This is a genomic window from Mesorhizobium sp. B2-1-1, from assembly GCF_006442975.2.
Taxonomy (GTDB): Bacteria; Pseudomonadota; Alphaproteobacteria; order Rhizobiales; family Rhizobiaceae; genus Mesorhizobium.
Genome location: NZ_CP083954.1, coordinates 1353100 through 1545000, shown reverse-complemented (window position 1 = coordinate 1545000; position 191901 = coordinate 1353100). Strand labels below are relative to the sequence as shown.

Annotated in this window: 184 protein-coding genes, 2 tRNA genes, 1 pseudogene and 1 riboswitch (2 of these 188 cut by a window edge); of the genes and pseudogenes, 79 read left to right on the top strand and 108 right to left on the bottom strand. The window is 63.6% G+C overall.

Features of this window, described 5'->3' with window-relative positions; genetic code table 11:
- Window positions 1–1847, top strand: partial view of a M23 family metallopeptidase gene (locus FJ972_RS07530; protein ID WP_181165386.1) — the 3' portion only. It extends 124 nt beyond the left edge of the window; 1847 of the gene's 1971 nt are visible here — the last part of the coding sequence; the start codon falls outside the window, past its left edge; it ends in the stop codon at window positions 1845–1847.
- A gap of 17 nt (window positions 1848–1864) precedes the next feature.
- Here the strand turns inward: FJ972_RS07530 and FJ972_RS07525 are convergent, their stop codons facing one another.
- Window positions 1865–3418, bottom strand: a complete 1554-nt coding sequence (locus tag FJ972_RS07525; protein ID WP_140525459.1) for an MFS transporter — start codon at window positions 3416–3418, stop codon at window positions 1865–1867.
- 184 nt (window positions 3419–3602) lie between these two features.
- Between FJ972_RS07525 and FJ972_RS07520 the strand changes: the two genes are divergently transcribed.
- The gene (locus FJ972_RS07520; RefSeq protein WP_140513832.1) at window positions 3603–4235 is read left to right on the top strand and encodes a TMEM175 family protein; all 633 of its coding nucleotides are present in this window, start codon (window positions 3603–3605) and stop codon (window positions 4233–4235) included.
- A 113-nt stretch (window positions 4236–4348) separates the two neighbouring features.
- Here the strand turns inward: FJ972_RS07520 and FJ972_RS07515 are convergent, their stop codons facing one another.
- The 9 genes from FJ972_RS07515 to FJ972_RS07475 form a co-directional block, all read right to left on the bottom strand.
- Window positions 4349–5836 carry a L,D-transpeptidase family protein gene (locus tag FJ972_RS07515; RefSeq protein WP_140525458.1) on the bottom strand — a complete coding sequence of 496 codons (1488 nt, stop codon included), beginning with the start codon at window positions 5834–5836 and terminating at the stop codon, window positions 4349–4351.
- 256 nt (window positions 5837–6092) lie between these two features.
- Entirely contained in the window at window positions 6093–6452 is a 360-nt protein-coding gene (locus FJ972_RS07510) for an MmcQ/YjbR family DNA-binding protein (protein WP_140500941.1), read from the bottom strand.
- A 61-nt stretch (window positions 6453–6513) separates the two neighbouring features.
- Window positions 6514–9120 carry an ATP-dependent chaperone ClpB gene (gene clpB / locus FJ972_RS07505; protein ID WP_140500939.1) on the bottom strand — a complete coding sequence of 869 codons (2607 nt, stop codon included), beginning with the start codon at window positions 9118–9120 and terminating at the stop codon, window positions 6514–6516.
- Window positions 9121–9338: 218 nt separating this feature from the next.
- Window positions 9339–10265 (bottom strand): DUF4167 domain-containing protein, encoded by a 927-nt coding sequence (locus FJ972_RS07500; protein ID WP_140525457.1) that lies wholly within the window; start codon window positions 10263–10265, stop codon window positions 9339–9341.
- A gap of 304 nt (window positions 10266–10569) precedes the next feature.
- A complete protein-coding gene (prmC, locus tag FJ972_RS07495; RefSeq protein ID WP_140525456.1) occupies window positions 10570–11442 on the bottom strand; it encodes a peptide chain release factor N(5)-glutamine methyltransferase in 873 nt (290 codons plus the stop codon).
- The gene (gene prfA, locus FJ972_RS07490; RefSeq protein WP_140500926.1) at window positions 11435–12514 is read right to left on the bottom strand and encodes a peptide chain release factor 1; all 1080 of its coding nucleotides are present in this window, start codon (window positions 12512–12514) and stop codon (window positions 11435–11437) included. Before prfA ends, prmC begins: the two co-directional genes overlap by 8 nt.
- A gap of 10 nt (window positions 12515–12524) precedes the next feature.
- Window positions 12525–14795 (bottom strand): phosphoenolpyruvate--protein phosphotransferase, encoded by a 2271-nt coding sequence (gene ptsP, locus FJ972_RS07485; RefSeq protein ID WP_140525455.1) that lies wholly within the window; start codon window positions 14793–14795, stop codon window positions 12525–12527.
- Window positions 14796–14875: 80 nt separating this feature from the next.
- Window positions 14876–16129, bottom strand: a complete 1254-nt coding sequence (locus tag FJ972_RS07480) for an aspartate kinase (protein ID WP_140525454.1) — start codon at window positions 16127–16129, stop codon at window positions 14876–14878.
- Window positions 16130–16337: 208 nt separating this feature from the next.
- Window positions 16338–16910 (bottom strand): putative glycolipid-binding domain-containing protein, encoded by a 573-nt coding sequence (locus FJ972_RS07475; protein WP_140513839.1) that lies wholly within the window; start codon window positions 16908–16910, stop codon window positions 16338–16340.
- Between the two features lie 211 nt (window positions 16911–17121).
- Here FJ972_RS07475 and ubiG point away from each other — a divergent pair, with 211 nt between their 5' ends.
- Window positions 17122–17871, top strand: a complete 750-nt coding sequence (gene ubiG, locus FJ972_RS07470; protein ID WP_140500923.1) for a bifunctional 2-polyprenyl-6-hydroxyphenol methylase/3-demethylubiquinol 3-O-methyltransferase UbiG — start codon at window positions 17122–17124, stop codon at window positions 17869–17871.
- 6 nt (window positions 17872–17877) lie between these two features.
- On the opposite strand, the gene FJ972_RS07465 is transcribed toward ubiG, so the two are convergent.
- On the bottom strand, window positions 17878–18792 hold the full coding sequence (locus tag FJ972_RS07465; protein WP_140525453.1) for a DMT family transporter: 915 nt from the start codon (window positions 18790–18792) through the stop codon (window positions 17878–17880).
- Window positions 18793–18890: 98 nt separating this feature from the next.
- On the opposite strand from FJ972_RS07465, the gene FJ972_RS07460 reads away from it, so the two are divergent.
- On the top strand, window positions 18891–19376 hold the full coding sequence (locus FJ972_RS07460; RefSeq protein ID WP_140500921.1) for a MarR family winged helix-turn-helix transcriptional regulator: 486 nt from the start codon (window positions 18891–18893) through the stop codon (window positions 19374–19376).
- A 4-nt stretch (window positions 19377–19380) separates the two neighbouring features.
- Here FJ972_RS07460 and FJ972_RS07455 read toward each other — a convergent pair whose 3' ends face one another.
- Genes FJ972_RS07455 through FJ972_RS07440 form a run of 4 tightly spaced genes read right to left on the bottom strand, consistent with a single transcriptional unit; the run spans window position 19381 to window position 21771 of the window.
- Window positions 19381–19806 carry a DUF1178 family protein gene (locus tag FJ972_RS07455; protein ID WP_140500920.1) on the bottom strand — a complete coding sequence of 142 codons (426 nt, stop codon included), beginning with the start codon at window positions 19804–19806 and terminating at the stop codon, window positions 19381–19383.
- The gene (locus tag FJ972_RS07450; RefSeq protein ID WP_140525452.1) at window positions 19803–20663 is read right to left on the bottom strand and encodes a carbon-nitrogen hydrolase family protein; all 861 of its coding nucleotides are present in this window, start codon (window positions 20661–20663) and stop codon (window positions 19803–19805) included. Before FJ972_RS07450 ends, FJ972_RS07455 begins: the two co-directional genes overlap by 4 nt.
- Before the next feature lie 10 nt (window positions 20664–20673).
- Window positions 20674–20943 carry a glutaredoxin 3 gene (gene grxC / locus FJ972_RS07445; RefSeq protein WP_140500918.1) on the bottom strand — a complete coding sequence of 90 codons (270 nt, stop codon included), beginning with the start codon at window positions 20941–20943 and terminating at the stop codon, window positions 20674–20676.
- Window positions 20944–20970: 27 nt separating this feature from the next.
- Window positions 20971–21771 (bottom strand): ComF family protein, encoded by an 801-nt coding sequence (locus FJ972_RS07440; RefSeq protein WP_140500963.1) that lies wholly within the window; start codon window positions 21769–21771, stop codon window positions 20971–20973.
- A 65-nt stretch (window positions 21772–21836) separates the two neighbouring features.
- On the opposite strand from FJ972_RS07440, the gene FJ972_RS07435 reads away from it, so the two are divergent.
- Window positions 21837–22709 (top strand): methyltransferase domain-containing protein, encoded by an 873-nt coding sequence (locus tag FJ972_RS07435; RefSeq protein WP_140525451.1) that lies wholly within the window; start codon window positions 21837–21839, stop codon window positions 22707–22709.
- Between the two features lie 27 nt (window positions 22710–22736).
- On the opposite strand, the gene FJ972_RS07430 is transcribed toward FJ972_RS07435, so the two are convergent.
- The 5 genes from FJ972_RS07430 to argJ form a co-directional block, all read right to left on the bottom strand.
- Window positions 22737–22916, bottom strand: a complete 180-nt coding sequence (locus FJ972_RS07430) for a Flp family type IVb pilin (RefSeq protein ID WP_140500916.1) — start codon at window positions 22914–22916, stop codon at window positions 22737–22739.
- 109 nt (window positions 22917–23025) lie between these two features.
- Window positions 23026–23340 (bottom strand): hypothetical protein, encoded by a 315-nt coding sequence (locus tag FJ972_RS07425; RefSeq protein ID WP_140500915.1) that lies wholly within the window; start codon window positions 23338–23340, stop codon window positions 23026–23028.
- Window positions 23341–23485: 145 nt separating this feature from the next.
- The gene (locus FJ972_RS07420; RefSeq protein WP_140525450.1) at window positions 23486–23908 is read right to left on the bottom strand and encodes a (deoxy)nucleoside triphosphate pyrophosphohydrolase; all 423 of its coding nucleotides are present in this window, start codon (window positions 23906–23908) and stop codon (window positions 23486–23488) included.
- Window positions 23909–23916: 8 nt separating this feature from the next.
- Window positions 23917–24669 (bottom strand): GNAT family N-acetyltransferase, encoded by a 753-nt coding sequence (locus FJ972_RS07415; RefSeq protein ID WP_140500961.1) that lies wholly within the window; start codon window positions 24667–24669, stop codon window positions 23917–23919.
- Between the two features lie 29 nt (window positions 24670–24698).
- Complete coding sequence (argJ, locus tag FJ972_RS07410) at window positions 24699–25940, bottom strand: bifunctional glutamate N-acetyltransferase/amino-acid acetyltransferase ArgJ (RefSeq protein ID WP_140500913.1); 1242 nt, start codon at window positions 25938–25940, stop codon at window positions 24699–24701.
- A gap of 387 nt (window positions 25941–26327) precedes the next feature.
- Between argJ and FJ972_RS07405 the strand changes: the two genes are divergently transcribed.
- Window positions 26328–26927 carry a TetR/AcrR family transcriptional regulator gene (locus FJ972_RS07405; RefSeq protein WP_140525449.1) on the top strand — a complete coding sequence of 200 codons (600 nt, stop codon included), beginning with the start codon at window positions 26328–26330 and terminating at the stop codon, window positions 26925–26927.
- Window positions 26928–26990: 63 nt separating this feature from the next.
- Here FJ972_RS07405 and FJ972_RS07400 read toward each other — a convergent pair whose 3' ends face one another.
- Complete coding sequence (locus tag FJ972_RS07400) at window positions 26991–27908, bottom strand: peptidylprolyl isomerase (protein WP_140500911.1); 918 nt, start codon at window positions 27906–27908, stop codon at window positions 26991–26993.
- 259 nt (window positions 27909–28167) lie between these two features.
- Between FJ972_RS07400 and secA the strand changes: the two genes are divergently transcribed.
- The gene (gene secA / locus FJ972_RS07395; RefSeq protein ID WP_140525448.1) at window positions 28168–30900 is read left to right on the top strand and encodes a preprotein translocase subunit SecA; all 2733 of its coding nucleotides are present in this window, start codon (window positions 28168–28170) and stop codon (window positions 30898–30900) included.
- A gap of 58 nt (window positions 30901–30958) precedes the next feature.
- Here the strand turns inward: secA and FJ972_RS07390 are convergent, their stop codons facing one another.
- Window positions 30959–33544, bottom strand: coding sequence for a helix-turn-helix transcriptional regulator (locus FJ972_RS07390; RefSeq protein WP_140525461.1), 2586 nt, complete (start codon window positions 33542–33544; stop codon window positions 30959–30961).
- Between the two features lie 216 nt (window positions 33545–33760).
- On the opposite strand from FJ972_RS07390, the gene FJ972_RS07385 reads away from it, so the two are divergent.
- The 5 genes from FJ972_RS07385 to FJ972_RS07365 all read left to right on the top strand — a co-directional run bounded on the left by FJ972_RS07385 (window position 33761) and on the right by FJ972_RS07365 (window position 38071).
- Complete coding sequence (locus FJ972_RS07385; RefSeq protein ID WP_140500909.1) at window positions 33761–34033, top strand: DUF4242 domain-containing protein; 273 nt, start codon at window positions 33761–33763, stop codon at window positions 34031–34033.
- Between the two features lie 418 nt (window positions 34034–34451).
- Entirely contained in the window at window positions 34452–34949 is a 498-nt protein-coding gene (locus tag FJ972_RS07380) for a hypothetical protein (RefSeq protein WP_140525447.1), read from the top strand.
- 58 nt (window positions 34950–35007) lie between these two features.
- Entirely contained in the window at window positions 35008–35214 is a 207-nt protein-coding gene (locus FJ972_RS07375; protein WP_140525446.1) for a DUF1127 domain-containing protein, read from the top strand.
- A gap of 176 nt (window positions 35215–35390) precedes the next feature.
- On the top strand, window positions 35391–36791 hold the full coding sequence (locus FJ972_RS07370; RefSeq protein ID WP_140525445.1) for a lipopolysaccharide biosynthesis protein: 1401 nt from the start codon (window positions 35391–35393) through the stop codon (window positions 36789–36791).
- Window positions 36791–38071 carry a GNAT family N-acetyltransferase gene (locus FJ972_RS07365; RefSeq protein WP_140525444.1) on the top strand — a complete coding sequence of 427 codons (1281 nt, stop codon included), beginning with the start codon at window positions 36791–36793 and terminating at the stop codon, window positions 38069–38071. Before FJ972_RS07370 ends, FJ972_RS07365 begins: the two co-directional genes overlap by 1 nt.
- Window positions 38072–38647: 576 nt before the next feature.
- Here FJ972_RS07365 and FJ972_RS07360 read toward each other — a convergent pair.
- The gene (locus tag FJ972_RS07360) at window positions 38648–38881 is read right to left on the bottom strand and encodes a polymerase (protein WP_140500900.1); all 234 of its coding nucleotides are present in this window, start codon (window positions 38879–38881) and stop codon (window positions 38648–38650) included.
- 335 nt (window positions 38882–39216) lie between these two features.
- Between FJ972_RS07360 and FJ972_RS07355 the strand changes: the two genes are divergently transcribed.
- A complete protein-coding gene (locus FJ972_RS07355; protein ID WP_140525443.1) occupies window positions 39217–39417 on the top strand; it encodes a hypothetical protein in 201 nt (66 codons plus the stop codon).
- Window positions 39418–39598: 181 nt separating this feature from the next.
- Here the strand turns inward: FJ972_RS07355 and FJ972_RS30240 are convergent, their stop codons facing one another.
- Window positions 39599–40036: a hypothetical protein gene (locus FJ972_RS30240; protein WP_318013596.1), complete on the bottom strand. Its 438-nt coding sequence runs from the start codon at window positions 40034–40036 to the stop codon at window positions 39599–39601.
- Window positions 40037–40099: 63 nt separating this feature from the next.
- A tRNA-Leu gene (locus FJ972_RS07345) sits at window positions 40100–40184 on the bottom strand.
- A 327-nt stretch (window positions 40185–40511) separates the two neighbouring features.
- Between FJ972_RS07345 and FJ972_RS07340 the strand changes: the two genes are divergently transcribed.
- Both FJ972_RS07340 and FJ972_RS07335 read left to right on the top strand, forming a co-directional pair.
- On the top strand, window positions 40512–41099 hold the full coding sequence (locus tag FJ972_RS07340) for a YqaA family protein (protein WP_140500881.1): 588 nt from the start codon (window positions 40512–40514) through the stop codon (window positions 41097–41099).
- 84 nt (window positions 41100–41183) lie between these two features.
- On the top strand, window positions 41184–41702 hold the full coding sequence (locus FJ972_RS07335) for a disulfide bond formation protein B (protein WP_140513858.1): 519 nt from the start codon (window positions 41184–41186) through the stop codon (window positions 41700–41702).
- Window positions 41703–42062: 360 nt separating this feature from the next.
- Here the strand turns inward: FJ972_RS07335 and FJ972_RS07330 are convergent, their stop codons facing one another.
- Both FJ972_RS07330 and FJ972_RS07325 read right to left on the bottom strand, forming a co-directional pair.
- Window positions 42063–42620, bottom strand: coding sequence for an HNH endonuclease (locus FJ972_RS07330; RefSeq protein WP_023677956.1), 558 nt, complete (start codon window positions 42618–42620; stop codon window positions 42063–42065).
- Window positions 42621–42750: 130 nt separating this feature from the next.
- Window positions 42751–43392, bottom strand: a complete 642-nt coding sequence (locus FJ972_RS07325) for a DNA-3-methyladenine glycosylase family protein (protein ID WP_140500879.1) — start codon at window positions 43390–43392, stop codon at window positions 42751–42753.
- Between the two features lie 74 nt (window positions 43393–43466).
- Between FJ972_RS07325 and gluQRS the strand changes: the two genes are divergently transcribed.
- Window positions 43467–44336, top strand: a complete 870-nt coding sequence (gene gluQRS, locus FJ972_RS07320; RefSeq protein WP_140525442.1) for a tRNA glutamyl-Q(34) synthetase GluQRS — start codon at window positions 43467–43469, stop codon at window positions 44334–44336.
- Window positions 44337–44486: 150 nt separating this feature from the next.
- The gene (locus FJ972_RS07315; protein WP_140513861.1) at window positions 44487–45383 is read left to right on the top strand and encodes a DMT family transporter; all 897 of its coding nucleotides are present in this window, start codon (window positions 44487–44489) and stop codon (window positions 45381–45383) included.
- A gap of 105 nt (window positions 45384–45488) precedes the next feature.
- Here the strand turns inward: FJ972_RS07315 and FJ972_RS07310 are convergent, their stop codons facing one another.
- The gene (locus FJ972_RS07310; RefSeq protein WP_140500876.1) at window positions 45489–46340 is read right to left on the bottom strand and encodes a YihY/virulence factor BrkB family protein; all 852 of its coding nucleotides are present in this window, start codon (window positions 46338–46340) and stop codon (window positions 45489–45491) included.
- A 58-nt stretch (window positions 46341–46398) separates the two neighbouring features.
- Between FJ972_RS07310 and FJ972_RS07305 the strand changes: the two genes are divergently transcribed.
- The 7 genes from FJ972_RS07305 (at window position 46399) to FJ972_RS07275 (ending at window position 51807) form a co-directional block, all read left to right on the top strand.
- Window positions 46399–47265, top strand: coding sequence for an SDR family oxidoreductase (locus FJ972_RS07305; RefSeq protein WP_140500875.1), 867 nt, complete (start codon window positions 46399–46401; stop codon window positions 47263–47265).
- Window positions 47266–47289: 24 nt separating this feature from the next.
- Window positions 47290–47481, top strand: coding sequence for a twin transmembrane helix small protein (locus tag FJ972_RS07300; RefSeq protein ID WP_140500874.1), 192 nt, complete (start codon window positions 47290–47292; stop codon window positions 47479–47481).
- 25 nt (window positions 47482–47506) lie between these two features.
- On the top strand, window positions 47507–48088 hold the full coding sequence (locus tag FJ972_RS07295; protein ID WP_140500873.1) for a cob(I)yrinic acid a,c-diamide adenosyltransferase: 582 nt from the start codon (window positions 47507–47509) through the stop codon (window positions 48086–48088).
- Between the two features lie 31 nt (window positions 48089–48119).
- A complete protein-coding gene (locus FJ972_RS07290; protein ID WP_140500872.1) occupies window positions 48120–48920 on the top strand; it encodes a rhomboid family intramembrane serine protease in 801 nt (266 codons plus the stop codon).
- Between the two features lie 190 nt (window positions 48921–49110).
- Window positions 49111–49860: an electron transfer flavoprotein subunit beta/FixA family protein gene (locus FJ972_RS07285; RefSeq protein WP_140525441.1), complete on the top strand. Its 750-nt coding sequence runs from the start codon at window positions 49111–49113 to the stop codon at window positions 49858–49860.
- A gap of 19 nt (window positions 49861–49879) precedes the next feature.
- Window positions 49880–50809, top strand: a complete 930-nt coding sequence (locus tag FJ972_RS07280; RefSeq protein WP_140525440.1) for an electron transfer flavoprotein subunit alpha/FixB family protein — start codon at window positions 49880–49882, stop codon at window positions 50807–50809.
- Between the two features lie 119 nt (window positions 50810–50928).
- Window positions 50929–51807: a 3-hydroxybutyryl-CoA dehydrogenase gene (locus tag FJ972_RS07275; RefSeq protein ID WP_140500869.1), complete on the top strand. Its 879-nt coding sequence runs from the start codon at window positions 50929–50931 to the stop codon at window positions 51805–51807.
- A 34-nt stretch (window positions 51808–51841) separates the two neighbouring features.
- Here FJ972_RS07275 and FJ972_RS07270 read toward each other — a convergent pair whose 3' ends face one another.
- The 4 genes from FJ972_RS07270 to FJ972_RS07255 form a co-directional block, all read right to left on the bottom strand.
- The gene (locus FJ972_RS07270; RefSeq protein WP_246674213.1) at window positions 51842–53044 is read right to left on the bottom strand and encodes a diguanylate cyclase domain-containing protein; all 1203 of its coding nucleotides are present in this window, start codon (window positions 53042–53044) and stop codon (window positions 51842–51844) included.
- A complete protein-coding gene (locus FJ972_RS07265) occupies window positions 53041–53736 on the bottom strand; it encodes a PAS domain S-box protein (RefSeq protein ID WP_226880513.1) in 696 nt (231 codons plus the stop codon). Before FJ972_RS07265 ends, FJ972_RS07270 begins: the two co-directional genes overlap by 4 nt.
- Window positions 53737–53974: 238 nt before the next feature.
- Window positions 53975–54613 (bottom strand): NrsF family protein, encoded by a 639-nt coding sequence (locus tag FJ972_RS07260; RefSeq protein WP_140525439.1) that lies wholly within the window; start codon window positions 54611–54613, stop codon window positions 53975–53977.
- A gap of 1 nt (window position 54614) precedes the next feature.
- Window positions 54615–55166, bottom strand: coding sequence for a sigma-70 family RNA polymerase sigma factor (locus FJ972_RS07255; RefSeq protein ID WP_140525438.1), 552 nt, complete (start codon window positions 55164–55166; stop codon window positions 54615–54617).
- Between the two features lie 297 nt (window positions 55167–55463).
- On the opposite strand from FJ972_RS07255, the gene FJ972_RS07250 reads away from it, so the two are divergent.
- The 3 genes from FJ972_RS07250 to FJ972_RS07240 all read left to right on the top strand — a co-directional run bounded on the left by FJ972_RS07250 (window position 55464) and on the right by FJ972_RS07240 (window position 59299).
- A complete protein-coding gene (locus FJ972_RS07250) occupies window positions 55464–56471 on the top strand; it encodes an iron ABC transporter substrate-binding protein (RefSeq protein WP_140525437.1) in 1008 nt (335 codons plus the stop codon).
- A gap of 168 nt (window positions 56472–56639) precedes the next feature.
- Window positions 56640–58220 (top strand): ABC transporter permease, encoded by a 1581-nt coding sequence (locus tag FJ972_RS07245; RefSeq protein ID WP_181165391.1) that lies wholly within the window; start codon window positions 56640–56642, stop codon window positions 58218–58220.
- Window positions 58217–59299, top strand: coding sequence for an ABC transporter ATP-binding protein (locus FJ972_RS07240; RefSeq protein ID WP_140525436.1), 1083 nt, complete (start codon window positions 58217–58219; stop codon window positions 59297–59299). Before FJ972_RS07245 ends, FJ972_RS07240 begins: the two co-directional genes overlap by 4 nt.
- A 45-nt stretch (window positions 59300–59344) precedes the next feature.
- Here FJ972_RS07240 and FJ972_RS07235 read toward each other — a convergent pair whose 3' ends face one another.
- From FJ972_RS07235 to FJ972_RS07205, 7 genes are all read right to left on the bottom strand, one after another.
- Window positions 59345–60394 (bottom strand): sn-glycerol-3-phosphate import ATP-binding protein UgpC, encoded by a 1050-nt coding sequence (locus FJ972_RS07235; protein ID WP_140500808.1) that lies wholly within the window; start codon window positions 60392–60394, stop codon window positions 59345–59347.
- Window positions 60395–60401: 7 nt separating this feature from the next.
- Window positions 60402–61250, bottom strand: coding sequence for a sn-glycerol-3-phosphate ABC transporter permease UgpE (gene ugpE / locus FJ972_RS07230; RefSeq protein ID WP_140500807.1), 849 nt, complete (start codon window positions 61248–61250; stop codon window positions 60402–60404).
- An 8-nt stretch (window positions 61251–61258) separates the two neighbouring features.
- Window positions 61259–62143 (bottom strand): sn-glycerol-3-phosphate ABC transporter permease UgpA, encoded by an 885-nt coding sequence (ugpA, locus tag FJ972_RS07225; protein WP_140513871.1) that lies wholly within the window; start codon window positions 62141–62143, stop codon window positions 61259–61261.
- Window positions 62144–62380: 237 nt separating this feature from the next.
- A complete protein-coding gene (gene ugpB / locus FJ972_RS07220; protein ID WP_140500805.1) occupies window positions 62381–63685 on the bottom strand; it encodes a sn-glycerol-3-phosphate ABC transporter substrate-binding protein UgpB in 1305 nt (434 codons plus the stop codon).
- Between the two features lie 396 nt (window positions 63686–64081).
- Window positions 64082–65206: a two-component system sensor histidine kinase NtrB gene (locus FJ972_RS07215; protein ID WP_140525435.1), complete on the bottom strand. Its 1125-nt coding sequence runs from the start codon at window positions 65204–65206 to the stop codon at window positions 64082–64084.
- Window positions 65203–66696, bottom strand: a complete 1494-nt coding sequence (kaiC, locus tag FJ972_RS07210; protein WP_140500803.1) for a circadian clock protein KaiC — start codon at window positions 66694–66696, stop codon at window positions 65203–65205. Before kaiC ends, FJ972_RS07215 begins: the two co-directional genes overlap by 4 nt.
- On the bottom strand, window positions 66680–67003 hold the full coding sequence (locus FJ972_RS07205; RefSeq protein ID WP_140500802.1) for a circadian clock KaiB family protein: 324 nt from the start codon (window positions 67001–67003) through the stop codon (window positions 66680–66682). Before FJ972_RS07205 ends, kaiC begins: the two co-directional genes overlap by 17 nt.
- 261 nt (window positions 67004–67264) lie before the next feature.
- Here FJ972_RS07205 and FJ972_RS07200 point away from each other — a divergent pair, with 261 nt between their 5' ends.
- Window positions 67265–68023: a Crp/Fnr family transcriptional regulator gene (locus FJ972_RS07200; RefSeq protein ID WP_140513873.1), complete on the top strand. Its 759-nt coding sequence runs from the start codon at window positions 67265–67267 to the stop codon at window positions 68021–68023.
- 191 nt (window positions 68024–68214) lie between these two features.
- On the opposite strand, the gene tlpA is transcribed toward FJ972_RS07200, so the two are convergent.
- Window positions 68215–68895 carry a thiol:disulfide interchange protein TlpA gene (gene tlpA / locus FJ972_RS07195; RefSeq protein WP_140525434.1) on the bottom strand — a complete coding sequence of 227 codons (681 nt, stop codon included), beginning with the start codon at window positions 68893–68895 and terminating at the stop codon, window positions 68215–68217.
- A gap of 36 nt (window positions 68896–68931) precedes the next feature.
- Between tlpA and argH the strand changes: the two genes are divergently transcribed.
- From argH to lysA, 3 genes are all read left to right on the top strand, one after another.
- Window positions 68932–70332, top strand: coding sequence for an argininosuccinate lyase (gene argH / locus FJ972_RS07190; protein ID WP_140525433.1), 1401 nt, complete (start codon window positions 68932–68934; stop codon window positions 70330–70332).
- A gap of 140 nt (window positions 70333–70472) precedes the next feature.
- The gene (locus FJ972_RS07185; protein ID WP_140525432.1) at window positions 70473–70679 is read left to right on the top strand and encodes a lipoprotein; all 207 of its coding nucleotides are present in this window, start codon (window positions 70473–70475) and stop codon (window positions 70677–70679) included.
- A gap of 68 nt (window positions 70680–70747) precedes the next feature.
- A complete protein-coding gene (lysA, locus tag FJ972_RS07180) occupies window positions 70748–72016 on the top strand; it encodes a diaminopimelate decarboxylase (RefSeq protein WP_140513876.1) in 1269 nt (422 codons plus the stop codon).
- 22 nt (window positions 72017–72038) lie between these two features.
- Here lysA and FJ972_RS07175 read toward each other — a convergent pair whose 3' ends face one another.
- A complete protein-coding gene (locus FJ972_RS07175) occupies window positions 72039–72341 on the bottom strand; it encodes an ArsR/SmtB family transcription factor (protein ID WP_140513877.1) in 303 nt (100 codons plus the stop codon).
- Between the two features lie 50 nt (window positions 72342–72391).
- Between FJ972_RS07175 and FJ972_RS07170 the strand changes: the two genes are divergently transcribed.
- The 3 genes from FJ972_RS07170 to FJ972_RS07160 all read left to right on the top strand — a co-directional run bounded on the left by FJ972_RS07170 (window position 72392) and on the right by FJ972_RS07160 (window position 76459).
- Window positions 72392–73333 carry a threonine/serine dehydratase gene (locus FJ972_RS07170; RefSeq protein ID WP_140525431.1) on the top strand — a complete coding sequence of 314 codons (942 nt, stop codon included), beginning with the start codon at window positions 72392–72394 and terminating at the stop codon, window positions 73331–73333.
- Window positions 73334–73451: 118 nt separating this feature from the next.
- Window positions 73452–76046: a TIGR02302 family protein gene (locus tag FJ972_RS07165; RefSeq protein WP_140525430.1), complete on the top strand. Its 2595-nt coding sequence runs from the start codon at window positions 73452–73454 to the stop codon at window positions 76044–76046.
- Window positions 76047–76087: 41 nt separating this feature from the next.
- The gene (locus tag FJ972_RS07160; RefSeq protein ID WP_140525429.1) at window positions 76088–76459 is read left to right on the top strand and encodes a glyoxalase superfamily protein; all 372 of its coding nucleotides are present in this window, start codon (window positions 76088–76090) and stop codon (window positions 76457–76459) included.
- On the opposite strand, the gene FJ972_RS07155 is transcribed toward FJ972_RS07160, so the two are convergent.
- The gene (locus FJ972_RS07155; protein ID WP_140525428.1) at window positions 76438–77319 is read right to left on the bottom strand and encodes a LysR family transcriptional regulator; all 882 of its coding nucleotides are present in this window, start codon (window positions 77317–77319) and stop codon (window positions 76438–76440) included. The genes FJ972_RS07160 and FJ972_RS07155 overlap by 22 nt on opposite strands.
- 222 nt (window positions 77320–77541) lie before the next feature.
- Here FJ972_RS07155 and FJ972_RS07150 point away from each other — a divergent pair, with 222 nt between their 5' ends.
- Entirely contained in the window at window positions 77542–78483 is a 942-nt protein-coding gene (locus tag FJ972_RS07150) for a DMT family transporter (protein ID WP_181168586.1), read from the top strand.
- On the opposite strand, the gene FJ972_RS07145 is transcribed toward FJ972_RS07150, so the two are convergent.
- The 3 genes from FJ972_RS07145 to FJ972_RS07135 all read right to left on the bottom strand — a co-directional run bounded on the left by FJ972_RS07145 (window position 78484) and on the right by FJ972_RS07135 (window position 80238).
- On the bottom strand, window positions 78484–78855 hold the full coding sequence (locus FJ972_RS07145) for a response regulator (protein ID WP_181168585.1): 372 nt from the start codon (window positions 78853–78855) through the stop codon (window positions 78484–78486).
- A 109-nt stretch (window positions 78856–78964) separates the two neighbouring features.
- Window positions 78965–79507, bottom strand: coding sequence for a hypoxanthine phosphoribosyltransferase (gene hpt / locus FJ972_RS07140; protein ID WP_140525426.1), 543 nt, complete (start codon window positions 79505–79507; stop codon window positions 78965–78967).
- An 89-nt stretch (window positions 79508–79596) separates the two neighbouring features.
- Window positions 79597–80238 (bottom strand): hypothetical protein, encoded by a 642-nt coding sequence (locus tag FJ972_RS07135; protein WP_140525425.1) that lies wholly within the window; start codon window positions 80236–80238, stop codon window positions 79597–79599.
- A gap of 301 nt (window positions 80239–80539) precedes the next feature.
- Here FJ972_RS07135 and ftsE point away from each other — a divergent pair, with 301 nt between their 5' ends.
- From ftsE to FJ972_RS07120, 3 genes are all read left to right on the top strand, one after another.
- Window positions 80540–81199: a cell division ATP-binding protein FtsE gene (ftsE, locus tag FJ972_RS07130; protein ID WP_027023302.1), complete on the top strand. Its 660-nt coding sequence runs from the start codon at window positions 80540–80542 to the stop codon at window positions 81197–81199.
- Window positions 81192–82178: a cell division protein FtsX gene (locus tag FJ972_RS07125; RefSeq protein ID WP_140525424.1), complete on the top strand. Its 987-nt coding sequence runs from the start codon at window positions 81192–81194 to the stop codon at window positions 82176–82178. The genes ftsE and FJ972_RS07125 overlap by 8 nt, the downstream gene beginning before the upstream one ends.
- 99 nt (window positions 82179–82277) lie before the next feature.
- A complete protein-coding gene (locus FJ972_RS07120) occupies window positions 82278–82991 on the top strand; it encodes a YdcF family protein (protein WP_140513884.1) in 714 nt (237 codons plus the stop codon).
- A 9-nt stretch (window positions 82992–83000) separates the two neighbouring features.
- Here FJ972_RS07120 and FJ972_RS07115 read toward each other — a convergent pair whose 3' ends face one another.
- Window positions 83001–83633 carry a pyridoxamine 5'-phosphate oxidase family protein gene (locus FJ972_RS07115; RefSeq protein ID WP_140525423.1) on the bottom strand — a complete coding sequence of 211 codons (633 nt, stop codon included), beginning with the start codon at window positions 83631–83633 and terminating at the stop codon, window positions 83001–83003.
- Window positions 83634–83658: 25 nt separating this feature from the next.
- Entirely contained in the window at window positions 83659–84129 is a 471-nt protein-coding gene (locus tag FJ972_RS07110; protein ID WP_140525422.1) for a DUF1348 family protein, read from the bottom strand.
- Between the two features lie 113 nt (window positions 84130–84242).
- On the opposite strand from FJ972_RS07110, the gene FJ972_RS07105 reads away from it, so the two are divergent.
- Together FJ972_RS07105 and FJ972_RS07100 are read left to right on the top strand one after the other, a co-directional pair.
- Window positions 84243–85145 (top strand): LysR family transcriptional regulator, encoded by a 903-nt coding sequence (locus tag FJ972_RS07105; RefSeq protein WP_140525421.1) that lies wholly within the window; start codon window positions 84243–84245, stop codon window positions 85143–85145.
- Window positions 85146–85267: 122 nt separating this feature from the next.
- Window positions 85268–86056 (top strand): lysophospholipid acyltransferase family protein, encoded by a 789-nt coding sequence (locus tag FJ972_RS07100; protein WP_140525420.1) that lies wholly within the window; start codon window positions 85268–85270, stop codon window positions 86054–86056.
- A gap of 40 nt (window positions 86057–86096) precedes the next feature.
- Here the strand turns inward: FJ972_RS07100 and FJ972_RS07095 are convergent, their stop codons facing one another.
- From FJ972_RS07095 to FJ972_RS07085, 3 genes are all read right to left on the bottom strand, one after another.
- Window positions 86097–86723, bottom strand: a complete 627-nt coding sequence (locus FJ972_RS07095; protein WP_140525419.1) for a LysE family translocator — start codon at window positions 86721–86723, stop codon at window positions 86097–86099.
- Window positions 86724–86809: 86 nt separating this feature from the next.
- Window positions 86810–87757: an aldo/keto reductase gene (locus tag FJ972_RS07090; protein WP_140525418.1), complete on the bottom strand. Its 948-nt coding sequence runs from the start codon at window positions 87755–87757 to the stop codon at window positions 86810–86812.
- A gap of 118 nt (window positions 87758–87875) precedes the next feature.
- The gene (locus tag FJ972_RS07085; RefSeq protein ID WP_140500781.1) at window positions 87876–88397 is read right to left on the bottom strand and encodes a gamma-glutamylcyclotransferase; all 522 of its coding nucleotides are present in this window, start codon (window positions 88395–88397) and stop codon (window positions 87876–87878) included.
- A 137-nt stretch (window positions 88398–88534) separates the two neighbouring features.
- On the opposite strand from FJ972_RS07085, the gene FJ972_RS07080 reads away from it, so the two are divergent.
- Both FJ972_RS07080 and FJ972_RS07075 read left to right on the top strand, forming a co-directional pair.
- Entirely contained in the window at window positions 88535–89533 is a 999-nt protein-coding gene (locus FJ972_RS07080; RefSeq protein ID WP_140525417.1) for a DUF2125 domain-containing protein, read from the top strand.
- A 9-nt stretch (window positions 89534–89542) separates the two neighbouring features.
- Window positions 89543–90472: a sugar kinase gene (locus FJ972_RS07075; RefSeq protein ID WP_140525416.1), complete on the top strand. Its 930-nt coding sequence runs from the start codon at window positions 89543–89545 to the stop codon at window positions 90470–90472.
- On the opposite strand, the gene FJ972_RS07070 is transcribed toward FJ972_RS07075, so the two are convergent.
- Together FJ972_RS07070 and hisC are read right to left on the bottom strand one after the other, a co-directional pair.
- Complete coding sequence (locus tag FJ972_RS07070) at window positions 90469–91404, bottom strand: prephenate/arogenate dehydrogenase family protein (protein ID WP_181167284.1); 936 nt, start codon at window positions 91402–91404, stop codon at window positions 90469–90471. The genes FJ972_RS07075 and FJ972_RS07070 overlap by 4 nt on opposite strands.
- Window positions 91405–91410: 6 nt before the next feature.
- Window positions 91411–92520, bottom strand: coding sequence for a histidinol-phosphate transaminase (gene hisC, locus FJ972_RS07065; protein WP_140525415.1), 1110 nt, complete (start codon window positions 92518–92520; stop codon window positions 91411–91413).
- Between the two features lie 136 nt (window positions 92521–92656).
- Window positions 92657–92734: riboswitch (SAM riboswitch) on the top strand.
- A gap of 119 nt (window positions 92735–92853) precedes the next feature.
- Here hisC and metX point away from each other — a divergent pair.
- The gene (gene metX, locus FJ972_RS07060; RefSeq protein ID WP_140513895.1) at window positions 92854–94023 is read left to right on the top strand and encodes a homoserine O-acetyltransferase MetX; all 1170 of its coding nucleotides are present in this window, start codon (window positions 92854–92856) and stop codon (window positions 94021–94023) included.
- 58 nt (window positions 94024–94081) lie between these two features.
- The gene (gene metW / locus FJ972_RS07055; protein WP_140500775.1) at window positions 94082–94696 is read left to right on the top strand and encodes a methionine biosynthesis protein MetW; all 615 of its coding nucleotides are present in this window, start codon (window positions 94082–94084) and stop codon (window positions 94694–94696) included.
- 111 nt (window positions 94697–94807) lie between these two features.
- Here the strand turns inward: metW and FJ972_RS07050 are convergent, their stop codons facing one another.
- The 3 genes from FJ972_RS07050 to FJ972_RS07040 form a co-directional block, all read right to left on the bottom strand.
- Window positions 94808–95611 (bottom strand): DUF1194 domain-containing protein, encoded by an 804-nt coding sequence (locus tag FJ972_RS07050; RefSeq protein WP_140513896.1) that lies wholly within the window; start codon window positions 95609–95611, stop codon window positions 94808–94810.
- A gap of 105 nt (window positions 95612–95716) precedes the next feature.
- On the bottom strand, window positions 95717–97540 hold the full coding sequence (locus tag FJ972_RS07045; protein WP_140525414.1) for an ABC transporter ATP-binding protein/permease: 1824 nt from the start codon (window positions 97538–97540) through the stop codon (window positions 95717–95719).
- A 139-nt stretch (window positions 97541–97679) separates the two neighbouring features.
- Window positions 97680–98468, bottom strand: coding sequence for a class I SAM-dependent methyltransferase (locus FJ972_RS07040; RefSeq protein WP_140525413.1), 789 nt, complete (start codon window positions 98466–98468; stop codon window positions 97680–97682).
- 153 nt (window positions 98469–98621) lie between these two features.
- Here FJ972_RS07040 and gloB point away from each other — a divergent pair, with 153 nt between their 5' ends.
- Both gloB and FJ972_RS07030 read left to right on the top strand, forming a co-directional pair.
- The gene (gene gloB, locus FJ972_RS07035) at window positions 98622–99389 is read left to right on the top strand and encodes a hydroxyacylglutathione hydrolase (RefSeq protein ID WP_140525412.1); all 768 of its coding nucleotides are present in this window, start codon (window positions 98622–98624) and stop codon (window positions 99387–99389) included.
- Window positions 99390–99412: 23 nt separating this feature from the next.
- Entirely contained in the window at window positions 99413–99853 is a 441-nt protein-coding gene (locus tag FJ972_RS07030; protein ID WP_140500770.1) for a cupin domain-containing protein, read from the top strand.
- Between the two features lie 15 nt (window positions 99854–99868).
- Here the strand turns inward: FJ972_RS07030 and FJ972_RS07025 are convergent, their stop codons facing one another.
- From FJ972_RS07025 to FJ972_RS07010, 4 genes are all read right to left on the bottom strand, one after another.
- Window positions 99869–100543, bottom strand: a complete 675-nt coding sequence (locus FJ972_RS07025) for a lysoplasmalogenase family protein (RefSeq protein ID WP_140525411.1) — start codon at window positions 100541–100543, stop codon at window positions 99869–99871.
- Window positions 100540–101454 (bottom strand): DMT family transporter, encoded by a 915-nt coding sequence (locus FJ972_RS07020; RefSeq protein WP_140525410.1) that lies wholly within the window; start codon window positions 101452–101454, stop codon window positions 100540–100542. Before FJ972_RS07020 ends, FJ972_RS07025 begins: the two co-directional genes overlap by 4 nt.
- 27 nt (window positions 101455–101481) lie before the next feature.
- Entirely contained in the window at window positions 101482–102270 is a 789-nt protein-coding gene (locus tag FJ972_RS07015; RefSeq protein ID WP_140525409.1) for a DUF3108 domain-containing protein, read from the bottom strand.
- Between the two features lie 196 nt (window positions 102271–102466).
- Complete coding sequence (locus FJ972_RS07010) at window positions 102467–103621, bottom strand: ISNCY family transposase (protein ID WP_140501558.1); 1155 nt, start codon at window positions 103619–103621, stop codon at window positions 102467–102469.
- Between the two features lie 257 nt (window positions 103622–103878).
- Between FJ972_RS07010 and rpmB the strand changes: the two genes are divergently transcribed.
- The 3 genes from rpmB (at window position 103879) to FJ972_RS06995 (ending at window position 105706) form a co-directional block, all read left to right on the top strand.
- Window positions 103879–104175, top strand: coding sequence for a 50S ribosomal protein L28 (rpmB, locus tag FJ972_RS07005; protein WP_140500766.1), 297 nt, complete (start codon window positions 103879–103881; stop codon window positions 104173–104175).
- A gap of 163 nt (window positions 104176–104338) precedes the next feature.
- On the top strand, window positions 104339–105022 hold the full coding sequence (locus tag FJ972_RS07000; protein WP_140525764.1) for a queuosine precursor transporter: 684 nt from the start codon (window positions 104339–104341) through the stop codon (window positions 105020–105022).
- A gap of 3 nt (window positions 105023–105025) precedes the next feature.
- Window positions 105026–105706 (top strand): spermidine synthase, encoded by a 681-nt coding sequence (locus tag FJ972_RS06995; protein WP_140500764.1) that lies wholly within the window; start codon window positions 105026–105028, stop codon window positions 105704–105706.
- 87 nt (window positions 105707–105793) lie between these two features.
- Here FJ972_RS06995 and FJ972_RS06990 read toward each other — a convergent pair whose 3' ends face one another.
- The 4 genes from FJ972_RS06990 to FJ972_RS06975 all read right to left on the bottom strand — a co-directional run bounded on the left by FJ972_RS06990 (window position 105794) and on the right by FJ972_RS06975 (window position 110459).
- A complete protein-coding gene (locus FJ972_RS06990; RefSeq protein ID WP_140500763.1) occupies window positions 105794–106822 on the bottom strand; it encodes an esterase-like activity of phytase family protein in 1029 nt (342 codons plus the stop codon).
- Window positions 106819–108717, bottom strand: coding sequence for a cobaltochelatase subunit CobT (gene cobT, locus FJ972_RS06985; protein WP_140525765.1), 1899 nt, complete (start codon window positions 108715–108717; stop codon window positions 106819–106821). Before cobT ends, FJ972_RS06990 begins: the two co-directional genes overlap by 4 nt.
- An 11-nt stretch (window positions 108718–108728) precedes the next feature.
- The gene (cobS, locus tag FJ972_RS06980) at window positions 108729–109715 is read right to left on the bottom strand and encodes a cobaltochelatase subunit CobS (protein ID WP_140500761.1); all 987 of its coding nucleotides are present in this window, start codon (window positions 109713–109715) and stop codon (window positions 108729–108731) included.
- Window positions 109716–109838: 123 nt separating this feature from the next.
- Entirely contained in the window at window positions 109839–110459 is a 621-nt protein-coding gene (locus tag FJ972_RS06975) for a J domain-containing protein (RefSeq protein ID WP_140500760.1), read from the bottom strand.
- A 183-nt stretch (window positions 110460–110642) separates the two neighbouring features.
- Here FJ972_RS06975 and FJ972_RS06970 point away from each other — a divergent pair, with 183 nt between their 5' ends.
- Window positions 110643–110945: a BolA family protein gene (locus tag FJ972_RS06970; protein ID WP_140500759.1), complete on the top strand. Its 303-nt coding sequence runs from the start codon at window positions 110643–110645 to the stop codon at window positions 110943–110945.
- Between the two features lie 55 nt (window positions 110946–111000).
- On the opposite strand, the gene FJ972_RS06965 is transcribed toward FJ972_RS06970, so the two are convergent.
- On the bottom strand, window positions 111001–111807 hold the full coding sequence (locus FJ972_RS06965) for an alpha/beta hydrolase (protein WP_140525766.1): 807 nt from the start codon (window positions 111805–111807) through the stop codon (window positions 111001–111003).
- A 341-nt stretch (window positions 111808–112148) separates the two neighbouring features.
- Between FJ972_RS06965 and FJ972_RS06960 the strand changes: the two genes are divergently transcribed.
- Genes FJ972_RS06960 through FJ972_RS06950 form a run of 3 tightly spaced genes read left to right on the top strand, consistent with a single transcriptional unit; the run spans window position 112149 to window position 116983 of the window.
- Window positions 112149–114098, top strand: coding sequence for a PrkA family serine protein kinase (locus FJ972_RS06960; RefSeq protein ID WP_140500854.1), 1950 nt, complete (start codon window positions 112149–112151; stop codon window positions 114096–114098).
- Between the two features lie 19 nt (window positions 114099–114117).
- Window positions 114118–115428: a YeaH/YhbH family protein gene (locus FJ972_RS06955; protein ID WP_140525767.1), complete on the top strand. Its 1311-nt coding sequence runs from the start codon at window positions 114118–114120 to the stop codon at window positions 115426–115428.
- A gap of 10 nt (window positions 115429–115438) precedes the next feature.
- Window positions 115439–116983 carry a SpoVR family protein gene (locus tag FJ972_RS06950; RefSeq protein WP_140500756.1) on the top strand — a complete coding sequence of 515 codons (1545 nt, stop codon included), beginning with the start codon at window positions 115439–115441 and terminating at the stop codon, window positions 116981–116983.
- Window positions 116984–117030: 47 nt separating this feature from the next.
- Here FJ972_RS06950 and FJ972_RS06945 read toward each other — a convergent pair whose 3' ends face one another.
- From FJ972_RS06945 to FJ972_RS06935, 3 genes are read right to left on the bottom strand one after another with little or no spacing between them, the layout of a single operon-like run.
- On the bottom strand, window positions 117031–117924 hold the full coding sequence (locus tag FJ972_RS06945; RefSeq protein ID WP_140500755.1) for an HlyC/CorC family transporter: 894 nt from the start codon (window positions 117922–117924) through the stop codon (window positions 117031–117033).
- Window positions 117921–119105 carry a 3-dehydroquinate synthase gene (gene aroB, locus FJ972_RS06940; protein WP_140525768.1) on the bottom strand — a complete coding sequence of 395 codons (1185 nt, stop codon included), beginning with the start codon at window positions 119103–119105 and terminating at the stop codon, window positions 117921–117923. Before aroB ends, FJ972_RS06945 begins: the two co-directional genes overlap by 4 nt.
- Complete coding sequence (locus FJ972_RS06935; protein ID WP_140525769.1) at window positions 119102–119713, bottom strand: shikimate kinase; 612 nt, start codon at window positions 119711–119713, stop codon at window positions 119102–119104. Before FJ972_RS06935 ends, aroB begins: the two co-directional genes overlap by 4 nt.
- Window positions 119714–119920: 207 nt before the next feature.
- Here FJ972_RS06935 and FJ972_RS06930 point away from each other — a divergent pair, with 207 nt between their 5' ends.
- From FJ972_RS06930 to FJ972_RS06910, 5 genes are all read left to right on the top strand, one after another.
- Window positions 119921–120073, top strand: coding sequence for a histidine kinase (locus tag FJ972_RS06930; RefSeq protein WP_140513945.1), 153 nt, complete (start codon window positions 119921–119923; stop codon window positions 120071–120073).
- Window positions 120074–120095: 22 nt separating this feature from the next.
- On the top strand, window positions 120096–121013 hold the full coding sequence (locus FJ972_RS06925; RefSeq protein WP_140525770.1) for a site-specific tyrosine recombinase XerD: 918 nt from the start codon (window positions 120096–120098) through the stop codon (window positions 121011–121013).
- A 98-nt stretch (window positions 121014–121111) separates the two neighbouring features.
- The gene (locus FJ972_RS06920; RefSeq protein WP_140525771.1) at window positions 121112–122062 is read left to right on the top strand and encodes an acetyl-CoA carboxylase carboxyltransferase subunit alpha; all 951 of its coding nucleotides are present in this window, start codon (window positions 121112–121114) and stop codon (window positions 122060–122062) included.
- Between the two features lie 252 nt (window positions 122063–122314).
- Window positions 122315–123634: a L,D-transpeptidase family protein gene (locus FJ972_RS06915; protein WP_140500750.1), complete on the top strand. Its 1320-nt coding sequence runs from the start codon at window positions 122315–122317 to the stop codon at window positions 123632–123634.
- Window positions 123635–123645: 11 nt separating this feature from the next.
- On the top strand, window positions 123646–123876 hold the full coding sequence (locus FJ972_RS06910; protein ID WP_181165390.1) for a sulfurtransferase TusA family protein: 231 nt from the start codon (window positions 123646–123648) through the stop codon (window positions 123874–123876).
- Between the two features lie 12 nt (window positions 123877–123888).
- Here the strand turns inward: FJ972_RS06910 and FJ972_RS06905 are convergent, their stop codons facing one another.
- Both FJ972_RS06905 and FJ972_RS06900 read right to left on the bottom strand, forming a co-directional pair.
- Window positions 123889–125022: a CobW family GTP-binding protein gene (locus tag FJ972_RS06905; RefSeq protein ID WP_140525773.1), complete on the bottom strand. Its 1134-nt coding sequence runs from the start codon at window positions 125020–125022 to the stop codon at window positions 123889–123891.
- A gap of 3 nt (window positions 125023–125025) precedes the next feature.
- Window positions 125026–126186, bottom strand: a complete 1161-nt coding sequence (locus tag FJ972_RS06900; RefSeq protein ID WP_140525774.1) for a D-alanyl-D-alanine carboxypeptidase family protein — start codon at window positions 126184–126186, stop codon at window positions 125026–125028.
- Window positions 126187–126387: 201 nt separating this feature from the next.
- Here FJ972_RS06900 and FJ972_RS06895 point away from each other — a divergent pair, with 201 nt between their 5' ends.
- Window positions 126388–127551: a M20 aminoacylase family protein gene (locus FJ972_RS06895; RefSeq protein WP_140525775.1), complete on the top strand. Its 1164-nt coding sequence runs from the start codon at window positions 126388–126390 to the stop codon at window positions 127549–127551.
- An 85-nt stretch (window positions 127552–127636) separates the two neighbouring features.
- Window positions 127637–127713: transfer RNA gene (locus FJ972_RS06890), tRNA-Arg, on the top strand.
- A gap of 518 nt (window positions 127714–128231) precedes the next feature.
- Here FJ972_RS06890 and FJ972_RS06885 read toward each other — a convergent pair.
- Window positions 128232–129695, bottom strand: coding sequence for an AAA family ATPase (locus tag FJ972_RS06885; protein WP_224655980.1), 1464 nt, complete (start codon window positions 129693–129695; stop codon window positions 128232–128234).
- Window positions 129696–130629: 934 nt separating this feature from the next.
- Entirely contained in the window at window positions 130630–131169 is a 540-nt protein-coding gene (locus FJ972_RS06880) for a hypothetical protein (protein ID WP_140525777.1), read from the bottom strand.
- Window positions 131170–131276: 107 nt separating this feature from the next.
- On the opposite strand from FJ972_RS06880, the gene FJ972_RS30330 reads away from it, so the two are divergent.
- Complete coding sequence (locus FJ972_RS30330) at window positions 131277–131738, top strand: hypothetical protein (protein WP_411970483.1); 462 nt, start codon at window positions 131277–131279, stop codon at window positions 131736–131738.
- Window positions 131739–132148: 410 nt separating this feature from the next.
- Here the strand turns inward: FJ972_RS30330 and FJ972_RS06875 are convergent, their stop codons facing one another.
- From FJ972_RS06875 to FJ972_RS06830, 10 genes are all read right to left on the bottom strand, one after another.
- On the bottom strand, window positions 132149–133879 hold the full coding sequence (locus tag FJ972_RS06875; protein ID WP_224680635.1) for a hypothetical protein: 1731 nt from the start codon (window positions 133877–133879) through the stop codon (window positions 132149–132151).
- Window positions 133880–134298: 419 nt separating this feature from the next.
- Window positions 134299–135438, bottom strand: a complete 1140-nt coding sequence (locus FJ972_RS06870; RefSeq protein WP_140525779.1) for a helix-turn-helix transcriptional regulator — start codon at window positions 135436–135438, stop codon at window positions 134299–134301.
- A gap of 868 nt (window positions 135439–136306) precedes the next feature.
- Entirely contained in the window at window positions 136307–137884 is a 1578-nt protein-coding gene (locus tag FJ972_RS06865) for an alpha/beta hydrolase (protein ID WP_181165413.1), read from the bottom strand.
- Window positions 137885–138821: 937 nt separating this feature from the next.
- Window positions 138822–139175: a cupin domain-containing protein gene (locus FJ972_RS06860; RefSeq protein WP_140501578.1), complete on the bottom strand. Its 354-nt coding sequence runs from the start codon at window positions 139173–139175 to the stop codon at window positions 138822–138824.
- Between the two features lie 312 nt (window positions 139176–139487).
- A complete protein-coding gene (locus FJ972_RS06855) occupies window positions 139488–140381 on the bottom strand; it encodes a sugar phosphate isomerase/epimerase family protein (protein WP_140525814.1) in 894 nt (297 codons plus the stop codon).
- Between the two features lie 72 nt (window positions 140382–140453).
- Window positions 140454–141392 carry an ABC transporter substrate-binding protein gene (locus FJ972_RS06850; RefSeq protein WP_140517934.1) on the bottom strand — a complete coding sequence of 313 codons (939 nt, stop codon included), beginning with the start codon at window positions 141390–141392 and terminating at the stop codon, window positions 140454–140456.
- Between the two features lie 80 nt (window positions 141393–141472).
- Complete coding sequence (locus tag FJ972_RS06845; protein ID WP_140501584.1) at window positions 141473–142471, bottom strand: ABC transporter permease subunit; 999 nt, start codon at window positions 142469–142471, stop codon at window positions 141473–141475.
- Entirely contained in the window at window positions 142468–144039 is a 1572-nt protein-coding gene (locus FJ972_RS06840; RefSeq protein WP_140525813.1) for a sugar ABC transporter ATP-binding protein, read from the bottom strand. The genes FJ972_RS06845 and FJ972_RS06840 overlap by 4 nt, the downstream gene beginning before the upstream one ends.
- Window positions 144036–145403: an FGGY-family carbohydrate kinase gene (locus tag FJ972_RS06835; protein ID WP_140525812.1), complete on the bottom strand. Its 1368-nt coding sequence runs from the start codon at window positions 145401–145403 to the stop codon at window positions 144036–144038. The genes FJ972_RS06840 and FJ972_RS06835 overlap by 4 nt, the downstream gene beginning before the upstream one ends.
- A complete protein-coding gene (locus FJ972_RS06830; protein ID WP_140525811.1) occupies window positions 145400–146182 on the bottom strand; it encodes a DeoR/GlpR family DNA-binding transcription regulator in 783 nt (260 codons plus the stop codon). The genes FJ972_RS06835 and FJ972_RS06830 overlap by 4 nt, the downstream gene beginning before the upstream one ends.
- A 187-nt stretch (window positions 146183–146369) precedes the next feature.
- Here FJ972_RS06830 and FJ972_RS06825 point away from each other — a divergent pair, with 187 nt between their 5' ends.
- The 3 genes from FJ972_RS06825 to FJ972_RS06815 are packed head-to-tail and all read left to right on the top strand — an operon-like array spanning window position 146370 to window position 149564.
- Entirely contained in the window at window positions 146370–147413 is a 1044-nt protein-coding gene (locus FJ972_RS06825) for a class II aldolase/adducin family protein (protein WP_140517929.1), read from the top strand.
- A 1-nt stretch (window position 147414) separates the two neighbouring features.
- The gene (locus FJ972_RS06820) at window positions 147415–148716 is read left to right on the top strand and encodes an FGGY-family carbohydrate kinase (protein ID WP_140517928.1); all 1302 of its coding nucleotides are present in this window, start codon (window positions 147415–147417) and stop codon (window positions 148714–148716) included.
- Complete coding sequence (locus tag FJ972_RS06815) at window positions 148713–149564, top strand: TIGR01459 family HAD-type hydrolase (RefSeq protein WP_140525810.1); 852 nt, start codon at window positions 148713–148715, stop codon at window positions 149562–149564. The genes FJ972_RS06820 and FJ972_RS06815 overlap by 4 nt, the downstream gene beginning before the upstream one ends.
- Here FJ972_RS06815 and FJ972_RS06810 read toward each other — a convergent pair.
- Window positions 149551–150561: a sugar-binding transcriptional regulator gene (locus FJ972_RS06810; RefSeq protein WP_140525809.1), complete on the bottom strand. Its 1011-nt coding sequence runs from the start codon at window positions 150559–150561 to the stop codon at window positions 149551–149553. The two genes, FJ972_RS06815 and FJ972_RS06810, sit on opposite strands and share 14 nt — an antisense overlap.
- 155 nt (window positions 150562–150716) lie before the next feature.
- On the opposite strand from FJ972_RS06810, the gene FJ972_RS06805 reads away from it, so the two are divergent.
- Window positions 150717–151517: a hypothetical protein gene (locus FJ972_RS06805; RefSeq protein WP_140525808.1), complete on the top strand. Its 801-nt coding sequence runs from the start codon at window positions 150717–150719 to the stop codon at window positions 151515–151517.
- 19 nt (window positions 151518–151536) lie between these two features.
- On the opposite strand, the gene ptsP (FJ972_RS06800) is transcribed toward FJ972_RS06805, so the two are convergent.
- The 5 genes from ptsP (FJ972_RS06800) to FJ972_RS06780 all read right to left on the bottom strand — a co-directional run bounded on the left by ptsP (FJ972_RS06800) (window position 151537) and on the right by FJ972_RS06780 (window position 156364).
- On the bottom strand, window positions 151537–153507 hold the full coding sequence (ptsP, locus tag FJ972_RS06800; RefSeq protein WP_140525807.1) for a phosphoenolpyruvate--protein phosphotransferase: 1971 nt from the start codon (window positions 153505–153507) through the stop codon (window positions 151537–151539).
- A 52-nt stretch (window positions 153508–153559) separates the two neighbouring features.
- The gene (locus tag FJ972_RS06795) at window positions 153560–153940 is read right to left on the bottom strand and encodes a PTS glucitol/sorbitol transporter subunit IIA (protein ID WP_140501604.1); all 381 of its coding nucleotides are present in this window, start codon (window positions 153938–153940) and stop codon (window positions 153560–153562) included.
- Between the two features lie 145 nt (window positions 153941–154085).
- A complete protein-coding gene (locus FJ972_RS06790) occupies window positions 154086–155090 on the bottom strand; it encodes a PTS glucitol/sorbitol transporter subunit IIB (RefSeq protein ID WP_140501606.1) in 1005 nt (334 codons plus the stop codon).
- A gap of 16 nt (window positions 155091–155106) precedes the next feature.
- Window positions 155107–155874 (bottom strand): PTS glucitol/sorbitol transporter subunit IIC, encoded by a 768-nt coding sequence (locus FJ972_RS06785; RefSeq protein WP_140501608.1) that lies wholly within the window; start codon window positions 155872–155874, stop codon window positions 155107–155109.
- Between the two features lie 52 nt (window positions 155875–155926).
- Window positions 155927–156364 carry a transcriptional regulator GutM gene (locus tag FJ972_RS06780; protein ID WP_140501610.1) on the bottom strand — a complete coding sequence of 146 codons (438 nt, stop codon included), beginning with the start codon at window positions 156362–156364 and terminating at the stop codon, window positions 155927–155929.
- A 192-nt stretch (window positions 156365–156556) separates the two neighbouring features.
- Here FJ972_RS06780 and FJ972_RS06775 point away from each other — a divergent pair, with 192 nt between their 5' ends.
- Window positions 156557–157198, top strand: a complete 642-nt coding sequence (locus FJ972_RS06775) for a hypothetical protein (RefSeq protein ID WP_140517923.1) — start codon at window positions 156557–156559, stop codon at window positions 157196–157198.
- An 82-nt stretch (window positions 157199–157280) separates the two neighbouring features.
- Window positions 157281–157955 (top strand): HAD family hydrolase, encoded by a 675-nt coding sequence (locus FJ972_RS06770; RefSeq protein ID WP_140525806.1) that lies wholly within the window; start codon window positions 157281–157283, stop codon window positions 157953–157955.
- Between the two features lie 9 nt (window positions 157956–157964).
- On the opposite strand, the gene FJ972_RS30235 is transcribed toward FJ972_RS06770, so the two are convergent.
- The 6 genes from FJ972_RS30235 to FJ972_RS06740 all read right to left on the bottom strand — a co-directional run bounded on the left by FJ972_RS30235 (window position 157965) and on the right by FJ972_RS06740 (window position 165005).
- On the bottom strand, window positions 157965–158612 hold the full coding sequence (locus FJ972_RS30235) for a DUF930 domain-containing protein (protein WP_319023024.1): 648 nt from the start codon (window positions 158610–158612) through the stop codon (window positions 157965–157967).
- A gap of 642 nt (window positions 158613–159254) precedes the next feature.
- Window positions 159255–160010 carry a 5'/3'-nucleotidase SurE gene (locus tag FJ972_RS06760; RefSeq protein ID WP_140525805.1) on the bottom strand — a complete coding sequence of 252 codons (756 nt, stop codon included), beginning with the start codon at window positions 160008–160010 and terminating at the stop codon, window positions 159255–159257.
- Window positions 160007–161173 carry an MBL fold metallo-hydrolase gene (locus tag FJ972_RS06755; RefSeq protein WP_140650663.1) on the bottom strand — a complete coding sequence of 389 codons (1167 nt, stop codon included), beginning with the start codon at window positions 161171–161173 and terminating at the stop codon, window positions 160007–160009. Before FJ972_RS06755 ends, FJ972_RS06760 begins: the two co-directional genes overlap by 4 nt.
- Complete coding sequence (locus tag FJ972_RS06750; RefSeq protein WP_140525499.1) at window positions 161173–162249, bottom strand: ABC transporter ATP-binding protein; 1077 nt, start codon at window positions 162247–162249, stop codon at window positions 161173–161175. The genes FJ972_RS06755 and FJ972_RS06750 overlap by 1 nt, the downstream gene beginning before the upstream one ends.
- Window positions 162237–163940, bottom strand: coding sequence for an ABC transporter permease (locus FJ972_RS06745; RefSeq protein ID WP_140525498.1), 1704 nt, complete (start codon window positions 163938–163940; stop codon window positions 162237–162239). The genes FJ972_RS06750 and FJ972_RS06745 overlap by 13 nt, the downstream gene beginning before the upstream one ends.
- Before the next feature lie 78 nt (window positions 163941–164018).
- A complete protein-coding gene (locus FJ972_RS06740; RefSeq protein ID WP_140525497.1) occupies window positions 164019–165005 on the bottom strand; it encodes an ABC transporter substrate-binding protein in 987 nt (328 codons plus the stop codon).
- A 263-nt stretch (window positions 165006–165268) separates the two neighbouring features.
- Between FJ972_RS06740 and FJ972_RS06735 the strand changes: the two genes are divergently transcribed.
- Complete coding sequence (locus FJ972_RS06735; protein ID WP_140525496.1) at window positions 165269–166246, top strand: sugar-binding transcriptional regulator; 978 nt, start codon at window positions 165269–165271, stop codon at window positions 166244–166246.
- Window positions 166247–166264: 18 nt separating this feature from the next.
- Here the strand turns inward: FJ972_RS06735 and FJ972_RS06730 are convergent, their stop codons facing one another.
- From FJ972_RS06730 to FJ972_RS06700, 7 genes are all read right to left on the bottom strand, one after another.
- Window positions 166265–166633, bottom strand: coding sequence for a hypothetical protein (locus tag FJ972_RS06730; protein WP_140500628.1), 369 nt, complete (start codon window positions 166631–166633; stop codon window positions 166265–166267).
- A gap of 114 nt (window positions 166634–166747) precedes the next feature.
- Window positions 166748–168160 carry a pyruvate dehydrogenase complex dihydrolipoamide acetyltransferase gene (locus FJ972_RS06725; protein ID WP_140525495.1) on the bottom strand — a complete coding sequence of 471 codons (1413 nt, stop codon included), beginning with the start codon at window positions 168158–168160 and terminating at the stop codon, window positions 166748–166750.
- Between the two features lie 3 nt (window positions 168161–168163).
- Window positions 168164–169162: an alpha-ketoacid dehydrogenase subunit beta gene (locus FJ972_RS06720; protein WP_140525494.1), complete on the bottom strand. Its 999-nt coding sequence runs from the start codon at window positions 169160–169162 to the stop codon at window positions 168164–168166.
- Window positions 169162–170190, bottom strand: a complete 1029-nt coding sequence (locus FJ972_RS06715) for a thiamine pyrophosphate-dependent dehydrogenase E1 component subunit alpha (RefSeq protein ID WP_140500625.1) — start codon at window positions 170188–170190, stop codon at window positions 169162–169164. The genes FJ972_RS06720 and FJ972_RS06715 overlap by 1 nt, the downstream gene beginning before the upstream one ends.
- 2 nt (window positions 170191–170192) lie before the next feature.
- Window positions 170193–171521, bottom strand: a complete 1329-nt coding sequence (locus tag FJ972_RS06710; RefSeq protein ID WP_140525493.1) for an NAD(P)H-dependent oxidoreductase — start codon at window positions 171519–171521, stop codon at window positions 170193–170195.
- A gap of 245 nt (window positions 171522–171766) precedes the next feature.
- Complete coding sequence (locus tag FJ972_RS06705) at window positions 171767–171943, bottom strand: hypothetical protein (RefSeq protein WP_224619737.1); 177 nt, start codon at window positions 171941–171943, stop codon at window positions 171767–171769.
- 116 nt (window positions 171944–172059) lie between these two features.
- Window positions 172060–172848, bottom strand: coding sequence for a 3-hydroxybutyrate dehydrogenase (locus tag FJ972_RS06700; RefSeq protein ID WP_140525492.1), 789 nt, complete (start codon window positions 172846–172848; stop codon window positions 172060–172062).
- Between the two features lie 88 nt (window positions 172849–172936).
- On the opposite strand from FJ972_RS06700, the pseudogene FJ972_RS06695 reads away from it, so the two are divergent.
- Window positions 172937–173088: pseudogene (locus FJ972_RS06695) on the top strand (acetoacetate decarboxylase family protein); the annotation flags it as partial.
- A gap of 29 nt (window positions 173089–173117) precedes the next feature.
- Here FJ972_RS06695 and FJ972_RS06690 read toward each other — a convergent pair.
- Window positions 173118–173687: a TetR/AcrR family transcriptional regulator gene (locus FJ972_RS06690; protein WP_140517913.1), complete on the bottom strand. Its 570-nt coding sequence runs from the start codon at window positions 173685–173687 to the stop codon at window positions 173118–173120.
- Window positions 173688–173832: 145 nt separating this feature from the next.
- On the opposite strand from FJ972_RS06690, the gene FJ972_RS06685 reads away from it, so the two are divergent.
- Both FJ972_RS06685 and FJ972_RS06680 read left to right on the top strand, forming a co-directional pair.
- On the top strand, window positions 173833–175146 hold the full coding sequence (locus FJ972_RS06685) for an efflux RND transporter periplasmic adaptor subunit (RefSeq protein WP_140525491.1): 1314 nt from the start codon (window positions 173833–173835) through the stop codon (window positions 175144–175146).
- Window positions 175143–178226, top strand: a complete 3084-nt coding sequence (locus FJ972_RS06680) for an efflux RND transporter permease subunit (protein WP_140525490.1) — start codon at window positions 175143–175145, stop codon at window positions 178224–178226. The genes FJ972_RS06685 and FJ972_RS06680 overlap by 4 nt, the downstream gene beginning before the upstream one ends.
- A 155-nt stretch (window positions 178227–178381) precedes the next feature.
- Here FJ972_RS06680 and FJ972_RS06675 read toward each other — a convergent pair whose 3' ends face one another.
- Window positions 178382–178846, bottom strand: a complete 465-nt coding sequence (locus tag FJ972_RS06675) for a L,D-transpeptidase (RefSeq protein ID WP_140525489.1) — start codon at window positions 178844–178846, stop codon at window positions 178382–178384.
- Between the two features lie 213 nt (window positions 178847–179059).
- Between FJ972_RS06675 and FJ972_RS06670 the strand changes: the two genes are divergently transcribed.
- The gene (locus FJ972_RS06670) at window positions 179060–179251 is read left to right on the top strand and encodes a hypothetical protein (RefSeq protein ID WP_181165414.1); all 192 of its coding nucleotides are present in this window, start codon (window positions 179060–179062) and stop codon (window positions 179249–179251) included.
- Between the two features lie 356 nt (window positions 179252–179607).
- A complete protein-coding gene (locus FJ972_RS06665; RefSeq protein WP_140500618.1) occupies window positions 179608–179775 on the top strand; it encodes a hypothetical protein in 168 nt (55 codons plus the stop codon).
- Between the two features lie 81 nt (window positions 179776–179856).
- On the opposite strand, the gene FJ972_RS06660 is transcribed toward FJ972_RS06665, so the two are convergent.
- Entirely contained in the window at window positions 179857–180558 is a 702-nt protein-coding gene (locus tag FJ972_RS06660; RefSeq protein WP_140500617.1) for a response regulator transcription factor, read from the bottom strand.
- A gap of 45 nt (window positions 180559–180603) precedes the next feature.
- On the opposite strand from FJ972_RS06660, the gene FJ972_RS06655 reads away from it, so the two are divergent.
- Together FJ972_RS06655 and FJ972_RS06650 are read left to right on the top strand one after the other, a co-directional pair.
- Complete coding sequence (locus FJ972_RS06655; protein ID WP_181167426.1) at window positions 180604–181377, top strand: response regulator; 774 nt, start codon at window positions 180604–180606, stop codon at window positions 181375–181377.
- Between the two features lie 159 nt (window positions 181378–181536).
- On the top strand, window positions 181537–183624 hold the full coding sequence (locus FJ972_RS06650; protein ID WP_181173494.1) for a sensor histidine kinase: 2088 nt from the start codon (window positions 181537–181539) through the stop codon (window positions 183622–183624).
- 130 nt (window positions 183625–183754) lie between these two features.
- On the opposite strand, the gene FJ972_RS06645 is transcribed toward FJ972_RS06650, so the two are convergent.
- On the bottom strand, window positions 183755–184165 hold the full coding sequence (locus FJ972_RS06645; protein WP_140525488.1) for a hypothetical protein: 411 nt from the start codon (window positions 184163–184165) through the stop codon (window positions 183755–183757).
- Window positions 184166–184604: 439 nt separating this feature from the next.
- Between FJ972_RS06645 and FJ972_RS06640 the strand changes: the two genes are divergently transcribed.
- Complete coding sequence (locus FJ972_RS06640) at window positions 184605–185807, top strand: aromatic ring-hydroxylating oxygenase subunit alpha (protein ID WP_140500615.1); 1203 nt, start codon at window positions 184605–184607, stop codon at window positions 185805–185807.
- Window positions 185808–185881: 74 nt separating this feature from the next.
- Here FJ972_RS06640 and FJ972_RS06635 read toward each other — a convergent pair whose 3' ends face one another.
- Window positions 185882–187300, bottom strand: coding sequence for an aminotransferase (locus tag FJ972_RS06635; RefSeq protein WP_140525487.1), 1419 nt, complete (start codon window positions 187298–187300; stop codon window positions 185882–185884).
- A 26-nt stretch (window positions 187301–187326) separates the two neighbouring features.
- The gene (locus FJ972_RS06630; protein ID WP_140525486.1) at window positions 187327–187572 is read right to left on the bottom strand and encodes a hypothetical protein; all 246 of its coding nucleotides are present in this window, start codon (window positions 187570–187572) and stop codon (window positions 187327–187329) included.
- A gap of 63 nt (window positions 187573–187635) precedes the next feature.
- Here FJ972_RS06630 and FJ972_RS06625 point away from each other — a divergent pair, with 63 nt between their 5' ends.
- Genes FJ972_RS06625 through FJ972_RS06615 form a run of 3 tightly spaced genes read left to right on the top strand, consistent with a single transcriptional unit; the run spans window position 187636 to window position 190485 of the window.
- Window positions 187636–188553 (top strand): ABC transporter permease, encoded by a 918-nt coding sequence (locus tag FJ972_RS06625; RefSeq protein WP_140525485.1) that lies wholly within the window; start codon window positions 187636–187638, stop codon window positions 188551–188553.
- Window positions 188550–189374 (top strand): ABC transporter permease, encoded by an 825-nt coding sequence (locus FJ972_RS06620; protein WP_140525484.1) that lies wholly within the window; start codon window positions 188550–188552, stop codon window positions 189372–189374. The genes FJ972_RS06625 and FJ972_RS06620 overlap by 4 nt, the downstream gene beginning before the upstream one ends.
- A gap of 37 nt (window positions 189375–189411) precedes the next feature.
- Window positions 189412–190485: an ABC transporter ATP-binding protein gene (locus FJ972_RS06615; protein ID WP_140525502.1), complete on the top strand. Its 1074-nt coding sequence runs from the start codon at window positions 189412–189414 to the stop codon at window positions 190483–190485.
- Here FJ972_RS06615 and FJ972_RS06610 read toward each other — a convergent pair.
- Both FJ972_RS06610 and FJ972_RS06605 read right to left on the bottom strand, forming a co-directional pair.
- Entirely contained in the window at window positions 190449–191759 is a 1311-nt protein-coding gene (locus FJ972_RS06610; protein ID WP_246674217.1) for a flavin monoamine oxidase family protein, read from the bottom strand. The genes FJ972_RS06615 and FJ972_RS06610 overlap by 37 nt on opposite strands.
- Window positions 191756–191901 carry the 3' end of an extracellular solute-binding protein gene (locus tag FJ972_RS06605; protein ID WP_140525482.1) on the bottom strand. The gene runs 931 nt beyond the window's last position, so only the last 146 of its 1077 coding nucleotides appear in the window; its start codon lies off the right edge, out of view; its stop codon occupies window positions 191756–191758. Before FJ972_RS06605 ends, FJ972_RS06610 begins: the two co-directional genes overlap by 4 nt.

Here is a 191901-nt window from a genome sequence, read left to right as displayed (position 1 = left end):
CCGGCGTGACCTCAAGCGTGCTGATGGGCGTGGCGCTGTTCGCCGCCCTCGACGGGCGCCAGCAACTGGCGACGCCACCCGAGATCGCCGAACTGATCGGCCTTGCCGGCAATGGCGATTCGGGCGAGATGGCCAAGACCACCAGGCTGGTGGCGCCGCGCCAGATCGCCAAGGCCAAGGACCGTCGACGCATGGAAGTGTCGATGGTTACCAAGGTCGGCGACCGCGATGTCATCCACACCATGCCTTTCGTGCAGATCAAGATGGCGCTGGCCGCCGGCCATACCACCAACCGGCCCTACCCGCCCTTCGATCCGATGCAGGTGTTCGGCGACGACGGTGACGACGCATCGGCGCAACCGGCGACGGCCGCCGCTACGCCGGGCCAGATCTACGGCACCAAGGTCGAAAGCGAAATGAGCCTGAAGACCGTCGACTTCCCCATTGAAACGGCTTCATTCGATGAAAAGAGCGACCTTTCCGCCGACGAGGTGGAAAAGGTAGTGCGCGAGGCCGGCACCGATCTCAGCGACGGCGCCGTCCAGGTCGCTTCGCTCCACTATGTCGACCCGCAGCGATTTGGCGAGGCCTTTGCCGAGAGCATGGCCGGCTCCTACGACGTCAGGATCGTGCCGGAGAACGTTTCGGTCGCGCCACGTGCCAACGCCGATGACCAGGCACCGGCCTTCGCCGAGGAAATCATCCCTTTCACCAAGGATCTCGCCATCACGGAAGCCTTCGCAGATTCGGGCTATACGGGCGAGGACGCCGCCGGCATGGCCGAGGCGATCACCAAGCTCTTGAACGCCCCGGCGCTCAAGGCTGGAACCGTGCTGCGTGTTGGTCTCGAGGTCCATGGCGACGCCGCCAAGGTCGTGCGCACCAGCGTCTACGATCGGACCCAGCATATCGTCACCATCGCGCTCGACGATCGCGGCCAGTATGTGCCGGCGCAGGAACCGGAGCCCAATCCGGAGTTGCTGACGGCGTTCGATGATTCGTCGGCGCCAGTGGTGGTGCGCGGCAACCTGCCCAACGTCTATGACGGCATCTACCGCGCCGCCTATTCCTACGGCATGTCCAAGGCCATGACGCAGCGGCTCATCAAGCTGTTGGCTTCCGATGTCGACTTCCAGTCCCGCCTCAATCCGGCCGACCGCCTCGAAGTGCTGTTCTCGCAGCCCGACGGCGACGACCAGACCTCGGACAATTCCGAACTGCTTTACGTCTCGGCGACCTTCGGCGGGCAGACGCGCAATTTCTACCGTTTTCAGATGCAGGACGGCAGCACGGATTATTTCGACGAGGACGGCTCGAGCGCCCAGCAGTTCCTGCTGCGCAATCCGTTGCCCGCCGGAAAGTTCCGCTCCGGCTTTGGCGCGCGCAGGCACCCGATCCTCGGCTATGTCCGCATGCATACCGGCGTCGACTGGGCAGCCCCCATCGGCACGCCGATCATCGCCGCCGGCAATGGCGTCATCGAGAAGGTCGGCTGGGCGGGCGGCTATGGCAAGCAGATCATCATTCGCCATGCCAACGGCTATGAGACCTCCTACAATCACCAGAGCGCTTTTGCCAAAGGCATCGAACCGGGCGTTCACGTCCGCCAAGGCCAGACCATCGGCTATCTCGGCCAGACCGGCCTCGCCACCGGCCCGCATCTTCACTACGAGCTGATCGTCAATGGCACCAAGGTCGATCCGATGCGCGTCCGCCTGCCGGTCGGCAAGGTGCTGAAGGGCGAGGACCTTGTCGCCTTCAAGCGTGAACGCGAGCGCATCGACGACCTGCTGAAGCAGGAAGACAGTGATTCGCTGAAGGTCGCGAGCGCCAAGATCGAAGGATAGTTCCTTCGATCCACCCGTCAGTCGCTAGGGTTTTCGGCGGGCCGGCGCCATGGCAATGATTCGCCTGAAATCGTCATCCAGGCGATGACAGCCGAAAGCAGGCAAAGCAGCGCCGTTACAAAGGAAACAGCCGAGAATGCGGCGTCGCTGGCGGCGAGCCGTGCGGCGTCGACAGCCGGGGCCAGTCCGGTCGTCGCCGGTTCACCGAACCCCGGCACGCCGGGCAAGGCGCTGCCATCCAGGGCCTTCGCGTAGACCCAGGCGGCAAGCGACCCCATAGCCGCAACCGCAATCAGGCCGCCTATGCGCGAGACGGCATTGTTGATACCGGAGGCCGCGCCCGTATCCTTGTCTTCCACCGCCGTCATGATCGCGGTCGACAGCGGCGACACCACCAGCGCCATGCCGAACCCCATCAGCGCCATCAGCGGAAATGTTCCGGTCCAGAAATTGTGGATACCGGCATGCGTCAACAAGCCAAGCCCGGCGAAGGCGAAGGCAACCACCAGACTGCCGCTGGCGATCGGAAAACGCGGTCCGATCCGGTCGGACCACTGGCCGACAGGCCCAGACAGCAGTGCGATCAATGCAGACAGCGGCAGGAAGATGAAGCCGACCTCGGCCGTGCTCAGCCCCCAGCCGGCGATCAAAAGCATGGGCAGGTAGAAAAGATTGGCCGACAGCGCGAAATAGAGGAAGAAGGTCGCGAGATTGGCGCCGGCGAAGGCGCCGATGCGAAACAGATTGAGATCGATCATCGGCTCGCGCTGCCGGCGCTCGTAGAAAATGAAGACGAAAAGCAGGACCACGCCGGCAACGATTGCCGAACCCGACATGAATCCGGCAGCCTCCGCGTTCATCGCCGTCAGCCCGTAGGCCAGCAACCCGAAGGCCAGTGTCGCCAGCGCTGCGCCGCCAAGATCGAGGCTGCGCTTTTCGGTCGGCCGATCCGCCGGGATCTTGGCGAGCAGCAGGTAGATCGAAACCAGCCCAAGCGGCAGGTTGATGGCAAATATCGCACGCCAGATTCCATTGCCGAGGGTCGACAGCACGAAACCGCCCAGCACCGGACCGAGTGCCGTGGTCAGCGCCGAAGCGGCGGCCCAGATGCCGATTGCGCGGCCGCGCTCCTTTTTCGGATAGGCCTTGGCGATGATGGCAAGGCTGCCCGGCACCATGATCGCCGCGCCGACGCCCTGGATTGCACGAAACGCGATCAGCACCGCCGGATTGGGCGCCAGCGCGCAGGCCAATGAAGCGGCGATGAACAGCGCGATGCCGGCGACGAAGGCGCGGCGCAGGCCGAAGCGGTCGCCCGCAGCACCGCCGGCAAGGATGAGCGCCGAAAGCGTCAGCGCGTAGGCATTGGATATCCACTGCGCTTGCGCCAGGCTGGCGCCGAGATCGACGCGGATTGCCGGCGTGGCGATGGCAAGGATCGAACCGTCGATGAAACCAAGCGCTGAAGCCAGGATCGCGGCGATCAGCACATAGCGCCGCTGCGACTGCGGGCAGAACGTACCGTTGGCGGTCGGCGGCGGGACGGCAGCGGCTTTGCTCGGTGAATGCATGCAACCTGCATAAACCCGCGGCGCGCCCGCAACAACCAGCCAGCGGTCCCGGTGGTTGAAACCAGCTGCGCAGCCACCTGGCCGCATTGGCAGGTGCCGGCCCACGCAGGTGCAAACAAGCGCCGGCATGCTAAGCTTTCACGCGGCATCGGACGGGAGCCGATCAGACAGGGGGAGAAAATCGATGAAGCGACCGCTCGAACCATCCCAGTCCGGGCTCCACCGCGTCGTCGGGCTGACCGACGGCGTCTTCGCCATCGCGCTGACCCTGATCGTTCTGGAGATTCGTGTACCGACGCACGAGGCGATCCATTCCGAAGGCGATCTCCTCGACGCCGTCCTGGCGTTGGCGCCGCGCTTCCTGACCTATGCGCTTTCCTTCCTGACGCTGACCATCTTCTGGTTCGGCCAGCAGGCGCAGCATGGGTTGATCACCAGATCCGACAGGCGGCTGGCAACGCTCAATTTGTGCTTTCTCGCCTTTATCGCCCTGCTGCCGTTCTCGACCGATCTTCTGGCCGACTTCCTCGAATTCAGAACCGCGGTCGCCGTCTACTGGCTCAATCTGCTGATGCTCGGCGTCACCCTGATCGCCAGCTGGCGCTATGCGGAGAAAAATGGCCTTCTGGCGGATGATGTCGACGTCGAAACGAAACGCACGGTCTACCTGCGCATCGTCAAGGCGCAGCTTCTGTGGGCGGTCGGCGCCCTGCTCTGTCTGGTCACCCCGCTGCTCAGCGTCGGCTTCATTCTCATGGTGCAACTGATTTATGCCGCGACACCGAGCGCGAAATGGTTGCGCAGGATAATCGGGTAGAGCAATTCCAGGAAAAACGTGGCGGTTTCCCGGGAAAAGCGCGCAGCGCTGGAGCGGCTCGGAAGTCCATCGAACACTGAACCGCTCTAACCAGCGACGAACGCCGCATCGTCTCAGTCGACGAATTCCACCGTCACGCCGGGCGAAACCAGCTTGGCCAGCTCGCGGGCATCCCAATTGGTTAGTCGCACGCAACCATGGCTCTCGGTCTTGCCGATCTTCGAGGGATCCGGCGTGCCATGGATGCCGTAGGTCGGCTTGTCCAACGCGATCCACACCGAGCCGACAGGGCCATTCGGGCCGGGCGGAATGGTCAGGACCTTATTGTTCTCGCCCTGTTTGAAATTGATGTTGGGGTTGTAAGTGTAGTTCGGATCGAGCGCGACACGGGACACGGCATGAATGCCGGACGGCGACGGCGTGTCGGACGAGCCGATGGTGGCGGGATAGGCCGCGACCAGCTTGCCCGCCGTATCATAGGCAAAGACCTCTTTCTTGCCCTTGTCGGCGACGATACGAGCCACCGGCGACGACACCAGTCTGCCGAAATTGGCAACCTTGATGATCGTTCCGGGACGGTTGAAATTGGCCTCCGGGTTGAGCGCCTTGAGATAGTTCTCGTCCATGTGGAAGCGCTCGGCAAGCGCTTCCGTGACCGACGTATAGCCCATGCGGTCGAGCTGCGCCTTCTGGCTGTAATCTTCCGGGATCGACGCAACATAGGGACCGGCCGCATCCTCCGGCGTGATCGTGTAGTTGGCCAAGGCATCGCCGCCCGATTGTGCAAGGGCCGCCTGGATGCCGACGGCGTCGGTCGATCGCAGATTGCTGCCGGTGATCTGGTTGTAGGCAGCCAGCGCCTTGTCGACATTCGAACCGAAGCGCCCGTCGATGACGCCAGGCGAAGCGCCGCCGCGATCAAGCAGCACCTGCAGAGCCGCGACATCCTGGCGTGCTCCGAGCGAAAGCGACGGGTCGACCACAGTCTTGCCGCCTGCTTTCGGCGGTAATCCCGCCTCCTCTGCGGGCGCCGGCTGCGCGGCGGGAGCCGTGGGCTCGACCGGCTCTATCGAGGCCTCGTTCAGCGGCTGGCGCTTGATGGAGGGCGGCGTTGCCGGCTGGGGCGCTTCCGGATAGTTGTCGTAGACGCCGTCGCCGCCGGGGGCCGGCGGGTAGGCCTCGACGGAATTGTCGCCATAGGGATCATATTCCTGGACGGGCGGCGCGATGACCCGGCCTTCGTCTTCCATCTGCCTGCGGCGGAAGCGTGCCATGTCTTCCGGATCGTCGAGATAGTAGCGGTCGTCGTCGGCGGGAACGCGGCCGAGTTCGCGCAGCCGTGTCTCGCGGCGCAGCGCGCGTCGGTCGAGCCTGGTCTGCGGCGGTTGGATGGCGATGACCTTGCCCGTGTCCGCATCGACGATGACGCGGTTGCCCCTGGCGTCGTAATAGATGTCGAGATTGCCGTCCTGGGCCAGCAGGATGCCGCCGTCAGCGGGGCGGACGACCCGCGGCGAAGCGTCCTCGGTCGGCGCGGCGAACGCGCTTGAAAACGCCAGTCCGGCCGCAAGTGCCGAAAGGGTGAAGATCGTCCGCAACATCGTGGGCAAACTCTCCGGTCCGTAATTGCCGTCGCCGGCGGCTTTCGCGCGTAGCGAGTCCTTCGCCAGCGAACCACCGCCCGACCATAAGGTTCCAATATGAACCGGGCATGAAGATGGCGGTTTTCCGGCGCCTCGACGAATATCAGCTAAATGCATATCATCCAAAAGCGGCCCGGTTTGGGGCGAAAGATATGCATAGAACAAAAAGCTAAAGCGCGTCGCCTGAATCCGTCGAGCGTGACGCGTTTTAGCCTCAGGCAAGTCCCAGTTCCTTTCGCGCCTGCTTCGTCAACTTCAGGGCGACAAGACGATGGCTCTCGCGCAGATAATCCTTCAGCGCGCCATCATCCATGCTCTGGCTTGTCTGGCGCTGGATCCATTTCATGCCGCGCGAGGCAAGGTAGGGTGCGGGCCGCAAGCCCGGCTGCTCCTTCAGCACATCATAGGCAATGTCGGAGCATTTGAAGGTAATGAAAGGGTCGCGGCCCTCGCTCCAGCCGCCGATGGCAAAGACCTTGGCGCCGACCTTCCAGACATGGGCGCCGCCCCACTGGACGACATGCGATGTGGCGGGCAGCGAGGCGCAGAAGCCGTTATAGTCGTCCAGCGTCATGCGTGCTCCTGCCGAAAGACGCGAAAAAGCCGCGCGCCCGTCCTGGGCGCGCGGCGTTCAATCAGGCTGCCGCTTCGGTCGCGACGACCGTCGGCTTCGAACGGAAATTCAGCCGGTCGGAGCCGGCGGTCACCTTGACGGTCGAGCCGTCGAGGATCTCGCCGAGCAGGATCTTCTCCGCCAGCGGATCCTGCAGGTCTTTCTGCATCACCCGCTTTAACGGCCGCGCGCCATAGGCGGGGTCGTAACCCTTGGATGCCAGCCAGTCGATCGCCTCCTGGTCCAGTGACAGCGTGATCTTGCGGTCGACCAGCAGGTTTTCCAGCCGCTTGAGCTGGATTTCGACGATGCGGCCCATATCCTGCCGGCGCAGCCGATGGAACAGGATCACCTCGTCGACGCGGTTGAGGAACTCCGGCCGGAACGACGCCTTGACGACGTTCATCACCTCGTCGCGAACCTGGTCGACATCCTGGTCCTCGCCGAGATTGACCAGGTATTCGGCGCCGAGGTTCGACGTCATGATGATCAGCGTGTTGCGGAAGTCGACCGTGCGGCCCTGCCCATCGGTGAGCCGGCCGTCGTCGAGCACCTGCAGGAGCACGTTGAACACGTCGGGATGCGCTTTCTCGATCTCGTCGAACAGCACGACCTGATAGGGCCGGCGCCGCACCGCTTCGGTTAGCGCGCCGCCTTCCTCATAACCGACATAGCCGGGAGGCGCGCCGATCAATCGGGCAACCGAATGCTTCTCCATGAACTCCGACATGTCGATGCGCACCATCGCGCTCTCGTCGTCGAACAGGAAGTTCGCCAGCGCCTTCGTCAGTTCGGTCTTGCCGACGCCGGTCGGGCCGAGGAACATGAACGAGCCGATCGGCCGGTTCGGATCCTGCAGGCCGGCGCGAGCGCGCCGCACTGCCTTGGAAACCGCTTGCACCGCCTCGCCCTGGCCGACGACGCGCTTGCCGATCTCGTCTTCCATGCGCAACAGCTTGTCGCGCTCGCCTTCCAGCATCTTGTCGACCGGAATTCCGGTCCAGCGCGAGACGATGTGGGCGACATGATCGGGCGTGACCACTTCCTCGACCATGCCAGCCTTGCCGTCCTGGGCCTCGGCTTCCTTCAGCTTCTTTTCCAGTTCCGGGATCTTGCCATAGGCAAGCTCGCCGGCGCGCTGGAACTCGCCCTTGCGCTGGGCGATGGCCAGTTCGTTGCGCGCCTCGTCAAGCTGCTTCTTGAGATCGGCGGCGAGCCCGAGCTTCTGCTTCTCGGCCTGCCATTTCGAGGTCATCTCGGTCGATTCCTCCTCAAGGCTGGCGAGGTCCTTCTCGAGCCGGGCAAGCCTGTCCTTCGAAGCCTCATCCTTCTCGACCTTCAGCGCTTCGCGCTCGATCTTGAGCTGCATGATGCGGCGGTCGATCTCGTCCAGCGCTTCGGGCTTGGAATCGACCTGCATGCGAAGCCTCGAAGCGGCTTCGTCGACGAGGTCGATCGCCTTGTCCGGCAGGAACCGGTCGGCGATGTAGCGGTTGGACAGCGTCGCCGCCGCGACCAGCGCCGAATCGGAAATGCGCACCTTGTGGTGCTGTTCGTATTTCTCCTTCAGGCCGCGCAGGATCGAGACCGTGTCCTCCACCGTCGGCTCCTCGACGAAGACCGGCTGGAAGCGGCGGGCGAGTGCGGCATCCTTCTCCACATGCTTGCGGTATTCGTCGAGCGTGGTGGCGCCGACGCAGTGCAGTTCGCCGCGCGCCAGCGCCGGCTTCAGAAGGTTGGACGCATCCATGGCGCCGTCCGCCTTGCCGGCGCCGACCAGGGTGTGCATCTCGTCGATGAACAGGATGATGCCACCAGCAGCGGCAGTGACCTCGGAAAGCACGGCCTTCAGCCGCTCCTCGAACTCACCGCGATATTTGGCGCCGGCGATCAGCGCGCCCATGTCGAGCGCCATCAGCTGCTTGTCCTTCAGCGATTCCGGCACGTCGCCATTGACGATGCGCAGCGCCAGGCCTTCGGCGATCGCCGTCTTGCCGACGCCCGGCTCGCCGATCAGCACCGGATTGTTCTTGGTGCGGCGCGACAGCACCTGGATGGTGCGGCGGATCTCGTCGTCGCGGCCGATGACCGGATCGAGCTTGCCGGCGCGGGCATCGGCGGTGAGATCGCGCGCGTATTTCTTCAGCGCGTCATAGCCCTGTTCGGCATTCGCCGAATCGGCGGTGCGGCCCTTGCGGACGTCGTTGATCACCTGGTTGAGCGCCTGCGCGGTGACGCCGGCCTTGGCCAGTATGTCTGATGTCTTGGCTGATTTCTCGACCGCCAGCGCCGTCAGTAGCCTTTCGACCGTGACGAAGCTGTCACCGGCCTTCTTGGCCAGTTCCTCGGCTGTCGAAAACACCTTGGCCAACGGCTGTGCCAGATAGAGCTGGCCGTTGCCGCCCTCCACCTTGGGCATCGCTTCGAGTGCCGTCTCGATGCCGAGCTTGACGTCGCGGACGCTGCCGCCGGCGCGCTCGATGAGCGACGCAGCCAGACCCTCGTCGTCATCGACGAGCACTTTCAGGATATGTTCGGGGGTGAATTGCTGGTGGTTGCGCGAGAGCGCCATGGTCTGCGCGGATTGGATGAAGCCGCGCACGCGCTCCGAGTATTTCTCGAGATTCATACCTGTCTCCTTCCATCACCGGCCCGCTTTGCGGCACCGGATCAGTTTGCGGTGACGGACCCGCCCGTGAGAGCCGGGTCCAGTTGAGGCTGATATGGTGCGCAACCCGCGAACCCTCAAGACATCTTGATGTCTGCGAAGGCATAATATTCGACGGCCGCGCAAACGAAAACGGCGGAGATTTCTCTCCGCCGTTCAATGTATCGAGGCGTCGCCGCTCAGTTGTCGATGTCGGCGATCGCGGGGTCGGCGTTGCCATTGTCGACCGGGGCCGCCGCCACCTCGCCAGCGTCGGCATTGTCGTTGCCGCTGGTGATCTGGTCGGCATTGCCGCGCGGGCGGCGCGGACGCCTCGGACGACGGCTGGGACTAGTCTCCGCGGCCGTCTCATTGAGTTCGGCCTGGGCAGCGAGCCCGGCCGGCGACAGGTTCTCGAACAGCGGCGCCGCCTGCTCGACCGGCGCGACGGATTCGGCTGGCGTGACGGCCTCGGCCTGTTCGGCCGTCTCGTTGCGCTGCTGCTGGGCACCCTGCTCGGCGGACGAACCATAATCGCCGCGCTGGCTGTTCTGGCCATAGCCGCCATTGGGGCGGCGGTCGCGATGGCGTCCGCCATTATTGTCGCGGCCGCCACTGTTGCGCCCGCCATTATTATCACGATCGCGGCCGTTTTCCCGGTTCAGCGCGACTTCGGCCGGCATGCCTTCGATAACCGGCTGCGGACCCGCGCCGTGATTGATCACCGGAACCGGCGCATCCGCAACGTTGTTGCCGGCGTTGCCGGCATTGTCGAACTCGTCGCGATCCTCATCGCCATCATCGTCGAATTCGTCGCGATTCTGCTGGACGTTCTGGATCGGCATCTGCGCCTGCGCGGCCGCAATGATGCGATTATAGTGCTCGGCGTGCTGGAGATAGTTCTCCGCCATCACCCGGTCGCCGGAGCTTTGCGCATCACGGGCAAGGGTGGCGTACTTTTCAGCGATCTGCTGAGCAGACCCACGGATCTTCACGTCCGGGCCGTTGCTCTCGTAGTTGCGCGTCAGGGGATTTGGCCCCTTGCGGTTGTTGTTATTGTTGTTGTTGCCGCCGCCGCCATTGTTGTTGCGACCGCGCATGCGCCTGTTCTGCTGTTGTGGCCTCATTCGACTCTCTTCATATTGAAATTTTCGAAAACTCTTCACGAACGGTGGCGCTCATGCAGCCAGCCGTTTCGTTTCTTCACCGGCGTTCGCCCGCATCAATTGCGTTGGCGCCACGTGCCATCCTGTTCCGGTTACATCACTTGCCGGACGATTCCCGCACGAAGCTTGGGCGTCGTTTGCGCAAGAAGGCAGCTATTTCCAAGGAAAACCGAATCGCTAAGAGCACTGCCTGCTTCGTCTCATCCGGTTAACGCGACCCTAGCCGCATTCCCCGGCATTGCCAAGCGGTTTTTTTCGCACTGCGTCAAGGCTTTCCCCGTTGAAAGACAAGAACCCTGTCGTTTCCGCCGAGGTCGCCGAACGCACCAGCGACCGCATAGCCGGACGAGCAAAATATAGCGGTGACCTCGATGTGCTGTGTGTAGCCGATCTCGACCGCAATCCTGCTTCCGGCTTCTAGAAACTTAGCCGCCTCAGCGGCGATGACCCTGTAAGGGGCCAGCCCATCCGCGCCGCCATCCAGGGCCAGGCGTGGGTCGAAATCGCGGACTTCATCCTGCAGATTTCCGATGTCCTCCGATCGTATATAGGGAGGGTTTGCGACAATTACATGGTATCGACCAGAAACTTTTTCAAACCAGTCGGACAGCAGCGCCGTGAACCGGTCGCCAAGACCCAATTGCGCGGCATTGCGCGTTGCCGTCCTCAACGCCCCTTCCGAGAGGTCGACCCCGGTGGCAATCGCTGCCGGCACGGCGCTGAGCAGCGCCAGCGCGATGGCTCCGCTGCCGGTTCCCAGATCGAGGATGCGGCACTCGCCCTCGCGCATGACGGTTGCCCTGACAAAGGGCAGTATGGCCTCGACCAGCGTTTCGGTGTCGGGCCGCGGCTCGAGCGTTTCCGGCGACAGCGACAGCCGCAACCCGTAGAACTCCCGATAGCCCAGGATGCGGTGCACGGGCTCGCCGCCCGCGCGGCGCCTCAAGGCGCGGTCGATCTGGACAAGAGCGGCGGCATCGACCGCATGTTCGGGATCGGCAATGGCCTGCGTGCGGGTCGTACCTGAAAAGTGCTCCACGATCAGTCTTGCATCGAGCGCGGGATCATCGACCGCGGCCAAGCGCGCTCGCGCTGCCCGCAGCAGCGGCCCCAGCGCCTGGGGCAAAGGATCAGCCATCAAGACCGATATCGGCGAGCAGCTTCGACTGGTGATCGGCGATCAGAGCGTCGATGACTTCGTCGAGTTCGCCCATCATCACCCGGTCGAGCTTGTAGAGCGTCAGGTTGATGCGATGATCGGTGACGCGGCCTTGCGGAAAATTGTAGGTGCGGATGCGTTCCGAGCGGTCGCCGGAGCCGACCTGCGACTTGCGCGATTCCGAGCGCTCCTCATCGGCCTTGCTGCGTTCCAGGTCGTAGAGCCGGGCCCGCAGGATCTGCATGGCCTTGGCCCGGTTCTGGTGCTGCGATTTCTCCGCCTGCACCACCATGATGCCGGTCGGCAAATGGGTGATGCGCACTGCCGAATCGGTGGTGTTGACGTGCTGGCCGCCCGAGCCCGACGCGCGCATCGTGTCGATGCGGATGTCTTCGGCCCGGATGTCGATGTCGACTTCCTCCGCCTCCGGCAGCACGGCTACCGTCGCCGCCGAGGTGTGAATGCGTCCGCTGGCCTCGGTCGCGGGCACGCGCTGCACCCGGTGGACGCCGGACTCGAATTTCAGATGCGCGAAAACCCCCTTGCCGGAAACCGTGGCGATGATTTCCTTATAGCCGCCGGCATCGCCCTCGCTGGCCGATACCGTCTCGAACCGCCAGCCACGCGAAGCGGCATAGCGCTCATACATGCGAAACAGGTCGCCGGCGAACAATGCTGCCTCGTCGCCGCCGGTGCCGGCGCGGATTTCCAGGATGGCGTTCTTGTCATCGGCCGCATCCCTGGGCAAGAGCAGGATCTGGATGTCCTTCTGCAACGCTTCGATGCGCTCATCGACCTCTGGCAGGTCGGCCTCGGCGAGAGCCCGCATCTCGGCATCGGTGCCCTTGTCGGCGAGCATCGCCTCGAGATCGGCCTGCTCCTGCTCGGCCGAGCGCAAGGCTCTGACCTTGGCAACCATCTCCTGGAGCTCGGCATATTCCGATGCCATCTTAACATAGGCATCCGGCGCCGGGCCGGCCGACATCTGCGCTTCGAGCATTTCGAAACGCTTGACGACTTGATCCATGCGGTCGCGGGGAAGGGAGATCATTGCAAAGGTGCTATAACGGAATTGAGCGGTCGTCGGCGAAGGCCTGCAGCAGCGCCCGCATCGGCAGCCCCTGGGCCGGCGCCATCAGATTGTCGTCGAAGAACGCTTTCAACGCCTCCAGCGGCAATTCGGTCAGCATCGCCTTGACCGGACCGATCGAAGCGGGCGACATCGAGATAGAACGGAAACCGAGGCCGACCAGCGCCATTGCCGAGATCGGCTTGCCGGCGAGTTCGCCGCAGAGTGTGACGGGCGTGTGGTTGCGGGCGCCGGCATCGGCGATGGTCTTGAGCACCCGCAGGAACGGCGTCGACAACGTGTCGAAGCGATCGGAAAGCTGCGTGTTGCCGCGGTCGACCGCCATCACGAACTGGAACAGGTCGTTCGAGCCGACCGAGACGAAGTCGACCGCCTTCATCAACTCGTCAAGCTGGAACAGGAGGGACGGCACCTCCAACATTGCCCCGAGCTTGAGGCTGGTCGGCAAATGATGGGCAAAGCGCGACAGATGCCGCACCTCGCGGTCGATGATTTCGCGCGCCTGGGCGATCTCGCCGAGCTCGGTGACCATCGGCAGCATCAGCTTGAGCTCCCGCCCGCCGCAGGCTTTCAGCAGGGCGCGGATCTGGGTGCGCAGCAATCCCGGACGGTCCAGCGTCAGGCGGATCGCCCGCCAGCCGAGCGCCGGGTTCTCTTCCTGGATGGCGCCTTTGAAATAGGGCAGCACCTTGTCGCCGCCGATGTCGATGGTGCGGAAGGTCACCGGCTTGCCGCGCGCGGCATCGAGCACGTCGCGGTAGAGCCGCTCCTGCGCCTCGGCACGGGGAAAGGTCGAGGCGACCATGAACTGCAATTCGGTGCGGAACAGGCCGATCCCGGCGGCACCCGACTCGGCCAGTTGCGGCAGGTCGACGGCAAGCCCGGCATTCATCAAAAGGTCGACCGCAACGCCATCCTTGGTCACCGACGGCTTCTTGCGCAGTTCGCGGTAGACTTCCTGCCGGCGCGCCCGGAACCGCACCTTTTCGGCATAGGCGGCTTCGAGATCCGACTGCGGACGAAGATGGATCGCGCCTTCCTCGCCGTCGACGATGATGGCATCGCCGTTTTCCGCCATGGAAACGGCGCCCTTCATCTGCCCGGCGACGGGAATGCCCATGGCGCGCGCGACGATGACGACGTGGCTGGTGGCCGCGCCATCCTCGAGCACCAGCCCGCGCAATTTGTCCCGGGGATAGTCGAGCAGTTCGGCGGCGCCCATCGAGCGGGCGACGATGATGGCATCCTTCGGCAGCGAGGCCGCGACATCGTCAGGCCCGCGTCCCATCAGCTGGCGCAGAAGCCGGTTGGCGAGGTCGTCGAAATCGCTCATCCGCTCGCGCAGATAAGGATCGGTCATGTGCAGCATGCGCGCGCGCATGTCGCTCTGCACCTTTTCGACCGCAGCTTCCGCCGTCAGGCCGTTGCGGATCGCCTCTTCCAGCCGCCGGACCCAGCCGCGGTCGTTGGCGAACATGCGGTAGGCTTCCAGCACCTGGCGATGCTCGCCCTCGAAGGCGACGTCGCGGCGCTCGAGCATGTCGTCGATGGAAAGCCTGAGCGAGCCGAGCGATGCCTCGAGCCGGCGGACTTCCTCTTCGCTGTCCTCGTTGAACAGGTTGGTGACGACGATCCGCGGTTCGTGCAGCACGACATGACCGAGCCCGACGCCCTCGTTGAACGACAGGCCGGTGAAGCTGACCGGGCGGCGCAGGTCGAGCTCGAGGCCGGGCCGCGTCAGCCGCGCCAGATCGCCGGTGGCGATCATCTCGGCGATAACCATGGCGGTGGTTTCCAGCGCCTCGACCTCGTCGTCGCGATAGTGGCGCATGGTCTTGTTCTGCACCACCAGCACGCCCAGCGTGCGCCCTGCCCTGAGCACCGGCACGCCGAGGAAGGAATTGTAGATCTCTTCCCCGGTTTCCGGCAGGTAGGCGAAAGCCGGATGTTCCTGCGCATTGGATAGATTGAGCGGCCGCGCGCTGGCGGCGATCGTGCCGACCAGGCCTTGCCCCAGCCTGAGCTGCGCCAGGTGCACCGCGTTGGGGTTCAGGCCTTCGGTGGCGTAGAGTTCGAGCACGGAATCGGCGCGCAGCACATAGAGCGAGCACACTTCGGCGACCATGTTGGAGGCGATGTCGCGCACGATGCGATCGAGCCGCTCCTGCGGCTCCAGCGGCTCCTGCATGAGCTCGCGGAGCCGTTTCAGCAGAACGCGCGGGCCACTGGCCGGGTCACGCATCGCGGCTTCTTCTCCAATAGGCTTCCTGCCGGCGCAGTTTCGGCCGCCGCCGGCACGCACGCAACAACTGATTCAGTCTGCTACTGCTTATCCAGACCGTAGACGGAATGCAAAGTGCGAACCGCGAGTTCCGTGTACGGACCGTCGATCAGTATCGAAATCTTGATCTCGGAGGTGGTGATGGCGCGGATGTTGATTGCCTTCTCGGCCAGCGCCTTGAAGGCGGTGGCGGCAACGCCGGCATGGCTTCTCATGCCGATGCCGATGACCGAGACCTTCGACATGCCGGCTTCCGACTGCACGACGTCGTAGCCGACATCGGCCTTCAGCCGGTCGAGCACGGCCAGCGCTTTGTCCACGTCTCCGGAGGGCACCGTGAAGGTCATGTCGGTAAGCTTGCCGTCCTCGGAAATGTTCTGGACGATCATGTCTACGTTGATGTTGGCCTCGGCCAGCGGCCCGAAAATGCCGGCGGCGACGCCCGGCCGGTCGCCGACACGCCGCAGCGAAATCTGCGCCTCGTCCTTGGCATAGGCAATTCCGGTGACGACCTGCTGTTCCACGATCTCTTCCTCGTCGCAAATAAGCGTTCCGGGCGGATTGAGCAAATCCCCCATTCCGGGCGCGTCGGGATCGTCGAAGGACGACCGCACGAAGGTACGCACCCTGTGCACCATGGCAAGCTCGACCGATCGCACCTGCAGAACCTTGGCGCCGAGCGAGGCCATTTCAAGCATTTCCTCGAACGATATCTTGGCCAGCCGCCGCGCCTTGGGCTCGATGCGCGGATCGGTGGTGTAGACGCCGTCGACGTCGGTATAGATGTCGCAGCGGTCGGCTTTGACGGCGGCCGCGATCGCCACCGCGCTGGTGTCGGAGCCGCCACGACCAAGCGTTGCGATGCGGTTGTCCGGTCCGATGCCCTGGAAACCTGCGATGACGGCCACCTGGCCCTCGCCGAAGCGCTTGATCAGGAAAGCGCCGTCGATATCGAGGATGCGTGCCGCGCCATGCGCGTTGTCGGTCTTGATCGGGATCTGCCAGCCCTGCCAGGAGCGGGCGTGCACGCCCATGTTCTGCAAGGTGATCGCCAGGAGGCCTGCCGTCACCTGCTCGCCGGACGCAACCACGGCATCATATTCGCGCGCGTCGTGCATCGGCGAGGCCTCGCGCGTCCAGCCGACCAGTTCGTTGGTCTTGCCGGCCATCGCCGAGACCACCACCGCCACCTCGTGGCCGGCATCGACCTCCCGTTTGACGTGACGCGCCACATTGCGGATGCGGGCGATGTCGGCGACGGAGGTTCCGCCGAATTTCATCACGATGCGCGCCATGGAAGCGAAATGCCTTTGACTGAAGCCGGCTCTGCGCCGAAAAACCGAGGAAAGCGCCCGGCTGGCGCCGGCCGCTGAATGCGCGGCCTCCTTAGCCAAAACATCCAGGCTTCGCAAGCGACGGCTCATAAGAAGAGCGCCGCGCGGGCTGAACGGTAACTTCATTTTGCGCAGGGCCCAACCGGCAAGGCTCACACGGCGACGGGCGTCAGCCCAGGCGCACGATGCTTTTCCACAAATGTGGATAGTCGAGCACGAAGCCGAGTGGAGAGACCTCCAGAACCGCCTCATAGCCGAATGCCGGCGCGGCATAGGCGTAGCGGGCCGCGTCGAGGCGCCGATAGGTCTGCTCGAGCCGCATCATTCTGAGCTCGGGAAAGGCCAGATAGGCGGCCGGCGCGGGCGTCGCTTCGCCGACGGCGAGCGCGAACCGGCGGATCGCCAGGAGGTTCGAAGCCGGCGTGAAGCCGAGATCGACGTCTATCAGGCCGGCCACCTCCGGCTGCGGCTCGCCATTCAGCGCCCAGGAGCCGTCGGCGCGGCGTTCGATCCCCAGGGAAAGCTCTTGCGGGCCGAGAAAGCCCTCGACCCGTGCCGAGCGCGTGTGCCAGCCGGCATCGCAATCCACCTCGTAGGCGATGCAACACGGCCTGTCGTCTTGCAGGAAGATGGCCTGCCCCTTCAGGCCGTGCCCACTGGGCCGCTGCGAGAGCATGCAGGAATCGTGACCTTCAAAGTCGAGCCTGCGCCAAAGGATCGATGCGGTCTGAGCCACGGCCATCTCCTTTTTTCAACACGATCTTCCCTTTTTCGCACACCGCCGCGATTTTGTTTCGGCCGAGATGCCCTGAGCTGACACGTCCTGACAGAGCGCCGCCGGCAATACAGGGCGCTTGTCGGCGGTGCCGGCCTCGCACTGTCAGCAGGCGAAAATGCAGCCTTGACTTTCCCTCCCCCACGCCCGACTTGCTAGCGTCCGAGGAGACCAATCGATGCCAGAGCCCCGACGATCGACGATCGATGCCGGAGAAGTGGAGCGCTTTTCCGCCCTTGCCGCCGAATGGTGGAACCCAAACGGCAAGTTCCGGCCGCTGCACAAGTTCAACCCCATCCGGCTTGCCTACATACGCGACCAGGTGGCAACGCGCTTCGGCCGCGATCCGCGCGCGGCACGGCCATTCGAGGGCCTGCGCTTTCTCGACATCGGTTGCGGCGGCGGCCTGCTGTGCGAGCCGATGGCGCGGCTTGGCGCCGAAGTGGTCGGCGCCGATGCTTCCGCCACTAATATCGAAGTGGCCAAATTGCACGCCGCCGAAGTCGGCGTGCCGATCGACTACCGCGCCACCACGGCCGAGGACCTGGCCGACGCCGGCGAAAAATTCGACGTTATCCTCAATATGGAAGTGGTCGAGCATGTCGCCGACATCGACCTGTTCGTCGCCAAATGCGGCGAGATGGTCAAGCCCGGCGGCATCATGTTCGTGGCCACGATCAACCGCACGCTGAAGGCGCTAGGGCTGGCCATCATCGGCGCCGAATATGTGCTGCGCTGGCTGCCGCGCGGCACTCATCAGTTCGGCAAGCTGGTGCGCCCGGAAGAGCTGGAAAAGGCGCTCGGCGGCGCCGGCCTGACCGTCATCGACCGCACCGGCGTCGTCTACCACCCGCTCGCCGACCGCTGGCAGCGGTCGAAAGACATGGACGTCAACTATATGGTGCTGGCGGAAAAGGGCACGGTCTGAACCGGCTCACGCCGCCTGACTCTGCGCCTTCGCGCTGGGCCGGCTTTGCGCCTTGGTGGTGATGAACACGCCGGCCGTGATGATGACAGCGCCTGCCCAGGTCAGCAGCTGATAGTGTTCGCCGAGGAAGATCGTGCCCGCGAACAGCCCGACGGCCGCCGCCACATAGCCGATCTGGCTGAGATAGACCGGGCCGCCCACCGCCTGCAGCCGGAAGAAGAAGGCAAACATTGCCGAAGCCGACGCCATCTGCGCGACGACCACAGACGGTACCGCGCCCAGCGGAACAAACGCTTGCCAGCCGAAAAGCGTCAGGATGCCGAGGAGAAGCAAGGTCGCCGACGCCAGATGGCTGCCCACGGCAAGCTCGATCGGGCCGGTTCCTTCGGGCCAGTCGACGGTGCGGTAGATGTTGCCCGCGGCAAGGCTGACCGGGATCAGCAATCCGATCGTTACCCAGAAATAATCGGCCGGTTGGCCAGCTTCGCCGCGTGTAAGCGCGACCATGACCGCACCGATGAAGCCGACCGCAATGCCGATGACGCCGAGCAGGTTGGGGCGCCGAACGCCAAGCAAGATCGAGAACACGAGCGTGATCACCGGCGATAGCGTGAACATGATGCCCGTATATCCCGCGCCGAGATGCGGGATGGCCGAAAACATCAAGAGGTTGGGAAAGGCATAGGATACCGCCGCCGTGACGAAGAAATAGCGCAGCTTGCGCGCCGTAAGCTTGATGCGCTCGCCACGCAGCAGGAGAGCCAGCAACAGCACGCCGCCGGCACCGAGCGAGATGACGAAGGCCCAGACCATGGCCGGAACGCCGGCGGCGGTCGCAAGCTTGCCGAACGGCAGCGTCAGGCCAAGCAGGGCGCCCGTCACGACCAGCAGGCCAAGCGCCGAATCCCAGAGAAATTTCATCTGATGGTCCTCGTCATCGTCGCCGGCACTTGGCCGCCACTTCATTTTCCGATAAGATAACGAAAAGATTCTTAACGTCAAGATACATGGCAGAATAGATGGACAGGGCAGCAAAGGCGATCGAACAATGGAACAGGGAGAGGCCGGACCTTGACGTCTCGCCGATGGGCGTGATCGGGCGGTTGAATGAAGCATCCTCGCTGATTGCCCGCGAGCGCCTCGCGCCGTTGTTTGCGCGCTATGGATTGCAGGCCGGCGAATTCGACGTGCTGGCCACGTTGCGCCGCTCGGGCGCGCCCTACGCGCTGACCCCGACCGCCCTTTACGAGGCGACGATGGTGACCTCGGGCGCCATGACCAACCGGCTCGACCGGCTCGAAACCTCAGGGTTGATCGTGCGCGGTCCGCACCCCAATGACCGGCGCGGCATCGTCGTGCGGTTGACTGAAAAAGGTCTCGCTTTGATCGACGAGGCCATTGCTGCCCACGTCGCCAACGAGCACGAGATTCTTTCCGGCCTGACGCAAGCCGAACGGGAAACGCTTTCGCGCCTGCTTGAAAAATTGATCGGCAGCGTAAGCTGACCGCTCAGTTCCGATCCTCCGGAAACACCGGGATCGGCATGAACTCGACGCCGTCCTCGGCCAGGCTCTTGGCCTCCTCCAGCGTCGCCTCGCCATAGATGCCGCGCGGGTCGGTCTCGCCGAAATGGATCTTGCGCGCTTCCTCGGCGAATTTGTCGCCGACGTAATCGGCATTCTCGCGAACCTTCTCGGCCATTGCCTTCAGTTGCGCCAGCGCCTGCTTCTGCGCCTCGCCCATGGCGAGCGCTATCGTTTCCTGCTTGCGCGCCGTCGACACGGCCGGCGCCATCAGGGCTTTCTCCACCTTGTGCGAGCCGCAGCTCGGGCAATCGACGAAGCCACGCTTCTTCTGCGTGTCGAAATCGTCATTGCTGCGGAACCAGCCCTCGAACTCGTGCTCGTTTTCGCAGATCAGGGAGAAGCGGATCAAGAGGCCGCTCCCCTGAGACGCGATGTCTCGGACGAACCGGCATTGACAGCGAAATCCCGCGCATTTTTCAGATTGGGGATCTTCTTGCGAGCCGCCAGCGACTGCGCGGAGTCGATCTCGGCGACGATCACCGCCGGCTCATCGTGCGCCGCCTCCGCGATGACGCGGCCCCATGGATCGACGATCAGCGAATGGCCATAGGTTTCGCGGCCGTCCTCGTGAAGGCCGCCTTGCGCAGCAGCCACGACATAGGCGCCGTTCTCGATGGCGCGTGCCCTGAGCAGCACGTGCCAATGCGCCTCGCCGGTTTGGCGGGTGAAGGCGGCGGGCACGGAAAGCAGGTCGGCGCCGGCCAGCGCCTCGGCGCGGAACAGTTGCGGAAACCGCAGGTCGTAACAGACGGCAAAGCCCAGCTTGGCGCCTTCGAGGGCCGTGACGACCGCCTCGGTGCCGGGCTCGTAGGTCGCGGATTCGCGCCAGCTCTCGCCGTTGTCGAGATCGACGTCGAACATGTGGATCTTGTCATAGGACGCGAGCATGGCGCCGTCCGGGCCGAACAGCAGCGCCCGGTTGGCGAGCTTGCCGTCGGCGCGCAGGATGGCGGTCGAGCCGATATGCAGGTGGACGCCAAGTTCGCGGGCCAGTCGGCGGGCGGTCGCGACGATGACGTCCTTGTCCTCTGAGGTGAAAGACGCGGCCTTCTTGTCACGCACCAGCGCTCCGGTCATTTCCGGTGTCTGGATGTAGCTGGCCCCCTGGCCGGCTGCCTCGCGCACCAGCCGCTCGAGCTCGATTGCGTTGCGCTCTGGCCTCTCGCCCGAACGCATCTGGATCGCGGCCGCCTTGAAAACACCCATCGTCATATCCTCAATTCGTCGAGCCATTGGCGAGCAACTTGTCCAGCCGGCCTTGCGCCTCCAGCTCGTGGAGGTCGTCGCAGCCGCCGACATGCGTGTCGCCGACGAAAATCTGCGGAAAGGTTGTGCGGCCATGGGCGCGCGAAATCATCTCCTGGCGCAGTTCCGGTGAAAACGACGCGTCATGCTCCGTATAGGCGATGCCCTTGCGCTCGAGCAGCCGCTTGGCGGCCGTGCAGTAGCCGCACATCATGCGTGTATAGATGGTGACGTCGACCATGACGAATTTCCACTGTTTGTTGCCGACTTATATAGTCGTGGACTCGTCGGCCCGAAAGTCCCCCGGCAGCACGCGTGCGAAGGTCAGCACGTCGACGGCGCCGGCCCCTGCTTTTTTCAGCGCCTTGCTGGCGGCGCGAACCGTGGCGCCCGTGGTGTAGACGTCGTCGATCAAAAGCACGCGGCGGCCGGCGATCTCGATTTCCGCTTCAGCAGGCACGCGAAAGGCGGCCCGCACATTCTCCTCGCGGTCCTTGCGCTCCAGCCCGACCTGCTGGCGCGTGAGCTTGACACGCCGCATGGCCGAGGGTGCGAAAGACAGGCCGCTGAGCTCGCAGACCGCCCTCGCCAATTCCGCCGACTGGTTGAACCGCCGCCTGAAGAAGCGACGCCAGTGCAGCGGGACCGGCACCACCACATCCGCCTCGGCAATGAGGTCGGCGCCGGCGCGCAGCATCCAACGCGCCATCCACGGCGCCAGGTCGGTGCGATCCTGGTATTTCAGCCCCTGCACCATCTGGCGGGCGACGCCGGAATAGGCGACGGCCGCCCGCGCCCGCTCGAAGGGCGGCGGATCGGCGATCGCCTCGGCCGACAGAAAGCCCTCACCCATATGGTGGGTGAACGGCGTGCCCATCACCGGGCACCAGGGCCGCTCCAGGAGGCGCAGTTTCGGCCAGCAGGCGCCGCACAGAACGCCGGGCTGCGAGACATGCCTGCGGCAGCCGGCGCAGACAGGCGGGAACAGGATGCGCGCCGGCCAGTTCGCCGCCGACCGTGCAAGGTTCCTGATGTCCAGAGGCTTGATCTTGGGCATGGGATCGGCCACGTGGTGGGTGCTGTGCGCCACTATATCAACTCCATCGGGGAATGGACAAACAAGGATCTGCCCGTTTGCTGCCGATAATGGACACCTCACTGTGGCTGGCGCACAAGCGGCGCGCGCTCGATCATCCGGTCGGCGGCGCGGATTTCCTGATGCGGCGCAGTGCCGACGATCTTGCCGACCGGCTGGGTGCCGTGGAGCGCCGGTTTAGCAAGGCAGCGGTGCTGTTTTGCCAGACGTCGGCCGCAGCCGACATCCTCGCCGCGAGCGGCAAGGTGGCGAACATCGTCCGTGTCGAGGCGGATGCGGCTTTCCTGGGCGATTCCGCCGGCATGGTCGCGCCGCTGGAAACCGTGCCCTTCGAGCCGCAAAGCCTCGACCTGGCGGTGTCGCTCCTGTCGCTGCAGGCCATGAACGACATTCCCGGCATGCTGGTGCAGATCCGCCGTGCGCTGCGTCCGGACGGGCTTTTCCTCGGTGCCTTCGCCGGCGCCGGCACGCTCGGCGAGTTGCGTGAAAGCCTGCTGGCGGCCGAGACCGAGCTTCACGGCGGCGCCAGCCCGCGCGTCATTCCGTTCACCGACGTTCGCGACGCGGGAGCGCTGCTGCAGCGCGCCGGCCTGACTCTGCCGGTCGCCGATGTCGAGACGGTGACGGTGCGCTATGACAGTCTTTTCAACCTGATGGCCGATTTGCGCGCCATGGGCGAAACCAGCGCGCTTGCCGATCGCAGCCGGCGGCCGGGCACACGCCAGCTGTTCGCCCGCGCCGCGCAAATCTACGCCGAGCGGTTTTCGGATCCCGACGGCCGCATCCGCGCAAGCTTTTCGATGGTCTGGATGTCCGGCTGGGCGCCCGATGCATCGCAGCAAAAGCCGCTCAAGCCGGGTTCGGCCAAGATCTCGCTGAAGACTGTGTTGGAGCAGCCCAAGGGGCAATGACAGTGTCCGCGGACGCGGACAGCCAGATCAGGGTGCGAAAGCGTTGGCAAGCCTGCTGCCATTGTCGCTGAACAGCCAGGTGATCGCGTTGAAGACCTGGCTGATGCCGCCGACGATCGTCAGCGACAGTACGGCGACGATCAAGCCGTATTCGACGGCCGTGGCGCCCTTTTCATCGTTCAGGAAACGCAGCAGCACTGTTTTCATCACGTCGATCCCTCTTGCCGGAACCATACCGCCGACCTGTTAAGAAAGGTTAACGGCACAGGCTTAATAGGCGATGAAACCGCCGCCTCTGAAAATGTCTTGGACCCGATCAGCAGTCGCCGCTGGTCCGGCCGTCGGATCGGATGATGCAGACCGAATCGGGCTGCGGCTGAAGCACGCTGCGGCGCACCGTATAGGTATCGCGACGAGTGATCGAACCAGTGGCAGTCATGTCGAGACCGCTGGCAAAATTCCGAGCCGATTGCGAGCGCGTCTGGCTCTCGAGGAAGGGCGTTGCGATCAGGGCCAGCGCCACCGCGGCCGACCCGAACAGCAGCGTGACGCGCAGCACGCCCATGCCCGCATCCGCGGCGCGAAAACTGCGGTCGGGCCGGATCGAATCCCAATCCCTGTCTAGGCTCATGCTGTCGCTCCCCAGAAAATCGCCGGCACGGCCGCGACGAGGCAGCCTTGCATCAATTTTTCATGATGAGATAAATCTTCCATTAATGCTGGCTTATGCGCCCCGCAGCTCCGCTCAGCCACAGGCCGCTAGCGGTTCTGTTCGCCTACAGGAGGTCGATCAGGAACGGGATCAGCGGAGCGTCGGCCGGCGGCATCGGGTAGTCGCGCATCTGCCTGGGCCGCACCCATTTCAGCGCCTGCCCCTCCTTCGGCTGGGCGATGCCGCGAAAGCGGCGGCAGATGAAAAGCGGCATCAAAAGATGGAAATCGTCGTAGCTATGGCTGGCGAAGGTGAGCGGTGCCAGGCACGGGATGTCGGTCTCGATCCCGATCTCCTCATAGAGTTCGCGGATAAGGCATTGCTCCGGCGTCTCGCCGGGCTCGACCTTGCCGCCGGGAAACTCCCAGAGCCCGGCAAGCTGCTTGCCCTCGGGCCGCTGCGCCAGGAGCACGCGCCCGTCGGCGTCGACCAGGGCGCAGGCGGCGACCAGGAGCAGGCGCTTGCCGGCGATCGTCACATCATTCATGCCCGATTTCACCCATGAACAGGCGGCCGGCGGTAGTGGTAGCGATAGACCTCGTCGAAGCCGAGCGAATGATAGAGCGCCAGCGCCGGCACATTGCCGGCCTCGACCTGCAGCCAGGCTTCCCGCGCGCCGCGCAGCCGCGCCCATTTCAGCGCCGACAGGATCAGGTTGCGGCCGTGGCCCTTGTTGCGTGCCGACTTGTCGGTGGCGACCTCGAACAGGCCGGCGAGATCGCCGTCATGGACGCAGATCAGCGTGGCCAGTGGTTCCGCTCCAGCCTCGAGCGCGAACAGCCCGGCCTCGGGCTGGATGGCGCCGATGATCTCCGACAGGCCTGGCCGCAGCGACGCGTCCGAGCCGCTGACCTTGAGCGATGCGCCGATGAAGCGGCTGATGTCCTTCAACGGGATCTGGTCCATGGCGGCATCGAGCTGGGCATCGGCCAGCGGCAGCCGCATCACCAGCGATTCGTCGAACCGGCTCCAACCCTCGCGGTCGAGATGGCTGGCGAGATCCGGACCCGATAGCGGCGACATGCGGAAGGTCAGCGGCCTGCCATAGGCATCGAAACGACGGCTGGCGCGACCGATGCGGTCGGCAATGTGCTGGGTGTCGCCGGGGTCGAGCGGATTGACAGAATTCAGCCGCTTGGCCGGATGCCCGGCCGTCAGCCGCACCACCCAGGTGCCGTCATAATGGACTGCCGCCGCGGGCCAGGCGCGGAACCCGGCCGCCTCATAGCGGCGCACTGTCGCCAGCATGCTGGCCGGATGTTTGGAAACCAAGTCCGTCAGCTCCGGTAGTCGCCATTGATGGCGACGTATTCCTTGGTGAGGTCGCAGGTCCACACCGTCGCCTTGCCGCGGCCGATGCCGATATCGGCGCGGATGCGGATGTCGTCGCGCTTCATATACGCCGAGGTCGCTTCCTCCGAATAGGCCGGATCGCGCTCGCCCTCATGCGCCAGCCTGTTGTCGCCGAACCAGATCGACAGGCGGTCGCGGTCAGCCGGCTCGCCGGCCTTGCCGACGGCCATGACGACGCGACCCCAATTGGCGTCCTCGCCGGCGACCGCCGTCTTGACCAGCGGCGAATTGGCGATCGAGAGCGCGATGCGCTTGGCCGAGCGCGCCGATTTCGCGCCGGTAACGGTGACTTCGACCTGCTTGCGGGCGCCCTCACCGTCGCGCACCACTTGCAGCGCCAGCGACTTCAGCACTTTGCCGAGCGCACGGCGGAAGGCCCCCAGACGGGCATCCTTGGGGTCGGTTATCTCCGGCGCGCCGCGTTTGGCGGCCTTTCCGGTGGCGAAGAGCAGCAGCGTGTCGCTTGTGGAGGTGTCGCTGTCGACGGTCACCGCGTTGAAGGTCTTGGCCGTGCCGCGCGACAGCAGATCCTGCAGCACGGGGGCGGCGATCGGCGCATCGGTGGCGACAAAGGACAGCATCGTGGCCATGTCGGGTGCGATCATGCCGGCGCCCTTGGAAATGCCGTTGATGGTGACATCGGTCTCGCCGAGCTTAACGGTCTGCGTCGCCACCTTCGGATAAGTGTCCGTGGTCATGATGGCCTTGGCCGCCTCGGTCCACAGGTCGGGCTTGCCGTTGCTGACCAGACCAGCCAGCAGATGGCTGAACTTGGTTGTGTCAAGCGGCTCGCCGATGACACCGGTCGAGGCCAGGAACACCTCGCCTGGCGTGCAGCCGGCAGCCTTGGCTGCCGCTTCGCCCGTCAGCGCGGTGGAGTCCCGGCCCTTCTTGCCGGTGAAGGCGTTGGCGTTGCCGGAATTGACGACGAGCACCCGGGCCTTGCCCGCGGCAAGGTTCTGCCGGCAGAAATCGACTGGCGCCGAGGGGCATTTCGACTTTGTGAACACGCCGGCGACCGCCGTGCCGGGCTCGAAGACCATGGCCAGGAGATCGGTGCGGTTCTTGTATTTTATCCCCGCTTCGGCGGTGGCGATGCGCACCCCCTCGATCTCAGGCATCTTGGGGTATTTCTTCGGCGCGAGCGGCGAAATCGTCGTGGACATGGAACCTCGGACGGGAAAAATCGGCGGAGAAACGCCGGTTTGCCCGATACGGCGCGCCCGCGCAAGGCGTTTTGGTGGCGGCGTGAGAACCGGAATTGGCCTTGACCGGTTCGCAGCCGGCTCCGTTGCAGTTCGCTGGCACCGCCCTGCCCAGGTTGCGATCTCTCCCGAGGGCAGCTTCTGACCCTGGCCCTGGTATTTCTGGGAGCCGTTGCGACTCGGCGCGGGAGCGCGGGCAGAGTTGGTCAGCACCGATGGCGGCCTGCGCATCGTGCGGGGGGACATGGCAGGCAAATGTCTCCTGCCTCAGCCGCCAAGAACGGGCCGTTTCGTTTCATCGCCGGATCACTTATATTGCCGGCCTAAACCGACGGCGAGGGCGACAGGATGGCCGAAGAGGCGGATACGGCGCGTAAGTCCATCGGTGCGCGGCGCAATCCCGACAGCGCGGAAGCCATTCTCGATGCCGCCGAGGCGGTGTTGGTCGAGGCCGGCTATGCCGGCTTCTCGATCGAGGCCGTGGCGCGGCGGGCGCGTGCCGGAAAGCCGACCATCTATCGCTGGTGGCCGAGCAAGGCCTCGCTGCTGCTGGAGGTCTACCAGCGCCAGAAACGCGTCGATGTTCCCGATACGGGAAGACTGGAAGAGGATCTCGTCGGCTTCCTCAAGAACCTGTTCGCGCACTGGCGCGAGACGTCGTCGGGCAGCGTGTTCAGGTCGCTGATCGCCGAGGCGCAGTCGGACGAAACGGCGGCCACGGCCCTTGCCGGCTATACCGGCGGGCGCCGGGCCCACACCGGCCAGATCATCGAGCGCGCCAAGGCAAGGGGCGAGGTCGCGGCCGATGTCGATCCGGCTGTGGCCGCCGACCTGGTGGCTTCCTATGCGTGGCGGCAGCTCCTGACCAACCGGCTCGACGAAGACGAGGCGACGATACGCAAGGTGGTCCGCTATCTCCTGCGAGGCATAGAGGGGCCCGACGGCTGAACTGACGCAACAAGGGCGCGGCGCCCTTTGGCCACCGCGCCCCTTTTTCGAAACCGTTCTGGTTTACTTGGCGCTTTCCAGCGTATCGACGGCCTTCTTCAAATTGGCATCGGGAATTTCGACCTTGGCATCGGCGCGCAGCGACTTGACCAGCGCGAAATACTTGTCGCGGATGACCGCCTGCTTGGCCTGGTCCTTGACGTCGTCGAAGGCCGGCGGCTGCTTGGTGCGCTTGTCCTCGAGCTTGATCACATGCCAGCCGAACTGCGACTGCACCGGCTGCTCGGTGTATTTGCCGACCTCGAGCGCGAAAGCGGCCTTGTCGAATTCCGGCACCATCTGGCCAGGTCCGAACCAGCCGAGATCGCCGCCACTGGTCTTGCCGCTCGGATCCGAGGTGTGCTCGTTGGCGAGCTTCTGGAAATCGGCGCCGCCGTCGAGTTGCTTGATAATCGCCTCGGCCTCTTCCTTCGTCTTCACGAGGATGTGACGGGCATGCACCTCGTTGACCGGCGGCGTGTTGGCGATCTCCTGGTCGTAGCGGGCGCGGATCTCGGCGTCGGTGACCTTGTCAACGACGCCCTTCTCGACCATCTCGCCATGCAGCGCGCGCTGCTGCAGGAAGGCCATGCGGCGCTGGAAATCGGGATCCTTGTCGAGACCGGTCGAGACGGCCTGGGCGGCCATGACGCGGATCTCGATTGCGGCCGAAAGCGCCGCGGCGCGGCGTTGCTCGGCCGGGAGTTGCGCGAACTGCTGCGACAGCTCGCCTTCGGCAAGCACGAGATCTGCTTCGGTGAGGGGTTGGCCGTTGACGGTGGCAACCACTGTATTCGGATCGACCGGTGCGGCCGGTGCCGCTGGTGGTGCCGGCTGGGCTGGTGCGGTTTCCTGCGCCATCAGCGGCGACAGGCAAAGAGCCGACAGGCCGACGGCCAGGCCGAGGCTGGCGAGCGACGCACGGCGGAACAACAAGGACATTAAGATGACTCCGATGAGGATGTGAAGGACGGGAGGCTTCCAGATCAGCCAGATTGTGGCCGAATTTGGCGCGACCGGCAGGGCCAGCGCGGCGTTGACATCAGTTGAGCCCCCTCTTATCTGTCCAACGACTTTGCGTCCAGAACCGTTTTCCGGGCGCTTTTTGCGTTGCCCGTATACAGGCGGCGCATTCACGTGGATTTGATGGGGCCGGCCGGCGCTCGTCTCAGTTTGAGAATTCTATCGAAAGGACCATTGGATGGTCAGTCTCGGCGGTCTCGCCCGTAAGGTTTTCGGCTCCTCCAACGACCGCAGGGTCAAGTCGACCCGGCCCCGTGTCGAGGCGATCAACGCCATGGAAAACGAGATGCGGGCGCTCTCCGATGCAGAGCTCGCCGGCCGCACGGAAAAGTTCCGCCAAGACATCGCCAACGGCGCCAGCCTCGAGGACCTGCTGATCCCGGCCTTCGCCACCGCCCGCGAGGCGGCGCGCCGCGTGCTCGGCATGCGCCCCTTCGACGTCCAGCTGATCGGCGGCATGGTGCTGCACAATGGCGGCATCGCCGAGATGCGCACCGGTGAGGGCAAGACGCTGGTCGCGACCTTGCCCGTTTATCTCAATGCACTGGCCGGCAATGGCGTCCACGTCGTCACCGTCAACGATTATCTCGCCACCCGCGACTCCGAATGGATGGGCCGTGTCTACAAGTTCCTCGGCCTCTCGGTCGGCGTCATCGTCCATGGCCTGTCCGACGAGGAGCGCCGCGTCGCCTACGCCGCCGACGTCACCTATGCCACCAACAACGAACTCGGCTTCGACTATCTGCGCGACAACATGAAGTACGAGCGCGCCCAGATGGTGCAGCGCGGTCACAACTACGCGATCGTCGACGAAGTCGATTCCATCCTGGTCGACGAGGCGCGCACCCCGCTGATCATTTCCGGTCCCCTCGAGGACCGTTCGGAAATGTACAACACCATCGACACTTTCATCATCCAGCTGCAGCCGCAGGATTATGAGATCGACGAGAAGCAGAAGACCTCCATCTTCACCGAGGAAGGCACCGAGAAGCTCGAGAACCTGCTGCGCGACGCCGGCCTCTTGAAGGGCGAGTCGCTCTATGACGTCGAGAACGTCGCCATCGTCCATCACGTCAACAATGCGCTGAAGGCGCACCGCCTGTTCCAGCGCGACAAGGACTATATCGTGCGCAATGGTGAGATCGTCATTATCGACGAGTTCACCGGCCGCATGATGCCCGGCCGCCGCTATTCGGAAGGCCTGCACCAGGCGCTTGAAGCCAAGGAGCATGTGGCGATCCAGCCGGAGAACCAGACGCTCGCCTCCGTTACCTTCCAGAACTATTTCCGCCTCTACAAGAAGCTTTCCGGCATGACCGGCACCGCGCTGACCGAGGCCGAGGAATTCGGCAACATCTACGGCCTCGAAGTCACCGAGATCCCGACCAACCTGCCGGTCATCCGCAAGGACGAGGACGACGAGGTCTACCGGACGGTCGAGGAGAAATACAAGGCGATCGTCAAGGAGATCCGCGAAGCCAGCGCCAAGGGCCAGCCGACGCTGGTCGGCACCACCTCGATCGAGAAGTCCGAGCAACTGGCCGAGCGGCTGCGCAAGGAAGGTTTTAAGGATTTCGAGGTGCTGAACGCCCGCCATCACGAGCGCGAGGCGGCGATCGTCGCCCAGGCGGGCAAGCCCGGCGCCATCACCATCGCCACCAACATGGCCGGCCGCGGCACCGACATCAAGCTCGGCGGCAATGCCGAGATGCGCATCGCCGAGGAACTGGGCGACATGCCCGAAGGGCCCGAGCGCGAGGCGCGGGAAAAGGAAATCTATGCCGACGTCGAGCGCCTGAAGGAAAAGGCGCTGGCTGCCGGCGGCCTCTACGTGCTCGCCACCGAACGCCACGAGTCACGCCGCATCGACAACCAGCTTCGTGGCCGCTCCGGCCGCCAGGGCGACCCCGGCCGCTCGAAATTCTTCCTGTCGCTGCAGGACGATCTGATGCGCATCTTCGGCTCCGAGCGCATGGACGGCATGTTGCAGAAGCTCGGCCTCAAGGAAGACGAGGCCATCATCCATCCCTGGATCAACAAGGCGCTGGAAAAGGCGCAGAAGAAGGTCGAGGCGCGCAACTTCGACATCCGCAAGAATCTTCTGAAATATGACGACGTCTCGAACGACCAGCGCAAGGTTGTGTTCGAACAGCGCATCGAGCTGATGGACGGCGAAGGTCTGTCGGAGACCATTGCCGAGATGCGCGAAGGCGTCATCGACGAGATCGTCGCCAAGGCCATTCCCGAGAACGCCTATGCCGAGCAGTGGGATGTCGCCGGGCTGAAGGCCGAGGTCGCCGAGTTCCTCAATCTCGACCTGCCGATCGAGGAATGGGCCAAGGAAGAAGGCATCGCCGAGGACGACATTCGCGAGCGCATCACGCAAGCCGCCGACGCCGCCGCCAAGGAGCGCGCCGAGCGCTTCGGGCCCGAGGTGATGACCTATGTCGAGCGCTCCGTGGTGCTGCAGACGCTCGACCATCTATGGCGCGAGCACATCGTCAATCTCGACCATCTGCGTTCGGTTGTCGGCTTCCGCGGCTACGCCCAGCGCGATCCTTTGCAGGAATACAAGAGCGAGGCGTTCGAGCTGTTCCAGGCGATGCTGGGCAATCTGCGCCAGGCCGTCACCGCGCAGCTGATGCGCGTCGAACTGGTCCGCCAGGCTGCCGAGGCCCCGCCGCCGGAAGCCCCCGACATGTTCGGCACGCATATTGACGGTACCACCGGCGAGAACGATTTCGAAGGCGGCGAAACCGCCCTTCTGGTGCGCCAGGAAAGCAACGCCATCGTCGCCCCCGAAGACCGCGACCCCAACAACCCCGCCACCTGGGGCAAGGTCGGCCGCAACGAAGCGTGCCCCTGCGGCTCCGGCAAGAAATACAAGCACTGCCACGGCGCTTTCGCGTAAGGAAAACCCGCAGGGCTCACATTCCCGGATTTCTGATCCGGGCGCGATTCCTACGTGCTCAGATCAGCCCGGAATCGCGCGCGGCGGCGGTCGCCTCGCCACGCGAAATGGCGTCCAGCTTGCCCAGCACCGCCGAGACATGATGATCGACGGTCTTCGGTGAGATGGTCAGGTGCTCGGCTATTCTCTTGTTGGAAAAACCGCGTTCGATCAGTTGCAGGACCTGCATCTGGCGCAGCGTCAGACCAGCTTGATTGGCGCGCGTGCTCTGCCGTGGTCCCCTTGCAATGTTATTGACGCCATTCTGCCGCATGACGGCGCGGACGTGCTGGGCGACCGGCCGGGCACCGAGCCCCTCGAATATATCCAGGGCCAGGCGCAGGGCCGGCTCGTCGCCGCGCAGCAGGGCGAGCGCCTGCTCGAACGGAGCACCCAGCCGGGCCCACAGCGTCGCGGCACCGTGCCAATCGCCGGCGAGCAGCAGGCGATAGGGCTCCGCCATGCCGGTCGTATCGCCAGGGTCGCTTTCAGGCGACAAGAGCAGCCGCCAGACGGCCAGTTCGGCGAACATCGCCCTCGTCGGCGACAGGCTTTCTGCCAGCTCGATCAGGCGAAGCGCCTCACTGGCGTCGCCTTGCCCAAGCCATGCCAGTTCGGCCATCGACGCCGTGTAAGGCACCAGCCGCTGCAGCTCCATTCCCCTGTCCAGGAACCGCTTCATTTCCTCCAGCACAGGCCCAGCCGGATCGCCTCGCCTTATGCGCAGTTTCGCCAGCGCGACCAAGGATGGGTAACGCACCAGGGCCGTCGTTGCAGCATCGTCGATGACGTCGAGAGCCATGGCGGCCGCATCGTCCCAAAGGCCGCGTCGCAAAAGCAGCTGCGCCTGCACGCCCCGCATATAGTCGCGCCAGGTCGCGAGGTCGTTCTCAACGCAATAGGCAATGCCGCGGTCGAGAAAGGATTGCGCGCGCATAAGATCGAGCTGGTTCATTTCGGCGCAGGCGCAATTGGTGAAGCCGCGTGCCGCGTGCTCCTGGAAATTCTGCACGAGCGCGATTTCAAGGCTGCGGGCGAGGTGAAGCCGGCCTTTGGCCAGGTCAAGCCACTGCTCGGCCGAGCCAAGATTGTTGAGCGCGTGGCAGATTATCTCCGGCTTGTTCAACCGTTCGGCCAGAGCGACTGCCTTGCCGCCAAGCAGCAGCGTCTCATCGAGCTTCTCGGCCAGCATCGCCAGCTGCGAGAGATTGGAATAGGCCATGGCAAGCTCCGGACTGGCAGGCGCCTGTTCCAGCAGTTCCACTGCCTGGGCCCCGAACAGGTCCGCCTGTTCGCGGTCACCCACCAAATAGGCGAAGCGCGACAGGCATCTGAGGCTGTCGCCCTCCCTGAGCGTGTCGCCCAGCGCCTGCTGTAGCCGGCGCGCCTGGCTCTGCGCCTCGATGGCCGCATCGATGCGGCCGATCAGATGGCATTCAAACGCATATCCTTCGTAAAGCCTCGCCCGGTCGCTCATCGGCAGGCTGTCGGCATGCCGCAAGGCGACCTCGTAGTAGCCGGCGGCATCGCGATGCGCGCCGACGCGGGAAGCCTCGCGCGCTGCGAGCGGGGCAAGCTCGCGCACCGCCTCCAGATTCTGGGCCTCCACCGCGTGGTGCACAAGCCTTGCGGTAGCCACCTCGGCGTTTTCCTGCAGTGCGGAAAGCGCGCGTTGGTTGAATTCGCGCCGACGGCTCGAGGTCAGCGCCATCTCGATGGCGCGACGGGCGATCTCGTGCCGGAAGGCATAGCCATCGCCGAGATCGTCGAGCAAGCCATTCGAGACACATTCCGCCAGCTGGCCGGCGCTGGCGACGCCACAGAGGCCGCGCAGCGCCCAGGCATCGGCGCGGCGTGGAAACACAGACACCGCGTCGAGCATCGAGCGCGCTCCCTGCGACAGGCGCTCGGCACGCGCCAGCACGGCGTCGCGGACGCTGGCCGGCGGGATCATCTCGCTTTCGGCAGCCAGCAATTCGGTGACGAAGAAGGCGTTGCCCGCGGTGGCGCGATAGATTGCGCTGCCGTCGCGGTTGGCTGCTTCGGCAAGCGACAACACCGCCGCCTCGCTGAGCAGTGGCACTTCGATGCGCTGGACGTTGCCGGCTGGAATTTCGCCGAGCACCCGGCGCGCACGCATCTGCCCTTCGCTGCGGTCGGTGCGTGCCGTGAACAGCACCAGCATATGCGTGTTGGTGATGCGCCGGCCCAGGAAACGGACGAAATCCAGGGTCGCGTCGTCGGCCCAGTGCATATCCTCGATGACCAGCAAACCCGGCCGAGACCTCGCCTCGAAAACCTCGAGAGCGTCTGAAAACAGGGGCAGCCGCTGACCTTGGCGGTCGTCGATTGCCCGGGGCAGTGCCCACTGCGCGTCCCGGGCCAGATCATAGAGCGGTCCAAGCGGATCGGGAATCGACAGGTCCTCGCAAGCGCTGCGGAATATGGAAACGTGCTGCCCGGCACGGGTTACGAACGCCTCGACGAGTGCCGTCTTGCCGGCGCCGGCCTCGCCCAGCAATGCCGCCACGCGGCCGCGACCGCGCGCGGCCTCCGCGAGCAGTTCCTCCAACTGATCGAGTTGTGCCTGCCGTTCCAGAAGCATCGTCACTGGCCCATAAGTATCGTCGTCCCTCGACCCTTCTCCAAAAATACCCCCGCTTCGGTATCCGCAGTGTGGCTCCCAGACCAAACGTCGAAAACATAGGGAATCGTCCCGCGCAATATGGGGAAAGGCTCCGATGTGCGCTTTCGACGATCGTGATTTTTCTCCAACCGCGCTCATTTCGAGCGTGAATCAGTCACAAAAGGAAGCCACTCCATGCCTCGCTATCTGATCGAACGGACATTCCCCGACGGGCTCAACGTGCCGACGAACGACGTCGGCGCGACGGCGCTCGGCGGCATCATCATGCGCAACGCCGAGAAGGGGGTCACCTGGCTGCACTCCTTCGTGTCGCCCGACAGGAACAAGAGTTTCTGCATCTACGACGCCCCCTCGCCGGAGGCGATCCGCAGCACGGCGCAGAAGAATTCGCTACCGGTGGACAAGATCACGGAGGTGAGGGTCCTGGACCCTTACTTTTATCGCTGACCCTATGGACCAAGGATGGAACAATGAGCGTGAGATCGTCCTGGGCAGCGATGGGTGTCGGCTTTCCGTGCTGTTTCCTCCCGAAACGGCAGCCGCCGTCGTGGCGTTCGACCATGCACCCTCCCGGCGTGGTCTCGCATCGCGGATTGTCTCCGCGCTGCTCGCGCCATTGCGAAGCCGGCGCAGGCGCCTGCCACCGCAAGACGATTATTTAAGGCGGGACGTCGGCCTGCCGGAGCACGAGATGCGGCGGGACTACTGGGAATATTGGTGGTGGCATCAATGAGACCGCCGCCCGGCTAGAGAGGAACGGATCGGACCCGTCCCGCAACTGACGATCCAACGCGCAGGCATGGCAGCAGGGCCTTACAGGCCGGTCCTGCCGCCTGCGCGTCACCAACAACCAATGGAGAATAAAATGAACGTCAATTTCTGGCGCCTTGCCGCGCTGTCCATCATGGCGATCACCGCCACTGCCGCATCTGCGGAGAGTGGCAATCGGCTGGCCGCCGAGGTGCGGGCGGCCAACGGCCGCTTCGTGAATGTCGCGGCGGCCACCGCCGAGGGCTATGCGCCGATTCCCTGCGCCAGCGGCATCACCGGCGGCGCGATGGGCATTCACTACGTCAATGGCGCCTATCTCAAGGACGATGCCGTCGACCTCGCCAAGCCGGAGGCCGTGATGTACGAGCCGATGGCCGATGGCAAGCTGAAGCTGGTGGCCGTCGAATATATCACCGCGAAGGGTCCTGCGTCGCTCGAAGGCCAGCTGTTCAACTTCGACAGCGCTCCCAACCGCTACGGCCTCGGCCCCTTCTACGAACTTCATGTCTGGGCCTGGAAGCCGAACCCGACCGGCGCCTTCGCCGACATGAACCCGAATGTCTCATGCGATGCCATGAAAAAGGCCGACTGACGGCACCGGCCTGCCGGAACAGTGCCGGCAGGCCTTTCAGGCGTCGCGAGGAGAAACCATGCCCGAGATAGCTATCTTCCTGGCAAGGCTGCGCGCCCCACCGTGGCGGCTGATGGCCATCCTCGCTTGGCTGGCGCGCGGACGGCGCCTCCGACATGAGCGGCGTCACCTGGAGGCCATGCCCGATTTCATGCTGAAAGACATCGGCATCAGCCGTTCCGAGATCGACTATGTCGCAACTCACGGCGAAGCGCGCCGCTCTTAGGCTTGGCTGGGAGTTGGAACGACAGAGCGCCTGTCTCCTGCCTGCGGCATGGAACCCACACCGGTCGTCCTCGCTGGCCTCTCTGCCATTGTGTATGCCTCTTCCACCCACCCTTTCTTAAGGTGTCTCCGCTACACCAAAGCCTGGAAAGAAGCGGAAAACGGAGAACAATCGGGGTGCGCTTTTCCGCGGCCACGACAGCCGGGCGGTTCTTGCCGCAGCGTTTGGCGCTGCGCGTGGAGCCGTTGCTTGGCCGCGTCGACGCCGTGCTGTTCACCGCCGACGAGCGCGGCGAGGCCGGCCGCATGTCGGTCATTGCCTTTTCCATCCGCATCGTCAGCGCCGTCATCGCCTTCGTCAGCCAGGTGTTGATGGCACGCTGGATGGGCTCGTTCGAATACGGCATCTTCGTCCTTGTCTGGGTGACCATGGTCATCGTCGGCAATCTCGCCTGCCTCGGCTTCCACACCTCGGTTATCCGCTTCATTCCCGAATACCGCGAGCGCGGCCTCATCGACGAGTTGCGCGGTATCGTCGTGGCCAGCCGCCTGTTCGTCCTGATCGCTTCGACGGTCATCGCCGGGCTCGGCGCACTCGGCGTGTGGCGCGCTTCGTCATGGACTGAAAACTACTATGTCCTGCCGTTCATCCTCGGCGTCATCTGCCTGCCGATGATAGCGCTGTCGGACCTGCTGCAAGGCCAGGCCAGGGCGAACAGCTGGGCGCTGTTCGCCCTGGCGCCGACCTATCTGATACGGCCCGTGCTGATCCTGCTGTTCATGGCGCTGATGCTTTTCGCCGGCTACGCGCCCGACGCGAAGACCGCGATCTTCGCCTCGATCGCCGCCACTTACGTCACCACGCTCGCCCAGCTTATCGGCGTCACCCGGCGCATGGAAAAGCAGATTCCGGCCGGGCCGATGAAGGTGCATTTCGCACAATGGTTCATTGTCTCGCTGCCGATCTTCCTGGTCGAAAGCTTCTTTTTCCTGCTCACCAATGCCGACGTGCTGATGGTCGGCGCCTATATGGACCCCAACGACGTCGCCGTCTATTTCGCCACGGTCAAGACACTGGCGCTGGTGCATTTCGTCTACTTCGCCGTCAAGGCAGGCGTCGCTCAGCGCTATGCCCAGTTCACCCATGGCGAGCCGGAAAAGCTCGCCGCCTTCGCCCGCGAGACGGTGTCGTGGACCTTCTGGCCATCGCTCGCCATGGCTCTGCTGGTGCTGGCGCTTGGCAAACCGATGCTGATGCTGTTCGGTCCCGAATTCACATCGGGTTATCCGCTTCTGTTCCTGCTCGTCTTCGGCGTCGTGGCGCGCGCCGCCGTGGGCCCGTGCGAAAGCCTGCTCACCATGAGCGGCAACCAGAATGTCTGCGCCGCCGTCTATGCCATGACGCTGGCCTTCAACATTGGCCTGAACGTGGTGCTGATCCCGCTCTTCGGCCTGTGGGGCGCCGCAATGGCCACCGCCTTCGCCATGATCTTCGAGGCCGGCGCGCTGTCCTTCACGGTCTGGCGCAAGCTCGGCATCGTCATGGCGATCTTCGTGCCAGCCAAAGGAGCCGCGTGATGGCCGCCATCCCCTTGCTCGAGGAAACCAGCGGCGGCCCCGCCGGCGCCATGGTGTCCGGCCTTGCCGGACTGGGGCGCGACACCGACCCGGCCCATATCGAGATCCTCGCCAACAACCGGCCCGAGCGGAAACTGGCCATCTATCCGGCGTCGGCCGGGTTCGACCTCGTCGAGGAGCTGGATTATCTGTGCGCCCGCACCATCGAGCCCAACGTCTTCTTCAACCCGCGTTTCCTCGCGCCCGCAATGCCCCGGCTGGAAGACCGCGAGGTGCGTCTGGCCGTCATCCGTGACGGCGATGAATACCGCAACCGGCTACGCCTTCTGGTGCCGTTCTCGGTGGAGCGGCCGGTGGTGCCGCTCGGAGTTCCGGTCATGCGCACATGGTCGAGCCCGTTCGGCCCGCTCGGCACCCCGCTGGTCGACCGCGACGATCCGGTCGGTGTCCTCGAGGATTTCTTCTCGATGCTGTCGCGCCCGCATCTGAAGCTGCCGAAAGTGTTCGTCCTGCCCGACATCAGGCTCGACGGCGCGGTGGCGAGCCTGGTTGCCACTGTGGCCGAAACGCGTGGCCTGATGTTGGTCACCACCGGTCACGCCCAGCGTCCGCTGCTCGAGAGCGAACGCGACGCCGAGGACTATCTGAAGGCTTCGCTGCGCGCGCACCATTATCGCGAGTTCCGCCGCCTCAAGCGGCGGCTGGGTGACCTCGGCAAGCTTGAACATGTCGTGGCGCGCGGCCCCGACGAGATCCGTCACGCCATCGAGAGCTTCCTGACGCTGGAGGCGGCCGGCTGGAAGGGCCGCGAGCGCACGGCCATGGCGATCGACCGCTACCGCGCCGCCTTCGCCCGCGAGGCCGTGCACAGGCTGGCCGAGCAGGACCTGTGCCGCATCCATTCGCTGACGCTCGACGGCCGCACCATTGCGTGCCTGATCGTCTTCGTCGAAGCCGGCGTTGCCTACACCTGGAAGACGGCCTACGACGAAACTCTGGCCGGCTATTCGCCAGGCACGCTGCTGATGATCGAGGTGACCAGGCAGCATCTCGACGACCCCAACATCATGATGACCGATTCCTGTGCCGTGCCCGACCATCCGGTGATGAGCAGGCTGTGGACCGAGCGCAAGCCGATGGGCACGCTGGTGATCGGCCTGACGCCGGACGCCGACCGTCTCGCCCGCCAGGCGGCCTCGCAACTGCATCTCTACCGGGAGACCCGCAACATGGCCCGCCTGCTGCGCAACCGGATGAAGAGCCTGCTCAAGAGACGATAGACGCGCTCGCATCTTCTGGAGTGCGTGGATGCTTGCTTCAAGCCTGAGCATTTGGTTGCTTCATGGGATAAACAGTCACTGTATTGATAGCGTTTATTCGCCAGCGCCTGCTTGAGCAACAGTCACAATCTTTCAACAAAGCGCGACAAAGGTGATACGATTTTGGGTATAATTCATGTCGCTTGCCGGCGGCGCATCCGTTTTTCTTGAGCGCTTTTCCTCGTGGCGGACATCAGAATTAGCTAATTCATTCGAACATATAAAGGACATTCACGGAACTTAAGTGGTAACATAAGACCTTTGGGACCAGGCCCTGGGACTTTGGTCCGCCTTCACGAAATCCGGCAGCGAGCATGAGGCTAATCTTCATTGCTCTTCAGGAACTTGAAACGGCCGACCAGATCTAACTTGAGCCACTCGTCCTCTTTCTTCCACGGCGCTTTCGGCGGTGGCGCGCGGATTGCGAGGAACAGGCGCTGAACGCGAGAAATCCACCTGCCGGAACCAGCGGGTGAGCCGCCATGGGAAAGCTGCCGGCGCCAGAATCCTGGACGCGTAGAAGCCCGCCACGGAGCCCTACGGGGACGGTCTTGGGCGAGCGAGCGCCATGTCGAAAGTGTCCGGCAGGTGAGGATGCGCGCCGGTCCGTCTCACCGAAGCCGTGGTCATCGCGTCGACCGGGAGAATAATCGACATGCGAGCATAGTGGTCCGGCCACAGCGGCTTTCCAAACAGGAAGAACACGATCGCGAGAAAACAAATCAGCAGCAGGACGGCGAAGGTGTTCGCGATGATCTCGCCAAGCTGCATGTCTTTCTCCCCGAAGTCGGACACCCGCCGCTCGCAGCAACGGCGGGCGTCCAGGGACCGTCGATGAAGGGACTTTACTCGACGGCTTCCACGCCAATGAGGAACGGCGGCTTATGTTCAGGGTTTAGGACCAATGCGTCGATGCTTCGGACTTCAGTCCCAATTGCGGGTCCGAGGAGAAGGAGACAGTCTGCCTTTCGCACCGGCTAAGCCCTCCACCAAGGTACCTGACAGCCGGGAGCACAGCCCGGCCTGCTCGCCAAGTGCCGAACCTACCGCCAAAAGCAGGCCGGGCTCCTTCTGTCGATAGTCAAGATCGTCGCCCAACAGGGAAAATGACCAGCTACAAGGTGGAGGAAATCCTGGGCGAGAGAATTATCGGCACGCACGAGGTGGCGGCTTCAAGTCCCGCAGGGGCTGCCAGACGGGCAACCGGTCATCCGATGCAACCCCGCATTCCAGGCGCGCTGTTCGTTCGGGTCACCAGAGAGGACGGCACGGTCGCCGAATTCAGCTTCGCGGGATTTCCTTGTTGAACCCGGATGCCGTCGGATAGGACGGCACGAGTGGCGTTTCTTGCGACTATGGCCGGTGTCTACGCCGACCCATTGGCGCGGTTCGGCATTGAAGGAACCCGCTCGCTCTGACCCTTTGTATTCACGTGAATTCCGAAGCTCGTCGATGAATCGTTTCGACGCGACTTGCACCAGAATTGCGTTAGCGTCCCAGCGGCTGTCTGGATGCCGAAACCAATTCGTCCTCATCCCTGATCCCGGCCATGTAATTCGCGATTATGCGGGATGAAATCGCTTCACGTTGCTGGGCCGATCGGGCGTCGAGCTTCAGCCTGTCGAACACGCGGCCAAGCAGGGCCACTTCGGAGGAATCGAAGACGCCAGCCTCCTGAGCTTTCTGACGAATCGGCATGAGTTCCTCCCTTTCAGATAAATAAGCAACAACTGATGCAAGGGGCAATCTCAAGCCCTGATATATCCACACCGAGGAACGGTCAGGCGGCCAACATAGGTCCTGAAGCGTGAAAGCGGCTACCGCATTGGACAGGCCGAAGATGCAGTCCTGCACCCGGCGAGCCGCTCCCGGATGTCGCTCTTGCGATATCGGCTTTAAGCGGCGCACGACAAACTCGAACACCATATCCGCATTTGCCGAAACGCCGATCGGGAATTAGCGGCAGACGCATCGAAGCGGCGACTGAAATGGTGCCCCTAGCCGGGATCGAACCAGCACTCCTTGCGGAACTCGATTTTGAGTCGAGCGCGTCTACCAATTCCGCCATAGGGGCTCAGGCCGGGCGGCCTGGATGGCGCGGACTATACGGTTGGAGGCCTGTTCGTCAACTGGCCTGTTGCCGATAGCCTGCGGAGCCGCGACCAAACCGCCCCTTTCGGTTTCCTGCGGGCACTGCCATTGTGCGGCGCGGAAAATCTTTCTAGACAGGCGTCGTGTCGAAGCGCCTGGCGTCCGGAAGAAGGAACGCGGCGCGCTTCGGGTCTTGGTTTCACGCATGCACCTGTTTCATCCATGCCCCTGGTTTTCTGCCTGCCCTTATGCCGGCCACGCCGTGCATGTGGGCGCCGTGCGGTAGGCATTTACGACATTAGGAGAGCCGATGCTTCGCGGACTGTACGACTGGACCTTGTCGCTGGCGGCGCGCAAATCCGCCGAATGGTGGCTGGCCTTCATCGCCTTCGTCGAGAGTTCCGTGTTCCTGGTGCCGGCCGACGTGCTCTATCTGCCGATGGCACTGTCGCGGCCTGATCGCGCCTATCGCTATGCGCTGATCGCCACCGTCGCCTCCGTGCTGGGCGGCATCGCCGGCTGGTTCATCGGCCACTACGCCTACGACGCGCTGGCGCGGCCCATCCTCGAATTCTACGGCAAGTATGACGAGTTCGAGGCGCTGCGCGTCTCTTCGGGCATCGGCTTCATCATCTTGATGCTGATCACCTCGGGCGCCGCCCATCTGCCGCCGATCAAGGTGGTGACGATCCTTTCGGGGGTCATCGGCGTCAATCTTTTGCTGTTCATCGCGCTGGCAATCGTGGCGCGCGGCGGGCGCTTCCTGCTTCTGGCCTGGCTGCTGCGCCGCTATGGCGAGCCGATCCGCGAGTTCATCGAAAAGCGCCTCGGCCTGATCGCGGGTGCGGCGGCAGCCGCCCTGATTTTGCTCTATATCCTGGTCAAATACGCCTTCTGATTCATGTCGCCCAAACCGCGCGGCGGCGTGGCGACATGGACCACAAGACCGGGCGAGCGGCGAACATAACGGACGAAAGACCCCATGACTGCGACCATGACTGCCAACACCGGACGCCAGCGGACCATGACGGCCCTGTTCCTTGCCGTAGCCATGGCCGCCACTGTCGGCTCCGCGCTCGCCTTCCAGTACATTGGCGGCTACATCCCTTGCCATCTCTGCCTGGAACAGCGCACGCCCTACTATATCGGCGTGCCGCTGATGCTGCTGGCGCTGCTTGCATCGGCGCTGCACGCGCCGGCATGGGTGGTGCGCGGCTTGCTGGCCATCGGCGGCCTGCTGATGCTCTATGGGCTGTATCTCGGCATCTATCACGCCGGCGTGGAGTGGGCCTGGTGGCAGGGCCCGGCCGATTGCACCGCGGGCGGAGGCCCGGTCGACACCGGCGGCAAAGGCGTGCTCGACGCGCTCGACAAATTCGTGCCCCCCTCCTGCGACAAGGCCGCGCTTCGCATTCTCGGCCTGTCGCTCGCCGGCTGGAACGCCATCGCCAGCCTTGTCCTCGCGGCCGTGGCCTTCCGCAGCGCTCTTTCGCGCGACTGAGTTCAACCGAACGGCACGACAAGAGTTCGAGCAGAAATCCGGCGGGCCGAGTCGGATAGCGCGGCTTTCGACGTCCGAGCCAGGTCGACCCCCACTCCGTCTCGGCTTCGCCGAGCCACCTCTCCCCCGATCGACGGGGGAGAGGAATGGCGCGAACCTATTGCCTCAGGCTCCTTTCCTCTCCCTCCGGAGGGGGGAGAGGTGGCGCTGCGAAGCAGCGACGGAGTGGGGGAAGCCGGTCCTCAAAACGCGAAGCCGCTGATAAGTGAGCGCGGCCGAGCTGGTCCGATATTAGGGTATGTCAGACTATCATGGAGACAATCGCTTCAGACGGCCAGCGTCCCGAATTCTCGGACGATCTCAGGGTTCGAGTTCGACATCCCAGTACAGATAATCCATCCAGCTTTCATGCAGATGGTTGGGCGGGAACAGACGGCCGTTATTGTGCAGGTCGTGCACCGTCGGCTGGTAGGGCTTCTGCAACGGCCACATCTTGGCATGGGCCGGCATCATGCCACCTTTCCTGAGATTGCAGGGGGAACAGGCGGCCACGACATTCTCCCACGTCGTAGCACCCCCGCGGTGGCGGGGGATGACGTGATCGAAGGTCAGATCGTCGGGCGTGCCGCAATATTGGCACTGGAAGCGGTCACGCAGGAAGACATTGAAGCGTGTGAAGGCGGGATGCCGCGACGGCTTCACATAGGCCTTCAGGCTGACGACGCTCGGCAGCTTCATCGAGAAGGTCGGCGAGGACACCGCGTGCTCGTATTCGGCGACGATGTTCACCCGTTCGAGGAACACCGCCTTGATGGCGTCCTGCCACGACCAGAGCGACAGGGGGTAATAGCTGAGCGGACGGTAATCCGCATTCAGCACCAGCGCTGGAAGCCCATCCGGAGATACGGCAACCGTCACGTCGTTGGCCTCCTTGGTTCTCTAACCTGAATGGCGCGGATACTGTAAGCCCGACATGACAGGGATGTGAAGCGGATTGTCACGCGTCCGAAGGCACAAAAAAACGAGATTTTGATGCTTTTTCGCGCTTTCAGGCAGGGGGTGCGGCATCCCTGCCCTTCAATTCGCGATAATAGGACCAGAAAAGCCGCGATGCGACACCTCTCCATGGGCTCCATGATTCGGCGAGTTGGATCAGTGTTTTCTCCTGCGGACGCGGGTCGATGCCGAGCGCATGGCCGACGGCGGTCTGGAGCGCGACATCGCGCGCCGGGAAGATGTCGGGATGGCCTGCGGCGAACAGCAGATACACCTGCGCCGTCCACGGACCGATACCGGGCACCGCCGTCATGGTCGTGATTGCCTCGCCGGCGTCAAGCGAACACAAATGATGAAGATCGAGGCCGTCCGCCACCGCCTGGGCGGCGGCGAGGAGGCCGCGTTGCTTGGGTCGCGACAGGCCCGCCTCGCGAAACATATCCTCGCCGGCGGCAAGGATCGCCAGCGGCGTCAGCGGGTCGACCAGTTTCGTCAGCCGGCCGAAGATCGCATCGGCGCTGGCGCGCGACACCTGCTGCGAGACGATGATCGAGGCAAGGCTCAAGAATCCCGGTTGGGAAAGCCGTAGCGGCACCTCGCCCGCCATGCCGCGGATCTTTTCCAGCCTTGGGTCGATCGCGCAAAGCGCGTCGAGTCCCCGGGCGATGTCGTCCAATGTGGCGATACGTTGCATGCTTTCTTGTTCCTGAACCGGCCGCACGGTAGCAATTGGCAAAACCGCCGCACAACCCGATTGCCGCTCAAGAGATGACACTCCTGACATTCCGTTTCGCGCCCAGTCCCAATGGCGAACTGCATCTCGGCCATGCCTTTTCGGCGCTGCTCAACCAGAAACTGGCGCGAGCGGTCGGCGGCCGCCTGCTGCTGCGCATCGAGGATATCGATACCACGCGCTGCTCGCCGGAATTCGAGGCGGGCATCTTTGCCGACCTGAAATGGCTCGGTCTTGCCTGGGAACAGCCTGTACGACGGCAATCCGAGCACTTCGCCTGTTATGAGACGGTGCTTGACCGGCTGATCCGGGAGGACCTCGTCTATCCCGCCTTCATGAGCAGAAGCGAAATCCGGGCTTTCATCGCCGACAGCGAAAAGCGCGACTGGCCGCGCGATCCCGATGGCGTGCCGGTCTATCCCGCCGTCGACAAGGCGCGGCCGGCGAAGGAACGCCGGCGCCGCATTGCCGAGGGCGCTCCCTTCGCCTGGCGGCTGGATGTCGATGCGGCGATGGCACGCGTCGGCAAGGATTTGTCATGGAACGAATTTTCAGACGAATCGCTTTCCGCGACGCGCGTCGTCGAGGCCCGCCCGTGCGATTGGGGCGACGTGATCGTGGCGCGCCGCGAAATCCCGACCAGCTATCATCTCGCCGTCGTCGTCGACGATGCGCTGCAGGGCGTCAGCCATGTCGTGCGCGGCCAGGATCTTTATTCCGCCACCGGGGTACAGCGGCTGCTTCAGGAACTGCTTGGCCTGCCGCAGCCAGCCTATTTCCATCACCGGCTGATCCTGGGACCCGACGGGCGCAAGCTGTCGAAAAGCCGGAAGGACACCGGCCTTGCCGTCTTGCGCGAAGCGGGCGTGTCGACTCACGATGTCAGGCGGATGGTCGGTCTCTGATGCAGGCGAAGGCCGAAGAGGCAGTTTGCGGAAAAGGCGGCCGGTTGAATTCCGGTGATGCATGGATCAATCGTTTCGTTTTGCGCGCCGGCTTGAACCGGACTAGAGCTTCGCCACGGCTCAATTCTCGTCAAGCGCGGTCCCCGGAAAATGCACAGCGTCAAGCGGCTCATCCCCGCCACTTTCGTCGTCCTGTGGGCGACCGGCTTCATCGGCGCCCGCTATGCTATGCCGTGGGCCGAACCGTTTACGTTCCTGGCTGCGCGCTTCGTCCTGGCGGCGGCGTTGTTCGCCGGCCTGGTGGTCGTGCTTGGCTCCAAGAGAGCCTCCCGCGAAGAGGCATTGCACGCCACCGGGGCCGGCATTCTGATGCATGGCGTCTATCTCGGCGCGGTCTTCTGGGCTATCCACAGGGGCATGCCCGCCGGGCTGTCGGCGCTGATTGTCGGCCTGCAGCCGCTGATCACGGCGGTGCTCGCCGGCAAGTTTCTCGGCGAGGCGATCCTGCCGCGCCATTGGGCCGGCCTCGCGGTCGGCCTGGCCGGCGTCGTCATCGTGCTCTGGCCAAAGCTCGGCGCGCTCGGCGGCGGCGTGACGTCAGCCACGCTGACCGCCTCGCTGGTCTCGGTGCTCGGCATGAGCGCCGGCACGATATGGCAGAAGCGTTTTGCTTCCGGCGGCGACCTCGTCGCCGCGACCATGTGGCAATATGTCGGCGGCGCTTCGGTGATGATCGTGGCTTCACTGGCCTTCGAGACCCACACGGTCGTCATCAACGGCGAATTGATCTTCGCCATGGCCTGGCTGGTGCTGGTGCTGTCGATCGGCGCCATCTTCCTTCTGATGGTGATGATCCGCGACGGCGAGATGTCGAAGGTCGCTTCGCTGTTCTATCTGGTGCCGGCGGTGACGGCCGTCATCGCCTGGGCCTTGTTCGACGAGCAGCTCAACGCGCTTCAGATTGCCGGCATGGCGATCACGACCTTCGGTGTCGGTCTGGCAACGGCGCGGCAGACCAAGGGAAGAATTGTAGAAATGAGGAATTGAGGAATTGAGGAATTGAGGAATTGAGGAAAATGGTGCCATCTGGCGCTGGGGGCTTCTTCTTCAATTCTCCAATTCTCCAATTCTCCAGTTCTTCAATTCAGCCGGTCATCCCACCCGCGCGCGTGCCTCGAGATAGCGGCTGATTGCTGCGTTGAGTTCGCCGCCGAGAATGAAGATCGCGGACACGATGTAGAGAAAGACCACCGCGATCATGATCGAGGCAAGCCCGGCATAGGTCGTCACATAGGACGAGAAATGGTCGAGATAGGTGGCGAAAATGGTCGAGCCTATCAGCCATGCGGCGAGCGTGAAGACGATGCCGGGGATCAGCGAGACGAAACGGCGCTTGCCGGCCGGCAGCCAGTAATGCACTGAAAACAGACCGCCGACGATGACGGTCGAGGCGATGACGTAGCGCCACAGCGTGATGGTGCCCGTATAGGGTTTTATCCACTCGAAATGCGCCTCGGCCAGCCGCGCCAGCAATGGCGCGAAGACCAGGAGCACGCTGATCGCCAGGAAGCCTGCCGTGGCGATCAGCACGAAGAAGATGCTCTGCACGCGGCGATAGATGATGCCGCGCGTCTCGGTGACGCGATAGGCCCGGTTGAGCGAGGTGCGCAGCGCCTCGATGCCGTTCGAGGCGAAATAGGCGGCCAGCAGCACACCGTAGGTGAGCAGGTCCGATCGTCGCACGGTGAGCACGTTCAGCACCTCTCGCGCGATCGGTTTGGCGATTTGCTCCGGCCAGGTGTCGAAGACCAGGTGCACGGCCGTGTCGGCGAAGGCTTGCGCGCCGAGGAAGCTCGCCAGCGTGGTGGCGAAGATCAGGAACGGAAACAGCGCCATCAGCGAGGTGATTGCCAGATGGCTGGCCATCGCCCAGCCGTCATCGGTGTTGAAATGACCGATCGCGTCGTAGAGCACGCGGCGCAGGGCGACGATATTCCGCAACAAGAACCGCGCTCCCCTTCGATTGTCTCGACGCCGCGAATATGGGAAGGGAATGCGGCAAATGGCAACCCTTGGTCATAAGACGAATCCGTCGGCACGCGCGTTGCGCGTCATCATCGTCACCGGCGCGTCGTCCGGCATAGGCGCTTATTGCGCGCGGGCGCTCAAGGCGGAAGGCTGGCGGGTGTTCGCCACGGCGCGCAAGCCCGAAGACATCGCGGCCCTGGAAAAAGAGGGAATCGAGGCGTTCTATCTCGACTATCGCGAACCTGCCTCCATCGGAGCGCTTGCGGCTTCAGTGCTGGAGCGGACCGGCGGCAGGATCGATGCTCTGTTCAACAACGGCGCCTATGCGCAAGCGGGCGCGGTCGAGGATCTGCCGGTGGCCGCCTTGCGGGAGCAGTTCGAGGCCAATTTCTTCGGCTGGCACGACCTGACCGGCCGGGTGGTGCCTGTGATGCGCCGCCAGGGCGGTGGCCGGATCGTTCATTGCTCGTCGATCCTTGGCCTGGTGCCGGTACGTTTTCGCGGCGCCTATTCGGCATCCAAACACGCTTTGGAGGCGCTGATGCTCTGTCAGCGCCAGGAACTGGCCGGCAGCGGCGTGCATGTCTCGCTGATCGAGCCGGGGCCGGTGAAATCGAAGATCGCCAGCAACGGACTCGCCTGGTTTCTCAGGAATATCGACCATGAGAATTCCGTGCATCGCGCGGACTATGAGGCGCAGTTGGAACGGATGCGCACCGGCGGCAGCCAATCGGCGCTGAAGCCCGGGCCGGAAGTGGTCCACAAGGCGCTTCGCCATGCACTTCTGTCGCGGCGCCCGCGCCCGCACTATGTGGTAACAGTGCCCGCCAAGGTCGGCGCCACGCTCAAACGCATCCTTCCGGCATCGATGCTTCACCGCCTGCTCGCCAAACGCGCCTGAACAAGAAAAGGACTGGAAACGCAAATGGCATCCGTCTTCAACATCCTTGCCATCCTGGTCATGGTCGCCGTGGTGATCGTGCTGGTCCGGGGCCTGATCAACATGATGCGCGGCGGTTCCGGCATGACCTCCAACAAGCTGATGCAGACGCGCGTCGTGCTGCAGGCCGTGGCGCTGGCGCTGATCCTGCTGGCCGTGTATTTCACCCGCAAATGAGGACACCGGCCGTTCGGGAGGCGACGTGGTCAAGCTCAACAAGATCTACACCCGCACCGGCGACAACGGCACCACCGGGCTCGGCACGGGTGAGCGGCGGCTGAAGTCCGATCTCAGGGTGGACGCCTACGGCACTGTCGACGAAGCCAACGCCTGCATTGGCATGGCTCGTGTTCACACCGCCCCAAGCCACCCGGCGATTGACGCCATGCTTGCCCGCATCCAGAACGATCTCTTCGACCTCGGCGCCGATCTGGCTGTGCCCGACGACGGCAAGCCGCTCGGCTACGAACCGCTGCGCATCATTGCCGCGCAGACCGAGCGCGTCGAACACGACATCGATCTCCTCAACAACGACCTCCAGCCGCTCAAATCCTTCGTGCTGAACGGCGGCACGCCGGCCGCCGCTGCGCTCCATCTCGCCCGCACGGTGGCGCGGCGGGCCGAGCGGCTGATGGTGGCGCTCGCACAGCATCCTGGTGAGCACGTCAACCGCGACGGGCTGAAATACATCAACCGCGTCTCCGATTTCCTGTTCGTCGCCGCCAGGGCGGTCAATGACAATGGAAATGCCGACGTGTTATGGGTTCCTGGCAAGAACCGCTGAACTATGCCAAGGCGGGAGAGGCCAGGCACCTATGTTCATCCCGCTCTACGACACCAACAGGCTGCGGCACATCAGGCTGCAATATGTGACGATCGCCCTGATCCTGGCCAACGCGCTGGTCTATTGCGCCACCGCGCTCGGGGGCGAGAATTTCACCAATGCCGCCGTGCTCGGCCTCGGCTTCATCCCCTCCGTGGTGCATGACACGGCAGAGCTCGACCCGCGCTTTATCGTCATTCCCGAAAGCCTGAGCTATCTCACTTACTCATTCCTGCATGCCGACATTTTCCACCTTGGCGGCAACATGCTGTTCCTGTGGGTGTTCGGCGACAATGTCGAGGACGCGCTCGGCCATATCCGCTATCTCATCTTCTACCTCCTGTGCGCCATCGCCGGAGCCGCCTTCCAGGGCCTCATCGCGTGGGACTCGCAGGTGCCGCTGATCGGCGCCTCCGGCGCCATCGCCGGCGTGGTCGTCGCCTACCTGATCCTCTATCCCAGGGTGAAGGTCTGGGTGCTGGCCTTTGCCCGCATTCCGCTGCGCATCCCGGCCTTCATCCCGCTCCTCCTGTGGGTGCTGTTCCAGATCGTCATGTTCGCCGCCGGTGGCGAGGACCAGATTTCCTGGGCCTGCCACATAGGCGGCATCATCGCCGGCGCCGTGCTGGTGCTCGTGCTGCGCAGCCGCGGCGTGCCGCTTTTTGCGGGCGCGGACGAAGAGGCCGCACCCGCCGACCAGCCCGCCATCGCCGTAGATCCGGCCGTAAACGAGCCGATTGCCGCGCAGCCCGTGCCACGCTGGGGTCGGGGAAGTGCCCCCGGCCCCGACTGAACCGATTGAGTGAATTGCCCGACGCCGTGGCATATTGACGTGCGGGTTCGCCGCAACTACGGAAGCGTTTCCGCCCGCCTTTGGCGGTTGAAGAGCAGAATTTCCATCCGGAATGTCGGCTTTCGACAACTCTGACAGGGTTCACGCTGGTATAGCGCGCCCCAACTATCTCAAGAGAGGTGACAGGAAAATGAAGATCCTTGTGCCCGTGAAGCGGGTTGTGGATGCGAATGTGAAGGTTCGCGTCAAGGCTGACGGTTCGGCGGTGGAATTGGCCAACGTCAAGATGGCGATGAACCCATTCGACGAGATCGCGGTGGAAGAGGCGATCCGGCTCAAGGAAGCCGGCAAGGCCGAAGAGATCATCGTCGTGTCGATCGGCCCGCAGCAGGCGCAGGAGACGCTTCGCACCGCGCTCGCCATGGGCGCCGACCGCGCCATCCTGGTCAAGACCGACGAGCAGACAGAGCCACTGGGCGTCGCCAAGGTGCTGAAGGGCGTGGTCGAGGCCGAGCAGCCCGGCCTTGTCATCCTCGGCAAGCAGGCGATCGACGATGATTCCAACCAGACCGGCCAGATGCTCGCAGCCCTTCTCGGCTGGGCGCAGGGCACGTTTGCTTCCAAGGTGGTGCTGGAGGGCGACAAGGCCAGGGTGACGCGCGAGGTCGACGGCGGCCTGCAGACGGTTGAGCTGAAGATGCCGGCGATCGTCACTGCCGACCTTCGCCTCAACCAGCCGCGCTATGCATCGCTGCCCAACATCATGAAGGCCAAGAAGAAGCCGCTCGACGAGAAGAGCCCGGCCGACTACGGCGCTGACGTCAAGCCGCGGCTGAAGGTCATCAAGACCGAAGAGCCGGGCGGCCGCAAGGCGGGCGTCAAGGTCAAGAGCGTCGCCGAGCTCATCGACAAGCTGAAGAACGAAGCCGGCGTGCTCTGAGATCGGAAGGAACAGATAAATGACCATTCTCCTCATCGCCGAACACGACAACGCAACCCTTTCCGACCAGACCGCCAAGGCGCTGTCGGCCGCGCTGCAGATCGGCTCGGACGTGCATGTGCTGGTGGCCGGCAAGAACGCCAAGGGCGCAGCTGATGCCGCCGCCAAGCTGAAGGGCGTGAGCAAGGTGCTGCTGGCCGAAGCCTACGAGCTTGCCGAGCGTCTCGCCGAGCCGACCGCGGCGCTCGTCGTGTCGCTGGCCGGCTCCTATGACACCATCGTCGCGCCGGCAACCTCGTCGGGCAAGAACGTCGCGCCGCGCGTAGCCGCTTTGCTCGACGTGGCGCAGGTCTCCGAGATCATCGAAGTGGTCTCGCCGGACACCTTCAAGCGGCCGATCTATGCCGGCAACGCCATCCAGACGGTACAGTCGACCGATGCCACGAAGGTCATTACCGTGCGCACCGCCTCCTTCCAGGCGGCGCCCGAGGGCGGTTCGGCCGCTGTCGAAACCGTCAGCGCTGCGGCCAATCCTGGCCTCTCCTCCTTCGTCGAGAACAAGCTATCGGAGACCGATCGTCCGGAACTGACCTCGGCCAAGATCATCATCTCGGGCGGCCGCGCGCTCGGCTCCTCGGAGAAGTTCCAGGAGGTCATCCTGCCGGTCGCCGACAAGCTCGGCGCTGCCGTCGGCGCATCCCGCGCCGCCGTCGATGCCGGTTATGCGCCGAATGACTGGCAGGTCGGCCAGACCGGCAAGGTCGTCGCCCCCGACCTCTACATCGCCGTCGGCATCTCCGGCGCCATCCAGCACCTCGCCGGCATGAAGGATTCGAAGGTCATCGTCGCCATCAACAAGGACGAGGAAGCGCCGATCTTCCAGGTTGCCGACTATGGCCTCGTCGGCGATCTGTTCGTTGTCCTGCCGGAGTTGCAGAAGGCGCTTTGACGCCCTGCCGCAAAGCGTATTAAATTGTGAGGGGTGGGGTAGACGAAGTCGCCCCACCCTTTTAGTTTGCACCGCACAAAAAGCAGGCCGCAAAGGCCTTTTTCGACGGGATCGGTGTAATGAGCAAGATCGAAACGATCGGCATCATCGGCGCGGGCCAGATGGGCGGCGGCATCGCCCATGTCTCCGCACTTTCGGGCTACAAGGTGCTGATCTACGATATATCGCCCGACCGTATCGAGAAGGGCATCGCCACTGTCAGCGGCAACATGGCCCGCCAGGTGGGGTCCGGCAAGCTCGACGAGAAGCTCCGCAACCAGGCGATGGCGCGCATCGCGGCGGCGCCATCCATGGCCGATCTCGCCGGTGCCGACCTGGTCATCGAGGCAGCGACCGAGGACGAGACGGTCAAGCGCAAGATCTACGCCCAGCTTTGTCCGCAGCTCAATCCCGAGGCCATACTGGCGACCAATACCTCGTCGATCTCGATCACGCGGCTAGCCGCGCAGACCGACCGCCCCGAGCGCTTCATCGGCATCCATTTCATGAACCCGGTTCCCCTGATGAAGCTGGTCGAACTGGTGCGCGGCATCGCCACCGAGGACCAGACCTTCGAGGCGGCAAAGACCTATGTGAAGCAGCTCGACAAGACGATCACGGTCTCGGAGGATTTTCCGGCCTTCATCGTCAACCGCATCCTTTTGCCGATGATCAACGAGGCGATCTACACGCTCTATGAGGGCGTCGGCACGGTCGATGCCATCGACACCGCCATGCGGCTCGGCGCCAACCATCCGATGGGGCCGCTGCAGCTGGCCGATTTCATCGGCCTGGACACCTGCCTGTCAATCATGCAGGTGCTGCATGACGGCCTGTCGGATTCGAAGTACCGCCCCTGCCCGTTGCTGGTCAAATATGTCGAGGCCGGCTGGCTCGGCCGCAAGACCGGCCGCGGCTTCTACGATTATCGCGGCGAGCATCCGGTTCCGACACGCTGACCCGCCAGACTGATCACGGCCTGGCCGCGCGGGTTTACGACGCGGCGGCCAGGGGCGTGGGCGTCTCGATTTCGACCCTGTCGTCCTTCGCATCGGTCTCCGGCGCCATGGACACGCATCCGCGACCGGCAGCCTTGGCCACGTAGCAGGCGGCGTCTGCCCTGGCGATGATCTCGTCGACCGCGCCGCAATCTGCGTTGATAGGAGCCAGTCCGATGCTGGCGCCGATCGAATGAGGACGGCCTTCCCAGGTGAAGTCGAGGCCCTGTATCGCATCGATGATGGATCGCGCCGCGATTCTGGCCCCGGCAGCCGAGCCCGACTTCAGAATGACCGCGAATTCGTCGCCGCCCAGACGCGCGACCATGTCCTGCGGACCAAGCACGCCACGCACGGCCTCGGCAACGCGCTTGAGCAATGCGTCTCCCGCCGCGTGGCCGCCTGTGTCGTTGACCAGTTTGAAATGATCGAGGTCGATGAACATGAACTGATGTCCGATCCCCTCCTTGCGGGCCTGATCGACCAGTTCTTCCATGGCGCGGATGAAACTCGCGCGGTTGGCAAGGCCGGTCAGCGCATCATGCGCGGCGGCGTGGGCAAGCTGGCGCTGCAGCGCCCGCGCATCGGTGAAGTCCTGAAAGACGATGACCAGTCCGCAGAATTCGTTGCGTTCGTTCATGATCGGCGACACGACCTGCCGGATGCTGCAGCGCGTCTCGTCGCGCCGGATGAGGACGGCGCGGCTGTTCTGGTCATCGGCTCCCTGGCCGCCGATCGCAGGCCGCGCCACGCCGATCCTGTGGCCGGTCTCCTCGTCGACCGCCCAATAGACATGGCCGAGCGTCTTGCCGAGGGCATCATTGCAAGAGACACCGGTCAGCTTTTCGGCGACAGGATTCATGAAGGTGACGCGGTTGGCGGCATCGGTGCAGATGACGGCATCGCCGATCGACTGGAGCGTCACTTTGAGGCGCTCCTTTTCGTCGGCCAGCATGGCCGCCGACACGGCGAGGCGCTCCTCCGCCTGCTTGCGCCGGGTGATGTCGGTCAGGCTGCCTATCGCCCTGATCAGCCGCCCCTCTTCGTCGCGCTCGATCGCCTTGCCGCGGTCGAGGAACCAGAGCCAGCGGCCATCCTTGTGGCGCATCCTGAATTCGGCCTCGAAGAACGGCGTGCGGCCTTCGAGATGGGCGCGGTCCGCCTCGGCCACGGCTTCGCGATCGTCGGGATGTATCATCGCCAGCCAGTGATCGGGGTCACCGTCGAGTTCCCCGTCGGCATAACCAGCATCTTGACCCAGGTCGAGGAATAGTTAGTGCCGCCCCTGCGCTTGTCGAAGTCCCAGACGCCCTGGCCGGCGCCGGCCAATGCAAAGTTCCAGCGCGTTTCGGCCTCGGCGATCCGCGCCTCGGCCTGTTTGCGCGCATCGATGTCCTCTATCTGCGAGACGAGATACAGCGGCCGGCCGCTATTCCCGTCGCGAATGACGGAGCCGGCCAGCCGGGCCCAGACGGGCGTGCCGTCCTTCTTGAGATAGCGCTTCTCGAAATGAAAGGAATCGATCTTGCCGGCCTTCAGGTCTTCCATCGTCTCCCGCCCGATCTCCAGATCGTCGGCATGCGTGAGCTGGAAGAAGGTCAACGCCTCGATCTCGTCGCGGCGGTAGTCGAGCATGGCAGCGAAAGCCGGGTTGGCCTCAAGAATGCGCCCGTCGAGGCCGACGATGGCGACGCCGATGGAGGAATCCTCCATGGCACGGCGGAAGCGCTGCTCGCTCTCGGCGATCTGGCGGCGGTCCTTGCGGATGACGCGCGCGAACATGCAGGCCAGGAGAAGTGCGCCGGCTGCCACACCGACCGACGCCTGCACACATAATTCGAGCGTCTCGGCGCCGGGATCCAGCCGCGACAGCAGGATCGATGCCGTCATCGCCGCTGTCCCGCCCACGAGCAGAGCCAACCCCGCACGTCTGTGCGGCGCCGGCCCGATGATCCTTCGCATTGCCACGATTTGTACCACCCCGTGGGCAATCGCATTTCCCGTGAAAATCCTGACGGATCGATTTTAAGGAAAGGTTGCGTCGGGTATCGGCGATGCCGCCGGCCGGCAAACATTTGCCGGCATGATTAAGGATCGGTATGCGCGGGATGCAGCAGCGGGCGTCGCGCTACCAGCGCACGAAAAACCGGCCGCCGAGCGCGCCGAGCAGCGCCAGCGCGGCGATCGCGATCGTATACCAGGTGGCGACGAAAAGCGGCGAATCATCAAAGCAATGCGCGGCATAGAAGGTTGCCGCCAGCCCGCCGGCGAGCAGGCCCGCGGCCGTGCCGGCCAGCACCGGCCGTGTCGGCGCGCCATAGCGCAGCATCCACAGGAAGATGGCAAGCGGGCCGATGCCGATCAGCGGGATGAGCCCCATGCAGACCATCATGTTGGAACCGACGAGACGCCTGCCCCAGTCGGCCTCGGGCACGGCGTAAAGCTCCAGCACCACGGCCACTGCCACGAGCACGGGCGCAGCCGCCATCCAGGCCGCCGCCTTGCCTGTCGATGCTCCCGGTGTCGACAATGTCCTGACGAAGGCGAAGGCGCTGGCGGCGAGCACGATGGTGAACAGGAACTTCGAAAGAAAGCGCATCGTATGTGCGGCAGCCATGAAGTCGGGGCGCGGACCGATCGTCATCATGAAAACCGCGCCCGCGATCACGGCGGCCACACCGGCAGCCAGCCACCAGGCCGAGCGCAGCGGCATCGCCTTGCTGCGGGCGTCGGCATCAAGCGCCTTGATGAGATCTTCGGTCCTCATGTCATTCCTGCCCAAACCGCCCCTGCCGGAACCGCTTGGCAATGGCTGCAAGTCCGCGATGCAAGGAAACCCGCACCGCTGTTTCGCTGATGCCGAACTTGGCTGCCGTGTCGCCGATCGAGCGCCCCTCCACCGACACTGACGACACCACGGAGCGCTGTGCCGGCGGCAGGCCGTCGAGCGCCCGGTTGATGTCGCGTTCGCTGACGGTTTCCGTTTCCGGCTCGGCGAAGGTTTCGGCAATACCGTCGACATCGATCTCGATGCGCCGTCCGCGCCGCCGGAACGCGTCGATCAACTTGAAGCGCGCGATGGCATAGACCCAGGGCAGCACAGGTGCGTCCTGCCGCCAGGTGTGCCGTTTCACATGAATGGCCAGCAAGGTTTCCTGCACGACATCCTCGGGATCGACCCCGCCTTTGACGATCTTGCGCCTGGCAAAACCGCGAACCAGAGCGGCCGTCCGGTGCAGAAAGTCGGCATAGGCCCTTTCATCTCCCGCGATCGCGGCTCGCATCAGCCGGGAAAGCTCGGCCTCGTCCTTGCCGCTCACAAGAGTTCACTCCCCGATCTTCGCGCCTCGGCGCTGATTTGTTACGTGGCCGGCGAAATAATGTCCAAGGCAAACTACCGGCAAGTCACGAAAGATTGCGGGCGAACGCGAACTTGGGCTCGTCGACGGCGACTGTGTCCTGGACCGTCGGTCGCGCGCGGCCATCACGCGGAATTGTCCGCCTGGCATGGGCCTATGCCGCCAGCGGCCGATTGAAGCAGGCCAAAAATGTTGACTACACCTGTCATGTATCGATAGGTGCTGCGTGCCAGTTCAACGAGATCGAGGACGACGCCCATGAAATACGCTCTTTCCACCCTTGCCGGCGCCGCGGCGGTGGCGGTCAGCCTGATCGCTGGCCAGGCGATGGCTGAGGACACAGGCATCATCGTCTACAATGCCCAGCACGAGAGCCTCGCCAAGGAATGGGCCGACGGCTTCACCAAGGAAACCGGCATCAAGGTCACGCTGCGCAATGGCGGCGACAGCGATTTCTCCAACCAGATCGTTGCGGAGGGCACCGCCTCGCCCGCCGACGTGTTCCTGACCGAGAATTCGCCGGCCATGGTGCTGGTCGAGAATGCCGGCCTGTTCGCGCCGGTCGACGCCGACACACTGGCGCAGGTTCCGCAGGATTATCAGGCAGCGAGCGGCAAATGGGTCGGCGTTGCCGCCCGCAGCACCGTCTTTGCCTACAATACCACCAAGCTCAAGGCCGACCAGTTGCCCAAGTCGCTGCTCGACCTTGCCGATCCGAGCTGGAAAGGCCGCTGGGCCGCCTCGCCGTCGGGCGCCGATTTCCAGGCTATCGTCAGCGCGCTGCTGCAGCTCAAGGGCGAAGCCGCGACAGCGGACTGGCTGAAGGCGATGAAGCAGAATTTCACCGCCTATAAGGGCAACAGCACCGTGATGAAGGCGGTCAACGCCGGCGAGATCGAAGGCGGCGTGATCTATCACTACTACTACTTCGGCGATCAGGCCAAGACCGGCGAAAACAGCAAGAACGTAGCGCTGCATTATTTCAAGAACCAGGATCCGGGCGCCTTCGTCTCGACCTCCGGCGGTGGCGTGCTGGCTTCGAGCAAGCATCCCAAGGAAGCCCAGGCTTTCCTGAAGTGGGTGACCGGCAAGGGCGGCCAGGACGTGCTGAAGAACGGAACGTCCTTCGAATACGCGGTCGGCAAGGGCGCAGAGTCCAATCCGAAGCTGGTGCCGCTGGCCGACCTGCAGGCGCCGAAGATCGATGCCGCGACGCTGAACTCCAAGAAAGCCACCGACCTGATGACGGCGGCCGGCTTGCTTTAGTTGCCGTTCGTCCTAATAAGGACACCGGCCGTGCTCCCGCGGGAATTCCGCGGGAGCGTTTTGTTTTTTCGAGATGGCATTCGTCGATGACGACACGCTGTATTCCCGACCATGATCGTGGTCTTTCGATTGCCGCCGCCGGGCGGCAAGGGCGCGAAGTCTGAGCCGATGCAGTTCGCGGCCGACATTGCAAGCCCGGGCCTGCCGCCGAGGACGCGCCGCAGGGCGCGCCGGCGCGCTGCGTCATGGATCGTTGCCGCCGCTATCTTCGTTTCGCTGCTGGCCCTGCTGCCGCTTGCCTTCATCGTCTGGGTCGCCGTGCAGACCGGTTGGGAAACCGTCTCGGCGCTGGTTTTCCGGCCGCGTGTCGGCGAGCTTCTGGCCAACACCGTCCTGCTTGTCGCGCTCGCCGTGCCGATCGCCATCATCCTGTCGGTGGCGCTGGCCTGGCTGACCGAACGCAGCGACCTGCCCGGCGCCCGGCTGTGGGCCTGGCTATGCGTGGCGCCACTCGCCATTCCCGCCTTCGTGCACAGCTATGCCTGGATCACCATGGTGCCCGGGCTGCATGGCTTGTGGGCCGGCGTGCTTGTCTCTGTCATAGCGTATTTCCCGTTCCTTTATCTGCCGGTATCGGCGGCCCTGCGCCGGCTCGATCCGGCGCTCGAAGACGCCGCGGCCGCACTCGGCCTTGGTCCCTGGCGTGTGTTCTGGCGCGTCGTGCTGCCGCAGCTCAGGCTTGCCATCTGTGGCGGCGCATTGCTGGTCGGCCTGCACCTGTTGGCCGAATACGGCCTTTACGTCTTCATCCGCTTCGACACCTTCACCACGGCGATCGTCGACCAGTTCCAATCGACCTTCAACGGGCCGGCCGCGAATATGCTGGCCGGCGTGCTGGTGAGCTGCTGCTTCGTGCTGCTCGGGCTGGAGGTGCTGGTGCGCGGGGAAGAGCGCTATGCCCGCGTCGGTTCGGGCGCCGCGCGCCACCAACAGCGCGCGCCGCTCGGCCGGGCGACCGTGCCTTGCCTGCTGCTGCTTGCCGCCACCACGCTTCTGGCGCTCGGCGTACCGTTCGTCACCATCGGACGCTGGCTTGCCGCCGGCGGCGCCGAGGTCTGGCGGCTCGACGAGATCGGCCTGGCGCTCGGCCAGACGTTGTTCCTGGCGCTCGCCGGCGCGCTGCTCGCCACCGTCGCCGCCATGCCGATGGCCTGGATCTCGATCCGCGCGCCGGGGCCTCTGCAGCGCTTGCTGGAGGGCTGCAACTACATCGTCGGATCGCTGCCCGGGGTCGTGATCGCACTGGCGCTGGTCACCATCACCGTGCGCATCGCCCTGCCGCTCTATCAGACCCTGTTCACCATCCTGGTTGCCTATGCCTTGATGTTCCTGCCCCGCGCCCTGATCAGCCTGCGGGCGTCGATCGCGCAGGCGCCGGTCGAGCTCGAGCGCGCCGCGTCCAGCCTCGGGCGGTCGCCGCTCCATGCATTGTGGTCGACGACGATCCGCCTGTCGGCGCCGGGTGCCGCCGCCGGCATGGCGCTGGTGGCGCTCGGCATCATGAACGAGCTGACCGCGACCCAGATGCTGGCGCCGAACGGCACCCGCACGCTCGCGATGGCATTCTGGTCCTACAGCGGCGAGATCGACTACGCTTCGGCAGCACCTTACGCCTTCATCATGGTGGCGATGTCGCTGCCCCTGACCTGGCTGCTCTATGTCCAGTCAAAACGGATGGCAGGACGATGAGCTTTCTCGAACTCAGGGGCTTGCACAAGCATTACGGCCCGGTCGCGGCGCTTGCCGGCATCGATCTCGACGTCGCCGGCGGCAGCCGCACGGCCATCGTCGGGCCGTCCGGCTGCGGCAAGACCACCTTGCTGCGGCTGATCGCCGGTTTCGAGGCGCCCGACCAGGGCAGCATTGTGCTTGACGGAAAGATGCTGGCCGACAGCGGCGGCGCCGTTCCGGCGCACCGCCGCGGTATCGGCCTGGTTGCACAGGACGGCGCCCTGTTTCCGCACCTGACGATTGGCGACAATATCGGTTTCGGGATGGACCGCAGGCTGGACAAACGCTCCGAACGCATCGTCGAACTGGCCTATATAGTAGGGCTGGACAAGGCGATCCTGAAGCGCCGCCCGCACGAACTCTCCGGCGGTCAGCAGCAACGCGTGGCGCTCGCCCGCGCCATGGCGATGAAGCCGCGGCTGATGCTGCTCGACGAACCGTTCTCGGCGCTCGACACCGGCCTGCGCGCCTCCATGCGCAAGGCCGTGGCGGAACTGCTCGAAGCCGCCGGCATCACCACCATCCTGGTGACGCACGATCAGGCCGAGGCGTTGTCCTTCGCCAGCCAGGTCGCGGTGATGCGCGAGGGCCGGTTCTCGCAGGTCGGCACGCCGCGCGAACTTTATCTCAAGCCGAAGGACAGGATGATTGCCGAGTTCCTTGGCGACGCCATCATCCTGCCGGCGAAGATAGCGGGCGGTTTCGCCACGTCGCCGCTTGGCCGCATCGCCGTCGATACGTCGGACAGCCGCGATGTCGCCCGCATCATGTTGCGGCCGGAGCAGATCGGACTGAAGCGGACATCGCGCGAGGGCATGTCGGGCACGCCGGACATGCTTTTTGGCGAGGTAACGGAATCCGAATTCGCCGGCTCGACCTGCACGGTCGCGGTGCGGTTGCTCAACAGCCCCGACCCGCCGGACGCCGCCGCCATCGGCAGCACGCCGCTGATCCTGCGCAAGTCCGGCATGGACGCGCCGGCGGTCGGTGAGATCGTCCGGCTCACCGTGTCGGGACAGGCGCATGTATTCGCCTGACCGGCCGACGGTTCGCGGCTCGCTGATCAGCATGCAAGATTGGCGTCAGTCGACCCTCTTTGCAGCCTGATCGAACCAGTGAAGTTTCTCGGCCTTGGCCACGACGCGCAACTGGTCGCCGGGCTTGGCTGTTGCGCGCGCGGCCACACGCACGACGATGCGGTCGCCTCCTGCCGCACAGTGAAGAAAGCTGTCCGCTCCCACCGGCTCGACCGCCTCCACCATTGTCGGCAGCACGAGCGCGCCGGACGGTGCCTCGGCCGCGAAAGTGACATCGGCATCCTCGGGGCGGAAGCCAAGCGTGACGGCATTCGCAGGCGCAAAGTCGCTCGTCTTGCTGCCGGTCAGCGCCGGACCCGAAAGGGACAGAAGATTCATCGGCGGTGCGCCGATGAAAGAGGCGACGAACGTCGAGGCCGGCTTTTCGTAAATGTCGAGTGGCGCGCCCGCCTGCTCGACCAATCCGCCATTCATGACGACAAGGATGTCGGCCAACGTCATCGCTTCCAACTGGTCATGGGTGACGTAGACCGAGGTGACACCGAGCGAGCGCTGCAAGTTCTTGATTTCGACCCGCATCTGGCCGCGCAGCTTGGCATCGAGATTGGAGAGTGGCTCGTCGAACAGGAAGACTTTCGGATTGCGCACGATGGCGCGGCCCATGGCGACGCGCTGGCGTTGACCGCCTGAAAGCTCGCGCGGGCGCCGGTCAAGCAGCGCTGAAAGCTCCAGCACCTTGGCGGTCGAACGAACCCTGCTGTCGATCTCGTCCTTGGGCGTACCGCGATTGCGTAGCCCGTAAGCCATGTTGTCGTAGACTTTCATATGCGGATAGAGCGCATAGTTTTGGAACACCATGGCGATGTCGCGCTCGGTCGGGCCGATCGTGTTGACGATCTTGCCGTCGATAGCGACCGTGCCGGAAGAAATGGTCTCCAGCCCGGCGATCATCCTCAAAAGCGTGGACTTGCCGCAGCCGGACGGCCCGACCAGCACACAGAGTTCTTTGTCGGGAATGGCAATGGAGACGCCCTTCACGGCTTCGACGCCGCCGGCATATACTTTCTTCACGTCCCTCAGATCGACCGTCGCCATCGGCTTCTCACTTTTCGGTGTCGACCAGTCCGCGCACGAACCAGCGCTGCATCAGCACCACAACCAGGATTGGCGGCAAGATTGCCAGGATCGCCGTGACCATGACCAAATGCCATTGGGTGTCGGCATCGGCGAAGGAGACCATCTTCTTCAGTGCGATGACGATGGTGTTCATATCGTTGCTGTTGGTGACCAGCAGCGGCCACAGATACTGCGTCCAGCCGTAGATGAAAAGAATGACGAACAGCGCCGCGATATTGGTGCGCGACAATGGCAACAGGATATCGAAAAAGAACCGCCATGGACCGGCGCCGTCGACGCGCGCCGCCTCGACCAACTCGCCCGGGATGGTCATGAAGAACTGGCGGAACAACAACGTTGCGGTGGCCGAGGCGATCAGCGGGATGATCAGTCCGGCATAAGTGTCGATCATACCGAGGTCGACCATTACCTTGTAGGTCGGCAGGATGCGCACCTCGACGGGAAGCATCAGGGTGATGAAGATCAGCCAGAAGAAAGTCATGCGCAGCGGAAAACGGAAGAAGACGATCGCATAGGCCGACAGGATCGAGATGAATATCTTTCCGACCGCGACGCCGAGCGCCATGATCGTGGAGTTGAGGAGCAGCCTGCCGACGCCGAGCCCGCCGATGCGGCCGACGCCGCCGAACAGCGCCTCGCCGTAATTGTTCCAGAACTCGCTGCCCGGCCGGAAAGGCAGTGGCGGCCTAAGGATGGTTTGCAGCGTCTGCGTCGAGGCAACGAAAGTGTAGTAGATCGGAAAGGCCACGATCAGTATGCCGAGGATGAGCACGGCATGTGCAAGGAAAATGCGAAACGGGGATTGACCGATCATCGCGCTCCTCAGCCGTAATGAACCTTCCGTTCCACGTAGCGGAACTGGATGGCGGTGAGCGCGATGACGATGACCATCAGGATGACCGACTGCGCCGCCGAATCGCCGAGGATCAGATTGACGAAGCCGTCATTGTAGACCTTGTAGACCAGTGTCTCGGTGGCCTTGCCCGGCCCACCGCCGGTGACGGCGTGGACGATGCCGAACGTGTCGAACAGCGCATAGACGGTATTGACGACCAAAAGGAAAAACGTCGTCGGCGCCAAAAGCGGGAAGACGATGGTCCAGAAGCGCTTGGTTTCGCCGGCGCCGTCGATCGCCGCCGCCTCGATCAGCGTTTTCGGCACCGCCTGCAGCCCGGCGACGAAGAACAGGAAATTGTAGCTGATCTGCTTCCAGGCGGCCGCCGCCACCAGAAGGATCATGGCGTCGGTGCCGTTGAGCAGCGGATCCCAGGCGACGCCCAAACGTCTCAGCAGATAAGACAGCGAGCCGATCGATGGATTGAACAGGAACAGCCACAGCATGCCTGCAATCGCCGGCGCCACCGCGTAGGGCCAGATCATCAGCGTGCGGTAGAGGCCTTTGCCGCGCACCACCTTTTCCGCCATCACGGCAAGGAGCAGCGCCACGCCCATGGCAACGATCACGGTCGCGAGCGAAAACACCACTGTGACCTTGATCGAGTTGAGATAGGCCGGGTCGGCAAGCACCTTGCGGAAATTGGCAAACCAGACGAACCTGCTCCTCAGCCCGAACGGGTCCTGCCTCAGCATCGACTGGTAGAGCGCCTGCCCGGCCGGCCAGTAGAAGAACACCAGCGTGATGGCAAGTTGCGGCGCCACCAGGAGGTATGGCAAGACTTTGTTGGGAAAGACGACGCGCGGGGTCAATGCGCCGCTCCGGCGTGGAAAGCCGAGCGGCACTCTACGGCGCTCACCGCTGCCCTGCCGGGCATCTCCCCCTCTTGGAGGAAGATTGGCAGTTCCTGCGGCAGCTGCCATTCTCCAGCTTTGACAATTGCCGAAAACGGTCGCGACAGCCAGTCTCCCCCCTCCAGGGGGAGATGCCCGGCAGGGCGGAGGGGGGTCTCGTAGAGCAAGGACTATAACTCGATGGCTCGACGCGCCCTAATTCCCCAGCGCTTCCTTGATCGCCGCGTTGCCACGCGTGACCGCATTGTCGAGCGCCTGCTGGGCGGTTTCCTGGCCGGCAAGCATCTTTTCGAACTCCTCGTTCTGGATGTCGCGCACCTGCGGCAGGTTCGGCAACCGCACGCCCTTCGAATTGTCGGTCGGCGCCTTGCCCGTCATCTGCAGGATCGGCGTCTCGCGACCGGGATTCTTGTCGTAGAAGCCGGACTTTTTCGTCGCCTCATAGGCGGCGAGCGTCACCGGCAGGTATCCCGATTTCTGGTGCAGATATTCCTGCACATCGGTCTTGGACAGATAGGCGAAGAAAGCCGCGACGCCTTTGTACTCCTCGTCGGACTTGCCGCCGAAGACCCAAAGGCTGGCACCGCCCGGCGTCGTGTTCTGCGGCGCGCCCTTGGCGTCGCTGTCATAGGGCAACTGGCCAATGCCGTAGTTCATGCCCGACTTGACGATGTCGCCTAGGCCGCCCGAGGATTCGGTGAAGATGCCGCATTCGCCGGCGAGGAATATCTGCTTGGCTTCGGAGGTGCGCCCGCCATATTTGAAGGTGCCGTCCTTGGCCAGATCGGCGAGCGCCTGGAAATGTTTGACGAAGATCGGCGAGTTGATCTTGAGTTCGACATCACCGCCGGCCAGGCCATTCTGCTGCGTGGCCCACGGCACATCGTTCCACGCCGCGAAGTTTTCCAGGTGTATCCAGGTCAGCCAGGTCGAGGTGTAGCCGCAAGCGGCGGCGCCGCTCGCCTTGATCTTTTTGGCATCCTCCCACACCTCGTTCCAGGTCTTGGGTGGGTTGTTCACATCGAGCCCCGCCTTCTGGAAGATGTCCTTGTTGTAGTAGAGGATCGGCGAGGAGGAGTTGTAGGGGAAGGACAGCATGGTGCCGTCCGGCGTCGAATAATAACCGACGATGCCTGGCAGATACTGGCTCTTGTCAAAGTTCATCCCGGCGCCGGTCAGCACCTCGGCCACTGGCTTGATCGCGTCCCGGGCCGCCATCATCACGCCGGTGCCGACATCGAACACCTGGATGATGTCAGGCGACTGGCCGGCGCGATAGGCGGCGATGCCGGCATTCAGCGTTTCGGGATAGGTGCCCTTGAAAACCGGAACAATCTGGTAGTCGCCCTGGCTGGCGTTGAAATCCTTGGAAATCTTGTCGACGACCTCTGCGTTGGCGCCGGTCATGGCGTGCCACCAGCTGATCTGCGTAACGGCGAAGGCGGAGGTTGTGGAAAGCAGGGTCACGGCGACACCGGCCGCGAAGCCAAAGAACTTCATGTTTCGTCTCCCGTTCTCATTGCTTGTCATTGGCGAAAGGGGCACTCCCGCAATGGCACTATGTGTCGTTCGCGCGCAGCGGACAACGGTTTTGTTGCGGGCAGGCGCACTTCATGTCCGGCTAAAGTAGCGTTCACTTCCGGATGAAAGTGACCCGGAAAAGGATTGCATAGCGGCTTGCTGCTTGAATTGATGTACCAGGGACCTGTCTCGAGACGGTCAGCGACCTCACCGACGGACGGCGTCTAACAGCACATGACAACACTGACATGACAACGCTGAAAAAGGCGTCGGTTTAATGCTCGGTCGATGCGTGGAAATTCCCGTCCCGCGCTCAGCCTGACGGATTTGACATCGGCCAATCAGTCTGCTGGCCGGGAATGGGTCTGCCGCCGCTCAGTTCTGCTGCCGCTCGGTTCCAGAAGCGCGCGGCAAGTAGAGATGCAGGCTTGTTCCCTGACCGATTTCGCTATCGATTCGGACATGCCCACCGGATTGCTTGATGAAGCCGTAAACTTGGCTTAGCCCGAGTCCCGTACCCTGCCCTTCCGATTTTGTTGTGAAGAATGGTTCGAAAACGCGCGCCAGGGTGTCCTTGCTCATTCCACAGCCGGTATCGCGTACAGTCACGCGAACAAATGAAGCCGCCGCTGAACGCAAATCCTCCAGATCATTTGGAAAATTGCTGGTCTCAATCGTGAGAGTGCCATTGCCTTTCATTGCATCTCTGGCGTTCACGGCAAGGTTAAGAACGGCGATGTCGAGCTGGTTGGCATCGATAAGGATAGGGTCCAAGGCTGGATCCAGATTGCATTGTACCCGGATGCCGCTCCCCAACGTCCGTTCCAGCAGCGTCGTCAGCCCCTTGATACGTTCATTGAGATCAATCTGTTCCGGGACCAGGGATTGGCGTCGCGAAAAGGCAAGCAGTTGCTGTGTTAGCGCTCCTCCATTTTCGATCCGCCTGAACATCTCCTCGACCAGCAGAGCGACTTTCTCATCCGCAGGATCTTTAGCGATCTGTTTCTCCAGAAGCCGAAGGCCAGACCCGAAAACGGCGAGTAGGTTGTTGAAGTCATGGACAATGCCAGCTGCGAGGCGTCCAATGGCCTCGAGCTTTTGTGACTGGCGTGCGTTTTCTTCTCTTGATCGCTGGGCCGAGACATCGCGCAGGCTGGCAAGCAATGCGGGCCTGCTGTCCCAGGTAACCTCGACCGTACGCATTTCCACTTCTGCCGGCTTGCGGCCGGAACGGTGAACGGTGATCTCGGCGATCTCTCCGGAGACGACCGGACGGCCGAGCGGAACGTGGAGGAGTTCGTCAAGCGGCTGTCCAAAAATTACGGCTGCCGCAGGATTGGCATAGAGCACTGTTCCGTCCAAATCGACCACCAGCATCCCGTCGGCGGTATTTTCGATCAACTGGCGAAAGCTGAGCTGGCTGATGCCAGCCGGAGATGTATCTCCGGGCGATTCCAGCATTTCGGCGGCGTTTTGCGCCGTATTCAAGGCGCTCTTCATGTCGACGTGTTGTCCACGGCGGAGTCGCCGAACACATCAGGCGCGCTGTCAAAGGGCTTTCCAAGATGCATACCGCCACTGTCGATGGTGAAGCGCCGTATCTGTTTGTCGTGTTCGCTGCCGCGCATTTTCAGCACCATCATGCCGCGATGCATGAATTCTTCCTGCTGAATGTAGCGCAACAGAATGATCGAATCGGTGAGTGTGGAAATATGCTGCTCGCTAGCGCTCTGGCCTCCGACAAGCGATTTGTTGGTAGCGGTGCAAAGGCCGGCAATTTCGCGCTTCTTTATGAAGGAGGTGACGCTGATCAAGAACTCACGAAACCCGGTTTCTGGCGCGATGCGCTCCAATGCCGACAAGCTGTCGATTGCCATGCGATCGGGTTTGAACTCCGCCACCAGTTCGCGGATCATCAGAAGGTGATCCGGCAAACTCTGCGCTTCCGGATAAAGGCAGACTACCTTCAGGCGACCATCCGCCTCCATCGCTTCGAAATCGACGCCCCAGCTACGCGCGTTGCGGAAAAGCTGGCCGCGGCTCTCCTCATAGCCGACGAGCAAGGCGCGTTCGCCCGCAGCCACTCCGCCCGCTAGAAAGTTGGTGACAAGTAGAGTCTTTCCGGTGCCTGTGGCTCCACTGACAAGGGTTACGCTGTCGCGAAAGAACCCGCCGCTGCACATTTTGTCGAGTTCGGAATTACCACTGGTGACCCGTTTCGTGCTTGATTGCTGCTCCAGGCGCAACGATGACAGAGGCACAGCTACGATGCCCTGTTCGGCGACCAGCGTTATGGGCACTTCGCCCTCAACGTGACGGCTGCCGCGCATTTTCAGGACTTCTATGGTCCGCCGACGGCGCTCGCGATCAAGGGCATTGCGAAGGATCACGACATTGTCTGCGACGAACTCCTCTATTCGGTGACGGGAGATTTCACCATATTCACTGTTGCGTTCCGCGGTCATAAGGACCGTCAGCCCTTCTTTCTTCAGCGCGGTCGCAATACGTAGAAGTTCGCGGCGCACTGCCGTCTGCTCGGCCACGAAATGATCGAAAAGTTGGGTAACCGAATCGAGCACGATGCGCTTTGCCCCGGCGCTTCGGCTTGCGTGCAGAATGCGGGTCAGAAGACCGGCGAGGTCGAAATCGCCCACAACCACCTGGTCCTGATCGCGCGGGCTCGCATCGACGAAAACAAGCTTGTCCGCCGCTCGCCAGCCGCGGATGTCCCAGCCGAAGCTCGCCATGTTTACCTCGATCTCGGTTGGCGACTCCTCGAAAGTGACGAAGACACCGGCCTCATTGAGACCGGTGATGCCATGCGCCAGGAACTGCGTGGCGAATACGGTCTTGCCGCTACCGGGCGTGCCGCCCACGATGGTGGTGCGTCCGCGCGGCAAGCCACCCATCACCAAGTCGTCAAAAGCCTCGATCCCTGTATTGACGCGTTCAAGAACCGGGTCGATAGAGATCTCATCCGTCGCGGTCATGAATATCATCCTTCTTGCGAAAACCGAAATAGTCCAGAACCTGAGCGATATTGCTGATGTCGCCCACCAGACGGCGCGGGGGATCAGCGGATTCGTCGGAGAGCGTCGGCGTTGCTAGTATCCCTGCTCGCTCCGCCTCATGAGGATGTTCCAGGATATCGAAGATCTGGATTTCAATGGATGCGCTCATCTCCTCGATTATCTTCAGGCGGCTTTCCAGTGCCCGACGAGCACCGGGCGTGTCTCCGGCGATGTAGAGCCGGAGAAGGGGATGGGCCCCTGAAGCGGGCGGTTGTTCCGGGTTCATATCTCACGCTGGTTGCACGGGTTCAGTATCGACGTGCTCTACGCGACACGCCAGCAATTCAACCGCAGGGCTTTGTTGTCCGCCTTGGGCGATCTTCTAGCATTTCGCCTGGAGCCGACGCGCCACAGCTCGCGCTCGATGGGGCCTGGATCAGCACCCCTGTCACTTCTTAGACATTCGCGCTTTGCGCGTCTGCGCACTAGTGGACATTTCTCCGGTTATTGGGATATGGGCCGCAAGCGATCGTTCGGAGGAGTGTAAATGGAAGCCCGCGCCCACATAGACTCCGGCATGATCGGCAACAATCTTCTGCGGGCACTCACCGCGGCAGATTGGGCAATCCTCGAGCCTTGGCTGGATGAGTGGTCGGCCCCCACCGGAACACTGCTTTATGAACCTGGCGACACGGTTCGCCATGCATACTTCCCGAGAGGTCCCAGCCTGATTTCCTATCTCGTCGTGCTGAGCGACGGGCGTGCGATCGAGACGGCTCTGGTCGGACGAGAAGGGGCAATTGGCGGAGTTGTCAGCCAAGGCAGGCTCCCAGCTTACGCTCGCGCTGAAGTACAATTGGGAGGTTCGTTCTTCCGCATCGACCTGCTTAACCTTGAAGAGGCGAAGTCCAGGTCGTCGACGCTACGGAATCTGTTCGCGCGGTACGCGGACTGCCTGATGGCGCAGATGTTCCAGTCCGTCGCCTGCAATGCCGCGCATTCGATCGAGCAACGGACAGCGAAATGGCTGCTGGCCGCCATTGATCGGACGGGCACTCCCGATCTGGCGCTGACACAAGAACAGCTCGCCGTAATGCTCGGAGTCGGCCGGAGCTATTTGAGCCGCGTCATACGCGATCTGAAAGAACACGGTCTCATTGAGACCCATCGTGCCCGGATCGTCGTTCGCAAGGTCGACGGCCTGCGGTGGCTTGCTTGCGAGTGCAATGCGGCGGTCAGTCATCACTTCGACGAAGTATTGAAGGGCGTCTATCCCCTGCCGACCAACGGCTCGTCTGGCCGATAGCACAAACGGCTCGCCATATATGTCCTTAAGGTGAGTCCCTGGACGCCGAGGCTTGGACTACTATCTCGGCAAGCCGGCGCCGATCCAGGCATTCGACGAATTGACCGGGTCGGCTCAGGCCGACGCGGATGGGCTGGGCGGAACCGTTGCGTGGTCAGGCCGCGCTTGCGCCCAGCCTTGTCCCAGCCTCTTCAAGACCCGAGCGCGGCCTCGACAAGCCGCTTGGCGTCCGGCCCCGACCACTCGGCCGGGCCGTTCATATGGGCGATCAGGCAGCCTTCGCCGTCGATCAGCATGGTGACGGGCAGGCCGAGCGCCAGGCCGCGCGTCTTGAGCTCGTTGAACAGCGCCATCGTCGAATCCCTGTAATAGCCGAGTGCCTCGACGCCGGTGTCCTTGAGGAACTTCTTCGGCTTCACGTCGTCGCCGGCATCGACGTTGACGGCGACGACCTGGAACGCATCGCTGCCTTTCTCCTTCTGCAAGGCGTCCAGCGCCGGCATTTCGGCGCGGCATGGCGCGCACCATGTCGCCCACAGATTGAGCAGCACCGTCTTGCCGGCACGGTCGGCGATGGTCATCGGCTTGCCGTCCGGGCCGTTGAAGGCGAGGCTCTTCATCGATTGCGGCGGATCGGCTGGCAAGAGCGCCGCGACCTCGCCGGTGGCGGCTGCGGCGATCTTCTTGGCGCGTTCGCTCTTGGCGGCGCAGGCGACATCGTCCTTGCTGTCGCCGACGGCGACTTGCGACGCGGCGTTGTTGCCAGACCGGCTCTCGCTGACATATACCGCGACCGCGCCGGCCAGCGCTCCCGCCACCAGGGCGGCGAGGATCAGGCGCGGGGCCGGGAAAAATCTGTTTCCGTCTGCCATTTTCTCAAAACTGCTCCGAGCACGGGTTTTATAGCCATGAGCGACAAGAAGACCAGCAACCAGATGTGGGGCGGACGATTTGCCTCGGGTCCGGCCGCGATCATGGAAGCGATCAACGCGTCGATCTCGTTCGACCGCAAACTCTATGCGCAGGACATCAGAGGTTCGATCGCCCATAGCGCGATGCTGGCGCAAACGGGCATTATTTCGGTGGCCGATCAAGAGAAAATCGCTCACGGCCTGAACACGATCCTGAAAGAGATCGAGGCGGGCACGTTTGAATTCTCGACAAGGCTGGAAGACATCCACATGAACGTCGAGGCCCGCCTCGCCGAGCTGGTCGGTCCGGCCGCCGGCCGGCTGCACACGGCCCGCTCTCGCAACGACCAGGTTGCAGTGGACCTCCGGCTCTGGGTCAAGGACGAGTGCTTTCGCGTCGCCGAGGCCTTGAAGGGCCTGGTCGGTGCGTTGCTGGAGCGGGCCGAGCAGCATGCCGCGACGGTGATGCCGGGCTTCACTCATATGCAGGCGGCGCAGCCGGTGACATTCGGCCACCACTGCATGGCCTATGTCGAGATGTTTTCGCGCGACCTGTCGCGGGTGCGCGACGCCATCGAACGCATGGACGAAAGCCCGCTGGGTGCGGCCGCCCTTGCCGGCACCAGCTTTCCGATCGACCGCCACCGGACCGCCACGGCGCTCGGCTTCCGCGAGCCGATGCGCAATTCTTTGGACAGCGTCTCGGACCGCGATTTCGCGCTGGAATTCCTGGGACTGGCGGCCATATGCGCCACGCATCTGTCGCGGCTGGCGGAAGAAATCATCATCTGGTCAACGCCGCAATTCGGCTTCATCAGGCTGTCGGACAGCTTCTCCACCGGCTCCTCGATCATGCCGCAGAAGAAGAACCCCGACGCCGCCGAACTGGTGCGCGGCAAGACCGGGCGCGTCACCGGCCATCTGGTCGGCCTGCTGACGGTGATGAAGGGCATGCCTTTGACCTATGGCAAGGACATGCAGGAAGACAAGGAATCGGTGTTCGATGCCGCCGAGACGCTCGACCTGATGCTGGCGGCGATGACCGGCATGGTCTCCGATATGACGGTGAACGCGGCGGCGATGAAGAAGGCTGCCAGCTCCGGCCACGCAACCGCGACCGACCTTGCCGACTGGCTGGTGCGCACGCTCGGCCTGCCGTTCCGGGAAGCGCATCATGTCACGGGACGGGCGGTGGCGCTGGCCGAAGAGAAGAAGCTGAGCCTGGAGAAGCTTGCGCTGGAAGACTTGCAGTCGATCCACCCCGGCATCACGAAGGACATCTTTTCGGTGCTGGCCGTGCAGAACTCGGTGAAGAGCCGCACCTCCTTCGGCGGCACCGCACCGTCGGAAGTCAGGAAGCAGATCCGCTACTGGAAAAAGCGGCTGGCCAAGGCGTGATGCCGGACATTGCGGCCAGCCATATCCCGGATATTGCAACCGCCAATATCCAGGATATTGCAACGGCAATATCCGGGGTGCAATGCGCCAAGAACTCGGCTAAAAGCAGCGGCGGAAAAAAGTTTCGGACGGATGGATCGATGACCGGAAGCAGGATTTTGGTGACACTGACGCTGCTTGCGGCGCTTGCCGCCGTTACGGCTTGCGGCAGAAGGTCCGGTCTCGACACGCCTTACGAGGCGGCCGTGCAGGCACGCAAGGACGCCGAGAAGGCCCACCAGCCTGTGCCGCCGGAACCGGAAAAACCGGTCGCGGACAAGAAGTTCATTCTCGACCCGCTGCTCTAGAGCCGGTCAGAGCGGTTTAGAGTGCTAAACCCGCTCCTACCCTGCTCCAACTTTTCGGAACCACTCTCGTGAACCATTTCGACTACCGCGACGGCGTGCTTCATGCCGAGGACGTGGCGATATCGGACATCGCCGCAACCGTCGGCACGCCATTCTACTGCTATTCGACGGCCACGCTGACCAGGCACTACCACGTCTTCGTCCAGGCATTTGCCGGGCTCGATGCACTGGTCTGCTACGCCATGAAAGCGAATTCCAATCAGGCGGTGCTCAAAACCCTGGCCAGGCTCGGCGCCGGAGCCGACGTGGTGTCGGAAGGCGAGTTGCGGCGCGCGCTGGCAGCCGGCATCCCGGCCAGCAAGATCCTGTTCTCCGGCGTCGGCAAGACCGCGCGTGAGATGGACTTTGCGCTGGCAGCCGGCATCCTGTGCTTCAACGTCGAATCCGAGCCCGAACTCGAACTGCTCTCGTCGCGCGCCGTTGCCCTGGGCAAGGTGGCGCCGGTCTCGCTGCGCATCAATCCGGATGTCGACGCCAGGACGCACAAGAAGATCTCGACAGGCAAAGCCGAGAACAAGTTCGGCATCCCATGGCAGAAGGCGCGTCAGGTCTATGCGCGCGCGGCTGAATTGCCGGGCATCAAGGTCACCGGCATCGACACCCATATCGGCAGCCAGATCACCGAGCTGCAACCCTTCGACGATGCCTTCGCGCTTTTGGTGGAACTGGTCGGCGCGCTGCGCGCCGACGGCCATGCCATCGAGCATGTCGATCTCGGCGGCGGTCTCGGCATTCCCTACCGCGTCGACAACAACCCGCCACCGCTCCCCGACGCCTACGCGCAGATCGTCCGCAAGCACGTCACCAAGCTTGGCTTGAAGGTGATGTTCGAGCCGGGCCGGCTGATCGTTGGCAATGCCGGTATCCTCGTCTCGCAAGTGATCTTCGCCAAAGAAGGCGATGCCAAGAATTTCCTCGTCGTCGACGCCGCCATGAACGACCTGATCCGGCCGACGCTCTACGACGCTTTCCACGACATAAGACCGGTGGTGCTGCCGCCCGCCGACGCGCCGCGCATGACGGTCGATATCGTCGGCCCGGTCTGCGAGACCGGCGACTATCTCGGCCTCGACCGCGACCTGCCAAGGCTCAAGTCCGGCGACCTGGTCGCCATCGCCACCGCCGGCGCCTATGGCGCGGTACAGGCGGGCACCTACAACACCCGCCTACTGGTGCCGGAAGTGCTGGTCGACGGCGATCGTTTCCACGTCGTGCGCCCGCGCCAGACCTATGACGAACTGATCGGGCTGGATTCGATCCCCGACTGGCTTGCATAGAAGCCGCCGAAGGCGGTCCTAGCTATAGCCGGTTCTGGATGAGCGCTCTTGTCTCAGCGATCCTGTCCTCGTCGCGGCGATAGAATGTCCATTGCTTGATGCGCTTGGCCCGTAACAGCCCTGCCTGGGTGAGCACACGCATGTGCTCGCTGAGCGTCGCCTGGGTAATGCCGAGCTTTTCGGCGATCAGCAGCGCACAGACGCCGTCCTCGACCAGATCGCCATCCGCCTGGGCCGGGAAATGCGCGCGCGGATCCTTCAGCCAGTCGAGGATCCGCAGCCTTCGTTCGTTGGCGATCGCCTTGAACACATCAACCTCTTGCATTTAGCCATTTTGCCAAGTTACTAATTGCTGTCAATCCCAAGGAGATGGCCATGACCAACGGCAACACCATAACGCGCGAACGCATCGCGATGATGGAACCGCGCATCCGTCGCTATGTGCGCCACACGCCGGTGCTGCGCGTCGACATGGCCGACTTCGACCGGCCGCCGCTGGCGGTCGATCTCAAACTCGAATGCCTGCAGCATTCCGGTTCGTTCAAGGCGCGCGGCGCGTTCACCAATCTTCTCGAGCGGCAGGTCCCCGGGGCCGGTGTCGTCGCCGCCTCGGGCGGCAATCATGGAGCGGCGGTGGCGTATGCCGCCATGCGTCTCGGCCACAGGGCGACCATCTTCGTTCCGAAGGTGAGCCCGCCGGCCAAGCTGGAGCGCATTCGCAGCTACGGCGCCGAGCTGGTCGTCGGCGGCGCCCGCTATGCCGAGGCGCTGGCCGCCAGCGAACGTTTCGCCGAGCAAACCGGCGCCTTGCAGATCCACGCTTTCAACCAGGAGGAAACGCTTATCGGGCAAGGCACGCTCGGGCTGGAAATCGAGAACGACCTGCCTCAGATCGACACTTTGCTGGTCGCCGTCGGCGGCGGCGGCCTGATCGGCGGCATCGCCGCCTGGTTCGCCGGCCGTATCCGCATCGTCGCCGTCGAACCGGAGGGCGCGCCGACACTCTATCGCGCCCTCGAGGCCGGCCATCCGGTCGATGCGCCGGCCGAGGGCATCGCCGCCGATTCCCTGGCGCCCAAACGTGTCGGCGAGATGATGTTCCCGATCGCCGAGGCCTTCGTGGAACGCTCCATCCTGGTCAGCGACGACGACATCGTCGCCGCCCAGAAGGCGCTGTGGGACCGGGTGCGGATCATCTCGGAACCCGGTGGCGCCGCGGCGTTCGGCGCCATCCTGTCCGGCCGCTATGCGCCGGCACCCGGCGAACGGCTCGCCGTCCTGGTCTGCGGCGCGAACGCAAACCCGGCGAAATTCTGATCGCCGCGCCTTTCTCTCCTTCACGTTTTTCAGGAACTGCCTCGCCTTCGCCGCGTTTGCTGGGTATTCTTCGAGTCGTGAGGTTCGGGCCATCCCGCCCGCTCCCGTGGAAGGGCCGATGACGGAACGACCGATCTTCAGCAGCGATCGCGGTCTTGCCGGGCGCCTGGCGCTCAGCCGGCTGGCGACGCGGGTCTCGATGATGGTCGAACGGGGTTGGCCGCTCCTGCTGCCGCTTCTCGTCGTCGCCAGCCTGTTTCTCAGCATTTCCTGGCTAGGGCTTTTCCCGCGCCTGCCCGATGCGGCGCGCATCGGGTTGGTCGCCGCCTTCGGCGTTGCGACACTGGCCGCGCTCTATCCGCTACGCTTTTTCCGCATGCCGGGCGGCGCCGAGATCGACCGCCGCATCGAGGCGGCCAATCACTTGCTGCACCACCCCGTCCAGACCCAGACGGACCGGCCGAGCGGCCGCGAAAGCAGCTTCTCGCAGGCGCTGTGGCGCGAGCACCAGAAGCGCATGGCCGACAGGCTCGACAGCCTCGGCGCCGACGTGCCGCGCACGCGCGTGCCGGAACGCGATCCCTGGGGATTGCGCGCCGTGGCAGCGCTTCTGCTCGTCACCGCCTTCGCTTTTTCCTTCGGACCGACTGGTGGCCGGATAGCCGACGCGTTCAGCGCCCAGGACGCGCATGACGCCGTGCCGCCGCGCATCGATGCGTGGGTGACGCCGCCCGTTTATACCGGCAAGCCGCCGATCTTCCTTACGGCAGACGCCAACCAGGCGGCGCCGGCTTTCCACGTTCCCGAAGGCAGTGATGTTTCGCTGCGCGTCACCGGCGGCACGGGCGAGGAGACGCTTGCCTATGCCGATAAGAATGGCAATGCCCGCGCCATCGATCCCGCCGACCCGCAGGCGGCCGCGGCCAAGCCGGCGGCAAGCCCGGCAGCGCAGTCCAAAGTGCGCCAGTTCATCGGCAAGCTGACGAGCGATGGCACGCTGACGCTGAAGTCGGGCGAGGACGAACTCGGCCGTTGGGCCTTCGCGGTGATCCCGGACAAGCCGCCGCAGATCCGTTTCGTCGGGGAGCCGAAGCGCGCTGTCAACGGCGCTTTCGAGCTCAACTACCAGATCGACGACGATTATGGCGCCGCCAACGCCAAGGCCGTGTTCGCGCTCGCCGATCCGCAGGCGCCCGATGCGCGTCCGCTCTACGGTCCGCCTGACATGCCGCTGACGCTACCGCGCCGCGGCGGCAAGGCGAATGCCGCCAGGACCTCGAAGGACCTGACCGAACACGTCTGGGCCGGCGCCGAGATCAAGCTGACGCTGGTCGCCACCGACGATGCCCGGCATACGGCGAGCAGCGAAACCAAGACGTTGGTGATGCCGGAGCGGCCGTTCTCCAATTCGCTGGCGCGTGCCGTTATCGAGCAGCGCCGCCTGCTGGCGCTCGACGCGAACGCCAAGCCGCGCGTGCTCGACCTGATGGATGCGATCACGCTGCGGCCCGAGGACACGTTCGACAACATGTCCCACTACCTCGCAATCATGAGCGCGCGCAGCCGGTTGAAGATGGCCGACAGCGACGACCAGTTGCGCAACGAGGTCTCCTATCTCTGGGAAATCGCGCTCGGCATCGAGGAGGGCAATCTCTCGGCTGCCGAGAAGCGGCTGCGCCAGGCGCAGCAGGCTTTGCAGGATGCTATCAAGAACGGCGCCAGCGACGCGGAGATCGAAAAGGCGATGAAGGAATTGCGCGAGGCGATGAACCAGTTCCTGCGGGAATTCGCCGAGCGCGCCAAGCAGAATCCCAACGCCCCGCAGATGCAGCAGAACGGCCAGGAACTACGCCAGAGCGACATCGACCGCATGATGGACCAGATCGAGAACCTGGCGAAGTCCGGCGATCGCGACAAGGCGCAGCAATTGCTGTCGCAGCTGCAGGACATGATGAACAACCTCCAGGCCGGCCGCCAGCAGCAGGGTGGCCAGCAGGACAGCCAGATGCGCCAGCAGATGGACAAGCTCGGCGACATCCTGCGGCGCCAGCAGGAGATGATGAACGACACCTTCCGCATGGACCAGATGCAACGCGGCGAGCGCCAGCGCGGCCAGAACCGCGATGAACAGCTCGGCGAAGGCGGCGGCGAGGATCAGGACAGACCGGGCGCAGGCGAGAACCGCGATCCGCTCGCCGGGCAAAAGCCGATGACGCCGCAGGAATTCGCCGACGCGCTGAAGCAGTTGCAGGAAGGCCAGGGCCAGCTGAAGAACGACCTCGAACAGTTGAAGAAGGGGCTCGAGGGGATGGGCATGGAGCCCAATGAAGGATTTGGCGAGGCGGGCAAATCAATGGGCAATGCCGAGCAGGCCCTGGGCGATGGTGAAGGTGATCAGGCCGTTGGCCACCAGGGCCGCGCTCTGGAGGCGCTGCGCAAGGGTGCCAAGGACATGATGAAGCAGATGCAGGCCATGCAGGGCGACGAAGGCGGCAGCGAGGAAGGCGGTCGCCAGCAGAACGCCGATCGCGATCCGCTCGGCCGGCCGCGTGCCAGCCAGGGTCCCGATTTTGGCGATTCGGTGAAGGTGCCGGACGAGATCGACGTGCAGCGCGCGCGCCAGATCCTGGAAGCGATCCGCAAGCGGCTCGGCAATGCGCTCAGCCCCGATATCGAGCGCAGCTATCTGGAACGGCTGCTGGAACTGAAATAGGGATCGCCGCCGCGGCATCCGCTGGGAGCGGCTGCAACATCATGCCCAAACTCGGCACAGTGACGCCCATCCTGCGCATCTTCGACATTGCCAAGGCCCACGAGTTTTACGTCGGCTTCCTCGGCTTCCAGGTGCTGTGGGAGCACCGCTTTGACGACAACGCGCCGCTTTACATGGCGGTCGGCCGTGACGGCTGCATCCTGCATCTGAGCGAACACCATGGCGACGGCGCGCCCGGCATCGCCATGCGCATCAAGGTCGAGGACATCGCCGCCCTGCATCGCGAACTGATCGGCAGAGCATACCGTTTCGCCAGGCCGGGCCTGGAAGAGACGCCGTGGAAGACCCGCGAGGTGTCGGTTGCCGATCCGTTCGGCAACCGGCTGCATTTCTACGAGGATGCGGCCGGCTGAGTCTGCCTGTTGACGAACGCCTCGCGGATCGCCTCTTGCATGCCGTCGATCGCCTCGCCCGACGCATTCGGGTTGCGATGCATCACCACATTCGAGGAATCGATGTCGCCGAAACCGTCGGCGGACGTCAACTCGCGGCAGCCGTCCGGAATGTTGCTGCGCGAAATCGGTGCGATCGCCAGTCCCGAGGTGACGGCAAGCTTCAGGCCGCCGGTCGTGTCGCTGGTGTAGGCGACACGATAGCCGAGCCCGCGCTGCTCGAGCGATTTGATGGCGAAATCCTTGCACCAGCCGGCTCGGTTATAGAGAGCGATCGGCACCGGACGCTCCTCATGCATGTTATGCAGGATCGATGTCACCCACACCGTCGGATCATGCATCAGCACCTCGCCGCCTGAAGGATCCTGCCATTCGAACACCACGCAAAGATCGAGTTCGCCGGCGGCAAGCGCCGCTATCTGCGCCCCCGAATGGGCATAGCGCACGGTGACCTCGACCTTGGTGTGACGCTTCGAGAACGCGCCGAGCGCGCGCGACAGGATGGCATGGCCGTATTCTTCCGGAATGCCGATCCGCACCGGCCCGCCGAGCGGCGCCGCCGCCATCGACGCGGCCGTCTCGTCGAGCAGCGAGACGATGCGGCGGGCATTGACGATCAGCTCGCCGCCGCGCCGCGTCAGCGCCACGCCGCGCGACCCGCGCTCGAACAGGCTGTCGCCGATGACGCTTTCGAGCTTCTTCATCTGCATCGAAACCGCCGATTGGGTGCGGCCGGCCTGCTCGGCCGCCTTGGTGAAATTGCCTGCTTCGACAATGGCCACGAAGGTGCGCAGGAGATCGCTGTCGAGAGTGGGCCGCATCCCGTCCGCCATAAGGAATTTTGATTGCTGGTATCATTCCAATTCGTTTGCAACATGTCAAACACGGGATGATAGTTGCTTCACCCATTGGATATGTGGCTGAGGATTCGGCCACGGACCAATCAACAGTCCTCACTCATGCCCGCTGCCCGAAACGGTGGCGGGTTCTTTTTAGCTTGCTGCAAGCTTGCTTGCGTCCTGGTACGGGAGCTTGGGATCCTTATGCGCAATCGGATGGTGCTCGGCATGCTGAGCCTGTGCCTGGGCGTGTTGGTCTTCTCGTTGCAGGACCCGCTGGTCAAGGCGGTGTCGGGCGGCTACCCCGTGACCGAGGTGATGGCCATCCGCGCGGTCGTCGCCCTGCCGATCCTGATCGTGCTCGTCCATGCCGATGTCGGGCTGCGTGCGATCCTGTCGCGGCGGTTCGGCGTGCTGACCATGCGCGCCTTCATTCAGTTCACCTCCTACACCATGTACTACCTCGCCATCGCCGCCTTGCCCCTGGCCGATGCCGTGGCGCTCTATTTCATGGCCCCGCTCTGCATCATGGTGCTGGCCGGGCCCTATCTTGGCGAACGGGTCTCCTGGCAGACGCTGGCGACCGTGTTGATCGGGCTGCTTGGCGTCGTCGTGATGCTGCGCCCGGGTGCGGGACTGTTCGACTGGGCGGCGCTGCTGTCGCTGGGCTCCGCGGTGCTCTACGGCTTCTCGCAACTGATGGCGCGTAAGATCGGCGACACCGAATCCTCGACCGTGATGGCTTTCTACCAGAACGGTGCCTATCTCGCCGGCGCCGCACTGGTCGCAAGCCTGTTCTGGCTTGCCGGCATCAATCATGCCGCCCATCCCAGCCTGGAATTCCTGGTGCGGCCCTGGCTGTGGCCGACGCTGCCGGATTTCCTCAAGATGGCCGCCTGCGGCTTCGTCGCCTCCGCCGGCATGATCTTGCTGTCGCAGGCCTACCGGATGGCGCCGGCCAACCGCGTCGCCACCTTCGAATACACAGGCATCCTGTGGTCGCCGCTGTGGGGTTTTCTGTTCTTCGCCGAAGTGCCGCGGTCGACGACCGTGATCGGCGCTGCCCTTATCATCGGCGCCGGCCTGCTTGCGCTCAACACCGGACGGCGCAAGCTCCCGGTACTCGTCGCTGCCGATCCCGCCTGATCAGGCGAAAATGCTCAGCGCCCGTTCGACGCGTGAACGGATTTCGGCCAGCGTGAACGGCTTCTGCACGACGTCGAGGATGATGCCGTTCAACTCCTCGGCGCGCTCGCGCTGATCGGCATAGCCGGTCATCAGCAGGATCTTCATCGACGGGAAAAGACCCGAAGCTGCAATCGCCATCTCGATGCCGTCCATCTCGGGCATGCGGATGTCGGAGACGACGAGATCATAGCCGCCCTTCGCGGCGCGTATCAGCGCCAGTCCTTGCGCGCCGTCGGCGGCGATGTCGATTGCGTGTCCGGCGCGTTCGAGCGCCCGGGCTGCGAGGGTGCGGACGGACTCATCGTCCTCAACGATCAGAAGCTTTGCCATGGCCGGCATGTTTGGCGAGCAAACGTTGACTTTTTCTGAAGGGCCCGGCGCTCCGGCATGGGTTATTTTCTTGAAGCCGTTAAGGCCTTTTTCAGTATTTGCCGCTGCCTCACGCATCGCCTTTGACGACGCCGACGAACGGCAGTTCGCGAAAGGCGTGCGCGACATCCATGCCGTAGCCGACGACGAAATAGTCGGGGCAGTCGAATCCGATATAATCGGCATTGAGGGTGGTCTGGCGGCGCATGCGCTTGTCGAGCAGCACCGCGATGGCGCAGCTTCTGGCGCCGCGTGACAGCATCAGGTCGCGGGTGAAGCTCAGCGTCTTGCCCGACTCCAGAATGTCGTCGATCAGAAGCACGTCGCGGCCGGCAACCTCGTTGTCGATGTCGCGCAGCACCCTCACCTCGCCGCTTGTGGTGCCAGCGCCGTAGCTGGAGATGAAGATGAACTCGACCTCCGGCGACAGGCCGACATCATGCATGGCGCGGATAAGGTCTGCGGCGAAGATGAACGAGCCCTTCAGCACCGAGATCACCAGAAGATCGTGATAGTCGTGCCCGGCGATCTCCTTGGCGAGTTCGAGATTGCGCCGGGCGATGGCCGACGCCGAAAACAGGACCTCGATGTCCTTGCCGCGCACAACTGGCATTCTTCGTCCCTTCAAGATTTTCAAAGGCCTTCGCGCACAGGAAGCGCTGACATCAGCCGTTTGCGGGCCGGCCTCACCTGTCGCACATGCTATTCCGCGAAGGTGACCGACACCGTCCTTACGCCGTTTCTAGGCACGTCAAGCCGGCTGGCAAAGCCGAATCTTTCACTTGGCGCCAATGAGCGGCTGGATGTCCCCAAAGTATAGCGCGTTGTGCGCCCGTCATTGCCGGTGACGCGGATCTCGAGCGGCGGCAGCGTCGCCGGACTTGCACCGTCATTGGCGGCCTCGCCGTCGACGAACAGCACGGGGTTCGCCCCAGACGCGTCCACGCGGGACGTCACCCCTGAAATGCTCAACGCCGAGCCAGGTCCGCCCGCGGCGGGCGGCGCCTGGCGCACCAGTGCATGCCCGCCGGAGACCCAGAAGGCGGCAAAGGCGGCGCCGACACCGGCGATCCAGAAGATCGGACCGCCGCGCGGCGCCGGCGGCCGCACTGGCGGCGGCTCGGGCTTGCGCAGCATGTCCATGCCTTCGAGGGATGGCATGGACATCACGCGCCGCGGTGAAATGGCTTCGGCATGGGGCGCGGCCCGCGGCACCACCACATAGTCGGCATCGACGATATCCGCCGCGCCAGCGCGCAGGATACGCTCCGGCGCGGCATTTGCCGGCGGATCGGTCATGATTTCGCCGGAAACCGGGCGCGCGGTTCGATCCTCAGCCATCATGGCCCCAGCATTGCAGCACGTTCGCTTTTCGTTTCTTTTGCGTAAAGGCAAATGGTTAACGCTTCCCCACCGGAGCCCTTGTGACGAGCCGAAACAACCCGCTAATTAACCGCCGGTTAACCATGCCGGCCGATGGTCTTTTCCCAGAACAGGCCGGCTTGCCGCCGACGGATTCCGATTTCAGGTCAAATCGACCTGAAATCTGAATCCGCCTCCGAACTAGAGTGATAGAGAATGATGTCGCCCGAAAACCGCCTCACACTTTTCGGCATCACGCTCTAAGAATTTCAGGTCGCCGAAAGTGATTCGCTTCGAAAATGTCGGCCTCCGCTATGGCATGGGTCCGGAAATCCTCCGCGACATTTCCCTGCACATACCGGAGCGCTCGTTCCAGTTCCTGAGCGGGCCTTCGGGCGCCGGCAAGACGACGTTGCTGCGGCTTCTCTTCATGTCGCTGAAGCCGACGCGTGGGCTGATCACCATCTTCGGCAAGGACCGCTCGCGCATCTCGCGCGCCGAACTGCCGCATCTCAGGCGTCGCATCGGCGTGGTGTTCCAGGATTTCCGCCTGCTCGACCACATGACCACCTATGAGAATGTCGCGTTGCCCTTGCGCGTGCGCGGGCGCGAGGAAGCGAGCTACCGCACCGACGTCACCGAGCTGTTGAAATGGGTCGGGCTCGGCGAACGCATGCATGTGCTGCCGCCGGTCCTGTCGGGCGGCGAGAAGCAGCGGGCCGCGATCGCCCGCGCCCTGATCGAGCAGCCGGAGATCCTGCTGGCCGACGAGCCGACCGGCAATGTCGATCCGCCGCTGGCGCGACGCCTGCTCAGGCTCTTCATCGAACTCAACCGCCTGGGCACCGCCGTGGTGATCGCGACCCACGATCTCGGCCTGATGGAGCAGGTCGATGCGCGCCGCATGATCCTGGCCGGCGGGAGGCTTGATATCTATGACTGAGCTTTCCGCCGAACACCTCGACGCACAGGCCGACGAAGCGGCCGCGCCAAGGCCGCGCGTCCAGCGCAGGATGGCGCCCATCGTGCCGGCGCAGAACATCGCCGGCCGCGCCCTGGTGCTGGTCATCGCCATAATGACCTTCCTGTCCTGCCTGACCTTCGGCGCGGTTACCCTGGTGCGCGACACCGCCTCGGTCTGGGAAAACCAGATCTCGCGCGAGGCGACGATCCAGATCAAGCCGGTCGACGGCCTCGACATGGAGGCAGCCCTTGCCCAGGCCTCGCAGATCGCCGGCGAATCCCCCGGCGTGAAGGCGACCAGGATCATCGACCGCGACGCGACCGCCAGATTGCTGGAGCCGTGGCTGGGTTCGGGCCTCAACATCGACGAACTGCCGGTGCCGCGGCTGATCATCGTCACCATCGACGAGAGCAACCCGCCCGATTTCGCCGCCATGCGCGCCGCGATCACGCCGAAGCTGCCGAGCGCATCGCTTGACGATCACCGCACCTGGGTGGACCGGCTGGTGGCCATGGCCCGCACCACGGTGACCATCGGTATCGCGGTGCTGGCGCTGATGCTCTCGGCGACGGTGCTGACCGTGGTGTTCGCCACGCGCGGCGCCATGGCCGGCAACGGCCACATCATCGAGGTGCTGCATTTCGTCGGCGCCGAAGCGCGTTTCATCGCCCGCGAGTTCCGTCGCCATTTCCTGATCACCGGCATGAAGGGCGCGGCCGCCGGCGGAGCCGCCGCGGTCGCCGTCTTCATCGTCTTTTCCTGGTGGTCCTCGCGCAACATGGCGACCCCGCAGGCCGACCAGGCGACTGCGCTATTCGGCAACTTCGCCATCGGCTCGGCCGGCTATCTCGGTGTCGTGCTGATGGTGCTGGTCATCGGCGCGCTGACGGCTGCAACCTCGCACGCCACCGTCGTCGCCTATCTCAGCGACATCGACGTGCGCCAGCCTGAAGCATGACGACGTCGAATAACCAGGATCGATCACGCATGAAGAACCGCCGTAACGCAAATTGCGATTTTTACCTACCAAAGGCCGCATTTCGGGATTAACCATGCCATGATGGAGGTGCGGGACTCGACCAGTACCGTTGGACCGATGCCGGCGTTGGCGGCGCGTCCGCATGGACGCGGCCGGGTTTCGGCCGTGCTGCGCGTTTCTTCTTTCGCCTTGCTTGCCCTGGTCGCCCTGTTTGCCGGCGGCTTCGGCTGGTTCGCCAACACCGTCAGCCATCTGACCACCCCTGCCAACCCTGCCAGGGCCGACGCAATCATCGTGTTGACGGGCGGCCAATCGCGCCTCGATGCGGCGATGGAACTGCTGGCGTCCGGCAAGGGCGCGCGGCTTTTGATCAGCGGTGTGCATCCCTCCGCCAGCCGACGCCAGCTTCAGGCCGCGACTGGCGGCGACATCAGGCTGTTTTCCTGCTGCGTCGACATCGACCGCGCCGCGCTCGACACGATCGGCAATGCCGAGGAAAGCGCCAAATGGGTCGAGAGCCATGCCTATGGCACGGTGATCCTCGTCACCAACAATTACCACATGCCGCGCAGCCTGCTGGAAATGGGCCGGCTGCTGCACAAGGCCAAGCTCGAACCCTATCCGGTGGTCAACAGCAATCTCGACAATGGCGGCTGGCTGACCAAGCCGCGGGCGCTGCGCGTGCTGTTCACCGAATACAATAAATATCTGCTGGCATTGGCGCGCGGCATCGTTCCGGTGAAGCCGACGCCGGACGGCATCGCGTTGGCCGAGATCGCCGCCGGCAGCTGAACCTGCTCGTCATTTGGTGACGACGGATCCCGGCGCCTGCCGCAGGCGAGCGACTTCCTGTTCGAGCCGTTCGATCCGCCTGTCGCGTTCGGCCAGCGCCGCCGCCACGTCAGCGGCCTCGAAACGCTGCGGAATGTGCTGCGGACAATTGGCATCCCAGGTCGCCACGGTGAACAGGATGACCTGTTCGGGCCGCGCCGCATAATCGCGCGGCATCAGCCTCGCCGTCAGCTCGGCGTCGCCCTCCACCACGCGCGCGCTGCCCCAGATCTTGACGCGCTGGCGATGGGCATAGTCGATGAGGAACAGGAAGGCCTGCGGATTGTCGGCCAGATTGCCCTGGGTGATGAACTGTCTGTTGCCGGCGAAATCGGCGAAGCCGATCGTCTTTTCATCGAGCACCTTGAGGAAGCCGGCGGGCCCGCCGCGATGCTGGATATAGGGCTGGCCGACGCCGTTGGCCGTCGACAGGAAGACGCTGGTCTGCATCTCGATGAAGGCGGCAAGATCGGATGCGATCACCGACTGCCAGCCACCGCGCTCCTCGACCCGGGAATAGGCTTGGCGCGAGCCCTTGCGGGCCTGGATCGCCTTGACGGTCGGCGTGAAAGCCACGTCGCTGGTGAAAGCATGCGCGCCCATCGATAGCCTTTCTTGCCCGGAGGGGTTAGAGCCCGAGTTCCGACAGCGACGGATGGTCGTCGGGCCGCCGGCCGAGCGGCCAGTGATATTTACGGTCGGCAGTGCCGATCGGCAGGTCGTTGATGCTGGCGATGCGCAGTCGCATCAGCCCGTGTTCGTCGAATTCCCAGTTCTCATTGCCATAGCTGCGGAACCAGGAGCCGCTGTCGTCGTGCCACTCATAGGCGAAACGCACGGCGATACGGTTGCCGTGGAAAGCCCAGACCTCCTTGATCAGCCGGTAGTCGAGCTCCCGGCTCCATTTGCGCGTCAGGAAAGCCTGGATGGCATCGCGGCCTTGCAGAAACTCGGCACGATTGCGCCAGCGGCTGTCCGCCGTATAGGCAAGTGCGACACGGGCTGGATCGCGCGAGTTCCAGGCATCCTCGGCCATGCGCGCCTTCTGCGCGGCGGTTTCCGCGGTGAATGGCGGCAGCGGCGGGCGATCTTGCGACATGACAATTCCTTTCTTGACCCAGGCCGTCTGCGTCACGCCCAACATGGAGGCTTCCATCAAGCAGATGTAGATGCCATATTTGTAATCTATCCTTCCAATTTCCGGAAGAATCGATGGACCGGCTCGAAGCCATGTCGCTTTTTGTCGCCGCGGCGGAGGCCGGCAGCCTGTCTGCCGCCGCGCGCCGTTTTCGCATTCCGCTGGCGACGGTCAGCCGCAAGGTTTCCGACCTGGAACGGCATCTCAAGACCCGCCTTCTGAACCGCTCCACCCGCCGGCTGACGCTGACCGATGCGGGCCAGGCCTATCTTGCCGCCTGCCGCCGCATCCTGGGCGAGGTCGGCGAGGCCGAGCGCATGGCGGCCGGCGAATACAGCGCCCCGACGGGCGAACTGGCCATCACCGCGCCGGTCGTCTTCGGCCGCCTGCATGTGCTGCCGGTCGTGACCGGCTTCCTCGCCGCCTATCCCGACGTAGACATCCGCCTGACGCTGGCCGACCGCATAACCCAGTTGGTCGAGGACCATTTCGACCTCGCCATCCGCATCGGCCGGCTTCCCGACTCCAGTTTTGTCGCCATGCGGATCGGTACGATCCGCCGTGTCGTTTGCGCGAGCCCCGGCTATCTGGCCGAACGCGGCGCCCCGACGGCGCTTGCGGACCTCGAGTCCCACAGCTGCATTACCTTCGAAGGGCCGGGCGCGCTCTCGACATGGAGCTTCACCGTCGGGAAGGCCGAGATGCCGATTCGGGTCCGCTCGCGGCTTCAGGTCAACACCGCCGAAGCTGCGATCGATGCCGCGCTCGCCGGCGTCGGGCTGACGAGGGTGCTGTCCTACCAGGTCGACGCGGCGGTGCGGTCAGGCGCGCTGCGCGTGCTGCTGCGGGAGTTCGAACCGGAACCCTGGCCGGTAAGCCTGGTGCACGCAGGCCACGGCTTGCTGCCGGTCAAGCTGCGCGCATTTCTTGACTTCGCCGCCCCGCGCCTGAAAGAAAGGCTGGCGCGGCTGATGTAGCGCGGCTGGGCCGTGGGCGAAGCCGAAATGTCTTTCGGCGCCGTTCGGGGGCATCTTCGGCCATTTCCTTTTTGCGCCCGCTTGGTGTAACCAACGCACACCTCCTTACCGGGCCTCCCCCAATGCTCCAAGTCCGATCGCTGGCGTTCAACTTCGTCTTCTACATCAATCTGATCGTCCAGATGATCCTCTGGACTCCCTATTATTTCCTGTCGCCGCGCCATCGCGCCTGGTTCGTGCCGAAGTTCTGGTCGCGCACCTCGATGTGGCTCTACGACAAGATCGCCGGGACCAAGAGCGACATCACCGGGGTGGAAAATCTGCCCGAAGGTTCCTTCATCCTGGCGCCCAAGCACCAGTCCTTCTGGGACGCGATCGCCTTCTTCCCCTATCTCCAGGATCCACTCTACATTCTGAAGCGCGAGCTGACCTGGATTCCGTTCTTCGGCTGGTACATCCTGAAAATGCGCATGATCCCGGTCGACCGCGGCAGCCGCTCCAAGGCGCTGAAGGCGGTGGTTGCGGCGACCAAGGAAGAAATCGCGCGCAACCCGCGGCAGCTCATCATCTATCCCGAAGGCACCCGCCGCGCGCCCGGCGACGAACCCGCCTACAAATACGGCATCGTCGAAATCTATGCGCAGCTCGGCATTCCCGTGGTGCCGGTCGCCCATGTTGCCGGCCTCTATTGGCCGCGCCGCAAGTTCCTGCGCTATCCCGGCACCATCAAGGCGCGCTTCCTGCCGCCGATCCCGCCGGGCCTGGACAAGGAGGAATTCATGCGGCGGCTGATCGGCGAAACCGAAACCGCCTGCGACCAGTTCCTCATCGACGCGTCCCGTGCACCCAATCCGCCCGCCTTGCCGCCGACGGCGGTCAAGCGGCTGCGGGAACTCGGCGCCAAAGCCTGAAGTGCGGCCTTCGGCGCGCCGATGGCGGCTCGCGCAACGTTCAAGCGAACACAGCCAGTGCGGTCGTCAGCACCAGCGTCGCGGCAAAGACCAGATTGATGATGCGCGAAGCCACCGGCCTGCGAAGAAAGCGCGCGAAAGCAGCGCCCGCAAGCAGCCACACGGCATGGATGGCGACGATCATGCATGCGAGAGCGGTCAGCTTCGGCCCGGTGCCGATGGCGCCGGCGCCCGAATCCGCGGACGCGCCGGCGAACACCGCGGCGATGGCCACATAAGCCTTCGGGTTGGCCACCGCCAGCAGGAACCCGCCGGTGAATGTCGGTCGCGCGGCCTCGCCGGCATCCGCCGCCAGGGGCGGCGCGCTGGCAATCTTGAACGCGAGATAGAGGATATAGGCAGCCGACGCCGCGACAAGCAGCGGCGCGAGCGGCGGCATCGCGGCAAGCATGGCGCTCACCCCGCTTGCCACGACCAGAAGCACGGTGATCGTGCCCAGGATGACCCCCAAGGCGTAGCTCAGGGAACGGCGCAGGCCGAACGCCGCGCCGACGGCGATGACGCTTATCGTCGCCGGTCCCGGGCTGCCCATGACGGCCGTAGCGGCAAGCATCAGCGCAACGAGCTGACGCCACATATCCGGCTGCGAAAAAAGCGGGCCTGCCATCCGCGCCTCCTGTCTTGCCAAGCGTCAATGACGGTATGGCAAGGTCGGGGCGACCGTCTTGGACGATCGTGCGCGCTGCTGACGGCTCAGCCGCTCGCCTTGTCGAGCTCGGCCATGTCGTCGGCGCTCAGCTCCAGCGACACCGCCTTGATCAGGCTGTCCATCTGTTCAGGCTTGGTGGCGCTGGCGATAGGCGCGGTGACGCCCGGCCGGGCAATGACCCAGGCAAGCGCCACTTCCGCCTGTTTGGCCGAATGCCTGGCGGACACCGCGTCGAGTGCCGCGAGGATGCGCATACCGCGCGCATTGAGGTAATCTTTCACGCCGCCGCCGCGCGGGCTTTGACCGAGATCGGCCTCGCTGCGGTATTTGCCGCTCAAGAAACCCTTGGCCAGGCTGAAATAGGTGATCACGCCGATGTCCTCCGCCATGCAGAGATCGCGCAGCGGGCCATCGAACGACGAGCGGTCGTAGAGATTGTATTCCGGCTGCAGCACTTCATAGCGCGGCAGGCTGCGCAGGCTTGCCACGTCGAGCGCGGCGCGCAACTGGCCGGCGTCGAGATTCGAGCAGCCGGCATAACGGATCTTGCCCTTGGCGAGGAGCTTTTCATAGGCGCCGAGGGTTTCCTCATAGGGCGTGGTTGGATCCGGCCAGTGCGACAGATAAAGATCGATGAACTCGGTCTGAAGCCGCTTCAGCGAAGCATCGACGGCCTTTTCGATGTAAGCGGCGGACAGGTCCTTGTGGCCCTGTCCCATGTCCGAGCCGACTTTGGTGACCACCACGACCTTATCGCGGTTGCCGCGGTCCTTCATCCATTTGCCGATGATGGTTTCCGATTCGCCGCCCTCGTGGCCGGGCACCCAGCGCGAATAGGCGTCCGCTGTGTCGACCGCGTTCAGGCCGGCGCCGACGAAGCGGTCGAGCAGGTCGAACGACGTCTTCTCGTCGGCGGTCCAGCCGAAGACATTGCCGCCCAGAACCAGCGGCGCGATGGAAAGGTCGGTGCGACCGAGACGGCGTTTCTGCAAGGCTGATCTCCGTGTTGGTGGGATTGGGCGGCTATCGCCCGTTGAGAGTCGGAGCCTAACCTAGGTCTCGCCGCATCGAGGTCAAAGACCTCGCCGGATTTTTCCGCAAGCCAGCGCTTCACAAAGGCGCGATCCGCCTAGCCACGTCTTCCAACCAGTGATCGCGGATGCCGAGCGCCCGGAGATGGTCCAGCGTGCTCGACACATAATCCTCATTATTGCCGGACTGGCCGACAGCGCCGCGCACCACATCAGCGGCGTGGGCCGCATCGAGCGCACCGGCATACTGCTCATGATTGCGGTCGACGATATAGGCCACGGCCTCGACCGTGCCGCCGCCGTCAAGGCGGACATTGAGCATGCGCTCGAGATAGACATTGGTGACCAGCTCGCGCTCACGCAGATAGGCGATGACCTCGTCCCGCAACTCGCCCGGCACCCGGAAAGCCAGCCCGACGCAGGAACCCCCGCGGTCAAGGCCGAGCACCAGCCCCGGACGTTCCCGCGTGCCGCGATGCACGAAGGAATAGACGCACAGCGCGCGACGATAGCCATGCAGGCGCGCCCGCCTTGTCTCGACATGCGCGAACCCCGGCCGCCATATCAACGAACCATAGCCAAACACCCAAAAATCGCCCATATCGCCGTGCCTGATTGCGTAAGAATGGCAACACCACACCGGAATCGGTGTTTTTTCCGTCCATCTCTGTCTACCTTTTGTCGTTGCCAGAATCGACAGCCCGCCCACAGCCCCCATGCGTGAACGAGAACCGCAGCATGACGTCCACTGACGAACGCCAGCCGAAGCATCGCCGCCGCCTGTTCTGGCTTGCAGCGTTTGTCATCGCGCTGTTCGCCATCTACAGCGGCGGCTGGTTCTATCTCGCCGACAGGGTCCGGAGCGAAGCCGACAAGGCGATCGCCACGCTCAACAAGAGTGGCATCGAGGCCGGCTGCGCCAATCTCCAGGTCAGCGGTTATCCCCTGAGCTTCGCCGTCTCCTGCGACAATCTTGCTTATGAGGACGACGCCAAGAACCTTGCCGCCTCTGCCGGCTCCTTCAACGCCGTCGCCCAGATCATCCAGCCGCTGTCGCCGGTCGCGGACCTGCGCGGTCCGCTCAGGACCTCGGTTCCGGGCATGGTGCCGCTGTGGATCGACTGGGATGATCTTAAGGCCAACGTCAAGCTCTCATGGCCGCTGCCGCGACGCATTTCGCTCACGGCCGAGGGCCTGTCCGGCCAGACCGATCCGGCCGACGACACCGATCCGGTGCAACTGTTCAGCGCCGGCAAGGCGGCGGGCCAGCTGCAGCCGAACGGCAGGGATATCGACTATATCGGCAGCTTCGGCGATCTGGAGATCGACCCCGATGCGATCGGGGGCCGCGTCCTGCCGCCGCTCGACGCCAGTGGCGAGGCGACGCTGAAGAACGGCCTGGCCCTGATCGGCACGCAACTGAAAAGCCTGCGCGGCCAGGCCGTCGAGATCCGCAGGCTGGATTTGTCGTCGGGCACGGCGCACGTCGCCGTTTCCGGGCCGCTGTCGGTCGACACCGAGGGCCTGGTCGATGCCGATCTGATGATCAGGCTGAAAGACCCGAAAGCCGTGGCCGCCATTCTCGGGGCCGCCATACCCGAACAGAAGAACCAGATCGAACAAGGCTTTGCCGCCCTGGCGCTGCTCGGCAACGAACCGTCGATGCCGCTCAAGGTGGTCAAGGGCAAGGCCTCGCTCGGCTTTATCCCGCTGGGCAAGATCAAGCCGGTCGACTAAGCATCCCCAATGGACAGACCGGCAAAACTCCTGAGCGTCGGCGCGCTGACGCTCGACACCATTCTTCGCGTCGAAGCGCTGCCCATCCATCAGGGCAAGTTCATGGCCGCCGATGGCGTCCAGATCGCTTCCGGCATGGCCACGAGTGCCGCCTGCGCCGCACGCCGGCTGGGCGCCGAAGTGTGGCTTTGGGCGAGCGCCGGCGATGATCAGGTCGGCAACCAGCTGATATCGGGCATCGAGGCGGAGGGCGTCGATTGCAGCCTCGTCCGTCGCGTCCCCGGAGCGTCCTCGGCGCTGGCCGCGATCCTTGTCGACGGCCATGGCGAACGCATCATCGTGCCTTTCTACGATCAGCGCGCTCAGGCCGATCCCGACGGCTTGCCGGTCGCCGATCTCACGGCTTTCGATGCCGTGCTGGTCGATGTGCGCTGGCCGGGTGCTGCGGCGCTGGCGCTCAGCGCTGCGCGCGCTGCCGGCCGCCCTGGGATCCTCGATGCCGACACCGCGCCATTGGCAGTGCTGGAGCGGCTGTTGCCGCTCGCCTCGCACATCGTCGCCTCCGAACCGGCGGCGCGCATCGTCTGCGGCCAGGCGCTGGACCCGCAGGCCGCATGCGCCGACCTTGCGTCGCGCACCGACGCTTTCGTCGCGGTAACCGCCGGCGGGGCTGGAACCTGGTGGCATGACAGGCAGGCCGGTTGCGTACGCCACGTCGCTGCGCCAAAGGTCAAGGTGGTGGATACGCTGGCAGCCGGCGACGTCTTTCATGGCGCATTCGCAGCCGGATTGGCGCAAGCCATGCCGATCGAGCAGGCGCTACGCTTTGCCAGCGCGGCCGCAGCGCTCAAATGCCAGCGCTTCGGCGGCAGGCTGGGCGCGCCCGATCGTGCCGAGACACTGGCGATGATGGCGGCGACCTGGCCTGAAGGAGCCTAGTTTTTCGCCGGATGCTCGACCGCCTGGCGACCGAAATCCGGCACGTCGATGTCCTGGCCGGCCTCGATGATCGAGCGTCGCACGGCGCGGGTGCGGGTGAACAGGTCGAACAGCTTGTCGCCGTCGCCCCAGCGGATCGCCCGCTGCAGAAAAGCCAGATCCTCCGAGAACCGCGCCAGCATTTCCAGGATCGCGTCCTTGTTGTGCAGGCACACGTCCCGCCACATGGTCGGATCGGAGGCGGCGAGGCGCGTGAAGTCGCGGAAACCGGAAGCGGAATATTTGATGACTTCCGTCTTGGTCACCGATTCCAGGTCATCGGCGGTGCCGACGATGTTGTAGGCGATGATGTGCGGCAAATGCGAGACGATGGCCAGCGTCATGTCGTGATGCTGCGGATCCATCGTGTCGATGTTGGCGCCACAACGGCGCCAGAATTCGGAAAGCCTTTCCAGCGCGTCCGGATCCGTGTCCGGCAGCGGGGTGAAAATGCACCAGCGGTTGTCGAACAGATCGGCGAAACCGGCATCGGGCCCAGATTTCTCCGTGCCGGCCAGCGGATGGCCGGGAATGAAATGCACCCCACCGGGTATATGCGGCTGCATCTGTGCGATCACGGAAGCCTTGGTCGAGCCGACATCGGTGACGATGGCGCCCCTCTTCAGCGCCGGCGCGATCTCTTGCGCCACCGCGCCGGACGAGCCGACCGGCACCGAGACGATAACCAGGTCGGCATCGCGGACCGCTTCCTTGGCATCTATGGCGTAGGAGGAGCCCAGCCCAAGCTCTTGCGCCCGCGCCAGCGTCGCGGCGCTGCGCGTCGAGATGGCGACATGGCCGGCCAGGCCCTCGCGGCGGATGACGCGGGCCAGCGACGAGCCAATCAGGCCGATGCCGACCAGCGCGATCTTTTCGAACATCGGTGATGCCATGGCGTTCTAGCTTTTCAGGAATGTCGTGAGTGCCGCGACAACGCCGCGATTGGCCTCTTCGGTGCCGACCGTCATACGCAGTGCGTTGGGAAAGCCATAGCCCGAAACACGCCGCAGTATGTAGCCGCGCTGGGTGAGATAATCGTCCGCCGCCGCGGCCGAATGCTTGCCGTCGTCAGGAAAATGAATGAGGAGGAAATTGCCGACGCTCGGCGTCACCCGCAACCCGAGCCCGGTCATCTGTTCGCTCAGCCAGGCCAGCCAGGTCTCGTTATGCGCGACGCTACGCTCGATATGGGCGCGGTCGCGGACGGCGGCGATGCCGGCCTCGATCGCCGTCGCATTGACGTTGAAGGGACCGCGTATGCGGTTGATCGCGTCGACGATGTGCATCGGCCCATACATCCATCCGATCCGCGCCCCGCCAAGTCCGATCTTGGAGAAGGTGCGGGTCATGACCACGTTCTGAGAGCTGCCCGCGAGCTCGATGCCGGCCTCATAGTCGTTGCGCCTGACATATTCGGCATAGGCGGCATCGAGCACCAGAAGCACGTTCTTCGGCAGGCCGGCATGCAGGCGGCGCACCTCCTGGAACGGCACGTAAGTGCCGGTTGGATTGTTGGGATTGGCGAGGAACACGATCTTCGTACGTGGCGTGACAGCCGCCAGGATCGCATCGATGTCGGCGCGCTCCTGGGTCTCCTTGACCGCGACAGGCGTCGCACCCGCCGACTGGATGTAGATCATGTAGACCATGAAGGCGTGTTCGGTGAATATGGCCTCGTCGCCGGGCGCGAGATAAGTCTGCGCCAGCAGGCCGAGGATCTCGTCGGAGCCGTTGGAACAGATGATGTTCTGTGCGTTCAGACCATGCACCTCGGCGATTGCTTCGCGCAGGCGCCGGGCGGTGCCGTCGGGATAGACGTCGAGCTTCGCGGCGACCTCGCGCGCGGCCTCGATTGCCTTCGGCGAGGGGCCGAGCGGGTTCTCGTTCGACGACAGCTTGTGGACCTTGTCCACCCCGGCGGGGGCCGAGCTCTTGCCCGGCACATAGGCCTGGATGTCCATGATGCCCGCGCGCGGGGTTGGACGTGCCTTGTCCGGGGTCTGGCTCATATCGCAAAATCCGTCGAGAACGCTTCCGTCCTGGAAGCCGCTGCGGAAATACAAGCCATGGCCGGCAATGTCGAGAGGTGGCAGTGGTGCCAGCAGGCGGCATTGACGGCGAGGCAGGTGAGTTCTAGAAGGGCAGCGACAGTTCCGTGGTGATTTGGCCGGTCGGCTTGCAGCCACGTTAAACAATTCGCTAAAGGGCCGTTTGCGCGACGTAACCGGCTTTGCGAAGGCAATGCCGGTTTTTTGTTGTCCGCGGCCGGCCGGACGAACGCATCGGCGGCGCGGAGATCGGCAGCGATTTCCGCAAAGGCAAGGTGCAGCAAGAGAGACGAGATGGCCGCTCAGCGCGCTGGCAGAACCAACAACGAGGCAGACCAACCGTCGAGCCCGGTCGTGCGCTTCGGCGCCGACAAGCCGCTCAAGCTCGACGCCGGCACGCTGCTGTCGCCGTTCCAGATCGCCTACCAGACCTACGGCACGCTGAACGACGCCCGTTCAAACGCCATTCTCGTCTGCCACGCATTGACCGGCGACCAGCATGTGGCCAGCACCAATCCGGTGACCGGCAAGCCGGGTTGGTGGGAAGTGCTGATCGGACCCGGCAAGATCATCGACACCAACCGCTTCTTCGTCATCTGCTCAAACGTCATCGGCGGCTGCCTCGGTTCCACCGGCCCGGCCTCCACCAATCCCGCCACCGGCAAGCCCTATGGGCTCGACCTTCCGGTCATCACCATCCGCGACATGGTGCGTGCCCAGCAGATGCTGATCGACCATTTCGGCATCGAAAAACTGTTTTGCGTGCTCGGCGGGTCGATGGGCGGCATGCAGGTGCTGCAATGGGCGTCGAGCTATCCGGAGCGTGTTTTCTCGGCGCTGCCGATCGCCACCGGCGCGCGTCATTCCTCGCAGAACATCGCTTTCCACGAGGTCGGCCGGCAGGCCGTGATGGCGGATCCAGAATGGCATGGCGGCAAGTATTTCGACCACGGCAAACGCCCGGAAAAGGGGCTCGCCGTGGCGCGCATGGCCGCCCACATCACCTACCTGTCGGAAGCAGCCTTGCACCGGAAGTTCGGCCGCAACCTGCAGGACCGCGAAGCGCTGACCTTCGGCTTCGACGCCGATTTCCAGATCGAGAGCTATCTGCGTCACCAGGGCATGACTTTCGTCGACCGCTTCGACGCCAATTCCTATCTCTATATGACGCGGTCCATGGACTATTTCGACCTCGCCGCCGACCACGGCGGCAGGCTGGCCGATGCTTTTGCCGGCACCAAGACCCGCTTCTGCCTGGTGTCGTTCACCTCGGATTGGCTGTTCCCGACCGAGGAGAGCCGCTCGATCGTCCATGCGCTGAATGCCGCCGGCGCGTCGGTGTCCTTCGTCGAGATCGAGACCGATCGCGGGCACGACGCCTTCCTGCTCGACGAGCCGGAACTGTTCGCCGCCATCAATGGCTTCATCGGCTCGGCCGCGCGAGCGAGAGGGCTCGGCGCATGACCCCGCAAAATTGCAGACCTGTCCATCAAGGGTCACGCACCACGACAAGGGGCAAGCCATGAGCGTCAACCGCGCCCAGCGCGTCGATCTCGAGGTGATCGCCGGTCTGATCCCGCCGCAATCGCGGGTGCTGGACGTCGGCTCCGGCGACGGCTCGCTGCTCGAGCTTTTGCAGGAAACCAAGCAGATCGACGGCCGCGGACTGGAGCTGTCGCAGCGTGGTGTCAACGAATGCGTGGCGCGCGGCCTTTCCGTCGTTCAGGGCGACGCCGACAAGGATCTCGAATTCTATCCCGACAAGGGTTTTGATTTCGTCGTCCTGTCGCAGACCTTGCAGGCGACCCGCAACCCGAAGCTCGTTCTCGACGAACTGCTCAGGATCGGCGAACACGCCATCGTGTCCTTCCCCAATTTCGGCCACTGGCGGGTGCGCCTGTCGCTGTTCGTCAAGGGCCGCATGCCGGTGACCAAGGACCTGCCCTATTCCTGGTACGACACGCCAAATATCCACTTCTGCACCATCCGCGACTTCGTCAATCTGTGCGAGGAGCTTGGCGCGACCGTGGAAAGGGCGACCGCGCTCGACGCCAACGGCCAGAAGATCGGCCTGTCGATGCCATGGTGGTTCTGGAACTTCTTCGGCCAGCAAGCGGTGTTCTTGTTGAAGCGATAAGGGCCATCCCGGAGGTGGCTATGACACCCCCTTTTCGGGCGAAGTCGAGCTGCAGGCTGATCTCTGCGACGAAGGTCATCAGCAGGTTGGGACGCATAGCCCGGCGAAGGCTCAGCGATCGAGCTCCGGGAAATACGGATCCGACAAGAACCGTCTGTCGCGTTCGCCTTGCAGGCAGTCGATCGGAGCCTCGGCTTCGGCGGGAATGATCCTGGTCTCGTTCTGAACGCCGCTCACTTCGAGGATCAACTTGCGCCGGATCGCCGTCGAGAATTCGGCGGCTGTATAAATCGGCAGCACGAAGGAGCCCGGCCCGCCGGTTACGCACTGGGCGTAATACCGGTCGAGATGGCTGAAGGTGGGCGATGGATTGATCAGGATCGGCAGGCCGTTGATGACGATGCCTCTGGCGTTTGCCGCATCCCGCGTGGCGGTGACGGGCAGCCCGATATTGTTTGGTCCGTCACCGGAAATATCGATGACGCTGCGTTCGCTTTCGAAAGTAGTGCGGTCGAAAAGCCCTGCACCGAAGGCGAGCGCGCCGGAGATCGACGTGCCGCGGAAGCTGCGGAACGGGCGGGCTGCAATCTTGTCGGCAAAAGCGTTGGCGCTCTCAGCGCCGTCGATGACCTGCCAGCCGATGAGCGCGTCGTCGCGCACAGTGCCGGCCCATTCGAAATAGGTGAGCGCGATGCGACCGGCGTTCCCGGCGCGGACCGCCTTGATGAAGTCGGGATGACGCAGCGCCTCCACATAGCCGGCGCGCTGCAGGGCGAACTCCTTCTCGTCCATCGACAATGAGATATCGACCGCCAGCACCAGTTGGACATCAACGGCCAGACTATCCGGCGCAGGCGCAGTCACGGCGGCCTCGGTGCAGGCCAGGCAGGCAAGCAGGCTGAGAGCATCAAGCATGGCCGGCTCAAGCTATGTTTCCGGTGCGATCTTCCCTCGCGATCACGGCGAAATAAAGCTGCCACGTGGCGTGGCGCGGGCTGGTCCGAATAGATGCCGGAAGTGCTATTTCTTGCGGCGAGGAGCGGCCGGCGGCGGCTCGATCGCGCCTGCCCTTATGCGCGCGGGCTTCAGAGCCGGCACGCCGGACGCCTTCACGATGGTCAGTGCGCGCGGGAAGAATTGATTGTTGTGCTGGCCGCGGCCTATATTGAGGATCGTCGCCCCGCCCAGCCGCTTCTCCAGCATCGACAACACCCGCCGCAGTGTCGGTCCGTCGAAGGCATCGAGAGCCTCATCGATGATCACCCATTTTGGTTGGCGCAGCACGAGGCGGGCAAAGGCCAGCAGGCGCAGTTCGTCGTCGGCCAGTTCATGCTCCCAGCGCGCGCTGCGGCCGAGCGACGACGACAGGTGTTCCAGGCCGATCTCGGCCAGCACGGCTGAGATATGGGCATCGCTTGCCGGCGCAACCCCGTCCACGCGGTCGAGCACTTCGCGCAGCGTGGCGGTTGGGAAGTAAGGCGTGCGCGGCACGAAGATGGGCGTCTCTCCCGCCGGCATGCCGATGCGCCCGCTCCCCCATGGCCACAGGCCGGCAATGGCGCGAAAGAACAGCGTCTTGCCCGCGCCAGGCTCGCCGGTGAGCATGACGCGTTCGCCGGCGTGGATCTCGACATGCTGGTCGGCGAGCCTCGTGCAGCCCTCCGGCGAGGCCACTTCGAGTTTCTCGAAGGTCAGCTTGCCGTTTGCATTCTCGCCGAATTCGATGCGCCTTTCCTGGCCGTGCAGCACATCGGTCTCATCCAGCGCAATGCGGAAATCGGCGACGCGCATCAGCGTCGCGCGCCAATCGGCGATGCTGCCGATATTGTTGATGAACCAACGCAATGAAGAATGGACCTGATTGAAGGCGCCGACCGCCATCATCAGTCCGCCGAAGCTGATATCGCCCGCGAAATAGACCGGCGAAGCGACCAGGATGGGAGCCACCACGGTGATCCAGCCATAGGTGTCCGTCACCCAGGCGAGATTGATCTGGGCGTTATAGATGCGTCGCATGGCGCCGAGCACGGTGCCCAGGTCGGTTTCCAGCCGCCGCCTGGCATCGGGCTCGCTTCGGGCGAGCGCGATGGCATCGATGTTCTCGTTGACGCGCACCATCGAGGAACGCAGCTCCGCCTCGCGTGTGTAGCGGTCGCTGTTGAGGTGGATCAGTGGCCGTCCGACCAGCCAGCTCAGCCAGGAAGCCGTTCCGGCATAGAGGATGGCCGCCCACACCATGTAGCCCGGTATGGCGAGCGATGTCCCGCCGACATGGAAGACGAAGCCCGAGGACAGCTCCCATAACACGCCGACGAAGGAGGCGAGCAGGATTAGGGATTGCAGCAGGCCAACGCCAAGATCCGTCGACAGGTCGGAAAGATGGCTCGCGTCCTGCTGCATGCGCTGGTCGGGATTGACCCCGATGGCGCCTGCATGCGCCAGGCGAAAAGCGCGCGCCGGCCGCATCCATCCATCGATCAGATCGAGCGTCAGCGCCTCGCGCAGCTTCAGCCGGATCGTCTGATTGAGCCAGGTCTGGCCGACATTGAGCACAAGAAGCCCACCGGCAATCGCGGCAAAAACGGCGAGCTGGTGCAGGAAGGCCTGCATGTCGCGGCGTGCAAGCGCATCGTAGAAAGGCTGGTTCCAGCGGTTGAGCAGAACCTGGCCGATCGAGGTCGCGACAATGACGGCAACCATTCCGATGGAGGCCCAGCGTAGCCCTTTGCGGACCGGCGACCCGGCAAGCGCCAGCTTGATGGTTGCCACCTGATCACGCAGGCTCGAAGCTTCGACCGCAGCGATAGGCCGGGCAGAGGCATCATTGTCCGGATAATCGGCCATGAGCTGAAGTCCTTGCGTTCAAAAGCGGTGCTGAAAACCGGATGAAGTGTAGTGACGCCACTGGTCACTCAGCCAGGCTGCGAGCCCGTCAGCGACAGATAGGTCGCGAAATGCCGTCCGGCGCAAGTTTCTGGCATGATCACGAAGGTGTCATTCGCGGACCCGGCGATGTCGTGCCCCCGGTCTCTATTCGCCGGCCGAGCCGCGTTGCTGCATGCGGCGAAAGCACCGGCACGAAAACCCGTCGGGAAGCGCGCTGGGCGGCCGGCACGCCCTGATAGAGCCGCTTCTGCGCCTCGACCACGATGACGCCGGAAAAGATCGGCCACAGCCGCCGGCCGGCGCGCTCCACCATATTGTGGAAGCGCATCATGAAACGCCGCCGCGATGGCGGAAAGAACAGGGCGTCGGACCAGGCGGCGGGCGTGAAATTCGCCTCGCGCAGCAATTCGGTGAGCTGACCGCGCGAGAACGGCCTGCCATTGCCAAACGGCGTGTGCTCGAACCGCGCCCAGACGCCGCGCCGGTTGGGCACGACGATGACCACCCGGCCGGCCGGCGACAGCACGCGCCAGATCTCGTTCAGCGTTTCGCGCGGGTTTTCGACATGCTCGAGCGAATGCACGAGCAGCATGCGGTCGATGCAGGAATCGACCAGCGGCAGTTCCTCGTCGAAAACCAGAGCCGTCGCCGTCGGTCCCGCCGCCGGCCAGACCACGGCGCCCTGCGTCGCCGGCATGAAGGCGAACACCCGCTCGGCGTCGCTGCCGAACCGTTCCAGCCAAGGCAAGGTGTAGCCGAGCCCGACAAGCCGCTCATTGGGCACGGTGGCCCATATCGATGACAAGGCCATGGTGATCGAATGCTCGGCGAAGCGACCGAGCGCTGTCGAATAGAAGGAGCGGAGATCGACGATGTCGGAATGCATGTCAGGGATGTAGCCGCGATATCGGCGGGTTTCAACAAAAGGCCGCGACGTCCCGAGATCCCGGATGTCGAATGACATCCTGACATTAGTCATCTCCGGGATGACATCCGCGCGTCGGCGTCCTATGTCTGCGGCGAAAGATGGAGAGATGCGATGGCGGTCGAAATCGAACAGTTCATGTGCCGCAGCGACAATTTCGGCGTGCTGGTGCATGATCCCAAAAGCGGTCAGACCGCGCTTATCGATGCGCCGGAAGAAGCGGCGATCCTGGCTGCGGTCAAGCGCACCGGCTGGACGCCGACGATGATCCTGACCACGCATCACCATGCCGACCATGTCGAGGCCAATCTGGCGCTGAAGCAGCGCTTCAAGCTGCGCATCGTCGGTCCCGAAGCGGAAAAGGCCAGGATCCCCGGCATTGACGACACGGTCGAGGACGGTTCGGTCCTGCATCTCGGCGAGGAACGTATCGAAGTGATCGCCACCCCCGGCCACACCGCTGGCCACGTCTCCTATCACCTGCCGGCATCGAAAGTGGCGTTCACCGCCGACACGCTGTTCGCGCTCGGTTGCGGGCGGCTGTTCGAATGCAAGCCGCCGGTGATGTTTGAATCCCTGAAGAAGCTCGCGGCACTGCCTGCCGCGACCGTGATCTATTGCGGGCACGAATACACGCTCGCCAACGCCCGTTTCGCGCTGAGCGTCGACCGGACCAATTCGGCATTGAAGGAACGCGCGGCAAAAATTGAAGCGCTGCGCGCCGATAACAAGCCGACGCTGCCGACCACGATCGGCGAGGAATTGTCGACCAACCCTTTCCTGCGCTGGCACGATCCGGCAATCCGCAGGCATCTCGGCATGGAGAAGGCGTCGGATGTCGAGGTTTTTGCCGAGATCCGCAAGCGCAAGGATAATTTCTAGGCCAAGCGACACTGGTCGAAACCATGACGAGTTCCGCAGAAATCATCGTCATCCTTGGCATGAAGCCGCATCCGGAAGGCGGCTGGTACACGGAAACCTTTCGCGACGGTGGCGGCGGAGCTCGAGGCCACTCGACGGCGATCTATTTTCTGCTGGAGCAGGGCCAGGTTTCCGCCTGGCATCGCGTCAGGGATGCAGCCGAGGCCTGGCACTTCTACGCCGGCGCGCCGCTGGCGCTGTCGATATGGGAAGAAGGCGGCCCAAAGGCTAACCGGGTGATCGAGCAGGTGCTCGGCATCGAGCTTGCGGCCGGCGAGCGGCCGCAAATCGTCGTGCCGGCGGGCTGGTGGCAATCGGCGCGCAGCCTGGGCGAGTGGACCCTGGTCGGCTGCACCGTGGCGCCGGGCTTCGACTTTGCGGCGTTTGAACTGGCGGAGCCTGGTTGGCGGCCTAAACAGCTCTGACGCAGCCGGAAACCCTTAGCGCAGCAGGAAACCAAGCGTGATCACGAGCTGCGCGGCGTAGTAAAGCACCCAGACCGCCAAACGCATCCAGGCGCGATGTGGCGAAATGGCGGCCGCCAGGAAGCGTTCCGTGGCCAGCAGCGCGTCGGACGCCATGAACAGCACGGCACCGCCGATAACAGCGGCACTGCTCGTCGTCAGCGCCGAAATGCCCATGGCGAGGATGGCCGCGACATAGCCCGCGATCGGCGCTCGCAGGGCCGGGCCGACGCGGCGCCACAGCGCCGCCAGCATGAGAATAACGAATACCGCCATCGCCAGTGCGATTGCCGCGCGCCAGGGTTCGGCCCCCAGCACTCCCAGCCCCTCGCCCCTGCGCAGGAACAGCACGACATAGACGATATGCGCGGCGAGAAAGCTGCCCAGCCCGCCGAGAAACATCTTTTCGCCATCCCGCGACAGGAAGGCGTCGCCGATGGCGCTCAGTGCAAGGGCGGCGACCAGCAGCAGCGGCCCGCCCTGCATCGCCGCCAGCACGGCAAGCATGGCCACGGCGAGCGTTTTTGCCGCCGAACGGGCGAGCGTCGGCGCCATGCCTGATGTGAAGGCGTAGACAACCGCCGCCACCAGGGAAAAGATCAGCGTCGCATTGGCGTTGCCGTCGATGCCGCCCGGAAACGGCATCGTCATGCCCGGGCTCCGCCTTCGGATGCCCCGGCTCCGCCTTCGGCAGCCGCAGGCTTGCGCAGGAACAGCGATTTTGCCGCCAGGGCAGCGCCGCCGGTGATGAGCACGCAAGCGGCGAGGATGCGCAGCGACGGTTCGGCGACGCCGGCCGCGATCAACACCAGCGTCGACAGGAGCGGCGCGGCATAGCTTGCCGCGCCCAGCACCTGGATGTTGCCGCGCTTGACGCCGACATCCCAGGCATAGAAGGCTGCCCCCACTGGCATCAGGCCGAGCCCGAGCACGGCAAGCCATTGCCCGGCACTCGCGGGCAGCACCGTCTCTTCCAGCGCCAGATGGCAGGCAAGCGACAACAGCGCGGTCGCCGCGCAGAACCAAGTGACGATGCTGGTCGGCACTGACGGGAAACGCCGCGACAGGAGCGAGTAGGACGACCACAGCACGGCGCAGACGGCAGCCATGGCGTAGCCGAAGGCATAGCGCGCGTCGAAGGCGAGGCCGCCGCCCTTGGTGACGATGAGCACGGTGCCGGCAAGGCCAAGCAGCGCGCCCACGATATGGTTCCAGGCCAGCCGCTCGCCCGGCATCAGCGCCGAGCCGAGCACGATCAGCAGCGGCCACAGATAGGCGATCAGACTGGCCTCCACCGCCGGCGCGTTGCGCAGCGCGGTGAAGTAGAAAAAGTGGTAGCCGAAAAGGCCGGCAATGCCGATCACCCAGACCTGGCGAGGTATCCTCTGGCTTTTATCCGCGGCCGGCATGAAAAGGCGCGCGAAAAGCCCCACCCCGGTGCCGATCGAGAAGGTGATCGCCGACAAGAGGAACGGCGGCACCTTGCCGGATGCGTCCGTAAGCAACGCCAGCAGTGCCCACATGGCGACGGCCGAAAAGCCGATCAGTGTCGCGCGCCCCATTCTGTCTCCAGCGGCGCGCGTGGCGCCTTATTGTATTGCTTCGAAACGCCTGGCGCTGATGGTCAAGGTGCCGATCTGCGTCCCGACCGTCGCGCGGATCGGCGCATATACCCCGGTTTGGCCGAGCGGCGCAAATGTCACCATTATGCGGCTTTTGTTCTTGAGGTAGTTGAGCGCCTTGCGGCCCTTGCGGTAGCCCGCCACCGGCTCGAAACCCATCCGGCATGTGACCGTGTCGCCCTTGTAGCCGGGCACCGAGATCGACCCTTTTGAAGCGTAGCTCAGCGTCAGGTTGGCGCGCATCTCGCCGTCATACAGCCTCACGGTGCGGCCGCAGACCTTGTCGAGGCTGCCGGCATGGATGACGGTTGCCGCCATCGGATCGAGCACCGATGCCAGGTCGCCGGCGCCAAGCGGCACCCAACTGTCGGGATCGCGCTTTTCCGGCGCGGGAACGACCGTCGTCGAGATGACGTTGCCATTGGCAAAACGAATGTCGATGGCGGAGGCTTTCTTGCCGGAAGTGTAGTCCGCGCGGAACGCCTGCGGCACCATCTTCTGGCCCGAAATCGTACCCTTGGACGAGATCGTGCCGCGCGTGTCATCGAACAGCTTGGCGAGACCAGCCGCGGAAACGCTGCCGTCGATCGAGTAGACGCCGTTCTCATAATGGCTTGAAAAGCTTGATTTCGCGATAGAAAGGCCGAGAAACGACACTGTGTATTCGCCCCTGAAGGACTGCGGCGAGGCGGCCGTCGCGGCCGACGGCAAGGCGACGGCCAGCGCGGCGGCAAGGGCATGGGGCAAGCGAAGCATGGCGCGATCGGATCCTTGATTTCAACCGGAGGCGGACAACTCCGGTCTGGCATGTCCCTATGGAACCGCTTATACGACGAATTCCGGCCTTAGTATGAAATGCCGCTGGGCCCAGGCTGGAGCTGTCGGTAGCTAATCAAGTTGTCCGGTTTGGTAGCACATGATCTGTCCGCTTCTGTTTTGGCGTCGAAGCGGTTCACGCGGCTTGCCTGATGGGGCAAGTGTCTTCGATTGCGGCGCCGTCAGAGCTGTAGCGAGCGATGCGGCGCGGCCCGTGAAAGATCGCCAGGGTTCCATCCGGGTAGTGCCTGACCTTGACGGTGGCTTTGACGAAGTGATGCCGGATCGGGCTCTGCGGCAGCTGCAATCGCAGCCGCGCGAAGGCGACCGTGTTGTCGCGGGCAACGACGCGCTCCTCCTCGATGCACAGGATCTGGGCCAGTTGTTGCGGGTCTGCGGCGACAAAGGCGCTGTCCTCGACCGCGGCCGGCCTGGCGAAGCGGGCATTGTGAGCTGGTAGGTAGGTCTGTGCGATGAACCGGTTGGCGGCCTCGATGTCGGCAATTCCGGCCAGCGCCAGCTCTCTCGGCAGCCGATCCTGCAAGGTGGAGAACATCCGCTCCGAGCGGCCTCGCGCTTCAGGGGAATAGGCTGGAATATGTTCGATACCCAGCCGCTCGAGCGCCCGGCCGACCTGGGTCAGCCGGCTTTTGTCGACCGCCTCGCCGGCCTTCAGCGTCACGAAATAGTGGCTGCCGCGATCGCTGTAGAGGCTCGATGGCAATCCCTTGGCGACGAATGTCTCCAGAAGGCCCTGAAAGCTCGACGCCGTGCCTTCCTCCTCGATCAGGAAGGCCGAATAGATCGTGCTCGTCGCATCGTCCATCGTCACGATCAGGTCCAGCATCGGCTCACCCACCAGCCATCGATGACGGCTGCCATCCTGATGCAGCATCATCCCCTCGCAAGGCTTCCTCTCCCGCTTGCGCCGGTGAGCACCGCGCCGCTTGGCCCGTTCCACAAGGCCCGCCGCGTGGAGCTGCGTCTTGATGAAGGTGTAGCCCCAGCTGAAATGGTGATCGCGCAGCAGGTGCTCGTGGAAATGCTTCACATTCCAGCCGAGGTAGCGATGACGGTAAAGCTCCAGCATCTCCTCAATCGCTTCCGCCGGCACCCGACGCGTCGAAAGCTTGCCCAAGCGCCGATCCAGCAACCCTGCTTCCCCAGCCTCTTCGTACCGGTCGCGGTAGCGTCGGAATTGCCGCTCCGACATGCCAAGCAACTCGCCTGCCTCCATCATCGAAAGATCGCCACCATTCCAGCGGCTCAATACGTCTCGAAACTTCTGCATTCTCCGGTCCTGTAGCCATGCCGTCCGCTTCATCCCCAGCCTCCATCCGCTGGCGATAAAACCGGACAACTCACGTGCTACCTAATCCGGACAACTCATGTGCTTACGACATGGGCCCAGGCTGGAGCTTGACGCATGGGCGAAATGCAACTATGGAACGCCAACTTTTTCCATAAGGCCGCTTGACCAGAACCGCGCGCCACCCGGCGTGGGCACGAAGGTTTGGCAGGTCCCCGAGAGAACTGAAGGTTAGAACCATGTCCCGCACCTGCGAACTCACTGCCAAGGCAGTCCAGACCGGCAACAATGTGAGCCACGCCAACAACAAGACCAAGCGTCGCTTCCTGCCGAACCTCGTCAATGTGACGCTGATTTCGGAAGCGCTGAACCAGAATGTGCGCCTGCGCATTTCCGCCAACGCGCTGCGTTCGGTCGAGCATCGCGGCGGTCTCGACGCCTTCCTGGCCAAGGCTGACGTCAAGGAGCTGTCGCAGCGCGCGCGCCTCTTGAAGAAGCAGATCGCCAAGAAGCTCGCCGAGCAGGCTGCCGCGTAAACTGCCTTCAGGCGGGGGACAACCGCCCTGGCCAACCTCTTGTTGGCCTTGGACATCGGGTCGCCGTCCGCAAGGCGGTTTCGGAAATCCGATGCTCGAACAAAGCGAGCGCGATCCGGTTTCGGCATGACGCTCCGCTGGTTCCATTACCCAGGATAAAAAAATGACTTCCTTCTCGCGATACCTGCCCTTCGTGGCCGCCATGGCGCTTGTCGTCGTGGCATCGAATATCCTCGTGCAGTTCCCGATGCAGGGTCGGATCGGCGGCTTGTCGCTGGCCGACCTGCTCACCTGGGGCGCGTTCACCTACCCGTTCTCCTTTCTGGTCACGGACCTTGCCAACCGCCGCTACGGGCCTGCCGTGGCGCGCCGGATCGTCTTTGTCGGCTTCATGACGGCGGTGGTCTGCTCGGTCCTCGTGCCGCCCTTCCTGTTCCGCCATGGTTTCATCGAGTTCGAGACCGCCGCCGACCGGCTGGTGCGCATCGCGGCGGCGTCCGGCGCGGCCTTCCTCACCGCGCAATTGCTAGACGTGACCGTGTTCAACCGTCTGCGCCGACAGAGCTGGTGGCGGGCGCCGATCGTCGGCACGCTGGTCGGCTCGGTGTTCGACACCGTCGTGTTCTTCAGCGTCGCTTTCTCCGCGGCTTTCGCCTTCGTTGGCCCAAGCGACAGTTTTGCGCTGGAAACGGCGCCGCTGATGGGCGTGCTGCCGGTCGAGGCCATGCGTTGGTTCTCTTGGGCGCTTGGCGACCTCAGCGTGAAGCTGATCATCGCCGTCGTGGCACTGATCCCCTATCGGCTGCTCGCCGCCCGCTGGAGCCAGCCGGCTGTTGCTGCGGTCTAGGCCGTGATTCCCTGGATCCAGCTGGACTCCGCGAAAACCCCGGATGGCGCGCAGGAGCTTCGGCTCAAGCGGCGCGGTTCCGAATTCTCGATCATGCTGGGCACCAACGAGTTGATGAACAGCCGCCTCAGCGGCTCGGAAGAAGCGTTGGCCAGGCTCTCCTGTCGGAGGATCGCCGGCCGCAGACAGCCGAGAATGCTGATCGGCGGGCTTGGCATGGGTTTTACGCTGCGCGCCGCTCTCGCCGAGTTGGGCGAGAATGCCGAAATCACTGTCGCGGAGTTGGTGCCGGCGGTCATCGCGTGGGCGCGAGGGCCGATGGCCGAACTGTTTGGTGGCTGTCTCGACGATCCGCGCGTCATCGTCCGGGAGGCCGATGTCGGGCAGTTTATAAGATCCCGGCCCGCGGTCTGGGACGCCATCCTGCTCGATGTCGACAACGGCCCGGACGGCATCGTTCACAAATCCAACGACGCGCTGTACAGCCTGCAGGGTCTGGCGGCAGCGCGCACCGCACTGAAGCCCGGCGGCGTGCTTGCCGTGTGGTCGCAAGGGCCGGACAGCGGCTTCACCCGGCGGCTGAAGCAGGCAGGTTTCGCGGTCGAGGAGGTGAGCACGCGCGCCAACGGCAAGCGCGGCGCGCGTCATGTCATCTGGATCGCCACCAACGGCTCGCGACCCTGAGCGGACGCCGTCATTTGATGAATAGCCGACCAAATCGAAGCCGGCGTTGAATACCTTCAACTTCAGCTTCGCAGTTGGAGCGCCAAATCAGTCCTGGTGCAAAATGAATTCCAGATAGAGATTGCGCTGCAGGATCGAGTGGTTGTCGTCGGAGATCAGCGACACCATCAGCGCGCCGTCTTCGCGCTTCCAGACGTCGAGCCCTTCCATATTGTCGATCTGGTAGCCCATATCGGCTTCCAGCAGCACCGGACCGTCGGCGACCGCGCCCTTCTCCACGGTCTCGCCATCAATGCGCCGCAGCCGCATCTTGAGACCTCCTGCCATCGTGAAACTGCGCTCCAGCAGCAGAAGGTCGCCATCCGGCAGGAAAGCCCCATCGGTGATATCGAAATCGCCGTTGCGCTTGACGGTGAAGACGCCCTTGTGCGGACCTTCGATGATGGCGGCATAGATGTTGCCGGCCTTGTCCAAGCTCTTTTCCGACACCACGACCAGGCCGCCTTGGTGGCGGCCATTGGCATTGGCGTGGGTGACGGTCTCGAAGCCTCGGTTCCGGCGCAGCTCCCATGCCGGAACCAGGAAATCCATCTGCCTGAACGGCGCCTTCATATCGTCGGGGCCAATTTTGAACTGGGCGACGCGATGGTTGCGCTCGAAACCCACGGTGGCAATGCCGTCCTTGACGGAAAGCCCCTCGGCATCGACTTCCGATTTCTCGTCGATCGGCTGGCCCGATGCATCGACCATCTGTTCCATGCGGAAGTCCCCGATGCCTGACGGGCGCTTGTCCGCATCATGGGTCACGGTGCCGAAGAACCAGAATCCGGTATCGGCGACGCCGACGAAGTCGCGACCGCCTTTCAGGAAACGGAAGGCCGACAGCGCGCCGAAATCGCGCGACGGCGACGTCATCTCCAGCCCGCCGACGAATTCGAGCGGACCGAATTGCTTGTCGGCACGGCCTATACGGAATTCGGTGATCGGGCGGGCTAAGACCTCGACCGGTTCAACCGAGGTCGCGCCGGCCGAACTGGATGGCACCGGGGCTGCACCGGCAAACAGGGCGATGGCGGCGAAAAGTGCTTGTCGAAATCCGCCGTGCGAAAAGATCATCCGGCGCGCCGCATGCCGCCGCGCCGCGTATCGCGTGCGCTTTCCTCGGCGAACAGCGAAGCCAATTGCTCGGTCATGGCGCCGGCCAGTTCCTCGGCATCGACAATGGTGACGGCGCGCCGGTAATAGCGGGTGACGTCATGGCCGATGCCGATGGCAAGCAGCTCGACCGGCGAGCGCGTCTCGATCAGCTCGATGACGGCGCGCAGATGGCGCTCGAGATAATTGCCCGGATTGACCGACAGTGTCGAATCGTCGACCGGCGCGCCGTCGGAGATCATCATCAGGATCTTGCGCTGTTCGGGTCGGGCGATCAGCCGGTTATGCGCCCACAGCAGCGCCTCGCCGTCGATGTTTTCCTTGAGCAGGCCCTCGCGCATCATCAGTCCGAGATTGCGCCGTGCCCGCCGCCAGGGATGGTCGGCCGACTTGTAGATGATGTGGCGCAGGTCGTTCAGCCGGCCCGGATTCGGCGGCTTGCCGTCCTTCAGCCACTTCTCGCGGGCCTGCCCGCCTTTCCAGGCGCGCGTGGTGAAGCCCAAAATCTCGACCGAAACGCCGCAGCGTTCCAGCGTGCGCGCCAGAATGTCGGCGCAGGTGGCGGCCACGGTGATCGGCCGGCCGCGCATGGACCCCGAATTGTCGAGCACCAGCGTCACCACCGTGTCGCGGAATTTGGTGTCGCGCTCCTGCTTAAAGGACAGCGGCTGCATCGGATCGATGACGACGCGCACCAACCGTGCCGGGTCGAGATAGCCCTCTTCCAGGTCGAAATCCCACGACCGGTTCTGCTGCGCCATCAGGCGGCGCTGCAAACGGTTGGCCAGCCGGCCGACGACGCCGGACAGGTTGGCGAGTTGCTTGTCGAGGAAAGCGCGCAGCCGGTCGAGTTCTTCTTCCTCGCAAAGCTCCTCCGCCCCCACCGTCTCGTCGAAAGCTGACGTGAAGACCTTGTAATCGATCTCCTTCGGCAGGTTGGTGAAAGGGTTGTCATTGCGGCGCGCCTCGCCGGGCGTCTCGGCATCGGCATCGTCATCGTCGGACAAATCGTCGGCAGTGGCGTCGGAGGCTTCGGTCTCGGCCGACTGCTCGTCGTCAGCGGAAGCCTCGGCATCCTCGGACTGCGACTGTTCGGAGCCGGAATCGTCCTCGCCGCCTTCCTCGCTCTGTTCCTCGCCTTGCGGCTGGTTATCGTCATTGTCCTCTGAGTCTTCGGTCTCCTGATCGTCGCCGAGTTCCTCGGCCATTTCCATGGAGGCGAGCATATCGCGCACGACGCGGGCGAAGGCCTGCTGGTCGTCGAGCTTGGACGACAGCCCGTCGAGGTCGGCGCTGGCCTTTTCCTCGACCCAAGGGCGCCAGAGCTCGACCAGCCGTTCGCCGCTCTTGGGGATCGGCCGGCCGGTCAGCTTCTCGCGCACCATCAGCGCCAGCGCCTCCTCGATCGGGGCGTCGGCCTTGTCCTTGACGTCGACGAGATTGGCCTTGGCGTATTTGTCCTCCAGCATCGAGCCTATATTGTCGGCGACCCCTTGCATGGCGCGGCTGCCGATCGCCTCGACGCGCGCCTGCTCGACCGCGTCGTAGATGGCGCGGGCCGCCTTGCCTTCCGGCGCCAGTCTGCTGTGGATGCGCACGTCATGGCAGGCGCGCTTGAGCGCCATGGAATCGCCGAGGCCGCGGGTGATGGCTATGTCGGTCTTGGACGCCTTCTTGGGCAATTCCGGCAGCCGGGCGCGGCTGCCGGCGAGCGCCGGGCGGTCCTTGGCGAAGCCGACTTCCAGCTCCTTGTCGCCGGCGATGGCGCGCATGCAGACGGTGACGGCACGCTTGAAGCTGTCGGCTTCAGAGCCCGTCTTCGACTTGTTGCGCGTATTGTCGCCCGGACCCGCCATCGAGGCTCTGCTTAGCCCAGCACCACATTGGCGGCGCTCTCCGGCAGATCCTCGCCGAAGGCGCGCTGGTAGAACTCGGCCACCACCGAGCGCTCCAGTTCGTCGCATTTGTTGAGGAAGGTCAGCCGGAACGCCATGCCGATATTGCCGAAGATCTCGGCATTCTCCGCCCAGGTGATGACGGTACGCGGGCTCATCACGGTCGACAGATCGCCATTGATGAAGGCCGAGCGCGTCATGTCGGCGACGCGCACCATCTTGTTGACGATGTCCTTGCCCTTGCCGTCGCGATAGTGCTTGGCCTTGGCCAGCACGATGTTCACCTCGTTGTCGTGCGGCAGGTAGTTCAGCGTGGTGACGATCGACCAGCGGTCCATCTGCGCCTGGTTGATCTGTTGGGTGCCGTGGTAGAGGCCGGTGGTGTCGCCCAACCCGACCGTGTTGGCGGTCGAGAACAGCCGGAACGCCGGATGCGGACGGATGACGCGGCTCTGGTCGAGCAGCGTCAGCCGACCCGACGATTCCAGCACGCGCTGGATCACGAACATCACGTCCGGACGGCCGGCGTCATATTCGTCGAAGCACAGCGCCACATTGTGCTGATAAGCCCAAGGCAGGATACCGTCGCGGAATTCGGTGATCTGCAAGCCGTCCTTGACCACGATCGCGTCCTTGCCGACGAGGTCGATGCGGCTGACATGGCTGTCGAGATTGACGCGCACGCAAGGCCAGTTGAGGCGGGCCGCGACCTGCTCGATGTGGGTCGATTTGCCGGTGCCGTGATAGCCCGAGACCATGACGCGCCGGTTGTAGGCGAAGCCGGCGAGGATCGCCATCGTCGTCGCCTTGTCGAAAAGATAGTCGGGATCGATGTCGGGCACATGTTCGCTGGTGACCGAATAGGCCGGCACCACCATCTTGGAGTCGAAGCCGAATTTGTCCTTCACCGACACCGTGGTGTCGGGCAGGTTGGCGATGTCGCGATCGACCTTGTTCATCTCTATCCACGTCTCCACGGGCGAAACGACTGATTTCGCCGGCAATCGATTTTCTCCGGGGGCGGTCTTAGAGCCTTTTCCACCCTTATGAAAGTTGGAAAACGACACGAACCGTTGGGTCGCTCAGCACAAACCCGCCTGCTTGAGCACGCGATAGGCCTGGAGCACATCGCGGAACCGGTCTTCCGAACCTCTGTCGCCGCCATTCGCATCCGGATGGTGACGCTTCACCAGTTCCTTATAGCGCGCCTTGATCTCCTTGCCAGTCGCCTTTGTATCAAGGCCAAGCGTTTCCAGCGCCTTGGCCTCAAGCGGCTTGGCCTTGCGCTCGCGCACCTCGCGGGGATCTTTCGGCCCCTTGAACAGGTCGAACGGGTCGCGCATCCGGTTGTAGTAGCCGGCGCGGCCGGAGCGCATCTGCGCCATATCGGGAGACGAGCGCGTCGAGGCGCCGTTGACGCCCATCTTCCAGGTCGGCCGATGGCCGGTCATCGCCTCCTTCTGGAAACGGGCGACCTCGGTGTCCGGAACGCCGGAAAAATAGTTGAAACCCTTGTTGTACTCGCGCACATGGTCGAAGCAGAAGCGGAAATACTCGCCCTCCTTCATGCGCCCGACCGGAGCGCGATGGGTGCCCGCCTCCTTGCAGCCATCCCACTGGCAGATCGGCGCGTGCGACTTCAGCTCCGCGTCCTTCTCCTGGCGGATGCGGATCTTCTCGAAATATTTGGGATACGGCTTCATCTAACCCATTTATGGGGCGTTCGCAGATGCGAAACAAGAATTGACATTTTCGCGATGATCGCCCTAACCGCTGAATCGCGGCATAAAGCAGGCGAAGGACCGATTTTGTTGAAGCGCGACATGCAACGAAGTCGGTTCGGCTTCCGCGATCCCGCTGGCGATATGTGGTGAAGGGAGACGGCAATGTCCATACAGGCAACCATGGAAGACAAGTTGAGCAAGGCATTTTCGCCGGAGCGGCTGGTCGTCATCAACGAAAGCCATCTGCACGCCGGCCATCATCATGTGGAATCCGGCCACCAGGCTACGTTCGACGGCACCGGCGAGACGCATTTCCGCGTCCGCATTGTTTCGCCGGATTTTGCCGGCATGAGCCGCATCGAGCGCCACCGCGCGGTCAACGCGCTTTTGGCCGACGAATTGAAGGCTGGCCTGCACGCGCTGGCGATCGAACCGGCGGCTCCCGGCGAAAAGACGCGCTGGTAGGCCGGTCCTCCTCGCTCCTCGCGGTGACGTTCAGAGCTCCGTTTCGATGCCGCAATCACCCAACCGCCGATTTCAGGAATGCCAGTGCCGCCCCGGTCAAGGCGTCGCCATCCTCGCCGAAATCGCGGTTGATCGACATGTGCGTATAGGCGCTGCCGTCGAACAGCGTCACCTTGGTGCCGGTGGCGCGCAAGCGCTCGGCGAACGCCTTGGAGTCCCCGTCCCGGCCCGAAGCGCCTGAGTAGGCGATGAAGGTCGGCGGGTGCTTGCGGCCATCTACATAACTGGCCGGCGACAACGCCGCCCATTGCGCGGGATCGGGGAAGGCCCGCGCATAGGCCCCCGCCATGCCGCCATTCCTGGAAAGCGCGGTGAGGTCATAGGCCCTGGTGTCGTCGAGAAGCAGCGCGGCGACACCCGGTAGACCGCCGCGCATGCCGGTCAGCGCAACGAGGTGGCAACCGGCCGAATGGCCCATGGCCACGATCCGCCTGGCATCGCCGCCATGCCGGGCAATGTTGGCGCGGACATAGGCATAGGCCTTTTCGACATCGTCGGCCTGGGTGGCGACCTCCGCTTCGGGCAGCATGCGATAGTCGATGGAGACCAGGCAAAACCCGTTGGCGAGCAGGAAGGCCGGCTTCGCGTTGACCTGCGAGCGCTTGCCGGAGCGCCAGGCGCCGCCATGGACGAAGAAGACGACCGGCAATCCGCGTGCGCCATCCGGCGCATAGATATCGAGCTTGGCCGGCCCGTAATCGAAGGTTGTCGGCACGGGTTGGCGCTGGCCCCATGCGACCGATGTGCCCAATGGCAACATCGCCGCCGCGGAGACCAGAATAAGGCTTCGTCGATCGATCATCGCAATCTCCCGATCGTTGGGCCCGATATGTAGACGAGGAATGCCCGCACGCACCACGAGCATCCCGTTAGACTTGGGAGTGCTCAACGATCTGATTCAACACCGTACCAGCCGCATCAATGCACTCGCTTTGCCGTTCGGTTCACGAAATCGATATTTGCCCTTGACGGTCTCCTCTGGCCATCACCACCTGAGATATCAGACGAGCATTGTAACTGTGTGCTGTCCAAGTTCGATGCAGATACACGCTCTCTCTCCAATGTGGAGGGAACCACAATGCATCCCGGTAGTTGAATGAGATGAGCCGGGCGGCAGCCAGAATGGCTCTGAGGGCAACCATCATGGGTGAGAACCAGTCCGACGTCTTCGATCTGTTTTCGGAGATTTATGCAAACGCGGGCCAGGAGGAAATAAGCCTCCAGCAGTATCTCCTTGCCTGCCGGGAAGACAAGTCAATGTATGCCTCGGCGCCGGAACGGATGGTCGAGGCAATCGGCGAGCCGAACCTGGTCGACACCAGCAAGGACGAGCGGCTCGGCCGCATTTTCTCCAACCGCACGGTCAAGGTGTATCCCACCTTCTCCGATTTCTACGGAATGGAGGATACGATCGAACGCATCGCCGGCTATTTCCGCTATGCGTCGCAGGGGCTCGAGGAGCGCAAGCAGATCCTCTATCTCCTCGGCCCTGTCGGCGGCGGCAAGTCCTCCCTGGCCGAACGGCTGAAGAAACTGATGGAGGAACGCCCGATCTACACGCTCAAGGCCGGCAATCAGATCAGTCCGATTTTCGAGTCGCCGCTCGGCCTGTTCCATCCCGATCGCATGGGCGATCTGCTGGAGGACAAATACGGCATAGCCCGGCGTCGCCTCAACGGCATTATCTCGCCCTGGGCGGCCAAGCGGCTTGATGAATTGTCTGGCGACATTTCCAAATTCAGCGTGGTGAAATTGATGCCCTCGCGGCTGCGCCAGATCGCTATAGCCAAGACGGAGCCTGGCGACGAGAACAATCAGGATGTCTCGGCTCTGGTTGGCAAGGTCGACATCAGGCAATTGGAGGATTTCAGCCAGTCCGATCCGGACGCTTATTCCTACAGCGGCGGGCTGAACCGGACCACGCAAGGCCTGCTCGAATTCGTCGAGATGTTCAAGGCGCCCATCAAGGTCCTGCATCCGCTGCTGACGGCGACCCAGGAAGGCAGCTATAACGGCACCGAGAATTTCGGCGCCTTCCCCTATCAGGGCATCATCGTTGCCCATTCCAACGAATCGGAGTGGCAACAGTTCAAGAACAACAAGAATAATGAGGCCTTTCTCGACCGCATCCTCGTGGTCAAGGTGCCGTATTGCCTGCGGATCACCGAAGAAAGGCATATCTACGAGAAACTGTTGCGCGAGAGCGAGCTGGCCGGCAGCCCCTGCGCACCTGAAGTGCTGGATATTCTCAGCCGGTTCACGGTCTCGACCCGTCTTGCCGAGCACGACAATTCGCCGCTCTACACCAAGATGCGCGCCTATGACGGCGAAAACCTCAAGGAGGTCGACCCCCGGGCCAAGTCGGTTCAGGAATATCGCGACGCCGCCGGCGTCGACGAGGGCATGACCGGCGTAAGCACGCGCTTCGCCTTCAAGATCCTGTCGCAGACATTCAACTACGACACCAACGAGGTCGCGGCGGATCCCGTGCACCTGATGTACATCCTGGAAGAGGCGATCAAGCGCGAGCAGTTCCCAAAGGAGACGGAAGCGAGCTATCTCGAGTTCATCAAGTCGGAACTGGCAACGCGCTATGCCGAGTTCATCGGCCACGAGATCCAGAAGGCCTATCTGGAATCGTACAGCGAGTATGGCCAGAACCTATTCGACCGCTACATCGCCTATGCCGATGCCTGGATCGAAGATCAGGACTACAAGGATCCCGATACGGGCCAGATCCTCAATCGCGAGATATTGGACAAGGAATTGTCGCAGGTCGAAAAACCGGCCGGCATCGCCAACCCCAAGGATTTCCGCAACGAAGTGGTCAAGTTCACGCTGCGTGCCCGGGCACGCAACCACGGCCGCAACCCATCATGGACAAGCTACGAAAAGCTGCGCGAGGTTATCGAGAAGCGCATGTTCGGCCAAGTCGAAGATCTTCTGCCGGTGATCAGTTTCGGCTCCAAGCAGGACAGCGTCACGGAAAAGCGGCACAATGAATTCGTGCAGCGCATGGTGCAACGCGGCTACACCGAGCGGCAGGTACGGCGGCTGGTCGACTGGTACATGCGCGTGAACAAGGCGGGCTGAGAAAAGCCCGGATGGTTCCATGCCGATCTTCATCGACCGCCGCCTCAATCCGAAGGACAAGAACCTGGGCAATCGCCAGCGCTTTCTCAGGCGCGCGCGGGAAGAACTCAAGCGGAGCATCCGTGACCAGATAAGGACGGGCCGGATCGCCGATGTGGACAGCGGGCATGCCGTGCCGATGCCTCACAGAGGCACCAGCGAACCGACCTTCAGCGATGCCAGGGACAGCGGCCGGCGCCAGCACATCCTGCCAGGAAACAGGACGTTCATTCCCGGTGACCTGGTGCCCAAACCCGGGCAGGGCGGCGCAGGTTCCTCGTCGCCGGGAAACACGGCATCCGAGGACGACTTTCGCTTCGTGCTTTCGCGCGAGGAAGTTCTCGACCTCTTTTTCGAGGATCTCGAACTGCCGGATCTGGTCAAGCTCAATCTCAAGCAGATACTCGCATTCAAGCCAAGGCGGGCAGGTTTTGCGGCAACAGGATCACCGACCAACATCAATGTCGGGCGCACGATGCGAAACAGCCACGCCCGCCGTATCGCGCTTGGGCGCCCAAAGCAGCCGGAGCTGGATGCGATCCTCCGGCAGCTGGCCAAACTGGAATCGAAGCCGCCAAATGCCGCGACCCGCGAACGCATCTTGACTTTGCGGGAGGAACTCGAGCGGCTGGAGCGCCGCCGAAAGCGCATTGCCTTTGTCGATCCCGTCGACATCCGCTTCAATCGCTTCGACCCGCAGCCGGTGCCGAATGCCAGCGCCGTCATGTTCTGCCTGATGGACGTCTCCGGGTCGATGGGCGAGCGCGAGAAGGATTTGGCCAAGCGCTTCTTCGTTCTGCTGCACCTGTTCCTGACCCGACGCTATGAGCGCACGGAGATCGTCTTCATCCGCCACACGCACGAGGCCCAGGAGGTGGACGAAGAGACATTCTTCTACTGCACGCAAAGCGGAGGCACGGTCGTTTCCACCGCGCTGGAGGAAATGCAACGCATCATAGAACAACGCTATCCGGCCACGGAGTGGAACATCTATGCGGCCCAGGCTTCGGACGGTGACAATTTCGCCACCGACTCGCAGCGCTGCATAGAACTGCTCCACGGCAAGCTCATGCGCCTGTGCCAGTATTTCGCCTATGTGGAGATCATCGACGAACGCGAAAGTCATATTTTCGGCTCGACCGAAAATGGCACCTCGCTCTGGCGCGCCTATAGCGCCGTCGAGCAAAAATGGCCGAACTTCCAGATGAGGCGCATCGCCGCTCCGGCCGATATCTACCCGGTATTTCGCCAGCTTTTCGCCAGGCAGCCGGCTATGGCCAAGAGCGCGTAAGGGGTGCCGGATGGCTGGCCAGGCCAACAAATCGGGGTTGCTTTTCTCCGGATCCGACTGGGATTTCAAAAAGCTGTCGCGGGTCTATGAGGAGATCGAGGCGATTGCGGTCGACCAGCTTCATCTCGACACCTATCCGGTGCAGATGGAGGTCATCTCTTCCGAGCAGATGCTCGACGCCTACTCGTCGGTCGGCATGCCGCTGATGTACCGGCATTGGTCGTTCGGCAAGCATTTCCTCTACAACGAGCTTCTCTATCGCAAAGGCGGTCGCGGGCTGGCCTATGAATTGGTCATCAATTCCAATCCGTGCATCGTCTACCTGATGGAGGAAAACACCATGGCGCTGCAGGCCTTGGTGACTGCCCATGCAGCACTTGGACACAATCACTTCTTCAAGAACAATTACCTTTTCCGCCAATGGACGGATGCCGGAGGGATCCTGAGCTATCTGGACTTTGCCAAGGGCTACATCGCCCGGTGCGAGGAGCGGCACGGCCTGGCTGCCGTGGAAGCCATTCTCGATTCCGCACACGCGCTGATGGAGCAAGGCGTGTTCCGGTATCACCGGCCGCCGAAACTGTCGTCGGAGCAGCAGCGCGAGGGACTTCGCGAGCGCCTCGAATACGAGGAGCGTTCCTACAATGACTTATGGCGCACCCTGCCGCCCGCGCAGGACGCCGACAACTCCGAAGCGGGCGATGAAGGCGTGTCGGAGCGGAAGAAATCGCTCAATCTGCCCGAGGAAAACCTGCTCTATTTCCTTGAGAAGAACAGCCTTGTCCTCGAACCCTGGCAGCGCGAGATCCTCAGGATCGTCCGCGTCATTGCGCAGTATTTTTACCCGCAGCGGCAAACCCAGGTGATGAACGAAGGCTGCGCCACTTTCGTGCACTACACGCTCATGAACATGCTGTTCGACCGTGGCCGGATCACCGAAGGCGCGATGCTCGAAATCCTGCGCAACCACTCGAACGTGATCTTCCAGCCATCCTTCGACGACCAGCGGTTTTCCGGCATCAACCCCTACGCGCTCGGGCTTGACATGATGCAGGACATTCAGCGCATCTCGACCGAGCCGACAGCCGAAGATCGCGACTGGTTCCCGGACATAGCCGGCCGTGGCGACTGGCTTGAGACGCTGCTCGACGCCTGGGCCAACCACCGCGACGAATCCTTCATTCGCCAGTATCTCAGCCCGACCTTGATACGAAAATGGCGGCTCTTCGTCCTGGCCGATGGAGCCGACCAACCGCACTACGAAGTCGCATCGATCCACAACGAGCGGGGCTACAACAACATACGCGCCGCGCTGGCCCACAGCTATGATGTGGGCGCGAGCCGGCCCGACATCCAGGTTGTGGACGTGGACCTGCTCGGCGACCGGCATTTGCGGCTACAGCACAAGGTGAAGAATGGGGTCGTGCTGGAGAATGACAGCCGCGACGCGACCCTTCGCCACATCCGGCATCTCTGGGGCTATGAAGTCAGCCTGGCGGCCGTCGACGCCGACACCGACGCAATGGTCGGCGAACGCTCGACCAAGGACTGTTGAGCATCAGGGATGACGCGGTTGTGCGTGTCTGCGACACGATGGACCGTTCAGCTGTCGCCTGCCGGCCTGATCCTGAGCCTGGCGACGCGGTTCTTGTCGCGTTTCATGACGATGAAACGCTTGCCGTGGAAGGTGAAGGCCTGCTTCTCCTCGGGAATCGACTGCGTCTCATGGATGACCAGGCCGGCGATGGTGGTTGCCTCCTCGTCCGGCAGGTCCCAGTCGAGCGCCCGGTTCAGGTCGCGGATCGGCACGGTTCCGTCGACGACGACGGAACCGTCCGCCTCCTGCTTGACGCCCTGTATGTCGACATCGTGCTCGTCGGCGATCTCGCCGACAATCTCCTCGATGATGTCCTCCAGCGTCACCAGCCCTTCGACCTCGCCATACTCGTCGACGACGACGGCGAAATGCGCCTTGCGGCGCAGGAAGGCGTTGAGCTGTTCCTGCAATGTCGTCGTATCGGGCACGAACCAGGGCTTTGACGCGATCTTCATCACATCGATCCTGGAGAAGTCGTTGCCGACATCGTTGAGGGCGCGCAGCAGGTCCTTGGCGTGCAGCACGCCGACAATGTTGTCGAGCGACCCCTTCCACAAAGGCATGCGGGTGTGCGGGCTCTGCAGGATCTCGCGCACCACGGCTTCCGGTGCATTGTCGGCGTTGACCGAGCGCATATTGGTGCGGTGGACCATGACGTCGGAGACTTCGAGCTCCTCGAGGTCGAACAACCCGCCGATGCGATCGCGCTCCTCGCGCACCACCTGGCCGTCACGGCGGAAATCGTCGACGGCGCCGCGCAGCTCGTCCCCGCTCGAACGCTGCGGCTCGATGCGCGACAGTTCATAGCCGAAAGCGGCAAGCAGGCGCGTGCGCATGGCGACGGCCAACAGGATGAGGACGGCAAGGAAAGCGACGACGATCCAGCCGGCCCCGTTCATTTCGGACGGCTTCCTTGCCTGTCCGGACGGCTTCCTTGCCGGCCCGGACGGCTTTCCGTCGCGCTCGGGTGGTTCTCCCTGAGGAACGACAGCACTTCCGAGGCCGGCACGTCCTTGGCGATGAAGGCCTCTCCGATGCCGCGCGTCAGGATGAAGGTCAGCGCGCCGCGCGACACTTTCTTGTCCTGGGTGATGAAGCCAAGCAGTGCATCGGCGTCGGGCAGTTCGCCGGGAATGTCAGCCATCCGCCACGGCAGTCCCACCGTGTTGAGATGCGCCTCGACGCGCGCCGCGTCGTCTGGACTGGCCAGGTTGAGCCGCGACGAGAAGCGATGCGCCAGCGCCATGCCGATGGCGACCCCCTCGCCATGGACGAGGCGGGCGCCGTCATATCGGGTGGCGGCCTCCAGCGCATGGCCGAAAGTGTGGCCGAGATTGAGGAGCGCGCGGTCGCCGGTCTCGAACTCGTCGCGGGCAACGACATCCGCCTTGGCGCGGCAGGCCTCGGCGATGGCCTCCACCCTCTCCGGTCCGCCGGCGAACACGCTGGCCCAGTTTTTCTCCAGCCAGGCGAAGAATTCGGGCCGGTCGATCAGCCCGTATTTGGCGAGTTCGGCATAGCCGGCGCGAAATTCGCGGATCGGCAGCGTATCGAGCACTCCGGTATCGGCCAGCACCAGCTTCGGCTGATGGAAGACGCCGACCAGGTTCTTGCCGCGCGCGCTGTTGATGCCGGTCTTGCCCCCGACCGAGGAATCGACCTGCGCCAGGAGCGAGGTCGGGATCTGCACGAAGTTCATGCCGCGGCGCACGATGCCGGCGGCAAAGCCGGCCAGGTCGCCGATGACGCCGCCGCCGAGGGCGATGACGACGTCGCCGCGTTCCAGCTTCGCGGCCAGGACGCCGTCCACTACCTCTTCGAGATGCGCGAAACTCTTGGTTTTCTCGCCGGGCGGCAGCGTGATCACGGCGGGCTCGATGCCGCTCTCGAGCAGACCGGCCTTCAGCGTATGGAGATGCGCCGCCGCGACGTTTTCGTCGGTCACGACTGCGACGCGTCGGCCCGGCAGGCGGCGCGACATCTCGGCGCCGGCGTGCGACAAAAGCCCCGGCCCGATCAGGATGTCGTAAGCCCGCTCGCCAAGTCCGACCTCGACGGCAACGGCAGCAGCGGCGCTCATGGTTCGACCTCGCCCGCGGGAGTGGTCTGGGCTATATCGAAATGCCGGCACAGCGCCTCCACCACCTCGGCCGCGATGACTTCCTTGCGGTCGTCGCGGGTCGGCACGGTGACGTCCGATGTCGCATAGACCGGATAGCGTTCACTCATCAGCCGCTCGAGCACGCCACGCGGATCGGGGCTCTTCAGCAGCGGCCGGTTCTGTTTCTTGGAGACCCGGTCCATCAAAAGGTCGAGTTCGGCCTTCAGCCATACCGACACGCCATGTGCCGCTATCGCCTCGCGCGTCTGTGCGTTCATGAAGGCGCCGCCGCCGGTCGACAGCACCTGCGGGCCGTTTTCCAGCACGCGCAGGATGACGCGCTGCTCCAGCGCCCGGAACTCCGTTTCGCCATAGCGTTCGAACAGTTCCGGAACGGTCATGCGCGAGACGCTTTCGATCTCCTGGTCGCTGTCGATGAAAGGCAACGCCAGCACGGTGGCGACCTTGCGGCCGATCGCGGTCTTGCCGGCGCCCATCAGGCCGACAAAGACGATGGAGCGGCCGCCGAGCCTGCCCAGCAGCGCGGCATGGCTCCCGCCCGGAGGATTTGCTGGTAGCGCGTTCATCAGCCTCGAAGCCCTCTTTGCCGGCGTATCGACATGAAAAGCCCGGTTGCGTCAAGCGCACTGAGGCAGGCTGGCCTCCCGCGGGCGAGCAACCGGCTGCATTGGAAGTTGCCGGCGCGCTTCAGCTTCTTGCTTGAATTGGCCGGATTGGCGTCCCATAAGGGCACAGGGTTTGGAAACGCAGAACAAGAAGACGGGCGAAGATTGATGCCGACACTGTTTCGCCTTGTCGTGATAACAGCGATTCTGGCGGGCATCGCCTATGGTACGATGTTCGCGTTGGTGATGTTCGTCGAGCCGAAAAAGGCGGAAATGAGCGTGCGCATCCCTGCGGAAAAGCTGAACCCAAAGAAAAACTGAGCCCGAAGAAAAACTTCAGGAAATGAACAGCGCTGCCCGCATCGAAGCCTTTCTGGAGATGATGAGCGCCGAGCGGGGTGCCGCCGAAAACACGCTTTCCTCCTATCGCCGCGACCTCGATGACGCTTCGCAGGAAATCCCCGGCGGTCTTGCCGGCGCCGGCGCCGAAGACATCCGCGCCTATCTCGACGACATCGCCGCACGCGGCTTCGCCCCGACATCGCAGGCACGCAAATTGTCGGCGATCCGCCAGTTCTTCAAATTCCTCTACGCCGAGGGCCTGCGCGGCGACGACCCGACCGGCACGCTGGACAGCCCGAAAAAAGGCCGCCCGCTGCCGAAGACCATGAGCGAGGCCGACACCGGCCGGCTGATCGACCGCGCCGCGCAGGAGGCCGGCGATGCCGGGCTCGGCGACAGCGACAGGCTGGCGGCGCTGCGTCTGCACGCGCTGGTCGAAGTGCTTTATGCGACAGGCCTGCGCGTTTCGGAACTGGTCGGCTTGCCGGTGACGGTGGCGCAGCGCGACGACCGTTTCTTCATGGTGCGCGGCAAGGGCGACAAGGAGCGCATGGTGCCGCTGTCGGCCAAGGCGCGCGCGGCGATGCGAGCCTGGCTCGCCGCCCGGGCCAAGGTGCCCGCTTTCGCTGACAGCCCGTTCCTGTTTCCTGCCGCGTCGGACAGCGGCTACCTCTCGCGCCAGGTCTTCGCTCGCGACCTCAAGGGGCTGGCGGCCCGGGCCGGCATCGCCTCGGCCAAGGTCTCGCCACATGTGCTTCGCCATGCTTTCGCCAGCCATCTCTTACAGAACGGGGCTGATCTCAGGGCCGTCCAGCAACTGCTTGGCCATGCCGACATATCGACGACACAGATCTATACCCATGTGCTGGAGGAGCGATTGGTGCGGCTGGTCAACGATCATCACCCGCTTGCCGACTAGACCTCATATCGCTATGTGAGGGCGACGTTCCATCGCCCGGAGCCCCTGATTTCAGGGTCCCGCCAGTCTTTGCTTCCGACGTATCGGTCCGCCCAAGCATGTACAACTACCTCGATTTCGAAAAGCCGGTGCAGGATCTGGAACTCAAGATCCTGGAACTGAAGAAGCTTGCCGAGAACGGCGAGGCGGTCGATGTCGCCGACGAGATCAGCAGGCTCGAGAAGCGGTCGCGCGATGCCCTGCGCGATCTCTACAAGGCATTGACCCCATGGCAGAAGGTGCAGGTGGCGCGCCATTCCGACAGGCCGCACTGCGTCGACTACATCAAGGGCCTGTTCAGCGATTTCACGCCGCTCGCCGGCGACCGCAATTTCGGCGAGGACCAGGCGATCGTCGGCGGCTTTGCCCGGTTCCGCGGCGAACCGGTAGCGATCCTCGGCCAGGAGAAGGGCTCCGACACGGCGAGCCGGCTGAAGCACAATTTCGGCTCGGTGCGCCCCGAAGGCTATCGCAAGGCCGTGCGGCTGATGGAGCTTGCCGACCGCTTCAAGATCCCGCTGCTGACATTGGTCGACACGGCCGGCGCCTATCCCGGCGTCGGCGCCGAGGAGCGCGGCCAGGCCGAAGCCATTGCCCGTTCGACCTCGGCCTGCCTTGCGCTCAAGGTGCCATCGATTTCGGTTGTCATCGGTGAAGGCGGTTCGGGCGGCGCCATTGCCATCGCCACCGCCAACCGCGTCTACATGCTGGAACATGCCATCTATTCGGTGATCTCGCCCGAGGGCGCGGCCTCCATCCTGTGGCGCGACACGACGCGCTCCAAGGACGCGGCGACCAACATGAAGATCACCGCCCAGGACCTTCTGGAACTGAAGATCATCGACGCCATCATTCCCGAACCGATCGGCGGCGCCCAGCGCGCACCCGAAACGGTGATTGCCGCGACGGGCGATCTCATCGCCAAGACGATGAAGGATTTTGCCGGCGCCAACATGGATTTTCGCGAGCAGCGCCGCGAGAAGTATCTGGCAATGGGCCGCAGCCTCTGACCACGATTTGGCGGCTCAACCGGGCCGCCGCAAGCCGCCTCCACGGCAACGCTCCACGGCAATGTGGCGGCGATGAGCAATTTCGCCACAAAAATGCCGCCGGATTCGGTTCAATGGAATTGCCGTGAGGGGTGGCCGAGGCTTGCGGTAAGGAATTTTCAAGGTTAACGGGCGTACGGTCCGTCTGTGTTCAGCATGCGGGCTCGGCCGTTTCGAAGCCATTGGCCCGAAAGAGAAGACGTAGCCTTATCCATGTTTGCCAAGCTTGCCCGCACCGGAATTCTCATCACCGCGATAGCCGTTGCCGGCTGCAATGATTCGTCGATGAAGGATTTTGCCCCGGAGGCCAACAAGCCCCTGCCCGACAAGATCCTGGCCGACATGAGGGCCAAGGGCATGGTGCGCACCTCCTCGGTGATGGCGCGCATCTTCAAGGAAGAGGGCAAGCTCGAAATCTGGAAGGCCAAGACCAACGGCCGCTACGACATGGTCGCCAGCTACGATATCTGCAAATGGTCGGGCAAGCTCGGGCCGAAATACACCGAGGGCGACCGCCAGGCGCCGGAAGGTTTTTATACCGTGCGTCCGGCGCAGATGAACCCGCGCTCGAACTACCATCTGTCCTTCAACATCGGCTATCCCAACGCCTATGACCGCGCCAACGGCCGCACCGGCTCCAACCTGATGGTGCACGGCGCCTGCTCGTCTTCGGGCTGCTATTCGATGACCGATGCCCAGATCGAGCAGATCTATGCGTTCGGCCGCGATGCCTTCCAGGGCGGCCAGACCGAGTTCCAGATCCAGGCCTTCCCGTTCCGCATGACCGCCGCCAACATGGCGCGCTACCGCAACGACCCGAATTACGAATTCTGGAAGATGCTGAAGGTCGGCTACGACAATTTCGAGATCACCAAGGTACCGCCGAAAGTCGACGTTTGCGAGAAGCGCTACGTCTTCAACCAGGTGGCTCCTGAAGGCACCACATTCAATCCGACCGGCCCCTGCCCTGCGTCCACGCAGCCGGATTCGCTGAAAAGCGCCTACAGTGCTTATCAGAGCACGTATGAGGCTGCGTTCAACGGCGCCCTCAAGGCAAGCACGCCGGCGCCCAAGCCCACCATCGCCGGCATCAAGGAAGCCAGCATCGTCTCCGACTGGTCCAAGCGCCGTGCGCGCGGCGAGCGCGTGCCGATCGACCCGCCATCGCTCAACTCGGACGGCTCGGTCACCGAGACGGCGCGCATGGGCCGCATCGATTCGCCCGCCGGCCGCAAGATGGCCGCGCTCGATGCCGAAAAGGCCGCGAAGCAAAAAGCCGAGGAGCAGCGGCTGGCCGCGATAGAAGCTGCCAAGCAGGCCAAGGCGCAAGCGCTGGCCGAAAAGGAAGCCGCCAAGGCGCAGGCGCTGGCCGAAAAGGAAGCGGCCAAGACCGCCAAGGAAGCCCCTGTCGCCACCGCGACGATCGAAGCGCCGGCCGAGCCCGCACCGCCGGCCGAAACGCAGGCCGCAAGTGCCGACGAGAGCCGCGTGACGAGGCTGAAGAACAAGCTGCTCGGCATGTTCGGCGGCTGACATTTTTCGCCGTGACCGACGTCACCGTCTACGATCTGAAGGGGCTGAACTGCCCTTTGCCGGTGCTGAAGGCGAAGAAGCGGCTGGCCGGGATGCGGCCCCGCAGCCGGCTCTGGCTGGAAACGACCGATCCGCTCGCCGTTATCGACATTCCGGCGTTCTGCGCCGACTCTGGTCATCATCTCGTAGAGACATCCGCCATATCAGGCGGTCACCGCTTCCTGGTCGAGCGCGGCGAATAGCTGTCGTAAAGGTCAGCGTCCCGCGATCGCCAGGGGATTGTTCTCCAGCGCCGCGCGGTCGGGCGTGTCGATCGAGGGCCGGTTGGTGAAGGCGGCAAACAGTCGCCTTACATAGTCTTCGGGCATGTCGAGCGTGATCAGCACCAGCCGGGTGCCGCGCTGGCCGTCCGGCCAGGACGGCAATCGAGCCGGCGGATGCAGGATTTTCTGCACGCCATGCACCACCAGCGGCCGCGACGGATCTTCCTCGAGTTCGATGACGCCCTTCATTCGCAGCAGGCGCTCGCCATGCGTGGAGCGCAAAAGATCGAGGAACATCTCGATGGCCGAGAACGGCACCGGGCCGTCATGCACCAGGGAGTGGGTGCGAATGCGCTGATCATGCCGGTGCCCGTGGTCGTGGCCGTGCCCGTGGTCATGCCCGTGGTCATGCCCGTCATGATCATGATGATCATGATGATCATGGTTATGCATCGCTTCTTCGCCGAGCCAGCGCCGCACATCGGCGGATTTGGTCGCCGGGTTATAGAGGCCGCAGTCGAACAGCGCTGCGACGCTCGTTTTCGCATCGTCGACAGCCAGCAGTTCGGCGCCCGGATTGATCTGCCGCAGCCGCGTCCGCAGCGCTTCCGGTCCATCCGGACCAGCGACCAGGTCGGTTTTGGAGAGCACGATGCGGTCGGCGACGGCGACCTGCTTGACCGCCTCGACATGGGCGTCGAGCGTGGCATCGCCGTTGGCCGCGTCGACCAAGGTGATGACGCCGTCGAGCCGGAAAGCCTGGACCAGTGCCGGATGCGCCATGATCGATTGCAGCACCGGTGCCGGATCGGCAAGGCCGGTGGTCTCGACGATGACGCGGGCAAGGCGAGCGATGCGGCCGGTCTGCAGCCGGTCGACCAGATCGGCCAGCGTGTCGACCAGTTCGCCGCGTACCGTGCAGCAAAGGCAGCCGTCCGAAAGCTGGATGATGCCATCGGACGCCTGTTCCACCAGCAGGTGATCGATCGCCACTTCGCCATATTCGTTGATGATGACGGCCGTGTCGGCCAGCGCCGGGTCCTTCAGGAGCCGGTTGAGCAGCGTCGTCTTGCCGGCGCCGAGAAAACCGGTCAGCACGGAAACAGGGATGGGAAAACCGCTCATTGCCTAGTTCGCAACCTTGACGGGTTGGTCGCCCTGCGCAGCCGAGCCCGCCACCGTCGGGCCGGCGCCGGGCGCCGGTCTGTCCGGCCGCCAGGTCGGAATAGGCACGTCGGCATATTCCTGGCTACCCTGGGCGAGCATGGCCAGCGGGGTCGGGCCGGTCGCGCCGCCAAGCCCGACGGCAACCAGCGTCGGCACATGGTCGAGCTTTTCCTGGTAGGGCGATTTCGGCACGTTCTTGGCGACGGCGGGCGGCGCCTCGGACTGCTCCGCCGGCGCCTTCTTCTTGCAGACCTCGTCCCGCATGTCGTTGGGCGAGATGGTGTCGCCGTAGGGCGCCAGCGTGGCAATGGTGGCCGAGCCGGCGGCAGGCGTATCGAAACCCTGGTCGAGCAGTTTGGCCGCGGCCTCGGCACGGGTGATCGCCGACTTCTCGCCGAGCACCACCGCCACCAGCGTGCGGCCGTTGCGGGTCGCCGAACCGATCATGTTGAAGCCGGAGGGGCAGACGAAGCCCGTCTTCATGCCGTCGGCCCCGGGATAGCGGCCGATCAACAGGTTGTAGTTGGGGATCGCCCTCTTGCCGACCGCAAGCCCCTCGATCGAGAACCACGGCGCATATTGCGGAAACTCGCGGCGGATCGCCGTCACCAGCACGGCCAGGTCGCGCGCTGTGGTGTACTGGTCCGGCGAATAAAGCCCGTTCGGATTGACGAAATGCGTTCCGTTCATGCCGAGCCGGACCGCCTCGGCGTTCATGCGCTCGGCAAAGGCTGCCTGCGATCCCCCGACATTCTCGCCGACGGCCATGGCGATGTCGTTTGCCGACTTGACCAGCATCATCTTCAGCGCATTGTCGAGCCGCATCACCGAGCCTGGCTTGAAGCCCATCTTGCTCGGCGGCTCGGCGGCGGAATGTTTCGTTACCTTGATCGGCGAATCGAGCCGGACCTCGCCGGCCGCGATCGCCCGGAAGGTCACATAGGCCGTCATCAGCTTGCTCAGCGATGCCGGGTACCAGCGCTTGAACGCGTCCTGATGCTGGAGGATCTTGCCGCTGTTCAGGTCGAACAGCACGACCGGATTGGCCAGCGCCGGCCCGGCCAGCGCCGAGAACGCCACGGCGCCCGCGCAGAATAGTTTGAGGAAATGCCTGTGCCGCATGATCGAATCCGAAATCGCCTCTTGCCGTAGTCGCCCCTGGCTCCGTAAGATTTACGCGATCGCCAGCAAAATGAGTCCGCCCTCAAAAACGGACCGCATTGTTGCGGTGCTATTTACTCTATGTGACGTCAACATGGCAAAGTGCCTGACGATCACAATTGCAAGGCAGCGGACCTGCCCCAACAGCGAGATGGAACTATCATGCCAATCCTGAACCGTGCCGCCGAAATGCAGGACGAGGTTGCCGGCTGGCGACGATATCTGCACCAGACCCCGGAACTGAATTTCGACGTCTTCAAGACAGCCGCCTTCGTCACCGAGAAGCTGAAGGCCTTCGGCTGCGACGATGTGGTGACGGGGCTGGGCAAGACCGGCGTCGTGGGCATCATTCGCGGCCGCCAGGGCGAAGGCGCCACCATCGGCCTGCGCGCCGACATGGACGCGCTGCCGCTCAACGAGATCACCGGCAAGCCCTATGCCTCGACCGTTCCCGGCAAGATGCATGCCTGCGGCCATGACGGCCATACGGCGATGCTTTTGGGTGCGGCGAAATATCTCGCCGAGACCCGCAACTTCGCCGGTTCGGTGGCGGTCATCTTCCAGCCGGCCGAAGAAGGCGGCGGCGGCGGCAACGAGATGGTCAAGGACGGCATGATGGAGCGTTTCGACATCGCGAAAGTGTTCGGCATGCACAACATGCCGGGCCTGCCGGTCGGCCAGTTCGCCATCCGGCCGGGCCCGATCATGGCGGCGACCGCGGAATTCACCATCACCGTGAAAGGCCGCGGCGGCCATGCGGCGATGCCGCACGGCACGATCGACCCGATCGTCATCACCAGCCAGTTGGTCGGCGCCCTGCAGACGATCGCCTCGCGCAGCACCGACCCGGTTGAAGCGGTGGTGGTGTCGGTGACCAAATTCCATGCCGGCGACGCCTACAACATCATCCCGGAATCGGCGGAGATCGCAGGCACGGTGCGCACCTTGCGCAAGGAAATCGCCAAGAAGTCGGAAGAGCGCATTCGTGCCATCTGCGACGGATTGGCCACGGCCTTCGGCGCGAAGATCGAGGTCGATTACCAGGCGAACTACCCCGTAACCTTCAACCATGCGGAAGAGACGGTTTTTGCCAGCGACGTCGCGGCAAACGTCGCCGGCGACGCTCATGTCCACCGCGGCATCCAGCCGGTGATGGGCGGCGAGGACTTCTCCTACATGCTGGAAGCCAGGCCCGGCGCCTTCATTTTCATTGGCAATGGCGACACCGCCGGCCTTCACAACCCGGCCTATGACTTCAACGACGAGGCCATCCCGCACGGCATGAGCTACTGGGTGAAGCTGGCCGAAACCGCGCTCGCCGCCTGAGGCCTGGCGGCGGCAGGGGCCGGCCGATTGTGTTCGGCCCGCCCCTTGGCGAAACGATCGGAAGCGGCTATGTGTCGGGCCGCGTGGTCCCGTAGCTCAGTAGGATAGAGCGGCAGATTCCTAATCTGTAGGTCACAGGTTCGATTCCTGTCGGGATCACCACTAAAAACTAAGCAAGATGAGATACTTAGGTGATCGGCTCCGAAAGGCTCGATCGCCATTCTACGCGAATAGTCGTGAATCTCGTCACTTTCCATGACCAAGAATCCGTAGAATGAACCCATTCTACGGATTTGCGCAGAACTGCTTGACATGGTTTGACAGCTTCAGTTGCATGTCTCGACCGGTCATCGACGATGTCCCGCTGACGAGGCACTTCGCACGAGACGCAACGAAGTCGACACCACGGCGTCCTTCCCCCGCTCCAGCGTCGTCACCATTAGCCCAGCCAGTGCGAAGACCCTTTGCAAGTCGCTAGTGGTCAAACTCTGACGCTTGGTTCCGGAGCCGTAGGCCCGCTCATCGTGGGAGCAGACCCGCAAGTTTCGGGCCGTTACGCCGGGAAAGCTGCCGTTTATCTCTTCAACGAATTGCGCCGGGTAGGGACAGGCGGCGGAGAGCCAACACTGGCTGATCCTTGACAGCAGCTAAGATCGAGGTCTCGCGCTATTCAATGTTGCTCATGCCCCGTTCCTGAAGATGATGTCGCTGACCATTTCCGCCCCGAGGAAATCAATCAGCATGTTCGAATTTGCGAGATCCTCGTTCGTTAGCGCTCCGATCGCCTGACCAACCACGACCTCCCAAGGCTTCTTGCACTCGAGCACCGCACAGACGAGCTGGCGGACCTTCTTGATTTTCTTATGCCGCAGCCGATCATTGGACTCGGCAAGCTCGTTAATGAGCGTTCTATCTGCGTGTCCCTGATTTTCAGCCTCCCATTTCGTTGCCGCAGCGACAAAACCCTCCCAGGTCGTGCCCATCACGGCAAGGCAGGGGTCAGTCAAAAGGGCGTTTTCAATTGCATAGCATTGCAGGCGGTAGCGCTTGATAGGTGGGCGATGTTGGAGCGGCTGATCAACCACGCCGTCGCCGTCGCGAAGGGAAAAGGCGACCGGGTTGTCGTAGAGCGTATCGAGCAGATTGACGCAGAAGGTCTCTAGTTCGCCCTGCTGGTCTACGCTGCCGGCCAGCACGGGAAAGACCTTGATCCGGCCCTGCGACGTTCGCGCAGCCTGCTGCCAAACGCGTTCGTCGTCCTCGCCTTCGAGGATCAACGCCGCGTCTTCGCTTAGCGAAAGTGAAAGGGGGTGGCCGAAGAACGGGGCAACCTTGCGAAGCTCAGCGCTGGTCGGTTTGAGTTCAACCGTATCGACCGCGAAGCTCTTGGTGCCGATCGAAACATATTGCGAATCCGCGAGAGAACAGACCAGCGGGCTGCTATGCGTGGAGAGGCATACAGCAATGCTTTCCGCGTAGCTCTTGAACTCGTCCAGCATGGCGATGATCAGTTTACCCAGCCGTGCCTGAAGATCGGGGTGAAGGTGCACGTCCGGCTCATCAAGGAGCAGTATATTCGTCTTGGCAGGGTCTATCGTATCAAAGAAATAGAGAATCTCGGAAGCCAGAGCTACGGCTTCCGATTCGCCGCTGCTGATTTGATCTGGGATTACTAGCTGACCATCGGCCAGCGAACGAAACTCGAAATCGGCGTTACCCATCTCAAGCGAGATATTGGTGAGCAGCTGATTTACCTTACTCAGCCGATCTGTCTGGAAGTTGCGCGTGGGGTCCATTCGGATTTCTGGAGTGCTGGCTAGGCGACGTAGATAAAGCGTCTCGGCTTCGCGGAACAGCATCGCCGATGCGGCTTTGAAGTTGTTGGCCTGATTAACTGCCCGTACTTGCCGCAGCCAAGTGGGGTCATTACTCATATTTGTGAGGACGGCACCATCGCGCTTGAACGACCCAGCCCGTTCAGGGCTGACATAGCGAACATAAAAGAGTTGCTTATTCTGGCTGGTTGCTTCCTCGATGTCACGAAGGAAGCGGCTCTTTCCCGCGCCGTTGCGACCCATAATTACGTTGATGTTGTTCAGGTTAGTGAGATGGGCAGAGCGCCCTTTTAGTTCGTTTATTTTCAAAGTTGCCCCCGTTATTTCATCGCCTATATGGCATCGGAAAACGGGATGGGATAGGGAGAGTCTGTAGATAGCGGCTTGGACTTTTACCATGCGTTCGTTTTCCGCATCCCTGCCAGCGGCGGCTGACTGATCAGTGGCAGTTGTAGTAGGCGAAAGAAGGATCCCGAACGACCGTAAGGAGGTCGGCAGCGGTGTTCCGTTTCGGGTATCAAGCGTCAAGTTTTGACCACTAGCTCGTTTCCCGACGGATCAATTGGTCAACATGAGGCCGTTGCGAAGAAAGATCGCCTTCTGACCTCGCCAAGCCCTCACTGGCTGTGGCGCTCGACCGGCCTCGCCGTGAAGTCTTGGCTCGTCATTATCGTTCATCTCGTCTGCGATGGCGGTGAGGGTTTAGCCGGCGCTCCCGCGTCGACCTTCGCCTTCCTCGCAGCGGCTCGCTGCGCTTCATGGTCTTATCCCTGAGCCCCGTTCATTGAGCGTGATAGGCGATTGACGTCCAGATAATCTGGACAGCGCTGGTTAGTACAACGCTACAATTCCGTAGAATCCCGTAGAATAAAAAAGGTGCTCATTAAGCAATTGGTTTATTGCGTTTTTCTGGCGCGAATCATATTCCTAATCTGTAGGTCACAGGTTCGATTCCTGTCGGGATCACCATAAATTCACTAGGAAATACAAGTACCTGTTCGTCAATGAATACATAGTCGACTTGAACGTTACACAAGTGCCAAGCGGGCAGGCTACAGTGAATTGACGGCTCAGTGCAGGATCGCGCCTGGTCCCACCGCCATTTGTGTCATGCAATTGTTCATCGATCGTCACCCGAGATGCCATTGTCCTCCTCCAAGGAGTTAGTGAGTGCCATACTACCCATGTCTTGCCCCGCTTTTCAGCTAGTCACACCACCGAAAGTGAGGCGCATTGCATCTGGTCATTTTGTGTTTGACGTTGTCCTCGATTGACGCCCAAACCAAAAGCCAATGACCGTTGTGAGAGCGACACCCAACACTTCCGGGGTCTTTTCTTTGAAAACCCCCCAGAACGCCAAGAACGCTGCCACCAAAACAAGGGTCAGAAGCGCGAGAACTGTATCCGGGGAAACCAGTCGAGACAGAAAATCCGCCCGCTCTGAGCCGAGACGCAAGGCTTGAGTGTAGTCGTTGTAGACTATTCCCTTTCCATTTTTTACAAGCACTTGATAATCATGAGCCACTCGTCCAACTTCGTTCTCCGGTTGCCGAAAAGTCTCAACTAGCACGAGCGTCCCGCCACCGAAATTACTAAGCGTGTCGTAGACATTGTAGTCGACGAATTCGAAGTCGAACTTTCGCAAGGCTTTGAGTGCTATGGCCTCATCTAAGCTCAGCTCGCTGATAGAAATATCGGAAAATTTTCCGCGAGTACCTGCACTTCTCTTCTGTTCCTCTGTTTGTTGAGTCGACTGGGACGGTTCTTGTCTCGCGTCTGACATGGTCATTCCTCCATTATTTTTCGACAGAAGATCACCAATGCAGAAGCCGAGCAAGTAGGGCGGCGCTGCCCAAAAAATGAAAGCATGCGCCCAGACCGCAAAAGGACATCTATGGCCCGACCAAGTGTTCTGCGGAGATAACCGACCAGATTTGCGAACGGCTCGTCGATGGCCAGAGCCATGCAAAGTCTGCCTTGATCCCGAGACGCCCCAACAACGCTATTGTGTGCCGATGGCTTGCACAGCTGTACGATGTTCTCCGCGACCGATATGCATGCGCACGCGAGGTCCAGCCGACGACTTTCAATGGAACGCTTGGGCGAAGACGCCCCTCTTTTTCCTGCCGTCCGACTTCCAATCCGACAGTCAGATCTCAGCCTGTCGCATTTAAATTTCGGGAAGCGTCAAATCGTTGCCACCCCTTATCACTTCACAATTGCAATCGCGCCTACGTTCCCTGCGATACAGCAAGGCGTTCCCGGACTACGACAATTCGATCCCAAGAACTCGCAATCAGATCCCGCGCAACGACAGCCGGTTTCCCTGATGAATCATCCCTGGCTGCGTGATTTTCCTGATGTCCGGGGCGAATTTTCCTGATCCACCGCGCAGGGAATGTTCCGCTAAGTAGCTGACATCGCAATGCAATATTGATTTTCCGCCCCATGCAAAGCGCTCGTTTCTCGCGAACTCCCAGTTTTTGCCCGTTATCAGGGAATTCTCAAACGGAGACTGGTTCGCCATGGACTGTCGGGATCACCACGTTTTGCTGCTAAGCCGGATACTGTCGGACCTGAATCGGACTGAAACCAGAGCCGATCACCGGGGTCGCATCGGTCATCTGTACGGAACCTGCATGCGGATTTCTACCGTTCGAATAACGTCAGAAAAGCGCTTGCAGACGTTCCGACAAATCGGAAATTGGTTGATTGGTTGGAGCCCGGTCGACGGACCGCAGCGGTCCCGTCCGGGATGAGGTTCAGAGCCGTTCCAGCGTCAGCATGCCCGGATCGCCCTTCCAGGCTTTGGAAAGTTCGTCCGCGGCTTTCGTTGCGGCGGCAGTATCGCCTTGGGCTTCCGCCGCCTGCTGCAGCCCGAACAGTGCCCAGGCGCTGCTGCGTGCGCGGTGGAGCGCCGCCACAAACTCCTTCGCCGCGTCCGCCGGCTGACCGTTCTTGAGGAGGGCGGCACCGAGGGACTGCCGCACGGGATAATACCAGTACGGAGGCTCCATGTAGGGGATCGTGTCCTCCGTTTCGACCGCTTTCTTCCAGAAGGCTATCGAGCCGCCGACGTCATTCTCGGCCTGCGCAGCGCGGGCACGTACGACATCTTCGGCCACTTGCAGGACCGACAATGCCGGGATTCCCCAGGCATCGTGCACCGACCAGTCGGTTTCCTGAGCGATCTTGTGGATGGCGTCCGCCTCGACTCGCGCGCCCGAGGCGTCCTTCTTCTCGGCCAGGGCGACGCCGCGCGCATAGTGCCACATCGATGTGATGTAAGGCGGCGCGCCGGCCGGCTCGGCCTTAGCCAGGATCGCATCGGGTTCGGCATATTGCGCCCAGGCGAAATACGGAGCTGCCTTCACCGGCTGCACGATCGGTATTGCCGTGGCCACCTCGTTAGTCAGAAACTTGTCCAGCTTCTCAGCCTCTGCAAGCACCGTCTTCGAGTCACCGAGGAGCTGGGCCGAAACCAATACGAAGTGCACGTTGTGGGAATAGTAGCCGAGCGGATAGACACCGGTAGCGCCGGTTTCGGCGAGATAGGTCTCGTCCACTTTCGAGGCAGCTTCGTTGGACTTCAGCGAATCCGTGTAGCGGCCGACGCGATAGTAGATGTGGCTCGGCATATGGACGATGTGTCCGGCCCCCGGCATCAGCGCTGCTAGCCGGTCCGCGTAGGGCTCGGCGCGCTCCGGACGATCCGAGGCCTCAACAAGATGAATGTAGAGGTGAATCGCCATCGGATTGTCGGGCTTCCTGGCGAGAACGCCTTCCAGCCGCCTCTGGATGTCGGCGGTGCGGCCCTTGGGTTCCTTGCCGCCCGGCTGCCAATAGTCCCAAGGCTGCGTGTCCATGCCGGCCTCTGCGGCCAGCACAGCGAGTTCGAGATCGTCAGGATATTTGTCGGAAAGCGCCGCAGTTGCATCGGCGAAGGCGGCGTTCAGGGTGTTTCGATCGGCCTTGGGATCTTCGGAATACCGCGTGGCGACCGCCTCGATCAGTCCCCGCTCCTTCTCGGTGGCACCGGATGAAAGCGCCTGCGCCTTTCGAAGAGCAGTGATCGCTGGTGCATTTGCGGTGGGATCCATCGGCACGTTGATGTTCGGGCCCAGGACCAGTGCCTCGCCGAGGAAGCACATCGCACAGTCGGGATCGAGGCTTTGTGCCTTGCGGAAGGCGCGTCGCGCCTCCGCGTGATTGAAGTTGGTGGCGAACCGCAGCCCCTGGTCAAAGTATTTTTGGGCATCGGCGCTCTTTGTGCTGATCGGATAGCTCAGGGAGCCCAGGTCATCCCACAATGGCGGCTGGGCCTCCTCGTAGGCCTTCAAGTCTTGCGGGGCCAGTGATTGGCCGGCAGCGGCCAGAGCGACGCAGTGTGTGATGTCGAGTTCCCCCGGCAACGATACTCTTGGCGCCGCAAGCTGCGACTGCAACGGACTGTCCGCGGCATAAGCAATGGCAGCACCTGTGCCGAAACTCATTAAGGCAATAGCTGTCCATCCTGCACTTGGCAGGCAAGCACGCAGTTTCATCTGAACCTCCTGGCGTTCGGTACGATCGGCAAGCTCCGATCAGCCCTGTCTTTCCAATTCTCGATCGGAGGTGCGGGCGTTGATGATCCGCCTCGCGCCGCCGTTTGGCAATATATTTCCTACTGCTAATGTAATAGCGGACGCGATGTTTTCTGCTCACCTCTTCGGCCCGAAGGCACTAGTCGGACATCAGAGGGATTCAGGCACGCACCGTTGCAAAAACCAAATATCGTCTGACCGGCCGCCCCGCTTGAGACGTATCGGATCGAGACCGGCGCCTGTTGTTGTGAAGTGCCACGGCCCCGATTCAGCGCAGAGTGCAACCCTTGGACCGTCAGGGCTTCACCCGAACGGGTGACACCGCGACTTCAATGCGTGGAGGACCCTTGGTATCGGGACAAGAGCTTCGCGAGTTCCGCCTGACTTCCGGTGCTTGTTTTCGAGAATATTGCACGGAGCTGGGTTCTGGCGGTTTCACGGCCAATTCCCAGGGCAGAGCTTGCCGCGCCGATACCTCGGCCATCGGCAAGGCGGCAGGCCAGCCGCGTTTCGGCTGCTGTTAGTTGAAAGGCGTGCCTTATCAGTTGCTTGGGTAGCGCCCTTTCGGCCACAAGATCGGTAAAATAGAGGAGCGCGTCTCCGCCGTTAAAGAGGTCATGGACGAACGAGGTCATCGGAATGGCTTCAGCAAGAAGCCATGGCGAACCCTCGCGAGCAATCAAAACGGGCTCCCCGTCGCTCAAGTCGCCGCATTGGCTGACCACGCCTGCGATCAATTTCTGCAAGCGTGAATCACTGGGCCGATCTGCCGCCCGGAGACGACCACCGTGGATAACGAGGCCAGTACCAAGCAGAGCTTCCGCGTGTTTATTGTAGCGGGTGACGCGGCCTCGGCAATTCAGCAACAGCGCTGCGCTTCCCATCCGATCCAGAATGGCCAGGTTCGGTTCGACTGCCGTTTCCCAAACCTTTTCCGCAGCACTGATGATGCGAACCATCGACGGAGCGATCGCCAAGAAATCCTCGGCTTCATTCCGGTAGAATGGCCCCTTATGAGCGTCACGAAACATCGAGAGCATCCACCTTCGATCCTTCACCATGAAGTCTATTGCAGCCCACCATTCCCGGTCGCCTGGACGCGCGATTTCTTGGTAATAAGGGAGAACCTCGCGCTCATCACGAGTGGTGATCTCATCCTCGACAACGAAGCTGTCTGTCAGTTTTGCCAACCTCTTGCGCGGTCTACGTTCATGCGGATCGGGAGCACCTTCGATTCTTTCGATCCAAAGGGCGGCGAATTCGGCATGTTCGGTCGAATCGGGTCTGAGCGCGGTCGGCGATCGCTGATCGCTACGAAACGGGTGAGTTGGATCGCAGGTGCGGATAACGCAACTTGTGGCTCCTAGGGAGTGGGCCAGCATTTGAAGCGCTGCGGGCCACTGCCTAAACTCGAACGCGGCGTCGTAGCAAGCCTCGATCGCAGCGGCAATGTTCCGATTGTCGGACATAGGATTTGCGTCGCGATCCCGGTTTCTCGCCCTTTTCTCCTCATGGCCCGTCGACGGCCCTCCAGCTACAGGCCCCGCAACCGGCTCCGGCCAGGGATGTTTATTTCCCGCGGCCATGCTCGACAGACGGTCAGCTGAGGACCTATCGTCAGACTGACGCATCGAATGAGAGATAGCTACATTAGCATAATAGCCACGCGACTTCACCGATGCTTCTCGACGAAATCTCTGCACGCAGGTGAAAGCCGTTCGATCTGGCTTTCAAGGTCGCATTTACCCATCGGTTTCGTCGGGCAAAACCGTGCGTAGTCGCGGCGACATCCCTTGCCTTCGAAAATTTTGAAAGATCTTACCTGCGTAGGGTTTGTTGCGTTGACTGAACTGGGTATCAGCCCGGTTTCGATCTCCATCGCACCGTCACGACTTGACCCCTTGCTTCCACCCTTGCCCCCACCCTTGCCGCCGCCCCCACCCTTGCCGCCTCCGCCTCCGCCGCCGCTCCCACCCTTGCCGCCTCCGCCCCCGCCTCCTCCGCCGCCACCTCCTCCTCCTCCTCCTCCTCCTCCTCCTCCTCCCCCGCCACCGCCCTTCGCACGCGCGATGCCACCAAAGGCGGCGTATGCGATGCTTGCACCCAAGGCCGAAAGCAATACACGACGAGACGTAAACACTGTTCGATCCTCCTACAATTTCTGTGAAACTTCGGAATTTAATAATCGAAATGCGACACGCACGCGACTTCCACCCGCAAGACGAGAGGGGTCCTTAAGCGATGCTACCGTAGTGTTTAATTGATTACGAGTTCCGCTTTAGCTTAACTTCATCGGCAGCAAAATATCGGATTTTACAATTTTGGCTAAGAGGAATTTCAGTGCCCAAATCGAAATCTCAACCTATCCTGCCTTGAGCGATTTGCTGATATAGAGTGTAGTGCCTCCGCTCCCGACCACAGTTCCTTTGGCGGGCTTGGAAATTGCGGGGCCCCCATCTCACCGATACATTCAGTCTTCAACTTGAGCTTGGGGTTTGCAAGGAAATCAGCAACTACTTTCGACCCGCACGGATCGGAATCTATGACATCGTGTCCGATCCCCCGAAAGACCACCACCTGGCCGAAAGGAAGGGTCTTCGCCGCGTGGTCCGCCCATGCTGTCGGCGTTGCTGGATCATATTCTCCCGACAACAGAAGAGTGGGTATGTCAGTGCGGCGCGGCTGCACCTGCGATGCTGGCCCGTTCTCAAGCATCCAAAGAGGGCATGCCCAGGAGTAGTCGTTCAGCTCAACCCATTTCGACCAGTATTTGTCCTGCTTGCCATTCAGATCGGGGAGATCGCTGTCGGAACAACTTACAGAGAAGTCCATACCTTGGGAGATCTCCAGGTCGTCAGCATCGAAAAGTATCTCCGCCAGCGGTCTGAAATCCTGTTTGTATGTCCTCTCGATCAGCTCCGGCAGGGTCAGGAGCGCATCGCGATCGTATAAAATGCCGAATATAAGCTCGAGGAAATCTGCCCCGGAGACATATGTGTAGCGCGCCTCTTTATCTGTGCTGCGCAAGAGCAAAGGCTGCCGATCCAGCTGTCTTGCAATAAGCTGAACAGCATTGGATATCCCATTCATGCATCTGTTCGCTGCCTCACAGTCTCGCTCTAGCAATTTTAACGATCGGTCGAGATTCGGCCCATCTTCGTTCAGGTAATTGATGTCCAGAGGAACAACTGAATCCAGTATACTCGCCGATACCCCTTCGGGGTGCTGGTTCATCACTTCGAGTGCAAGCCTGGTGCCATACGAGACGCCATAGAGAACCCACTTTTCTATCCCGAGAGCCTTCCGAAGGTCATCAATATCCTCCGCATTCTCCTCAGTGTTGTAGGCATCAAGATCAATGCCCTTTGCGATCAACGCCGTCCTGCATGCAAGAACTTCATCTTTTTTGAGCTTGCTAAAGGTGGTTTCGACCTCAACGCTCGAGAGAATGGCGTTCCAATGATCGGGCTTGAAATATTGAGAACAGTCCAAGGCGGGAGCGGACTTTCCGATACCCCGCTGATCAGCGACGATTACTCGGCGTCCGATCATCCAACTCTGGGCGCCGATGAATTCCCACCATCCATCGATGTCGTCGCTATTGGCAATGTCGGTAGGCTGCCCCGGTCCTCCTGTGAGAAACACCACCGGTTCGTGCCGTTCGCGGTCCGGTTCGAATACGACCACGGACAGGACGACCTCGGTACCGCCCGTCTTCTTTCGATTTTCTGGAACATTCACGGTCCCACACGTCATTGCCCGATCCCGGGGAATTTCGAACCAACAGCTGGTTTTCTTGAACTCACCCGCAGTGAGCTCCCCACCCCCCAGGCAAATGAGGAACGCAACCGACGTGACCACGAGAAGAAAACACCAACCTGGTTTGATGTACGCGCGTCTAAACACGGTAGACATCTCGCCCCTCATTTATAAGTATATGAAAACTGCTCGATTACGGATCGAATATTCTTCGCGTCATCGACAAATCAGGAATAAAACGCCCGTAATCACGGCTTCGTTATTTTATTCAAGACGGAGAGTCTTCCCCCCGACATTGCCAAGGAACAATTCCGTGTTTCAGAAAAATGGCAGGAAAAAACCTACCCTGCACGCAGCCTAACGACTCTCTCCATTTCGTGTTCCCAAGCGATATTGGGTTACTCCAACACAAAATTGGAAACAAGCTCGACAAACCGGAGATTATATTAGCGCTTTTGATTGAGCCGTGCGCGAGACAGTTGGTCAGCACTGCGCTTATGTAAGCCGTGTTTTGCGCTACATTGCTCATCCGATTTTGCGCGGGTGCTCGCACCCTCCTCCTTATGGTGGATTCCCATTCTTTAGCATTAACGCATATAAAGACCGCGCTTCTGCACTCACGATGGGAACACAACCATGCGGAATCGAAAGTCACTCCAACTGGCGCTTTTGGCTTGTATATCGCTTTTTCTCACCGACGCCGCTTTAGCGAAAGATGCCTACAAGACACCCTGTAGAGCGGACGCCAAGCGGGTGTGCCACATGGACAACGAAGTTAAGGCGCAAGGCTGCCTTAAACAGCACCTCAGCGAAGTCACGCCGGCTTGCAAGGCCTTCCTCACTAAACAATGAAATGACCACGGATCCTGTTGTTCCGCGTGCTCCAACAGCGGGGTTGCTCGCCGTGGGGTCTCACGCGATGGCACGATGAGCAAGGCGGACACCGTTCGCCCTGCCGGCATTCTGGTCCCGTTCGCTCCAACCGGGCGCCAGTCACGGCCCCGCCAGTTGCGTGGACATGCGAGGATGGCCGGGATTGACGAAAGGTATCAAAGGCCAGCGAGCGGCTGGCTTGTCTGTCTGACAGCCTGCCTCAGCCCACCCTGACCACGAAATGCTTCGTCACCGGCTCGATGATCTTCCAGGTTCCCTTGAAATCGGCTTCCACCACGAAGGCGTCGCCGGGGCCGACTTCGACCGGCGTGCCGCCGTCGGGCGTGATGATGATGCGGCCCGCGATCATGTGCACGAACTCATAGTCGGTGTAGGTGGCGTGATACGTACCGGGCGACGCGCGCCAGGTTCCGGAGATCACCTTGCCGTCCGCGGTCGTGTGCTGGACTGCGGTTTGCATGGTCGGCCGGCCCTCGACCGCGATCCAGCCAGGCAGGTCGCCGGCTTCCGCGTGTTCGACGGTGCCGAATTTCAGGATCGTCTTGTTCGTCATGCCGGGGCTCCGTTTTGCTTCGCTGTCGCACCGTCGGATAGCCGTTACGCGTGGCGTGGGCAATGCCGCCAGGGGGACCAGGGCAACCAATCCGGGTTCACCGGCGCCTTCGCACTGTTTGACGGAGCTCTGAACGAAAAAACCCGCCTGCTCGGCGGGTCCCTGGCGCGACTCAGCACCATAGGCAATTTGTAGCATTAACTGCCTTCACAGTCAATGAAGCTGAGTTCGCGGCCTTGCACCAGGAACCAGGCGCGTCCGCGCCTGGGGTGGGCGATTTGGCAATTCCTGCTGCTCCTCAGTCTGAAATCCTCAGGGCTTGTGGCGCGCCGCGACGAGTTCCGCCTTGCGCCTTGCCGTTTCCATTCCCAGCCCGATGAAGGCGCGCGCGTGCTTGGCCAGCGCCATGTTGTCCGTCCACAGATTACGCCAGATGGCGGTCTTCTTCGACAGGTTCTCGTCGACGATCTCCGAGGAGAAGGATTCGAAGCTGAGATCGTCGGCATAGCCGATCGCCGTCAGCGCATCGAATATCGCGGCGAAGTCGATATTGCCGGTGCCGAGGAAGCCGCGATGGCTCTCGCCGATATGGACATAGCCGATCTTGCCGGCGGCATGGCGGATGGCCAGCCCGACATCGGCCTCCTCGATGTTCATGTGGAAGGTGTCGAGGTGGAGAAAGATGTTGTCGGAGCCGGTGTCCTCGATGAAGGCCAGCCCTTGCGCGGCGGTGTTGAGCAGATTGCTCTCAAAGCGGTTGACGATCTCGAGGTTGAGCGTGACGCCTGCCGCCTTCGCGGTTTCGGCGACCTTGGCCAGCGTCCCGGCGCTGCGGTTCCACTGGTCTCGCGTCGGCGCCTCGGTCTGCAATCCGTGGCTGGTCGAGAGGATACCGGCGACCTTCTGGCCGCCGAGGTCGCGCGTCAGGGCGATGGTGTCGTTGAGGATCCCGACGCCGCGCGCGGCGACCGCCTTGTCGGCGCTCGAAATGTCGCCGTCGACCGGCAGGCCGATGCTGATCGCCACGCCGAGGTCGAGATCGGCGATGCGCTTGGCGAGCCCGCCAATATCGACATTGGCGGGGTCGAGATAGGAGAATTCGATCAGGTCGAAGCCGGCCTCCTTGGTGTTGGCCAGCGTGCGTTCGAGCTCGACCTGCGTCGAGCTCGCCGACCAGACGAAAGAGTGGATTCCGATGCGCGACATGATCGTCTCCGGTTTTGCGACGAAATGAGGAGGACGCGGCAGGTCAGCCCGGCCGCGTCCGCCTTGGACTGATCAGCGGGCCGCGGTCCAGCCCTTGTAGTCCTTCAGATTCTCGGCGGTGATCAGCTTCGGATCGAGCAGCACCACCGGCTCCGCCGGCTTCTTGCCGGCAAGCACGTCGGCGGCCATCGTCAGCGACTGGCCGGCCATCACGTAGGGATCCTGCGAGGCAGAAGCCTTGATCATGGACTTGCCGGATGCCAGTTCCTTCTCGATGTCCGGCGCGCCGTCGACGGCGGTGAAGATGAACTCCGAGCGGTTGAGCTGCTTGGCGGCGAGCTCGGCGCCGATCGCCGTCGGATCGTTGATGGCGAACACCGCGTCGATCTTGTCGAAACGGGTCAGCAGCGACTGGAACACCTTCAGGCCGCCGTCGCGCGAGCCTTCGGCGTTCTGGTCGTCGGACAGGATCTTGATGTCGGGATGCTGGGCAAGCACGTTCTTGCAGCCCTTCACGCGCTCCAAGATCGACGAGGACGCCGGACCGTTGAGGATGACGTAGTTGCCCTTGCCGCCAGTTTGGTCGACCAGATATTGGCAGGCCTCCTCGCCGGCCTTGACATTGTTGGTCATCACGGTGACGTCGGCGCCTGGCGCGGAGACGTCGAAGGCCGCGACCACGATGCCCGCCGCCTGCGCCTTCTTCACCGCGGGCGCGATCGCCTTGGCATCGACGGCGTTGAGCATGATGACGTCGACGCCGGCGGCGATAAAGGAATCGACCTGCGAGACCTGCTTGTTCAAGTCATAGTCGGCCGACACCGACGTCACCTCGACGTTCGGATTGATCTTCTTGGCCGCGTCCTCGATGCCCTTGATGGTGGCGACGAAGAAGGGGTTGCCGAGCAGGCCGACCGAGATGCCGACCTTGTTCAGGTCCTTGGCCGATGCCGGCGCAATGGCGACGGCCGCGAACGCGGCGCCGCAGAGCAGTTTGGCGATGGTCTTCATTACGCTTACTTCCTCCTGATGCCCCGCGCCTCTCACGGTGCGTTACACAAGCCGGTCTTTGATGCCGGCGACAAGGTCACTCACGTTCTTGCCCCTGCCTGGAGCCTGTAGCGGTCGAGGGCGACCGCCACGATGATGACCAATCCCTTGATGATGTACTGCCAGATGTCCGAGACGCCGGCCAGGATGAGCCCGTTGGACAGCACGGCGATGATCAGCCCGCCGATCAGCGTGCCCCAGATCGAGCCGACGCCGCCGACGAAGCTTGTGCCGCCCAGGATGACCGCGGCGATGGCGTCGAGTTCGTAGGACTGGCCGAGCTGCAGGCCGTTGGCGGCATAGAGCCTGGCCGCCGACATGGCGCCGCCGAGACCTGCCAGCAGGCCGGACACGCCATAGACGAAGAGCAGCACCAGCGGCACCTTGATGCCGGTCAGCCGCGCCGCCTCGGCATTGCCGCCCACGGCATAGATCCAGGTGCCGAGCACGGTGCGTTTCAGCACCAGCCACGACACCACCACCACCGTCAGCGCGATGATGACCAGCCAGGGAACGCCGAACAGCGATCCATTGCCGATGAAGTCGAACGGCAGGTCGGAGTTGAACACGGTCGTGTCTTCGCCGAGCAGGCGGGCGACGCCGCGCACGGCGGTCAGCGATCCCAGCGTGACGATGAAGGGCGGCAGCCTGATATAGGCGATGAGCAGCCCGTTGATGACCCCGAAGCCGAGACCGACCAGAATGGCCGCCGGCACGCCGAGCAGGCCCCAGTCCGGCACCAGCGACACCAGCACCGCCACCATTGCGGAAGCGGCAAGGATCGAGCCGACCGACAGGTCGATGCCGCCGGTGAGGATGACGAAGGTCATGCCGGCGGCGAGCACGATGTTGATCGACGATTGCTGCGTGACGATCAACAGGTTGGTGCCGGTGAGAAAACGCGGATTGATGAACTGGAAGCCGGCCGCCAGCAACACCAGCACCGGCAGCATGCCGAGCGCGGCCAAAGCCGTGCGCAACCGCCGGCTCCTGACTGCCGCCTGGTCCACTGTCGTCGTCGTGGTCGTTCTGTCGGTCATTCCTTCGGTCCTTCTTGGGCCGCTCCCGTCGCAAGTTCCATGATTGCTTCCTGGCGAAGCGGCTCGCCCCGGGATGCCGTCACCTCGCCTGCTATGGCGCCGTCGCGCATCACCAGAACCCGGTCGGCGACGCCGACTACTTCCGGCAATTCGCTGGAGATCATCAGTATGGCGATGCCCCGGTTGGCGAGATCGTCGATCAGCCGGTAGATTTCCGATTTGGCCCCGACATCGACGCCGCGCGTCGGCTCGTCGAGGATGACGACCTTCGGCTCGGTCTCCAGCAGGCGAGCCAGCAGCACCTTCTGCTGGTTGCCGCCCGACAGCGAACCGGCATTGGCCTGCGCCGAGCGGGTGCGGATCGAGAGATCGGCGACGGCTTTCGCAGCGCGCCTGTCGGCGGCGGCGAAGTCCCGCAAGCCGCCGGCGCGCGCATCCCTGGCCAGCACGCCCATGTTGATGTTGTCGGAAATAGACATGTCGAGGAACAGGCCGAGTTCCTTGCGGTCCTCGGTGAGATAGGCGATGCCGGCATCGAGCGCCTCGCGCGGCGAGCCGATGGCGATCGGCTTGCCGTCGAGCTCCAGCGTGCCGGCGCTGCGCCGGTCGGCGCCGAAGATGAGCCTGGCAAGTTCGGTGCGGCCCGAGCCGACGAGGCCCGCCAGCGCCAGCACCTCGCCGTGATAGAGGTCGAAGGAGCAGTCCTTCAGCAGCCTGCCGTCGGACATGCCGCGCACCGACAGCGCCACGGCGCGCTTTTCGCCCGGCGGGCGGTGATCCTTCTTGTAGAACGCCGAGAGATCGCGGCCGACCATCATCGAAACGAGCCGCGAGGCGCTGAGGTCGGCGCGCTCCAGCGTGCCGACATAGCCGCTGTCGCGCAGCACGCTGACGCGGTCGGCGAGCTGGTAGACCTCTTCCATGCGATGGCTGATGTAGATGATGGCGATGCCTTGCGCCTTCAGCGTCGCGATCACCTCGAACAGCCGCTCGGTCTCGCGCGAGGTCAGCGACGTGGTCGGCTCGTCCATGACGATGATGCGCGCATTGGTCGACAGCGCCCGGGCGATCTCGACCAGCTGGCGCTCGCCGAGTGACAGGCCGGAAACCAGGGCACGCGCCGAAAAGGAAACGCCGAGCCGGCCGATGATCTCGGTCGCGCGCCGGTTGCACTGGTCGCGGTCGACGATGCCGAAACGGCGCGGTTCGTTGCCGAGGAAAATGTTCTGCGCCACGGTCAGATTGGGCGCCAGCGACAGTTCCTGGTAGATCACCGCGACGCCGCTGGCGCGCGCCTTGATCGGATCGCCGGTCGCGGCGGGCATGCCATCGATCAGGATCTCGCCCCCGGGATCGGGACGATAGGCGCCCGAAAGCACCTTCATCAGCGTCGACTTGCCGGCACCGTTCTCGCCCATCAGCGCGTGCAGCTCGCCGGCCTGGACGGTAAGCGAAACATCCTGCAGGGCGCGGATCGCGCCGAACGTCTTCGAAATATGGCGCATTTCCAGCACCGGGTGGCGTTCCGCCCCCATGCCGGCTGTCTCCGTCCTGGCCTGCGCGCTCATCGGGCGGCGACCTTGCCGGCGGTCCCGGCGACCAGATCGCGCCAGCCGTCGCGGTAGCCGGCGAGGCTGGTGAAGCGCACTGCTTTCACCGGCTCCGGCGGCTCGGCGGCGAATTCACGCCCGACGCTCTCGAAAGCCAGGGCCGCAGCGCCCGTGGCGCTGCCTTGCAGCGAAGCGCCCTGCATGAAGGCCTGCTCCGGCCGCAGCTGCGCCAGCAGGCTGGCGAGCAGGCCGCCAGTGTTGAGACCGCCGTCGACGATCACGGTGTTGCTGGAATGGATGAGGTCGAGGCAGAGGTCGAGCATCAGCGCGACATAGAGCAGTGCCACGGCCGCACGCTCGCCGGCATCAGGCGTGCGTCCGACCAGCCGGCCCGAACGGCCTGGCATCGGCCCGCCCGGCGCGAAGCTCGGTAATGCCATCATGCCGGCATCGATCGCCCGCTGCACCGCCGCGCCTTCGACCGGGCCTTGCCAGCCGTCGCTGATGGCGGCGAATTCGCGCCCGCCCATGAAGCGGATGGTCGGCACCGGGCCGCCGTCCACATCGACATTGACCAGCATGTCGCGATCGCGGTCGAGCGCCTCGAGCGGACAGTCGGGATTGAGCACGATGACCCAGGTGCCGGTCGAAACCACTGTCACCGAGCCCAGCCCCTGCCGCCGATAGGCATGGAGCGCGGCATTCGAGTCGTGGACGCCGTTGTGGATGGCGAGCGGCCGTGCCGCGCTGCCGAAGTCCTGCTCGCCGATGACAGTTCCCGCACGCGCGAAGGCCGGCATCTGGTGGCGCCACCCCTCGGCGTCGACCAGTGAGGAAAAATCGTGACGACGCGGCGCCCACAGATGCGAATGGCAGCCGAGATAGGACACTTCGCAAACCGGCCTGCCGCCAAGGCGCCAGCTCCAATATTGCGGATAGCCGAGAATCCATTTCGCCGTCGCGAAAGCGTCGGATGCGGCCTCCTGCAGCCACAGCATGTGGCGGCCGTAGTTGAAACCGAGCGGCAGCCGCGGCGAGAACGTCTCGGCGTAGTCCGGAATGCGGCGATCGATCCGCGCGGCGATTTCGGCCGGCGGCTCCTGCTCATAGTCGAGGATCGGATGCGTCAGCGCCGCGTCGTCCACGAGGGCGAAGGTGCAGCCATGGCCCGACACCATCACCCCTTCCACGCCATGGTTTTCGATCACAGCGGTGACGGCGCCGAGCGCCCAATCGTGGAGGTCGGCCTCATCGAGCACGCTGAAGCCGCCTTGGCGCGTCCATTTCGGCTGGGTCCGGCGCTCGTCGAGAATGCGTCCGTCCTGGCCGAAGACGAACAGCTTCGAATTGGTCTTGCCGAAGTCGAGCACCGCGACCTTCATGCGATGGCTCCCGTGGTCGAAGCAATCCGCACCATGACGCCGGCATCCTCCAGCATGCGCGCGTCGGCATCGGAAAGACCGTCGTCGGTGACCAGCGTGCCGATGCGCGACAGGGGCAGCGCAACGTTACGGGCCTGGATCGAAAGCTTGCGGCTGTCGGCCAGCACGACGATCTGGTCGGCGCACTGGCTAAGCTCGACGATCGAGCGCACCAGCAGCGGGTGCGATTCCAGCAAGCCTTCCTGGCCGATGCCTTGCGCGCCGAGAAAGAACTTCGAAGCGTAGAAAGGTGCCGGATGGGTGAGCGAGTGAATGATGCCCGGCTCGCGATGCAGGTCGCCGCCGGCAACGGTCAGGCTGCAATGGCCATGATCGCTCAGATACGCCGCCAGCGGCATCGAGTTGGTGTAGAGCCGGATGCTGCGCTCGGCGAGCTTGACCCCGAGATGGAAACAGGTCGAGCCGCCATGCACGATAACCGCGTCGCCGTCGCGCACCATGGTCGCGGCTAGGTTGGCGATCTGCCGCTTGGCCTCGACCGCGAGGTCGCGATTCTCGTCATAGGGCCGGGCATAGGCGACGCCGGCCTGCGACGTGCCGTCGAGCGCCGAAACACCGCCATAGACCTTGCGCGCCTCGCCCGCCTCGTCGATCCGGTCGATGTCGCGCCGCACCGTCGCGGCCGAAACGCCGAGCCGCTCCTGCAGCTCCCGCACCGAGGCGAAGGGGCGATCACGCAAGAGTTCGACGATCTGACGCTGGCGGCCGGAGTCGCTCAACTGTTTCCTCCAAAACGCCGTTCTGCGACGGCAGTTGGTGTAACTTACTCAACATTAGCTCGATTGCAAGCCGCAACTGACGGTATTCGATCACGGTTGACGGAACTCACTCTTATCTGCGATATCAACCCGTCGAATGCCCGACCACCGCATTCGACGGTTGGCGGATTGTTGGAGGAGATGCGTGATGGCGACCCAGGCGGATGCGCAGGAATTGGCGGCGCTGCGGGCGCTTTCGGCCGCCATCGGACAGGATCCGCATCTGACCCAGGCCGCCGGCGGCAACACCTCGCTGAAAGCCGGAGACACGCTGTGGATCAAGGCTTCCGGGACCTGGCTGAAAGACGCGCTCGCCGATGACATCATGGTGCCGGTGGCGATGGCGCCATTGCTCGAGGCGGTTGAACGACGCGATCCCGCCGCCGACCAGCCTCAGGCCTTCGCCATCGGCGCGCTCAACCCGCGCGGGCTGCGTCCCTCGATCGAGACCACGGTGCATGCCTTGATGCCGCAGCGCGTGGTCCTGCATGTCCACTGCGTCGACACCATTTCGCTTGCGGTGCAGGCCGATTGCGAGGTCCTGGCCGCGCGCCGGCTCGCAGGCATCCAATGGGCCTATGTTCCCTACCGCCGGCCGGGCCTGCCGCTGGCCCAGGGCATCTCCGAAAGGCTGCGGCCGGGCATCGATGTCCTGATCCTGGGCAATCACGGCCTCGTCGTCGCGGCCGAGACCGTCACCGGAGCGGAGGCGCTGTTGCGCCGCGTCACCGGGCTTCTGGCAAGGGCGCCGCGCGAAGCGGCCGCGCCTGACATCGCGGCACTGACCGCGCTTGCCGCAAACTCCGGCTACCGCTTGCCCATCGACACCGAGGCGCACGCGGTCGCCATCGATCCCGACAGCCGCCGCATGGCATCGGGCGGCAGCCTCTATCCCGACCATGTCATCTTCCTCGGCAAGGGTTCGGTGGTGGCTGCGCCCGGCGAGGACGTCGCCGCTGTCGTCAGGCGTCGCGGCGCCCAGCCCCTGTCGATCCTGTTCCCGGGGCTCGGCGTCCTGATGCGCGCCAATGCCAGCGCCGGCGCCGACGCCATGCAGCGTTGCCTTGCCGACGTGACGGCGCGGGTCGATGTCACGGCGACGTTGAATTACCTTACCGAGGCGGAGAACGACGAACTCGTCAACTGGGACGCCGAGCAGTACCGCCAGAAACTGAACGCCTCCGGTGGCTGACATGTCGCCCGTCGCCGGCTCGCCTCTCTCGGATCGCCTCGTCATCGGCGTCGATATCGGCACCTCGGGCGCCCGCGCCGTAGCCATGCGCCCGGACTTTTCAATTGCCGGCCAAGCCGCCGTCCGCCTCGACGCATTTGGCCAGGATCCGCGCAGCCCGGCGGCATGGTGGCAAGCGGTCCGGGCAGCGCTGGCGGAGTTGATTGCGGGCATCGACCGGACCACGGTCCGCGCCATCGCCGTGGATGGCACCTCGGGCACGTTGCTGCCGGTCGACGGTGCCGGACGGCCGCTCGCCGAACCGCTGATGTACAACGACAAGGTCGCCGGCGACGATATACTGGCCGCGATCGCGCGCGAGGCGCCGGCGGGCAGCGCCGCGCACGGCGCGACCTCAGGCCTCGCCAAGGCGCTTCACTTCCAGCATCTGCCGGGCGTGGCGGCGGTGCTGCATCAGGCGGACTGGATCGCCGGACAGTTCTCGGGCCGCTTCGACGTCAGCGACGAGAACAACGCCTTGAAAACCGGCTACGATGTCGAGGCCCGCCGTTGGCCGGACTGGATCGCGGCGACCGGAATGCGCATGGATTTGCTGCCTGACGTCGTCGAGCCGGGCGACGTCACCGGCACGCTCACCGCGGCGATGGCGGATCTGTTCGGCTTGGGCCGCGACGTGATCGTCGTTGCCGGCACGACCGATGGCTGCGCCTCTTTCCTGGCGACGGGTGCGGCGGGGGTCGGCGACGGAGTCACGGCGCTTGGCTCCTCGCTTACCATCAAGATCCTGTCCGACCGGCCGATCTCGGCGCCGCGATACGGCATCTACAGCCACCGGCTGGGCAATGCCTGGCTGGCCGGCGGGGCCTCGAATTCCGGCGGCAAGGTGCTGGCGCAGCATTTTCCCCTCACGCGCATCATCGAGCTCAGTGCCATGATCGACCCGGCGACCGAGACCGGCCTCGACTATTATCCGCTCGCCACATCGGGCGAACGCTTCCCGATCGCCGATCCGGCGCTCCCCCCGCGCCTCGTCCCGCGCCCGGTGGATGATGCCGACTATCTCAAGGCGATGTTCGAAGGCATGGCCGCGATCGAAGCGCTCGGCTATCGCCGGCTTGGCGAGCTCGGCGCGCCGGCGCTGACTTCGGTGCGCAGCGTCGGCGGCGGCGCGGCAAATCCGGCGTGGAGCGCGATCCGGCAGCGTAAGCTCGGCGTTGCGTTCTTGCCGGCTTTGTCGGACGAGGCCGCTGCCGGAACGGCGCGGCTGGCGTTGAAGGGTGCGAACGAGGCGGGGCTGCTATGAGCGGGAAACTGGCTGAACGCCTCGACGGCATCGGAGCGCTGGCGGAGCGCTACCAGGTCTTCCTGGTCGACCAGTTCGGCGTGCTGCATGACGGCTCGGCCCCCTATCCCGGCGCGGTGGCGGCCTTGGCGGCACTGAAGCGCGCCGGCAAGACCGTGGTGCTGGTCTCCAACTCCGGCAGGCGCGCCAAGCCCAACGAGGACCGTTTGCTGAGGCTCGGCTTCGAGGCCGGAAGCTGGGATCATTTCGTTTCCTCCGGCGAGGTGGCGTGGCGATCCTTCCACGAAATGGCGGGGACCGGAGCGTTGCGGCCCGGCACGAACTGCCTGTTGATCAGCCGCGATAATGACCGCACAGCGATCGAGGGCCTGCCTTTTGTGTTGACCGGAGCCGGCGATACCGCCAACCTGGTACTGATCGCGGCCAGCGAAGGCGACCGCTACGACCTGGACCATTATCGCCGCCTGCTGGCGCCGGCGGCGGCGCGAAAGGTGCCATGCTTCTGCACCAATCCCGACAAGATCATGCTGACGGCGGTCGGGCCTCGCTTCGGCGCCGGCGAGATCGCCGATCTCTACGAGAGCCTGGGCGGCAGCGTCACCCGCATCGGCAAGCCCGGCCCGGCGATCTTCGATGCCGCACTGGCGCTGGCCGGCGAGCCCGACCGCGCCAGCGTGGTCTGCGTCGGCGATAGTGTCGAGCATGACATAGCGGGCGGAAACGGCTCCGGCATCGCCACGGCGCTGGTCCTGAGCGGGATATTGGCGGACACTTCGGATCTTGTCGCTGTTTTCGACGAGGAGCAGGCCTGGCCGGACTACGTCACGGGGTCCTTCAGCTTCCGTTGACCGCCTCGAGCATGCGCCTTGCGCTCTCTTCGTCGGTGATCAGGATGGTCGGCGCGATCAGGTTCATGGCGCCGAGCAGCGCCGCTGTCTTCTCTTCGCCGCCGGACGTGAGAATGCGGATCGGCGCCTTGCGCAGCCGATCGACCTCCACTGACATCACATGGCTGTTGACGGGATGGTCGACCAAATCGCCATTGCGGTCGAAGAAATGGAACAGAAGGTCGCCAACGGCGCCACGCGCAACCAAGGCCTCGCGGTCCGCCTCCTTAAGAAAGCCGCCGCGAGAGAAGGTGGTGGCCGAAGCGATGCCGCCGACGCTCAGCAGAACGGCATCGAGCACGTTGGCCATCTCAAAAACTTCCTGCAGGCCGCAACGCTCGACCAGCGCGATCTTTGTCTCGACGCTGTCGACGACGGCCGGCGTCGGGATCAGATAGCCGTCGCCCTGGAAGATTTGGGCGAAGCGCCAGGCGAACTCGGCCGGGTTGTAGCGGCGCACGACGCCCACACCGCCCAGCAGCGAAATGACCTTGAAGTCGGTGAGCGATTTGGTGCTGATGAAGGGCAGGCTCGAGAAAAGCGTCTGACCCCAGCCGACGCCGACGCGCATGCCGGATTTCATCGTGTCGGACAGGAAAATCCCGGTCTTCGCACTGATCGCGGGGATCGGATCGGCATTGGGCGCGGTCAGCGGCGCCACCAGCGCTTGCTTCAGGCCGAACGTGCGCTCCAGCGCGCGCTCCAGCCGCACGATCTCTGACAACTCGCTTTCGATGGTGATTTTCACCTCGTTGCGGGACCTCGCCTCCGCCAGCATGCGAACGATGGTGACGCGGCCGACGCCGAGCACGTCGGCGATCTCGTTCTGCGTCATCTGCTCGACGAAATACATCCAGGCGGCGCGGATCCTGAGGCGGTCCGTGCGGCTCTCGTTGACGACCTGTTCGGGCCCCTCGGTCACTCCGCTTTCGCTATCGCCCTGCCGTCGCCTGCCCAACTGTCTTCTCCCCGCTCGGCGATGTAGGAGTCACTCGCCGATTCTCCACGCTGGTTTAATATCGCCTATTGATCTACCAATCGATAGGAACAATGTAGGGTCAGCGGCCGGCTCTCGGCGGCCGAGGCCGGTAGACGTTTTTGAGGCGATTCGCGATGCTCCGACAAATCTCCAGGGATGTCCGCGTCAATTTGAAGGACCGGCTGCGCGACGTCCGCGACATCATTCGCCAGAGCCGCCACGACAGCGACAGCGAGGCCAATCTCGTGCGGGAAGCAACCAGCCATTTGCCGCCGTTCCCGGGCAAAGGCATCGAAGGCCTGCTCGGCCATGCCGCCAGTGCCGTCGACGAAGCCTTGTCGATCGCCGAATCCTTTGTCCCGCATGACCGCCCGACGAAGATCGACGGAACGACTGTGAAAGGCCTTGGCATCTATTTCCCGGCCGGCAACGACGAACGCCAGTCCAGCGCCGAGCGCGTCTTCCGGCGCGACATGTACTATCTGACCAGGACCGTGCTCGCCGCCCTGAAGATCGACAATGCCCGGATCCACGAGGCGGATTTCGCCGCCGTCCACGCCGCCATGCAAAAACGCCACGCCGGTCTGCTGGCCGCGATGCCCGCCAGACCCGGTCCCGCCGCGCTGCCGGCCGTCGCCGCTGCCTGTGCGGCGCTGCTGGTCGAGTGCCTCAACCACCGTCCTGTCCGCTTTGTCGAAGCCGAACCGGATGCAATCGGCGACCGGGCGCTCGACATAGCTTGCTTGGCCCCCGTCGTCCTGGCCTGCGGCCTGGCCACCACGGCCAGCGACGGTGCGCCGGAGCCCGACATGCTGGAGACCGCCATTCTGGCGGCCGGCATCCGTCATGACCGCATCGTCAAGGCCTGTGCCAAGGCCAACGCGGTCGATGAATTGACGCCTGTCTTCGCCACCTTGCTTGCCCATTTGCCGTAGCTGCCGGTTCTGGCCGAGACTATCGCCCGAGCGCCATGTCCGCGATGGTCTTCTTGGCGCGCTGGATCGAGGCCGGACTCATCGAGAGCTCGGTCAGCCCCATCTTGAGAAAGGCCGGGATGAGGTCGGGGCGTCCGGCCGCCTCGCCGCACATGCCCACCATGATGCCGGCGGCCACGCCGGCTCTTGCCGTCAACTCGATCGCCGACATGACGGCCGGGTTGGCGACATCATTGAGCTTGGCCACGGTCGGGTTGAGCCGGTCGGCGGCCATGATGTACTGGGTCAGGTCGTTGGTGCCGATCGAGAAGAACGACACTTCTTTCGCCAGCGCCGGCGCGATCAGAACGGCGGCCGGCGTTTCGATCATCACGCCGAGATCGAACGCCGCATGCGGCACGCCTTGCGCCTTCAACTCCGCCGCGCATTCGGCAACCAGAACCCGCGTCTGCCGCACCTCCGATATGTCGGAGACCATCGGCAACATCACCTTGATGTTGCCGTGCACGGCTGCCCTGAGCAGCGCCCGTAGCTGGCGCTTGAAGATGTCGGGCCGGTCGAGGCACATGCGGATGCCGCGCCAGCCGAGGAAGGGATTTTCCTCGTCGGGAAATTCGATGCCGGCGATCGGCTTGTCGCCGCCTATGTCGAGCGTGCGCACGATGACCGGATAGGGCGCGAATGCCTTGGCCAGCGCCGCATAGGTCTCCGCCTGCATGTCCTCGGAGGGCAGATGCATATGACGCATGAACAGAAGCTCGGTGCGGAACAGGCCGACGCCCATGGCGCCGGCTTCCTGCGCTGCCTCGATTTCCTCCAGCGAGCCGATATTGGCGGCGACCTCGATGATCCTGCCGTCCGCGAGTTTTGGCGTCACGGTCTTGAAGACGGCCAGTCCGGCGCGCTCCTTGACCGCCGCCTCGACGCGGGCGGCGAAGTCCGCGCGGGTCGCCGCATCGGGATCGACGATCACCTGCCCGCCATTGCCGTCCACGGCCACCTCGCGCGCGCTGCGCAGGGCATTGATCTGGTCGCCAAGGCCCAGCACTGCCGGAATGCCGTGCGAACGGGCGATGATGGCAATGTGCGAGGTGGCCCCGCCATGGCCGCACACCACCCCGCCGATGCGCTTCAGCGGCGCCCGCGCCAGGTCCCAGGCGCCGATGTCGTCGGCGATCAGGATGGCGCCTTCGGGGATATTTTCGAGGCTGGCGTCATCCTGGCCGAGCAGCGCCAGACAGATCTGTCGTCCGACCGCATGGCAGTCGTCGGCGCGCGCGTTGAGATAGTGATCATCGACCGCGCTGAAATCGGCGGCTATGGTGGAGGCGGCGGTGATGACGGCTGAGACAGCGTCATTGCCGCTTTTGATCGCCTTCTCGGCCTCGCCGGTCAGGCTGTCGTCGGCGGCGATGTCCCGCAGCGCCGCGATGATGCCGCGATCTCCGGCGGACAGGGTGTCCTGCGCCAGCGCCTTGTCCATGCGCGCCTGAACGGCGGCGACGGCGGCGCGGAACCTGTCGATCTCGCCGGCGATCTCCTCCGCCTGCAGCATGCGGCCCTGTCCAGCGATGTCAGGCGGAAAATGCGCGAAGGCAGGCCCGATGGCGACGCCCTCGCTCGCCGCGACGCCGCGCAAACCGGCCACGCCTGAAGCAGCCGGTGCGGGTTCGGACGCCGGCACAATGTCCTCGCCCGTATTGGCGGCCGGTTGCGGATCGTCATCGTCGAGACCTGCCTTCGGATTCTCGAGATAGCCGATCAGCGCCTCGATCGCCTCGATGGCGTCCGCGCCATTCGCCCGCACGGTGACTTCCTGGTTTTCCTTCACCGCCAGCAGCATCAGCTTGACCGAGCTCTTGGCGCTGACCGCCTTGCCGTCCTTGACCAGCTCGACATCGGATTCGAAACCCTTGGCAAGCTTGACGAAGCGCGTGGCGGGACGGGCGTGCAAACCTTCATGCACTCTGACGATGGTCGAGCGTTCCATGGCAAATACTCTGTTGTGGCGCCGCGCCGACATGGGTCGCGGCGCGAATGCTTCAGGCGGCGATGGTGATGATCGCGTCTGTCTTCAGGGCGGCCACGAGCGCTTGGGTGTCGACCTGCGAAGCGCAGATCTCGCCCGGCCGCTCGGCCTCGGTGGCGCCATTGAACGAGATGACGACATGCCCCATCTCGAGCACCTTGCTCCAGGCGCTGGAGCCGACCGCCGTGATTGTCGCGGAAACAGGTCCAAGGGTGATCGACGCGCCCTTCTGCGGCGCGCCTTCGCTGGGCCCGAGTTCCGTCTTGTGGAGCACGGAAACCTCGGCAAGCTCCGGCGGCGAGCCATCCGCGAACAGGATGAGCACGCCCCCTTCGGCAAGGTCCGCTACTTCAGGCCCGATGGAAGTGACCCGTGTTCTCAGCAGAACCGTCATATGGCGAACCTCATTTCCTTACTTTCCTCGAGGGGGTCACGGACGCCCGTGAACCCCTCTATCTCCGTGCTTTGGCGCAATTCCCAAGGGAAAGCGCTACGCGCCTTTTTCCGGGAAAGCCGTTTCAGGCTTTCCCGGAATTTGCTTAGAACACGATCAGACTGACGACCCAGGCGATCAGCACCGAGACCGGGCCCATGATCTGGCGGCTGATGAGAACCGCCGGGACGCCGATTTCGATCGTCTTGGGCTTGGCTTCACCGAGCGCCAGGCCGACCGGGACAAAGTCGCAGCCCACCTGGGTGTTGTAGGCAAACAGCGCCGGCAGCGCCATCGCCGGCGAAATCGTGCCGTTGGCGATCTGCGGACCGATGATGGCGACGCCGATGACCTGCGCGATGACCGCACCCGGTCCCAGGATGGGGGACAGGAACGGCAGGCCGCAGATAGCCGAGATGATCAGCAGGCCGACGATGTTGTTGGCGAGCGGTCCCATCGGCTGGGCAAGCACGTCGCCGATGCCGGTGTACAGGATCAGGCCGATGAGCATGGTCACGAAGGCCATGAACGGCAGCACGTTGCGCACCACCTGGTCGATCGTACGGCGGCCGGCATTGAAGAAGATGCCGACCACGCGGCCCATGACGCGGCCGATCGAGCTGATCAGGCCGATCAGCCCGCCTTCGCTCGGCAGCGGCCGTGGTGCCGCGGCCGCGGTGTTGTTGCCTGGACTCATCGATGCTGCTCCCCCCGCAGTGGTGACCGCCTCGGATCCGTCCGCCATCGTGACATTGGCCGGCTTCACGCCCGAAACGTAGATGTCCTCGGTGATGAACTGGGCGAGCGGCCCAGCCTGGCCGACCGGCGTCAGGTTGACGGTCGGGATGCGCTTGCGCGGATAGACGCCGCAGCGTGCGGTGCCGCCGCAGTCGACGACGACGACCGCCATCTCGCTTTCGATCGGCGGCGCCTTGAAGCCGTCGACGGCCGTGGCGCCGGTCATGTCGGCGATGAGCTGTGCCACGGGATGGATGCCGCCTCCGGTGACGGAGACGATCTTGTCGCGCTGTGCGGTCGGCTCGATGACGAGCGGGCCGCCCCAGCCCGTGGAGCCCCGGGAGATCCTTACGGCTTTGTATGTCTTGGCCATGATGTCCTCCCCGCCCTTACAGCTCGATGCCCTGGCGGCGTGCCATGATGGCGGTGATGCGCTCGGTCAGCATGCCCTTGAGCAGGATGACGACGAGGCCGACGATGGCGTACCAGATCGCCACCTTGACGTGATAGCCTCCGGCGACGACACCCCGCTTCTCGAGGTCGAGCAAGGCGACCAGCATGCCGCCCCAGACGAAGTATTCGCCGGGGTTGATATGCGGGAACAGGCCGAGCGGCGGATGCACGTAGGAGACAGCCGCGTCATAAAAGGCGGGCTTGTGCTTTTCTTCCAGGAACGATCCGAAGGTGTAAGCCATCGGATTGGTGAGGAAGAACACCGCCAGCAGAGGCAGCAGTGTATAGCGGGTCAGCGCGATCCTGCCGGCGCCGCGTGCCAGGCCGTGGACGCGCTCCTCGCCGACCAGTTCGGTGACGGCGTAGAAGGCGGTCATCAGCACCACCAGTGTCGGGATGATGCCGGTGACGAAGCCGGCGAACACTTCGCCGCCTTTCTGGAAGATGCCGATGAAGTATTTGCCGATTGCGGTCAGCCAGCCGAGTTGCTCTTCCTGCTGCACATTTTTCAGCTGTTCCTTCAGCTGATCGGCGGTGACAGGCGCGCTGTCGGTCTGCGCCTGCGCCAACACCACGAGATGATCGGTGGCATGCTCGACGCCGAGCCTGCCATGCCAGGCAGCATCCGAGACCATGGTGCCTGCAACATGCAGGTTATGCACGGCCATGTCGGCATGCTGCGCCAATAACGAAAATACAGACATTTCTCCTCCTTATGCCGCCCGCCGGTTGATTCCGGCCGGTGCGCGGCGTCCTCTAGGCCCTTGCTACGTTCAAGCCGGACAAGCCCGGCTTCTTCCCCGGCTCCGACCGTGCTTTGTCGATCTGTTCAATCGCCCGTTTCACGGCCTCGGCCACACCGGGTTCCCCCTCCCCCATGATCGCAGGGTTGGACCGGAGTTGATCGAGGGGAACACCCTCGAATTGTTGATGTCGTTTGAATTTGGTGAACACCGAGCGCCCGCTCATGACCATCATGCGGCGCACGATGAGGTCCGGCGTCACCACGACGAGCGCGATGGTGCCCTTGGCCAGCCGGCCGCGAAAATTGCCGGCCCCGACGAAGCCATCCTTGTACTGGTCGGTGACGCCCCGGAAGACATCCGAATAGTGCCGCATCTGCAGCCAGACGCCGAGCGACTGCAGCGCCCACACGATAACCAGAAGAAGCAGTCCCCACTGCCAAATCGCCATTCGGTTCTCCTCCCGAAGCCTTCATTGAACCGCATCTTGGACGGATGCGCGACAACAGCAAAGTGAGAACATTTGTTTCCGAGAATGTCAATATGTATGATATTGACCTCGGTCACGGTCATCCACAGGGCCGTCGGCCGATTTCGGCGACGGCACGGTTGTGCTAGCCTGTCGTCAAACGGGATATGTGAAATGGAACTGCCCTTCAGGGATGAACTGGCCCTTATGCCCGACCTTCGCCATCGGTTGCGGCAATTGCGCTGGTTCCGCGCCACGTTTCGCGGCAGCGCCAAGGTGGTGTCCGACACATTCGGCGTGCGTTTTGAAATCGACGAAGCCAGGCTCACAAGGGCTTTTCTCGACTGGGTCGAGATCATGGAGGCGCAGAAGCGTTTCGCCGCGATCGACCGCGCCGACTTCATCGTCTTTGCCGCCGGCCTCGTGCTGCGCGAACTGATACGGCAGGCGCCGGCCAGGGAAGTCTCCGGCCTCAGCCATCTCGTCGAGACCGAGCAGAATGCCGGCACGCTGGAAATCGTCCGCTTCTGGCCTGAGGGGTTCCTCTACACCAATTATTGCGTTTCGGTGATTTCGGCGATCTACGAGCAGGAATTCGGCTCAGCGCCCAGCATCGACAAATGCGCCGACGACCTGCGCACATGGTGGTCCTATCGCGAGAACGTGACCGAGATGCCGGCCTATGCCGTGGCTTTCCTCGACCGCTTCCTTGGCGCCGAACCGAACTGGATCACGCCGGATCGCGCGCAATCGCGGCAGGCCATGCAAAGGGCGCTTGGGTCGGCCCGGGCCAGCGATGCGCTACGCCAGCTTTGACAGATTTTGGCGCCCGACCACCACGCTATTGAACATTTGACTTTTTGCCGGTAGCAAAGTGCAAAACTCCGGGGAGAAGCGCGTGGCGCGATCAAGGCCTATCATTTTCGATTGCGACGGCGTTCTCGTCGACAGCGAACCGCTGGCCGCGAGGGCCTATGAGCGCGTCTATGAAAAGCACGGCATGCCGGGCGTGCACGGCGGCATCATCGCTCAGTGCATCGGCATGAAACAGTCCGACATCATCGTCAAAATCAGGGAATTGACCGGCCATCAGTTTCCGGCGGCGGCGGATGGCGACATCTGGACCGAGACCAGGATCCTGTTTTCGCAGGAACTGAAGCCGACACCAGGAATCGCCGCGTTTCTGGAGGCGCTTGAGGGCGACCGCTGCGTTGCCTCGTCGTCCTCCGTCGAGCGCATAAACCACAGCCTGGCAGTGACGGCGCTGGCACGGTTCTTCGGCGACGCAATTTACAGCTCCTCGATGGTTAAGAACGGCAAGCCCGCGCCGGACATTTTCCTGTTCGCCGCGGCAAAGAGGGGCGCCAATCCGGCGGACTGCATCGTCATCGAGGATTCGCCCTTCGGTATCCAGGGCGCGGTTGCCGCCGGCATGACGGCGATCGGCTACACCGGCGGCGGCCACACCTATCCCGAGCATGGCGCGCGACTGAAGGCGGCCGGCGCCGATTTCGTCTGCACCGACTGGCAAGAGATCAGCCGGCAATTGTCCGGGCTCGGTGTCCCCGCCTAAGAGCTTGTTCTAGCGAGTGGGTAGTCCAAGCCGAACCCATTCGTCGGACGGGATTACAGATCCGACACGTAGGCCGAACGACAAAACCCTGGTCACATCGCTGTCGACCTCGCAGCGGAAGCCCAGATGGTACCACGTGCCCGTTGCGCGAAAAGCGACATCCGGGGCGTTGAGAATATTGCCGGCCTTCAGCGGCACGCTTGGGATCAAGTCGGGGAAATATGAGGCGTCCAGCAATTGCTGCTGCAATGCGCTGGCGCAAAGTTTGGCACCACGCTGGGCGCGCGGCACGCCGCCCATCGAGGTCGTGGCCAGCGCATCGCCGGTAGCGTCTTGCGAATAGAGCTTGCGAACGCCCGGAAGCCCGGAATAGCGACGCGACGCGGCACTGGCGACATCAGGGGAAGTTGGGCTTCCCGCGCTCCCGTTGGAGGACTTCGAAACTTTTGAAGAGCCGGGCTTCGGCGCATTTGCGGGTTTTGGCGTCGGCTTTTCAGCCGATATCGGAAGCTCGACCTCAGTATCGCCATCATCGGCGGCCAACGGCGCTGCCGCAGCCGTTTGGTTGTCGGCGTCGGGGGTTTCCGCCTCCTCAGCATCCTTCAGGGACTCGGCATCCTTCGCGGCGGTTGCCGGCTTCTCGCCGGTCTCGGGCAACTCTGCCGGCTTTTCGGTGGCCGCCGGCGCGCCAGACTTGGTCTCCGCAGGCTCAGGCGTCACGGGCGGCTTGGACGTCTCCTCCTTGGCAGGCGCTGGCGAACTGTCTTGAGCGCTGGCTCCGTCCAGGGATTTCCTGGGGCCGGCGTCCTTGTCGCCGAACTGAAAGACAGGTCTCAAGGTCTCGATCGGCGGCGTCTTGCGCGACTGCTTTTCGGGCGGTTCTTCAGGCTTCGTTTCCGGCGGCTTCTCTGGCGGTGCGGGAGCAGCTTTCGGTTTTGGCTGATCGGGCGGAGGCACGAGCGCGACATTTACCGGCTGGTCCTGCTGCGGCTCTTGGCCTGGCCTCGGCAGGTTGTAGAACACCAGCGCTGCGAGGAGCGTATGCAGGATCAGCGATGCGGGCAGCGCCCACAACAGATCCCGACGCCGCTCTCGTGCCTCGTCCTTCATGCTGACCGATGTGGAATGAAATAGCGGCGGCTTCAAGCATAGGCTTTGGATTGATGCAATTTAACCGCTGCACAGTTCGGTGATCTGGATGATCCGCGCCGCCGCGCCGCCCGTCGAGGCGTTGGCACGGCTGGTCGAGCGACCGTGCCGTCCTGAATATTCGCAACGACCCTGTTCTGTGACGAGTGACTAGCCTTGCCGCTGGTGCTGGATCTCGTCCAGAAACTGTCCGTCCAGCGGCGTTTCGCCAAACCAGTTCAGCCGGTTGATGCTGACGAAGCCGGCATCGATCGCCTCGTTCTCGTCGCCCGGCTCACTTGCGTGAGCGCGCCCGCGCGGGACTGTGATGACGGTGCGATCGCCGTCGCTCTCCAGGATTTCAGCCTTGCGGCCGATCTTGTCGCGGCCGATGCGCGGCTGCCGGATCCCGGCCGGCAGCGAAGCCGGCAGGTTGATGCTGAGCCAATGGCCATCCGCCGCCCACTCTTCACGCGACCGCCAGAGCGAGGCGATCAACGCGCCGAGCCACTCGTCGTCGACACCGCTGAAGTCCGGATTCTTCACCCGGGAAAAGCCGATCGCCGGAATACCCCAGAATGTCGCCTCGCGCGCAATGCCCAGCGTCCCGGAATAGGCAAGGTCCTCGGCGACGTTGCGCCCGTCATTGACGCCCGCCAGAACCAGGTCGGGCTTTTGGCCATCCGCGAACAGCCAGGCCATCGCACTCACCACGCAGTCGGCCGGAGTGCCGGAACACGAATACCAGCCGGGCTTGACGCGCCGCATGATCAACGGCCGCGCGATCGTCAGCGATGCGCCCGCGGCGGTGCGCTTGCCGTCGGGTGCCACCACCCACAAATCGTCGCTCAGGCTGCCGGCCGCCTTGACCAGCCGGGCAAGGCCCGGCGCCTCGATGCCGTCATCGTTGCAGATCAGGAGTCTCATGTCTCGTTTCCTCGGCGCACCGTGATGTTCTGGCCGGTGCGGCATTGCGGGCGCAGCGATGGAATATGGGCTTTCAGGTCGTCGAGGAGTTCGCTCGCGCAGGAATGACCGAGTGTCTCCGGGCGCCCTGCCTTCTCCCAGATACCGACATTGCCCGACAGGGTCGGGTGGGTGGGCATGCGCACCCAGTCCGCCCGGCCGGCCTTGTGCAGCAGATCGCCGGGGGAGCCGGACGGCAGATGCCCGGTCAGCAGAACCGGAAAGCCGGCCCGGTCGGCGCGCGGCAGCAGGCGGGACGAAGGCCCAGCCTCGCCCATGCCGTCATCGGCCAGCAAGGGCAGCGAGGGCAGCGGGTCGGCGTCGGTCCAGTCTGCGGCACTACCCAGCCGCAAGCGCAGCATCTCGGATACGCCAGGAAGCAGCGCTGAAGTGGCGGCGATCTGCGCTTCGAGCGAAGCACGCATGCCGGCGTGGATGGCGAAGGGTCCCGGCAAGGCCGCGATCAATTCCAGCGACCGCCCCGACAGCGGCGTCGGCAGAAGGCATCCGTTCGAATGGCGCGCCACCCAGCCCGAAATGGCCTCGGCGCGCGCCGCACCCGGCACGGGATCGGCGCCATAGGACGCGTCGAGAACGAGAAGATCGCATTCGGGGATCGCGTCCATCACGAAGACATTGCTGTCCGGCACCACGTCGGCCGAATAGACGACGCGGCTCTTGCCATCGTCGACGGCAAACCAGACGCCGCCGACGACATGTCCCGACCTCCCCGTCCTGACCGTGAGATTGCCGCTCTTCAGCAAATCGCCGGGTTCGAAAATCTCGATGCGATCTTCCGGAAAGGGAAATCGCTTGAGATCCCCGGGATCGGCATAGCCGGCGAGCGTGGCCGGAGCCTCGGCGCGGGTTTCGGCCGTCATGAAAATCGGACCGGCATAGCCGCGCGACAAAAGCCAGCTCAGAGCACCGACGTGATCCTCGTGCGCATGCGAGACAAACAACGCGTCGATGTCGGCGATCGACCCGTCAAGTGCCGGATAGTACTCCGCCCCTGTGGCCCCGACCTTGATGCCGATATCGAGCAGGATGCGATCGTTTCCGCTGCGGACGGCAACGCTGGTGCGGCCCTTTTCGCCGAAGCCGCCGGCCAGGTCCAGCTTCATCACGACGCCGCCTCCGCCGGGATTACCCAGCCGGACTTAATGCGCAGGCGCGCCTGGGCTCCGCTCTCCAGCACGACCGGGTCGGGCTGCTCGAAATGCAAGGTAAGATCAGGTCCTGCGGAAGGCGTAAATTCGATGCGCGCCGAGCCACCCTGGTAGATCACCCGCTTGACGAGGCCATCGAAGCCGGGGCCGTCCGGCGAGACGTCGAGATCGGCCGACCGGCAGCAGATCCTTGCGCCGGCGCGCGGCCGCTCGCCTGCCCGGCAGCGGACGACCAGCTCGGTTCCGAGAACCCGGACCTTGCAATGACCGGCTTCCTCGGCGTTCAGCACGTCGGCCGGAAGCAGAATGCCCTGTGAAATGAAGGAGGCCACCATTTCATTCGCCGGCTCATGATGGAGCTCGCGCGGCGTCGCGAGCTGGACCAGGCGACCGTGATCCATCACCGCGATGCGATCGGCCAGCGCCATGGCCTCGGCCTGATCGTGGGTGATGTAGACGATGGTCGTGCCGGTGCGCTTGTGAAAGGCGGCGAACTCGTCCTCCATCGAGGCCCTGAGATGCACGTCGAGATTGGCGAGTGGCTCGTCGAACAATACCAGCGAGGGCGCGGCGACCAGGCAGCGCGCCAGGGCCACGCGCTGGCGCTGGCCGCCGGAGAGGTTGGCCGGCCTACGGTCTCCTAACCCCTGTAGATTGACCAGGGCCAGCGCGTCGGCAACCTTCTGGCGGGCGACCGCCTTGTCCAGCTTTGCAACCTTGAGCGAATAGCCGATGTTCTCGGCGACCGTCATGTGCGGCCACAATGCGTAGTTCTGGAAGACGATGCCGACCCGCCGCTTCTCTGGTGGAACGCTGCCGCCTGCACCCGACACGACCTCGCTGCCGACGCGGATTTCGCCCGACGTCACCTTCTCGAAGCCGGCGACAAGCCGCAGCAACGTCGTCTTGCCGCAGCCGGAAGGCCCGAGCACGGCAAGGAATTCGCCGTCGCCGACATCGATCGAAACGTCCTTGACCGCATCGAACTCGGCGAAGCTCTTGGTCACATGGTCCAGGGTCAATCGCGCCATGGCAGAACTCCACTCGGAAGATGAGGGGCAAGCAGGTTGGTCACCAGCATCAGCACGAAGGTGACCGCGACCGTGATGACGGACATCGCCGCCGCGTAGTTGGAATCGCCGCCCTGTTCGAACGAGAACATCACCACGCCGATTGTCTCGGAACCCGACGACCACAGCAGCGCCGAGACCGTGAGCTCGCTGAGCGCCGTCATGAAGATCAGCAGGCCACCGGCGATCGCCGCCGGCGCCACCAAAGGAAAGACGATGGTGCGCATGCGCGTGAACAGGCCCGCGCCCGCCACTTGTGCAGCCTCCTCCAGCGTCCGGTCGATCTGGTGATAGCCGCTGATCGTCGGCCGCAAGGCCAGCACCAGGAAGCGGGCGAGATAGGCGTAGAGAATGATCCAGACCGTGTTGTAAAGCTGTATGCCGGTCAGCGGGATCGGCCGCAGGAACAGCAGCAGCGAGGCGATCGCCAGCACCACGCCGGGCAAGGCATAGGGCAGTTCGACCGAAAGATTGAGCAGCCGCACCCAGCGCTGCTTGCCCCAGGCAATGAGATAGCCGATCGGCACGGCGACGAGGACCGCGAAGAAGGCGGCGGCGATAGACAGCCAGAAGCTGTTGAAGAAGGCGCGGCTGGCGGCAGCGTGCTCGAACAGCACGAAGCGGTAGTTGTCGAGCGTCGCCGTCTTGGCGCTGAGCGCGATGCCGTAGCCGGGAACCAGCGACGTCAGCACCAGCCCGAACAGCGGCAGGAACAACACCAGTACGACCAGCAGCCACATGCCGGCCTGGACGACCGGACGCCAGCGGCCAAGCTCGTAGGGCTCGGCGGGCAGCGAGGTGGAGCTGATGCGGTAGTCGCGGCGCCGGCTCATGACCTCCTGGGCGATAATGCCGGCCATGGCGATGATGCCGATCAGCACCGACAGGAACGCCGTCTCGCCGAGCACGGCCGGCCCGCCGCCGGCCAGTTTTTGATAGATCAAGGTCGGCAGCACCAAGTAATTGGCGGGAATGCCGAGAAAGGCGGGAATGCCGAAATTGCCGACGCAGGACACGAAGGCCAGTGCCGCTGCCGCCATGATCGACGGTGTCATCAGGGGTAGCACGATGGTGACGAGCACGGTGAACCAGCTCGCGCCGCCGGCTCGCGCCGCCTCGACCAGTTCGCGCGGCAGCTTGCGCAGGCCGGCGCGCACCAGCAGGAACACCAGCGGGCCATACTGCACGCCGAGCAGCAGGATGATGCCCGACGTGGAATAGAGCGGGTTCTTGGTGCCCAGCGGCGGTGCGGCGCCGAACAGCTTGAGGAACGGGCTGGCCGGTCCGAACAGTTGCAGCCAGGCAAGCGCCGTGACCTGCGGCGCGATCATCAGCGGCATGACGTAGCAGAGCACCAGCGCGCTTCGGCCGCGTATGTCGGTCAGCGTGATGAGCACCGCCACCAGCGTTCCCGACAGCACGGCAAGCACCGTGCCGCCTATGCCGACGACAAGCGTGTGCCAGGTGGCGATCCAGGTCGCCGGACTTCTCAGTCCGGCCTCCAGCGCCATCGTCGACACCATGCCGCCGGGTGCCACGATCTCCTTGATGAGGCGCAGCATCGGCAGCAGGGAGAGCAGCACGATGACGACGGCTACCGCCGCCGTCAGGACTATTTCCTGGCCCCGGCTTTCCCTGATCGTTGATGGCATGGTTGCTTTCCTGAAATTCGACCAGCGCGCAGTGGGGATGCCGCCAAAGCGGCATCCCGCCCGGATCGCCGAGCCTTGTCAGCCGCCGAACAGTTCCGAGAACTTCGCCTTGTCGGCGTCGGTCTTGGCGACGATTGCCTTGGTGTCGAACGACATTACCTTGACCTTGACGCCTTCCGGCAGCCATTCGGGCCGGCCGACCGAGGCCCGTGCCGGCAGGTAGCCCATGGAAAGCGCCAGCTTCTGGCCTTCGTCCGAAAGAATGAAGTCGACGAACTTCTTGGCGCCGTCGACATTCTTGGCCGTCTTCATGATCGCGACCGGTTCGGTCACGGCCGGAACGCCTTCCGAGGGGAACACGAATTCCACCGGCGAGCCCTTCTTCTTGGCGTTCATCGCCATGAAGTCGACGAGGATGCCATAGGGCTTCTCGCCTGATGCCACGGACTTCAGCACCGCGCCATTGCCGCGCACGCTGACGGTGTTGTTGGCCTTCAGCTTCTGGAAGAAATCCCAGCCGTAATCGGCATCGCTGGCGAAACCCGAAAGCAGGTAGGCGGCGGCACCTGAATAGAGCGGGCTCGGCATGACGAGACCATCGGCATAGGCCGGCTTGGCGAGATCGGCCCAATGCTCGGGTTTTTGCGCAGCCGCGGTGTTGTAGACGATGCCGGTGGTGATCAGCTTGCTGCCGAAATAGGTCTTGTCGGCGTCGTAAGCATCCGGCTCGATGCCGTCGAGCTTTGCCTCGGGATAAGGCAGCAGCCGGCCATCCTTCTTCAGCAACTCCATCGAGACCGCATCGGCGATCAACAGCACGTCGGCCTGCGGGCTGCCGGCGGCGAATTCGGCCGCCATCTTTGTGAGGATGTCGCTGGTACCGGAACGATAGATTGCCACGTCGATGCCGGGCTGCGCCTTCTTGAAGGCCTCCACGGTCTTGGCCGCGTCGGCTTCCGGCTGGGATGTGTAGAGCGTCAACGTTTCGGCACTTGCCATGCCGGCAAACAAAGTTGCCGCGAGCGCCAGCTGGCTGCCCAGCAGCTTGATGAATAGCGTCTTCATAAGACCTCCTGTCCTGTCTGTGCACGACTGGTCCGGCCCCGGCCGGTTCCCTGTCTCTTCCTCCCTGCACGGCGCATATGACTGGTGGATGACACAGCGCGTGAGATATACAAAATATGTTCATATGTTCGATGTCAATTACAAATGAACAAAACTGTGCAACAATCGACACGCCGGACATCCGGTGCCAGTTGACACGCGGCCGGCCTTTCTCCGAAGAGGCGATGCGGGGCCCAGGCCAAGGCTCATGAGGACGAAAAGCGATGCCCGTGGAAAAACCGAGACCGGCCCGCTCCGGATTGCCGATGGTGTCGTCGGATCTCAACGTCAAGACGGCGTGGCTCTATTATGTGGAGGGCTTCACGCAGGAGCAGATCGCCGAGAAGCTCGATGTCTCCAGGGTTAAGGTCATGCGCACGCTGGCCGCGTGCACGGCCGAGGGCATCGTCGTCACCATGATCAACGCGCCGACCGCCGAACAGGTGGCGCTCGAACGTGCACTCGAGAAGCGCTGGGGCCTCGATGCCGCCGTCGTCATCCCGACGCCTTCGGCGCAAGAGCACCTGGAGAAGGCGATCGGCCACGCCGTGGCGGCCTATCTCGGCGAGCAGATGCAGGACGGCATGACGCTGGCAATCGGCGGCGGCGCGACCCTGCATGCAAGTTTGGGCTTTCTCGCCCGCCGGCAGCTGAAGCACGCCTCGGTCGTGGCGCTCGTCGGCAGCCTGCCGCATTCGCAATGGATCAATCCGTCGATCGTCGCCGCCAAGGTCGCCGATGTCTTCGAGGTCGACAGCTACCAGATCACTGCGCCGGTGACGGTCGACAACCCCTCGCTGCGTGACCTGCTCTGGGCGCAGCCGGCGCTGCAGGACGTGCGGCAGCGCGCTGCCGCCGCCGATATCGCGCTGCTTACCGTCGGCGACATGTCGCCGGACGCGACCATCTTCCGCCACGGCATCGTGCCGTCGTCGCTCATCGCGTCGCTGAAAGCGAAGGGCGCGGTCGCCAACATGCTGTGCTATTTCGTCGATGCCTCAGGCAGGCTGGTCGACCACGAAGTCAACGGCCGCGTCATGGCCATCGACCTCGATGTCGTCGGCCAGGTGCCGAATGTCGTGCTGGCCGCCGGCGGAAAACGCAAGGTGGCCGCGATCCTCGCCGCGCTGAAGGCCGTCAGCACCAATGTGCTGATCACCGACAGCGATACGGCGACGGCGCTGCTGGCAAAGGCTGGCTGACGCTGCTTCCAGTGCCGCTTAGATCAGGCCGCGTTCGCGCAAGAAATCCTCGACGCCGACATGGGTCATGGATTCGAATTCGGCGATCGCCTCGGCCACCCGCCTGCGCTGGGCCGCCAGCAGCGTGAACACCTGCTTCATCTCGCCGGAAACGCCGAAGCGGCCCCAGCGCTCCGCGATATGCGCAGGCAAGCCGATGTCGGCGCAGAACGCATCCAGGCTCTCATAGCCGAGACTGGCGACGAGTTGCTTGGTTTCGTCCGCCGACATGCGCGGCTCGAAAGCGTGATCGTGCAGGCGCTGCGCCACCAGCTTGATGTCGGACGGAGACGCGCCCATCACCTTGCCGAACAGGGTCTTGACGTCGGATGGATCGAATGCGGGCATGCGGACCTCCCTTGATCACAGTCCACCTGAAACATGGGCGAAGGGTTCGCGCCTGACAAGTCGATTCTGTGGTGAGCCGGCGCATCATTCGACGCCGGCTCACGTCAACGTGACCTACACCAGCATGCCCATCGGGTTCTCGATCAGCTTCTTGAAGGCGACCAGCAGTTCGGCGCCAAGTGCTCCGTCCACGGCGCGATGGTCGGTCGACAGCGTCACCGACATCACGGTGGCGATTCTGATCTCGCCGTTCTTGACCATCGCCCGCTCCTCGCCGGCACCCACCGCCAGGATCGTCGCATGCGGCGGGTTGATGACGGCGGCGAAATCTTTGATGCCGAACATGCCAAGGTTCGACACCGCCGTGGTGCCGCCTTGATACTCTTCCGGCTTCAGCTTGCGACTGCGCGCGCGGCTGGCCAGGTCCTTCATCTCGTTGGAGATCACCGACAGCGTCTTTTCGTCCGCCTTGCGAATGATCGGCGTGATCAGGCCGCCGGGGATCGAGACGGCGACGCCGACATCGGCATGCCTGTGCTTGACCATGGCGCTTTCGGTCCACGAGGCATTGGCATCCGGCACCGCCTTCAAGGCCATGGCCATCGCCTTGATCACCATGTCGTTGACCGAGAGCTTGTAGGCGGGCGCCTCGCCCTTGTCGGTCTTCTTTACCGGTGCGGCCGCATTGAGCTGCGTGCGCAGCGAAAGCAGCGCATCGAGCTCGCAATCGAGCGTCAGGTAGAAATGCGGGATGGTGGTCTTGGCCTCGACCAGCCGGCGCGCGATGGTCTTGCGCATATTGTCATGCGGGACGAGTTCATAGGAGCCTTCCTCGAACAGGCGCAGCACGTCCCCCTCCCCCTTGAGGGGAGAGTGGCCGGCCGCAGGCCGGTCGGCTGGGGTCGCTTCGACGGGGCTCGGCGCAAAAGCGGTGCCTCCTGAGACGACCCCCTCCGTCCGCTTCGCGGACACCTCCCCCTCGAGGGGGGAGGAGAGTACCGCATCGATATCCGCCTTCACGACGCGGCCATGTGGGCCTGTGCCTGATATGCCGGAGAGATTCAGTCCTGCTTCACGAGCCAATCGACGCGCCAAGGGTGTAGCGCGGGTTTTTCCCTCCCCCTCGAGGGGAGGGTGGCCGGCCGAAGGCCGGTCGGGTGGGGTCGGTTCGACCGGGCTCAGCGCGAGGGCGGTGCCTTCTGAGGCAACCCCCTCTGTCGACTTCGTCGACATCTCCCCCTCAAGGGGGGAGATTGGCGCCTTGTCCTGCTTGGCCCCGTAGCTTTCATCATCGGCATAGATCCACGCAACCGGCGCGCCGACGGGGATATCGACGCCTTCCTTGCCGGAGACATCGCGCAGGATGCCGCTGGCCGGCGCGTCGATTTCCATCGCCGCCTTGTCGGTCTCGATCTCGAACAGCACGTCGCCCTTCTTGACCCGGGCGCCTTCCTCGGCGAACCAGCGCGAGATCTGTCCGGTCGCCATGTCCATGTCGACCTTGGGAAGAATGACTTCGGTCGGCATGTCTCAGCGAACCCCTCTCACGAGGTCGCGGGCGGCGGTGATGATGCCGGGAACCTGCGGCACCGTCGCCTTCTCCAGCTCCGGATTGTACGGGATCGGCGTCTCCGCGCCGCCCAGCCGCACGATCGGCGCGTCGAGATAGTCGAACGCCTCGCTCTCGGCGATCATGGCGCTGACCTCGGCGCCGATGCCCAGCGTCTTGACCGCTTCGTAGACGCACATCAGCCGCGACGTCTTCTTGACGCTGTCGATGACGGTCTGCTTGTCCATCGGCCGGATCGTCCTGAGGTCGACGACTTCGACGCCGATGCCTTCCGTTTCCAGCGCGGCCGCGGCGTCGAGCGCCTTCTGCACCATGATCGAGGTGGCGACGATGGTGAGATCGCGCCCCTCGCGGCGGATGTCGGCCTTGCCGATCGGCACCGTGTAGTAGCCTTCCGGAACCGGGCCCTTCATCTTGTAGAGCAGCTTGTGTTCGAAGATCATCACCGGGTCGGGATCGGCGACGGCAGCCAAAAGCATGCCCTTGGCATCGTGCGGCGTCGCCGGCTGGATGACCTTCAGGCCCGGCACATGGCCGAGCCAGGCCTCGAGGCTCTGGCTGTGCTGCGCGGCGGCACCGGTGCCGGAACCGGCGGGAAAGCGCATCACCACGGGAACGGAAACCTCACCGCCCAGCATGAAGCGCATCTTGGCCGCCTGGTTGACGATCTGCTCCATGGCGAGCGTGGCAAAGTCGGAGAACTGGAACTCGAAGATCGGCCGCATCCCGGTAAGCGCCGCACCCACCGCGACACCCGCGCCGCCCAGTTCCGAGATCGGCGTATCCATCACCCGGTCCGCGCCGTAGCGCTCGACCAGATCGCCGGTCACCTGGAAGGCGCCGCCATAGACGCCGATATCCTCGCCCATCAGGAAGACGCGTTCGTCCATGTCCATGGCGATCGCCATGGCTTCCTGGATCGCCTGGGCGTAGCTCAGTTCACGCACCATCGCGTCCATCACGCCTGCTCCGTATAGACATAATTTCCGGTCTCGCTGACATCAGGCGACGGGCTCGCCTTGGCGAACTCGATGCCGTCGGCGATTTCCTTGGCCACCGCTTCGCGGATCGCCTCGATGCCCTTGTCGTCAATGAACCCGAAGTCGCGCAGCTCGCTTTCGAACAGGGTGATCGGATCGCGGTTCGACATCCAGTCCTCGATCTCCTCCTTGGTGCGATAGCGGTTGCGGTCGCTCTTGGAATGGCCGCGATGGCGGTAGGTCTTGGACTCGATCAGCGTCGGCCCCTCGCCCGCGCGTGCGCGCTCGACGGCCTTGTAGGACGCCTCGGCGACCTCCGAAAAAATGTTGCCGTTGACGATGACGCCGGGCATCGAATAGGCGGCGGCGCGCTCGGCGATGTTCTTGACCGCGGTCGAGCGGGCCGTCGACGTCGACATGCCGTAGCCATTGTTCTCGCACACGAAAATCACCGGCAGCTTCCAGATCGCCGCCATGTTCAGCGCCTCGTGGAAAGCGCCCTCATTGTTGGCGCCGTCGCCGAAGAAGGAGACCACGACCTTGCCGGTCTTCATCATCTTGGAGGAGAGCGCCGCCCCGACGGCGATCGGAATGCCGCCGCCGACGATACCATTGGCGCCCAGATTGCCCTTGGCCACGTCGGCGATGTGCATCGAGCCGCCGCGTCCCTTGCAGTAGCCGGTGGTCTTGCCGAAGAACTCGGCGAACATGCGCTTGACCTCGGCGCCCTTGGCGATGCAGTGGCCGTGGCCGCGATGCGTCGAGGTGATCTGGTCATCCTCGCCGAGCGGCATGCAGATGCCCATGGCGCTGGCTTCCTGCCCGATCGACAGATGCATGGTGCCGTGGATGAGGCCGCGCGTGTAGCTCTCCTCCGCGCCCTCTTCGAAGCGGCGGATGAGGTACATCTTGTAGAGCACCTGTCTGAGCTGCTCGGCGCTGTACTGGCGATAGACGAAGGGCAGGTTGGCGCGGCTGTCCGCGACGGCTTTGCTGGCTGCGGCCATGATCACACCTCCACGGTTCCGTAGACGAGCTTGTCCTGGCGCGCGCGCAGTTCGGCTATCTTGGAGCCGGGAGCCGGGGCGGCATTGGCGTAGGTGATGAGCTCGCCCTTCTTGATCGGCGCCGTCACCGAACCGCCTTGCAGCAGACCGCAGGGAATGGCCCTGGCGGCATGTGCTTCCGGCGCCGTCATGATCCAGGCGCGGTAGCAATATTCGCCGATCGCATCGAGCTTCTCGCCCGGCTTCATGTCCTTCTTGGCCACGGCTGCGACTTCGGCCACCGGCTTTGCCAGCGGCACCATGTCGGCCTTGCCGTAGAGCACGACGCGGGCGCAGGTCAGGGGCACTTCGAGCGAGGTCAAATGGTAGGGCCGATGGAAGGTGAAGTACGGGCCCTTGCCCATCTTCAAATCTTCCATGCGCTCCGAAATGCGCGGATGCGACATGTCGGCGACGACGAACACGCCGGGCGCGACACCCTTGCCGATCGAATAGTCGACGACGCCGACCTTCGACAGCACGCCGCCGTCCTTCTGCGGCACCAGCACCTTGGACAATTCGCCGAGCGTCGCCGCCGGACCATGCATGCCGGCCTTGTCGGGCACCAGCCCGGTGGCGTTGGCGATCGCCGCCATCTCGACCATGGTCTTGGAGCCGTCGACGAACTCGACCAGCATACGCACATTCATGTGCCGGCGCTTGGCTTCCTCTTCATAGTCGGGCGGCGTGGCGTCGATGTTGAGCGGATTGTTCTTGCCCTTGCCGGCGGCGACGATCGGATGGCCCATCGCCGAGACGAATTCGATAAGCTCCATGCAGGAAGACGGCTCGTCGCCGGCGCCCAGCGAATAGGTGACGCCGAGCCGGTCGGCCTCGCTCTTGAGATAGGCGCCGATGGTGACGTCGGCCTCGACATTCATCATCACCAGGTGCTTGCCGTGCTCCATGGCGCGCAAGCCGATCTCGGCGCCGACGGCGGGAACGCCGGTGGCGTCGATGACGACGTCGATCAGGTCATTGTTGATGACCAGGCTGGCGTCGTTGGTGACCGCCACCTTGCCGGCCTCCATGGCGGCCGTCATCGCCGAGGCGTTCGACACTTCGCGCGCATGCCCGGTTTCCTGGAAGGCGATATCCACGGCCTTGCTGGCGGCGGGCAGGTTCAGCTCGGAAATGGCGCCGATCTCGATGCCGGACATATGGGCGACGCGGGTGACGATGTCGGTTCCCATCTCGCCCGAACCGATCAAGCCGATGCGGATTGGCTTGCCCGACTTGGCCCGCACCTCGAGATCACGGGCAAGGCCCGTCAACGAAACATTGGAAGCCATACCGCTCATTCCTCCCGTAATGCTGCTATTCAATCACCTGACGGGTATTGAACATCTGTATTTCTGTCAAGACTAATGTCCAGATTCGTAGCACTTTTGTACCCTTTCCAGCATCACGAGCAAGGTGGGAAAACCGGCAAATCCGACAACCAAACGCTCGCGACGGTTCGACGCATTCGGGCCCGGAAAAACTTCAACCGTGAGCGCGCTTGATGGCGAGAGAAGGGGCGCCCCCTGCTTAAGTGCTAGCCAACCGGAAAATCGTGGAAATGGATGATGGTGCTGACCGGAATGCCGCGCCATTTGCCGGCGATCAGCCGGTGGACACGTCCGGCGAAGATGTGACGGACACTGCCATGGCGTTGGAATAGCTCTTGAAGGGCATCGGCGTCGGTTAGCGTGACCTCGTCGAGCACCGGCATGTGGATGCCGAACGGCGGGTGGTGCATAAACAGGAGGACCGACCGGTCCGGTGCCTCTTGCAACCGCTTGCCGGCGCCTGCGGCATCAGCCGGGAACAGAACGCCTCGCCTGGGCTTTACTGTGCCGTCCAGCCGCCGTCCATCGGCAAGGTCGTGCCGGTGATCTGCCTGGCTGAATCCGAGCACAGGAACAGCGCCAGGGCGGCAAGGTCCTCGACGGCGACGAATTCCTTTGTCGGCTGTGCGGCCAGAAGCACATCGCGCTTGACCTGTTCCTCGGTCATGCCGCGCGCCTTCATGGTGTCGGGAATCTGCTTCTCGACCAGCGGCGTCCAGACATAGCCGGGCGCGATCGCGTTGACGGTGATGCCGTCCTGCGCGACTTCCAGCGCCACCGTCTTGGTCAGGCCTGATATGCCGTGCTTGGCCGAGACATAGGCGGATTTGAACGGCGAGGCGACGAGCGCATGAGCGGAAGCCGTGTTGATGATGCGGCCCCATTTGCGGCTCTTCATGCCAGGCAGCGCCGCTTTTATCGCGTAGAAGGCCGACACGAGGTTGATGCGGATGATCGCTTCCCATTTGTCGTCCGGGAATTCCTCGATCGGCGCGACATGCTGGATGCCGGCGTTGTTGACCAGGATGTCGAGGCTGCCGAACGCCTCTTCCGCCTCATGCACCATGGCGCTGACCGCCGCGCCGTCCATCATGTTGGAATCGGAGTAGCGGCATTTGACGCCGAAATCCTTCTCGATGCCGGCGCGCTCCTGCTCGATCGCCGTGGCCTCGCCCAGGCCGTTGATGGTGAGATTGGCGCCTTCGGCGGCGAAGGCGCGGGCGATGGCCAGGCCGATGCCGCTGGTCGAGCCGGTGACGAGCGCATTCTTCGAAGACAGGGAACCCATGGGTGATCTCGATATGGTGGGAGGGAACACGAAAGATAGGGCGCGGTCTTGTGCGCCGCAACATGACGATGCCACAGCCATATATCCGCGCATGCCCGACTCGACCGGCTTCGGCGACTACACCGAGACCGGTCACGTCATTCCGGTGCGCTACAAGGCCAGCATGGCGACTATGTCCACTCGATGTACCTCGACGACGCGCCGATCACCGGCGCGAGCGCGGTTTTTCCTCCGGAATTGCCTGGAAACCGAACCGCCCTGATGGTCCGTCAGGGTCGCTTGGCCCGGGCAGGGCCAACATCGGGCGACCCGGCGATTTCCAGCAGCGACGACACCAGCAATTGCCGCTCGTCTGGGGAAAGCACGTCCGCGTCGAACAGGTTCATGCTGCGCAGGCCCTCGATGGCGAGATAGCAGACCAGCAGCGACTTGAGATCCGGCGTCTCGCTCTTCAGTCGTTGGAAGAGTTGTCGCTTGAACGTCTTTATCGGCGACATGAAGTCCGGATCCTCGGCAATCGCCGAAAATATCCACGACGCCGATGGCTGCTTGTCCTCGCAATCCTTGGCCGAAAGCCTGATGTAGACGGCGAGCGGATTTGCGCCATTGTCGTTGCTGCTGGCGGTCTCTAGCGCCTGCTCGAATTCGCGCAGATAGCCTTCGACCAGGCCCTGCATCAATTTGGCCTTGGTCGGGAAATTGTAGAGCAGTCCGCCCTTTGATACGCCGGCGCGGCTGGCGACGGCATCCAGGGACAGGCTACCGGGACCGGATTCCCGTGCGACGTCCGCCGCCGCAGCGAGAATCCTCTCGCGCGAGTTCGTTCGTTGGGCTTTCATGGCGCCTCCCATCGCAAGCTTAGGCCCAATTGACAAGACCGTCCAGACGGTACAGTAAGACCGCGGTCATTTGAAATCGGGGCCCGCAGTCGATATGTGTCCCGATATCCGCGCTTCGCGCCGGATTTCGACTGAGGGGACTTCCTTGTTCAAGCGCATACTCCGTTTCGTTATCATCATTCTTGTGTTGGCCGTGCTCGTCATCGTGGTCGGCGGCATCGTCGGGTTCAATTTCCTGCGTGACAACGGCATCAAGCAATATTTCGCCACGATGAAGCCGCCAGCGGCAACCGTGTCGACAACCATCGTCAAGCCGTCGAACTGGACGCCGGGCATCGAGGCGATCGGCACGGTCCGCGCCGTGCGCGGTGTCGACCTGACGGTTGAGACCGCCGGCATCGTCAAGGAGATCCCCTTCCATGCCAACGAGAAAGTGGCGGCCAATGCGGTGCTGCTGCAGCTCGACGACGCCGTAGAGCGTGCCGATCTCGCGGCACAGAAGGCGCAGGCGGCGCTCGATCAGACATCGCTGACCCGTGCACTCGAACTGACCAAGCGCGGTGTCGGCTCGGACTCGACCTTGGACACCGCACGTGCGGCCGCGTCCGCCTCGGCATCCCAGGTCAACAGGCTTCAGGCAGTGCTCGACCAGAAGCAGCTGACGGCGCCCTTTGCTGGAACCGTCGGCATCCCCAAGATCGATCTAGGCCAATATCTGGCGCCCGGCACCGCCGTGGTGACGCTGCAGGATCTCGACACGATGCGGGTCGACTTCACGGTTCCCGAACAGCAACTGCCGCTGCTCAAGATCGGGCAGACGGTTCGGCTGGGCCTCAGCGGCGGCGACATGCCTTTTGCCGGAACCATTCGCGGTATCGATCCCAAGATCGACCCGTCCAGCCGGCTGGTGAACATCCGGGCGGAAGTCGCCAATCCCGAAGGCAAGCTGACCCCCGGCCAGTTCGTGCAAGTGCGTGTCGAACTGCCCGAGGAGCAGAATGTGCTGGCGCTGCCGCAGACGGCGCTGACCACCAGCCTCTATGGCGACTACATATTCGTGGTGCACCCGGCAAAGCCCGCCGAGGCGCAGCCGACCAAGCCGGAGACAAACCCCGCCGCGGCGGCGACCGACAAGCCGGCGGACGCCAAGCCCGCGGCCGATGCCAAACCGGCCGAAGCCGCGAAGCCTGCCGCCGATGCGGCAAAACCAGCGGACAAGGCCGCCGCCGATCAGGCCAAGCCGGCCGCGGGGGGCGAGCAGCCTGCCCTGGTCCTGTCGCAGGTATTCGTCAAGCCCGGCCGCCGCAACGAGGGCATGGTCGAGATCGTCGAAGGCCTCAAGGCGGGCGATGAGGTTGTCACGGCAGGTCAGAATCGCCTCTTCAACGGCATGTCCGTCAACGTCGACAACACCATCGACCCAACCAAATCGGCGAACAAGCAGGCCGACCAGCAATGAGCGTTTCCGATCTCTTCATTCGCCGGCCCGTCCTCTCCACGGTCCTTGCATGCATGATCCTGCTCCTGGGTTTCCAGGGCATATTCAGCCTGTCGATCCGCCAGTATCCGAAGGTTGACGAAACCGCGATCACCATCACGACGGCCTATCCGGGCGCCAGCGCCGACCTGATCCAGGGCTTCATTTCCGCTCCGATCGCGCGCGCCGTCGCCTCGACCGAGAACATCGATTACGTCACGTCGTCGAGCCGACCGTCCTCCAGCACCGTGACTGTGCAGATGAAGCTCGGCTCCAACCCGGACGTCGCGCTGACCGAAGTGCTGTCCAAGGTCCAGGGCGTGCGCGGCACCTTGCCGGACGCCTCCAAGGATCCCGTCATCGTCAAGGGCACGGGCCAGCAATTCGCGATGATGTACATCTCGATGCAGAACCCGAACATGACCAAGGAGCAGCTGACCGAGTATATCGAACGCGTCATCAGGCCCCGCATGTCGACGGTCGAAGGCGTCGCCGACGTGCAGATCTTCGGTGCCCAGGAATACTCGATGCGGGTCTGGATCGATCCGGTCAGGCTCGCCGCGCGCGGTGTGACCGCATCGGAAGTGCTGACGGCGATCAACAACTCCAACTTCCTGTCGGCGCCCGGCAACACCGAGAACGAATATGTCGTCTCCTCGATCACCGTGCGCTCGACGCTCCAGACGCCGGAAGCCTTCGCCGAACTGCCGCTGCGCTCGACCGACGGCAATGTGGTGCGGCTGCGCGATGTCGCCCGCGTCGAACTGGGCGCCGAGAATACCGACACCAGGGTTTCCTTCAACGGCAAGCCAGGCACCTTCCTCGCCATCTTCCCGACCCCGGCTGCCAATCCCCTGACCACGGCGGCGGCGCTCACCAAGCTGGTGCCTCAAATCCAGGAGACGTTGCCGAAAGGCATGACGATCGAGATCGTCTACGACGCGACCGGGCAGATCAGCGCCTCGATCGACGAAGTGTTCAAGACCATCGGCGAGGCCGTTGCCATCGTCGTCGTCGTCATCCTTTTGTTCCTTGGCTCTTTCCGTTCGGTGATGATGCCCATCGTCACCATCCCGCTGTCGCTGATCGGCGTCTGCTTCCTGTTGTTCGCGGTGGGCTATTCGATCAATCTTCTGTCGCTGCTCGCCATGGTTCTGGCGATCGGCCTCGTCGTCGACGACGCCATCGTGGTGGTGGAGAATATCCACCGCCACATGGAAGAGGACCACATGTCGCCGATGCAGGCGGCCTTCAACGGCATGCGCGAGATCGCCACCGCCATCGTCGCCATGACCATGACGCTGGCCGCGGTGTTCGCACCATTGGCCTTCACCGGCGGCCTGACCGGCGCGCTGTTCCGCGAATTCGCCGTCACGCTCGCCGGCTCGGTGGTGCTGTCGGGCGTGATCGCCATCACCATCACGCCAATGATGTCGGCGCGCCTGCTGAAGTCCGGCACGCCAGGCCGTTTCCAGCGCATTGTCGACGGCACTTTCGCGCGGGTCGAGCACGTCTATGAGCGGGCCGTCACCGGGTCGCTCAACTATCGCCCGCTGACGCTGATCATCGTGCTGGCGCTTGTCGGGGTGACCGGCTTCATGTTCACCAAGACCTCAACCGAACTGGCGCCGGAAGAAGACCAGGGCTTCCTGCTCTCGCTTGTAACGGCGCCGCGTTATGCGACATCCGATTACACCGAGACTTACGTCAACCAGATGCTCGGTCTGGTGAAGGATATTCCCGAAACGCGGGCGCAGTTCTCGGCCGTCGCGTTCGGCGGCACGACGAACAGTGCGTTCGTCGGTTTCGCCTTCAAGGACTGGGCGGAGCGCAAGCGCAACTCGAAGGAGCTGCAGGCCGACATCACAGCCCGTCTCGCCAAGGTGGCGGGCGTCCAGGCCTTCGTCTTTGCGCCACCGACGCTGCCGGGCTCCGGCGGCGGCCTGCCCATCGCCCTGGTGGTGCGATCGACCGGCGACTCCTCGGAAGTGTACGACGTGGCCGAGAAGATCAAGAACAAGGCACAGGCCTCCGGCCGCTTCATCGTCGTGCAGAATTCGATGGCCTATGACGCGCCGCAGGTGACGGTGACCATCGATCGCGACCGCGCCGCGGCGCTGAACCTGCCGATCGCCGATATCGGCCGGACGCTGACGCTGCTGGTCGGCGGCGCCGAAGTGGCGCAGTTCGACCGCGACTCCAACAGCTACGACATCATCCCGCAGGTGCCGAAAGAATTCCGCGACAATCCCGAAAAACTCGGCGAGTACTTCGTGCGCAGCGTAACGGGCGAGATGGTGCCGCTGTCGGCGGTGGTGAAGATCTCGACCAATGCGTCGCCGGCCGCGATCGAGCAGTTCAACCAGCTGAATTCGTCGACGATCTCGGCGCTGCCGCTGCCCGGCGTCACCACGGGCGATGGATTGAAAGTCCTCGAGGACATAGCCAGGGAGAGCCTGCCCGACACCTTCTTCATCGACTATTCGGGCCAGTCCAGGCAGGAGAAGGAACAGGGCAACACGATCCTGATCGCCTTCGGGGCGGCCGTCATCGTCATCTATCTGGTGCTGGCGGCGCAGTTCGAAAGCTTCCGTGATCCGCTGATCATCATGATGGCGGTGCCGCTGTCGATCTTCGGCGCCATCGTGCCGCTCAATCTGGGCCTCGGCACACTCAACATCTACACGCAGGTCGGACTGATCACGCTGATCGGCCTGATCACCAAGCACGGCATCCTGCTGGTCGAGTTCGCCAACCAGCAGCGCGAGATCCACGGTATGCGGCGACGCGACGCCATCATCGCTTCGGCCAAGGTGCGGCTGCGGCCTATCCTGATGACGACGGCGGCGATGGCGCTTGGCGTGGTGCCGCTGATCACGTCCAGCGGCGCCGGCGCCGCGGCCCGCTATTCGATGGGCCTGGTCATTTTCACCGGCATCCTGGTAGGCACCATGTTCACGCTCTTCGTCGTGCCCATGTTCTATACCTTCATTGCCAGCAAGGACTTGCCCCAGCTGGCCGAGAAGCCGGATCCCAAATTGATGCCGGCATTGCCGAGCTGATGGAAACGGCATTGCCGAACTAACAAAAACTAACAAAGAAAAGAGGCCGAAACGTCCCGGCCTCTTTCTTTGGCTGTGCTCGATTTACCGCGGGAAAATGTTCCGGCGGGAGCCCTGAACGGATATGGCTGCTGTGCCGATCCGTTGCCAGCCAGCTACTTGACGATGACGATGCTGGTGTTGGCCGGCCCGAAGGTTTCGACGAGCTGGTAGAAATCGGCGGCATTGTCGGGATGCAGCCGCACGCAACCATGCGAGGCCGGCCGGCCAAGCCGCTTGATGGCATAGGTGGCGTGCACCGCATAGCCGCCGCTGAAGAACACCGAATGCGGCATCGGCGCGTTGTCGTACTTCTTCGAATACCACATTTCATGCATGCGCGTCGGCTTAAACGAGCCGGTCGGCGTCACATGCGCCCTGTCGCCGGTGGAAACCTTCCAGGCGAAGGCCGGGCGGCCGTCGACCGAGACTTCCATGACCTGTTGCGAAAGCGAGACGCGCGCCACGATCTTGTTGGCGGCATGCGCGGTACCCGTGCCGGCGCCGAACAGAAGCGCCGCAGCCGTCAGGGCAGCGGCGGCGGTGATGTTGATGAGCTTGGCGGAAATAGCAGTATGCATGATGTCCCTCTCTCTGCCGGGCTGGCCGGCCCCAAATTCGATGAGCGGCTTATCGATGCATCATGTTTCGGAGAGATTTCGTGAAATGCTCGTTTGTGTTTCGAATATGTTTCCTCTGGTTAACGGGCCAAAGTTCCCAAATGGCGGACATTGACGCTGTCACCCTGGACAGGAGTAGGCACATAGGTATCCAGCCCGAAACGAAAGTTCGGATTGGCCAAACTTGAAAGGTTGGAGCCCTATTTCGAAACAGAATCTGCAACAAAGCGCATTTTCGGCGGCATGAAGCGGATACAGGCCGCCGGCAGAGTTGACGTAACGAAAGCAGACGGCAACGACCACGGGAACGAAAACGAACATGCGGTCCTGGTTTCTCGGGATCAGCATCGCAGCAGCAGCCACTAGCGGCGCCGGCACGGTTGCCGACGGTTCCATGGCCTGCCTCGCGGCGATGAGTTCGAGTGAGATCTCAACCCTGCATACCGTTCTGTTTTGTGCCACGGTCTGGATTGTTCCAGCCTGCGCATCGTCCGGCTCAAGGCCCACTGGCGGGTTGGCCTTCAGCTGCTGGCATTGCGCGGCCCCTCCGGCAACTTGCTGCTGAGAGGACCGAAGGCCCGCGCCGTGACGGGGGGCTCCGTAGACGGCGCGGGCACTTCGGGAGTTCCTGAAGTATGCCGAGGCGTCACGCGCCCACCCAAGACGGGCGTTGGTCTTCGGAAAACAAGCTGCCGCAACATGATTTACTGGGGATTGACGCAATGAAAACGAAACTTGCAGCTTCGGTGCTTTCGGCACTGCTCTACGCACAGGGCCTGCTCGGCTTTGCCGGGCTCGCCACCGTGCTCTTGAAAGAGCGCGCGCATGCAGGCGAGTTCGTGGCAGGCAGCGACATGCCGCCGGGGCCATCGCTACTGGTGGTGCGCTGAGCGCAGGGCAATCGGGCCCGAGGTGAAAACCGGTTTGGAAATCCGATGCTCAACCAGAGGAATTGCGTGAGCGCCCAGCCGTCAATCGGCGAATTGCGCCGGCGGATCGAAACGGTAGCCGGCGCCGCGTATGGTGATGATAGCTTCCGTATCGAGCTTGCGGCGCAGCCGCACGATGCGCGAATCGATCGAGCGGTCGAAAGCGTCGACATTCTCGGCCGGCGCCGCCGCGATTATGTCGTCGCGCGTCAGCACCTTGCGGGGACTGGCCAGGAACAGCCGAAGCAGCGCCACCTGGCCGGGCGAAAGCTGCTCCTCCGTGCCCGAGCGGTGCATGACGATGGCCGACCTCAAATCGACGGTCGCGTTCTCCAACACGATCAGTTCCTGGGCGGCCCTGCCCCGCCGCGTCAGCAGGCCGCCGACACGGGCGGCGAGTTCCCTGACATTGAGCGGACTTTCGATGACGTCGGCCGCACCGAGCTCGAGCGCCAGCACCTTGTCGACGAGGTCGCACGGCCGGCAGATCAGGATGAAATCCGGTCCGCCTTCACCGCCCCCGCCTTGGCTGCCATAACGCCTGAGCAGATCACGTCCCTCCGCCTGGCTGAGGCTGTCACCGACGACGACGACGTCGACGCCCTTTCCCGCCAGCATAGATTCCGCTTCCCAGGGCTGGCGCGCCTGACGCACGTCGTGGCCTCGCCGCTCAAGGTGATCGGCGAGTTCGGTCGCCACCACGTCGGCGACGCAGATAAGCCCGATAACGGCGCGTGCAGCCATGTTTTCCAACCATTTCCTGGCAACCCGATATGAGTGCTGGACATCATGTTTATACCCAATCTACTTTCCACCGAAAGTGGGAGCGAGCGCATCGTGCGGGCAAGAATTTTAATTGTCGAGGATGAGCCCGATCTAAGAGAGGCGGTCGCCGAATATCTCGGCGCCGCCGGCTATGACGTGGCGACTGCCGAAACCGCGGCCGCCGCGCGCAGCCTGGTCGAAACGCAATCATTCCACCTCGCCATCCTCGACATCGCCATGCCGGGTGAGGATGGGCTATCGCTCGGCCGCTGGTTGCGCTCGAGACTGCCGATCGGCATCATCTATGCCACCGCCGCCGGCACCGCGCTTGATCGCATCGTCGGACTTGAGCTCGGCGCCGACGACTACATCGTCAAACCCTACGAGCTGCGCGAGGTGCTGGCCAGGGTCCGCAGCGTGCTGCGCCGGGTTCCGCAGCACGCGCCGATGCACGGCCAAAAGGCGAGCGATCCCCGCCGCTCCGTCGCTTTCGGCTCCTTCCAGGCTGATCTCGACGGCAGGCTGGTCACCGGCGCCAACGGCGCGGTGATCGACATGGCCAAGAGCGAGTTCGACGTGCTGGAGGTTTTCCTGACCCGCGCCAACCGGCTGCTGACACGTGCTGCCATTTCCGAAGCGATCGGCCTCACCGAAGATCCGGAATCCTCGCGCGCGGTCGACATTCGCATCATGCGCCTGCGCAAGAAGATAGAAACGGATCCGGCCAGCCCGAAATTCCTGCGTACGGTGCGCGGCGAAGGCTATATCTTCTCGCTGCCGGCCGGCGACGGCCACTAAGTGGGCGCGGGGATTGCTCCCGCGCCTGTGCTGGTCTGTGGACGGACCCGTCGCAATACTTGTCGCCCAAAAACGCTCTTGGATTTGGGACAAGGCATAAAAACAAGGATTTGAAACGCGGCGCATGAAATCCGCTTGGCACCGCAACAATGGCTGAAAATGACCGCTGAAGCAGCAGGCACGGACATGCAAGACGGCCGGCAAGGCGCGGCGATGGCGGCCGTGCGCGTGGTGCGGCGGCTGCGCGAGGCCGGCGACTGGCAGCGCGAGATGGAAGCCATACTGGAAACGCTTTGCCGCGCAATGGACTGCCAGCGCGGCATCCTGTTCCGCCTGCGCGAACTGCCCGGCCAGGGATTTGCCCAGTCGGTGGCCGCCTACTGGATCGATCCCGTGGTCGGTGGCGAGCTGGCCTCGCCGACGGTGATCGTGCAGTCGATCATCAACGCCGATCCGCTGCTGGAACGGCTGCAGGAGGATGAACGGCAGGGCAAGATTTTCGCCGGCCATACGCGCGACCTCGAGGGCTTCCTGAGAGCCGACTTCGAGAAACAGAGCATTAAGTCGTTCCTGTCGGTGTCCGTATTCGCGCATGGCCACCTGTGGGGGACGCTGGCGGTCAATGACTGTATCGAGGAGCGCGAATGGACCGATGAGGAAGAAGCGACGCTGCATATCATCGCGCTGGCCATCGGCGACGCGATCGAACGCTCGCCCTCCGACGCCCACGCCAGCGAGGTCATCCGCCGCACCATGCTGCAAGCCTCGCTCGATGCCATCCTCGTCATCGACGAGACCGGCTCGATCGTCGAATTCAATCCGGCCGCCGAGAAGATGTTCGGCTTCCTGCGCAGCGATATCCTCGGCAAGGACCTGCTCGACACCATCGTGCCGATCTATTACCGTAAGGGCTATGCGTCGGGGGCCGAATACATGTCCGGCCGCGGCGCGCCAATGGTCGGACAGCGGCTCGAGACGGTGACCCAGAACGCCGCCGGCGAGATTTTCCCCATCGAACTGACGGCGACCGAGATGCGGGTCGCCGACCGCCGCCTGATCTTCGGCTCCATCCGCGACCTGCGCGACAAGCTGCGCGCCGAGGAGGAGATCAATCGGCAGCGCGAGAAGTTGCACCAGAACGAGAAGATGGCGGCGATGGGTTCGCTGCTTGCGGGCGTCTCGCATGAGCTCAACAACCCGCTGGCCGTGGTTGTCGCCCAGTCGACGCTGCTGCACGAATTCGCCTCCGATCCGCAGACCAAGGTTCGCGCCGAGAAAGTTCGCGCCGCCGCCGAGCGCTGCGGCCGTATCGTCAAGAGTTTCCTGTCGATGGTCCGGCTGCATCCGACCGAGCGGGCCGAGACGGACCTCAACCAGGTGATCCGCGCGGCGCTCGAGGTGACCGCCTACGGCGCGCGCTCGAGCGGGATCATCATCGACACCGATTTCGCGCCTGGCCCGTTGCTGGCCATGGCCGACGCCGATCACGTCACCCAGGTGGCCGCCAATTTCCTCATCAACAGCCAGCATGCGCTGGCAGGCATAGGCGGCGACCGGCTGATCAAGGTGCGGACCTTCCGCAGCGAGCGCGGCGATCCCGGTTTCTCGGTCGAGGACAATGGGCCTGGCGTACCGGAAGCGATCCGGTCCCGCATCTTCGAATCCTATTTCACCACCAAGCCGGTCGGCGTCGGAACCGGCATCGGCCTGTCGATCTCGAAATCGATCATCGAGCGGCACAATGGCAATGTCTGGTTCGAGGAAGTGCTGCCAAGTGGCGCCCGTTTCGTCGTCCAGCTGCCGGCCATTGTAGCCGGCGTCGCCATCGCCGGCGAGGGCCAGCCGCGATCGAGCGGGCTGCGCCACGCCTTGATCATCGATGACGAGCCCGACGTCGCCGGTTCGCTCTCCGACATACTCGAACTGATGGGCATCAAGTCACGGATCGCGCCCCTCTGGGACACGGCCACAGCCATATTGGCTGGCCACATGCCGCCCGACATCGTCTTTTCGGACCTGCGCATGCCTGGAACAAGCGGCATGACCATCTATCGAGAGTTGCTTGCCGAAAGACCGGAACTGGCGCGGCGTTTCGTGCTGGTCACTGGCGACCTGATCGGCGCCAAGGCCGAAATCGAGGCGCTGCCGCCCTTGCAGCGTCCGCAGATCCTGGAGAAACCGTTCAGCACGCTGGATGTGCGCAGCGTGCTTTCCGCCATTGCCGACCAGGTGGTTTCGAAGGGATAGACCGTACCAACCGGTTAAAAAAGCCCCCGGCCGACATGCGGCGGGAGCCGAAGGGAGCGCTGGACGCGCTCGGGGAGCGCCGCGGCACGTTCCAAAGCGGAGCCGCTTCGGAACCATGTTTCAGTCGAACTCAGAAAATATTCGGCGTATTGGTCAGCGGCGCGGCATTGGCGATCGTCCGGACCGCACGGGCTTTGTGGGCTCCGGACTGCTCGGCTATGGCCCGCAGGCAATCGACGCTCTCGGCGCCCCAGGCCTGACCCTTGCAGGCAAGGTCGACCATCGGCATCGGCAGGCGTGCGGTTCTGGTGGTGGTCATTGCGCCGCCGACGACGTTGGCCGGTGGATTGAGCGAAGCAAAGGCCGGGCCGACCGTCGGCGCGAACGCCATGCCGGCGAAGGCGCAAGCAGCCAGCGCCATGAACATCGCCATGGGGTGGTCGCTGGCGCGCTGGCGCAACGCCAGCTTCGGGCGGCGGCCAACGCGCTCCGGAGCCTGGGACCGGCGGTCGTTGCTGGCAATCTGAACTTTCGCATGCATCATCATCCCCTTCGTTGACTTTCTTTTTTTGATAAAACGAACTTAGTCGCGCTCTGTATCAGCGGAAAGCTGGTGTGAATCTGATATTGTAACCGCCTTGAAACGGCACCCGCGGCAGCCCCCACCAACTGGGCATCACGCGCCCGCTTGCCGATCTCGGCTCGGCGGATCGGCAAGCGGGCAAGACGCGCGGCGACGCCTTTTGCCTCGGCTTCCGCCGTGGCAGGATTTGCTTCGAAACCTTGCCGGAACCAAGCTTTGAAACCCGGGCTAACGCCCGGATTCTCCGGGGTTTTCGGGGCCAGCCGTCACATCGGATTGGATTGAAATCGGCGCGCCAATTTTCTTTCGAAAATATGCTCGTTTCCACAAGCCATTGCATTTCAATGAAAAATATGATTATATTGAACGGATATTCAATAAAAAGAAGAGACGTTTTATGAACCCGCATCTCCGTGATGTGGCCATTCCCAACGATTGGGACCGGCGGGGACTGCCTGGCTGGAGCTACCATTCCGATGCCCTCCTCGAACTCGAGAAGGAGCACGTTTTCCGCAACCATTGGCAAATCGCCGGACATGTCAGCGACATCCCTGACGCAGGCGACTACCTGGCCATGGACGTCGTCGGCGAACGCGCTCTGATCGTGCGCGGCAAGGACGGCGTCGTGCGCGGTTTCAACAATATGTGCCGCCATCGCGGCAGCCGTGTCGTCGCCGACAGCCAGGGCAACTGCAAGAACGCGCTTGTGTGCCCATTCCACGGCTGGGTCTACAATCTCGATGGCACGTTGCGCGGCGCTGCCCGCCCGCGTTCCTTTCCCGATCTCGACAAGACCGAGTTCGGCCTGATGCCGCTCGATCTGGAGGTCTGGATGGGCTTTATCTTCATTCGCTTCCGCGCTGGCGGCCCGCAGCCCTCCGTCGCCGAGCTGATGAAGCCGATCGAGCCCGAATTCTCGCACTACAAGGCCGCCGACATGGTGCCCTCCTGGGGCATCTGGACCCAGAAAACTCCGGTCAACTGGAAGTCGGTGCGCGACGTCGACAATGAGGGCTATCACGTCGCCATGGCGCACCCGGCCCTGCAGGACCTCTATGGCGCGACCTATTTCGACGAACCCTTCGTCAACGGCGTGTCGCGCTCCTTCGCCAGCTACAACCCGCATGCCGGCCGTCGCTGGAGCGTCAGGAACTACGTCAAGATCGCGCCGGAGCCGGCGCATCTGCCGGACTATCTGAAGAAGGCCTGGGTCTATTATGGCATCTTCCCCAATGCCGTCCTCTCGGTGATGCCGGAATCGGTGCAGTTCTATCAGGAGTTCCCGCTGTCGACGGGTGAGACCCTGCTGCGCGGCGCCATTTACCGCTATCGCGACGAAAGCCGCGAGCAGGCTGCGGCCCGCTATCTCTCCTTCCGCATCGACCGCGACACCATGTCGGAGGATGTCCAGCTTTCGGTGTGGTCGAACGAATCCATGCTGTCGGAAGCCTTCGAGGGTTTTTACCTCTCCGACCTCGAATACGGAGTGCGCACCCACCACGACCATCTGCGCAGGCAGATCCCCGTGCTTGGGCTCGAAACGGCGCCGGAGGAGAAGGACATGTGGAACTTGAACGACGCGCTGCGGTCGCGTGGATAGGCGACGCCGATAATTGGCGAAACCATCGGTGAGAGCGCTCCTCTCCCCGTCCTATGCGGGGCGAAGAAAGAACGTCATCCCCGCCACACCCCTTCTTTCCTGAGATCATCCATCGTGCGCGAAATGCCCTCGCGCAAAATGCCGACCATGTCGTCGATCTGCTCGCGCGTGATGACCAGCGGCGGCGACATCACGCACATGTTGATCAGCGGCCGCACCAGCAGGCCGAGCTCGTGGCAATGCGCGTCGATGCGTTTGCCGACATCCTTGTCGAGCTGCAGCGGGTCCTTGCTTTCGCGGTCGGCGACACATTCGACGCAGCCCATCAATCCCAGCCCGCGCACCTCGCCGACCAACGGCAATTCTTCCAGCGTCTTCAGCTGCGCCTGGAAGTAGGGCGCGACCGCTTGCGTGTGGGCAAGTACGCCCTGCTCCAGAAGGTCGAGATTCCTGAGCGCCACTGCGCAGCCGACCGGATGGGAGGTGTAGGTCAGGCCATGGCCGAACATCGCGTCGGGATGGTTCGACCGGCGCAGTTCCTCCAGCAGCCGTTCCGATATGATGACGCCGCCGAGCGGGAAATAGCCTGACGTCACACCCTTGGCGAAGGTGATCATGTCGGGATCGATGCCGAACACATCGCCGGAGGCGAAGACATGGCCCAGCCGTCCAAAGCCCGTCACCACCTCGTCGGAGACATAGAGGATGTCGTTGTCGCGGCAGATCTCGCGGATGCGCTTGAGGTAGCCGTCCGGCGGCACGATAACGCCGCCGGAGGCCTGCACCGGCTCGCCGACGAAAGCGCCGATCCGGTCAGCACCGACTCGCGCGACGGTGTCGCGGAACTGGTCGACGAGGAAGTCGGTGAAATCAGCCATGCTCATGCCCTGCGGACGACGGAACGGATCGGGCGAGGACAGCTTGATCACCAGCTCGTCGGCGCCGTCCATCCAGTCGCGGTCACGCGGGCGGCCATTGAGCGAGGCCGACAGATAGGTCGAGCCGTGATAGGCGCCGCCGCGCGACAGGATCAGCTTCTTCTCCGGCCGGCCCCGCACATTGTTGTAGAACTGCATGAAGCGCAGCGCCGTCTCCACCGCCGAGGAGCCGCCTGTGGTGTAGAAGACGTGGCTGAGATCGCCAGGCGCATGACCTGCTATGCGACCGGCAAGTTCCGCCGACGGCGCGTTCATCGTGTACCAGGGCGTATTGTAGGACAGTGCCATCGCCTGGTCGTACATCACCCTGGCGAGCTCCTCGCGCCGATGGCCGACATTGACGCACCACATGCCGGCCGGCCCGTCGATCAACCGCTTGCCGGTGCCGTCGGTGATGTAGATGCCGTCGCCTTCGCCGATCAGCGCGCGCGCTTCCGCGCCGACCGAACCGGCATACGGCCAAGGCTGGACGAGATGGCGCCTGGCCAACTCGACGGCATCGGCAGCTCCGGCTCCGGCCATTTCGCTCGCCTTCAGGTCCCTCGCAGCCGCCATCGTCATCTCCACATCACTTGTCGAATTCAGGATTTCGAAATTTGGCCGGCAATGCTGGAAATTTCCGGCATAATCCCCACAATGTTGAATGTCCGTTCAATCAATATCTCAGAAATAGCGCTTGATTTCAATCCGCGGATGCGGGCATGATGAAAGAAAGCCGGCAAGCTCGGAGCGCGATCAGCAAAACTGGTCACCGGTTTTGCGTTCGATCGCGCTCCAAAACAAAATTGGGAACAAACAGCCGGCGCCAGTCCAACGGGATACCGCATGGCGGGACGCTCCAGGCCAGCAACCGAGATCACAGCCGGAGCCCTGCCCCCCGGAGTCTGGCAATGACGGCGGCGGTGGAAGGGTCGCCCCCGTTGCGCATGACGCGGGCCAGACGAAATGCCCTTCTGCAATCCGAACCCGTGCAGGGCTTTGCCCTGATCAGCCCAACCTTTCTCTACGCGCTCATCCTCCTGGTCCTGCCGATCCTGGTGGTCATCGCCCACTCCTTCTGGACGCAGAACTATCTGACCATCGACCGCACCTTCACGCTGGAAAACTGCCGCGTCGCCCTGACCGAGCCGATCTATCGCGATCTGTTGTGGCGCTCGCTGTATATCTCGCTGACGGTCAGCTTCTTCACCGTCGTCCTGGCTTATCCGATCGCCTATTTCATTTCCTTCCACGGCGGCCGCCACAAGAGCCTGTGGCTGTTCCTCATCACCATCCCGTTCTGGACCAGCTATCTCCTGCGCGTGATGTCGTGGAAGGTCATTCTCGGCTATAACGGCGTCTTGAACTCCGGGCTGATCGGCCTCGGCATCATCAACGAGCCGTCGACGGCGCTGCTCTACAATTCGAGCGCCGTCATCATCACGCTGACCCACGCCTGGGCGGCCTTCGCCATCCTGCCGATCTTCGTCTCGCTGGAGAAGATCGACCGGACCCTGGTGGAGGCGGCTACGGATCTCGGCGATGGTCCCTTTCGTTCGTTCCTTCGCGTGACTTTGCCGCTGTCGGCGCCAGGCATCATCTCGGCGGCGCTGATCGTGATGATCCCGACGGTCGGCGACTATGTCACCCCCAAACTCGTCGGCGGCAAGGACGGCGTCATGATCGCCAACGCCATCCAGGCGCAGTTCGGCAAGGCCTCGAACTGGCCGCTGGGCGCCGCCCTTTCCGTCACCACCATGCTGGTCGTGACGTTGATGGCCGGCGCCACGGTGCTGGTCATCCGTGCCGCCCAGAGGCTTGCGCGATGAGCGCGGCGCGACGTCTGCTGCCGGGCGGCTGGCTGTCGGCCTACGCCTTCCTCTATGTCGGCTTCCTTTATCTGCCCGTGATCTTCCTGCCGATCTTTTCGATCAACACTGCGGCCACACCGAAATTCCCGCTGACCGGCTACACCCTCAAATGGTACGAGGACCTGCCCAACACGCCGGCGCTGCTCGACGCCACCTGGAACAGCCTGATCGTCGGCGTCTCGGCGTCCGTCCTTTCGACGGTTCTCGGCATCCTCGCTGCCCGCTCGATCACCCGCTACCGCTATCCCGGCCGGCGGGCCATCAACGGTCTGATCATGGCGCCGCTCGTGCTGCCGGAAGTCATCGTCGCCATCTCGATGCTGCTGGTGATGCTGCAGCTCGGCTTGAGCCTCTCTCTGTTTACCGTCGTGCTCGGCCATGTCCTGGTCTGCATCCCCTATTCGATGACGGTGCTGACCTCCGGCTTCGAGGGTTTCGATCGCAGCCTCGAGGAGGCCTCGGCCGACCTCGGCGAGAGCGCCTTCGGCACCTTCCGGCGGGTGACGCTGCCGATGGTGGCGCCGGCAATCATCTCCAGCCTGCTGGTCTGCTTCACCATTTCGCTGGACGAGTTCATCATCGCCTTCTTCCTGACCGGTACCGAGGCGACGCTGCCGATCTATATCTGGGGCCAGTTGCGCTTCGCGGCGAAACTGCCGGGCGTGCTCGCGCTCGGCACGCTGCTGCTGGTCGCCTCCTTCCTGCTGATGACCGTCGCCGAAATCCTGCGCCGCCGCGCCGCCAGACGCACCCAGAACGAGGGAGGGCTTTATGCCTGAGCAGGCCCCATCCGCACGAACCCTGTCCGAACGGACGATGATCGAGATCAACGGCGTCACCCGCAGCTACGGCGCCTTCAAGGCGCTCGACGATGCGTCCTTGACCATTCGCGAGGGCGAATTCTTCTCGCTGCTCGGCCCGTCCGGCTGCGGCAAGACCACGCTGTTGCGCATGATCGCCGGCTTCGACAACCCGACGAGCGGTTCGATTTCGGTCGGCGGCCAGCCGATGGAAGGCATTGCGCCCAATCGCCGACCGACCAACATGGTGTTCCAGAGCTATGCGATCTTCCCGCATCTCAATGTCGAGCAGAACGTCGCCTATGGCCTGAAGCGGCTGAAATTGCAGGGCGGCGAGGAGAAGCGCCGCGTCGAGGAGGCCTTGGCGCAGGTGTCGCTAACCGGTCTCGGCAAGCGGCTCGCCACCGAACTGTCCGGCGGCCAGCGGCAACGCGTCGCGCTCGCCCGCGCGCTGGTGATGCGGCCCAAGGTGCTGCTGCTCGACGAGCCGCTGTCGGCGCTCGACAAGAAGCTGCGCGAGCAGATGCAGGTCGAACTGCGCCGCCTGCAGCAGGCTGTCGGCATCACCTTTGTGCTGGTCACCCACGACCAGTATGAGGCGCTGGCCATGTCCGACCGCATCGCCGTGATGTTCGGCGGCAGGATCGCGCAGGTCGCCTCGCCCAAGGAGATCTACCAGCGGCCGGTCAACCGCCAGGTCGCCGACTTCCTCGGCGGCATGAATTTCGTCAAGGCCGAGATCGTCGAGGAGAACGGCGCCTCGCTGGTCGTCGACACGCTGGGCTTCGGCCGTGTGAAGACCGACAAGCCGAAGGCCTTCGTGCGCAATGGCGGCGGCGCCACGCTCGGCATCCGCCCGGAGCGCCTGCGCGTCCTGTGGGACAATGCGACGGCCAAGTTCGAGGTTGCCGGAAAGGTGGTCGAACGCCACTATTTTGGCGAGATCACCCATTTGATCGTCGAGATCCCCGGCCTGGAAAAGCCGCTGTCGGTAACCGAGACCAACGATTTCGGCGCCGACGATATTCCGGTCGGCACTTCGATTCGCCTCGCCTACGATCCCGAAGCCCTGGTGGCGGTGGCGGATTGACGGTCCGCGATGATCTTTCGCGCCGCTATGCGACCGGCAACGATCGCCCCTTCGACATAGCCGGGAAATGACGGCGACAGCTCCGACGATGCGAAATGAACAGGCGGCGCGCCGGCCAGGAGCACAGGTTCGGCATCGGTCGCCGCGACGTCGACGATGAGGTCGCTGTAGCCGCCGCCGCTCCAGCGGTCATGCGTCCAGTCGCGCTGGCTGAAACCCGCGATTTCGGCCGCGTCGGGACCGAGGGCTTCCACCAGTTTCCCGGTCACTTCGGCGCGCAGTGCCGTCTCGCCAAGCTCACCCCAGCGCAAGGCGAGCGGGCCGCCGACGAAGACGACCAGCGCCGCGCGGCCTTCATCCGGACTGGCATCGCAAGCGAACAGCCCCGGCGGGTCGCGCCACATCACCATGCCGCTCAAGCCGCGGCGGCGCCAGAAGGCAGCGGGGTAGCGCACTAGCACCTTGATCACGGCGCCGCTTTCCCAAACGCCGAGCGCCTTCGCCAGGGATTCGGGCAGGGCGGGTGCGAAGCCCAGTTTCGCCGCCATGACCGGCGGCACCGCGACAAGTGCCGCCCGCGCTTCAATGACACCCGCCGCCGAGACGATGCGAACGGCTTGCGGTCCATGCTCGATGCATGAAACGGCCGCGTTGAGCCACAGCCGGTCGCCGAGATCGCTGGCCAGGTCCTCGGCCACCGACTGCATCGTCTCGCGCAGGAAATACTGGAGCTCCGGCACCTCATTGGTGATGCGCCTATCGTTGTCGATCAGGTGCCAGAGCGGCAGTTTCTCCAGCGTCAGGCACCACAGGCCTTCGATCAACGAGCGGAAGGCTGCCTTGGCGGCATCGGCATCATCCTGCCGGTCGAGCCAGGCGGCAACGGTCAGCCCGGCAATCGAGGGATCGTCCGGCGCGATCGCGTTCATCCGCTCGCGGATCGCCATCGAACCAGAATAGGTTCGCTTCGCCTCGGCGGCGGAGATCGGCGGCTGGGCGATAAACGCGCCCTCGACATGGGTTTCGACCAGCATCTTGCCGCGCGCTTCGACAAGCGCCATCAGCTCCGGCATGTCCTCGCACAGGAACTGGCCGCCACTGTCGATGCGCTCGCCGGAGCCGATCTCCACCGATTCGACGCGCCCGCCGACACGGGCACGCGCCTCGAGCAGCACGAAATCGACGCCGGCCTTTTTCAGCTCGAGCGCCGCCGACAGCCCGGTGAAGCCGGCGCCGATGATGACGACATCGGCTCTTGTGGATTCGCTGTTCAATAGCCGGCCTTGATCTTCTCGAACTCGGCGACCATGCGCTGCTTGAGCTCCGGCGCCACCGGCTGTTGGAACAGCGTCTTGTCGAGGAATTTGTCGAGATCGTCGAAGCCGCGATCGGCCAGAACCGTGTGGTCGACTACAG

Excerpts from the sequence above, each read along its gene's own strand:
- FJ972_RS07525 (WP_140525459.1), bottom strand. The coding sequence starts at position 3,418 with ATGCATTCACCGAGCAAAGCCGCTGCCGTCCCGCCGCCGACCGCCAAC.
- FJ972_RS07520 (WP_140513832.1), top strand. The coding sequence starts at position 3,603 with ATGAAGCGACCGCTCGAACCATCCCAGTCCGGGCTCCACCGCGTCGTC.
- FJ972_RS07515 (WP_140525458.1), bottom strand. The coding sequence starts at position 5,836 with ATGTTGCGGACGATCTTCACCCTTTCGGCACTTGCGGCCGGACTGGCG.
- FJ972_RS07510 (WP_140500941.1), bottom strand. The coding sequence starts at position 6,452 with ATGACGCTGGACGACTATAACGGCTTCTGCGCCTCGCTGCCCGCCACA.
- clpB (WP_140500939.1), bottom strand. The coding sequence starts at position 9,120 with ATGAATCTCGAGAAATACTCGGAGCGCGTGCGCGGCTTCATCCAATCC.
- FJ972_RS07500 (WP_140525457.1), bottom strand. The coding sequence starts at position 10,265 with ATGAGGCCACAACAGCAGAACAGGCGCATGCGCGGTCGCAACAACAAT.
- prmC (WP_140525456.1), bottom strand. The coding sequence starts at position 11,442 with ATGGCTGATCCTTTGCCCCAGGCGCTGGGGCCGCTGCTGCGGGCAGCG.
- prfA (WP_140500926.1), bottom strand. The coding sequence starts at position 12,514 with ATGATCTCCCTTCCCCGCGACCGCATGGATCAAGTCGTCAAGCGTTTC.
- ptsP (WP_140525455.1), bottom strand. The coding sequence starts at position 14,795 with ATGCGTGACCCGGCCAGTGGCCCGCGCGTTCTGCTGAAACGGCTCCGC.
- FJ972_RS07480 (WP_140525454.1), bottom strand. The coding sequence starts at position 16,129 with ATGGCGCGCATCGTGATGAAATTCGGCGGAACCTCCGTCGCCGACATC.
- FJ972_RS07475 (WP_140513839.1), bottom strand. The coding sequence starts at position 16,910 with ATGGCCGTGGCTCAGACCGCATCGATCCTTTGGCGCAGGCTCGACTTT.
- ubiG (WP_140500923.1), top strand. The coding sequence starts at position 17,122 with ATGCCAGAGCCCCGACGATCGACGATCGATGCCGGAGAAGTGGAGCGC.
- FJ972_RS07465 (WP_140525453.1), bottom strand. The coding sequence starts at position 18,792 with ATGAAATTTCTCTGGGATTCGGCGCTTGGCCTGCTGGTCGTGACGGGC.
- FJ972_RS07460 (WP_140500921.1), top strand. The coding sequence starts at position 18,891 with ATGGACAGGGCAGCAAAGGCGATCGAACAATGGAACAGGGAGAGGCCG.
- FJ972_RS07450 (WP_140525452.1), bottom strand. The coding sequence starts at position 20,663 with ATGGGTGTTTTCAAGGCGGCCGCGATCCAGATGCGTTCGGGCGAGAGG.
- grxC (WP_140500918.1), bottom strand. The coding sequence starts at position 20,943 with ATGGTCGACGTCACCATCTATACACGCATGATGTGCGGCTACTGCACG.
- FJ972_RS07430 (WP_140500916.1), bottom strand. The coding sequence starts at position 22,916 with ATGAAAACAGTGCTGCTGCGTTTCCTGAACGATGAAAAGGGCGCCACG.
- FJ972_RS07425 (WP_140500915.1), bottom strand. The coding sequence starts at position 23,340 with ATGAGCCTAGACAGGGATTGGGATTCGATCCGGCCCGACCGCAGTTTT.
- FJ972_RS07420 (WP_140525450.1), bottom strand. The coding sequence starts at position 23,908 with ATGAATGATGTGACGATCGCCGGCAAGCGCCTGCTCCTGGTCGCCGCC.
- FJ972_RS07415 (WP_140500961.1), bottom strand. The coding sequence starts at position 24,669 with ATGCTGGCGACAGTGCGCCGCTATGAGGCGGCCGGGTTCCGCGCCTGG.
- argJ (WP_140500913.1), bottom strand. The coding sequence starts at position 25,940 with ATGTCCACGACGATTTCGCCGCTCGCGCCGAAGAAATACCCCAAGATG.
- FJ972_RS07405 (WP_140525449.1), top strand. The coding sequence starts at position 26,328 with ATGGCCGAAGAGGCGGATACGGCGCGTAAGTCCATCGGTGCGCGGCGC.
- FJ972_RS07400 (WP_140500911.1), bottom strand. The coding sequence starts at position 27,908 with ATGTCCTTGTTGTTCCGCCGTGCGTCGCTCGCCAGCCTCGGCCTGGCC.
- secA (WP_140525448.1), top strand. The coding sequence starts at position 28,168 with ATGGTCAGTCTCGGCGGTCTCGCCCGTAAGGTTTTCGGCTCCTCCAAC.
- FJ972_RS07390 (WP_140525461.1), bottom strand. The coding sequence starts at position 33,544 with ATGCTTCTGGAACGGCAGGCACAACTCGATCAGTTGGAGGAACTGCTC.
- FJ972_RS07385 (WP_140500909.1), top strand. The coding sequence starts at position 33,761 with ATGCCTCGCTATCTGATCGAACGGACATTCCCCGACGGGCTCAACGTG.
- FJ972_RS07380 (WP_140525447.1), top strand. The coding sequence starts at position 34,452 with ATGAACGTCAATTTCTGGCGCCTTGCCGCGCTGTCCATCATGGCGATC.
- FJ972_RS07375 (WP_140525446.1), top strand. The coding sequence starts at position 35,008 with ATGCCCGAGATAGCTATCTTCCTGGCAAGGCTGCGCGCCCCACCGTGG.
- FJ972_RS07365 (WP_140525444.1), top strand. The coding sequence starts at position 36,791 with ATGGCCGCCATCCCCTTGCTCGAGGAAACCAGCGGCGGCCCCGCCGGC.
- FJ972_RS07360 (WP_140500900.1), bottom strand. The coding sequence starts at position 38,881 with ATGCAGCTTGGCGAGATCATCGCGAACACCTTCGCCGTCCTGCTGCTG.
- FJ972_RS07355 (WP_140525443.1), top strand. The coding sequence starts at position 39,217 with ATGACCAGCTACAAGGTGGAGGAAATCCTGGGCGAGAGAATTATCGGC.
- FJ972_RS30240 (WP_318013596.1), bottom strand. The coding sequence starts at position 40,036 with ATGGTGTTCGAGTTTGTCGTGCGCCGCTTAAAGCCGATATCGCAAGAG.
- FJ972_RS07340 (WP_140500881.1), top strand. The coding sequence starts at position 40,512 with ATGCTTCGCGGACTGTACGACTGGACCTTGTCGCTGGCGGCGCGCAAA.
- FJ972_RS07335 (WP_140513858.1), top strand. The coding sequence starts at position 41,184 with ATGACTGCGACCATGACTGCCAACACCGGACGCCAGCGGACCATGACG.
- FJ972_RS07325 (WP_140500879.1), bottom strand. The coding sequence starts at position 43,392 with ATGCAACGTATCGCCACATTGGACGACATCGCCCGGGGACTCGACGCG.
- gluQRS (WP_140525442.1), top strand. The coding sequence starts at position 43,467 with ATGACACTCCTGACATTCCGTTTCGCGCCCAGTCCCAATGGCGAACTG.
- FJ972_RS07315 (WP_140513861.1), top strand. The coding sequence starts at position 44,487 with ATGCACAGCGTCAAGCGGCTCATCCCCGCCACTTTCGTCGTCCTGTGG.
- FJ972_RS07305 (WP_140500875.1), top strand. The coding sequence starts at position 46,399 with ATGGCAACCCTTGGTCATAAGACGAATCCGTCGGCACGCGCGTTGCGC.
- FJ972_RS07300 (WP_140500874.1), top strand. The coding sequence starts at position 47,290 with ATGGCATCCGTCTTCAACATCCTTGCCATCCTGGTCATGGTCGCCGTG.
- FJ972_RS07290 (WP_140500872.1), top strand. The coding sequence starts at position 48,120 with ATGTTCATCCCGCTCTACGACACCAACAGGCTGCGGCACATCAGGCTG.
- FJ972_RS07285 (WP_140525441.1), top strand. The coding sequence starts at position 49,111 with ATGAAGATCCTTGTGCCCGTGAAGCGGGTTGTGGATGCGAATGTGAAG.
- FJ972_RS07280 (WP_140525440.1), top strand. The coding sequence starts at position 49,880 with ATGACCATTCTCCTCATCGCCGAACACGACAACGCAACCCTTTCCGAC.
- FJ972_RS07275 (WP_140500869.1), top strand. The coding sequence starts at position 50,929 with ATGAGCAAGATCGAAACGATCGGCATCATCGGCGCGGGCCAGATGGGC.
- FJ972_RS07270 (WP_246674213.1), bottom strand. The coding sequence starts at position 53,044 with ATGATACATCCCGACGATCGCGAAGCCGTGGCCGAGGCGGACCGCGCC.
- FJ972_RS07265 (WP_226880513.1), bottom strand. The coding sequence starts at position 53,736 with ATGACGGCATCGATCCTGCTGTCGCGGCTGGATCCCGGCGCCGAGACG.
- FJ972_RS07260 (WP_140525439.1), bottom strand. The coding sequence starts at position 54,613 with ATGAGGACCGAAGATCTCATCAAGGCGCTTGATGCCGACGCCCGCAGC.
- FJ972_RS07250 (WP_140525437.1), top strand. The coding sequence starts at position 55,464 with ATGAAATACGCTCTTTCCACCCTTGCCGGCGCCGCGGCGGTGGCGGTC.
- FJ972_RS07245 (WP_181165391.1), top strand. The coding sequence starts at position 56,640 with ATGCAGTTCGCGGCCGACATTGCAAGCCCGGGCCTGCCGCCGAGGACG.
- FJ972_RS07240 (WP_140525436.1), top strand. The coding sequence starts at position 58,217 with ATGAGCTTTCTCGAACTCAGGGGCTTGCACAAGCATTACGGCCCGGTC.
- FJ972_RS07235 (WP_140500808.1), bottom strand. The coding sequence starts at position 60,394 with ATGGCGACGGTCGATCTGAGGGACGTGAAGAAAGTATATGCCGGCGGC.
- ugpE (WP_140500807.1), bottom strand. The coding sequence starts at position 61,250 with ATGATCGGTCAATCCCCGTTTCGCATTTTCCTTGCACATGCCGTGCTC.
- ugpB (WP_140500805.1), bottom strand. The coding sequence starts at position 63,685 with ATGAAGTTCTTTGGCTTCGCGGCCGGTGTCGCCGTGACCCTGCTTTCC.
- FJ972_RS07215 (WP_140525435.1), bottom strand. The coding sequence starts at position 65,206 with ATGAAGAGCGCCTTGAATACGGCGCAAAACGCCGCCGAAATGCTGGAA.
- kaiC (WP_140500803.1), bottom strand. The coding sequence starts at position 66,696 with ATGACCGCGACGGATGAGATCTCTATCGACCCGGTTCTTGAACGCGTC.
- FJ972_RS07205 (WP_140500802.1), bottom strand. The coding sequence starts at position 67,003 with ATGAACCCGGAACAACCGCCCGCTTCAGGGGCCCATCCCCTTCTCCGG.
- FJ972_RS07200 (WP_140513873.1), top strand. The coding sequence starts at position 67,265 with ATGGAAGCCCGCGCCCACATAGACTCCGGCATGATCGGCAACAATCTT.
- tlpA (WP_140525434.1), bottom strand. The coding sequence starts at position 68,895 with ATGGCAGACGGAAACAGATTTTTCCCGGCCCCGCGCCTGATCCTCGCC.
- argH (WP_140525433.1), top strand. The coding sequence starts at position 68,932 with ATGAGCGACAAGAAGACCAGCAACCAGATGTGGGGCGGACGATTTGCC.
- FJ972_RS07185 (WP_140525432.1), top strand. The coding sequence starts at position 70,473 with ATGACCGGAAGCAGGATTTTGGTGACACTGACGCTGCTTGCGGCGCTT.
- FJ972_RS07175 (WP_140513877.1), bottom strand. The coding sequence starts at position 72,341 with ATGCAAGAGGTTGATGTGTTCAAGGCGATCGCCAACGAACGAAGGCTG.
- FJ972_RS07170 (WP_140525431.1), top strand. The coding sequence starts at position 72,392 with ATGACCAACGGCAACACCATAACGCGCGAACGCATCGCGATGATGGAA.
- FJ972_RS07165 (WP_140525430.1), top strand. The coding sequence starts at position 73,452 with ATGACGGAACGACCGATCTTCAGCAGCGATCGCGGTCTTGCCGGGCGC.
- FJ972_RS07160 (WP_140525429.1), top strand. The coding sequence starts at position 76,088 with ATGCCCAAACTCGGCACAGTGACGCCCATCCTGCGCATCTTCGACATT.
- FJ972_RS07155 (WP_140525428.1), bottom strand. The coding sequence starts at position 77,319 with ATGCGGCCCACTCTCGACAGCGATCTCCTGCGCACCTTCGTGGCCATT.
- FJ972_RS07150 (WP_181168586.1), top strand. The coding sequence starts at position 77,542 with ATGCGCAATCGGATGGTGCTCGGCATGCTGAGCCTGTGCCTGGGCGTG.
- FJ972_RS07145 (WP_181168585.1), bottom strand. The coding sequence starts at position 78,855 with ATGGCAAAGCTTCTGATCGTTGAGGACGATGAGTCCGTCCGCACCCTC.
- hpt (WP_140525426.1), bottom strand. The coding sequence starts at position 79,507 with ATGCCAGTTGTGCGCGGCAAGGACATCGAGGTCCTGTTTTCGGCGTCG.
- FJ972_RS07135 (WP_140525425.1), bottom strand. The coding sequence starts at position 80,238 with ATGATGGCTGAGGATCGAACCGCGCGCCCGGTTTCCGGCGAAATCATG.
- FJ972_RS07125 (WP_140525424.1), top strand. The coding sequence starts at position 81,192 with ATGACTGAGCTTTCCGCCGAACACCTCGACGCACAGGCCGACGAAGCG.
- FJ972_RS07120 (WP_140513884.1), top strand. The coding sequence starts at position 82,278 with ATGATGGAGGTGCGGGACTCGACCAGTACCGTTGGACCGATGCCGGCG.
- FJ972_RS07115 (WP_140525423.1), bottom strand. The coding sequence starts at position 83,633 with ATGGGCGCGCATGCTTTCACCAGCGACGTGGCTTTCACGCCGACCGTC.
- FJ972_RS07110 (WP_140525422.1), bottom strand. The coding sequence starts at position 84,129 with ATGTCGCAAGATCGCCCGCCGCTGCCGCCATTCACCGCGGAAACCGCC.
- FJ972_RS07105 (WP_140525421.1), top strand. The coding sequence starts at position 84,243 with ATGGACCGGCTCGAAGCCATGTCGCTTTTTGTCGCCGCGGCGGAGGCC.
- FJ972_RS07100 (WP_140525420.1), top strand. The coding sequence starts at position 85,268 with ATGCTCCAAGTCCGATCGCTGGCGTTCAACTTCGTCTTCTACATCAAT.
- FJ972_RS07095 (WP_140525419.1), bottom strand. The coding sequence starts at position 86,723 with ATGGCAGGCCCGCTTTTTTCGCAGCCGGATATGTGGCGTCAGCTCGTT.
- FJ972_RS07085 (WP_140500781.1), bottom strand. The coding sequence starts at position 88,397 with ATGGGCGATTTTTGGGTGTTTGGCTATGGTTCGTTGATATGGCGGCCG.
- FJ972_RS07080 (WP_140525417.1), top strand. The coding sequence starts at position 88,535 with ATGACGTCCACTGACGAACGCCAGCCGAAGCATCGCCGCCGCCTGTTC.
- FJ972_RS07075 (WP_140525416.1), top strand. The coding sequence starts at position 89,543 with ATGGACAGACCGGCAAAACTCCTGAGCGTCGGCGCGCTGACGCTCGAC.
- FJ972_RS07070 (WP_181167284.1), bottom strand. The coding sequence starts at position 91,404 with ATGGCATCACCGATGTTCGAAAAGATCGCGCTGGTCGGCATCGGCCTG.
- hisC (WP_140525415.1), bottom strand. The coding sequence starts at position 92,520 with ATGAGCCAGACCCCGGACAAGGCACGTCCAACCCCGCGCGCGGGCATC.
- metX (WP_140513895.1), top strand. The coding sequence starts at position 92,854 with ATGGCCGCTCAGCGCGCTGGCAGAACCAACAACGAGGCAGACCAACCG.
- metW (WP_140500775.1), top strand. The coding sequence starts at position 94,082 with ATGAGCGTCAACCGCGCCCAGCGCGTCGATCTCGAGGTGATCGCCGGT.
- FJ972_RS07050 (WP_140513896.1), bottom strand. The coding sequence starts at position 95,611 with ATGCTTGATGCTCTCAGCCTGCTTGCCTGCCTGGCCTGCACCGAGGCC.
- FJ972_RS07045 (WP_140525414.1), bottom strand. The coding sequence starts at position 97,540 with ATGGCCGATTATCCGGACAATGATGCCTCTGCCCGGCCTATCGCTGCG.
- FJ972_RS07040 (WP_140525413.1), bottom strand. The coding sequence starts at position 98,468 with ATGCATTCCGACATCGTCGATCTCCGCTCCTTCTATTCGACAGCGCTC.
- gloB (WP_140525412.1), top strand. The coding sequence starts at position 98,622 with ATGGCGGTCGAAATCGAACAGTTCATGTGCCGCAGCGACAATTTCGGC.
- FJ972_RS07030 (WP_140500770.1), top strand. The coding sequence starts at position 99,413 with ATGACGAGTTCCGCAGAAATCATCGTCATCCTTGGCATGAAGCCGCAT.
- FJ972_RS07025 (WP_140525411.1), bottom strand. The coding sequence starts at position 100,543 with ATGACGATGCCGTTTCCGGGCGGCATCGACGGCAACGCCAATGCGACG.
- FJ972_RS07020 (WP_140525410.1), bottom strand. The coding sequence starts at position 101,454 with ATGGGGCGCGCGACACTGATCGGCTTTTCGGCCGTCGCCATGTGGGCA.
- FJ972_RS07015 (WP_140525409.1), bottom strand. The coding sequence starts at position 102,270 with ATGCTTCGCTTGCCCCATGCCCTTGCCGCCGCGCTGGCCGTCGCCTTG.
- FJ972_RS07010 (WP_140501558.1), bottom strand. The coding sequence starts at position 103,621 with ATGCAGAAGTTTCGAGACGTATTGAGCCGCTGGAATGGTGGCGATCTT.
- rpmB (WP_140500766.1), top strand. The coding sequence starts at position 103,879 with ATGTCCCGCACCTGCGAACTCACTGCCAAGGCAGTCCAGACCGGCAAC.
- FJ972_RS07000 (WP_140525764.1), top strand. The coding sequence starts at position 104,339 with ATGACTTCCTTCTCGCGATACCTGCCCTTCGTGGCCGCCATGGCGCTT.
- FJ972_RS06990 (WP_140500763.1), bottom strand. The coding sequence starts at position 106,822 with ATGATCTTTTCGCACGGCGGATTTCGACAAGCACTTTTCGCCGCCATC.
- cobT (WP_140525765.1), bottom strand. The coding sequence starts at position 108,717 with ATGGCGGGTCCGGGCGACAATACGCGCAACAAGTCGAAGACGGGCTCT.
- cobS (WP_140500761.1), bottom strand. The coding sequence starts at position 109,715 with ATGAACAAGGTCGATCGCGACATCGCCAACCTGCCCGACACCACGGTG.
- FJ972_RS06975 (WP_140500760.1), bottom strand. The coding sequence starts at position 110,459 with ATGAAGCCGTATCCCAAATATTTCGAGAAGATCCGCATCCGCCAGGAG.
- FJ972_RS06970 (WP_140500759.1), top strand. The coding sequence starts at position 110,643 with ATGTCCATACAGGCAACCATGGAAGACAAGTTGAGCAAGGCATTTTCG.
- FJ972_RS06965 (WP_140525766.1), bottom strand. The coding sequence starts at position 111,807 with ATGATCGATCGACGAAGCCTTATTCTGGTCTCCGCGGCGGCGATGTTG.
- FJ972_RS06960 (WP_140500854.1), top strand. The coding sequence starts at position 112,149 with ATGGGTGAGAACCAGTCCGACGTCTTCGATCTGTTTTCGGAGATTTAT.
- FJ972_RS06955 (WP_140525767.1), top strand. The coding sequence starts at position 114,118 with ATGCCGATCTTCATCGACCGCCGCCTCAATCCGAAGGACAAGAACCTG.
- FJ972_RS06950 (WP_140500756.1), top strand. The coding sequence starts at position 115,439 with ATGGCTGGCCAGGCCAACAAATCGGGGTTGCTTTTCTCCGGATCCGAC.
- FJ972_RS06945 (WP_140500755.1), bottom strand. The coding sequence starts at position 117,924 with ATGAACGGGGCCGGCTGGATCGTCGTCGCTTTCCTTGCCGTCCTCATC.
- aroB (WP_140525768.1), bottom strand. The coding sequence starts at position 119,105 with ATGAGCGCCGCTGCTGCCGTTGCCGTCGAGGTCGGACTTGGCGAGCGG.
- FJ972_RS06935 (WP_140525769.1), bottom strand. The coding sequence starts at position 119,713 with ATGAACGCGCTACCAGCAAATCCTCCGGGCGGGAGCCATGCCGCGCTG.
- FJ972_RS06930 (WP_140513945.1), top strand. The coding sequence starts at position 119,921 with ATGCCGACACTGTTTCGCCTTGTCGTGATAACAGCGATTCTGGCGGGC.
- FJ972_RS06925 (WP_140525770.1), top strand. The coding sequence starts at position 120,096 with ATGAACAGCGCTGCCCGCATCGAAGCCTTTCTGGAGATGATGAGCGCC.
- FJ972_RS06920 (WP_140525771.1), top strand. The coding sequence starts at position 121,112 with ATGTACAACTACCTCGATTTCGAAAAGCCGGTGCAGGATCTGGAACTC.
- FJ972_RS06915 (WP_140500750.1), top strand. The coding sequence starts at position 122,315 with ATGTTTGCCAAGCTTGCCCGCACCGGAATTCTCATCACCGCGATAGCC.
- FJ972_RS06905 (WP_140525773.1), bottom strand. The coding sequence starts at position 125,022 with ATGAGCGGTTTTCCCATCCCTGTTTCCGTGCTGACCGGTTTTCTCGGC.
- FJ972_RS06900 (WP_140525774.1), bottom strand. The coding sequence starts at position 126,186 with ATGCGGCACAGGCATTTCCTCAAACTATTCTGCGCGGGCGCCGTGGCG.
- FJ972_RS06895 (WP_140525775.1), top strand. The coding sequence starts at position 126,388 with ATGCCAATCCTGAACCGTGCCGCCGAAATGCAGGACGAGGTTGCCGGC.
- FJ972_RS06880 (WP_140525777.1), bottom strand. The coding sequence starts at position 131,169 with ATGTCAGACGCGAGACAAGAACCGTCCCAGTCGACTCAACAAACAGAG.
- FJ972_RS06875 (WP_224680635.1), bottom strand. The coding sequence starts at position 133,879 with ATGAGTTTCGGCACAGGTGCTGCCATTGCTTATGCCGCGGACAGTCCG.
- FJ972_RS06870 (WP_140525779.1), bottom strand. The coding sequence starts at position 135,438 with ATGTCCGACAATCGGAACATTGCCGCTGCGATCGAGGCTTGCTACGAC.
- FJ972_RS06865 (WP_181165413.1), bottom strand. The coding sequence starts at position 137,884 with ATGTCTACCGTGTTTAGACGCGCGTACATCAAACCAGGTTGGTGTTTT.
- FJ972_RS06860 (WP_140501578.1), bottom strand. The coding sequence starts at position 139,175 with ATGACGAACAAGACGATCCTGAAATTCGGCACCGTCGAACACGCGGAA.
- FJ972_RS06855 (WP_140525814.1), bottom strand. The coding sequence starts at position 140,381 with ATGTCGCGCATCGGAATCCACTCTTTCGTCTGGTCGGCGAGCTCGACG.
- FJ972_RS06850 (WP_140517934.1), bottom strand. The coding sequence starts at position 141,392 with ATGAAGACCATCGCCAAACTGCTCTGCGGCGCCGCGTTCGCGGCCGTC.
- FJ972_RS06845 (WP_140501584.1), bottom strand. The coding sequence starts at position 142,471 with ATGACCGACAGAACGACCACGACGACGACAGTGGACCAGGCGGCAGTC.
- FJ972_RS06840 (WP_140525813.1), bottom strand. The coding sequence starts at position 144,039 with ATGAGCGCGCAGGCCAGGACGGAGACAGCCGGCATGGGGGCGGAACGC.
- FJ972_RS06835 (WP_140525812.1), bottom strand. The coding sequence starts at position 145,403 with ATGAAGGTCGCGGTGCTCGACTTCGGCAAGACCAATTCGAAGCTGTTC.
- FJ972_RS06825 (WP_140517929.1), top strand. The coding sequence starts at position 146,370 with ATGGCGACCCAGGCGGATGCGCAGGAATTGGCGGCGCTGCGGGCGCTT.
- FJ972_RS06820 (WP_140517928.1), top strand. The coding sequence starts at position 147,415 with ATGTCGCCCGTCGCCGGCTCGCCTCTCTCGGATCGCCTCGTCATCGGC.
- FJ972_RS06815 (WP_140525810.1), top strand. The coding sequence starts at position 148,713 with ATGAGCGGGAAACTGGCTGAACGCCTCGACGGCATCGGAGCGCTGGCG.
- FJ972_RS06805 (WP_140525808.1), top strand. The coding sequence starts at position 150,717 with ATGCTCCGACAAATCTCCAGGGATGTCCGCGTCAATTTGAAGGACCGG.
- ptsP (WP_140525807.1), bottom strand. The coding sequence starts at position 153,507 with ATGGAACGCTCGACCATCGTCAGAGTGCATGAAGGTTTGCACGCCCGT.
- FJ972_RS06795 (WP_140501604.1), bottom strand. The coding sequence starts at position 153,940 with ATGACGGTTCTGCTGAGAACACGGGTCACTTCCATCGGGCCTGAAGTA.
- FJ972_RS06790 (WP_140501606.1), bottom strand. The coding sequence starts at position 155,090 with ATGGCCAAGACATACAAAGCCGTAAGGATCTCCCGGGGCTCCACGGGC.
- FJ972_RS06785 (WP_140501608.1), bottom strand. The coding sequence starts at position 155,874 with ATGTCTGTATTTTCGTTATTGGCGCAGCATGCCGACATGGCCGTGCAT.
- FJ972_RS06780 (WP_140501610.1), bottom strand. The coding sequence starts at position 156,364 with ATGGCGATTTGGCAGTGGGGACTGCTTCTTCTGGTTATCGTGTGGGCG.
- FJ972_RS06775 (WP_140517923.1), top strand. The coding sequence starts at position 156,557 with ATGGAACTGCCCTTCAGGGATGAACTGGCCCTTATGCCCGACCTTCGC.
- FJ972_RS06760 (WP_140525805.1), bottom strand. The coding sequence starts at position 160,010 with ATGAGACTCCTGATCTGCAACGATGACGGCATCGAGGCGCCGGGCCTT.
- FJ972_RS06755 (WP_140650663.1), bottom strand. The coding sequence starts at position 161,173 with ATGAAGCTGGACCTGGCCGGCGGCTTCGGCGAAAAGGGCCGCACCAGC.
- FJ972_RS06750 (WP_140525499.1), bottom strand. The coding sequence starts at position 162,249 with ATGGCGCGATTGACCCTGGACCATGTGACCAAGAGCTTCGCCGAGTTC.
- FJ972_RS06745 (WP_140525498.1), bottom strand. The coding sequence starts at position 163,940 with ATGCCATCAACGATCAGGGAAAGCCGGGGCCAGGAAATAGTCCTGACG.
- FJ972_RS06740 (WP_140525497.1), bottom strand. The coding sequence starts at position 165,005 with ATGAAGACGCTATTCATCAAGCTGCTGGGCAGCCAGCTGGCGCTCGCG.
- FJ972_RS06735 (WP_140525496.1), top strand. The coding sequence starts at position 165,269 with ATGCCCGTGGAAAAACCGAGACCGGCCCGCTCCGGATTGCCGATGGTG.
- FJ972_RS06730 (WP_140500628.1), bottom strand. The coding sequence starts at position 166,633 with ATGCCCGCATTCGATCCATCCGACGTCAAGACCCTGTTCGGCAAGGTG.
- FJ972_RS06725 (WP_140525495.1), bottom strand. The coding sequence starts at position 168,160 with ATGCCGACCGAAGTCATTCTTCCCAAGGTCGACATGGACATGGCGACC.
- FJ972_RS06720 (WP_140525494.1), bottom strand. The coding sequence starts at position 169,162 with ATGGACGCGATGGTGCGTGAACTGAGCTACGCCCAGGCGATCCAGGAA.
- FJ972_RS06715 (WP_140500625.1), bottom strand. The coding sequence starts at position 170,190 with ATGGCCGCAGCCAGCAAAGCCGTCGCGGACAGCCGCGCCAACCTGCCC.
- FJ972_RS06710 (WP_140525493.1), bottom strand. The coding sequence starts at position 171,521 with ATGGCTTCCAATGTTTCGTTGACGGGCCTTGCCCGTGATCTCGAGGTG.
- FJ972_RS06705 (WP_224619737.1), bottom strand. The coding sequence starts at position 171,943 with ATGCCGGTGCTCGACGAGGTCACGCTAACCGACGCCGATGCCCTTCAA.
- FJ972_RS06700 (WP_140525492.1), bottom strand. The coding sequence starts at position 172,848 with ATGGGTTCCCTGTCTTCGAAGAATGCGCTCGTCACCGGCTCGACCAGC.
- FJ972_RS06690 (WP_140517913.1), bottom strand. The coding sequence starts at position 173,687 with ATGAAAGCCCAACGAACGAACTCGCGCGAGAGGATTCTCGCTGCGGCG.
- FJ972_RS06680 (WP_140525490.1), top strand. The coding sequence starts at position 175,143 with ATGAGCGTTTCCGATCTCTTCATTCGCCGGCCCGTCCTCTCCACGGTC.
- FJ972_RS06675 (WP_140525489.1), bottom strand. The coding sequence starts at position 178,846 with ATGCATACTGCTATTTCCGCCAAGCTCATCAACATCACCGCCGCCGCT.
- FJ972_RS06665 (WP_140500618.1), top strand. The coding sequence starts at position 179,608 with ATGAAAACGAAACTTGCAGCTTCGGTGCTTTCGGCACTGCTCTACGCA.
- FJ972_RS06660 (WP_140500617.1), bottom strand. The coding sequence starts at position 180,558 with ATGGCTGCACGCGCCGTTATCGGGCTTATCTGCGTCGCCGACGTGGTG.
- FJ972_RS06655 (WP_181167426.1), top strand. The coding sequence starts at position 180,604 with ATGTTTATACCCAATCTACTTTCCACCGAAAGTGGGAGCGAGCGCATC.
- FJ972_RS06650 (WP_181173494.1), top strand. The coding sequence starts at position 181,537 with ATGACCGCTGAAGCAGCAGGCACGGACATGCAAGACGGCCGGCAAGGC.
- FJ972_RS06645 (WP_140525488.1), bottom strand. The coding sequence starts at position 184,165 with ATGCATGCGAAAGTTCAGATTGCCAGCAACGACCGCCGGTCCCAGGCT.
- FJ972_RS06640 (WP_140500615.1), top strand. The coding sequence starts at position 184,605 with ATGAACCCGCATCTCCGTGATGTGGCCATTCCCAACGATTGGGACCGG.
- FJ972_RS06635 (WP_140525487.1), bottom strand. The coding sequence starts at position 187,300 with ATGGCGGCTGCGAGGGACCTGAAGGCGAGCGAAATGGCCGGAGCCGGA.
- FJ972_RS06630 (WP_140525486.1), bottom strand. The coding sequence starts at position 187,572 with ATGCGGTATCCCGTTGGACTGGCGCCGGCTGTTTGTTCCCAATTTTGT.
- FJ972_RS06625 (WP_140525485.1), top strand. The coding sequence starts at position 187,636 with ATGACGGCGGCGGTGGAAGGGTCGCCCCCGTTGCGCATGACGCGGGCC.
- FJ972_RS06620 (WP_140525484.1), top strand. The coding sequence starts at position 188,550 with ATGAGCGCGGCGCGACGTCTGCTGCCGGGCGGCTGGCTGTCGGCCTAC.
- FJ972_RS06615 (WP_140525502.1), top strand. The coding sequence starts at position 189,412 with ATGATCGAGATCAACGGCGTCACCCGCAGCTACGGCGCCTTCAAGGCG.